Annotated in this window: 171 protein-coding genes, 1 rRNA gene, 1 pseudogene and 2 riboswitches; of the genes and pseudogenes, 74 read left to right on the plus strand and 99 right to left on the minus strand. The window is 73.4% G+C overall.

The features are described from left to right. A 5S ribosomal RNA gene (gene rrf, locus ABTW95_RS12525) occupies positions 1-88 on the plus strand; the annotation flags it as partial. A 538-nt stretch (positions 89-626) separates the two neighbouring features. Further along, a complete protein-coding gene (locus ABTW95_RS12530; protein ID WP_500226304.1) occupies positions 627-833 on the plus strand; it encodes a DUF397 domain-containing protein in 207 nt (68 codons plus the stop codon). A gap of 548 nt (positions 834-1,381) precedes the next feature. On the opposite strand, the gene ABTW95_RS12535 is transcribed toward ABTW95_RS12530, so the two are convergent. Next, a complete protein-coding gene (locus ABTW95_RS12535) occupies positions 1,382-1,666 on the minus strand; it encodes a hypothetical protein (RefSeq protein ID WP_500226305.1) in 285 nt (94 codons plus the stop codon). A gap of 158 nt (positions 1,667-1,824) precedes the next feature. Further along, positions 1,825-2,322 (minus strand): 2-thiouracil desulfurase family protein, encoded by a 498-nt coding sequence (locus tag ABTW95_RS12540; protein WP_500226306.1) that lies wholly within the window; start codon positions 2,320-2,322, stop codon positions 1,825-1,827. Positions 2,323-2,437: 115 nt separating this feature from the next. Between ABTW95_RS12540 and ABTW95_RS12545 the strand changes: the two genes are divergently transcribed. Continuing rightward, positions 2,438-3,664 carry a PP2C family protein-serine/threonine phosphatase gene (locus ABTW95_RS12545; protein WP_500226307.1) on the plus strand — a complete coding sequence of 409 codons (1,227 nt, stop codon included), beginning with the start codon at positions 2,438-2,440 and terminating at the stop codon, positions 3,662-3,664. 36 nt (positions 3,665-3,700) lie between these two features. Here the strand turns inward: ABTW95_RS12545 and ABTW95_RS12550 are convergent, their stop codons facing one another. The 4 genes from ABTW95_RS12550 to ABTW95_RS12565 form a co-directional block, all read right to left on the minus strand. Beyond that, positions 3,701-4,519 carry an SDR family NAD(P)-dependent oxidoreductase gene (locus ABTW95_RS12550; RefSeq protein ID WP_500226308.1) on the minus strand — a complete coding sequence of 273 codons (819 nt, stop codon included), beginning with the start codon at positions 4,517-4,519 and terminating at the stop codon, positions 3,701-3,703. A gap of 128 nt (positions 4,520-4,647) precedes the next feature. Next, positions 4,648-6,243: a flavin-containing monooxygenase gene (locus ABTW95_RS12555; RefSeq protein WP_500226309.1), complete on the minus strand. Its 1,596-nt coding sequence runs from the start codon at positions 6,241-6,243 to the stop codon at positions 4,648-4,650. A gap of 2 nt (positions 6,244-6,245) precedes the next feature. Then, positions 6,246-7,247 carry an AurF N-oxygenase family protein gene (locus ABTW95_RS12560; protein WP_396450905.1) on the minus strand — a complete coding sequence of 334 codons (1,002 nt, stop codon included), beginning with the start codon at positions 7,245-7,247 and terminating at the stop codon, positions 6,246-6,248. Between the two features lie 91 nt (positions 7,248-7,338). Then, positions 7,339-8,037, minus strand: a complete 699-nt coding sequence (locus ABTW95_RS12565) for a TetR/AcrR family transcriptional regulator (protein ID WP_500226310.1) — start codon at positions 8,035-8,037, stop codon at positions 7,339-7,341. 203 nt (positions 8,038-8,240) lie between these two features. Here ABTW95_RS12565 and ABTW95_RS12570 point away from each other — a divergent pair, with 203 nt between their 5' ends. From ABTW95_RS12570 to ABTW95_RS12580, 3 genes are all read left to right on the plus strand, one after another. Beyond that, the gene (locus ABTW95_RS12570; protein WP_500226311.1) at positions 8,241-9,056 is read left to right on the plus strand and encodes an ABC transporter ATP-binding protein; all 816 of its coding nucleotides are present in this window, start codon (positions 8,241-8,243) and stop codon (positions 9,054-9,056) included. Continuing rightward, a complete protein-coding gene (locus ABTW95_RS12575; protein WP_500226312.1) occupies positions 9,053-11,563 on the plus strand; it encodes an ABC transporter permease in 2,511 nt (836 codons plus the stop codon). Before ABTW95_RS12570 ends, ABTW95_RS12575 begins: the two co-directional genes overlap by 4 nt. Positions 11,564-11,679: 116 nt before the next feature. Beyond that, positions 11,680-12,891 (plus strand): pyridoxal phosphate-dependent aminotransferase, encoded by a 1,212-nt coding sequence (locus ABTW95_RS12580; protein ID WP_396450897.1) that lies wholly within the window; start codon positions 11,680-11,682, stop codon positions 12,889-12,891. A 31-nt stretch (positions 12,892-12,922) separates the two neighbouring features. On the opposite strand, the gene ABTW95_RS12585 is transcribed toward ABTW95_RS12580, so the two are convergent. After that, on the minus strand, positions 12,923-14,974 hold the full coding sequence (locus tag ABTW95_RS12585; protein WP_396450895.1) for an ATP-dependent DNA helicase: 2,052 nt from the start codon (positions 14,972-14,974) through the stop codon (positions 12,923-12,925). A gap of 212 nt (positions 14,975-15,186) precedes the next feature. On the opposite strand from ABTW95_RS12585, the gene ABTW95_RS12590 reads away from it, so the two are divergent. Beyond that, positions 15,187-16,164, plus strand: coding sequence for a DUF4192 domain-containing protein (locus ABTW95_RS12590; protein WP_396450893.1), 978 nt, complete (start codon positions 15,187-15,189; stop codon positions 16,162-16,164). A gap of 11 nt (positions 16,165-16,175) precedes the next feature. On the opposite strand, the gene ABTW95_RS12595 is transcribed toward ABTW95_RS12590, so the two are convergent. Next, on the minus strand, positions 16,176-16,547 hold the full coding sequence (locus ABTW95_RS12595; RefSeq protein ID WP_396450891.1) for a hypothetical protein: 372 nt from the start codon (positions 16,545-16,547) through the stop codon (positions 16,176-16,178). Between the two features lie 150 nt (positions 16,548-16,697). On the opposite strand from ABTW95_RS12595, the gene ABTW95_RS12600 reads away from it, so the two are divergent. The 6 genes from ABTW95_RS12600 (at position 16,698) to ABTW95_RS12625 (ending at position 23,884) form a co-directional block, all read left to right on the plus strand. Then, positions 16,698-17,546: a polysaccharide deacetylase family protein gene (locus tag ABTW95_RS12600; RefSeq protein WP_396450889.1), complete on the plus strand. Its 849-nt coding sequence runs from the start codon at positions 16,698-16,700 to the stop codon at positions 17,544-17,546. 35 nt (positions 17,547-17,581) lie between these two features. Further along, positions 17,582-18,094 (plus strand): DUF1707 and DUF4870 domain-containing protein, encoded by a 513-nt coding sequence (locus ABTW95_RS12605; RefSeq protein ID WP_396450887.1) that lies wholly within the window; start codon positions 17,582-17,584, stop codon positions 18,092-18,094. Positions 18,095-18,333: 239 nt separating this feature from the next. Beyond that, entirely contained in the window at positions 18,334-19,701 is a 1,368-nt protein-coding gene (locus tag ABTW95_RS12610; protein ID WP_396450885.1) for an FAD-binding oxidoreductase, read from the plus strand. Positions 19,702-19,777: 76 nt separating this feature from the next. Further along, entirely contained in the window at positions 19,778-21,043 is a 1,266-nt protein-coding gene (locus ABTW95_RS12615; RefSeq protein ID WP_396450883.1) for a class I SAM-dependent methyltransferase, read from the plus strand. Between the two features lie 200 nt (positions 21,044-21,243). Then, the gene (locus tag ABTW95_RS12620; RefSeq protein ID WP_500226313.1) at positions 21,244-22,251 is read left to right on the plus strand and encodes an ATP-dependent DNA ligase; all 1,008 of its coding nucleotides are present in this window, start codon (positions 21,244-21,246) and stop codon (positions 22,249-22,251) included. A 79-nt stretch (positions 22,252-22,330) separates the two neighbouring features. Continuing rightward, positions 22,331-23,884 carry a GMC family oxidoreductase gene (locus ABTW95_RS12625; protein ID WP_500226314.1) on the plus strand — a complete coding sequence of 518 codons (1,554 nt, stop codon included), beginning with the start codon at positions 22,331-22,333 and terminating at the stop codon, positions 23,882-23,884. Between the two features lie 254 nt (positions 23,885-24,138). Here the strand turns inward: ABTW95_RS12625 and ABTW95_RS12630 are convergent, their stop codons facing one another. Next, a complete protein-coding gene (locus ABTW95_RS12630; RefSeq protein ID WP_500226315.1) occupies positions 24,139-25,017 on the minus strand; it encodes an alpha/beta fold hydrolase in 879 nt (292 codons plus the stop codon). A gap of 164 nt (positions 25,018-25,181) precedes the next feature. Between ABTW95_RS12630 and ABTW95_RS12635 the strand changes: the two genes are divergently transcribed. Continuing rightward, a complete protein-coding gene (locus ABTW95_RS12635; protein ID WP_396454289.1) occupies positions 25,182-26,573 on the plus strand; it encodes an aspartate aminotransferase family protein in 1,392 nt (463 codons plus the stop codon). A 133-nt stretch (positions 26,574-26,706) separates the two neighbouring features. After that, the gene (locus tag ABTW95_RS12640) at positions 26,707-27,969 is read left to right on the plus strand and encodes a cytochrome P450 (RefSeq protein ID WP_500226316.1); all 1,263 of its coding nucleotides are present in this window, start codon (positions 26,707-26,709) and stop codon (positions 27,967-27,969) included. A gap of 12 nt (positions 27,970-27,981) precedes the next feature. Here the strand turns inward: ABTW95_RS12640 and ABTW95_RS12645 are convergent, their stop codons facing one another. Further along, on the minus strand, positions 27,982-28,716 hold the full coding sequence (locus tag ABTW95_RS12645) for an SDR family oxidoreductase (protein ID WP_396449935.1): 735 nt from the start codon (positions 28,714-28,716) through the stop codon (positions 27,982-27,984). 112 nt (positions 28,717-28,828) lie between these two features. On the opposite strand from ABTW95_RS12645, the gene ABTW95_RS12650 reads away from it, so the two are divergent. Then, positions 28,829-29,671: a helix-turn-helix transcriptional regulator gene (locus tag ABTW95_RS12650; protein ID WP_500226317.1), complete on the plus strand. Its 843-nt coding sequence runs from the start codon at positions 28,829-28,831 to the stop codon at positions 29,669-29,671. A gap of 19 nt (positions 29,672-29,690) precedes the next feature. Here ABTW95_RS12650 and ABTW95_RS12655 read toward each other — a convergent pair whose 3' ends face one another. After that, positions 29,691-31,235: a long-chain-fatty-acid--CoA ligase gene (locus tag ABTW95_RS12655; RefSeq protein WP_500226318.1), complete on the minus strand. Its 1,545-nt coding sequence runs from the start codon at positions 31,233-31,235 to the stop codon at positions 29,691-29,693. A 361-nt stretch (positions 31,236-31,596) separates the two neighbouring features. On the opposite strand from ABTW95_RS12655, the gene leuS reads away from it, so the two are divergent. Beyond that, positions 31,597-34,059 carry a leucine--tRNA ligase gene (leuS, locus tag ABTW95_RS12660; protein ID WP_500226319.1) on the plus strand — a complete coding sequence of 821 codons (2,463 nt, stop codon included), beginning with the start codon at positions 31,597-31,599 and terminating at the stop codon, positions 34,057-34,059. 139 nt (positions 34,060-34,198) lie between these two features. Here leuS and lexA read toward each other — a convergent pair whose 3' ends face one another. Further along, complete coding sequence (gene lexA, locus ABTW95_RS12665) at positions 34,199-34,897, minus strand: transcriptional repressor LexA (protein ID WP_396449931.1); 699 nt, start codon at positions 34,895-34,897, stop codon at positions 34,199-34,201. A gap of 175 nt (positions 34,898-35,072) precedes the next feature. Between lexA and ABTW95_RS12670 the strand changes: the two genes are divergently transcribed. The 3 genes from ABTW95_RS12670 (at position 35,073) to ABTW95_RS12680 (ending at position 39,072) form a co-directional block, all read left to right on the plus strand. Continuing rightward, complete coding sequence (locus ABTW95_RS12670) at positions 35,073-35,408, plus strand: LysM peptidoglycan-binding domain-containing protein (protein WP_500226320.1); 336 nt, start codon at positions 35,073-35,075, stop codon at positions 35,406-35,408. Between the two features lie 261 nt (positions 35,409-35,669). Next, positions 35,670-36,143, plus strand: coding sequence for a transcriptional regulator NrdR (gene nrdR, locus ABTW95_RS12675; protein WP_396449929.1), 474 nt, complete (start codon positions 35,670-35,672; stop codon positions 36,141-36,143). Positions 36,144-36,258: 115 nt separating this feature from the next. Beyond that, positions 36,259-39,072 carry a vitamin B12-dependent ribonucleotide reductase gene (locus ABTW95_RS12680; RefSeq protein WP_500226321.1) on the plus strand — a complete coding sequence of 938 codons (2,814 nt, stop codon included), beginning with the start codon at positions 36,259-36,261 and terminating at the stop codon, positions 39,070-39,072. Positions 39,073-39,154: 82 nt separating this feature from the next. Here ABTW95_RS12680 and ABTW95_RS12685 read toward each other — a convergent pair whose 3' ends face one another. Then, the gene (locus tag ABTW95_RS12685) at positions 39,155-39,838 is read right to left on the minus strand and encodes a DoxX family protein (protein ID WP_500226322.1); all 684 of its coding nucleotides are present in this window, start codon (positions 39,836-39,838) and stop codon (positions 39,155-39,157) included. A 130-nt stretch (positions 39,839-39,968) separates the two neighbouring features. Here ABTW95_RS12685 and ABTW95_RS12690 point away from each other — a divergent pair, with 130 nt between their 5' ends. Then, positions 39,969-40,181: an OsmC family protein gene (locus tag ABTW95_RS12690; protein WP_500226323.1), complete on the plus strand. Its 213-nt coding sequence runs from the start codon at positions 39,969-39,971 to the stop codon at positions 40,179-40,181. A gap of 1 nt (position 40,182) precedes the next feature. On the opposite strand, the gene ABTW95_RS12695 is transcribed toward ABTW95_RS12690, so the two are convergent. Beyond that, entirely contained in the window at positions 40,183-41,148 is a 966-nt protein-coding gene (locus ABTW95_RS12695; RefSeq protein ID WP_396449925.1) for a pirin family protein, read from the minus strand. Positions 41,149-41,251: 103 nt separating this feature from the next. Here ABTW95_RS12695 and lplAB point away from each other — a divergent pair, with 103 nt between their 5' ends. Continuing rightward, positions 41,252-42,301: a lipoate-protein ligase LplAB gene (gene lplAB, locus ABTW95_RS12700; protein WP_396449924.1), complete on the plus strand. Its 1,050-nt coding sequence runs from the start codon at positions 41,252-41,254 to the stop codon at positions 42,299-42,301. Positions 42,302-42,417: 116 nt separating this feature from the next. Further along, positions 42,418-43,872, plus strand: a complete 1,455-nt coding sequence (locus ABTW95_RS12705; protein WP_500226324.1) for a TerD family protein — start codon at positions 42,418-42,420, stop codon at positions 43,870-43,872. 7 nt (positions 43,873-43,879) lie between these two features. On the opposite strand, the gene ABTW95_RS12710 is transcribed toward ABTW95_RS12705, so the two are convergent. The 7 genes from ABTW95_RS12710 to ABTW95_RS12740 all read right to left on the minus strand — a co-directional run bounded on the left by ABTW95_RS12710 (position 43,880) and on the right by ABTW95_RS12740 (position 49,904). After that, positions 43,880-44,512: an HhH-GDP family DNA glycosylase gene (locus ABTW95_RS12710; protein ID WP_396449922.1), complete on the minus strand. Its 633-nt coding sequence runs from the start codon at positions 44,510-44,512 to the stop codon at positions 43,880-43,882. Between the two features lie 72 nt (positions 44,513-44,584). Continuing rightward, the gene (gene rnhB / locus ABTW95_RS12715; RefSeq protein ID WP_500226325.1) at positions 44,585-45,349 is read right to left on the minus strand and encodes a ribonuclease HII; all 765 of its coding nucleotides are present in this window, start codon (positions 45,347-45,349) and stop codon (positions 44,585-44,587) included. An 88-nt stretch (positions 45,350-45,437) separates the two neighbouring features. Next, positions 45,438-46,346 carry a haloalkane dehalogenase gene (locus tag ABTW95_RS12720; protein WP_500226326.1) on the minus strand — a complete coding sequence of 303 codons (909 nt, stop codon included), beginning with the start codon at positions 46,344-46,346 and terminating at the stop codon, positions 45,438-45,440. 33 nt (positions 46,347-46,379) lie between these two features. Further along, positions 46,380-46,985, minus strand: coding sequence for a response regulator transcription factor (locus ABTW95_RS12725; RefSeq protein ID WP_500226327.1), 606 nt, complete (start codon positions 46,983-46,985; stop codon positions 46,380-46,382). 5 nt (positions 46,986-46,990) lie between these two features. Next, a complete protein-coding gene (locus ABTW95_RS12730; protein WP_500226328.1) occupies positions 46,991-48,157 on the minus strand; it encodes a sensor histidine kinase in 1,167 nt (388 codons plus the stop codon). A gap of 98 nt (positions 48,158-48,255) precedes the next feature. Continuing rightward, the gene (locus ABTW95_RS12735) at positions 48,256-48,984 is read right to left on the minus strand and encodes an ABC transporter permease (RefSeq protein ID WP_500226329.1); all 729 of its coding nucleotides are present in this window, start codon (positions 48,982-48,984) and stop codon (positions 48,256-48,258) included. Then, positions 48,981-49,904, minus strand: coding sequence for an ABC transporter ATP-binding protein (locus ABTW95_RS12740; protein ID WP_396449916.1), 924 nt, complete (start codon positions 49,902-49,904; stop codon positions 48,981-48,983). Before ABTW95_RS12740 ends, ABTW95_RS12735 begins: the two co-directional genes overlap by 4 nt. 184 nt (positions 49,905-50,088) lie before the next feature. On the opposite strand from ABTW95_RS12740, the gene ABTW95_RS12745 reads away from it, so the two are divergent. Then, positions 50,089-51,432 (plus strand): DUF5954 family protein, encoded by a 1,344-nt coding sequence (locus ABTW95_RS12745; protein ID WP_500226330.1) that lies wholly within the window; start codon positions 50,089-50,091, stop codon positions 51,430-51,432. A gap of 72 nt (positions 51,433-51,504) precedes the next feature. Here the strand turns inward: ABTW95_RS12745 and thiI are convergent, their stop codons facing one another. The 8 genes from thiI to ABTW95_RS12785 all read right to left on the minus strand — a co-directional run bounded on the left by thiI (position 51,505) and on the right by ABTW95_RS12785 (position 59,003). Then, positions 51,505-52,737 carry a tRNA uracil 4-sulfurtransferase ThiI gene (gene thiI, locus ABTW95_RS12750; RefSeq protein ID WP_396447181.1) on the minus strand — a complete coding sequence of 411 codons (1,233 nt, stop codon included), beginning with the start codon at positions 52,735-52,737 and terminating at the stop codon, positions 51,505-51,507. 104 nt (positions 52,738-52,841) lie between these two features. Beyond that, positions 52,842-53,888: a 6-phosphofructokinase gene (locus tag ABTW95_RS12755; protein WP_396447182.1), complete on the minus strand. Its 1,047-nt coding sequence runs from the start codon at positions 53,886-53,888 to the stop codon at positions 52,842-52,844. Positions 53,889-54,029: 141 nt separating this feature from the next. Continuing rightward, complete coding sequence (locus ABTW95_RS12760; RefSeq protein WP_500226331.1) at positions 54,030-54,518, minus strand: SCO6045 C-terminal-like domain-containing protein; 489 nt, start codon at positions 54,516-54,518, stop codon at positions 54,030-54,032. Next, on the minus strand, positions 54,515-55,342 hold the full coding sequence (locus ABTW95_RS12765) for an MbnB/TglH/ChrH family RiPP precursor modification enzyme (protein WP_500226332.1): 828 nt from the start codon (positions 55,340-55,342) through the stop codon (positions 54,515-54,517). The genes ABTW95_RS12760 and ABTW95_RS12765 overlap by 4 nt, the downstream gene beginning before the upstream one ends. Beyond that, a complete protein-coding gene (locus ABTW95_RS12770; protein ID WP_500226333.1) occupies positions 55,329-56,321 on the minus strand; it encodes a TIGR04222 domain-containing membrane protein in 993 nt (330 codons plus the stop codon). Before ABTW95_RS12770 ends, ABTW95_RS12765 begins: the two co-directional genes overlap by 14 nt. Positions 56,322-56,423: 102 nt before the next feature. After that, entirely contained in the window at positions 56,424-57,062 is a 639-nt protein-coding gene (locus ABTW95_RS12775) for a response regulator (protein ID WP_396447247.1), read from the minus strand. A gap of 11 nt (positions 57,063-57,073) precedes the next feature. Further along, positions 57,074-58,258, minus strand: a complete 1,185-nt coding sequence (macS, locus tag ABTW95_RS12780; RefSeq protein ID WP_500226334.1) for a MacS family sensor histidine kinase — start codon at positions 58,256-58,258, stop codon at positions 57,074-57,076. Between the two features lie 10 nt (positions 58,259-58,268). Next, complete coding sequence (locus tag ABTW95_RS12785; protein ID WP_396447185.1) at positions 58,269-59,003, minus strand: lysophospholipid acyltransferase family protein; 735 nt, start codon at positions 59,001-59,003, stop codon at positions 58,269-58,271. Between the two features lie 366 nt (positions 59,004-59,369). On the opposite strand from ABTW95_RS12785, the gene ABTW95_RS12790 reads away from it, so the two are divergent. Beyond that, on the plus strand, positions 59,370-60,257 hold the full coding sequence (locus tag ABTW95_RS12790) for a hypothetical protein (protein ID WP_500226335.1): 888 nt from the start codon (positions 59,370-59,372) through the stop codon (positions 60,255-60,257). On the opposite strand, the gene ABTW95_RS12795 is transcribed toward ABTW95_RS12790, so the two are convergent. The 5 genes from ABTW95_RS12795 to ABTW95_RS12815 form a co-directional block, all read right to left on the minus strand. Beyond that, entirely contained in the window at positions 60,254-60,955 is a 702-nt protein-coding gene (locus ABTW95_RS12795; RefSeq protein ID WP_396447187.1) for an endonuclease/exonuclease/phosphatase family protein, read from the minus strand. The genes ABTW95_RS12790 and ABTW95_RS12795 overlap by 4 nt on opposite strands. Positions 60,956-60,957: 2 nt before the next feature. Further along, complete coding sequence (locus tag ABTW95_RS12800) at positions 60,958-61,926, minus strand: ROK family glucokinase (RefSeq protein ID WP_396447188.1); 969 nt, start codon at positions 61,924-61,926, stop codon at positions 60,958-60,960. 162 nt (positions 61,927-62,088) lie between these two features. Further along, positions 62,089-62,523, minus strand: a complete 435-nt coding sequence (locus tag ABTW95_RS12805) for an SRPBCC family protein (protein ID WP_396447190.1) — start codon at positions 62,521-62,523, stop codon at positions 62,089-62,091. A 64-nt stretch (positions 62,524-62,587) separates the two neighbouring features. Beyond that, complete coding sequence (locus ABTW95_RS12810) at positions 62,588-63,355, minus strand: metallophosphoesterase family protein (protein ID WP_396447191.1); 768 nt, start codon at positions 63,353-63,355, stop codon at positions 62,588-62,590. 66 nt (positions 63,356-63,421) lie between these two features. Next, a complete protein-coding gene (locus tag ABTW95_RS12815; protein ID WP_396447192.1) occupies positions 63,422-64,117 on the minus strand; it encodes a copper homeostasis protein CutC in 696 nt (231 codons plus the stop codon). Between the two features lie 237 nt (positions 64,118-64,354). Here ABTW95_RS12815 and ABTW95_RS12820 point away from each other — a divergent pair, with 237 nt between their 5' ends. Further along, positions 64,355-66,145: an AMP-dependent synthetase/ligase gene (locus tag ABTW95_RS12820; RefSeq protein ID WP_500226336.1), complete on the plus strand. Its 1,791-nt coding sequence runs from the start codon at positions 64,355-64,357 to the stop codon at positions 66,143-66,145. A 62-nt stretch (positions 66,146-66,207) separates the two neighbouring features. On the opposite strand, the gene ABTW95_RS12825 is transcribed toward ABTW95_RS12820, so the two are convergent. The 12 genes from ABTW95_RS12825 to ctaE form a co-directional block, all read right to left on the minus strand. Further along, positions 66,208-66,867, minus strand: a complete 660-nt coding sequence (locus ABTW95_RS12825) for an SDR family oxidoreductase (RefSeq protein WP_500226337.1) — start codon at positions 66,865-66,867, stop codon at positions 66,208-66,210. 87 nt (positions 66,868-66,954) lie between these two features. Then, complete coding sequence (locus ABTW95_RS12830) at positions 66,955-68,517, minus strand: DUF1996 domain-containing protein (RefSeq protein WP_500226338.1); 1,563 nt, start codon at positions 68,515-68,517, stop codon at positions 66,955-66,957. Between the two features lie 36 nt (positions 68,518-68,553). Continuing rightward, positions 68,554-69,186: a DUF4142 domain-containing protein gene (locus tag ABTW95_RS12835; protein WP_396447197.1), complete on the minus strand. Its 633-nt coding sequence runs from the start codon at positions 69,184-69,186 to the stop codon at positions 68,554-68,556. Positions 69,187-69,312: 126 nt separating this feature from the next. Further along, complete coding sequence (locus ABTW95_RS12840) at positions 69,313-70,824, minus strand: ferredoxin (RefSeq protein ID WP_500226339.1); 1,512 nt, start codon at positions 70,822-70,824, stop codon at positions 69,313-69,315. Continuing rightward, positions 70,821-71,666 (minus strand): hypothetical protein, encoded by an 846-nt coding sequence (locus tag ABTW95_RS12845; RefSeq protein WP_500226340.1) that lies wholly within the window; start codon positions 71,664-71,666, stop codon positions 70,821-70,823. The genes ABTW95_RS12840 and ABTW95_RS12845 overlap by 4 nt, the downstream gene beginning before the upstream one ends. Before the next feature lie 47 nt (positions 71,667-71,713). Next, positions 71,714-73,825: a hypothetical protein gene (locus tag ABTW95_RS12850; RefSeq protein ID WP_500226341.1), complete on the minus strand. Its 2,112-nt coding sequence runs from the start codon at positions 73,823-73,825 to the stop codon at positions 71,714-71,716. A gap of 852 nt (positions 73,826-74,677) precedes the next feature. Beyond that, entirely contained in the window at positions 74,678-75,454 is a 777-nt protein-coding gene (locus ABTW95_RS12855) for a hypothetical protein (RefSeq protein WP_396447201.1), read from the minus strand. Between the two features lie 17 nt (positions 75,455-75,471). After that, a complete protein-coding gene (locus ABTW95_RS12860; RefSeq protein ID WP_396447202.1) occupies positions 75,472-76,599 on the minus strand; it encodes a glycosyltransferase family 4 protein in 1,128 nt (375 codons plus the stop codon). Positions 76,600-76,680: 81 nt separating this feature from the next. Beyond that, a complete protein-coding gene (gene qcrB, locus ABTW95_RS12865; protein ID WP_396447203.1) occupies positions 76,681-78,315 on the minus strand; it encodes a cytochrome bc1 complex cytochrome b subunit in 1,635 nt (544 codons plus the stop codon). Continuing rightward, positions 78,312-79,427, minus strand: a complete 1,116-nt coding sequence (gene qcrA, locus ABTW95_RS12870; RefSeq protein ID WP_396447205.1) for a cytochrome bc1 complex Rieske iron-sulfur subunit — start codon at positions 79,425-79,427, stop codon at positions 78,312-78,314. The genes qcrB and qcrA overlap by 4 nt, the downstream gene beginning before the upstream one ends. Continuing rightward, positions 79,424-80,335 carry a cytochrome bc1 complex diheme cytochrome c subunit gene (qcrC, locus tag ABTW95_RS12875; protein WP_396447206.1) on the minus strand — a complete coding sequence of 304 codons (912 nt, stop codon included), beginning with the start codon at positions 80,333-80,335 and terminating at the stop codon, positions 79,424-79,426. Before qcrC ends, qcrA begins: the two co-directional genes overlap by 4 nt. A gap of 37 nt (positions 80,336-80,372) precedes the next feature. Beyond that, positions 80,373-81,059, minus strand: coding sequence for an aa3-type cytochrome oxidase subunit III (ctaE, locus tag ABTW95_RS12880; protein WP_500226342.1), 687 nt, complete (start codon positions 81,057-81,059; stop codon positions 80,373-80,375). A 63-nt stretch (positions 81,060-81,122) separates the two neighbouring features. Here ctaE and ABTW95_RS12885 point away from each other — a divergent pair, with 63 nt between their 5' ends. Continuing rightward, entirely contained in the window at positions 81,123-81,545 is a 423-nt protein-coding gene (locus tag ABTW95_RS12885; protein ID WP_396447208.1) for a type 2 periplasmic-binding domain-containing protein, read from the plus strand. Positions 81,546-81,653: 108 nt separating this feature from the next. Next, positions 81,654-82,703, plus strand: a complete 1,050-nt coding sequence (gene trpD, locus ABTW95_RS12890) for an anthranilate phosphoribosyltransferase (RefSeq protein ID WP_396447209.1) — start codon at positions 81,654-81,656, stop codon at positions 82,701-82,703. Between the two features lie 50 nt (positions 82,704-82,753). Here trpD and ABTW95_RS12895 read toward each other — a convergent pair whose 3' ends face one another. Genes ABTW95_RS12895 through ABTW95_RS12910 form a run of 4 tightly spaced genes read right to left on the minus strand, consistent with a single transcriptional unit; the run spans position 82,754 to position 86,766 of the window. Next, positions 82,754-83,563, minus strand: coding sequence for an ABC transporter permease (locus ABTW95_RS12895; RefSeq protein ID WP_500226343.1), 810 nt, complete (start codon positions 83,561-83,563; stop codon positions 82,754-82,756). Continuing rightward, positions 83,563-84,477: an ABC transporter permease gene (locus ABTW95_RS12900; RefSeq protein WP_500226344.1), complete on the minus strand. Its 915-nt coding sequence runs from the start codon at positions 84,475-84,477 to the stop codon at positions 83,563-83,565. Before ABTW95_RS12900 ends, ABTW95_RS12895 begins: the two co-directional genes overlap by 1 nt. Beyond that, a complete protein-coding gene (locus tag ABTW95_RS12905) occupies positions 84,474-85,685 on the minus strand; it encodes an ABC transporter substrate-binding protein (protein ID WP_500226345.1) in 1,212 nt (403 codons plus the stop codon). The genes ABTW95_RS12900 and ABTW95_RS12905 overlap by 4 nt, the downstream gene beginning before the upstream one ends. 34 nt (positions 85,686-85,719) lie before the next feature. Next, positions 85,720-86,766 (minus strand): ABC transporter ATP-binding protein, encoded by a 1,047-nt coding sequence (locus tag ABTW95_RS12910; RefSeq protein ID WP_500226346.1) that lies wholly within the window; start codon positions 86,764-86,766, stop codon positions 85,720-85,722. A 79-nt stretch (positions 86,767-86,845) separates the two neighbouring features. Between ABTW95_RS12910 and ABTW95_RS12915 the strand changes: the two genes are divergently transcribed. Next, positions 86,846-87,562, plus strand: coding sequence for a FadR/GntR family transcriptional regulator (locus tag ABTW95_RS12915; protein ID WP_396447215.1), 717 nt, complete (start codon positions 86,846-86,848; stop codon positions 87,560-87,562). A gap of 10 nt (positions 87,563-87,572) precedes the next feature. After that, a complete protein-coding gene (locus ABTW95_RS12920; protein WP_396447216.1) occupies positions 87,573-88,268 on the plus strand; it encodes a PDC sensor domain-containing protein in 696 nt (231 codons plus the stop codon). Positions 88,269-88,311: 43 nt separating this feature from the next. Here the strand turns inward: ABTW95_RS12920 and ABTW95_RS12925 are convergent, their stop codons facing one another. Genes ABTW95_RS12925 through ABTW95_RS12935 form a run of 3 tightly spaced genes read right to left on the minus strand, consistent with a single transcriptional unit; the run spans position 88,312 to position 91,209 of the window. Further along, a complete protein-coding gene (locus ABTW95_RS12925) occupies positions 88,312-88,599 on the minus strand; it encodes an Lrp/AsnC family transcriptional regulator (protein ID WP_396447217.1) in 288 nt (95 codons plus the stop codon). Positions 88,600-88,649: 50 nt separating this feature from the next. Further along, entirely contained in the window at positions 88,650-89,399 is a 750-nt protein-coding gene (locus ABTW95_RS12930) for a rhomboid family intramembrane serine protease (protein WP_500226347.1), read from the minus strand. 4 nt (positions 89,400-89,403) lie between these two features. Continuing rightward, positions 89,404-91,209 carry a DEDD exonuclease domain-containing protein gene (locus ABTW95_RS12935; RefSeq protein ID WP_500226348.1) on the minus strand — a complete coding sequence of 602 codons (1,806 nt, stop codon included), beginning with the start codon at positions 91,207-91,209 and terminating at the stop codon, positions 89,404-89,406. A gap of 339 nt (positions 91,210-91,548) precedes the next feature. Between ABTW95_RS12935 and ABTW95_RS12940 the strand changes: the two genes are divergently transcribed. From ABTW95_RS12940 to ABTW95_RS12960, 5 genes are all read left to right on the plus strand, one after another. Then, on the plus strand, positions 91,549-92,811 hold the full coding sequence (locus ABTW95_RS12940) for an NYN domain-containing protein (RefSeq protein ID WP_396447220.1): 1,263 nt from the start codon (positions 91,549-91,551) through the stop codon (positions 92,809-92,811). A 267-nt stretch (positions 92,812-93,078) separates the two neighbouring features. Then, on the plus strand, positions 93,079-94,044 hold the full coding sequence (locus ABTW95_RS12945; protein WP_396447221.1) for a C40 family peptidase: 966 nt from the start codon (positions 93,079-93,081) through the stop codon (positions 94,042-94,044). 496 nt (positions 94,045-94,540) lie between these two features. Continuing rightward, a riboswitch (cyclic di-AMP (ydaO/yuaA leader) is annotated at positions 94,541-94,740 on the plus strand. Positions 94,741-94,892: 152 nt separating this feature from the next. Continuing rightward, positions 94,893-95,036, plus strand: a riboswitch (cyclic di-AMP (ydaO/yuaA leader). An 11-nt stretch (positions 95,037-95,047) separates the two neighbouring features. Next, positions 95,048-95,896 (plus strand): CHAP domain-containing protein, encoded by an 849-nt coding sequence (locus tag ABTW95_RS12950; RefSeq protein ID WP_500226349.1) that lies wholly within the window; start codon positions 95,048-95,050, stop codon positions 95,894-95,896. Positions 95,897-95,935: 39 nt separating this feature from the next. After that, on the plus strand, positions 95,936-97,216 hold the full coding sequence (locus tag ABTW95_RS12955) for a hypothetical protein (RefSeq protein WP_500226350.1): 1,281 nt from the start codon (positions 95,936-95,938) through the stop codon (positions 97,214-97,216). After that, positions 97,213-98,670 carry a M48 family metallopeptidase gene (locus tag ABTW95_RS12960; protein WP_500226351.1) on the plus strand — a complete coding sequence of 486 codons (1,458 nt, stop codon included), beginning with the start codon at positions 97,213-97,215 and terminating at the stop codon, positions 98,668-98,670. The genes ABTW95_RS12955 and ABTW95_RS12960 overlap by 4 nt, the downstream gene beginning before the upstream one ends. Positions 98,671-98,698: 28 nt before the next feature. Here ABTW95_RS12960 and ABTW95_RS12965 read toward each other — a convergent pair whose 3' ends face one another. The 4 genes from ABTW95_RS12965 to ctaC all read right to left on the minus strand — a co-directional run bounded on the left by ABTW95_RS12965 (position 98,699) and on the right by ctaC (position 103,003). Then, entirely contained in the window at positions 98,699-99,979 is a 1,281-nt protein-coding gene (locus ABTW95_RS12965) for a L,D-transpeptidase (protein ID WP_500226352.1), read from the minus strand. A gap of 133 nt (positions 99,980-100,112) precedes the next feature. After that, on the minus strand, positions 100,113-100,523 hold the full coding sequence (locus ABTW95_RS12970) for a cytochrome c oxidase subunit 4 (RefSeq protein WP_396447226.1): 411 nt from the start codon (positions 100,521-100,523) through the stop codon (positions 100,113-100,115). A gap of 3 nt (positions 100,524-100,526) precedes the next feature. Then, positions 100,527-102,194, minus strand: a complete 1,668-nt coding sequence (gene ctaD, locus ABTW95_RS12975; protein WP_396447227.1) for an aa3-type cytochrome oxidase subunit I — start codon at positions 102,192-102,194, stop codon at positions 100,527-100,529. Then, the gene (ctaC, locus tag ABTW95_RS12980; RefSeq protein WP_500226353.1) at positions 102,191-103,003 is read right to left on the minus strand and encodes an aa3-type cytochrome oxidase subunit II; all 813 of its coding nucleotides are present in this window, start codon (positions 103,001-103,003) and stop codon (positions 102,191-102,193) included. The genes ctaD and ctaC overlap by 4 nt, the downstream gene beginning before the upstream one ends. 126 nt (positions 103,004-103,129) lie before the next feature. Between ctaC and ABTW95_RS12985 the strand changes: the two genes are divergently transcribed. Together ABTW95_RS12985 and ABTW95_RS12990 are read left to right on the plus strand one after the other, a co-directional pair. Next, positions 103,130-104,317, plus strand: coding sequence for a cysteine desulfurase family protein (locus tag ABTW95_RS12985; protein WP_396447229.1), 1,188 nt, complete (start codon positions 103,130-103,132; stop codon positions 104,315-104,317). Positions 104,318-104,348: 31 nt separating this feature from the next. Continuing rightward, complete coding sequence (locus ABTW95_RS12990) at positions 104,349-104,663, plus strand: sulfurtransferase TusA family protein (RefSeq protein WP_396447230.1); 315 nt, start codon at positions 104,349-104,351, stop codon at positions 104,661-104,663. Positions 104,664-104,710: 47 nt separating this feature from the next. On the opposite strand, the gene ABTW95_RS12995 is transcribed toward ABTW95_RS12990, so the two are convergent. After that, complete coding sequence (locus ABTW95_RS12995; RefSeq protein WP_396447231.1) at positions 104,711-105,697, minus strand: carbohydrate kinase family protein; 987 nt, start codon at positions 105,695-105,697, stop codon at positions 104,711-104,713. Between the two features lie 181 nt (positions 105,698-105,878). Next, positions 105,879-106,241 carry a HesB/IscA family protein gene (locus ABTW95_RS13000; protein ID WP_396447232.1) on the minus strand — a complete coding sequence of 121 codons (363 nt, stop codon included), beginning with the start codon at positions 106,239-106,241 and terminating at the stop codon, positions 105,879-105,881. Positions 106,242-106,475: 234 nt separating this feature from the next. On the opposite strand from ABTW95_RS13000, the gene nadA reads away from it, so the two are divergent. Then, entirely contained in the window at positions 106,476-107,630 is a 1,155-nt protein-coding gene (gene nadA, locus ABTW95_RS13005) for a quinolinate synthase NadA (RefSeq protein ID WP_500226354.1), read from the plus strand. 25 nt (positions 107,631-107,655) lie between these two features. Here the strand turns inward: nadA and pspAB (ABTW95_RS13010) are convergent, their stop codons facing one another. From pspAB (ABTW95_RS13010) to ABTW95_RS13035, 6 genes are all read right to left on the minus strand, one after another. Continuing rightward, positions 107,656-108,255, minus strand: coding sequence for a PspA-associated protein PspAB (pspAB, locus tag ABTW95_RS13010; RefSeq protein WP_500226355.1), 600 nt, complete (start codon positions 108,253-108,255; stop codon positions 107,656-107,658). A gap of 2 nt (positions 108,256-108,257) precedes the next feature. Then, on the minus strand, positions 108,258-109,175 hold the full coding sequence (locus tag ABTW95_RS13015; protein WP_396453825.1) for a M48 family metalloprotease: 918 nt from the start codon (positions 109,173-109,175) through the stop codon (positions 108,258-108,260). A 99-nt stretch (positions 109,176-109,274) separates the two neighbouring features. Further along, positions 109,275-109,844: a PspA-associated protein PspAB gene (gene pspAB, locus ABTW95_RS13020; RefSeq protein WP_396447237.1), complete on the minus strand. Its 570-nt coding sequence runs from the start codon at positions 109,842-109,844 to the stop codon at positions 109,275-109,277. Between the two features lie 4 nt (positions 109,845-109,848). Continuing rightward, a complete protein-coding gene (htpX, locus tag ABTW95_RS13025; RefSeq protein WP_396447238.1) occupies positions 109,849-110,766 on the minus strand; it encodes a zinc metalloprotease HtpX in 918 nt (305 codons plus the stop codon). Between the two features lie 149 nt (positions 110,767-110,915). Beyond that, on the minus strand, positions 110,916-111,194 hold the full coding sequence (gene pspAA / locus ABTW95_RS13030) for a PspA-associated protein PspAA (protein WP_396447239.1): 279 nt from the start codon (positions 111,192-111,194) through the stop codon (positions 110,916-110,918). After that, a complete protein-coding gene (locus ABTW95_RS13035) occupies positions 111,191-112,000 on the minus strand; it encodes a PspA/IM30 family protein (RefSeq protein WP_396447240.1) in 810 nt (269 codons plus the stop codon). The genes pspAA and ABTW95_RS13035 overlap by 4 nt, the downstream gene beginning before the upstream one ends. A gap of 132 nt (positions 112,001-112,132) precedes the next feature. On the opposite strand from ABTW95_RS13035, the gene ABTW95_RS13040 reads away from it, so the two are divergent. Together ABTW95_RS13040 and ABTW95_RS13045 are read left to right on the plus strand one after the other, a co-directional pair. Beyond that, entirely contained in the window at positions 112,133-112,708 is a 576-nt protein-coding gene (locus ABTW95_RS13040; protein WP_396447241.1) for a DUF3043 domain-containing protein, read from the plus strand. A 116-nt stretch (positions 112,709-112,824) separates the two neighbouring features. Then, positions 112,825-113,826 (plus strand): aldo/keto reductase family protein, encoded by a 1,002-nt coding sequence (locus tag ABTW95_RS13045; protein ID WP_500226356.1) that lies wholly within the window; start codon positions 112,825-112,827, stop codon positions 113,824-113,826. A gap of 73 nt (positions 113,827-113,899) precedes the next feature. On the opposite strand, the gene ABTW95_RS13050 is transcribed toward ABTW95_RS13045, so the two are convergent. Both ABTW95_RS13050 and ABTW95_RS13055 read right to left on the minus strand, forming a co-directional pair. Next, positions 113,900-114,097, minus strand: a complete 198-nt coding sequence (locus tag ABTW95_RS13050) for a hypothetical protein (RefSeq protein ID WP_396447243.1) — start codon at positions 114,095-114,097, stop codon at positions 113,900-113,902. 48 nt (positions 114,098-114,145) lie between these two features. Further along, on the minus strand, positions 114,146-114,847 hold the full coding sequence (locus ABTW95_RS13055; protein WP_396447244.1) for a DsbA family protein: 702 nt from the start codon (positions 114,845-114,847) through the stop codon (positions 114,146-114,148). A 242-nt stretch (positions 114,848-115,089) separates the two neighbouring features. Here ABTW95_RS13055 and ABTW95_RS13060 point away from each other — a divergent pair, with 242 nt between their 5' ends. The 8 genes from ABTW95_RS13060 (at position 115,090) to lipB (ending at position 124,026) form a co-directional block, all read left to right on the plus strand. Continuing rightward, complete coding sequence (locus ABTW95_RS13060) at positions 115,090-116,034, plus strand: bifunctional adenosylcobinamide kinase/adenosylcobinamide-phosphate guanylyltransferase (protein ID WP_500226357.1); 945 nt, start codon at positions 115,090-115,092, stop codon at positions 116,032-116,034. Continuing rightward, entirely contained in the window at positions 116,031-116,792 is a 762-nt protein-coding gene (locus tag ABTW95_RS13065; protein WP_500226358.1) for an adenosylcobinamide-GDP ribazoletransferase, read from the plus strand. Before ABTW95_RS13060 ends, ABTW95_RS13065 begins: the two co-directional genes overlap by 4 nt. A 32-nt stretch (positions 116,793-116,824) precedes the next feature. After that, positions 116,825-118,357, plus strand: coding sequence for a leucyl aminopeptidase (locus tag ABTW95_RS13070; protein WP_396453178.1), 1,533 nt, complete (start codon positions 116,825-116,827; stop codon positions 118,355-118,357). Between the two features lie 145 nt (positions 118,358-118,502). Next, the gene (lpdA, locus tag ABTW95_RS13075; RefSeq protein ID WP_396453176.1) at positions 118,503-119,897 is read left to right on the plus strand and encodes a dihydrolipoyl dehydrogenase; all 1,395 of its coding nucleotides are present in this window, start codon (positions 118,503-118,505) and stop codon (positions 119,895-119,897) included. Between the two features lie 35 nt (positions 119,898-119,932). Then, positions 119,933-121,432, plus strand: a complete 1,500-nt coding sequence (gene sucB, locus ABTW95_RS13080; protein WP_500226359.1) for a 2-oxoglutarate dehydrogenase, E2 component, dihydrolipoamide succinyltransferase — start codon at positions 119,933-119,935, stop codon at positions 121,430-121,432. 143 nt (positions 121,433-121,575) lie between these two features. After that, positions 121,576-122,463: a TIGR01777 family oxidoreductase gene (locus ABTW95_RS13085; RefSeq protein ID WP_500226360.1), complete on the plus strand. Its 888-nt coding sequence runs from the start codon at positions 121,576-121,578 to the stop codon at positions 122,461-122,463. Positions 122,464-122,548: 85 nt separating this feature from the next. Continuing rightward, the gene (locus ABTW95_RS13090; RefSeq protein WP_396449856.1) at positions 122,549-123,286 is read left to right on the plus strand and encodes a Type 1 glutamine amidotransferase-like domain-containing protein; all 738 of its coding nucleotides are present in this window, start codon (positions 122,549-122,551) and stop codon (positions 123,284-123,286) included. 41 nt (positions 123,287-123,327) lie between these two features. Continuing rightward, the gene (gene lipB, locus ABTW95_RS13095; RefSeq protein ID WP_396449857.1) at positions 123,328-124,026 is read left to right on the plus strand and encodes a lipoyl(octanoyl) transferase LipB; all 699 of its coding nucleotides are present in this window, start codon (positions 123,328-123,330) and stop codon (positions 124,024-124,026) included. A 16-nt stretch (positions 124,027-124,042) separates the two neighbouring features. On the opposite strand, the gene ABTW95_RS13100 is transcribed toward lipB, so the two are convergent. Then, positions 124,043-124,543 (minus strand): DUF1877 family protein, encoded by a 501-nt coding sequence (locus tag ABTW95_RS13100; RefSeq protein WP_396449858.1) that lies wholly within the window; start codon positions 124,541-124,543, stop codon positions 124,043-124,045. A gap of 220 nt (positions 124,544-124,763) precedes the next feature. On the opposite strand from ABTW95_RS13100, the gene lipA reads away from it, so the two are divergent. Together lipA and ABTW95_RS13110 are read left to right on the plus strand one after the other, a co-directional pair. Beyond that, positions 124,764-125,690 carry a lipoyl synthase gene (gene lipA, locus ABTW95_RS13105; protein WP_396449859.1) on the plus strand — a complete coding sequence of 309 codons (927 nt, stop codon included), beginning with the start codon at positions 124,764-124,766 and terminating at the stop codon, positions 125,688-125,690. Between the two features lie 45 nt (positions 125,691-125,735). Further along, positions 125,736-126,431 carry a DUF4191 domain-containing protein gene (locus ABTW95_RS13110; protein WP_500226361.1) on the plus strand — a complete coding sequence of 232 codons (696 nt, stop codon included), beginning with the start codon at positions 125,736-125,738 and terminating at the stop codon, positions 126,429-126,431. 64 nt (positions 126,432-126,495) lie between these two features. On the opposite strand, the gene ABTW95_RS13115 is transcribed toward ABTW95_RS13110, so the two are convergent. Then, positions 126,496-126,990 carry an RDD family protein gene (locus tag ABTW95_RS13115; protein ID WP_396449861.1) on the minus strand — a complete coding sequence of 165 codons (495 nt, stop codon included), beginning with the start codon at positions 126,988-126,990 and terminating at the stop codon, positions 126,496-126,498. Positions 126,991-127,144: 154 nt separating this feature from the next. Here ABTW95_RS13115 and glnA point away from each other — a divergent pair, with 154 nt between their 5' ends. Next, positions 127,145-128,569, plus strand: a complete 1,425-nt coding sequence (glnA, locus tag ABTW95_RS13120; protein WP_396449862.1) for a type I glutamate--ammonia ligase — start codon at positions 127,145-127,147, stop codon at positions 128,567-128,569. Positions 128,570-128,654: 85 nt separating this feature from the next. Here the strand turns inward: glnA and ABTW95_RS13125 are convergent, their stop codons facing one another. Further along, complete coding sequence (locus ABTW95_RS13125; RefSeq protein WP_396449863.1) at positions 128,655-129,485, minus strand: helix-turn-helix transcriptional regulator; 831 nt, start codon at positions 129,483-129,485, stop codon at positions 128,655-128,657. Between the two features lie 146 nt (positions 129,486-129,631). Between ABTW95_RS13125 and ABTW95_RS13130 the strand changes: the two genes are divergently transcribed. Beyond that, positions 129,632-130,411, plus strand: a complete 780-nt coding sequence (locus tag ABTW95_RS13130; RefSeq protein ID WP_396449864.1) for an SDR family NAD(P)-dependent oxidoreductase — start codon at positions 129,632-129,634, stop codon at positions 130,409-130,411. A gap of 7 nt (positions 130,412-130,418) precedes the next feature. Here ABTW95_RS13130 and ABTW95_RS13135 read toward each other — a convergent pair whose 3' ends face one another. Genes ABTW95_RS13135 through ABTW95_RS13150 form a run of 4 tightly spaced genes read right to left on the minus strand, consistent with a single transcriptional unit; the run spans position 130,419 to position 134,862 of the window. After that, a complete protein-coding gene (locus tag ABTW95_RS13135) occupies positions 130,419-132,083 on the minus strand; it encodes a class I adenylate-forming enzyme family protein (RefSeq protein WP_396454470.1) in 1,665 nt (554 codons plus the stop codon). Positions 132,084-132,102: 19 nt separating this feature from the next. Further along, positions 132,103-132,912, minus strand: a complete 810-nt coding sequence (locus ABTW95_RS13140; protein ID WP_396449866.1) for an enoyl-CoA hydratase/isomerase family protein — start codon at positions 132,910-132,912, stop codon at positions 132,103-132,105. Positions 132,913-132,928: 16 nt separating this feature from the next. Further along, positions 132,929-133,675 carry an SDR family NAD(P)-dependent oxidoreductase gene (locus ABTW95_RS13145; RefSeq protein ID WP_396454471.1) on the minus strand — a complete coding sequence of 249 codons (747 nt, stop codon included), beginning with the start codon at positions 133,673-133,675 and terminating at the stop codon, positions 132,929-132,931. A gap of 41 nt (positions 133,676-133,716) precedes the next feature. Further along, a complete protein-coding gene (locus ABTW95_RS13150; RefSeq protein WP_500226362.1) occupies positions 133,717-134,862 on the minus strand; it encodes an acyl-CoA dehydrogenase family protein in 1,146 nt (381 codons plus the stop codon). 103 nt (positions 134,863-134,965) lie between these two features. On the opposite strand from ABTW95_RS13150, the gene ABTW95_RS13155 reads away from it, so the two are divergent. Both ABTW95_RS13155 and ABTW95_RS13160 read left to right on the plus strand, forming a co-directional pair. Then, complete coding sequence (locus ABTW95_RS13155) at positions 134,966-135,622, plus strand: TetR/AcrR family transcriptional regulator (RefSeq protein ID WP_396454472.1); 657 nt, start codon at positions 134,966-134,968, stop codon at positions 135,620-135,622. 225 nt (positions 135,623-135,847) lie between these two features. Continuing rightward, positions 135,848-137,986 (plus strand): DEAD/DEAH box helicase, encoded by a 2,139-nt coding sequence (locus ABTW95_RS13160; RefSeq protein ID WP_500226363.1) that lies wholly within the window; start codon positions 135,848-135,850, stop codon positions 137,984-137,986. A gap of 32 nt (positions 137,987-138,018) precedes the next feature. Here the strand turns inward: ABTW95_RS13160 and ABTW95_RS13165 are convergent, their stop codons facing one another. Continuing rightward, the gene (locus ABTW95_RS13165) at positions 138,019-138,846 is read right to left on the minus strand and encodes an alpha/beta fold hydrolase (RefSeq protein ID WP_396449871.1); all 828 of its coding nucleotides are present in this window, start codon (positions 138,844-138,846) and stop codon (positions 138,019-138,021) included. Positions 138,847-139,009: 163 nt separating this feature from the next. Between ABTW95_RS13165 and ABTW95_RS13170 the strand changes: the two genes are divergently transcribed. Beyond that, positions 139,010-139,402, plus strand: a complete 393-nt coding sequence (locus ABTW95_RS13170; RefSeq protein WP_396449872.1) for an OsmC family protein — start codon at positions 139,010-139,012, stop codon at positions 139,400-139,402. A 17-nt stretch (positions 139,403-139,419) separates the two neighbouring features. Here the strand turns inward: ABTW95_RS13170 and ABTW95_RS13175 are convergent, their stop codons facing one another. After that, positions 139,420-140,997: an alpha/beta hydrolase gene (locus ABTW95_RS13175; RefSeq protein ID WP_500226364.1), complete on the minus strand. Its 1,578-nt coding sequence runs from the start codon at positions 140,995-140,997 to the stop codon at positions 139,420-139,422. A 241-nt stretch (positions 140,998-141,238) separates the two neighbouring features. On the opposite strand from ABTW95_RS13175, the gene ABTW95_RS13180 reads away from it, so the two are divergent. Next, entirely contained in the window at positions 141,239-142,117 is an 879-nt protein-coding gene (locus tag ABTW95_RS13180) for a phosphatase PAP2 family protein (protein WP_396454474.1), read from the plus strand. A 66-nt stretch (positions 142,118-142,183) separates the two neighbouring features. Here the strand turns inward: ABTW95_RS13180 and ABTW95_RS13185 are convergent, their stop codons facing one another. Both ABTW95_RS13185 and glnA2 read right to left on the minus strand, forming a co-directional pair. Further along, positions 142,184-145,285, minus strand: coding sequence for a bifunctional [glutamine synthetase] adenylyltransferase/[glutamine synthetase]-adenylyl-L-tyrosine phosphorylase (locus tag ABTW95_RS13185; RefSeq protein ID WP_396449875.1), 3,102 nt, complete (start codon positions 145,283-145,285; stop codon positions 142,184-142,186). 31 nt (positions 145,286-145,316) lie between these two features. Next, positions 145,317-146,678, minus strand: coding sequence for a gamma-glutamylpolyamine synthetase GlnA2 (glnA2, locus tag ABTW95_RS13190; RefSeq protein ID WP_396449876.1), 1,362 nt, complete (start codon positions 146,676-146,678; stop codon positions 145,317-145,319). Positions 146,679-147,030: 352 nt separating this feature from the next. Between glnA2 and ABTW95_RS13195 the strand changes: the two genes are divergently transcribed. Beyond that, positions 147,031-148,026, plus strand: coding sequence for a terpene synthase family protein (locus tag ABTW95_RS13195; protein WP_396449877.1), 996 nt, complete (start codon positions 147,031-147,033; stop codon positions 148,024-148,026). On the opposite strand, the gene ABTW95_RS13200 is transcribed toward ABTW95_RS13195, so the two are convergent. Then, positions 148,023-148,991, minus strand: a complete 969-nt coding sequence (locus ABTW95_RS13200; RefSeq protein WP_396449878.1) for an ArsR/SmtB family transcription factor — start codon at positions 148,989-148,991, stop codon at positions 148,023-148,025. The genes ABTW95_RS13195 and ABTW95_RS13200 overlap by 4 nt on opposite strands. 55 nt (positions 148,992-149,046) lie before the next feature. On the opposite strand from ABTW95_RS13200, the gene ABTW95_RS13205 reads away from it, so the two are divergent. Continuing rightward, a complete protein-coding gene (locus tag ABTW95_RS13205; protein WP_396454475.1) occupies positions 149,047-150,306 on the plus strand; it encodes an MDR family MFS transporter in 1,260 nt (419 codons plus the stop codon). 32 nt (positions 150,307-150,338) lie between these two features. Then, positions 150,339-152,123: an NAD+ synthase gene (locus ABTW95_RS13210; protein WP_500226365.1), complete on the plus strand. Its 1,785-nt coding sequence runs from the start codon at positions 150,339-150,341 to the stop codon at positions 152,121-152,123. Between the two features lie 405 nt (positions 152,124-152,528). Here ABTW95_RS13210 and ABTW95_RS13215 read toward each other — a convergent pair whose 3' ends face one another. From ABTW95_RS13215 to ABTW95_RS13225, 3 genes are all read right to left on the minus strand, one after another. Beyond that, positions 152,529-154,640, minus strand: coding sequence for a SpoIIE family protein phosphatase (locus ABTW95_RS13215; RefSeq protein ID WP_396450759.1), 2,112 nt, complete (start codon positions 154,638-154,640; stop codon positions 152,529-152,531). A gap of 137 nt (positions 154,641-154,777) precedes the next feature. Continuing rightward, a complete protein-coding gene (locus tag ABTW95_RS13220; RefSeq protein ID WP_396450757.1) occupies positions 154,778-155,368 on the minus strand; it encodes a TetR/AcrR family transcriptional regulator in 591 nt (196 codons plus the stop codon). A gap of 15 nt (positions 155,369-155,383) precedes the next feature. After that, positions 155,384-156,943: an MFS transporter gene (locus ABTW95_RS13225; RefSeq protein WP_396450755.1), complete on the minus strand. Its 1,560-nt coding sequence runs from the start codon at positions 156,941-156,943 to the stop codon at positions 155,384-155,386. Between the two features lie 147 nt (positions 156,944-157,090). Here ABTW95_RS13225 and panB point away from each other — a divergent pair, with 147 nt between their 5' ends. Beyond that, the gene (gene panB, locus ABTW95_RS13230) at positions 157,091-157,942 is read left to right on the plus strand and encodes a 3-methyl-2-oxobutanoate hydroxymethyltransferase (protein ID WP_500226366.1); all 852 of its coding nucleotides are present in this window, start codon (positions 157,091-157,093) and stop codon (positions 157,940-157,942) included. A 60-nt stretch (positions 157,943-158,002) separates the two neighbouring features. Here the strand turns inward: panB and ABTW95_RS13235 are convergent, their stop codons facing one another. Together ABTW95_RS13235 and npdG are read right to left on the minus strand one after the other, a co-directional pair. Then, positions 158,003-159,139, minus strand: coding sequence for a potassium channel family protein (locus tag ABTW95_RS13235; protein ID WP_500226367.1), 1,137 nt, complete (start codon positions 159,137-159,139; stop codon positions 158,003-158,005). A gap of 91 nt (positions 159,140-159,230) precedes the next feature. After that, positions 159,231-159,938 carry an NADPH-dependent F420 reductase gene (gene npdG / locus ABTW95_RS13240; RefSeq protein ID WP_500226368.1) on the minus strand — a complete coding sequence of 236 codons (708 nt, stop codon included), beginning with the start codon at positions 159,936-159,938 and terminating at the stop codon, positions 159,231-159,233. Between the two features lie 122 nt (positions 159,939-160,060). On the opposite strand from npdG, the gene ABTW95_RS13245 reads away from it, so the two are divergent. Continuing rightward, positions 160,061-160,627 (plus strand): hypothetical protein, encoded by a 567-nt coding sequence (locus tag ABTW95_RS13245; protein WP_396450763.1) that lies wholly within the window; start codon positions 160,061-160,063, stop codon positions 160,625-160,627. A gap of 17 nt (positions 160,628-160,644) precedes the next feature. Here the strand turns inward: ABTW95_RS13245 and ABTW95_RS13250 are convergent, their stop codons facing one another. Beyond that, positions 160,645-160,821 (minus strand): hypothetical protein, encoded by a 177-nt coding sequence (locus tag ABTW95_RS13250; RefSeq protein ID WP_396450747.1) that lies wholly within the window; start codon positions 160,819-160,821, stop codon positions 160,645-160,647. Between the two features lie 68 nt (positions 160,822-160,889). Between ABTW95_RS13250 and map the strand changes: the two genes are divergently transcribed. From map to ABTW95_RS13265, 3 genes are read left to right on the plus strand one after another with little or no spacing between them, the layout of a single operon-like run. After that, positions 160,890-161,741 (plus strand): type I methionyl aminopeptidase, encoded by an 852-nt coding sequence (gene map / locus ABTW95_RS13255; RefSeq protein ID WP_396450745.1) that lies wholly within the window; start codon positions 160,890-160,892, stop codon positions 161,739-161,741. Between the two features lie 58 nt (positions 161,742-161,799). Further along, a complete protein-coding gene (locus tag ABTW95_RS13260; protein ID WP_396450744.1) occupies positions 161,800-162,489 on the plus strand; it encodes a ComEA family DNA-binding protein in 690 nt (229 codons plus the stop codon). Between the two features lie 19 nt (positions 162,490-162,508). Then, positions 162,509-163,522 carry a DNA polymerase ligase N-terminal domain-containing protein gene (locus ABTW95_RS13265; RefSeq protein ID WP_396450742.1) on the plus strand — a complete coding sequence of 338 codons (1,014 nt, stop codon included), beginning with the start codon at positions 162,509-162,511 and terminating at the stop codon, positions 163,520-163,522. Here the strand turns inward: ABTW95_RS13265 and ABTW95_RS13270 are convergent. Next, a complete protein-coding gene (locus tag ABTW95_RS13270; protein ID WP_396454772.1) occupies positions 163,519-164,142 on the minus strand; it encodes an NAD(P)-dependent oxidoreductase in 624 nt (207 codons plus the stop codon). The two genes, ABTW95_RS13265 and ABTW95_RS13270, sit on opposite strands and share 4 nt — an antisense overlap. Positions 164,143-164,237: 95 nt before the next feature. Here ABTW95_RS13270 and ABTW95_RS13275 point away from each other — a divergent pair, with 95 nt between their 5' ends. After that, on the plus strand, positions 164,238-164,585 hold the full coding sequence (locus ABTW95_RS13275) for a winged helix-turn-helix transcriptional regulator (RefSeq protein ID WP_396450738.1): 348 nt from the start codon (positions 164,238-164,240) through the stop codon (positions 164,583-164,585). A 144-nt stretch (positions 164,586-164,729) separates the two neighbouring features. Further along, positions 164,730-165,446, plus strand: coding sequence for a metal-dependent hydrolase (locus ABTW95_RS13280; protein WP_396450736.1), 717 nt, complete (start codon positions 164,730-164,732; stop codon positions 165,444-165,446). Here the strand turns inward: ABTW95_RS13280 and ABTW95_RS13285 are convergent, their stop codons facing one another. Further along, on the minus strand, positions 165,447-166,055 hold the full coding sequence (locus tag ABTW95_RS13285) for a HAMP domain-containing protein (protein ID WP_500226369.1): 609 nt from the start codon (positions 166,053-166,055) through the stop codon (positions 165,447-165,449). Positions 166,056-166,068: 13 nt separating this feature from the next. Further along, positions 166,069-166,260, minus strand: a pseudogene (locus tag ABTW95_RS13290) (response regulator); the annotation flags it as partial. Between ABTW95_RS13290 and ABTW95_RS13295 the strand changes: the two are divergent. Further along, positions 166,211-166,897, plus strand: coding sequence for a hypothetical protein (locus ABTW95_RS13295; protein WP_396450765.1), 687 nt, complete (start codon positions 166,211-166,213; stop codon positions 166,895-166,897). The pseudogene ABTW95_RS13290 and the gene ABTW95_RS13295 overlap by 50 nt on opposite strands. Positions 166,898-166,904: 7 nt before the next feature. Here the strand turns inward: ABTW95_RS13295 and ABTW95_RS13300 are convergent, their stop codons facing one another. The 7 genes from ABTW95_RS13300 to ABTW95_RS13330 all read right to left on the minus strand — a co-directional run bounded on the left by ABTW95_RS13300 (position 166,905) and on the right by ABTW95_RS13330 (position 175,255). Next, positions 166,905-168,002, minus strand: coding sequence for a baeRF3 domain-containing protein (locus ABTW95_RS13300; RefSeq protein WP_396450731.1), 1,098 nt, complete (start codon positions 168,000-168,002; stop codon positions 166,905-166,907). A 78-nt stretch (positions 168,003-168,080) separates the two neighbouring features. Continuing rightward, complete coding sequence (locus tag ABTW95_RS13305; RefSeq protein WP_396450729.1) at positions 168,081-168,731, minus strand: response regulator; 651 nt, start codon at positions 168,729-168,731, stop codon at positions 168,081-168,083. After that, complete coding sequence (locus ABTW95_RS13310) at positions 168,728-169,957, minus strand: sensor histidine kinase (protein WP_396450727.1); 1,230 nt, start codon at positions 169,955-169,957, stop codon at positions 168,728-168,730. Before ABTW95_RS13310 ends, ABTW95_RS13305 begins: the two co-directional genes overlap by 4 nt. Positions 169,958-170,015: 58 nt before the next feature. After that, on the minus strand, positions 170,016-172,061 hold the full coding sequence (locus tag ABTW95_RS13315) for a bifunctional copper resistance protein CopD/cytochrome c oxidase assembly protein (RefSeq protein WP_396450725.1): 2,046 nt from the start codon (positions 172,059-172,061) through the stop codon (positions 170,016-170,018). Further along, positions 172,054-172,683, minus strand: coding sequence for a copper resistance CopC family protein (locus tag ABTW95_RS13320; RefSeq protein ID WP_396450723.1), 630 nt, complete (start codon positions 172,681-172,683; stop codon positions 172,054-172,056). Before ABTW95_RS13320 ends, ABTW95_RS13315 begins: the two co-directional genes overlap by 8 nt. A gap of 104 nt (positions 172,684-172,787) precedes the next feature. Next, positions 172,788-173,891: a DUF5685 family protein gene (locus tag ABTW95_RS13325; RefSeq protein ID WP_396454773.1), complete on the minus strand. Its 1,104-nt coding sequence runs from the start codon at positions 173,889-173,891 to the stop codon at positions 172,788-172,790. 65 nt (positions 173,892-173,956) lie between these two features. After that, positions 173,957-175,255 (minus strand): helix-turn-helix domain-containing protein, encoded by a 1,299-nt coding sequence (locus ABTW95_RS13330; RefSeq protein ID WP_500226370.1) that lies wholly within the window; start codon positions 175,253-175,255, stop codon positions 173,957-173,959. Between the two features lie 190 nt (positions 175,256-175,445). Here ABTW95_RS13330 and ABTW95_RS13335 point away from each other — a divergent pair, with 190 nt between their 5' ends. The 6 genes from ABTW95_RS13335 to ABTW95_RS13360 all read left to right on the plus strand — a co-directional run bounded on the left by ABTW95_RS13335 (position 175,446) and on the right by ABTW95_RS13360 (position 181,451). Next, the gene (locus ABTW95_RS13335) at positions 175,446-176,891 is read left to right on the plus strand and encodes an NCS2 family permease (RefSeq protein ID WP_396450720.1); all 1,446 of its coding nucleotides are present in this window, start codon (positions 175,446-175,448) and stop codon (positions 176,889-176,891) included. Between the two features lie 125 nt (positions 176,892-177,016). Further along, positions 177,017-178,180 carry a glycerate kinase gene (locus ABTW95_RS13340; protein WP_396454775.1) on the plus strand — a complete coding sequence of 388 codons (1,164 nt, stop codon included), beginning with the start codon at positions 177,017-177,019 and terminating at the stop codon, positions 178,178-178,180. A gap of 116 nt (positions 178,181-178,296) precedes the next feature. Then, positions 178,297-179,106: an SAM-dependent methyltransferase gene (locus tag ABTW95_RS13345; protein WP_396446953.1), complete on the plus strand. Its 810-nt coding sequence runs from the start codon at positions 178,297-178,299 to the stop codon at positions 179,104-179,106. Between the two features lie 157 nt (positions 179,107-179,263). After that, positions 179,264-180,379 (plus strand): alanine dehydrogenase, encoded by a 1,116-nt coding sequence (gene ald / locus ABTW95_RS13350; protein WP_396446954.1) that lies wholly within the window; start codon positions 179,264-179,266, stop codon positions 180,377-180,379. 69 nt (positions 180,380-180,448) lie between these two features. Next, positions 180,449-181,081: a histidine phosphatase family protein gene (locus tag ABTW95_RS13355; protein WP_396446955.1), complete on the plus strand. Its 633-nt coding sequence runs from the start codon at positions 180,449-180,451 to the stop codon at positions 181,079-181,081. Between the two features lie 70 nt (positions 181,082-181,151). Continuing rightward, positions 181,152-181,451 (plus strand): metal-sensitive transcriptional regulator, encoded by a 300-nt coding sequence (locus ABTW95_RS13360; RefSeq protein WP_386866822.1) that lies wholly within the window; start codon positions 181,152-181,154, stop codon positions 181,449-181,451. A 57-nt stretch (positions 181,452-181,508) separates the two neighbouring features. On the opposite strand, the gene ABTW95_RS13365 is transcribed toward ABTW95_RS13360, so the two are convergent. Further along, on the minus strand, positions 181,509-182,045 hold the full coding sequence (locus tag ABTW95_RS13365; RefSeq protein WP_396446956.1) for a MarR family winged helix-turn-helix transcriptional regulator: 537 nt from the start codon (positions 182,043-182,045) through the stop codon (positions 181,509-181,511). A gap of 115 nt (positions 182,046-182,160) precedes the next feature. On the opposite strand from ABTW95_RS13365, the gene ABTW95_RS13370 reads away from it, so the two are divergent. Next, entirely contained in the window at positions 182,161-183,699 is a 1,539-nt protein-coding gene (locus tag ABTW95_RS13370; RefSeq protein WP_396446958.1) for an MDR family MFS transporter, read from the plus strand. Positions 183,700-183,726: 27 nt separating this feature from the next. Here the strand turns inward: ABTW95_RS13370 and ABTW95_RS13375 are convergent, their stop codons facing one another. The 3 genes from ABTW95_RS13375 to ggt form a co-directional block, all read right to left on the minus strand. Next, on the minus strand, positions 183,727-184,593 hold the full coding sequence (locus ABTW95_RS13375; protein WP_396446959.1) for an oxygenase MpaB family protein: 867 nt from the start codon (positions 184,591-184,593) through the stop codon (positions 183,727-183,729). Positions 184,594-184,688: 95 nt separating this feature from the next. After that, positions 184,689-185,051 carry a divalent-cation tolerance protein CutA gene (gene cutA, locus ABTW95_RS13380; protein WP_396446960.1) on the minus strand — a complete coding sequence of 121 codons (363 nt, stop codon included), beginning with the start codon at positions 185,049-185,051 and terminating at the stop codon, positions 184,689-184,691. 64 nt (positions 185,052-185,115) lie between these two features. Further along, positions 185,116-186,852 carry a gamma-glutamyltransferase gene (ggt, locus tag ABTW95_RS13385; RefSeq protein ID WP_500226371.1) on the minus strand — a complete coding sequence of 579 codons (1,737 nt, stop codon included), beginning with the start codon at positions 186,850-186,852 and terminating at the stop codon, positions 185,116-185,118. Between the last annotated feature and the right edge of the window lie 57 nt (positions 186,853-186,909).

A 186,909-nucleotide genomic window follows, 5' to 3' on the forward strand; every position in this document is an offset into this window, starting at 1 on the left:
CGGTCCCATTCCGAACCCGGAAGTTAAGCCCTTCAGCGCCGATGGTACTGCATGGGAGACTGTGTGGGAGAGTAGGACGCCGCCGGACTCATATTACGGGGAAGGGCCTCGCCGATCGGCGGGGCCCTTTCTCATTTCTCATGCGCGAACATGCGGCCCGCATTTGCCGAGCCGGCGGTGAAGGCTCGCGGTCGGGAGCCCAATTTCCGTATGCGTTCGGTGAGGGGGCGCGTTTCTCGTAGCAGGCTTCGGAACGCTCGTCCAGTCCCCAGGCGGCGACGACCCGCATCCTGGCGGCGTGCCACATCCCCACGGCAGAGTCAGCGTTACAAGCCCATGCATCTCGTCCGTCCTTCTGCGGCCCCCGGCTCCGCGCGCGCCGGCGTCGCTTGCGCGGTCGTGATCACGTGGAGAACGCAAGAACGGTGCGACTCCGGCTGCACATACCACTCTCTGGGGCCGACCGCATATGTCGCTGCCGGTGACATTTGGGTGGCGGCATGTGCGAGTGAGGCGATGCACGGGGGCAACGGCGGTCGCAGTTTGGAGCGTCCGGAATCCGACCTCGGCAATGAGGGGCATGATGGGGGTAAGGGGAGGGGGCGGACCCCACAGGGAGGACCTGGATGAACCGTCAGGTTTGCGTCAGTGCCGTGTGGCGCAAGAGTTCCCGAAGCAATGGATCCAGCAACTGCGTCGAGGTCGCCGGTCTGCGGTCCGGCATCGGAATCAGGGACAGCAAGGCATCGGCAGAGCTCGTGCTCATCCTCGGATTGGATCATTGGAGGACGTTCATCACTGCCGTGAAGGCGGGAGAGCACGATTTGAGCTGACCGGGAGCCCTGTCACCGCACTCGCCCGCCGGCGCCGGCGGGCGAGTCGGCGGGTGCGGGGTCCGTTCAGCAGCCCTTGAAGCGCTTGTCAGTGGACCAGCCGGTGTCGGCCCAGTCCTGTGCGCCCGGAAGGTGAAGCCGGGGAACAGCTTCGCCAGTTCGGTGTGCAGCCAATGGGTGAAGCGGGCAGCGGCGTCCTGCGGGCAGATGTGGACGCCGGCGGAGCTGCGGTCGACCATGCCGTCCCTGACGCGCTCGTAGGTGCCGCCCCACACACCGCGATCGCGTCGAGGAACGAGGAATTCGGCCTCGCCGAAGGCGAGCCTTGCGCGACCGTGCGGGCGACGGCGGGGGCGCGTTGGAGGTCAGCCATGTACGGCTTGTGGAAGTCGTCTGGATTGACCGGCGGGGCCGTGACGGAAAGCAGTGTCGCGCCCTCGGTCTCAGTATCCGGCCGACTCGGCGAGCAGGTGCCAGTTGGCCAGGTTCAGTTGCTTCTACGGACCGTCCGCGACCGTCGTCCGCACCATCTCCGGCGGCCGCACCGCTCAGACGGCGACCGTGACGCCGGCGAGCATGGCCGCCGGCGCGGGCGGCAGCCGCCGGATCCGGCGGCCCCAGAAGGCCGCGACCGACACGGCGCCGGTCGCCTCGACCTCCCGCAGCAGCAGATCGGTGATGAGGTGCCGGACGGCGCGAAGAGCAGGCCGATCCCGAGGAAGCCGCCGGGTGTGGAGCAGCAGGACGCCGGGGATCGCGACGCCCCGCAACCCGTCCTGCGCGAGCAGATGCGGCCCGCCCCCGGTGGCCTCGGTCGGTTGGACAGGCGTCATGCGGCCGGAGCGTGGTGCTCCCTGTCCGGCCGCCGTCCCTGCCGAGTCGCAGTCTTGCTGCAGCGGCGCTGGCGAAAGCCGGTGTTCCCTACGAGGTTCCCGAACCGGGGGTGTGCGTGCGGCTTCGCTGCTGCGCAGGGTCTTCTCTCGCGCGCGTTTCAGGTTCGCTGTTCCAGCGTGGCCAGGTGGGCCTGGACGGCGCCCAGGTCGTCCTCGCTGAAGACCGTGATGCCGGAGCGCTGGAGGAGAGCGGTCGTCACGCCGGTGCCCGGTGACGAGGTCCCGGTGAAGGTGCCGTCGTAGACGCGGTGGCTGCCGCAGGACGGGCTGCCCTCCTTGAGCAGGGCCGTGCGCGCACCGGACCGCCGGGCCGCGTCCAGCGCGAGCCGGGCACCCTGGAGGAACTCGCCGGTGACGTCCCGGCCGGTACCGGTCAGGACGCGGGCCGTGCCGTCCAGGACGTCGCCGCCGTCGCCGCCGACGATCTCGGCGGGCTGGCGCGGAACGGTCAATCCACCCGATATTTCGGGGCAGAATGGGACGAGGCGCCCTTCCCTGCGCCAGCGTTCGAAGAGGTCGCCTCCCACTGGCTTGGCTGCGCCGTCGTAGCGGACGGGCCGCCCTGCCAGGCAGGAGCTGACCAGGATGCGTTCCACGGCGTCCAGCCTATGCCGGTCTCCCCGCCAGGGCGCCCATGTGAGCTGCGTCACTGTTTGGATCGGTCCGTCCGCCCGGGGTAAACCTGTAGACCAACTAGATATCCACACGTAGGTGGCAATTTTGGAGAACTCGGCGGACGCCGGCACCGGAGCGTCCCGCATGCTCGAGAACATCCGGGCGATCACCGACGAGGCTTTCGCCCACATGCGCATGGACGAGTTCCTTGACACGCTGCTCGAGCGCGTCCGCGAGATCCTCGGCGTGGACACCGCCGTCGTGCTGCTCCTCGACCGGCAGCGGCGCATCCTCGTGGCGGCGGCCGCGAAGGGCATCGAGGAGGAGGTCAGACAGGCGGCCCACGTCCCCCTGGGGTACGGGTTCGCCGGCCGCGTCGCGACGGAGCTGCGGCCCGTCTACGTCCCGGACGTGTCCGTCGCCGGCCTCTACAATCCCCTGCTGATGGAGCGGGGGCTCCGGTCCCTGCTCGGCGTGCCGCTCATCAGCGGCGGCAGGATGCTCGGCGTCCTGCACGTCGGGACGCTCGCCCCTCGCCGGTTCACCACGGACGACACCGAGTTCCTCCAGCTCGCCGCCTCGCGCGCCGCCCTGGCCGTGCAGTCGCTGCAGATCCGGGACGAACGCTCCGGGGCGATGGAACTGCAGCACAGCCTCGTGCCGGCCGCGCCTCCCGACTTCCCGGGCGCCGAGATGTCCGCCCGATACCGCCCCGGCAAGGCCGACGTCGGCGGCGACTGGTATGACATGTTCCCGCTGCCTTCCGGCGAGATCGGCATCGTCATGGGGGACGTCGCCGGGCACGGCATCGGCGCCGCCGTGGTCATGGGCCGGATGCGCAGCACGCTGCGGGCCTACGCGCTCGACAGCGACGATCCCGCCGAGGTCCTGCGCAAGCTCGACCGGAAGATGCAGCACTTCGAACCGGACGCAACCGCGACCGTGGTGTACGGGGTGTGCGATCCGGGGTTCGAGCGCGTCCGGCTGTCGTCGGCGGGCCACCTCCCGCCGGTGATCGCCGTGCCCGGCGAGCCCGCGCGTACCGTCGACGCCAAGCCGGACGTCCTCATCGGCATCGGCGCCGGCGTGCCCCGCCGGACGATGACCGTCGAGCTCCCGCCCGGCGGCCTGCTGTGCTTCTACACCGACGGCCTGGTGGAGCGGCGGGGAGCCTCGCTGAACACCGGCATCGACCGGCTGTGCGCCGCGGTGTCCGCGGGCCCGCCCGAGCAGGTCGGCGCCGCGGTGATGGCGGCGCTGATCGGCCGCGAGCAGGCCGAGGACGACGTCGCGCTGCTCATCCTCCGGCGCGCCCCCGCCTGACCGCCGCCCGTCCGGCCGCCGCCCGCCCGAGCGGGGTCACTTGCCGGAGCGGATCCGGTCCACCGCGATCTGGGCGACGCGGACGGCCGCGCCCGGGTTGAGGCGGACGCCGCGCCACGCGAGCCGGCCGTGCGCGGGCGCGACGATGAGCGCCTGGTTCTTCGCGACGCCGCGCATGATGTCGCGCGCCAGCTTCTCGGCCGTGTAGAGGCGCGGGGACGCCTTGGCGATGTCGCCGGTCGCGTCGCCGCTCAGCGCCGTCTCGGGCAGGTCCGGATTGACGTTGTGCAGCAGCGGCGTGTCGACGAAGGACGGGCAGACGACGCTGACCTTGACGCCGCGCCCGGCGGCCTCCGCGCGCAGGCCGAGTGACAGGCCGACGACGGCGTGCTTGGTGGCGGTGTAGGGGATGCCGATCGGCATCGGGACGAGCCCGGCCAGCGACGCGGTGTTCACGATGTGGCCGCCGCGCTGCTCCAGCATGATCGGGTAGGCGGCGTGGACGCCGTGCACCACGCCCTTGAGGTTGATGTCGATGGCGCGGTTCCAGTGGTCGAGGGTGAGCTCCTCGGCCAGCCCGCCGATCGCGATGCCGGCGTTGTTGAACACCAGGTCGAGCCGCCCGTGGTCGGCCTTCACGCCCTGGTAGAGGTCGGCGACGGCACCGGCGTCGGTGACGTCGAGGGCGGCGGAGGACGCCTTGCCCTTGCCGAGGGTGTTCAGCCTGTCCGCGACCTTCGCGGCGCCCTCGGCGTTGATGTCGGCGACGACGACGGTGTCGCCGCGCGCCACCAGGGACGTGGCGATCGCACGGCCGATGCCGGATGCGCCTCCGGTCACGATCGCGATGCTCATTGCGCGCTCCGCTCGGTTGAAACCGCGGGCCCGGGTCGGTGGGGAGTCGGACCCCGGCCCGCGGTGGCTAATTAGATTGAATGTTCAATTGTGCGCGATTCTAGGGCGGGCGTCCTGCCCGCCGATAGTCACGCGCCGACGAAACCGCGCCGGGAGTTCCGCGGCTCGGTGTCAAGCGGCCCGGCGCCAAGCGGCTCGGCGTCCGGCGATCCGGTGTCCCGCGGCTCGATCTGGAAGTCGCCGGGGTTCAGCCTGCGGGTGCGCAGCCAGAAGTTCAGCGTGGACGCGGGCCACGCCGCCCGGTTCACGCCGGCCCGGTCGAGGTACCAGCTGTCGCAGCCGCCGGCGACCCAGACGGCGCCCTCGGACCTGCGCTGCACCCACCGGTTGAACCGGTCCTGGACGGACGGCTTCACCGAGATCCGCGCGCCGCCCGCCGCGTCCAGCATCGCCAGGCACTGCAGGACGTACCGGACCTGCGCCTCGATGATGAAGATCATCGAGTTGTGGCCGAGCCCGGAGTTCGGGCCGAGCAGCAGGAACATGTTGGGGAAGCCCGCCACCGTGACGCCGAGGTGGGCCTCGATGCCGTCCTTCCAGGCGTCCTGGATCTTCAGGCCGTGCCGGCCGACGATGTGCGCGCCGTCGAAGGCGTCCGTGACGTGGAAGCCGGTGCCGAAGATGATCGCATCGGCCTCGTGCTCGCGCCCGTCCCGCGTGACGACCGAGTGCTCGCGGACCTCGGCGATGCCCTCCGTCGTCAGCTCGACGTTGGGCCGCATCAGCGCCGGGTAGTAGTCGCTCGACACCAGCGTCCGCTTGCAGCCCATCGTGTAGTCGGGCGTCAGCTTGCGGCGCAGGTCCTCGTCCGGCACCTGCCGGGCGAGATGCCACCGCGCGAGCGAACTGGCCGCCTTGAGCAGCCGCGGGTTCTTGAACCCGAGGACGAAGCTCTCCTGCACGAGGTAGATGCCGTTGCGGTAGCCGCGCTGCACGAGCGGGACCCGGCGGAACAGCGCCCGCTCCAGCCCGGTGATCCGCCGGTCGGGTTTCGGCAGGATCCACGGCGGCGTCCGCTGGAACACCGTCAGATGCCTGACGCGCTTCGCGATCTGCGGGACGAACTGGATCGCGGACGCGCCCGTCCCGATCACCGCCACCCGCTTGCCGGTCAGGTCGTAGGAGTGGTCCCACTCGGCGGAGTGGAACGTCTTCCCCCGGAACGAGGCGAGCCCCGGCAGGTCGGGGATGCTCGGGTGGTGCAGCGGCCCCATCCCGGCGACCAGCGCCCGCCCCCGCACGACCTCGTCGCCGTTGACGGTCACCCGCCAGGTGTCGGTCGCGTCGTCGTACTCCGCCCCGGTCGCCTCGGCGTTGAACCGGATGTGCTGCGCCAGCTCGTACTTGCCGACGACGTCCTTGATGTACTGCAGGATCTCGCCCTGCTCCGGGAACATCCGCGACCAGTCGGCCTTGGGCTCGAACGAGTAGGAGTACAGCAGCGACATGATGTCGCAGGCGCAGCCCGGGTAGGTGTTCTCCCGCCACGTCCCGCCGACCTCGTCCGCCTTCTCCAGGATGACGAAGTCGTGCACGCCGGCCTTCTTCAGCCCGATCGCCATGGCGAGGCCGGAGAAGCCCGTCCCGATGATGACGGCCTTGTAGGCGCCGCCCGGCCCCGCCGCGGGCGTCACCACGGCGGGGCCCGCCTGGATCCCGGCCATGCTCACGCGGCCTCGGGAGACTCGAGCGGCCGGCGCGTGCCGGGCTCGTCCCAGATGCCGAACGCCTTCCAGACCCGCTTGTTGACCGGGGTGATCACGCCCAGCTCGGCCATCAGGTCGCGGATCTTGCCGACGGAGTTGGAGATCTCCGCCTGCGACGCCGGGTTCTTGTACGCGGCGCGGACGACGTCCTTCGGGATGTTGAAGTGCCGCACCATCGGCCCGGGCGGGGACAGCATGATCCGCGCCATCACGCCGAGCACGACCGGCGTCGCGACGCCGAGGATGCGGCGGCGCAGCGGGTTCATGTTGGGCACCCGGTGCTTGAGGTAGTGCCGGGCGAACGAGATGTGCCGGGCCTCCTCCGCGATGTGGATCTTCATGATCGTCTCTTCGAGGGGGTGCTTGATGTGCCCGCCCTTGAGGGACTTGCGCTGGACGTAGTCGATCGGGTCCTCGCCGCCGAGCACGAACACGAAGAACATCTCGGTGCTGACCAGCGGGATCCACGGCGCGGCCTGCGCGATGAAGCTGAGCGACCGCGGCATGCCGCGGATCGGCATCCCCGTCCGGTTCACGAACTCCTGGAACATCATCCCGTGGTGACATTCCTCGGTCGTCTCGTGGTAGACGTACCGGAACTCGGGCCGCCCGTTCGGCAGCCGGTAGGCGTAGTTGAGCAGCCCGCGCTTCAGCAGGTTCTCGAACTGCAGGCCGATCTTCATCGCGGTCGCGACCCGCCACAGCCCGATCTGCGCCTGGATCTCCGGCGGCTGCGACCGGTACCACGCGGTCTCGCCGAGCCGGTCGAACGGCGGGAGCACCCAGCGCGGATCGTTCTTGTCGACGGTGAACTCGGGGTCGTCCCACGGGATGTCGGCGTAGGCCTCCCAGTGCTTCTCCACCGACGCCTTGTTCAGGCGGTCGATGACGCCGAGGTACGACTTCTTGTCCTTGACCTGCACGCGGAGCTCGCCGGCGAGGTCGGTGGGGGCTTTCGGCATGTGAGGCGCTCCCTCGGGGTGCTGCGGCCGGCTCGCCGGGAGGACGGGCCGGCGGGGTGTTACCGGAGGTGGGGTCGGGGTCGGGGCGGGGTCAGTGCTCGGACGACGCTCCGGCGGGCGTGTCGGGCATCGGCCCGCCGGTCGGCGTGCCCGGCTGCGGGACGATCAGCTGCGCGACGTCCTTCACCTGGCGCAGCACGGCGGCCTGGTGGCCCTCCGCGTCGCCGTCCAGGCCGTTCTGTATGGACAGCCCGACGAACATCGCGAACAGGGCGCGCAGCATCGTCGGGACGAAATCGGGGGCCAGCTCGTTCTCCGGGAACAGCCGCTCGAACGTCTCCAGGATGACCTGGAGGATCCGCTCGTTCAGGTCGATGCACAGCGGCCGCAGCTCGTCGTCGGTGCGGGCCGCCACGGCCAGCTCCATCAGCGCCTTCGCCGGGGGGCCGCGGAACACCTCCCACAGCAGGTCGAGGGCGCCGGAGACGTTGCGCCGCTCGGGCGGCAGCACCGCGAACGCCGTCTCGTACGCCAGGCGCTGCGCCTCCAGCAGGTGCTCCAGCGCGGCGGCGACCAGCACCATCTTCGTCGGGTAGTGGTGCTGCTGCGCCCCGCGCGACACGCCGGCGCGGCGGGCCACCTCCGTGGTGGACGTCCCGGACCAGCCGAGGTCGACGAGGCACTCCATGGTCGCCTCCAGGAGCCTCGCCTGCGTCCGCGAGCGGCGTTCCTGCTGCGTGCGGCGCCCGGAGGAGCCGTGGCGGCGGCGTCGGCGGCTGCTTACTGCCATGACTGGGACGGTACGAGCCGACAAACAAGCAAGCAAGCCTGCATGTATGTTGTCCCGGTCACAATTGGACATCGAGTCTTGTTGATCTCGGCGAGTACCGCGGCGGACGTAGCCGGGACGCGGCGGCTGCGTCCGGGGGAGCAGTGCGGGTGCCTCTCCTCGCCCGACGACGGAGGCCGTGGCGCCCGGCCACGATCCGGGGCATGGGAAACGCAGCAGAAGCAAGACGATCGATCAACGAGACCGGAACGAGCGAAGCGGGCCGCGGGGCCGCCTCCCGGCAGGGAGCCGCCGGCGGGGCGCGGACCGTCCGCCTCGGCAAGGTGTACGGGTCCGGTGACATGGCGGTGCGCGCGCTCGACGACGTCACCGTGGAGTTCCCGGCCGGCCGCTTCACCGCGATCATGGGCCCGTCCGGCGCCGGCAAGTCCACGCTCATGCACTGCGTGGCCGGGCTGGAGGACGCCACGTCCGGCAAGGTCTACGTCGGCGACCAGGAGCTCGGGGCGCTGTCGGACCGGCGGCTCACCAGGCTCCGGCGCGAGCGCATCGGCTTCGTGTTCCAGGCGTTCAACCTGATCCCGACCCTGACCGCGCGGGACAACATCGTGCTGCCGCTGACGCTGGCGGGCTCGAAGCCGGACGGGGAGTGGTTCGACACGATCGTCCGCGTCCTCAAGCTGGGGGACCGGCTGTCGCACCGGCCGTCCGAGATGTCGGGCGGGCAGCAGCAGCGGGTCGCGCTGGCGCGCGCCCTGGTCACCCGCCCGCAGATCGTGTTCGCGGACGAGCCGACCGGCAACCTCGACTCCCGCACCGGCGCCGAGGTCCTCGCGCTGCTCCGCGACGCGGTCGACGACCTCGGCCAGACCGTCGCGATGGTCACCCACGACCCGGTCGCCGCCGGGCACGCCGACGCGGTCGTGTTCCTCGCCGACGGCCGGATCGTCGACGTCATGGACGCGCCCACGCCCGCCCGGGTGCTGGACCGCATGCGCGGACTGGGGGACCACCGATGATCGGGCTCGTGTTCAAGGAACTGTGGGGACGCAAACGCCGGATGGCCGGCTCCCTGGTGGCGGTCTTCCTGGGCGTGACGTTCCTGACCGGGACGCTCGTCCTCGGCGACACGCTCGCGGCGAGCATCGACGGCTACTTCTCCAAGGCGTACGGCAACACCGACGTGACCGTCCGGAACGCGACCAAGGTGAGCGACGCGCCGTGGGGCGCGCGCGGGCAGATCGACGCGTCCGTCCTGGACGACGTCCGCAGGGTCGACGGCGTCGCCAACGCCGAACCGGGCATCCAAGGGTCGGGGCAGCTGCTCGCCAAGGACGGCACCACGATCCAGTCGCGCGGGCCGCGCCTCGCCGGCAACTGGGTGACCGACCCCGAGCTCAACCCCTACCACCTCGTGTCGGGGCGGGCGCCGCGCGCGCCGGACGAGGTCGTCATCAACAAGATGTTCGCCGACGAGGGCGACCTCAAGGTCGGCGACCGGACGGCGGTGCTCACGCCGCAGAAGGTCCCGGTGACCGTCGTCGGGATCAGCAAGTTCGGCGACGAGGACGCCTTCGGCGAGACGTCGTTCACGGCGTTCTCCCTGGAGGGGGCCCGCGAGCACGTCGCGAAGGGGACCGACCGCATCAGCAGCGTCGCGGTCCGCGCGGACGACGGGGTCGGCCAGGCCGAACTGGCGTCCCGCATCGAGCCGGTGCTGCCCGCCGGGGTCGAGGCCGTCACCAACAAGGCGCAGGTCGAGGAGAGCATGAGCCTCGTCGAGAGCGGCTTCCTGCGGGTGTTCCGGATCGTCCTCGCCGCGTTCGGCGGGGTGGCGCTCCTCGTCGCCGCGTTCTCGATCCACAACACCTTCGCCATCACGATGGCGCAGCGGACCCGCGAGTCGGCGCTGCTGCGCGCCCTCGGCGCCGGACGCCGCCAGGTCGTCGCGATCGTCGGCTTCGAGGCCCTCGTGGTCGGCGGCGCCGCCACCGCCGCCGGGCTCGCCGGCGGGCTCGGCTTCGCGGCCCTGCTCCGGCAGCTGTTCACGCAGTTCCGGATCGGGATCGCGATGGAGGGCCTCACCGTCGCGGCCTCCTCGGTCCTCATCGCGGTGCCGGTCGGGCTGGTGGTCACCCTCGTCGCGGCGCTCGGCCCCGCGCTGAAGGCGTCGCGGGTGCCGCCGCTGGCCGCGCTGCGCGAGGTCGCGGCCGAGGCGGCGCGCCCGTCGGAGACCCGGATCATCGTCGGCGGCGTGTTCGCGGCGGTCGCCGTGGGGACGACGGTGTTCGGCGCGGTCACCGAGCAGATGGCGATGGCGGCCGCCGGCGCGCTGGTCACCGTCGTCGCGATGGTCGCGCTCGGCCCGGTCGCCGCCCGCCCGGTCGCGGCGCTGCTCGGCGGGCCCGCGGCGCGGCTGCGCGGCGTGCCCGGGACGCTCGCCCGCGACAACGCGGCCCGCAGCCCGGCCCGCACCGCAGGCGCCGCGACCGCGCTGATGATCGGCGTCGGCGTGGTCACGCTGATGACGGTGTTCATCGGGTCGCTGCGCGCGTCCCTGGAGGACGGCGTCGCCGGGTCGTTCAAGGGCCCGATCGTGGTGAACGCCGGCAACAACGAGACGGGCGGGTTCAGCACGGACCTCGCCCGGGAGGCGGCGAAACTGCCGCAGGTGAGCGACGTCGCGGGCATCGGGACGGGAAGCATGCGCGTGGACGGCTCCCCGTCCACCGTCAGCGTCGCCGACCCGTCCGGCCTGCGCCGCGTCCTCGACCTGGACGTCAGGGACGGCGGCCTCACCGGAGCCGGCACGTTCGCCGTGTCCGCGAAGGCCGCGGACGACCACGGCTGGCGCGTGGGCACCCCGGTCGGCGTCACGTTCGCCGACGGCGCCTCGCAGAAGCTCACCGTGGGGGCCGTGTACGAGAACACCGACATCACCGGCGACTACCTCGTCCCGCGCACCGTATGGGACGCGCACACCAGGCAGCCCCTGGACACCCGCGCCTTCGTGGAACTCGCCCCGGGCGCGTCGGTCGCGTCCGCCCGGCAGGCGCTGACCGCGCTCGCCAAGCCGTACGGGGCGCCCGAGGTGCAGTCGCGGGACGAGTTCGTCGCCGCGCAGACCGAGGAGATGTCCGGCTTCATCACGGTCGTGTACGGGATGCTGATCCTCGCCATCGTGGTCGCGCTGCTCGGCATCGCCAACACGCTGTCCCTCGCCGTCCACGAGCGGACCCGCGAACTCGGGCTCCTGCGCGCCGTCGGCGCGACCCGCCCGCAGATCAGGTCGATGGTGCGGTGGGAGTCGGTCATCGTCGCGCTGTTCGGCACCGGCGGCGGGCTCGGGCTCGGCGTGTTCCTCGGCTGGGGCCTCGGGACCGCCCTCGGCAACCCGTTCGCGCCGTCCGCGGCCACCATCGCGGTCATCGCGGCGGTCGGCGCGGTCGCCGGGGCGCTCGCCGCGATCCGCCCGGCGCGGCGCGCCTCCCGGCTGGCGATCCTGTCCGCGATCTCCGCGCCGTGACGCCCCCGCGCCCGTTCTCCCGGCCCCGCGGCCGGGAGAACGGGGCGTCCGGCCCCGGCCACCAGCGCGGCGGGGCGGCCGCGTGTCCCGGGGCGGCCCGCGGTTATGGTGAGTCCATGCAGGTCAACCAGTCGGGCAAACTGACCAACGTCTGTTACGACATCCGGGGTCCGGTGCTGAAGCGCGCCAAGCAGCTGGAGGCCGAGGGGAACAGGATCCTCAAGCTGCACATCGGCAACCCCGCACCCTTCGGGTTCGAGGCCCCGCCCGAGCTCCTCCAGGACATGATCCGCAACCTGCCGGAGGCGCACGGCTACAGCGACTCCAAGGGCATCCTCCCCGCGCGCCGCGCGATCGTGCAGCGCTTCGAGGACAGCGGCGTCGCCGGCATCGACGTCGAGGACGTCTACCTCGGCAACGGCGTGTCCGAGCTCATCGTCATGACCCTGCAGGCGCTGCTCAACGACGGCGACGAGGTCCTCATCCCCGCGCCCGACTACCCGCTGTGGACGGCGGCGGTCTCCCTCTGCGGCGGGACGCCCGTCCACTACCTGTGCGACGAGGACGACGGCTGGCAGCCGAGCCTGGACGACATCGAGGCCAAGATCGGCGACCGGACCCGCGCCATCGTCATCATCAACCCGAACAACCCGACCGGCGCCGTCTACTCGCGCGACGTGCTCACCCGCATCGTCGAGGTCGCCCGCCGCCGGAACCTGCTCATCTTCGCCGACGAGATCTACGACCGGATCCTCTACGACGACGCCGAGCACGTGCCGATCGCGTCCCTGGCCCCCGACCTGCTGTGCCTGACCTTCGGCGGGCTGTCGAAGAACTACCGGGTCGCCGGGTTCCGGTCGGGCTGGGTCGTGCTGTCCGGGCCGAAGGAGCACGCCGAGTCCTACATCGAGGGCCTCGACATCCTCGCCAACATGCGGCTGTGCCCGAACGTCCCCGGCCAGCACGCCATCCAGGCCGCGCTCTTCGGCTACCAGAGCATCGACGACCTCGTCCTGCCGACCGGCCGGCTCGGCGAGCAGCGCGACCGCGCGTGGAAGCTGCTGAACGACCTGCCGGGCGTCAGCTGCGTCAAACCGCAGGGCGCGCTCTACGTCTTCCCGCGCCTCGACCCGGAGATGTACCCGATCGAGGACGACATGCGCTTCGCCCTCGACCTGCTCGAACAGCAGAAGCTCCTCGTCGTCCAGGGCACCGGGTTCAACTGGCCGGCCACCGACCACCTCCGGATCGTCACCCTCCAGTACGCCGACGACCTGGAGGACGCCGTCGGCCGCATCGGCGAGTTCCTGCGGACCTACCGCCGCTGACGGGCCCCGCGCCGGCGCGGGCCGCCGCGGTTCAGGACGAGCCGGACGCCGCGGCGTCGAGGCGGCGCAGGGCGCCGCGCACCACGTCCGGGTCGGTCGTGGCCCAGAACGGCGGCAGCGAGTTCTTGAGGAAGCCGCCGTAGCGGGCCGTCGCGAGCCGCGGGTCGAGGACGGCGACGACGCCGCGGTCGTCCATCGAGCGCAGCAGGCGCCCCGCGCCCTGGGCGAGCAGCAGCGCCGCGTGCGTGGCGGCGACCGCCATGAAGCCGTTGCCGCCACGCGCCGCGACCGCCCGGGACCGTGCCGACGACACCGGGTCGTCCGGGCGCGGGAACGGGATGCGGTCCATGATGACGAGCTGCAGCGACGGGCCGGGCACGTCCACGCCCTGCCACAGCGACAGCGTGCCGAACAGGCAGGTCCGGTCGTCCTCGGCGAACTGCCGGACCAGCAGGGACGTGGAGTCCTCGCCCTGGCACAGCAGCGGATGGGACAGGTGGTCCTTCAGCTCGTCGGCGGCCTGCCGGGCGGCCCGCATCGAGGAGAACAGGCCCAGGGTGCGCCCGCCCGCCGCCTCGATCAGCTCGGTGATCTCGGTGAGGTAGGCGTCGGCGAGGCCGTCCCGCCCGGGCTGCGGCAGGTGCCGCGCGACGTACAGGATGCCCGCCTTGGGGTGGTCGAACGGCGAGCCGACGTCCAGCCCGGACCACACGACCTCCGTCTCCTCGCCCTTCTCCGTCGCGGTCCGCGCGAGCCCCTCGGCGGCGGTCTTGGCGTCCCCCGGCCCCTGCTCGTCCAGCGGGGGCAGGCCCCACTGCCGCGCGAGCGGCTCGAACGACCCGCCCAGCGTCAGCGTCGCCGACGTCAGGATCGCGGTGCGCCGCTCGAACAGCGTCGTGCGCAGCAGGCCGCCGACACCGATCGGTGCCACGTGCAGCGCCGGCGGGCGCCTCGGGCGGCCGTCCTGCGCGAACGGCTTCTCCAGCCACACCACGTCGAAGCGCTGCGCCATCTCGGGCTGGAACGCCTCCAGCACCCGGACGGCGGTGTCGTGCAGCTCCTCCAGCGACGACCGCGCGGCCTTGCGCGCGGACATGTCGCCGGGGTCGGTGTCCTTCTTGTCCGGCCCGAGCGCCGTCATGCAGGCGTGCGCGGCGTCGCGGACGACGGCGAGGGTGTTGCCCAGCGCGGACGGGAGGACGTCCATGCGTCCTTGCGGCAGCTCCTCAAGAAGGACGCCGAGCCCCTCGGCGGCCTCCTTCAACCGGTCGGCGACGGCCTCCTCGATCAGCCGGCCGCAGCGCCGCGCGGCGGTCTCGACCCCCGCCGCGCTCAGATCGCCGGTGGCGACCGACGTCACCCGGTCGACCAGCTCATGGGCCTCGTCTACGACGACGACATCGTGCTCGGGGAGAACCTGGAACTCCTCCAAGGCGTCGATGGCCAGCAGCGCATGGTTGGTGACCACGATGTGCGCCTCACCGGCCTCCGCCCTGGCGAGCTCGGCGAAGCACTCCGTGCCCTGCGGGCACCGCTGCGCGCCCAGGCACTCCTTGGCGGTGACGGCCACCTGCCGCCACGCCTGCTCGCTCACGCCGGGCACCAGCTCGTCCCGATCCCCGGTACGGGTCTCCTCCGCCCACTCGTTGAGCCGCTTGACCTGCCGCCCGAGCGAGGACAGCTGCTGCGGGTCGAAGAGGCTCGGGCCGTCCTCCTCCTCGGGCACCCCGGTCTGCACCCGGTGCAGGCACAGGTAGTTACGGCGGCCCTTCAGGATCGCGAACTTCAGCTCCGTCCCGAGCATGGGGCCGAGCGCCTCGGCCAGCCGGGGCAGGTCGCGGTCGACGAGCTGGCGCTGCAACGCGATCGTCGCGGTGGACACCACCACCGTCGTCTGCTTCTCCACCGCGTGCCGGATCGCGGGCACCAGGTACGCGAGGGACTTGCCCGTCCCCGTCCCCGCCTGCGCGGCGAGGTGCTCCCCGGACTCGATGGCCTTCTCCACCGCCCGCGCCATCTCCACCTGACCGGGGCGCTCGGCGCCCCCGATGGACGCGACGGCCGCGGCGAGCAAGGTCGCCATGTCCGGAATCTGGGTATCGCTGCCGGTGAGCAGATCAGGGGCGGGCACGTCGCCCAACGCTACCGTCCCCGCCCGACACCCGCGGCCCGGTCCGCCGGCCGCCCGCGCCCGGCTCCGGACGAAACGCCCCGGACCCGCGGCCCCGGACCCCGGTTGTCCACAGGTCCCGGATCTCCTGCCGGGCGCCGGTGCCGGCTGCGAGCGTCGACGCCATGGCACCTCTCGTGATCCGCACCGCCCAGGACGCCATCGCCGCCGTCCCCTACCTGCTCGGCTTCCACCCCGCGCGCAGCCTCGTCGTGATCGGCTTCGCGGGGCGGCAGCGCGGCATGTGCGCCGTCCGGCTCGACTTACCGGCCGCCGGCGCCGCCGACCGGGTCGCCGCCCTCCTCGCCGGCAACGGGTTCGCCCGGTCCCTCCTCCTCGGGTACGGCCCCGCCGCCGAGGTCGAGGAGTCCGCCGGGCCCGTCCGCGCGGCCCTCGCCGCCGCCGGCGTGCCCGCCGCCGAGGCGATCCGCGTCGCCGACGGCCGCTGGTGGTCGCTCACCTGCGACGGCGACTGCTGCCCGGCCGAAGGCGTCCCGTACGACATCTCCACGAGCGTCCTCGCCGCGCAGGCGACCTACGCCGGGCACGCCGTCCTCGCCGACCGGGCCGAACTCGTCCGCTCCGTCCAGCCCCTCGAAGGTCCCGCGCGCACCGCCATGCGCGAGGCCACCGCACGAGCCGAGAGACGCCGCCGCACCCGGCGCGGCGCCACCGGGGAAGACCTGGCCTTCACCCTCTCCCTGCTCGCCGACGCCCGCACCGGCATCGCCCCCACCGACGACGAGGTCGCCCGCCTGGGCCTCCTGCTGACCGACCTGCGCCTCCGCGACGAAGCCTGGATACGCATCGACGAGGATGCCCCGGCGGCCGACATGGCCTTCTGGCGCGACATCGTCCGCCGCGTCGAACCCGCCTACGCCCCGGCCCCCGCGTCCCTGCTCGCTTTCGCCGCCTACTCCGCGGGCGACGGCGGCCTGGCGAACGTGGCGCTCGAACGCGCCCTGGACGCCGACCCCGCCTACTCCATGGCCGTCATCCTCCGCGAGGTGATCAACGCCGGCATCCCGCCCTCACAGCTCCGCCTCCGCATGACCTCCGAAGACCTGGCCGCCGCCTATGACCGGTCCCGCAAGGCCGGCTGAGGCGGGGCGGGTCAGGGGGCGACGGCTTCGCCCGGGGTGCCGGGGTCGAGCCGGCGGCCGGGGTTGCGGGCGTTCCAGTCGCGCATGCGCGGCGGGTAGCCGACGGCCTGCACGTCGTAGACGGGGAGCCCGAGGTCGCGGGCCACCTTGCCGATGACCTTCGGGGAGCCCACGCGGCGGCGGGTCCATTCGCCGTCGTGGGCGACGGCGACGGCGGTGGTGTCGGTGGCGAACGTCTCCGGCTCGACGAAGAACTCGACGCCGCGGCGGGACTGGGCGAAGGCGATCAGCGCCTCGATGTCGGTGTCGGTCGCCTCGCGGTCGAGCTTGGTCACCGTGGATCCGCGGTGCCTGCGGATCCCGAACCGGTCCCGGAACCTCATCGCCTACCCCGTCGTCTTGTGCGGATGCGGGTGTACGACGATAACGACATCCCGGGTCCGCGGGTTCCCGACACAGCGGCGGAATCCCGGGCGTGCGGGGGGCCGAGCCCTAGACTGGTCGGCCTTGGGGGAACGGCAGCGGGGGTGTCGATGGGCGGGCTCGACCTCGTCCGGCGGGTGGCGGTCGCGGTGCTCGCGGCCGCGGTCTGCGGGGGATTGAGCACGCTGGCGCCGGCCTCCGGCAAGGTCGGCTTCGCCGCCGCGCCGCGGCCGGCGGCGAAACCCGAACCGAAACCCGAGCACGCGCCTCCGCCGAAGCCGCCCGCGCCGAAGCCGCCGCCGGACTGCTCGCGGGTGAAGTGCGTGGCGCTGACGTTCGACGACGGGCCGGCGGAGAGCACGGCGGAGCTGCTGGACGTCCTCGCCGCCAGGAACGTCCGGGCGACGTTCTTCCTCGTGGGGGAGAACGTCGTGAAGCATCCGGAGCTCGTGCGGCGCGAGCACGAGGCCGGGCACGAGCTCGGCGACCACAGCTACACGCACGCCGACCTCGGCAACGCGTCCGAGAAGAAGGTCCTCGACCAGCTGACGCGGACGCAGGACGCCATCCGGCGGGCGTCCGGCGTCACGCCGGTGCTGCTGCGGCCGCCGTACGGGTCGGTGTCGAAGCGGCTGACGAGGATCACGCGGGAGATGGGCCTCGCGCAGGTGCTGTGGACGGTCGACCCGCTCGACTGGGAGCACCGCGACACCCGGTACGTGGAGAAGCGGGTGCTGAAGGCCGTCAAGCCCGGCTACGTCGTGCTCATGCACGACATCCACCCCACGTCGGTGAAGGCCGTCCCGAAGATCATCGACCGGCTGGCGGCCGAGGGGTACGCGTTCGTGACGGTGTCTGAGCTGTACGGCGGGAAGCTCGTCCCCGGGAAGGAGTACGGGCAGACCGGGCGGCCGATGGTCCACCGGGACGAGTCAGGGGCGGCTCAGGGTCTTCCCTGATGCCCGGCGGGCGTGCCCGGGGTCAGCATGGACGTATGAACACGAGCGGGGATCTCAGGGTTTCGGACGCCGAGCGCGAACCGGTCATCCAGCGGCTGCAGGACGCGTACGCCGAGGGGCGGCTCGACGAGGACGAGTTCGACATGCGCGTGCAACTGGCCATCACCGCCAAGACGCGCAACGACCTGGGCGGCGTCATCCGCGACCTGGAGCCGGTGCGCCGGGAGCGGTTCGCCCCCGCCCCCGTCGCCTCCGAGACCGGCGAGGACCGGATGCTCGCCGCCGCGGCGCACGCGGTCGCGGTGCCGACGCTGTTCGTCGGGCCGCTCGTGCTGATGCTGGTGAGCGGCAAGCGGTCCGAGTACGTCCGGCGGCACGCGGCCGAGGCGGTGAACTTCCAGGTGACGCTGCTCCTGCTCACGATCGTCACGTTCGGGATCGGCGGCGTCGTGTACGCGGTCGCGTGGATCCTGTCGGCGATCGCGGCGGTGTTCGCGCTGACCGGCCAGACGTTCCGCTACCCGTGGATCCTGCGCCTGGTGAGGTGAGGCCGCCCGCTCCGCGCGGCGCGGGCGCGAGTGAAGCGCCCCGGCGGGTTTGTCGGCGTACGCCTCCGGGGAAAGGTTGACGTGGCCGCCTTGTAGCGGATCTGTCGCCTCCAGGAGACGAAACGACGCCGATGTGTACGCTCGTGGGTTTATTCCCCTCCCTACCTGTGACTCCTGCAACGTCCGAATTACGTGGACCGTGCATAGGATGATCGATTAACTGTGTCCGGGAGGGGCAGATGACGGAGCTTGCGGTCAAGGGCGATCACCAGCGCGCGGTCGAGGCGCTGAGGCGGTCCTACGAGGCGATCCCGGCGGGCACGCCGGTCCGGCTGGCGAAGCGGACCTCGAACCTGTTCCGGTGGCGCGACCCGTCGCAGGCGCCCGGCCTGGACGTGTCCGGGTTCGACAAGGTGCTGAGCGTCGACCCCGCCGAGCGCACCGCGCAGGTCCAGGGCATGACGACCTACGAGGACCTCGTCGACGCGACGCTGCCGCACGGGCTGATGCCGACGGTCGTCCCGCAGCTGAAGACGATCACCCTGGGCGGGGCGGTGACGGGGCTCGGCATCGAGTCGACGTCGTTCCGGGACGGGCTGCCGCACGAGGGCGTCCTGGAGATGGAGGTCCTCACCGGGAACGGCGAGATCGTCACGGCGACGCGCGACAACGAGCACGCCGACCTGTTCTACGGCTTCCCGAACTCCTACGGGACGCTCGGCTACACGCTGCGGCTGAAGATCGAGCTGCGCCCGGTCAGCCCGTACGTCCGGCTCCGGCACCTGCGGTTCGCCGACGCGGTCGAGCTGGCGAAGGCGATGGGCGAGATCACCGAGTCGGGGACGTTCGAGGGCGAGTCCGTCGACTTCATGGACGGGACGGTCTTCAGCGCCGGCGAGCAGTACATCACCCTCGGCTTCTTCGCCGACTCGGCCCCCTACACGTCCGACTACACGGGCCAGCAGATCTACTACCGGTCGATCCGGCAGCGGGCGGTCGACTTCCTGACCGTCCGCGACTACATCTGGCGCTGGGACACCGACTGGTTCTGGTGCTCGGGCGCGTTCGGCGTGCAGAACCCGGCCGTCCGGCGGCTGTGGCCCGACAGGTACAAGCGCTCGGACGTGTACCGCAAGCTCGTCGCCTACGACCGCCGCTTCCACATCGTCGCGCGCGCGGAGCGCTGGCGGGGGCTGCGCCCCCGCGAGGACGTCATCCAGGACATCGAGGTGCCGGTCGAGCGACTGCCCGAGTTCCTGGAGTTCTTCCACGACAAGATCGGGATGAGCCCGATCTGGCTGTGCCCGCTCCGCGCGAAGGAGCGGTGGCCGCTGTACCCGCTGGACGTCGGCCGCACGTACGTGAACGCGGGCTTCTGGGGAACGGTCCGGATCCCGCCCGGCCAGATCCCCGAGTACCACAACCGGCTCATCGAGCGCAAGGTCGCGGCGCTCGACGGGCACAAGTCGCTCTACTCCACGGCCTTCTACGGCCGGGACGAGTTCTGGCGCTACTACGACGGCGAGACCTACCGGCGGCTCAAGGGCCGGTACGACCCCGGCGAGCGGCTGCTCGACCTCTACGACAAGTGCGTGCGCGGGCGCTGACCATGCGGCCGCGGTATCGGGGGAGCCCAACGGGCCGGCCAGCGCCGGCCCGGGCGGAGAGACAGGAGGGAACAAGATGACGCTGGCCAGGGTCTTCGAGCGGCTCGCCGGGGCTGAGGCGCCAGTGGAGTTCACGGCGTACGACGGATCGCGGGCGGGGGTGCCCGGCGCCGACATCCGGTTCGAGGTCCGTTCGCCGTACGCGGTGTCGTACCTGCTGCACTCGCCGGGTGCGCTGGGCCTCGCCCGCGCCTACGTCACGGGCATGATCGACGTCGACGGCGACATGATCGAGGCGCTGACGACGATGCAGCAGGTGCTGAGCGATGTGACGCCGCGCGACAAGGCGCGCATCGTCGCCGCGGTGCTCGGCGACCCGCTGCTGCGCGGTGCGATCTCCCGCCGGCTGGACCCGCCGCCGCAGGAGGCGCCGTTCAGCCGCATCCCGTCGTGGCTGCGGCACACCAAGCGCCGGGACGCGCGGGCGATCTCCCACCACTACGACGTGTCCAACACCTTCTACGAGTGGGTCCTCGGCCCCTCCATGGCGTACACGTGCGCGTGCTACCCGCGCGAGGACGCGACGCTGGAGGAGGCCCAGTACAACAAGCACGACTTGGTCGCGAAGAAGATCGCGCTGAAGCCGGGGATGCGCCTGCTGGACGTGGGCTGCGGCTGGGGCGGCATGGTGATGCACGCCGCGAAGGAGTACGGGGTCAAGGCGCTCGGCGTCACGCTGTCCAAGCAGCAGGCCGAGTGGGCGCAGAAGGCGATCGCCGATCGCGGCCTGTCCGACCTCGCCGAGGTCCGGCACATGGACTACCGGGACGTGACCGAGACCGGCTTCGACGCGATCAGCTCCATCGGGCTCACCGAGCACATCGGCAAGGCCAACCTCCCGTCCTACTTCTCGTTCCTGTACGGGAAGCTGCGCAAGGGCGGGCGGATGCTGAACCACACCATCACGCGCCCGGACAACACGGTCCCGTCCCGCAAGGAGAACGGGTTCATCAACCGGTACGTGTTCCCGGACGGCGAGCTGGAGGGTCCCGGCTACGTCCAGTCGGCGATGAACGACGCGGGCTTCGAGATCCGGCACCAGGAGAACCTGCGCGAGCACTACGCCCGCACGCTCACCGCCTGGTGCAGGAACCTCGACGAGCACTGGGACGAGGCCGTCGCCGAGGTCGGCGAGGGCACCGCCCGCGTGTGGCGCGTCTACATGGCGGGCTGCGTGCTCGGCTTCAACCAGAACTGGATCCAGCTGCACCAGACGCTCGGCGTGAAGCTGCACGACGACGGCACCAGCAACATGCCGCTGCGCCCCGACTGGGGTTCGTGACGGCGGAGCCGCTCCCGCAGCGAGGACGAGCCGGCCGGGGACCCCGGCCGGCTCGTCGCCGTCCGGCGCCCCGACGGCGTCCCGGTCCCGCGCTTCCCGAACTGGCCCGCCGCCGGTCAACTTTCGTCCTGGCCCGATATCGCCGCAGGTCAGCCTGGGTAGGTCATGATCACGACCAGCGAGCTCGGGGACGGGAGGCCATGCACATCCGGTCCCCGGTCAAGCCGATGCAGGCGGCCGCGGTCGAGCGCGTCCCGCCGCCGCGGGCGTGCCCCGGCGGCTGCCGCTACGAGCCGAAGTTCGACGGGTTCCGCGCGGTCGCGATGGTGGACGAGGCCGGCGCCGTGCGCCTGTGGTCGCGCCGCGGGGCCGCCTTCAACGAGGCGTTCCCCGAGATCGCGGCGGCCGTCCGCGAGCGGGTCCCGCCCGGCACGGTCGTCGACGGCGAGATCGTCCGCTGGGGGCCGGACGGGCGCCTGGACTTCGGCGCGCTGCAGCGCAGGCACGTCGCGGGGCGGCGCCGCAACGACCTCGCCCGCACCGAACCCTGCCACTACGTCGTCTTCGACGTCCTCGAAGCGGACGGCGCCGACCTGCGCCCGAAGCCGCTGCGCGAACGCCGCGCCGTGCTGGAGGCGCTGCTCGGCGGCGACGACCCCGGCGCGCGCGTCGTCGTCACGCCGCAGACGTCCGACCTCGAGGAGGCGCTGCTCTGGTTCGACGCGCTCGCCGCCCAGGGCATCGAGGGCCTGGTCGTGAAGGACGCCGGCGGCCCCTACCTGGAGGGCCGGCGCCGCTGGTGGAAGGTCAAGCGGCGCGTCACCGCCGAGGCGGTCGTCGGCGGGGTGACCGGCACGCTCCGGGCGCCCGAGTCGCTGATCCTCGGCCGCTACGACGCGGAGGGCCGGCTCCGCGTCGTCGCGCGGACGACCCCGCTGGCGCCGTCCGCCCGGACCGGCCTGGCCGCCGTCCTCCGGCACGCCGGGCCGGACCACCCGTGGCCGCCGGAGCTGCCCGCCGGGTTCGCCGGCGGGGTGTACGGGGCGCACCCGCCGATCCGCTACGTGCGGACCGAGCCGGAGGTCGTCGTCGAGTTCAGCGGGGACGCCGCCGTGGAGGGCGGCCGCTGGCGGCACCCCGTCCGCTACGTCCGCATCCGGACGGACCTGCCGCCGGCGCGGGTGCCGCGGTTCGGCGAACCGCCCTGACCATGGACGCGCCGCCCCGCCGGTGGTAGGCAGGCACTGATGGGCCGGGTGTCGCGGCCCGGAGAGCGCGGAGGTCCTCATGGACTACGACTACGTCATCGTCGGCGCCGGATCCGCGGGCTGCGCCCTGGCCGCGCGGCTGTCGGAGGACCCGTCCGTCACCGTCGCCCTCCTGGAGGCGGGCGGCCCGGACGACAAGAGCGAGATCCACGTCCCGGCGGCGTTCGCCAAGCTCTTCAAGACCGAGTACGACTGGGACTTCACCACCGCCAAGCAGACCGAGCTGGACGACCGCGAGCTGTACTGGCCGCGCGGCCGGATGCTCGGCGGCTCGTCCTCGATGAACGCGATGATGTGGGTGCGCGGCCACGCCGCCGACTACGACGGCTGGGACGTGCCCGGCTGGTCGTACGCCGACGTCGAGCCGTACTTCAAGCGGGCCGAGGGCCGCGTCGGCAGCAACGAGGGCGGCGTCTACGGGACGTCCGGCCCCGTCACGATCTCCGAGCAGCGCAGCCCGAACGAGGCGACCCGCGCGTTCCTCGCCGCCTGCGAGGCCGCCGGCCTGACCCGGCTGCCCGAGCTGAACGGGCCGTCGAACGAGGGGTACGCGCAGACCCCGGTCAGCCAGCGGCGCGGCCGGCGGTGCAGCACCGCCGACGCGTACCTGCGCCCCGCGCGCAAGCGCGCCAACCTCACGGTCGTCACGGGCGCGCAGGTGTCACGGGTGCTGATCGAGGACGGGCGCGCCACCGGCGTCGAGTACGGCGGCGAGCGCGTCGCCGCCCGCCGCGAGGTGATCCTGTCGGCGGGCGCGATCGGGTCCCCGCACCTGCTGATGCTCTCCGGCGTCGGCGACCCCGACCACCTGCGCGAGGTCGGCGTCGAGACCGTCCTGGAGCGGCCCGAGGTCGGCCGGCACCTGCAGGACCACCTGTCGTCCGGCGTCGTGCGGCACTGCCCGAAGAAGGTCACGCTCACCGGCGCCGAGTCGCTGCCGAACATCGCCCGCTACCTGCTCGCCCGGCGCGGCCCGTTCACCTCGAACGTCGGCGAGGCGGTCGCCTTCATCCGCAGCGACCCCGCGCAGCCCGCGCCCGACCTCGAACTGATCTTCGCGCCCGCCCCGTACGTCGCGCACGGCCTCACCCCGCCGACCGAGCACGGCGTGACGCTCGGCGTCGTGCTGCTGCGGCCCGAGTCGGCCGGGCGCATCACGCTCACGTCCGCCGACCCGTCGGCGCCGCCGTTGATCGACCCGGGCTACCTGACCGGCGAGAGCGACCTGCGCCGCCTCGTCCACGGGCTCCGGTACGCCGACGAGCTGCTCTGCGGCGAGGCCCTCAAGCCGTACGTCGGCGAGCCGATGGACCCGTACGTCGGCCCGGACGACGACGAGGCCCTCGCCCGGTACGTCCGGGCCCACTCGGAGACGCTGTACCACCCCACCGGCACCTGCCGCATGGGCACCGACGACGACGCCGTCGTCGACCCGGACCTCCGCGTCCGCGGCGTCGACGCCCTCCGCGTCGCGGACGTCTCCGTCCTCCCGGAGATCACCCGCGGCCACACCAACGCGCCCGCCATCATGATCGGCGAGCGCGCCGCCGACCTGATCAAGCAGGGGACCTGACCGGAGCCGCCTCAGGACAGCCAGTCGAGGACGCGGGTCGGGACTCTCCTTCCGAGGAGTTTCGGAACGGCGTTCCGTCGGTCTGTTCGTGTTCGGCCGCTCGGGTGCCGTCCGGGCCGTCAGCGGCGCCGCAGGGACGGGTCGAGGAGCGCCGGCGGGGTGGCGTACTTCTCGTGCGCGGCGAGGTCGGTGCCGGGGGCCACGATCGCGTCGACCGCGTCGAGGACGTCGGCGGGCAGGACGGTGTCGGCCGGTCAGCGCAGCCAGGTGAGGATGCGGGCGTTCACGTCCTGCGGGGCGTCGAGCTGGAGGAAGTGCCCGGCGCCCGGGACCCGCTCGGCGCGCGAGCCGGGCGGGAGGGCCGCCCGGACGGCGTCGAGGTCGACGACGTCCGCGCCCAGGCAGCCGTCCTGCGCGCCGTGCAGGTAGAGGACGGGCAACTCGCCGGCGGTGGAGGCCGCCGCCTGCTCGGCCGCGTACCGCTCGATGTGCCGGGACGGGTCGAGCATGGCGCGGTAGTACCCGATCGCCGCCTCGACGTTGGCGGGCGCGGCGAGGCAGTCCATGGCGTGGTCGACGTCGGCGGTGCGGTCGCGGCCGTCCGCCGGCGACCAGTCGCGCCACAAGCCCTCGACGAAGGCGCGGTCCAGCGCGGCCTCGGCCAGCGGCGTCTGGAAGACGAAGATGTAGAACGACCGCTTGAGCTGCTCGTAGTCGAAGAACGCGGTCCCCATCACCGACACGGGCGGGACTGACATGGCGACGACCCTCCGCCACCGCTCCGGTGCGGCGTTCGCGGCGCCGTAGGCGGTGAAGGCGCCCCAGTCGTGGCCGATGAGGACGGCGTCGGGGCCGCCGCCGAGCGCCTCGTGCAGGGCGACGGCGTCGGCGGCGAGGGCGCCGGTCTGGAAGGCGCCGTCCTGCGGGACGGACGTGGGCGCGTAGCCGCGCATGAACGGGGCGACGGCGCGGTATCCGGCGGCGGCGAGCTCCGGCATGAGGTGCCGCCAGGTGTGCGCCGAGTCGGGGAAGCCGTGCAGGAGGAGCGCGAGGGGGCCGTCCGCGGGGCCCGCGGAGAGGTATCCGAAGTCGAGCCCGTTCGCCGTGACGGATCCGGGGGTGATGTCGCTCATGTCCAGCCTCCTCGGGTTGCGGCGCACGCTACCCGGCGGCCGGCCGGGCGCGGCAGCCAGGGTCGGTTAACCTTCGGATATCGGTGTATGACTAGCTATTTACAGCGGATTCCGTGCTCACTTAGCATCGAGACGACTGGATCGATCGCACTGAGGGAAGCGTGATGACGGAGCCGGACGTGACCAGCCAGCAGCACGACGCGATGCAGAGGGCGGCGCGCGACCATCTGTGGATGCACTTCGCGCGCCACTCGGGGTCCCAGGGCGGCGCCGAGATTCCCATGATCGTCCGGGGGGACGGTCCCTACGTGTACGACTCCGCCGGCCGCCGCTACCTGGACGGGCTGTCCGGGCTGTTCACCGTCCAGGCCGGGCACGGCCGCGAGGAGCTGGCGCAGGCCGCCGCCAAGCAGGCCGCCGAGCTGGCCTACTTCCCGATCTGGTCGTACGCGCACCCGAAGGCGGTGGAGCTGGCCGAGCGGCTCGCCGCGCTCGCGCCCCGCGGCCTGGACCGCGTCTTCTTCACCACCGGCGGCGGGGACGCCGTCGAGAGCGCGTGGAAGCTCGCCAAGCAGTACTTCAAGATGACCGGCCGGCCCACCAAGCACAAGGTGATCAGCCGCGCGGTCGCCTACCACGGCACCCCGCACGGCGCCCTGTCGCTGACCGGGCTCCCCGAGCTGAAGGCCCCGTACGAGCCGCTCGTGCCGAGCGCGTTCCGGGTGCCGAACACCAACATCTACCGGGCCGCCGAGCACGGCGACGACCCCGAGGCGTTCGGCCGGTGGGCCGCCGACCGGATCGAGGAGGCCATCGAGTTCGAGGGCGCCGACACCGTCGCGGCCGTGTTCCTGGAGCCGGTGCAGAACGCCGGCGGCTGCTTCCCGCCGCCGCCCGGGTACTTCGAGCGCGTCCGGGAGATCTGCGACCGGCACGACGTCCTGCTGGTGTCGGACGAGGTGATCTGCGCGTTCGGCCGCCTCGGCACGATGTTCGGCGCGCAGCGCTTCGGCTACACGCCCGACATCATCACCTTCGCCAAGGGCGTGACGTCCGGGTACGCGCCGCTCGGCGGCATGCTCGTCGCCGACCGCCTCTTCGAGCCGTTCCGGCACGGCACGGAGATGTTCGCGCACGGCTACACCTTCGGCGGCCACCCGGTGGCGGCGGCCGTGGCGCTGGCCAACCTCGACCTGTTCGAGCGCGAGGACCTGAACGGCCACGTCATGCGCAACCGGGACGCGTTCCGCGGCACGCTGGAGCGCCTCCTCGACCTGCCGATCGTCGGGGACGTCCGCGGCGACGGCTACTTCTACGGCATCGAGCTGGTGAAGGACAAGGACACCCGGGAGACGTTCGACGACGACGAGTGCGAGCGCCTGCTGCGCGGGTTCCTCGACAAGGCGCTCTACGAGGCCGGCCTGTACTGCCGCGCCGACGACCGCGGCGACCCCGTCGTCCAGCTGGCGCCCCCGCTGGTGTGCGACCAGGGGCACTTCGACGAGATCGAGCAGATCCTCCGCTCCGTCCTGACGGAGGCGTGGGCGCGGATGTGACCGGTACGCCGGGTCCGGGGCGCGCGCCCCGGGCCCGGCGCGGCTAATGTGAGGCGGGTCACCGCCTCGATAAGTGTGCACATACAGCTTTACTCTGAGAGGCTACATGTAAACCGAATCAGGTTCGGAAACGATGGGTGGTGGGCGCGTGCTCAAGGTCGAGGACATCAACCTGACGGACTGGGACTTCTGGCGGCGGCCGCACGAGTACCGGCACGAGGCGTTCAAGGCCCTCCGGTCCCACTCGCGGCTGGTCCACTTCGAGGAGCCCGACATCGTCATCGCGCCGCAGGGGCCCGGCTACTACGCGCTGACCCGGCACGCCGACATCGTCGAGGCGTCCCGCCGCGCCGAGGACTTCTGCTCGGGCAAGGGCGCCATCAGCATCCCGGACATGCCCGGCGACATGCACGAGTACTTCGGCTCCATGATCAGCATGGACGACCCCCGGCACGCCAAGATCCGGCGGATCGTGTCCCGGGCGTTCTCCCCGCGCATGATCCAGCGGTTCGAGGACCGGGTCGAGGCCGTCGCCGCCGAGATCGTGGCGAACGTGGCCGCCGGCGGCGGCACCGGCGACTTCGTCTCCGACGTCGCCGCGCGGCTCCCGCTGCGGATCATCTGCGACATGATGGGCATCGGCGAGGAGCACTACACGACCGTCCTGGACGCCACCAACGTCATCCTCGCCGGCAACGACGCGGAGTTCCTCCCGTCCGACAACGCCGAGGAGATGGCGATGGCGCTGCTCGGCGCCGGCGAGACGCTCAAGGGCATCGTCGAGGACCTCGGCCGCAAGCGCCGCGAGGACCCCACCGACGACCTGACGTCCGCACTGGTGAACGCCAACGTCGACGGCGAGTCGCTCAGCGACCAGGAGCTCGGCTCGTTCTTCATCCTGCTGGTCGTCGCCGGCAACGAGACCACCCGCAACGCCATCGCGCACGGCCTCGACCTGTTCACCCGCCACCCCGACCAGCGGGCGCTGCTCACCGCCGACTTCGAGAACCGCATCGCGGGCGCGATCGAGGAGATCGTCCGGTACGTGTCGCCGGTCATCTGGATGCGCCGCACCGCCACCCGCGACACCATGCTCAACGAGCACGAGATCAAGGAGGGCGACAAGCTCGTCCTCTACTACTGGTCCGGCAACCGCGACGAGTCGGTGTTCAAGGACCCGGAGAAGTTCGACATCCTGCGCGACCCGAACCCGCACGTCGGGTTCGGCGGGCCCGGGCCGCACTTCTGCCTCGGCGCGCACCTGGCCCGGCGCGAGATCACCGTGATGTTCCGCGAGCTGCTGCGGCGGACGCCGGACATCCGCGCATCGGCCGAGCCGGACCGGCTGGAGTCCAACTTCATCAACGGGATCAAGCGCCTGCCCTACACGATCTGACCCAGGCCGTCCTCACCAGGGCACGGGGCCGTCCTCGGAGATGAACGCGCCCGTCGGGCCGTCGTCGCCGAGGACGGCCGCTCCGGCGATCACCGCCGCGCCCTGCGCCGGCGTCCGCGTCCCGGTGTGCCCGTTGAGGTCGGTGGCGCAGAACCCGGGCGCGACCGAGTTCACCTTGACCGGAGTGCCGGCCAGCTCCCCCGCGTAGGCGACGGTCAGCGCGTTCAGCGCCGTCTTGGACGTGTTGTAGGGCAGCAGGTTCGGCCGCGGCGGAGTCGACGGATCGGTCGTCAGCGAGCCGAGGTTGCTGGAGACGTTGACGATCCGCCCCGCGGGGGAGCGGCGCAGCAGCGGCAGCATGGCGTTGGTGACGGCGACGACCCCGACCACGTTCGTCTCCAGCGCCATCCGGACGAGATCGGGCGACACGCTGCTCGGCGGGGGCGACGACGCCGGGTCCGACGCGTCCGTCGGCGTGATCCCCGCGTTGTTGACGAGGACGTCGAGGCGGCCGTGCTCGGCCTCGATCCGCTTCGCGGCGGCCTCGACGGACGCCGCGTCGGTCACGTCCAGGTGGACGAACCGGGCGTCGAGCCCCTCCTCCGCCAGCGTCGCGGCGGCCTTCTCGCCGAGATCCGCCGAACGCGCCCCGACCAGGACGGTCATGCCCTCCCGGCCGAGGATCCGTGCCGTCTCGAAACCGAGCCCCTTGTTGGCTCCGGTGATGAGCGCGATTTGTGCAGTCATGCCTCCAGCCTGCGCGGCGGCCGCCCCGCGGAGGAGAGACCGGCCGAGGCTGGGATCGGCCGTACCACCCTGAGCCTGGCGGCGGCCGCGGGCGTCGGACATGCTGGAAGGCATGGACAGGCAGGAGATGGCGTCGTTCCTGCGCTCCCGCCGCGCCCGCATCCGGCCCACCGACGTCGGGCTCCCGGGCGGGACGCGCCGGCGCACCCCCGGCCTGCGCCGGGAGGAGGTCGCCCAGCTGGCCGGCATGTCGGTCGACTACTACATCCGGCTGGAGCAGGGGCGCGGGCCCCACCCGTCACGGCAGATCCTCAGCGCGCTGGCGCGGGCGCTGAGGCTGAGCGACGACGAGCGCGGGCACCTCTACAACCTGGCCGGCGAGCCTCCGGAACCGCCGAGCGGCCCCTCCCAGGACGTCCCGCCCGGCATCCTGCACCTGCTCGAACGGCTGGACGACACGCCCGCCTACGTGCTGAACGCCCGCCAGGACATCCTCGCCTGGAACCCGCTCGCCGCCGCGCTCATGACCGACTTCGCGGCGCTGGCGCCCCGCGACCGCAACGTCGTCCGCTGGCTGTTCACCGGCACGGCCATCGAGCGGTACGGCGCCGACGAGTACGTCACCCGGCTCGCCCGCGAGCTGGTCGCCGACCTGCGGGCCTCGTCCGGCCGCTACCCCGGCGACCCCGGCATCGCCGAGCTGGTCGCCGAGGTGTCCGCGCGCAGCGCGCTGTTCGCGCGGCTCTGGGCCGAGGGCGAGGTCGGGATCAGGCGCGGCGGCCGCAAGCGGATGGTCCACCCGGTCGTCGGCGAGCTGGACATGCACTGCGACGTCCTGTACGTGCCGGAACGCGACCAGCGGGTCGTGCTGTACACGGCCGCGCCCGGCACGCCGTCCTACGAGGCGCTGAAGCTGCTGCGCGTCGTCGGGATCCAGGACCTCAGCGTCCGCTGAGGCCCCGGGCCGCGGGCGCTCAGCGCAGCTCGCGCTTGAGGATCTTGCCGGTGGCGGTCATCGGCAGCTCGTCGCGGAACTCGACGATCCGCGGGTACTTGTAGTTCGCGAACTGCTCCTTGCCCCACGCGATCAGCTCGTCCTCGGTCACGGTGGCGCCCGGCGTCCGGATCACGTACGCCTTGATCTCCTCGCCGTGCGAGGGGTGCTCCACGCCCACGACCGCGGCCAGCGACACCTCCGGGTGCGTCATCAGGACCTCTTCGAGCTCCCGCGGGTACACGTTGTACCCGCCGCGGATGATCATGTCCTTGGAGCGGTCGATGATGTAGTAGTAGCCGTCCTCGTCGCGGCGGGCCACGTCGCCGGTGCGGAACCAGCCGTCCCTGATCGCGGCCTCGGTCGCCTCGGGCCGCTTGTAGTAGCCCTTCATGACGTTGTGCCCGCGGATGGCGATCTCGCCGGGCCCCTCGCCCTCGATCTCCTTCCACTCGTCGTCGATCAGCTTCATCTCCACGCCCCAGACGGGCAGGCCGATCGAGCCGGGCTTGGTCGGGCGGTCCGGGCGGTTGAACGACGCCACCGGCGAGGTCTCCGAGAGGCCGTAGCCCTCCAGCACGTCCACGTCGAACTTGTTCTTGATCCCCTTGAGGACCTCCATCGGCAGCGCCGACCCGCCCGACACCGCGACCCGCAGGTTCTCCTTGATCGCCGCGACGTCCTCGGCGGACGTGTCGTCGGTCAGCAGCCCCCAGTACATCGTCGGGACCCCCGCGAAGATGTTCACCTTCTCCTTCACCATCAGCTCGACCGCCTGCTTGGCGTCGAACCGCGGCTGCATGACGAGCGTCCCGCGCCGGTAGAAGCCGACGTTCATCACGCACGTCTGCCCGAAGATGTGGAACAGCGGCAGCGTCACCAGCGACGTGTCGTGCAGCGTCCGGTGGAAGAGCGTGTCGTCCACCATCGTGTTCGACAGCAGGTTGCTGTGCGTGAGCTCCGCGCCCTTCGGCTGGCCCGTCGTCCCGCTCGTGTAGATGATGACGGCGGTGTCGTCCGGGCTGGTCTCCGCGCTGTCGAAGGTGCCCGGCTGCCCGGCGAGCGCGGCCCAGAACAGCTCCGCGCCCTCGACCGGGGACTCGGTCGCCGCGGGGTTCGCGGGCAGCAGGAAGAAGTGCTCGCAGCCCTCGGTCTGCGCGAAGCCGGCGTGGCCCATCTCGCCGAGCGGCAGCTCCGGCGTCCCCTCGAAGCAGAAGAACGCCTTCGCGTCCGAGTCGCCCAGGTGGTAGGCGATCTCCCGCGGCTTGAGCAGGACGTTCAGCGGGACGACCACCGCGCCCGCCTTGAGCACCCCGAAGTACACCATCGGGAAGTAGGGGAGGTTCGGGCTGGACAGCGCCACCTTGTCGCCCGGTCCGATGCCGCGCGACCGGAGCAGGTTCGCGACCTGGTTCGCGACCGAGTCGATGAACGCGTAGGAGAGACGGAGGTCGCCGAACACCACGGCGTCCCGCTCGGGCGTCTCCCTGGCGGCGTCCTCCAGCAGCACGGACAGGTTGAGCATGGCACTCCTCGCGCGAAAGGTGACCGGCCGGTTAGTTACCGCCGAGTCTACGAACGGTTCCGCACATCCTGCCGTCCGGGGGCGTGCGAAAGCCACCCTTTCCTGCGCTTTGACGTGCTGTTTCGGATCACCCGCAGGCCCCGGGCGCGGCATGCCGGGGCGCCGGGGCGCCAAGTACCCGCGCGAGGGCTTGCGGCTGCGGTATTCTTGAGGTATGTCGGCAAGGCTGCTCCTCGAACGACCACGTTGACGCACTGACGTCAGCGTGGTGGCCCCTCCTTTGCGAGGGGTCCTTTCATGTCGGCGGACGGCCCACGACCGAAGCACTGATCCGAGAGAGCACGAAGCGGAGTCTGTAAGCGTGAGCAGCGACGAGCAGTACGACCCACGGGCAGTTCAGGACAAGTGGCAGGCCCGCTGGGCGGAGCTCGACCCGTTCGCGGCCGATGAGAAGGACACCGGCACCGAGCGGCGCTACGCGCTGGACATGTTCCCCTACCCCAGCGGCGACCTGCACATGGGGCACGCGGAGGCGTTCGCCATCGGCGACGTGCCCGCGCGCTACTGGTTCCAGCGCGGCTACAACGTCCTGCACCCCATCGGCTGGGACTCCTTCGGCCTGCCCGCGGAGAACGCCGCCATCAAGCACGACTCGCACCCCGCCGAGTGGACGTACGCCAACATCGAGACGCAGGCGGCGTCCTTCCAGCGGTACGCGCCGTCGTTCGACTGGTCGCGGCGCCTGCACACCTCCGACCCCGAGTACTACAAGTGGACGCAGTGGCTGTTCCTGCGCTTCTACGAGCGGGGCCTGGCCTACCGCAAGGGCGGCCACGTCAACTGGTGCCCCAAGGACCAGACCGTCCTGGCCAACGAGCAGGTCGTCGGCGGGCACTGCGAGCGCTGCGGCGCGCTGGTCGAGAAGCGCGTGCTGACCCAGTGGTACTTCAAGATCACCGAGTACGCCGACCGGCTGCTGGACGACATGCGGCAGCTGGAGGGCAAGTGGCCCGAGCGCGTCCTGCTGATGCAGCGCAACTGGATCGGCCGCTCCACCGGAGCCGACGTCGACTTCGTCATCGAGGGCCGCGACGAGCCCGTCACCGTCTACACCACCCGGCCCGACACCCTGTTCGGCGCGACGTTCATGGTCGTCGCCGCCGACGCGCCGCTGGCCGAGGAGATCTGCCACCCCGACCACCGCGCCGCGTTCGAGGCGTACCGCGAGGAGGTCTCCCGCGAGAGCGAGATCGAGCGGCTGTCCACCGAGCGCGAGAAGACCGGCGTGTTCCTGGGCCGGTACGCGGTCAACCCGGTCAACGGGGAGCGGCTGCCCGTCTGGGCGTCCGACTACGTGCTGGCCGAGTACGGGCACGGCGCGATCATGGCGGTGCCGGCGCACGACCAGCGCGACCTGGACTTCGCGCTGAAGTTCGGGCTGCCCGTCCGCGTCGTCGTCGAGACCGGGCTGCCCGACCCCGCCGAGACCGGCGTCGCCACCCCCGGCGACGGCGCGATCGTCAACTCCGGGCCGATCGACGGGCTGGGCAAGGCCGACGGCATCGCCCGCATCACCGAGATCCTGGAGGAGCGCGGCACCGGCCGCGCCTCGGTCAACTTCCGGCTGCGCGATTGGCTGGTCTCGCGGCAGCGCTTCTGGGGCTGCCCGATCCCGATCGTGCACTGCGAGGCGTGCGGCGAGGTCCCCGTCCCGGACGAGCAGCTGCCGGTGCGGCTGCCCGAGGGCCTGCGCGGCGCCGACCTGGCGCCCAAGGGCACCTCGCCGCTGGCCGCCGCGACCGACTGGGTGAACACCGAGTGCCCCAAGTGCGGCGGCGCCGCCAAGCGCGACACCGACACCATGGACACGTTCGTCGACTCGTCCTGGTACTACTTCCGCTACTGCTCGCCCGACTACGAGGAGGGCCCGTTCGACGTCGAGCGGGTCCGCCGCTGGATGCCCGTCGACCAGTACACCGGCGGCGTCGAGCACGCCATCCTGCACCTGCTGTACAGCCGGTTCTTCACCAAGGTCCTGTACGACATGGGCATGGTCGACTTCACCGAGCCCTTCACCCGGCTGCTGAACCAGGGCCAGGTGATCAACCAGGGCAAGGCGATGTCGAAGTCGCTGGGCAACGGCGTCGACCTGGGCGAGCAGATCGCCGAGTTCGGGGTGGACGTCGTCCGGCTGGCGATCCTGTTCTCCGGCCCGCCCGAGGACGACATCGACTGGGCCGACGTGTCCCCGCACGGCATGGCGAAGTTCCTGTCCCGCGTCCACCGCATCGCCACCGAGGTGGCCTCGCCCCCGGGCGTCACCGGCGGCGACACCGGCCTGCGCCGCGTCATCGCCCGCACCATCGACGAGGTCACCAACCTGGTCGAGACGGGGCGCTTCAACGTCGCCATCGCGCGGATCATGGAGCTGGTCACCGCGACCCGCAAGGCCATCGACTCCGGCCCCGGCGCCGCCGACCCGGCCGTCCGCGAGGCCGCGGAGACGATCGCGATCCTGCTGTCGCTGTTCGCGCCCTACACCGCCGAGGAGGCGTGGGAGCTGCTGGGCGGCACCGCCCCGGTCGTCCGCGCCGGCTGGCCCTCCGCCGACCCGGCCCTGCTGGTGGAGGAGTCGGTCACCTGCGTGGTCCAGGTGGCGGGGAAGGTCCGCGACCGGCTGGAGGTCCCGCCGGGCATCGGCGACGAGGAGCTGGAGCGGCGGGCGCTGGCGTCCGCGAAGGTCCAGGACGCCCTGGGCGGCGCGGAGATCGCCAAGATCATCGTCCGCGCCCCCAAGATCGTCAACATCGTGCCGAAACGCTGACCGCCCCGCGCCCCGGCCCCCGGGGCGCAGGCCGGTCACCGGCCGCGGCCGCCGAGCGCCGGCGACGAGGCCGGTGGCTTCGCGGCGTCAGGGCATGCCGAGGGCCGCCGGAGTCGTCGCCGGCGGCCTGCACGGGGTGTCACATCTTGCGGAGAACGGCGACGACGCGGCCCAGGATGGACGCCTCGTCGCCGGGGATCGGCTCGTAGGCCGGGTTCTGCGGCATCAGCCAGATGTGGCCGTCGCGCCGCTTGAAGGTCTTCACCGTGGCCTCGCCGTCGATCATCGCGGCCACGATGTCGCCCTGCTCGGCCACCGGCTGCTGCCGGACGACCACCCAGTCGCCGTCCGCGATCGCGGCCTCGATCATCGAGTCACCGGTGACCTTCAGCAGGAAGTGGGTGCCCTCGCCGACGAGCTGCTTCGGCAGCGTGAACACGTCCTCGACGGCCTCCTCGGCGAGGATCGGGCCACCGGCGGCGATCCGGCCGACGAGGGGCACGTACGCGGGCGCGGGCCGCGCCGCGGACGGCTGGCCCCCCGCCGCCTCGAAGGCCCCCTCGTCGGTGCGCACCGGCGTCGCGCCGGGCACCCGCACCTCGACCGCGCGCGGCCGGTTGGGGTCGCGCCGCAGGAAGCCCTTGCGCTGGAGCGACCGGAGCTGGTGCGACACGCTGGAGGTGCTGGTCAGCCCCACGGCCTCGCCGATCTCGCGCATCGAGGGCGGGTACCCGCGGCGCTGCACGGAGTCGCGGATCACCTCCAGCACCATGCGCTGCCGCTGCGTCAGGCCCGTCTCGTCCATCGGCCCGTCGGGCAGCTCCCGGACCTTGCTCATCGCTCGTCGCCTCCCGGGCGCCTCGATCGGTCACTCCTCGTCATGAACGCTATCGCGTCCCGGCCTAATGATCAAACAATTGTTCGAAGATGTACTCGCTTTTTCCGGCCGTCTCCTGGTAGAACATCGTACAGGCGTTCGATCGAAAATTCATTCGACGTCGAGGAGGGGAGAGATGTCCGGTTCACCGCACAGTGACCGTCCCCCGATCCGCCTGACCCGCCGCGGACGCGCCGTCCTCGTCGGCTTCGCCGCCGCCGTCACGCTCGCCGGCCTGTGGCTCACCGCCGGCCCCGGCGCCTTCGCGGGCTCCCGCGACGGCGGCCGCGGGCCGTCCGGCCCGGCCAGGACCGTGGTGGTGGAGCCCGGCGACACGCTCTGGGGCATCGCCTCGTCCGCCGACCCCGGCGCCGACCCGCGCCTGACCGTCCAGCGCATCCTCGACCTCAACGGCCTGAACGGCGACCCGACCGTCCGCCCCGGCCAGGAGATCCGCCTCCCCGCCGGCTGACCGGCGCGGCGGGGTGTCCGACCAGGCGTTCCGTGACCGCCGCGCACGCCGGGTGACGACACGCCCGGGACGAAATCCGTGACGCGGGAGATGACCTGCGCGGACGTGCCGGATGTGACGCGCGAGGCTCCGGAGCGGGTTGCGAACGCCTGCGCCGAGCCGTACCGTTGACCACAACATCTAGTAGTCACACCGATGTAGTTCCCTATATATGGCGGTTCCATCGGTGCAACTCATTAACGTCAGGGGAGGGGATCGAGCGTGCACTGCCCGTTCTGCCGCAACCCTGACACCAAAGTGATCGACAGCCGTTCCACCGACGACGGCGGCGCCATTCGGCGGCGCCGCTCGTGCGCGGAATGCGGCCGGCGATTCACGACGCAGGAGAATGTCCTCGTGATGGTGGCCAAGCGCAGCGGGGTCACCGAGCCGTTCTCCCGGGAGAAGATCATCGCCGGGGTGCGCAGGGCCTGCCAGGGCCGTCCGGTCGACGAGGATGCGCTCGCGAAGCTGGGGCAGCGGGTCGAAGAGGCGATCAGGTCGTCCGGATCCGCGGAAATCCCCTCGCACGAGGTCGGCCTCGCGATTCTGGGGCCGCTCCGTGAACTCGATGAGGTCGCCTATCTGCGATTCGCCTCGGTCTACCGGAGCTTCGAGTCGCTGGACGACTTCGCCAAGGAGATCGAAGCACTGCGGAAGGCCGGTTCCTCGGGGGAGCCCGGCCCGTCCCGGTAAGGGACGGTTCCGGCACTACCAGCACATTGAAGGCGCCTCCGCGCGGGCATGTCCTGCGCGGCGGCGGAGTTGTTCCTGAACAGGGCCCGGCGGGAGCCCGAGAAGGGGGAAGGTCATGACGGAGACGGTGAGCGGCTCGTCGGCACGGCGCGGCAAGGGGGGCCGCAAAGGGCTGAAGATCGAGCGCATTTTCACCACGCCCGGCGTGCACCCGTACGACGAGCTGCGCTGGGAGCGTCGTGACGTCGTCATGACCAACTGGCGGGACGGCTCGGTCAACTTCGAGCAGCGCGGCGTCGAGTTCCCCGACTTCTGGTCGCTGAACGCCGTCAACATCGTCACGTCCAAGTACTTCCGCGGCGCGGTCGGCACCCCGCAGCGGGAATGGAGCCTGAAGCAGCTCGTCGACCGCGTCGTCCGCGTGTACGTGGAGACGGGCCTGCGGGAGGGCTATTTCGCCTCCGAGCAGGACGCCGAGATCTTCGACCACGAGCTGAAGTACGCCCTCGTCCACCAGCTCTTCAGCTTCAACTCCCCGGTCTGGTTCAACGTCGGCACCAAGTCCCCGCAGCAGGTGAGCGCGTGCTTCATCCTGTCGGTGGACGACACGATGGAGTCGATCCTCGACTGGTACAAGGAAGAGGGCGTCATCTTCAAGGGCGGCTCAGGCGCCGGCCTGAACCTCTCCCGCATCCGGTCCAGCAAGGAGCTGCTCTCCTCGGGCGGCACCGCCAGCGGGCCCGTCTCGTTCATGCGGGGCGCCGACGCGTCCGCCGGGACGATCAAGTCGGGCGGGGCGACCCGGCGCGCCGCGAAGATGGTCGTGCTGGACGTCGACCACCCCGACATCGAGGAGTTCATCGAGACCAAGGCGCGCGAGGAGGACAAGATCCGCGCGCTGCGGGACGCCGGGTTCGACATGGACCTCGGCGGCCGGGACATCAGCAGCGTCCAGTACCAGAACGCCAACAACTCCGTCCGCGTGTCGGACGAGTTCATGCAGGCCGTGGAGTCCGACGGCGAGTTCGGGCTGCGCGCCCGCATGACGGGCGAGGTCATCGAGACCGTCAAGGCCAAGGACCTGTTCCGGCTCATGGCCAAGGCCGCGTGGGAGTGCGCCGACCCCGGCATCCAGTACGACGACACGATCAACGACTGGCACACCAACCCCGAAACCGGGCGTATCACCGCAAGCAACCCGTGCAGTGAGTACATGAGCCTGGACAATTCGTCCTGCAACCTCGCGAGCATCAACCTGCTGAAGTTCCTCACCGACGCGGGCACGTTCGACGTCGCGAAGTTCGTGAAGCTCACCGAGCTGATCATCACGGCGATGGACATCTCGATCACGTTCGCCGACTTCCCGACCGAGAAGATCGCCGAGACGACCCGCGACTACCGGCAGCTCGGCATCGGCTACGCCAACCTGGGCGCGCTGCTGATGGCGACGGGGCACGCCTACGACTCCGAGGGCGGGCGGTCCCTCGCCGCGGCGATCACGTCGCTGATGACGGGCGTCGCCTACAAGCGCTCCGCCGAGATCGCCGGCGTGGTGGGGCCGTACGCGGGCTACGCGCGCAACGCCGAGGCGCACAAGCGGGTCATGCGCAAGCACGCAGCCGCCAACGACGGCATCCGCACGCTGGACGAGATGGACAAGGCGATCCACGCCGCCGCCGCCAAGCAGTGGGCGGACTGCCTCAAGGCCGGCGAGAAGCACGGCTACCGCAACGCCCAGGCCAGCCTGCTCGCTCCGACCGGCACCATCGGGCTGATGATGGACTGCGACACCACCGGCATCGAGCCCGACCTCGCGCTGATGAAGTTCAAGAAGCTCGTCGGCGGCGGGTCCATGCAGATCGTCAACCACACGGTGCCGCGCGCCCTGGAGAAGCTCGGCTACCAGCAGGAGCAGATCGAGGCGATCGTCGAGTACATCGCCGAGCACGGCCACGTGGTGGACGCGCCGGGGCTGCGTCCCGAGCACTACGAGGTGTTCGACTGCGCGATGGGCGAGCGGGCGATCAGCCCGATGGGGCACGTCCGGATGATGGCGGCCGTCCAGCCGTTCCTGTCCGGCGCGATCTCCAAGACGGTCAACATGCCGGAGTCGGCCACCGTCGAGGACATCGAGAAGGTGTACTTCGAGGGCTGGCGGCTCGGCCTGAAGGCCCTGGCGATCTACCGCGACAACTGCAAGGTCGGCCAGCCCCTGTCGGCCGCCGGCAAGAAGGCGAAGGAGGCGCCGGCGGAGGCGGCGGCCCCCCGCCCGGTCCGCAGGCGGCTGCCGAAGCAGCGTCCCGCGACCGTCACCCGGTTCTCCGTCGCCGGCGCCGAGGGCTACATGACCGCCTCGTCCTACCCGGACGACGGCGTCGGCGAGGTGTTCCTCAAGCTCGGCAAGCAGGGCTCCACGCTCGCCGGCGTGATGGACGCCTTCTCCATGGCGATCTCCATCAGCCTGCAGTACGGCGTCCCGCTGGAGACGTGGGTGGAGAAGTTCACCAACATGCGGTTCGAGCCCGCCGGCATGACCGACGACCCCGACATCCGCATGGCGACCTCGGTGATGGACTACATCTTCCGCCGCCTGGCGCTGGACCACCTCCCCTACGAGGAGCGCGCGGGCCTCGGCATCTTCACCGCCGAGGAGCGCGCGATGCAGGCCAACGGCGAGGATCCGGCCGCCCTGCACGCCGAGGACGAGGTCGACCGCGAGTCGCTCGCCCAGTCCGCCGAGATCAGCAAGCCGGCCGCCCCGGCCCCGGCCGCCCCCGCGCACGAGGCCCACTCGTCCGTGGAGGCGATCGAGAGCCGCCAGGGCCGCACGGCCGACGCGCCGCTCTGCCTCACCTGCGGCACGAAGATGCGCCCGGCCGGCAGCTGCTACGTCTGCGAAGGCTGCGGCTCCACCAGCGGCTGCAGCTGACGCCTGCCTCCTCCGCCCGGTAAGTACCTCGCGTACTTACCGGGCGTTGGCGTTCTTGGGAGCACCCAGGGTGGCGGCGTCTTCAGGAGGGCTCGGGCTTGTCGTCGGTGGGGGACTTGATCGGCTGGGTGGTCGAGGAGCGGCGGCGTTGGGAGGTCTTGCGGCGGCTCGCCACCAGGAGGTCGTCCTCGGAGCCGTCGGGGGACGGCTTGTCCGGGGCCGGTTCCGGGGCGGTGACGGCCTTCGGGCTGCGGCGGGGCTTCTTCGGCGGCTTCAGTTCGGCCTGGCGGAGGGATTCCACGAAGCTCGCTGCGTCGTCCTCGTCGTCGGCGTCCGGGCCGGTCCGGCGCTTGCCGGTGATCCACTGGTCGACGGTGAGGCGGCCGCCGCCACCCGCGGCGAACAGGAGGCTGGCCATGCCGAGGGCCACGACGAGCTCGTAGCCGTTCTGCACCGTCGCGCCGTCCACCACGAACAGGCCCTGGTCGGCGTGGACGAAGACGAACGCGCCGGCCATGTCGATGAACAGCAGGGCGCCCGTGACGGGCAGCCCGAGGCCGGCGATGAGCGCCGCGCCGCCGAGGAGCTCGACGAACGCCGAGTAGACGGCGGCGGCGGTGGGCAGCGGCACGCCGAGGTCGTCGAACGTACGGCCGGTCGCGGTGATGCCCGCCTCGATCTTCTGCCAGCCGTGCGCCATGAAGACGATGCCCACGCCGAGCCGCGCGAGGACTGCCACGACGTCGTAGAGCGGCCGAGAGCGCATGCGGTCGACTCCTTCAGCACGGGGATGGGGCCCGGTTAGACGGAGAGTATGACGGCCTGTCCGGAGATATCGCGAACGTCGCAGGTGACGGCTATGGTCGGCGGGTGAGGACGCGGTCGAGAAGATCGTGGTGACCGGCTACGAGGACGAGCCGCGGGGTGTCATGGTGGAGGGCTCGGACGGCGGCGGGCGGTTCGAGGAGGTCGTCCTGCGGCCGCACGTGACGCTGGCCGACTCCGGGCAGGCCGGGAGGGCCGCCGAGCTGCACGAGAAGGCGCATGAGCTCTGCTTCATCGCGAACTCGGTCAACTTCCCCGTCCGCCACGAGGCGAGCTGGGGGTAGGTCAGCGCGTCCGGCCGCGGGGCTTCAGGCGCGCCGCCGGCATGGGCGGTGCGGGGAGGCGGTCGCCGCGGTAGCCCTCCACCGCGCCGAAGCGGTCGCCCGTCATCCAGTCCTCGCGGGCCTGGGCGATCTCCTCTCCGGCTCGGGCGATGAAGTTCCACCACATGACGAGCTTCTCCTCGAACGGCTCGCCGCCCAGCAGGACGAAGCCGCCGGGCCCGTCGGCCCGCAGCGGCAGCTCGCGGCGTCCGGAGCCGAGGTAGAGCATCGAGCCGGGTTCGACCCGCTCGCCGTCGATCTCGATGGCGCCGGACATGGTGAGCGCCGCGTACTCGAAGTCCGGCTCGACCGGCAGGCGCACGTCGGCGCCGTCTTCCAGGGCGATGTCCGCGCCCATGATCGGGGTGAACGCGGTGCCGGGGGAGGCGGCGCCGTCGAGTTCGCCCAGCAGGAGAGTGGCGGTGAAGCCGGGGGCGGTGACCACGGGCAGGTCGGGGTGGAACTCCCAGGCGGGGTCGGTGTGCCGGTGGGCGTCCGGGAGCGCGACCCAGAGCTGGGCGCCGTGCAGGACGGGGGAGTGGTCGCGCGGCGACTCCTCCGAGTGGGCGATGGCGCGGCCGGCGGTCATCAGCCCGAGCTGCTTCGGGCGGATGGTCTGCAGGCTGCCGAGGCTGTCGCGGTGCAGGACCTCCCCGCCGTGCAGCCAGCTGACGGTCTGCAGCCCGATGTGCGGATGCGGCGGCACCTGCATGCCGGGCTGGTCGGTGATGTCGTCCGGCCCGTAGTGGTCGACGAAGCACCACGCGCCCACCATCCGCCGCCCCAGGCTGGGCAGCAGCCGGCGGACGACGGTGCTCTCGCCCAGCGGGACCCGGCGCGGCGGCAGCAGTTCGTGGACGGGCCCACCCGCCACGTCGTCGCGTCCGCCGCACTGCACCGGCTTCGGCCGGACATCGAGATTGCTCACCGCAACCGCCCTTCCCACAACGCCGTCCCTTAACGATGCCCTACCGCCTCCCCGGTTGAACCCGCGGAATGGGGTGTGCGGGCGCCGGGTTCACCTCTATGTGATGCACGGTGAGTACAAGGTCCCCGGTGGCAAGCTCGTGGTCGCGGACGTCGACGTCGTCGACGGTGTCCTGCGCAACCCTCGGATCAGCGGCGACTTCTTCCTCGAACCGGACGCGGCCCTGGACGCGATCAACGGCGTCCTCGACGGGCTGCCCGCGGCGCTGGACGCCAGGGCGATCGGCGTCCGCGTCCAGGCGGGGCTGCCGCGCGGCACGGTGATGCTCGGCATCACCGCCGAGGCCGTCGGCATCGCGGTGCGGCGGGCCGTCGCCAAGGCGTCGGACTGGCGCGACCACGACTGGCGGCTGGTCCACGAGCCGCCGCAGGAACCGGCCCTGCACATGGCGCTCGACCAGGTGCTCGCCGAGGAGGTCGGCGCGGGCCGCCGCCCGCCGACGCTGCGGGTGTGGGAGTGGGCGTCGCCCGCGGTGGTCATCGGCAGCTTCCAGTCGCTGCGCAACGAGGTGGACGCCGCGGCGGCGGAGCGGCACGGCGTCGAGGTGGTGCGGCGCATCAGCGGCGGCGGAGCGATGTTCATCGAGCCCGGCAACACGATCACGTACTCGCTGTACGCGCCGGAGACGCTGGTCGCCGGGATGTCGTTCGCGGAGAGCTACGCGTTCCTGGACGACTGGGTGCTCGGCGCGCTCGGCGGGCTCGGGATCAAGGCGTGGTACCAGCCGCTGAACGACATCACGTCCGACAACGGCAAGATCGCCGGTGCGGCGCAGAAGCGGCTCGCGTCGGGCGCGGTGCTGCACCACGTGACGATGGCCTACGACATCGACGCGGAGAAGATGCTGCAGGTCCTGCGCATCGGCCGGGAGAAGATCTCCGACAAGGGGATCGCCAGCGCGGTGAAGCGGGTGGACCCGCTGCGGCGGCAGACCGGCCTGCCCCGCGAGGAGATCATCGACCGCATGATCGGGCACTTCCGGTCCCGGTACGGCCTCACCGGCGACCGGGTGGGCGAGGACGAACTGCGCCTGGCCCGCAAGTACGTCACCGACAAGTTCGCCACTCCGGAGTGGACGGCCCGCATCCCCTGACGCGCGCGGCCGGGGCGGAACCCTGGCGCGCCGCCGTGCGTCCTCCTCATGGCAGGTCGCGGGCGTGCGGCGGCACGCCGTAGGTTGGTGACGTCGGCCGATGATGAGGAGCGTTCATGTCGATGCAGAAGGGCGCCAACACCGCGGTGCCGGTTCCCTCGGTGCGGGTCGAGCTGGGCTGGCAGGCCGGTCCGGGCGTGCCGGACGCGGACGCGTCGGCGCTCCTGGTGACCGAGGCCGGGCGGGTCCGGTCCGACGACGACTTCGTCTTCTACAACCAGCCGGCGCACGCCTCCGGCGCGGTGCGGCACGAGGGCAAGCAGCAGGGGCCGACGGTCCTGGACGTCCTGTCGGTGGACCTGAGCCGGGTCGAACCCGCCATCGACAAGATCGTCATCGCGGCGTCCGCGGACGGCGGGACGTTCGGCCAGTTCCAGGGCCTGTACGTGCGGGTCGTGGACGCGGCGGGCGGCACGGAGGTCGCCCGGTTCGACAGCCCCGGCGCGACCACGGAGACGGCGTTCGTGCTCGGTGAGCTGTACCGGCGGCAGGGCGCGTGGAAGTTCCGCGCGGTCGGCCAGGGGTACGACTCGGGCCTCGCGGGCCTGGCCACCGACTACGGCATCTCGGTCGACGACCCGGGCCAGGCGGCACCGCCGCCGCCCCCGCAGCCGGTGCGGCCGCCCGCCCCTCCGGCGCCCCCGCAGCCGCAGTACGCGCCGCCGCCTCCGCCGCCCGGCGGCCAGTACGCGCCGCCCCCTCCGCCGCCCGGCCAGTACGCGCCGCCGCCTCCGCCGCCAGGCGGCCAGTACGTTCCGCCTCCGCCGCCGCCTCCACCGGGCCAGTACGCGCCGCCGCCTCCCCCAGGTGGTCAGTACGCGCCGCCGCCTCCCGGCCAGTACGCGCCCCCGCCCGGCCCGGCGCAGCCGCAGCAGCAGGGCGGCAAGATCTCCCTGACGAAGAACGCCCCGTCGGTGTCGCTCACCAAGCACGGCGCGACGGGCGGCCACATGCGCGTCAACCTCAACTGGACCGCCCGCGAGGGCGCCGCCAAGGGGCGGCTCGGCAAGCGCCGCCGCGGCGTCGACCTCGACCTCGACCTGTGCTGCCTCTGGGAACTGCAGGACGGCCGCAAGGGCATCATCCACGCGATCGGCGACATGGGCGCCCTCGACCGTGCGCCGTTCATCAAGCTCGACAAGGACGACCGCACCGGCGCCATCGAGTCGGGCGAGAACCTCCACATCAACCTCGACCACACCGGGGACTTCAAGCGCATCCTGGTGTTCGCCGAGATCTACGACGGCGCCGACGACTTCCGCGGCCTGGACGCGATCGCCACGCTGTTCCCGGTGGGCGCGCCGCCCATCGACATGCGGATGGACGACTGCGTGGACGGCTCCCGCGACGCGGTCCTGGCGCTCATCGAGAACGTGAACGGCGAGCTGGTCGTCCGCCGGGAGGGGCGGTTCATCCTGCCGCCTCCCGGCCGGCCGCGCTGGGGCAAGATGGCCGTCGACCAGGCGTACGGCTGGAACCTGGAGTGGGTCGCCTCGCGCGGCAAGGACTGAGCGGCGCTCACGCGGCCTTCAGCTGCTCCGCCAGCTTCTTGTCGTGGGCGACCCGCACGAGGGCCGCGGTGAACCGCGCCAGGTCCTTGCCGGGGACCTTCTCGGCGAGCTCGCCGGCGTCGGTGGGCAGGCCGAGCCGTTCGGCGCCCTTCTTGACCTGGTCGTCGATGTGGGGGCGCAGCCACGGCCAGATGGCCTGCGCTTCGCGGAAGAAGATGTCCACGCCGGTGGGGCCGATGCCGGGGAACTCCTGCAGCAGCTCGGCGGCCTTCTTCGGGTCGCGTCCCGACTCGATGGCGAGGCGCCGCAGGTCGCCCTTGTACTTGTCCTGGACGATCTCGGCGGTCTCGCCCAGGCGGGACGCGGTCGACTCGTCGTAGCGGACGTAGTGGCCGCGCCCGAGCGCGTCCACCCGGTCCTGCCACGACAGCCGGCTCATGCCGCGCGCGGTTCCGCCGCCGGCCGCGAACAGTTCGCGGGCGGCGGACACCGCGATGTCCGCCGAGATGCGCGCGCTCAGCAGGTTGGCCAGGACGAGCAGCTTGAACAAGGCGGCAGGCTGGTCCTTCAGCGTTATGCCGGCCTCCTCGGCGAACGTCTGGCCGGACTCGCGCAGCAGCTTCTTCACGACGGCATCCATGGCATGTACCTCCCGTGGATGGCGCCTACCCGGCCAGGCCGCGATGACTCCCCGGGAGGGTCTCGCAGGGACTCACAGGAGGCTGAGCTGCCCTTCGCCGGCGAGCGGGTCGCGGTGCTTCTTCAGGTGCCGCCAGCGCGGGAGGTCGTCCAGGTACGACCAGGACATCCGGTGGTGCGGCGTGGGCCCGTGCTCCTCCAGCGCCTTCTGGTGGACGGGCGAGGGGTATCCGGCGCTGTCGGCGAACCCGTAGCCGGGGAACTCGCCGTCCAGTTCCGCCATCAGCCGGTCGCGGTGGACTTTCGCCAAGACGGACGCGGCGGCGACCGTGACCGACCTCTGGTCGGCCTTGATCTCGCACCGGACGCGCCAGGGCCGGCCCAGGAAGTCGTGCTTGCCGTCCAGGATGACCACGTCGGGCCGGGCGGGCAGCGATTCCAGCGCGCGGACGGCGGCACGCCGCAGCGCCTCGGTCATGCCGACCTCGTCGATCTCCTCGGGCGACGACGCGCCGATCGCATGCCCGGCGAGCCATCTGGGCAGCAGGCCGGCGAACGCCTCGCGGTGCGCCCCGGTGAGCAGCTTGGAGTCGGTCAGCGCGACGGTCTTCTCGCCGCGCCCCGGCAGGACGGGCGGCGGGCTCAGGTCGGTGACGGCGGCGCACACCACGACGGGTCCGGCCCAGGCGCCGCGGCCGACCTCGTCCACCCCGGCGATCGTGACCGGGCGCGCGGCCCGCAGCTCGTCCTCGATCTCGTAGCCCGCGGCGCGCGGGATCCCCGCGGAGGCGGGGCCGGGGTCGAGCCCGGGGAGGGCGTCGCCGGTCGTGTCGGTCAAGGAGGCTCCTCTAGGACGCGTGGACTCACGAGCGCAGCGGCCGGCGAACGCGGGAACCTGCGAACGCGGAACCCTGCGAACGCGGGGCTCACGACCGCATGAACGCCGCGATCGCGTGGCCGAGCCGCTCCCCGTCGTCCTCCTGCAGGAAGTGGCCCGCGCCGTCGATCGTAGGGTGCTCGATGCCCTGCGCGCCCGGAACCAGCTGCTTGAACAGCGGGGCCATCGCCCCGGTGATGGGGTCCTTGTCGCTGAAGGCGACCAGGAACGGCTTGTCCCACGCGCGCAGGACGTCCCAGGCGTCGCGGTTCGGCTGCGCCTCCGGGTCGTCGGGTTCGGCGGGGACGAGCGCGGGCATCGCCCGCGGCCCCGCCTTGAACGACTCGTCCGGGAACGGCGCGTCGTAGGCGGCGCGCACCTCGTCGGTCAGGGCGGTGCGGCATCCGGCGGCGATGTTGCGGGCGATGTCGAACTCGGCGGCCGTGCGGACGGACTGCCGGAACCTCAGCCACGTCTCCGGCATCGGGAAGTCGCCCGTGGGCAGGCCGGTGTTGGCCACGACGACGCGGGAGAACCGGTCCTGGTGGGCGGTGACCAGGCGCAGGCCGATGAGGCCGCCCCAGTCCTGCCCGACGAGGGTGACGTCCCGCAGGTCGAGGGCGTCGAACACCAGCGAGCGCGTCCATTCGATGTGGCGGGCGTAGGTGTGGTCGGTCATCTCGGCGGGCTTGTCGGAGCGCCCGAAACCGACCAGGTCGGGCGCGACGACGCGGAGCCCCGCGCCGGCCAGGACCCGCATGACGCGGTGGTAGAGGAACGACCAGCTCGGCTCGCCGTGCAGGCACAGCACGACGGGGCCGTCGGAGGGGCCCGCCTCGACGTAGGCCATCCGCAGCGCGCCGTCGCCGTCCAGGGCGGGCACGTCGGCGTAGCGCGGTTCGTAGGGGAAGTCCGGGAGGTGGTCGAAGCGCTCGTCGGGCGTACGCAGGATCCGCATCCGCCCATCATGGCAGCGGCCGGCGGACGCGCGTCAGAGCCAGCCGTTGTGCCGCGCGGTGCCCACCGCCTCGATGCGGTTGCGCGCGCCCGTCTTGCCGATCGCGGCGGACAGGTAGTTCCGGACGGTGCTCTCCGACAGGTGCAGCCGCGCGGCGATGTCGGCGACGGTGGACCCGTCGGCCGCGGCCGACAGCACGTCGCGCTCCCGCTCGGTCAGCGGGTTCGGGCCGACCGACAGCGCCGCCGCGGCCAGCGCCGGGTCGACGACCTGCTCCCCGGCCAGGACGCGCCGCAGGGCCGTGACCAGGTCCTCGATAGGGCCGTCCTTGACCAGGAACCCGCTCGCCCCCGCCTCCATCGCGCGGCGCAGGTAGCCGGGCCGCCCGAACGTGGTCACGATCAGCACCTTGCACGCGGGCAGCTCGCGGCGCAGGTCGGCGGCGACGTCCAGGCCGCTGCGGCCGGGCATCTCGATGTCGAGCACGGCGACGTCCGGGCGGGTGCGCAGCGCCTCGGCCAGCACCTGCGCGCCGTCGCCGACCTCGGCGACGACCTCGACGTCCTCCTCCAGGCCGAGCAGCAGGGCGAGCGCGCCGCGCATCATGCCCTGGTCCTCGGCGAGCAGCACTCTGATCACGTCGCTCATTGTCCACCCGCGCCCCGCGCCGCGCCGGCGGGGACGGTGACGGTCAGCAGGAACCCTCCTCCGGGCGCGGGGCCGGCCCGGACCGTGCCGTCGGCCGTCGCCACCCGCTCGGACAGCCCGCGCAGCCCGTGGCCGCCGCGGGCGCCCGGCCCGTGCTGCCCGGACGCGCCGGCCCCGTCGTCCCGCACCTCCAGGACGGCCCGGTCACCGTCCGCGCGGACGGTGATGTCGCAGTGCGCGGCCCCGCTGTGCCGGATCACGTTGGTGACCCCTTCGCGGACCGCCCAGCCGAGCAGCGCGTCCGTCCCGGCCGGCAGCGGCGGTCCGGTGCGGCGGATGGCGGCCTCCACGCCGGCGTCCGCCAGCGCCGTGCGGGCGGCGTCCAGCTCGCCGGCCAGGCCGCGGCCCCGGTACCCGCTGACCGCCTGCCGGACCTCGTCCAGGGCCTCCCGCCCCACGGTCTCGATGTCGGCGGCCTGCCGGGCGGCCACCGCCGGGTCGCGCTCGGCGATGAGCCGGACGGCCTGCGCCTTCACCACCATCAGCGACAGCGTGTGGCCGAGCAGGTCGTGCAGGTCGCGGGAGAAGCGCAGCCGCTCGCGCGCCACGGCCGCCTCGGCGAGCTCCTCCCGCGCGTCCCGGAGCAGGCCGATGACGGTGAACAGCCGCAGGATCACCGCGGTCACCACGCCGGCCGTCGCGGTGCCGTACCAGATCGCGGCGAGGGCGCCGCCGTCCTCGCCGCCCGCCCAGCCGACCAGGGCGCTCAGCGAGGAGACGCCGCCGACGCCGGCGAGCATCGCGAGCTCCGGTCCGCCGCGCCGCGGCAGGTGCCCGACGAGGACGCCGGTGGAGAGCCCCAGCAGCGGGAACAGCGTGTACCACCGGCCCTGGAAGCCCAGGGACGCGGCGGCCGCGGCCGCCGCCTGGGCGGTCAGCAGCACGATCGGCACCCGTATGGGGAAGCGCCCGTCGAACGAGGTGCGGATGACGGCGACGTGCAGGAACGCGAACACCAGCAGCGCCGCGACGGCGAGCCACACGGGACGGGCGCGGCCCTGCGCCACGTCCCACAGCGGCCAGACCAGGATGATGAGCCAGAACACGAAGACGTGGCCGCGGGGTCCTTCGCGGTCCAGCGTGTCCAGATCCAGGTCGGGCACGCGCCTTCGCGGAGTGCCCTTCCATGGGATCACCTGTCGTTCTCCTCGTTCACGTTGCCACGGTATGCGGACGCCCCGCTCACGGGCTGCGGGCTCGTTCACAGGGTTCGGGTGGAGCGCCGGTAGCCGAAGGCGGCGAAGGCCACGAAGACGCCCGCCCACAACGCCAGCAGCATGACGCCGGCCGGCGTCGGGGCATGACCTTCGGTGACGCGCCAGGACAGCTCGCCGTAGCGGTTGATCGGCGTCGCCGCCCCGATGTCCTGCAGCCACCCGGGGAACCTGGTGATCGGCACCCACAGGCCGCCCAGCAGGGACAGGCCCATGTAGCAGGTCAGCGCGGCCATCTGCGCCTGCTGCGCGGTGAACAGGTACCCGAGGCCGATCCCGAGGACCGCCATGGGCGCGATGCCCGCCCACAGCAGCGCGACCACGGCCGCCCACTGGCCGGCGCCGAGCGACACCCCGTTCACCAGCGCGCCGGCCAGGCAGATCGACACGATCGGCGGGACGGCGACGACCATCGCGCACAGAGTCCGGCCGACGACGACCTCGGAGGGGCGCAGGGGCAGCAGCCGCAGCTGCCGTATCCAGCCGAGCGGCTTGTCCTCGGCGATGGACACGCCGTTGTTCAGCACGGCCCCGACCGCGCCGAAGCCCGCCATGCCCACCATCGCGTAGACCGCGCCCGCGTGCTCGGACTTCCCGGTCAGGTCGAGGTTGGTGAACACCAGGTACATCGTGAGCGGCGATATCAGGCTCATCACGAGGTAGCCGGGGTCGCGCAGCAGCCGCACCATCTCCAGGCGGACGTAGGACAGGATCATCGCAGGGCCTCCTTCTGTCCGGTGAGGGCGAGGAACGCCTCTTCCAGGCCGGCCCCCGTCACCTCGAGGTCGCGGACCATCCCGGCCTCGGCCAGCGCCAGGACCGTCGCGTCCGAGTCGGTGGTGTGCAGCAGCACGCGGCGTCCCCGCACCTCGCTGCCGACCACGCCGGGAAGGCCGTCCAGCGCCGCCGCCGGCCCGTCCAGGTCGAAGGCGACGGTGCGGCCGGGGACGCGCCGCTTGATCTCCTCGCTGGTGCCGTCGGCGATGACGCGGCCCCGGTCGATGACCACGATCCGGTCGGCGTAGTCGTCGGCCTCCTCCAGGTAGTGGGTGGAGAACAGGATCGTCCGCCCGTGCTCGGCGTAGGAGCGCACGCTCGCCCACAGCTCGCGCCTCGACTCGATGTCCAGGCCCGTCGTCGGCTCGTCCAGGACGAGGAGGTCGGGCGCGCCCGCCACCGCGATCGCGAACCGGACGCGCTGCGCCTGCCCGCCCGACAGCCGGTCGGCCCGCCGCCCCGCCAGGTCCGCGACGCGCGCGGTCTCCATCAGCTCGTCCAGCGGCGGGACGGCCCGGTCGCGGGCCTTCGCCGCGTAGGCGCGGCGGACGAAGCCGAGCAGCTCCCGGACGGTCACCCCGCCGATCAGCCGGCCCGTCTGCGGCATCGCGCCCACGCGGCCGCTGCGCACCGCCCGCTGCGGCGCCGTGCCCAGCAGCCGCACCTCGCCCGCGTCGGGCGGGATCAGCCCGAGCAGCATCGCGATGGCCGTGGACTTGCCCGCGCCGTTCGGGCCGAGGAGCGCCACGGACGTCCCCCGGTCGAGGCGCAGGTCGAGGCCGTCGACCGCCCGCACCGTCCCGTAATCCTTGGTCGCGCCGGTGAAGAGCACCGCCGGTTCCGCCGTTCTGACTTCCATGCCTCGGACGTTACGGATTCGGCCGGTGCCGGCAGCAGATGCGAACCTCCACTTCTGGACAGTACAAATGTCCTGGTCCCGGCGGCGGGGTGAGCCGCGCCCCGCCCCAGGCAGGGTGGGCGGGCGCCAACGAACCGGGCGCGGGGAGTCCCGTTCCGGGCGGTCCTGCGCTTTACTCGCCTTGATGGCTTTGTTCGACAGGTCCCGCTCCCGCCCGGCGAAGGACGCCGCGGCGCGGGATCTTTTCGAGCGCCTGCGGGTGCGCTACTTCCACATCGCGCCGGGGCTGCGGTTCCTGGGCGGGCTGCTGCTGGTGGCGCTGGTCCTGGCCGGCGCGGTCGTGCTCGACGGGCCGTTCCTCGGCGCGGCGGCGGGCGCGGTCGTCCTGCTGGTCGCCGTGCACCTGACCCTGCGCTCGCCCACGGGCATGGCGGTCGTCGCCGTCATCGCGTCCTGGGTCGCGCTGTCCCTGCCCCTGGGCGGGCTCTATCCCGGCGGCGACGACCTGTCGTACCTGAGCCCGGCGGTGCTGCTGGCCGCGCTCGCCGTGCCCGTGGCCGCGGCCGCGTTCCGCCTGCGCGGATACGCGCCGTGGAGCACGACACTGCTCGCGCTCGCCGCCGCCGGAGCCGCGACGGCGGCGACCGCCCACGTGGTGCCGCAGGCCAGTGCGGCGCCTGGCTGGGCCGCCGCCCTGGCCGTCCTCGCCTACCGGTGGGACCGGGCGCGCCGCACGGTGCCCGCCGAGGCGTACGAGACCGGCTGGGTCCAGGAACAGGCGAGCCCGAAAGGGGACGCGATGCCGCCGGGCCCCCGCAAGAACCCGACCGGCCCGCCCCATCCCGACCGGCCGGACAGGAAGCCGGCCAGGTCCGACCGGCGCGGCCCCGGCGACGAGCCCGCCGCCGCGGCGGGCCCCCCGCCCGCCCACCAGGGCGCCGCCCCGCGGGGCGGCGGGGGCGGGGGGGGGGCGGGGCGGCCGGCCCCCGCCGCGCGGCGGCCCGCCCCCCGGGCCCCGCCGGCCCCCCCCCCCCCCCCCCCCACGCCCGGGCCCCCGCGCCCGCCGGCGCCCGCCCCCGCCCGCCCCCACGACCTGCTGCCCGACGACGGTCCCGCGTCCGACTTCGCGACCGCGGAGCTGCTGTGCCAGGTGCTGGACGCGGCGGCGGCGTCGGGCAGCGAGCCGTCCGGAGCGTTCCTCACCCCGGTCGCGCTGGCGCCCGCGTTCACGGTGGCCGAGCGCAGCGAGCGGCGCTGGCGGCCGATCGGGCGGCTGCACGACGCGCCGCAGCAGGCCCGCGAGGCGCTGATCACCTACTTCCGGCACGTGGTGCCGGCGGTGGAGAGCCCGGCCGAGGCGGACATCGCCCGGTTCGCCGAGGCGGCGGACCTGCTGGAGGACGAGACCCGCCGCAACGGCATCGCGGTCGCCGGCCGCCGGTTCCGCATCGTGCGGATCGAGCGCATCACCCTGATGGGCCCGGACGGCCCCGAGCCGCCGCGCCCGACCGATTTCGACGCCCGCTGACCGGCCGTCCGGCGGCAGGGCGTCCGGCGGCAGGGCGTCCGGCGGCAGGGCGTCCGGGCCCGCCCTCGGGGGTCAGGACGCCGGGTCGGCGTAGGCGGGCCGGTGCTCCTGGACGGAGTCGGCCAGGTGGTCGGCCAGCTCGTCCACGTCGAGGCGCTTCTCGATCCTGCGCAGGTCGTCGATCTTGGCCTTGGTCTCGGCCCGGCGCGGCGCGAGCATGGTGCAGCAGTCCTCGTCGGGCAGCTCGGAGATCGACAGCGTGCGGATGCGGCGCGCCTGGTCCATGATCTCGCTCTTGTCCATGCCGACCAGGGGCCGCAGGATCGGCAGCTCCACGGCGTCGTCCAGCGCGGTGATGTTGGTGAGCGTCTGGCTGGACACCTGGCCGAGCGCGTCGCCGGTGATCAGTGCGGCGCCGCGCAGCCGGCGCGCGACGACCTCGCCGGTGCGCAGCATCAGCCGGCGCTGCGCGATCACGGCCAGCCGGTCGGCCCCGGAGGACTTGATCTGCTGCTGCGCCTTGCCGAACGGCACGACGAACAGCCGGGACCCGCCCTGGAACTTGTCCAGCTCGCGGACGAGCGCGTACGCCTTGTAGATCGACTCCGGGCCGGTGAACGGCATGCCGGAGAAGTGCAGGTAGTCGACGCGCAGGCCGCGGCGCATCATCCGGTACGCGGCGACCGGCGAGTCGATGCCGCCGGACATCAGCACGAGCGCGCGGCCGCTCATCCCGACGGGGAGGCCGCCCTGGCCGGGCAGGCCGCCGGAGTAGACGAACACCTCGTCGCGGTCGACCTCGATGGACAGGGTGTGCTCGGGGTCCTTGAGCTTGACGGGCTGCCCGTAGCGGCCGGCGACGAGCCCGCCGATGTGCCGGTCGAGCTCGGTGGAGGTCATCGGGAAGCGCTTGTCGCGGCGCCGGGACCGGACGGCGAACGTGCCGGTGCGGCCGTCCATGAGCTCCAGCGCGGCGCGCTCGACGCTGGCGAGGTCCTTGCCGACGCGCCAGGCGCGGTGCGCCCACACGATGCCCATGACGTCGGTCACCCGCTGCGCGACCCGCTCCATGGTCGCCGGGTCGGCGTCGTGCTTGCGGATGATGAACACGCCGTGGCGGCGGACGACGTCCACGCGGGCGATGGGCCGGACGGCCCGGCGCACGTTGTCGGCGAGGCGGCGCTCGAACTGCTCGCGGTTCTTGCCCTTGAGGACGACCTCGCCCAGTTTGAGCAGCACGCACGGCTCGCCGTCGACCGGCGACTGCTCCCGGACGTCCGCCGGCGCGGTGTCGAGCGTGGTCATGCGTGGTCCTCCTGGCGGGAACAGGTCGAGGGGTGAGCTTCTAGTGTGGCCCACTGTGGGCAACACCGCGACCCGGAAGACGTGTTCCCGCCGGGAGGCGGGGATCAGCCGAAGAAGACCTCGGCCTCGGCGTAGCGCTCCAGCGGGACGGTCTTCAGCTCCTTGGTCGCCTCGTCCAGCCCCACGCGGACGATGTCGGTGCCCCTGAGCGCGACCATCTTGCCGTAGTCGCCGTCCTTGACCGCGTCGATGGCCTGCAGGCCGAAGCGGGTGGCGAGGACCCGGTCGAACGCGGTGGGGGTGCCGCCGCGCTGGATGTGCCCGAGCACGGTGGCGCGGGCCTCCTTGCCGGTGCGCTTCTCGATCTCGTCGGCGAGGGCCTGGCCGATGCCGCCGAGCCGGACGTGCCCGAACGCGTCGCGCTCGCCGGTCTGCAGCTGCATCTGCCCGTCGACCGGGTGGGCGCCCTCGGACACCACGATGATCGGCGCGTACCGCGTCTTGAACCGGCTCTCCACGTACTGGCAGACCTTCTCGATGTCGAAGGGCCGCTCGGGGATGAGGATGACGTTGGCGCCGGCGGCCATGCCGACGTGCAGCGCGATCCAGCCCGCGTGCCGGCCCATGACCTCGCAGATCAGCGCGCGGTGGTGGCTCTCGGCGGTGGTGTGCAGCCGGTCGACGGCCTCCATGCCGATGTTCACCGCGGTGTCGAACCCGAAGGTGTAGTCGGTCGCGTTCAGGTCGTTGTCGATCGTCTTCGGGACGCCGATGACGTTGACCCCGTTGGCGTACAGCTCGCGGGCGACGCCGAGGGTGTCCTCGCCGCCGATCGCGATGAGGGCGTCCACGCCGAGCCCGGCGAGGTTGTCCTTGATCCGCTCGATGCCGCCCTCGACCTTGATCGGGTTGGTCCGGGACGAGCCGAGGATCGTCCCGCCGCGCGGCAGGATCCCGCGCACGGCCTGCACGTCGAGGGCCACGGTGTCGCCTTCGAGGGGCCCGCGCCAGCCGGCCCGGAAGCCCACGAACTCGTAGCCGAAGACCTGCACGCCCTTGCGGACGACCGCGCGGATCACCGCGTTCAGACCGGGGCAGTCCCCGCCGCCGGTCAGCACTCCGACACGCTTGCCGTCTCCTTCTCCAGCCACCGGGCTCCTCCCTCGAGTTCACATGCTCCGACTGTGGCACACGGCCGGGCGGCGCGCGGCCGGATTTCCCGGCCCGCCGCCATTGGTCTAGACCATAGCCGCTGGCGCGGGCGGCGGCATCTCGTTCCCCCGACCCGGGGGTCAGGTGGACGCGGACCGTCCGAAGACCCGGATGTACCCGCGGACCCGCACCGCCACTCCCCCGGGCGCCCGCCGCACGGCGAACCGCCGCGGGCGCGGCGGGGACACGCCGTCATACGACCACCGGACCTCGGCGAGCGCCAGTTCCCGCGCCGCGTCCCGGCCGAGATCGGCGCGGTGGGCGCGGGCGAAGTCCCAGCCGTCCCGGAACGACCCGCGGGTCGGCCGCCGCGCCGCCCAGCCGGTGAACGCCGCGCGCCAGGACGTCCCGTAGGACGCGGCGAGCGCGGGCCAGGCGCGGGCGACCTCGCCGGCCCGCTTGAGGAGGATGCCGTGCGCGGCGGCCCCGACCGCGCCGGCGTCGAAGCCGTCCGGGAGCGGCCCGCCGGCCGTCATCGCGCGGACGAGCGCCTCCTGCGCCGCCGCCAGGCCGGGGTCGAAGCCGGGGTCGAAACCGGGGTCGGAGCCGGGCGCGAAGGGGCCGCTCATGTGACCGCCGGGAAGCCGGACGCGGCGGCGAGGGCGTCCAGCTCGGCCCGCAGCTCCGCGGCCGGCGGGTAGCGTCCGTCGCGCTCCAGCAGCAGCGCGGGCGGGCGGCGGCGCGCGCACAGCTCGGCCACCAGGTCCAGGACCTCGGCCGGGACGGCGGCGGCGTGGGTGTCGTGGTACCGGCCGCCCTGCTCGGTCCCGCCGGCGACGTGGCAGTAGGCGACGCGGTCGAGCGGCAGCCGGTCGAGGAGGCCGAGCGGGTCCTCGCCGCGGTTGCGCGCGTTGGCGTACACGTTGGCGACGTCCAGCAGGAGCAGGGCGCCGGTGCGGTCGAGCAGCTCGGTCAGGAAGTCGGCCTCGGCGTACTCGGCGTCCGGCCAGTCGAACAGCGAGGCGATGGGCTCGACGGCCAGCGGGACGGGCAGCTCGGCCTGCGTGCGGCGGATGTTGGCGGTGAGCGCGTCCAGCGCGGCGCGGGTGCGCGGCACCGGCAGCAGGTGGCCGGCCTCGATCCCGCCCGCCCGGACGAACGCGACGTGCTCGCTCACCAGCGGCGCGCGCAGCGCCTCGGCGCACGCGGCCAGGTGCGCGACCCGCTCGGCGGCGACGGGCTCGGCGCCGCCGAGCGACAGCTTCACGCCGTGCGGGACGACCGCGGCGCCCCGGTCGCGCAGCTCCGCCAGCTCCGGCGCGGGGCGCGCCGGATGCACGGACTCGGCGATCACCTCGGCGAAGCGCAGCCCCGGCAGCGCGGCGACGAACCCGGCGATCTCCGGCCGCCAGCCGATGCCGACGCCCCGCTCCGGGAGGTCAGGCGCCGCCACCGCAGCCCCCGCCCCCGCCGCAGCTCCCGCCGCCGCAGCCGCTCCCCCCGCCGCACGACCCGCCGCCGCACGACCCGCCGCCGCACGACCCGCCACCGCCGCAGGAGGCGGACGAGCACACCGCGGCGGTGGACGAGCACGACGCCGTGCCGCCGCCGCCCGCGGCCGTCGAGACGCCGGTGAGCTGCAGGTAGCGGCCGAGTCCGGCGGTCTGGGCGAACAGCGGATCGAACTCCATCAGCGCCGCCGTACCGAACAGCGCGACGCCCATCAGGATCTCGCGCCCGCCGAGCCCGGCGTAGGACGCGCCCTCCGGGTCGAGGTGGGGATTGCGCTCCCTGGCCCGTTCGACGGCCCGCTCCCCCTCCTCGGTGCGCCCGCCGTCCGCCGACCCGAGCGCCAGCCCGGCGATCGACAGGACGGCCAGCCCGGCGATCGGGACCGCGCGGTACCAGCCCTCGTACACGTCGGCGACGACGAAGGCCAGGAAGCCGATCGCGATCCACCCGGTGAGGATCCCCTGCGCGATCCGCAGCCGCAGCCGCCCGCCCGGCGAGATCACCATGCCCTGCGCGGCCAGCCCGTCGCGGAGCCGGTCGCGCGCGGCCCGGACGGCCGGGTCCGCGGTGAGCGCGGCGAGCGATCCGCCCCGGCCCGCCGCGATCACCCCGTACACGGCCGCGTCCAGCGGCGTCCCGGCGGCGCGCGGGCCGTCCCCGGACGGCGGGGTCGCCACCAGCCGCCCGTCGGCGTGCACGTCCAGGGCGCCGTCGAGCCGGAGCGCCGTGACCGAGGCCGCGATCGCGTGCCTGCCGCCGCCGTGCAGGTAGGCGACCTCGTACGGGTGCAGATCGCGGGTCGGGGGGCCGCCGCGCAGCACGCCCGCCCGGACCCTCCGCAGCACCCCCACCAGCACCAGCCCGACCAGGAGGTGGGCCGCTAAGAACCCCAGCGCGGGGCCCCAGATCTCGTCAACCATGGCGCGCTCCCGTCCTGCCGCACGTTCCGCCATCAGACGCGGAGGCGCCGTCCGCGGTTCAGCCGGTTCCGGCGGCCCGGCCGGGCCGAGGCCGGCCGGGGGCTACTCCTCCTGGTCGAGGCCCTTCTCGATGGCGTAGCGGACGAGCTCGACGCGGTTGTGGAGCTGGAGCTTGCCGAGCGTGTTCTGCACGTGGTTCTGCACGGTGCGATGTGACAGGACGAGGCGCTGCGCGATCTGCTTGTACGTCAGGCCCTTGGCGACGAGCCGCAGCACCTCGGTCTCGCGGTCGGTGAGGCGGGGCGCGTCGTCGTCCTCGCGGGCGGGCGCGGCGGCCAGCCGGCGGAACTCGCCGAGGACGAGGCCGGCGAGGCCCGGGGTGAAGACGGCGTCGCCCTCCCCGGTGCGGCGGACGGCGTCCAGGAACTCCTCGCGGGCGGCGGACTTCAGCAGGTAGCCGGTGGCGCCCGCCTTCACCGCCTCCAGGACGTCCTGCTGCTCACCGCTCGCCGACAGCACCAGCACCCGGACGGGCGGGTCGGCGGCGGCCAGGCGGCGGGTCACCTCGACGCCGCTGAGATCGGGCAGCTGGAGGTCGACGACCGCGACCTCGGGGCGCGCGGCGGCGGCGACGCGGACGGCGGCGCGGCCCTCGCCGGCGGTCGCGACCACGTCGTGCCCGGCCTCGGCGAGGTCGCGGGCGACGGCCTCGCGCCACATCGGATGGTCGTCCACGACCATGACTCGCAGGCTCACGCCGACACCCTAGGACGGGAGCCCGGCCGGCGGGGCACGGTCATCTCGATCTCGGTGCCCTCGCCGGGCGCGGAGAAGATCACGACCTCGCCGCCGAGGTCGGCGACGCGGCCCCGGATGGACTGGGCGACGCCGAGCCGCCCGGCCGCCGCGGCCTCGTCCAGCCGCCCGGCGGGCATGCCGGGCCCGTCGTCGCGGACGCTGACGGTGACCTCGCCGCCGCCGTCCTCCAGCAGGACCCACGCGCGGGCGCCGTCGCCGCAGTGCCGCGCCACGTTGTCGAGGGCCGCCGCCACGGCCGCCGCGACCTCCCGCGCGGCGTGCGCGGGCAGCCGTACCTCGGTCGCCGGCGTGGAGACGGTGACGGACGTGGACGCGTGCGCGGTCAGCAGCGGCCGCAGGTCGGCCTCGCCGCCGTCCGGGGTCCGGGCGCCGGGGACCCGCGCGTCCGGAGCCCGCGGCGGGGCGGTGCCGATCAGGGCGCGCAGCGCGGCCTCCTGCTCGCCCGCCAGCCGGCCCAGCTCGGCCGCCTCGCCGCCGAGCTCGCCGCCGCGCCGCTGCACCATGGCGAGGACCTGCAGCACCGAGTCGTGGATGCGGCGGGCGAGCCGCTCGCGCTCCCGGTTGGCCGACTCCAGCTCCACGGCCCGCGCGAGCCGCGCCTCCGCCTCGCGCGCCAGCCGGACGACGTGCCCGACGACGAGCCCGGCGAGCAGCAGCAGCACGATGCCGTTGAACGTGGTGCCGCCGACGCCGCCGCTCGTCCCGGCGATCACGTGCACCAGCAGGTTCGCCGCGGCGAGGACGACCGCGGCGGCGAGGCCGAGCCGGCGCCCGCCCACCACCGCCCACGACAGCACCGCCGCGGCCACCCACGACACCGGCAGCGTGGGGCGCCCGGCGGCGATGTTCGCGGGCGTCTCCACCCACGCCGTCGCCAGCACGCAGCCCGCGGCGACCGCGAGGTCGGCGGCCAGCAGCGGGCGGCCGCGCCGGCGCGGGTCGCCGAACGCGCGGACGGCGTAGCCCGTCCAGGCGGCCATGGCGGCGAGGACGGCCCAGCCGGCGGCCGGGTGCGCGTAGCCGTCGGAGTTCATGGCGATCACGACCGCGGCGTACACCAGCGCGAGGCCGCGGTAGACCGCCACGGCCCGCCACAGCGCGGCCTCCAGGCCCATCATCCCCGGCCGCTCACCCGTGGCCGCTCAGGCCGCCGTCGTCGTCCGCCGGCCGCGCCCGCCCGCCGGCCGCCTCCGCCTTCACCTCGGCGGCGTACCGGTCGACGTACTCCTGCCCGGACAGCTCCCGGATCGCCGCCATGATCTCGTCGGTGATCTGCCGCAGCACCTCGTGGTCGTCCTCGCGGCCGTAGAACCGGGAGAAGTCCATCGGCTTCCCGAACCGCACGCCGGGCCGCACCCCGAGCCGCGGCAGCGGCCTGCCGGGGGGCATCAGCTCGAACGTGTTGATCATCGCCATCGGGATCACCGGGACGCGGGACTTCAGCGCCAGCCGCGCCACCCCCGTCTTGCCCCGGTACAGCCGGTTGTCGGGCGCCCGGGTGCCCTCCGGGTAGATGCCGAGCAGCTTGCCCTCGCCGAGGATCCGCAGCCCGGTCTGGAGCGCGGCCTCGGCCGCGTCCCCGCCGGTCCGGTCGACGGGCACGACGCCCACCCCGGTGAAGAAGCCCTTGCTTATCAGCCCCTTGATCCCTTTGCCGGTGAAGTACTCGCCCTTGCCGATGAAGTAGATCGGGCGCAGCAACGGCAGCGGGCCGAAGAAGTGGTCGGCGAACGACAGGTGGTTGCTCACCATCAGCGCCGGGCCGCGCAGCGGGACGTTGCGCATCCCCTCGTTCCGCGGCCACCACAGGAGGTAAAGGATCGGCGACAGGACGATCCTGAGCAGGATCCAGAACCACAGCATGCGGACACCTTCCTCGGACCGGCGCTCCGGGGCGAGCGCGGCCGGTCCCTGGCCGACGGGAGATGATGGGACATCTTCCCACTCCATGTCGCAGCGATCTACCGGCCGGTACCCCGGAACGGGACGCGGTCCGCGCGACGGCGGGGCCGCCCGGGAACGTAGGCTCTGAACGGTGAACCTCAATCGGGTGCGCCGGGGGGCTTGTCCCGCGCGTCGCAGCGAATACCGTGGGACACACGTTTCGGGGTGTCCGGGAGCGCCGCCGCGCGGCGGGGGCGCGAGCGGGCACCGCACTGTCGTCAGGGGAGCGGAGGCCGTCATGCCGGTGCTGCCGGCCACGCCGGAGACGTCGAAGGAGCCGGCCCCGTGAATCGCCGTGGCAATGGACTGTCGGCCGACACCTACGCCCCGCTGGTCGACCTCGCCCCGCATCTGGCGGACGCCATGCTGGCGGCGCTCGGCGAGGCCGGGGTCGCCGCCTACGCCACCTCGCCGTCCGGGTTGCCGGAGCCCGCCGACGCGTCCGCCGGGCCCGCACCCGGCGACGTCCTCGACCGGCTCTACGTGGACGTCGACATGAAGCCCACCGCCGAGGGCATCCTCCGCGTCCACCTGGCCCGGCTCCGCGACGCCTCGTCCCGCGGCTCCGACGACGCGCGCGGCGAGAAGGCCGGGCGCGCCGAGAAGCCCGACCGCGCGGACACCGACCTCGCCGACCCCGCCGGCGGCGACCCCTCGCCCGACGCCGCGCCGGACGCCGGCCGGGGTTCCGGGCGGGGCGCCGGGCAGGGCGCGGGCGGCGCGGCCGAACGCGACGAGGACGCCATCTGGGCCGAGATCGTCGCCGGCTTCGACGACGTGCCCGACGGCGACGACGTCCCCTGGCCGGACGAGGAGAACCTCCGCGAGCCCGCCGACCCGCCTGAGGAGGGCGACGACCGCACCGGCCGCCTCCCCCGCGCCCGCGTGATCAAGGCGACGGAGGTGCCGGAGTTCCCGCCCGACGCCGACGACGAGGGCCACTACGTCCCGCCGCCTCCCCCGCCGCTGCCGGCCGCCGACCCGCTCACCAAGGGCGCCTGGGTCGCGCTGATCGGCGGGCCCGTCTACCTGCTGATCACCGTCATCCTCGACTGGGAGGTCCCCGGCTGGGCCGCCTTCCTGGCCGTCGCCGCCTTCATCGGCGGCTTCGTCACCCTCGTCCTGCGCATGGGCGACGAGCCCCGCGACCCCGACGACGGAGCCGTGGTCTAGCCGACGTCCAGGTCGGCCATGACCGGGCGGTGGTCCGTCGCCGCCGGGTAGTCCGCGGCGAAGGCCGCGCCGGCGGGGACGCCGCAGCCCCTGACGGCCACCGCGGGGTCGGTGAAGACGGCGTCGATGCGGCGGTTCGGGTTCCGCGACGAGAAGGTGGGCTCCTCCCCCGCGGGGGCGGCCAGGCGGGCGTCCGTGAAGCGCCGGGCCAGGGCGTTCCAGGCGTCGCCGCCCGGCTCCTCGTTGAAATCGCCCGCGAGGACCACCGGGGCGCCGTAGCGGGCGCGGGCGCGGTCGAGGTGGGCGAGGATCTCGTCGGCGTGGCGTCGCCGCGGCCCCGGCTTCAGGTCCAGATGGGTGCTCGCGGCGATGAAGCGGGCGCCGCCGACCTCCAGGACGGCGATCGCCAGGGCCCGGCGGTGCAGCTGCGGATCCGGTGTGAGCAGGTGGAACTCGCGGGCCCTGCGCCGGACGCGGCGGGCGGTGAGGACGGCGAGCCCGCAGGCCCGCCGCCCCGCCGCGATCCGCATGCCGCACGCGTTCGCCAGCAGGCGCCGCCGCAGCCGCCAGGCCCCGAAGCGCGGGACCTCCTGCAGGCACAGCACGTCCGGGGCGGCGGCGCGGACGACGCGGGCCACCGCCGCCGGGTCGTCGCGCAGCGACCGGACGTTGTAGCTCAGCAGGCGGACCGCGGCCACGCCTACACGATCACGTCGTGCAGCGGGCGGACGCGGGCGAGGTCCGCGGCGCCGACGATGCCCGCCGCCGAGCCCAGCTCGGCGATGCGGATGTCGGGCAGCGGGCGGTGGCCGCGTCCGGTCAGCGCGTCCTCGAACGCCGCGCGGATCGGGTCGAGCAAAAGGTCGCCGGCGTCCGACAGGCCGCCGCCGATGATGAAGGCGCCCGGATCCAGGATGGCGCTGAGGTCGGCGAGCCCCTGGCCCGCCCAGTGCGCGATCGTGCGGAAGCACTCCAGCGCGGCCTTGTCGCCCTCGCGGGCCGCCTGCGACACCTCGGGGCCGCTGATGCCCTCCGGCCGCCCGCCGCCGAGTTCCAGCAGCCGCCCCGCCATCGCGGGCGCCACCCGGGCCAGATCGCGGGCCTCGTGCACCAGGGCGTTGCCGCTGGCGTACTGCTCCCAGCAGCCGCGGTTGCCGCAGCCGCAGCGCCGCCCGTCCGGGACGACCCGGAAGTGGCCCATCTCGGCGCCGATGCCGAACCGGCCCCGGTACAGCTCGCCGTTGATGATGATGCCGCCGCCGATGCCGGTGCCGAGCGCCACCAGGACGAGGAAGTTCTCCCCGCGCCCGGCGCCGAAGCGGGCCTCGCCCCACGCGGTCGCGTTGCCGTCGTTCTCCACGACGACCGGCAGCCCGACCAGGCTCTCGACCTTCTCCTTGATGGGCTCGTCGCGCCAGGCGAGGTTCGGCGCGAACAGCACCGTGGCGCGCGCCTCGTCCACGAAGCCGGCCGTGCCGAGGCCGACCGCCGAGACCTCGTCGTACTTGCCCTTGAGCAGCTCGACGACCTCGGCGATGGTCTCGGCGGTCTCCTTCGGGTTCGTCGAAGGAGTGGGCCGGCGGACCTTCTCAAGGATCGTCCCGCGGTCGTCGACGACCCCCGCGGCCACCTTGGTGCCGCCCACATCCACGCCGATGGTCAGGGCCATGTAACGCTTCCTCCTCCTCGCGCGCCCCGGCTGGAGCCATTCACCGCACTACCCGTTGCCGGCGGTTTGGCACGGTCCCGCGCGCCGCCGCCGCCTCCATCATCCCCCCGGCACCGGCCCGCGCGGTATAGCGCCTCGTCGGCGGGACGCGGCGGCGGCCGCTCAGCGCTCGACGCGCCGCTTGAGCCCCTTCAGCGCGGAGTCGATGATCCGCTTCTCGCCCTTGCGCTTCACCATGCCGATCATCGGGATGCGGACGTCCACGGCCAGCTCGTAGGTCACCTCGGTGGCGCCGCCCTCCTCGGCGAGGGCGTAGGTGCCGTGCAGGCCGGTGACGACCGTGCCGGGCTCCACCAGCTCCCACGTGACCCGGTCGTCGCCCTCCCAGGTGTAGGCGAGGCCGACGGTGTCGCTGAACGGGCCGCCGTCGAACGTCAGCCGGCCGCGCAGCGCGCGGCCGTCCTCGCCGGTCTCCTGCACGGTGAACTCGCGGATGCCGCTCGCCCACTCCGGGTAGGCCTCCAGGTCGGCGATCACCGCCATGATGTCGGCCTTCCCGGCCTTGACCGTGATGGAAGAACTCGTGCGGTCCGCCATCTGCGTCTCCCTCCGGCTCCTCTCGGGCCCGCGCCGGGGCCCGCTGTCGTTCCGACGGTATCCGTCACACCGTCAGGACGTGCGGAACGCCGCGGGCCCGGAAGTGCCCGACGTTCACGCACTCGGTGCGGCCGATCCGGATGCGGCTCGCGAGCGGCTGGTGGACGTGCCCGAACAGCACGTACTTCGGCTGCGTGCGGTGGATCGCGTCCAGGATCGCCTCGCTGCCCCGCTCGAACCGGCGCGCGACCGTGTCGTACAGCAGCTCGGGGACGGCGGGCGGGATGTGGGAGCACAGCACGTCCACCTCGCCGACGGCCTCGACCTTGGCCGCGAAGGTCTCCTCGTCCAGCTCGTAGGGGGTGCGGTACTCGGTGCGGAGGCCGCCGCCGACGAACCCGAACCGCAGCCCGCCGATCTCGGCGGTCTCCCCGTCCAGGACGTGGTGGCCGTCGCGCAGGTGCGGGCCCCACATGCGCGGGACGTCCACGTTGCCGTAGGTGAGGTACGCCGGGGACGGCATGGCCGCGAACAGCTCCGCGTACTGCCGGTCGACCGCCCGCTCGATGTGCGGCCACGCGTCGCCCTCCAGCGACGCCCACAGGCCCCGGGAGAACGCGCGGGCCTCGTCGAAGCGCTTCTCGGTGCGCAGCGCGATGAAGCGGTCGGCGTTCTCCTGGCCGAACAGGTCGGCGAAGATGCCCTGCCCGTGGTCCTGGTAGTCGATGAACAGGATCAGGTCGCCGAGGCAGATGAGGACGTCGGCGCCGTCCGCCGCGCTCACCAGGGCGTCCGCGCGGCCGTGGACATCGCTCACCACGTGGATCCTCATGAACCGACTCTAATAGGGCAGACCGCCGCGGAGAACGGGCAGGGCGCCCGGTGCCGGCGGGCCGGCTCAGCCGGTCGCGGCCGACACCAGCGAGCGCCACTCCCGGACGAGGTCCGCGTCGACGGGCGCGTCCCAGGCGCCGTCCGGTCGGACGGCGGTGCCCACGTGGAAGGCCGTGACGCCCGCAGCGGCGAGGACCGCGACGTGCTTGCGGCGCAGCCCGCCCCCGGCCATGATCATCCCGGCGGCGCCGGGGCCCTCGGCGGCCCGCCGGACCAGCACCCCGACGCCGGCCTCGACCCCGCGCGGCGACCCGGCCGTGAGGACGGTGTCGAGCCCGCCGCCGAGATGCCGGACGGTGCGCCACGCCTGGGCGGGGTCGGCGGCGTGGTCGAGCGCGCGGTGGAACGTCCAGGGCAGCGGCGCGGCGACGGCGGCGAGCTTGCCGGTGGCGGCCGCGTCGACCTGCCCGGCCGAGTCGAGGAAGCCGAGCACGAAGCCGTCCGCGCCGGCCTCCGCGAGGTCGGCGGCGGCCCGGCGGAGCCGGTCCAGCTCGGCGCCGGTCGTGCGGAACCCGGCGTTGGCGCGCAGCATCACCCGCATCGGCAGCGTCGTGGCCGCCCGCACGGCGGCGACGAGGTCGGGATCGGGGGTGAGCCCGTCGGCGGCCATGTCGGCGACGACCTCGATCCGGTCGGCGCCGCCGTCCTGCGCGGCCCGCGCGTCGTCCGCGGTCAGCGCGATCACTTCGAGCAGCGACATGGCGATCTCCCGAACGGCGTCCGTTGTGCGAGCGGGACAAGCGTAGGCGACCCGGCGCCCGCGGCCGCGCGGCGGCGGGCCGTCTTTGCCGTGCCGTTAACCCGGCGGCGTGCGCCCCGCCGCGGATCGGGCACGGCCATTGGGCGGGCGTCGTCCCTACTCATGGGTATCATTCGGGTGCGGGAAGGCGCCCGGCGATTTCCCGCCGACCTGGAAGACCGACAACGGGAGTGGGCCGTGCGCGAGTTCAGCGTCCCCGCGATGGTGGAGGTCCCCGACTCCGCCAATCTCACCGACGCGCCCTTCACCAGGGCCGCCGAGGAACCCGGCGCCATCGTGGCGCGCCGGAAGGAGGGCGACGCGTGGAGCGCGGTCACCGCGGCCGAGTTCGCGGCCGAGGCCGCGTCGGTCGCCAAGGGCCTCGCGGCCGCCGGGATCGAGCCCGGCGACCGGGTGTGCCTGCTGTCGCGGACCCGCTACGAGTGGACCGTCCTCGACTACGCGATCTGGACGGCCGGGGCCGTGTCCGTCCCCATCTACGAGACCTCGTCCGCCGAGCAGATCGAGTGGATCGTCGGCGACTCCGGCGCGAAGGCCGTGTTCGCCGAGACCGCCGAGCACGCGGCGCGGGTCGCGGAGGTCCGGGACCGGCTGCCGGCCCTCGCGCACGTGTGGGAGATCGACGGGGGCGGGATCGAGGAGGTCGTCGCGCTCGGCGCCGAGACCGGCGACGACGTCGTCGAGGAGCGCCGCCGGTCCCGCACCGCCGCCGACATCGCCACGCTCGTCTACACCTCCGGCACGACGGGGCGCCCCAAGGGCTGCGAGATCACCCACGGGAACCTCGTGTCGACCGCCCGCAACGCCGTGCAGGGCGCGATCTCCGAGGTCGTGGTCGAGGGCAGCTCCACGCTGCTGTTCCTGCCGCTCGCCCACGTGTTCGCGCGGATGATCGAGGTGGCGACGATCGAGGGCGGCATCGTCCTCGGGCACAGCGACATCCCGAACCTGCTGCCCGACCTCGCCTCCTTCCGGCCGACGTTCCTGCTGGCCGTCCCGCGCGTGTTCGAGAAGGTCTACAACGGCGCCGAGCAGAAGGCCGCGGCGGAGGGCAAGGGCAAGATCTTCAAGGCGGCGGCCGAGACCGCGATCGCCTACAGCCGCGCGCTGGACGCGGGCCGCCCCGGCCTCGGGCTCCGGGCGAGGCACAAGCTCTTCGACGTCCTGGTGTACGGCAAGCTGCGCGCCGCCGTGGGCGGCAGGGTGGAGTACGCGGTGTCGGGCGGCGCGGCGCTCGGCGAGCGCCTCGGCCACTTCTTCCGCGGCGTCGGCATCACGATCCTGGAGGGCTACGGGCTCACCGAGACGACCGCGCCCGCCACCGTCAACCGCCCCACCGCCCTCAAGATCGGGACGGTGGGCCGGCCCATCCCCGGCGTGGACCTGCGCATCGCCGACGACGGCGAGATCCTCGTCCGCGGCATCAACGTGCTGCGCGGCTACTGGAACAACGAGGCCGCCACGAAGGAGGCCCTGGAGGACGGCTGGTTCCACACCGGCGACCTCGGCTCCCTCGACGAGGACGGCTTCCTGCGGATCACCGGGCGGAAGAAGGAGATCCTGGTGACCGCGGCGGGCAAGAACGTCGCGCCCGCCCCGCTGGAGGACAGGCTCCGCGCCCACCCGCTGGTCAGCCAGTGCCTCGTCGTCGGCGACGGGCGCAAGTTCATCAGCGCGCTCGTCACGCTGGACGAGGAGGCCCTCGGCCCGTGGAAGTCGCAGCACGGCAAGCCCGAGGCGATGACGATGGACGAGCTGCGCACCGACCCCGACCTCGTCGCCGAGATCGATGCCGCGGTCGCCGAGGCCAACAAGTCGGTCAGCCGCGCGGAGGCGATCAAGAAGTACGTCATCCTCGGCGTCGACTTCACCGAGGAGGCCGGCCACATGACGCCGAGCCTGAAGGTGAAGCGCAACGTCGTGATGAAGGACTTCGCCGACGAGATCGAGTCCCTCTACACCGCGTAGCCCCTGCACCGCGTAGCCCCTGCACCGCGTAGCCCGCTCCGCGCCGCCCGGGCGCGGGGCGGTCAGCCGAGGGAGGCGACGGCGTCCCCGATCGGGGTGCCGCCGTTCAGCAGGTCGAGCGTGCGGCGGCGGACGCCGGGGGCGTCGAGCAGCGCCGCGATGACGGCCGCCACGTCGTCGCGGGTGACCGGGCCGTGCCCGATCGGCGGCTCCTCCAGCCGCACCAGCCCGGTGCCGGGGTCGTCGGTGAGCCGCCCCGGGCGCAGGATCAGCCAGTCGAGCGCGTCGCGGCCCTTCAGGTCGTCCTCGGCCTCGCCCTTGGCCCGGATGTAGGCCTCCCACACCTCTCCGCGCCCCGGCGCGGGCTTCTCCCCGGCGCCCATCGCGGAGATCTGCACGAAGCGGCGCACGCCGGCGCTCTCGGCCGCGTCCGCCATCAGCACCGACGCGGCCCGGTCGACGGTGTCCTTGCGGGCCGCGCCGCTGCCGGGGCCCGCCCCGGCGGCGAACACGACCGCGTCCGCGCCGGCCAGGCGGGCGGCGACGGTGTCCGTGTCCGCGGCCTCCAGGTCGCACACCACCGGTTCGGCGCCGGCCTCCCGGACGTCGGCCGCGTGGTCCGGGTTGCGGATGATGCCGCGCACGGTGTCCCCCCGCGCGGCCAGCAGCCGGGACAGCCGCAGCGCGATCTGCCCGTGCCCGCCCGCGATCGCAATGTCCATGCCGTGATCGTAGAACGGCCGGCCGCCCGGACGCGCGCGGACGCGGCCGGTGAGGGCGAACCCCACCGGCCGCGCGTCCGGCGTCGCTCAGCGGCGGCGCCCAGAGTTGATCGTCTGGACCGCGCGCTGCATCAGCTGGTCGCTCATCACGTTGATGAAGTCGCCGTGGTCCGTCACCGGGTCGTGGCCCGACTCGGGGAAGCTGTCCAGCGCGAAGGCCAGGGGCTTGGCCGGCAGCTCGTAGGAGATCGTCATCCGCAGCTGCGGGACGGCCTTGGTGCCCTGCGGGCAGGCGCCGGTCCGCTGGTCGGGGAAGACGATGTGGTCGCGGTGGTTGGCGCTGTCGGTGTTCTGCCCGTCCCAGCAGCTCGGGAAGTTCAGGACGCGCTCCACCTGGCTGCCCTGCGGGCACAGCGGGTACTTGTCGGTGAACGCGCGGTTCTCGAACCCGCTGCACGTCCACGACGCGTGCGCGTTCTTCAGGCCGTTCGTGACGGCCTTGGCGTCACCGGTGGCGATCCGGATGAACCGCGGCATCGCCGCCACCTTGGTGCGCGGGTTGCCGAGGAACTGCAGCTTCACGCTGGACGGGGTGACGATGCTGCCGACGTTGCCGTCCGCCTTGCTCTGCTCCGCCCGGTCGGAGTTGTCCTCGCCGTCGCGGAGCCGGATCACCGGCCAGAAGTACGCCGACTTGTCGCCGTTGGTGCAGGTCGTCCCGGCAGCGGCGAACGTCTCGTCGGTGGAGAAGGCGTTCGTGTCCAGGTTGCCCACGTAGTCGTGGATGTGGTGCGCGCCGTTCACGACGCCGGGCGCCGCGAGGACGTTGTCGGGGTTGCTGTGCGCCTGGCCCTCGTTCACGCCGCAGTTGGACGAGAACACGCCGGTGGACGCGTTGCGGGTGCGGCGCGGCTGGCGGACGCGCGGCGCCCTGCGGATGTCGACGAACTGGTCCGCGCGCAGCTCCGGGTTCGGCGGCTGCTGCTGGCCCTGGTCACCGTTGCCCTGGTCACCGTTGCCCTGGTCACCGTTGCCCTGGTCACCGTTGCCCTGGTCACCGTTGCCCTGGTCACCGTTCTGGCCGTCGCCCTGGTCGCCGTTCCCTTGGTCGCCGTTCTGGCCGTCGCCCATCTGACCGCCGTCGCCCATCTGACCGCCGTCGCCCATCTGACCGCCGTCGCCCATCTGACCGCCGTCGCCCATCTGACCGCCGTCGCCCATCTGGCCACCGTCGCCCATCTGGCCACCGTCGCCCATCTGGCCACCGTCGCCCATCTGACCGCCGTCGCCCATCTGGCCACCGTCGCCCATCTGGCCACCGTCGCCCATCTGGCCACCGTCGCCCATCTGACCGCCGCCGGCGCCGCCTCCCGCGCCTCCGGTCGGGTCGGCGGTGGGCTGGCCGTAGCCGCCGTTCTGCTGGCCGCCGTTCTGCTGCCCGCCGTTCTGCTGGCCGCCGCCCTGCAGGTTCGGGATGCCGGAGCCGTCATTGCCCCCGGCGGGTTGTTCGGGGTAGGCGGCCGGATTCGCCGCCTTGCTCGTCTGCGGGCCGTTCGGCTGGGCCACGGCGCCGGGGGTCTCCTGGCAGGCCGTCGCGACCAGGGCGAGCGCCGGGATCATCACGGCGATGGCCTTCTTCTTTCGTCCCATGGAAAAGGTCTCCCTTTGCGGGGTGGGATGTGTACGTCAGTGCAGGGCGCGCCGGGGAACCAGCCCGGTACTCTCCAGCAGCGAAATATGCGTGTTCACGAATTTCATTCCGCTTTCGATGAACTGCCGCATCACGGTGTTCTCGGTCTGCGCGCGAGCCTTCGCGAGGAGCTGGAAGACCTGCCCATGCGCGGCGCGCAGCCGCAGCACGAAGGTCTTGTCGTAATCGGCGCCGAACTTGCCCGACAGTTCTCTGAGCCAGCTCTTCTGCGCCCCGTTGGGCTCGACGGGGAGGAGTACGCCCAACTGCTCCGCGGTGGAGCGGGTGGCGGCGTCCAGTTGCATGTGCTGCGCCGAGATGATCCCGGCGACCTCCCGCACCCTGGGGGACGCGGCACGCTGCTGGGCCTGCTGGCCTGCGGGAGTCTCCCACAGGTTGGCTTGCCTGACCTTGACGAGCACCGTTCTGTCGAGGGCGCTCAGCCGTCCCCACTTGGTGTTCACGGTGCCGCCGAGCTGAGCCGCGCCGCTGGCGGGGACGCCGACCGGATTCATGACGACCACGTAGGCGGCCACCGCGGCGGCGACCACCGCCAGTATCAGCAGCGGACGCCCTCCGCGAAGGCGCGGGAGCCTGCGCATCTCTGCCATTCCGTACGCCTTCCCCATGATCACTCTCCTCCTCTCCGGATCGCTTCTGCGGACACGACGCGGGTCTCGCCATGAATACGCACCGCACTAGCGGGATGGTTCAACGATGTCCACTTTTCGTCGTCTTTTTTCTGCACCCGGATTTCATCGCCTGGACGGCGCTCCCGGCACGCCGTCGACGACGCGCAGCGCCAATGCCGGGCACATCGCGACCGCTTTCTGCACGTCCTTCTCCAGCCATGCGGGAATGTCCGTGCCGAGCACCACGGGGAAGCCGTACCGGTCGAGCTGGATCAGCTCGGGGACGAGGTAGGCGCACAGGCCGTGCCCGTCGCACCGGCTCCAGTCGATCGCCACCCTCCCCTCCGAGCCGTCCGGCACCGGCAGCGGCAGCACGCCGTAGGTCGACAGGCCGCAGCCGCCGCCCCAGCGGTGCGCGTCGATGTCGGCGGTGAACGCCTCCATCGCCGACAGCACGAACTTGGCGGTCCCGTCCGGGTGGGTGCAGGCGCCGCGCCCGCGGCCCACGCCGGCGGCGCGGCGGACGTCCTCCACCGTCCCGGCGCCCTCGGTGAGCGCGTTCAGCGACCGGACGACGTCGGGCAGCCCGAGCCGGCACGGCCCGCACTGCCCGGCGGACTGCGCCGCGAGGTAGGAGGCGATCCGGGTGACCTCGCCGAGCGGGCAGGTGCCCTGGGTGAGCGGCAGGATGATGCCGGCGCCGACCGTCCCGCCGACGCGCCGCATCCCGGCGCGCGACAGCACGGCCCGCGACACCCCGGCCGGGTCGAGCCACATGCCGTGGTACCCGCCGACGAGCACGCCCGGCGACGGCGGCACCTGGCAGTGGTCGAGGACGGTCTGCAGCGGCGTCCCGTAGGGCGCCTCCACGACCTGCGTGCCGCCGATCGTGAGCAGCGTGGTGCCCGGCTCGTCCTCCGTCCCGGCCGAGGCGTACAGGTCGGGGCCGAGCGACACCAGCACCGCGAGCTGCGCGAACGTCTCGGTGTTGGACAGCAGCGTCGGGAACCCGTCCACCCCGGAGTCGGACGCGCGGACCTTGACGCCCGGCGGGATCGGCACCTCCCCGTTGATGGCGCGGATCACCGCGCCGCTCTCCCCGGAGATGAACCGCTCGGTCAGCCGGACGACGCGGGCCGGCATCCGCCGCTCGCTGATCGCGGCGCGCACGGAGCGGGCGGCCTCGTCGTCCTCGACGGCCACCACGATCCGCTGCGTGCCGAGCGCGGACGCGGCGATCTGCGCGCCGTCCAGGACGAGGTGCGGGGCCCGGCAGAGCAGCACCTTGTCCTTGGCGCTGCCGGGCTCGCCCTCGGCGCCGTTCACCACCACGACGACGTTCTCGCTGGAGCCGCGCTCGTCCGCGCGCTCGCCGGGCAGCAGCGCCGTCTGGTCGGCGGTCGGGTGCTTGATCCGCGCCGCGACGGCCATCAGCTTGCGCGCGAACGGGAAGCCGGCGCCGCCCCGCCCCCGCATGTCGACCTGCTCGGCCATGCGGACGAGCTCGTCCAGCCCCGGCGCGCGGAGCTTGCCGTGCACGGCCAGGTGCCGGTCGATGTCCAGCCGGTCGAACCGGTCGAACCCGAGCGTCAGGCGGGGGCCGCCGATGCCCGAGACGGTGACCGTCGACGTCATCGCATGACCTCGGTGTCACGGCCCGGCCCGGTCACCGGTATGCCGCGCGTGTCGGAGACGGTCCGGCGCGGGTCGTCGGCGAAGTCCCGGTCGGGGAAGTCGCGGTCGTCGAGGTCGCGGGCCGCCGCGCGGGCGCGTCCCTCGGCGTGCTCGCGCGCGGCCATCTCGCGCCGGTACCGGGCGCGCCCGGCGCCGTCCGGCAGCGAGAACGAGTCGATCTCGTCCCCGGCGCGGGGCAGCTCGCGCGGCTTGATCACCACGATCATGCGGGTGACCAGGGCGAGCACGACGAGCACGACGCTCATCACGTAGCTGAGCACCACCCAGTTCGCCGCGGACCGGCCGGTGATGAGGCCGTGCACGATCGCCGTCGGCCAGGCGATGTAGGCGAGCACGTGCATCGACCGCCACACCCAGGTCTTGCCGCGGATCGCGAACTTCGCCCGCACCATCCCGGTGATCAGCACGAGGAACATCAGCTCGGCCGCGATGGTGCCGAGCCCGATGGCGCCGCCGTCCGGGATGATGATGTTGCTCGGCAGGGCGAGCCCGTTCATCACCTTCACCGAGATGTGCGCGACCAGCATCGCCGTGGCGACGACGGCCGCGGCGCGGTGCACGGCCTGCGCGAGCACCCGGTGCCGGATCTTCAGGATCAGGCGCTCGGTGGCGAGCAGCCCGAACATCACGGCCGTGGTGTAGGAGACGAGGGCGAAGACGCCCGCGTAGAAGTTGAGGAAGTACTGCACGTTCGCGACCGCGACCGCTCCCGGCGGGGTCGCCGCGCCGACGAGCACCAGCACCGCGCCGGCGAGTACGACGCGCAGTACCCAGGTGGGCACCGCGGGATCATCACTGCTGCGAGTTCGCACCGTTCGGACTCCTCTTCCTAGGTGGCGGCCGGCGCCGGAGCGGCGGCCGATCCTGTGCCGTCCTCCGGCTCGGGGCTGGGGGACGGTGATGACGGCGGCTCCTCGTCCGCCGCGGGGACCGGGCCGAGGTTGGCCATCAGGCCCCCGGGAAGCACTTGCAGGGCGCCGCGCTCGGCGAACCCGAGGAGCGGCTTGGCCCGCTCCCGGAACGTCCAGCCGCCGATCTCGGCGCCGTCCAGCGGGACCGCGCCCGCGCCGGCGCGCAGCGCGAACCCGACCTCGGGGCGCGGCGCGGCCGCGCCGCCGCAGGGCCGGGCGGTGCCGGTGCGGCCGAGCGCGGCGCCCTGCTCGACGACGCTGCCGTCGCGCAGCTTCGGCACCCCGCTCAGCCCGTAGTAGGTGGTGGCGAGGCCGCTCGCGTGCACGAGCATCACCAGCGCGTTGCCGGACGAGTTGCCGCAGAAGCGGTAGAGGCGGCCTTCTCCGGCGGCGACGACGCGGCCGTCGCCGCCGGAGAAGGCCAGCGAGGCGAGCGGGCGCGGGGACGTGGAGCCGTCCGAGGTCGTCATCGCCCAGACCTGGCCGATCTTCCACGGCAGCATGAGCCGGTCGCCGGCCCGGGTCCCGTTGACGAGGGCGGCGGCCTGCGCGGCGGAGACCGCCCCGTACTTGCTCAGCAGCCGCACCTCGGACGCCGACATGACGGCCGCGGGCACGTCGCCGAGCAGGGCGGCGAACGCCTTCCCGCCGGACAGCCCGACCTGCCACTCCTTGCCGGTCCAGTGGGCGGCGTAGAACGCGACCTCCGGGTTGGCGGTGCTGGACTCGGGGACGGGGATCGCGGTCGTGCCGAACACCCAGGTGCGGTCGGCGCTCGTCCGGGTCGCGCCCACGATCGGCGCCTGCGTCGGCGCGGCGCCGTAGGCCTGCCGGGCGGCGGCGCCGCGCTCGTCCAGGGTCAGCTTCCGCACCTGCGCGGCGAGCGCCCGCAGGCTGGGGCCGTTCGGCTCGGCGCCCGGGGCGCCGCCGGCGGGCTGCTGCGCCCCCGGCTGCCGCGGCTGCGCGGGCGTGTCCGTGCCGGGCTTCGGCGGCTGGATCGCGCGCTCGGAGCCGACGGGGCCGGACGCTCCGCCGAGGGGGCCGCCGTCCAGCAGCGCCCGCTCGGCGATGCCGAGCAGCGACAGGCCGACGGCGGTGGACAGCACGATCGCGCCGATGCTCATCTTGTCGGTGGGGCGGCGGCCGCGGCGCGGCTTGGCCTTCGGGCCGGGGCGCGGCGGGGCCAGGTTCCGGGACGCGGCGCGGGCCGGCCGCCGGTTCTCCGGCCGCCGCTCGGGCCGCGGCCGCTCCGGGCGGCGCGGCGGCGGCGTGAACTCGCGGGACCGGTCGCGCTCCCGGCCGAGCCCCTCGCCGCGCGCGTCGAACGACGCGGTCCGCGCGTCGGGCCGGGCCGTGCGGGCGTCGGTCCGGGCGCCGGTGAGGGATTCGAACGATGCGGTCCGCGCGTCGAACGGGGCGGTGCGGGCGTCGGTCCGGGCGCCGATGAGAGATTCGAAGGATGCGGTCCGCTCGTCGGTGCGCGCCGCCGGCGGCGTCGTCGGCAGGTCTTTCCGCGTGGCGCGGGAGTCCGACTGCGCGGCGCGCATGTCGGGGCGGCGCGGCTCCGGCCGCTCCGCGCGCACGTCGCGCTCCGGGCGCGCCTGACGCTCGGGGCGCGCCTCGCGCTCCGTGCGCGGGTCGCGCTCCGAGCGCGGGTCGAGGCGCGCGGCGGGCCGCCGGTTCCTGGCCTCGAAGGGGTCGTCCCGGCCGGAACCGCGGTTGCGCACGTCGAACGGGTCGCCGCGCTGCTTGCGCCGCTTGGCGGGCGGCTCCTGCCGCTCCCGCGGCGCGCGGGAACCGCTCTCGCGCCGCTTCACCTCGCGCCGGCTCGGCTCCCGCCGGGACGACTTGCGCCCGCGCTCGGACCAGTCCGGCTGCTCCGACCACCAGGACCCTTCGGGCCACTGGGGCTCCTCGGACCAGCGGCCCTGCCCGGTCGCCGGTCTCGATGAGGGGCGCGCGGGCGTCTCCGCCCACGATGAAACATGCGTGTTGCTCCGGGACGCATGCCCGTTATCGCGTCGCGCCATGCCCTCTCCTGTGGAGGAGGCGGAGGGCTCGGCGAACGCCGGTGGTTCCGTGCCGCCGGGCTCATCGCCCGGCGGCGGTTCCGCTGAGACATCACGGGACCGCGGTGTCGGAGCCCGCTCGCTCCCACCGCGTTCCCCGAACGGATTCTCGGCGAACCCGCCCGATCACTCCGGGAGCATACGCCCCAGGAGCCACTCTGGCGCAATCGCCGCCGAAAAATCCGTGAGCCCCTGTCCCGCAGGCGTTTGCGCTCTCCGGACGAGTACGCACGAACAGCGCACCGGGTTCAGTACCTCCGGCGGCCGCCGCGGAAATTCTCGCGCCGGCGGCGCGGCCACCGCGCGGCGCGCCCCTCCCGGCCGGACGGCGCGGTTCGCGGCCGAAGCTGGAAGGGGGCTTAGCGACGACTGATCCGCCCCTTAAGCGCGCTTTAACGGTGCTGCCGCCGGCCGCGGGCCGCCCTAGCTTCGGGAACGTCAGCGGCCGCGGACGCGAGCGAGGCAGGAGGTGGCCCCAATGAAACGATCACCGCGACACGGGATCGGCCCGAAGGCCGCCGCCCCGCCTCCCGCGCGCCCGCGGCCGGGCACCGACGCGGGACCGAGCCCCGCGGTGCCGGATGCCGGGGCCGCGCCCCGTGCTCCCGTTCACGCGGACCCGATCCCGCCCCGCGGACCGGCCCACCCGGCGCGCCCCACCTCCAGGTTCTCCCCACGAGGGCGCCGGGCCGGCCGCGGCGGATCACACCCACCCCACCTCGGCAGGGGCGGTCCGCGGGAATCGGTCTCCGGAGCACGGGGCGCGATCCCTAACGCTCGGCCCGGCGCTCGGCTCGGCGCTCAACTCGGCGCTCAACTCGTCCAGGGGAGGCGGACCGCCTCCAGGGACGGGTCGGTCAGCACCGCCTCGACGAGCGGCGCCGGACCCACGATCTTCGTGCCCCACAGGTCCCAGTCGCAGTAGACGACCCAGGACCGGTCCTCGGGCCACAGATTGGACGGGCAGCTGCTCAGGCCGGGATGGTCGTACAGGGCGGCCGCGTCGCCCAGCCGGCCGGCGAGGACGGTGTCGTCGTCCCAGTCGGCGGTGACCAGCGGGCAGTAGTACGCCAGGCAGCGGGTGCCCGCGCCGGACGGGCTGTACCGCAGCAGGATCCCCATCAGCCGGTACCAGCTCTCCCGGTCCAGGCAGCCCTCCGCGGGCGGCCGGACCGCGGCGGACCAGCTCCCCGCCGGATGGCCCTGGCGCAGGCAGCGGCTGCCCGGCAGCGCCCCCTCCGGGACGACCGGCTCACCGAAGCCCCGCGCCAGCTCCCGCCAGCGCAGCCGCCGCCACCCCGCGCCCGGGTCGCCGCTGCGGCCGAGGTCGACGCCGGTGACGATGGCGCCCTCCAGCAGGTCGCCCATGTCGGACGGCCCGGTCAGCCCCGCCGCCGCCACCGTCTGGTGGACATCGTCGTGGGTCGTGGTGACCAGGCCCTCCTCCCACACGTACATCGCGTGCAGGAGCCAGGCGGCGTCGGGGCGGCGCGGCGGCTCGAACCCCGAGTGGCCGTGGCCCGGATCCAGCTCGCGCAGCCACCGGGCGGCCTCCCCCGGAACGCGGGCCCATGCGTCCTCGATGTCCATAGCCGCATCCTGCCATCTCAGGGGGCCAGCAGGGCGCCCAGCCGGGCGGCCTGGACCTCCCACCGCCATTCGCGCTCCACCCAGGCGCGGCCCCGCTCCCCCATCGCGCGGGCGCGGGACGGATCCGACAGCAGGGCGGTGAGCGCGGCGGCGATCTCCGGGACGGACCGGCCCGGCACGACGAGGCCCGTCTCGCCGTCCAGGACGGCGTCCGGGGCGCCGCCGGAGTCGCCGGCGACCACCGGCAGGCCGGTCGCGGACGCCTCCAGGTAGACGATGCCGAGGCCCTCCACGTCCAGGCCGCGGCGGCGGGTCCGGCACGGCATCGCGAACACGTCGCCGGCGTCGTAGTGGGCGGGCAGCTCCTCCCAGGCCACGCCGCCGGTGAACACCACGGAGCCCCGCACGCCGAGGGACGCGGCGAGGCGCTCCAGGTCGCCCCGGTAGGGGCCGCCGCCGACGAGCAGGAGCGCGGCGTCCGGCTCGCTCCGCAGGACGCGCGGCCACGCGCGGATCAGCGCGTCCTGGCCCTTGCGCGGCACCAGCCGGGACACGCAGACCGCGACCGGGCGGTCCGCCAGGCCGTACCGGGCGCGGATCTCCTCGCCGCCGGTGTTCCGGTGGAAGACCTTCTCGTCGACGCCGGGCGCGAGCCGGGACATCCGCGCGGCGGCCCCCGGCGCCAGCGCCCGCGCCAGCCGGGCGCGGGTGTACTCGCCCAGGTAGGTCAGCACGTCCACGTCGTCCCCGATGCGGCGGAGCAGGCGCCGCGCCACCGGCAGCGCCGCCCAGCCGGCCTCGTGCCCGTGCGTGATCCCGACGAGCCGGGCGGCGCCGCGCCGGCGCAGCGCCGGGGCCAGCAGGCCGAGCGGCGCCGCCGCGCCGAACACCACCGAGTCGCAGCCCTCCGCGCGCAGCACGTCCGCGGCCCGGCGCAGCACCCCCGGCTCCGGCAGCATCAGCGAGCCCGGATGCCGCACGACCGGGAACGGCTGCCGCGCGTCGAACTCGGCGGCGCCCTTCCACGCCGGCGCGTACACCACCACCGAGCCGGCGGGGCGGCGGGCCGCGAGGCCGTGCACGAACGCCTGGATGCCGCCGGGGCGGGGCGGGAAGTCGTTGGTGACGAACAGGGTCTTGGTCATCGCCCGGTCAGGATACGGACCGCCGGGAACGCGGCGAGGCCCGCCGCCGCGGAACGCGGCGGCGGGCCCCTGCGCGTGCGATCAGTGGCTGATCTCCTCCGACTTGCGGCCGCCCTCGATCTGCTCCTGCTCGTGCTCGCCGTGCGCGTGCTCTTCGACGGGGATGTCGTCGTAGGTCCACGCGCGGTTGAGCCGCGAGCGCAGGTGGCCGAGCGGGCCCTTGGCGCCGGGCGCCGGGATGCCGCGGGCGTCCCGGTCCGGCGGCTGCAGCCGCGCGTTCTCCTTGGACAGCAGGACGTGCCGCTCCTCGTCGCGGGCCGGCTCGTGCCGCTCGGAGAACTTGCCGTCCGGCGACATCATGACCACGCCGCTCTCCACGCCGTGCGCCACCACGTCGGCGTCCTTGCGCTGGAGGCCCAGGCAGATCCGCTTGGTGGCGATGAACGCGATGATCGGACCGAGGAAGAACGTGACCCGGAAGAACCACGTCGTGGCGAACAGCGACAGGTGGAACTTGTCCGCCAGGACGTCGTTCGCGCCGGCGAGCCACAGCAGCCCGTAGAAGGTGACGGCGGCGACGCCGGTCGCGGTGCGGACCGGGGCGTTGCGCGGCCGGGTGTTGACGTGGTGGTGCCGCTTGTCGCCGGTCACCCACGCCTCGACCCACGGCCAGACCGCCGCGCCGCCGAACACGATGCCGAGCGGCAGCGCCGCCGGGATGAGCACGCTCAGGGTGAGCGTGTGCCCGAGGAAGTCGTACTCCCAGCCCGGCATGATGCGCAGCGAGCCCTCCAGGACGCCCATGTACCAGTCGGGCTGGGAGCCCGAGGAGATGGCGCCCGGATCGTACGGGCCGAACAGCCAGATCGGGTTGATCTGCGCGAACGCCCCGAGCAGCGCCAGGACGCCGAAGGTGAACAGGAAGTAGGCGCCCGTCTTGGCCATGAACACCGGGTAGAACGGGTAGCCGTACACCTGCTTCTCGGTCTGGTGCTTGACCGGCATCGCGGTGTGCTTCTGCACCCACATGATCATCATGTGCGCGGTGACCAGCCCGAGCAGCAGCGCCGGGATGAGCAGGATGTGGATCATGTACAGCCGGGGCACGATGTCCTGGCCGGGGAACTCGCCGCCGAACAGGAACATGTACGCGTACGTGCCGACGATCGGGATGCCCTCGGCCACGCCCTGGGTGATGCGCAGGCCGGTGCCGGACAGCAGGTCGTCCGGCAGCGAGTAGCCGGCGAGGCCCTCCAGCATGCCGAGCGTGAACATGCCGATGCCGATCAGCCAGTTCAGCTCGCGCGGCTTGCGGTAGGCGCCGGTGAAGAACACCCGCAGCATGTGCGCCAGGATCGACGCCATGAACAGCAGCGCCGCCCAGTGGTGGACCTGCCGCATCAGCAGGCCGCCGCGGATGTCGAAGCTGATGTGCAGCGTCGACGCGTACGCCTCGGACATCCTCACGCCGTTCAGCGGCGCGTACGAGCCGTCGTACACCACCTCGCCCATGCTGGGCTTGAACCAGAACGTCAGGAACACTCCGGTCAGCAGCAGGATGACGAAGGAGTACAGGGCGATCTCGCCCAGCATGAAGGACCAGTGGTCCGGAAAGACCTTCTTCATGTTGCGCTTGAAGAAGGTGGTGGAGCCGAGGCGGTCGTCGAGGAACGTCAGCGGGGCCTCGACCGCCTTCGGTGCTGTCGCCTCGCTCATCCGCGCTCCCAGAAGCTCGGGCCGACGGGTTCTTGGTAGTCGCTCGTCGCGATGATGTAGCCGTCCTCGACCGACAGCGGCAGCTGCGGAAGCGGCCGCGCCGCCGGGCCGAAGATGACCTTCGCCGCGTCGGTGGCGTCGAAGGTGGACTGGTGGCACGGGCACAGGATGTGGTGCGTGGTCTGCTCGTACAGGGCCGCCGGGCAGCCGACGTGCGTGCAGACCTTGGAGTACGCGACGATCCCGTTGACGTGCCAGTTCTCGCGTCCCTTGGCGGGCTTGAACTCGTCCGCGGGGACGTTGATGAGGATCGTGACGGCCTTCGCGACCTGCGTGAGGGCCTGGTCCTCGGGGACGTGCTCCTCCAGCCCCTCCGGCAGGACGGTGATCATCGAGCCGGGGGTGGCGAAGTCGCTGACCCGCAGCGGCTTGTTGGTGCCGTCCACCACCAGGCGGACGCCCTTCTTGCCCTCGGCCTGCGCCCGCTTGACCGCCTCGCCCCAGAAGGTGTGCCGGAGCTTCTTCTCCGGCAGCGGGCCGAGGTCGCGCAGCAGCACCAGCGGCGCGAGGCCGAGCGGCGCGGCGGCCAGCAGCAGCGTGCGGCGCAGCAGCGGGCGCTTGGTGACGCCGCTGTCCTCCGCGCCCTCCAGGAAGTCCCGGGTGAAGGCCGCCCGGGTCTCCTCGTCGGCCGCCAGCTCGTGCCGCTCCTGGACGATCGGCTTGCTGGTCATCAGCCGGCGCACCCAGATCGTGACGCCGATCGCCATCGACAGGAACGCGACGGCCATCGTCCCGCCGAGCCAGAAGTTGACCTCGCGGGCGTCCCAGATGCCGTGCATGCCGCCGTCGCGGCCGCTCCAGCCGATGAAGTAGGCGATGAACGTCACGCTCGACAGGAACGCGAGCAGGAAGAACGCCGCCACGATCCGCTCGGCGCGCTTGGCCGACCGCTCGTCCAGCTGCTCCCCGACGCCCGCGGGCGCCGAGATGTCGTCCTCGGCGAGGAGGGCCTTCTCCCTCGCCGGGGACGGCGTGCCGATCACGCGCTCGCGGCGGCCGCCGTCCTCGCGCGGGCCGGTCGAGCCCGCGGTCTCCTTGTTGTCGTCGCTCATGACTTCTTCAGCTTCTTCGGCTTCTTCGCGGTGATCCACATGGCCGCCATCACCATCAGGCCGACGCCGACCAGCCAGGCGACCAGGCCCTCGCTCACCGGGCCGATGCGGCCGAGGCCGTTACCGCCCGGGTTGGGCTCCTCGCGCGTCTGCACGAGGTAGGAGATGATCGCCCGCTTGTCCTCCGGCGTGAGCGTGGTGTCGTTGAACACCGGCATCGCCTGCGGGCCGGTCAGCATGGCCTCGTACATCTGCGTGGGCGTGACGTCGCTCTTGGAGAGCGGAGGCGCGTACTTGCCGCCGGTCAGCGCACCGCCCTGGCCGGTGAAGTTGTGGCACTGCGCGCAGTTGGTGCGGAACAGCTTGCCGCCGAGCGCGACGTCGCCCTTGGCCGGGTCGACGGCCGCGGCGGACGGAACCTCGGGGCCGCCGCCGAGGGAGGCGATGTAGGCGCGCAGGTCGGCCAGGTTCTTCTCGGCCTGGGCCTTCTGCTTCTCGGCGGCCTCCCGCTTCTCCTTCTCCTCGTAGTCCGTCTTGATCTGCGTGTTGAAGGCGGGGATCGGCTTCTTGCGCGGCACCTGCGCGTCCGGGTTCATCGCGGGCATGCGGCCCGTGCTGACCTGGAAGTCGACGGAGGCGGCGCCCACCCCGATGAGGCTGGGCGCGATCCAGTTGCCCTTGGCGTCCTTCGTGCCCTCGGCGTTCAGCCCGTGGCAGCTCGCGCAGTTCTGGTTGAAGAGCGCCTGCCCGTGCTTCAAGTCCTCCGCGGCCTGCGCGGTGCTCTGCGCCTCGGCGCGGTCGGTCTGCGGCGAGAAGCCGGCGTAGATCACGCCGATCGCCGCCAGGGCCGCCAGCACGACGGCGTAGCCCGCCCACGGGCGCCGTCGCCATGCGGTGATCCTTTTCACGGAAATCCCCGTTCGGGTCATGTCGTCGGGATGGGGGTCAGAGGTCGAGCAGGTAAACGACCGAGAACAGGCCGATCCACACCACGTCGACGAAGTGCCAGTAGTAGGACACGACGATCGCGCTCGTCGCCTGCTCGTGCGTCCACCGCTTGGCGGCGTAGGTGCGCCCGAGCAGGAACAGGAACGCGACGAGGCCGCCGATCACGTGCAGCCCGTGGAAACCGGTCGCCAGGTAGAACACCGAGCCGTAGGCCGAGGACGCGAAGGTCAGCCCGTCGTGGGTGACGAGGTTGAAGTACTCGTAGCCCTGGCCGGCGACGAAGTAGGCGCCCATCAGGAAGGAGAGGACGTACCACTCGCGCAGCCCCCAGCTCGCCGGGTTCCACACGCTGCCGTCGCGCCCGACCTTGCCCGCCTCCGCCTTGAACACGCCCATCTGGCACGTCACCGAGGACAGCACCAGGATGGTCGTGTTGACCGCCGACAGCGGCAGGTCCAGCGGGGCGCCCGGCCACGCGTCTTCACCGGACTGGCCGATCGTCACGGAGCGGATCGTGAAGAACATCGCGAACAGCGCCGCGAAGAACATCAGCTCGGACGACAGCCAAACGATCGTCCCCACGCTGACCAGATTGGGACGGTTCGCCCGTGCGTGAGGTGTTGTCTCTATCGCGGATGCTGTCACGGGCAGCATTATTGCGCCCCCATCCCGTGAGTGGCGCATGACCCCCCTCCTACCGTTCCCCGAGCGTGTTGCGGGGGTCGGCGACCCGGTACCCTCACGTGCATGAGCACCGCCCCGGAGAGCCCGATGAAGGTCCTCGTCTACAGCGACGACGCGAACGTCCGCGCCCAGATCCGCATGGCCGTCGGGCGCCGTCCCGCCGCCGACCTGCCGAAGGTCGAGTTCGTGGAGGTCGCGACCCAGCCCGCCGCCGTGGCGCGGCTGGACCAGGGCGACATCGACGCCGCGATCGTCGACGGCGAGGCCCAGCCCGCCGGCGGGCTGGGCGTGTGCCGGCAGGCCAAGGACGAGGTGTACGACTGCCCGCCGTTCCTCGCGCTCATCGGCCGCCGCGACGACGGCTGGCTCGCCACCTGGTCGCGCGCCGACGCCGTCGCGAGCCTGCCGATCGACCCGATGGCGCTGGCCGACGCGCTCGCCGGCCTGCTGCGGCAGCGCCGCGAGAGCCGCCTCCCGGCCCTGTAGCACCTCCCGGGCCCGTAGCATCTCCCGGCCCGGGAAGCACCGGCCCGGCCCTTGGAAGCAGCCCTGTAGAAGCAGCCCTGTAGAAGCGGCAGAGACCCGGTAGGGGACATGGACGCGCGCACCAGCTGGCCCGCACTGCTCAACGCCCTGCTCTCGGGCGACTCGCTGTCCAGCGAGGAGACCGCCTGGGCCATGAACAGCATCATGGCCGGGGAGGCCACGGACGTGCAGATCGCGGGCTTCGCGGTCGCGCTGCGCGCCAAGGGCGAGACGGTCGAGGAGGTCACCGGCCTCGCCGAGGGGATGATGGACAACGCCACCCGCATCGAGGTGCCGGGGCCCATCGCCGACCTCGTCGGGACGGGCGGCGACCGCGCCCACACCGTCAACGTCTCCACGATGGCCGCGGTGGTCGCCGCCGCGTCCGGCGTCCGGGTCGTCAAGCACGGCAACCGGGCCGCGTCGTCCTCGTGCGGCGCCGCCGACCTGCTGGAGCACCTCGGCGTCGCCATCGACCTGCCGCCGGAGGCCACCGCGCGGATCGCCGGGGAGCTCGGCATCACGTTCTGCTTCGCGCCGCTCTACCACCCGGCGCTGCGGCACGCGTCCCGGACGCGCAGCGAGCTCGGCACGCCGACGGTGTTCAACTTCCTCGGCCCGCTGACCAACCCGGCGCGTCCCGCCGCCCAGGCGGTCGGCGTGTTCCACCCGCGGATGGCGGGCGTCATCGCGGGCGTGTTCGCCGGGCGGGGCTGCTCCTCGCTGGTGTTCCGCGGCGACGACGGGCTGGACGAGCTGACCACCACCGGCACCTCCACGGTGTGGGTGGTCCGCGAGGGGACGGCGACGGAGACGACGTTCGACCCGTCCGACCTCGGCATCCCGCCCGCGCGGCCGGAGGACCTGCGCGGCGCCGACGCGGCGTTCAACGGCCGGGTGGCGCGCGAGACGTTCGCGGGCGCGAAGGGGCCGGTCCGCGACATGGTGCTGCTGAACGCGGCCGCGCTCATCACCGCCTACGAGGGCGCGCCGCCCGCCGCCGAGCTGACCGCCGCGCTGGGCGACGCCTACGGCCGCGCCGCGCGGGCCGTCGACTCGGGCGCGGCGAGCGACCTGCTCGACCGCTGGATCGAGACCTCCCAGGCGCTGCGCGGCTGACCTCGCGGCCGCGCCCCTCGGCCGGCCTCGGCCGCCCCGCGGCGGCGCCCTCAGGCCACGCTCCGGGCGCCGCTGGAGATGCGCTGGGCGATGTAGATCGGGACGACCGACAGCACGATCAGCGCCGCGGCGAGGACGTTCACCACCGGCGCCTGGTTGGGGCGGAACAGGTTGTTGAAGATCCAGATCGGCAGCGTGGTGGCGCCCGGGCCGGCGGTGAACGTGGTGACGATGATCTCGTCGAAGGACAGCGCGAACGACAGCAGGCCGCCCGCGAGGAACGCCGAGCGCAGCGCGGGCAGCGTCACGAGGCGGAACGTCTGGAAGGTGTCGGCGCCGAGGTCGGCGGACGCCTCCTCCAGGCTCGTGCCGGTGCGGCGGAGCCGGGCCAGCACGTTGTTGTAGATGGTGACGACGCAGAACGTCGCGTGCCCGACGATGACGGTGAACAGGCCGAGCCCGATCCCGAGCGGCTTCAGCACCACCTGGAAGGCGTTGCTGAGCGCGATGCCGGTGACGATGCCGGGCAGCGCGATCGGCAGGATGACGACGAGCGACACCGTCTCGCGTCCGAAGAACCTGTACCGCGACACGGCGAACGCGGCCATCGTGCCGAGGACGAGCGCGATGGCCGTCGCGCCGAGTCCCGCCTTGACGCTGGTGAGGACGGCCTGCCGGGCGCCCTCGTTGGCCAGCGCCTGCGACCACCAGCGGCCGGTGAAGCCGGGCGGCGGCCAGCCGAACGTCTTGTCGGCGTTCACCGAGTTGACCAGCACGACGAGCAGCGGCACGTAGATGACCGCGAGGCCGAGGACCATGAGGACGCGCAGCGCGATCCGCGCGGCGGGCGGGAAGGTCATCACAGCTCCCTGAGCGCGCCGGTGCGGCGGGCGGCGGCGAGGTACCCGAGCATCACCACGACCGGGATCGTGGCGACGGCCGCGGCGAACGGCAGATTGTTGGCGGCGCCGATGTTGTCGTAGACGACGTTGCCGAGCAGCTGCTGCGAGCCGCCGACGATCTTCACGGTGATGTAGTCGCCGAGCGACAGCGAGAACGTGAAGATCGACCCGGCCACCAGGGACGGGAACACCAGCGGCAGCAGCACCGTGCGGAACGTGCGCAGCGGCCGGGCGCCGAGGTCGCCGGCCGCGTCCAGCAGCGAGTCCGGGAGCCGCTCCAGCCCGGTGTAGACGGGCAGGATCATGTACGGCAGCCACAGGTAGGACAGGACGAGCACGGTCGCGGTGAGGCCGTAGCCGGGGCTGCCGAGCCCGAGCGGCTTCAGCGCCTCGTCGAGCAGCCCGCCCTGCTGCAGCATCACCCGCCACGCGTACGCCTTGACGAGGTAGGCGGCCCACAGCGGCGCCAGGATCGCGATCATCAGGTAGGGCCGGTGCCGCGGCCTGGCGACCTTGGCCATGTACAGCGCCATGGGGAAGCCGATGGCGGTGTCGATCAGGGTGACGGCGACCGCGACGCCGAGGCTGCGCAGCGCGACCGTGCGGTAGACGGGCTCGTCCAGCAGCGTGCGGAAGTTGGCGAGGGTGAACCGCCGGACGACCTCGCCGGTGAAGACGTCGGTCGACCAGAACGCGGTGAGGAAGATGGCGGCGAGTGCGCCGAGGTAGACGACGACCAGCCAGGCGAGCGGCGCCGAGAGCAGCAGCGACAGCCGCAGCCGGGGGCGGCGGTGCAGCAGGGCCGCCGCCCGGCGCCGGACCCCCGGCGCCGGGCGGGCGCCCTCACCGCCGGTGAGGGCGGGGGCGGTCATCCCTTGATCGTGGTCCACGCCTGGGTCCACTTGGAGTAGTCGACGCACTTGACGTCGGTGCGCCCGTCGAGGCACTGCGCGATCGGCGTCGTCCAGAAGTGCACCTTGGAGAAGTAGTTCTCGTCGGTGGCGTGGAAGGTGTCGCAGAAGTGCTCGTCCGCGGTCTCCTCACACGCCTTGGCGTTGGCCGGCGCCTCACCGAACCATTCGGCGACCTGCGCGTTCACCTTGGGCGACACGATCCAGTCGAGCCACTTGTAGGCGCAGTTCGGGTGCTTCGCCTTCGCCGCGACCATCCAGGTGTCCGACCAGCCGGTCGAGCCCTCCTTGGGCAGGGTCACCTTCACCGGCGCCTTCTCCGCCTCGGCGAGGTTCGCGATGACCTGCCACGTCGTCCCGAGGACGGAGTCGCCGCTCTTGAACGCCTGGACCTCCTTGGTGTAGTCGGACCAGTACTCGCCGATCAGCCCGCGCTGCGCCTTCAGCAGCTGGACGGCCGCGTCGAACTGCTTCTGGTCGAGCGCGTACGGGTCCTTGATGCCGAGCTCGGGCTTGGCCGACATGAGGTAGAGGGCTGCGTCGGCGATGTAGATCGGGGAGTCGTAGGCGGTGATCGCGCCCTTGTAGGGCGAGTTCGCGTCGAACACCGCGCCCCACGAGTCGGGGGCGGGCTTCACCTTGTCGCTGCGCCACATGAGCAGGTTGGCGCCGCGGCCGTGCGGGATGCCGTAGGAGACGCCGTTCACCGAGTTCCAGGGCTTCATCTTCAGCCCGGCGAAGACGTCGGCGTAGTTCGGGACGAGCCCGGTGTTGACCGGCGCGACCGTCCCGGAGGCGATGAGCCGCAGCGACGCGTCGCCGGAGGCGGAGACCGCGTCGTACTCGCCCGTCTTCATCAGCGTGACCATCTCGTCGGACGTCCCGGCGACCTTGGTGTTGACCTTGCAGCCGGTCTGCTTCTCGAACGGGGTGACCCAGTCGACCTTCGGGTCGTTGGAGCCGTCCTCGGCGTAGCCCGCCCACGCGACCAGGTCGACCTCGCCCTCGCCCGCGCCGAGCGACTGCTGCATCGGGATCTTCGGGACGGTGAAGCCGCCCTGCCCGGCGCCGGACGCCCGGCCGCCCGAGCCGCCGTCGCCGCAGGCCGCTGCCGTCAGCCCGATCGCCAGCGTCGCCGCGGCGGCGAGCGCCATGCGCGTGGACCACATGGGGAACTCCTTGTTTTCGGGGGTTGGGGGTGAATCAGGAGGCGGGCGCCGGCGCCGGGTCGGTGCCCGTGCCGGCGTCCGAGACGTGGAACTCGTGCGATTCGTGCCAGCTGATCCGGACGCGCGCGCCGCGGCGGCCCAGCACGTCCATGGAGGTGGTCCGCAGGTTCTGCTGCAGCGCGACGACCCGGTCCCCCGACTCCAGGTCGATGACGAAGCGGGTCACCGCGCCCGCGTAGACGACTTCGGCGACCGTGCCGGACGCGCGCCGCTCCCCCGCGCCGGGCGCGTCCCCGTCCGGCTCGCCGCCCTGCGCGGCGACGTGGATCTTCTCCGGCCGGACGCAGACGCCGCCGATCCGGTTGGACGTCCCCACGAACCCCGCGACGAACTCGGTCGCGGGCCGCTCGTACACCTCGGCGGGCGTGCCGACCTGCTCGATCCGGCCCCCGTTGAGGACGGCGACCCGGTCGCTCAGGGTCAGCGCCTCCTCCTGGTCGTGCGTGACGAACACGAAGGTGATGCCGGCCCGCCGCTGGAGGCTCTTCAGCTCGACCTGCATCTCCTCGCGCAGCTTCAGGTCGAGCGCGCCGAGCGGCTCGTCGAGCAGCAGCACCTTCGGCTCGTTGACCAGGGCGCGGGCGAGCGCCACCCGCTGCCGCTGGCCGCCGGACAGCTCGGCGGGGCGGCGCGCCTCCAGCCCGTCCAGCCGGACGCCGCGCAGCGCCTCCAGCGCCCGCTCGCGGCGCTCGGCGCGCGGCACCCGCCGCACCTTGAGCCCGTACTCGACGTTGCGGAGCACGTCCATGTGCGGGAAGAGCGCGTAGTCCTGGAAGACGGTGTTGACGTCGCGGTCGAACGGCGGGAGGCCGGTCACGTCCCTGCCGCCGAGCTCGACGGTCCCGGACGTGGGGCGCTCGAAGCCCGCGATGAGCCGCAGCACCGTCGTCTTCCCGGATCCGGACGGGCCGAGCATCGAGAAGAACTCGCCGTCCCCGATGTCGAGGTCGACGCCCGCCACCGCCTCGACCGAGCCGAAAGTCTTGCGCAGATCGCGGAGCCTCACCGCTGTCACCGGCATGACCGAAAACATATGGATTCATAGGTTTCAGTTCAAGTGATGTTCCGGTATCACTGTGTGCGACACCGGGAGGGGGGCCATGAACAGCGCGCACCTGGTCGTGTTCGCTCCCGTCGACAACACCGCGCGGGTGCACGCGGTCGTGCGGCGGCTCACCGACGCGATCGCGCTCGGCCTCCTCGGCGACGGCGAGCAGCTGCCGAGCGAGACCGACCTCGCCGCGCATCTCGGGGTCTCGACCGTCACACTACGCGAAGCGCTGATGGCCTTGCGTCAGCAAGGGCTCATCGAGACCCGGCGCGGGCGCGGCGGCGGGAGCTTTGTCCGGGCGCCGGCCAGGCCGTTCGACCTCGACGAGCGGCTCGGTTCGCTCAGCGCGGAAGAGCTCCGCGATCTCGGCGACCACTACGCCGCCATCGCCGGCGCCGCCGCCCGCCTGGCCGCGCTGCGCTCGCTGCCCGGCGACGTCCGGCGGCTGCGCCGCTCGCTCGCGGAGATGGCGGCCACCGAGGCCGGCGCGGGGATGTGCCGGCTGGACGGTCGGCTGCACCTGGAGGTCGCCGCCGCGTCCCAGTCGGGCCGGCTCACCCGCGAGGAGATCCGGCTGCAGGCCGAGATCGGGCCGCTGGTGTGGGCCGTGCACGACCTGCCGGACCGGCGCGGCCGGGTCGACGCCGAGCACGCCGGGATCGTCGACGCCATCGAGGCCGCGGACGATGCCCGCGCCCGCGATGTAGCTGAAAGTCACGTCTTGAATGCGGTAGAACGTCTCATTGAACGACGGCTCGCACTCTGAGAGGGGTCCCATGCCCGCCGAGCCACCGGCCGTCGGCGCGGCGGCGGCCCACGTCCGCGCCACCCTGGACGGCGTGTTCGCGGCCGTCGACCGGGTCCGCGACGCGACCGCCCGGTGCCTGGCGGACGCCGGACGCGCCGGCCGCGCCCCCGTCCGCGCCGACCTGGCCGCGCTGCGCCCGCTGCTGCTCGCCCGGCTCGGCCCGCTGATCTGCGGCCTCGGGTTCATCGCCGCGCCGCAGCTGCTCGCCGACGCCGCCTGGTACATGGAGTGGTGGCAGACCGGCCCCGGCGGCCGCCCGTCCCAGCTGCTGCGCGACCTGGACCCCGAGCGCAGCGCCCTCTACGACTACACGCGCTGGGAGTGGTTCACCGGGCCGGAGAGCGGCGCGGAGCGGACCGTCTGCGGCCCCTACGTCGACTACCTGTGCAGCGACGAGTACGTCCTGACGCTGTCGGTGCCCGTGCACGTCGCCGGGGCCTTCGCGGGCGTCGCCGCGGCGGACGTCTTCGCCCGGACGTTCGAGAACGAGATCGTCCCCGCGCTGCGCGAGATCCCGGCGCCCGCGTTCGTCGTCAACGCCCCCGGCCGGGTCATGGCGTCCAACACCGCGAGCTGGCCGCCGGGGGCCGCCTACCGCGCGAACCCCGCCCACTCGGCGCACCGGTGCGGCGACCTGTCCCTGTCCCTCGTCACCGCGGGCTGAGAGCCCCCCCGTCACCGAGCCCCCCGTCACCGCGGGCGGGGCCTCAGTCGGCGTCGGGGAGGCCCAGCGCGAACGCCTGCTCCAGGTCGTGCTGGGAGTAGGTGCGGAAGGCGATGTGGGTCTCGGTGCCGACGACGCCGTCGACCTTGTTGAGCCGGCCCGGGATGACGTCGTTCAGCTCCTCGTGCCGGCGCACCCGGACCATCGCCATGAGGTCGTGGCCGCCGGTGATGGAGTAGACCTCGCTGACGCCGTCCAGCGCGGCGATCGTCTCGGCCACCTCGTGGATGCGCGCGACGTCGGCCTTGACGAACACGATCGCAGTGACCACTTCACCCTCCCGTACAGTCGGCTGCCACCGACCCTATCGGCGGGCCCGGATCAGCCGCGGCTCAGGGCGGCCAGCCGCCCGGCCGGGCCGGCGCGGCGGGCGAGGAGGGCGAACGCCACCCCCGCCACGAAGCCGTAGATGTGCGCGGTGTAGGCGACGTTGCTCTTCTCGTCGCCGAGCGACAGCCACTGCAGGACGAACCAGTACCCCAGCACCACCCACACCGGCAGCCGGACCACGATGACCGGCGGCACCCAGCTGACGATGCGGCCGCGCGGGTTGAGGATCACGTAGGCGCCCATCACCCCGGCGATGGCCCCGGACGCGCCGATCAGCGGGACGGTCGAGTCGGGCGACGTCCACGCGAACCCGTAGACGGCGACGAGCCCGAACGCCAGGTAGGCGAGGAGGTAGCGCCACCGGCCGAGCCGGTCCTCGACGCCCATGCCGACGACGAACAGCGCGACCAGGTTGCCCAGCAGGTGCAGCGCGCCCGAGTGCAGGAACATCGAGGTGAACGCCGACGTCCAGGGCGCCTTGTGGAACCCGGCCGGCCCGCACTCGTGCACGATCTCGGTCGGCAGCGGCTGCTGGTCGCCGGTGGTCAGCTCCTTGGGCACCGCGCCGTACTCGTAGGTGAAGTGCGCCGCCTTGCACTGGCGGACCGCGTCCTCGCCGTACCAGGCGGCGAAGTTCGACATGGGGGTGAGCAGGAAGACCACCACGTTGGCCGCGACCAGCAGGTACGTCACCCACGGGACGCGGCGCGCCGGCTGGCTGTCGTAGAGGGGCAGTGCCACAGGGTCACCTTAGTGGGCGCCCGGCCCTCGTCCGGGACGGCTCGGGCGGCTCGTACACCCGGTCGTAGGCGCGGTCGATCCACTCGCGCAGCCCCTCGGCGCCGTGCGCCGGGCACGTCCACGCGCCGTCGACCTCGACGAGCCGGACGCCGGGCAGGTCGAGCCAGCGCAGCACGCACTCCATCTCCTCGGCGGTGGCGCCCGCGGACGGGGGCTCGCCGAGCGCGACGCCGCCGGGCGCCTCGCCGGACGGAGGGAACACCGTCTCGGCGGTGGCGATGAGCGCGTCCACGTACGGGCGGGGCTGGGCGTGCGGCGGGACGGTCCCGGCGGCGGCGAGCCGCCCGTACCGCACGACCGACAGCTCCCAGCCGCCGTCGAACGCGGGCCGCGCCGCGACCAGCTGCGGGAGCCGGGCCAGCGCGGCGAGCCGCTGCCCGCGCGCCGCGGCGCGGACGAACGCGGCGAGCCGGTCGCGCTGGGCGGCGGCCTCCTCGTAGCGCAGCTCCGCCGCGAGCCGGTCGATGCGCACCCGCGCGGCGGCCACCACGGGCCGCACGTCGCCCTCCATGACCGAGCGCGCGGTCTCGGCGTGCACGGCGTAGGCGTCGGCGGACTCGCGGCCGTCGCAGGGCGCGCCGCAGCGCCCGATCTCGGCGAGCGCGCACGCGCGGGCCTTGCCGCGCTCGATGAGCCGGAGCGTCAGCCGCTGGGTGCACTGGCGCAGCGGGACGGCCTCGTGCAGCGCCGCGCGCGCCTCCTCGGCCTGCCGCCGGGACGGGATCGGCCCGAGGTAGCGGGCGCCGTCGGCGCGGCATTCCCGGACGATCGACAGCCGCGGGAACGGCTCCACGGTCAGCTTCAGCCAGATGGCCCGCTCGGGGAACTTCGAGCGGCGGTTGTAGCGCGGCTTGTGCTCGGCGATCAGCCGCAGCTCGCGGACCTCGGCCTCCAGGCCGGTGGCGCACACGATCGTGCGGACGTTCTCGGCGAGCCCCACCATCTCGCGGACCCGCCAGCGCGTCTCCGAGCCGGTGAAGTAGCTGCGCACGCGCGAGCGCAGGTCGCCGCTCTTGCCGACGTAGAGGACCTCGCCGGCGTGGTCCTCGAAGAGGTAGACGCCGGGGGTGCTCGGCACGTCGTCGGCGAGGTGGCGCTTGCGGCGCTGCTCGGGGGTGGGCGCCTTGGCGAAGCTCCGCATCTCCTCCAGCGAGGTGACGCCGAACGAGCCGAGCCGCTCGATGAGGCCGTGCAGGACCTCCACTGTGGCGCGGGCGTCGGCGAGGGCGCGGTGCGTCGGCTCGTTGGACGTGCGGAAGAAGCGGGCCAGGGTGCCGAGCTTGCAGTTGGGCACCTCGTCCCGGGACAGGACGCGGCGCGCCAGGTCGACGGTGTCGACCACGGGGAACGCGGGCCAGGCGTAGCCGTTCGCGGCGCAGGCGCTCTTGAGGAAGCCGATGTCGAACGGGGCGTTGTGCGCGACGAGCACGCAGCCGCGCGCGAACTCCAGGAAGGCGGGCAGCACCGACTCGATGCGCGGCGCGGCCGTCACCATCGCGGTGGTGATGCCGGTGAGCGCCGTGATGAACGGCGGTACCGGCCCGCCGGGGTCGACCAGCGTGGCCAGCTCGCCGAGCTCCTCTCCCCCGCGCACCTTCACCGCGCCGATCTCGGTGATGGCCGAGTCGGCGGCCGAGCCGCCCGTCGTCTCCAGGTCGACCACCACGAAGGTGACCTCGGAGAGCGGAGTGCCGAGGTCGTCCAGCGTCCCCTGTATCCCGGGCCCCTGGACACCGTGCGCAGCCGTCATGTGCGCGACCGTAGAGGACGCCACCGACAGAAGCCCGGGCCGCTAGGGTTGGGGGGCGCCCGCGCGTCCCGGCGCGCCGGGGGGCCGCGGGGCCGGTCCGGGGGAGCCCGGCGCGATCCGCCCGGCGCACGTCCGCCCTGGTCGCTCGCCGATTAGGACGAGGGGCGGCAGGGAAGACACAGCCCACCGGCGGCGTAGCCCGGAAGGAGCGGGATCATCGACAGCGGCCCCGAAGCGACCCCCGGCTGCGCGGAGTCCGGCGGGCAGGCCCCCCGTCCCGCGGGGGCGGCCCCTGAGCCCCCTCGGGAGGAGCGGCTGAACCGGCCCCTCCCCGAGCCGGTGCGGCAGTCCGTGGTGGAGGCGGCCGCCGAGCTGATCGGGGCGCTGGCCCCCGACGAGGTCCCCGCGCCGCTGCGCCGGTTCGCGCGCTTCGAGCGGCGCAAGCGCGCCAAGCTCGCCGGGCAGCACATCGCGGCGGTGCTGGAGAAGGACCCCGGCTTCCGGGCGCGGGTCGCCGAGCCGCTGCGCGAGGCGCAGGCCGACCTGGTGGAGGCCGTCGAGGGCGGCAGCGTGCCGCCCGCCGCCGACCCGGTGCGCGTCGCGGTGCTGGCCTACCTGCTGCGGCCCCCGGGCTGGACGGGGCTCGTCGAGTCCGCGCGCGCCGAGCTGGAACGCTCCGCGACCGCGTCGGAGGAGGAGGCCGCCGAGCGGCGCGTCGCCGCGCTGCGGGAGGAGCTGGCCACCGCGCGCGCGGCGCGCTCCGCCGAGCTGGACAAGGTGCGCGCCGAGCTGCGCGAGACCAAGGCCGAGGTGGCCGAGCTGCGCCGCAAGCTGCACGAGGCCCGCACCCGGTTCCGGGCGGCGGAGGAGCGCGCGGACGCGCTCGCGGCCGAGAGCGAGCGGGAGCTGGCCGCCGCGCGCGAGTCGACCGCCGCGTCCGAGAAGGAGCTGCGGAGGCTGCGGGCCCGCGCCGCGCGGGCGGAGGCCGCCGCGGAGGCCGCCAAGCGGGCCGCGCGCGAGGGCCGCAACGTCGACGACGTGCGGCTGCGGATGCTGCTCGACACGCTCGTGGACGCGGCGCAGGGCGTCCGCCGCGAGCTGGCGCTGCCGTCCACGATCGGGCGCCCCGCCGACCTGGTCGGCGGGCAGGCGCACCGGGCGCTGCCCGGCCGGGCGCTGTCCGACGGCGACCCGCAGCTGCTCGACCGGCTGCTGACCCTGCCGCAGGTGCACCTGGTGGTGGACGGCTACAACGTCACGAAGACCGGGTACGGCGAGCTGCCGCTGGCGGACCAGCGCAACCGGCTGGTGTCCGGGCTCGGCGGGCTCGCGGCGCAGACCCGCGCGGAGGTGACGTGCGTGTTCGACGGCGCCGAGCTGGACGCGCCGGTGGCGATCGCGGCGCCGCGCGGCGTGCGGGTGAAGTTCAGCGCCCCGGGGCAGACGGCGGACGAGCTGATCGCCGAGCTGGTGCGGGCCGAGCCGCCGGGCCGCCCCGTGGTCGTGGTGTCCTCGGACCGCGAGGTCGCCGACGCGGCCCGCCGCGCCGACGCCCGGCCCTGCCCGTCCACGCTCCTGCTGCGCCGGCTGGGCCGGTCCTAGGCCGCACCGGCATAAGGAAGCCATAAGGCTGCGATAAGGGACGGGTCGCACTCCGTGATCATTTCGTCACGAAAACGAGACAATGATCGTCGATGTCAATTAAAGAGTGACGAACCGGTTGTGACGGGTGTTGCCCGTCGCTAATGTCGTCCGCTGACGTCGTGGACGAGAGGGGCGAAACCGACCGTGGCCAAAGATCTCATCGGGGCACCAGCGAAGGGGCGTGACCGGAGAGGCGGCTCGGCGAGAAGAGGCGCTTCGCGCCGCATGGCGGCCGTCGCCTGCCTCACCCTGACGGCCTCCCTCGCGTCTCCCCCGATGGCGGCGCACGCCGACCCCAAGCCGACCAGGGCGCAGGTCCAGAAGAAGCTCACCAAGCTCGCCGAGCAGACGGACCAGTTGGTCGAGCAGTACAACCAGCTCCGGGAGAAGCTCAAGGTCGCCAAGAAGAAGTTCGACAACGCGGCGGACGCGGCCAAGCGGGAGCAGGCGGCCTTCGAGGAGCAGCGCTCCAAGATCGCCCAGATGGCGGCCGCCGCCTACAAGAACGGCGACTCCGCGGACGTGACGGGCTTCGTCGGCAGCAAGGACCCGCAGGCGATCCTCGACCAGGCGGCCGTGTTCTCCCACCTGTCGCACGAGCGCAGCTCCCAGCTCACCCAGTTCCTCGCGACCGCCCAGCGGCTCCGCCGCGAGGAGTCGCAGGCCAAGACCGCCCTCGACGAGGTCAAGGCCAAGACCAAGGAGCTGCAGGCGAAGAAGAACAAGCTCGACAAGGAGGTCGCCAAGCAGAAGAAGCTGCTGCGCAGCCTCGGCGGCGGCACCTCCTCCGGCGGGTCCTCGGGCGGCACCGGCGGCACCTACAACGGCCCGGCCAGCGGCCCGGCCCGCAAGGCGCTCGACTTCGCCTACGCGCAGCTCGGCAAGCCGTACCAGTACGGCGCCGAGGGCCCGAACTCCTACGACTGCTCCGGCCTCACGATGAAGGCGTGGGCGGCCGCGGGGGTCAACATCACCCGCACGACCAACTCGCAGTACGCCGCGACCAAGCGGGTGGCGAAGAGCGACCTGCAGCCCGGCGACCTGGTCTTCTTCAGCGGCCTCGGCCACGTCGGCATGTACGTGGGCGGCGGCAAGATGATCCACGCCCCGCGCACCGGCAAGACCGTCGAGGTGGTCAGCATCACCTCGGGCTACTACCTGAGCAACTACTACGGCGCCGGGCGCCCCTGACGCCCCGCCCCGCACGCCCCCCGCGGGTGTGACGGAGCTCTCCCCGACGACGGACCAGGTCTGACCTGGTCCGTTGTTGATTTTGGGGGGTTTGCCTTCTGTTGGGGCTTTGGTACCTTGTCACCACCCCGGCGCCCTCCAGACGCCGTGGCCCCGCGGCGCCCACCAGGCGCCTCGGTCCCACGCGGCGCATCCAGCCGCCGCGTACCGGCGGCGCGAGCCACGCGCCGTCCTCCCTCCCCGGGCGACACGATCCACGTGCCGTCCAGCGGCACCGGACGGTGCCGCGGCGGTCCGCCCCCGGACCGCGGCCGGCCCGGCCACCGTGCGCACGCTCACGGCGTGCATGGCGCTGAGAGCGCAGCCACGGCGGTCCTCGCGGGTCAGGCCCCCAGGACGCCCCGGCAACGGCCGGCGTCCGCGCACAACATCAGGAGCCGCTCGTTCGCACGCGGGAGACAGGTCCCGCGCCGGGCCCCATCTCGCCCCCAGGAACGCAGCGGCAGCGCCGAGTCCGCGTCAACGCGGAACCGGGGACCCACACCGCCGGAGTCCGGGAGACCTCCCGGACGGGCATTCCGGCACCCGGGGTGAATCGGTGCGTCTCTCCCGGCCCCGTTCCGGTAGAGCCCGCCGTAGGGCCACTTCCACGCCCGAACCCGTCAGCTAACCCGGTAGGCGTCTGGAAGAACGAAGGAGTGAGTTCCGCAGCGTTGCCTGGGCGTGGCCGCCCGACGCGCGGCCACGCCCGAGCACACTGCACTCCGCGGACGCCCCCGTCCCGCGGAGCCCCCATCCGAACCGGCGTGCCCTCCGGCACGCCACCGCCGAGTCCGCGGTCCGCCGCGCGCACACGCGCGCCCGGACGCGGAGCCGGGGACCCATCGTGTCCTTTTTCGGGGTGAATCGGCATGCCCGCCATGGGCGGCCGTAGGGCGGCTTCCACGCCCGAACCCGTCAGCTAACCCGGTAGGCGGCATGGAAGTCGAGGAGATGTCCCCCCGTGCCAGGCGCACATCGCAAGAAGACCGCGGGCAAGCACCGCAAGCCCTCCACCCTGTCCGTCACCTGGCGGACGACCGGCGGCGTGCTCGTCGGCGCCGCCGTCCTCGGCACCGCCGCGGCCACCGCGCAGGCGTCCGTCCTGCCGTTCGCCTCCGCGCCGGCGACCGCCGCGGCGGCCGGCGTCACCACGGCGAAGAAGGCCGCCGGCGGCTCGTCCAAGGGCGCGTCCAAGGACAGATCGGCCCGGACGGCGGAGAAGGCCCCCGGGAAGCCCGGGAAGAGCCCGGACGGCCAGCGCCCGCGGGGCGGGCCGGCGAAGAAGCCGAAGGCGGCCGCCCCCGGGAAGTCCGGGGACGCGCGGCCCACCGCCGAGGAGGCCATCGAGATCGCCAAGTCGCAGGTGGGCGTCACCGAGGACGGCGGCGGCGAGACCAAGTTCCAGAAGTGGTACATGGGCACCGCCCGCGCCAAGGAGACCGTCGCCCGCGACGGCGGCTCCATCAGCGGCTACAGCGACGCGCAGTGGTGCGACATGTTCGTCTCCTGGGTCGGCGAGCAGCTCGGCTTCACCGACCAGATCGGCATCGACGCCTGGACGGTCGCCCACGCCCGCTGGTTCCGGCAGCACGGCCGCTGGGGCACCGAGCCGCGGCCCGGCGCGATCGTCTTCTACGCGTGGAGCGGCGGCAAGGCCGTCAAGGACATCCGGCACGTCGGCATCGTGGTCAAGAAGATCGACGGCGACACCATCGAGGCCGTCGAGGGCAACACCGGCAACGCCGTCAAGATCAAGAAGCGCTCGGCCGACGACGTCGTCGGCTACGGATACCCCGACTACCGGTCATGACGGCGCTCCGGGCGGCGCGGGCTGCATAGGATCGCGGCCATGGAGGACGGTCCGGAGCGCGGGGGCTCCCTGTCGCGGCGCAGGGTCCTCGCCCTCGGCACGGGCGGCGCCGCCGCGCTGCTGGCGGGCGGCGCCGGCCTCCTCGGCGCCCGGCCGGGCGGCGGCGCGCCGCCGCGGGACCGCGCCTCCCGCGGCGATCCGTCCGGCGCGGCCGGGGCGTTCGCGCCCGAGGCCGCCGCCCCCCTCTTCGCCAACCGCGCGCGAGCCGTGCGGGACGGCGACCGCGCCGCCTTCCTCGCCACGGTCGGCAGTGCGCCCCGGGCGTTCCAGGACGTCCAGTCCCGCATGTTCGACAACCTCCGCAGGCTTCCCCTGGAGGGCTGGCAGGAGCGCGTCGTCGCCACCCAGGCGGCGGACGGGAGGGGCGCCGTCGTCCGCACGGAGATGCGCTACAGGCTGCGCGGCTACGACAGGGGCTACGCGGCCCGCACCCGCTACCTCGCCCTGGCGCCGCGCTCGGGCTCCTGGACGGTCGTCGGGGACGGAGCGTCCCACGGGCTCACCGACGACGCCTGCATCTGGGACGGCGGCCCCCTGAGCGTGGTGAAGGGCCGCGCCGGCCTCGTCATAGGCGACGCGGGCGGCCTCGAAGGCATCGCCGAGCGCCTGGACGCCGCCGTGCCCGTCGTCACGAGCGTCGTCGGCCGCGGGTGGGCGCAGCGGGTCGTCGCCCTCGTCCCCGCGGACACGGCCCTCGCGTCGGCGCTCGCGGGCCCCGGCCAGAGCCTCGACGAGATCGCCGCGCTCGCGACCGTCGTGCCGGCGGCGGGCGCCGGCCGGGGCGAGGACCGCGTCATCGTCTCCCCCGGCACCTTCGGCCGCCTCAACGGCCTCGGCCGCGACGTCGTCCTCACCCACGAGCTGACCCACGTCGCCATGGGCGGCGCCCGCGACCGGCGGACCCCGCTGTGGCTCATCGAGGGCTTCGCCGACTACGTCGGGTACCGGCGCGTCAAGATCAGCGTGCGGTCGGCGGCGGGCGAGCTGCGCCGCGAGGTCGCCGCGGGGCGGGTCCCGGCCGCGCTGCCCGCGGCGGCCGCGTTCGCGGGCGGCTCCCCGCGCCTGTCCCAGGCGTACCAGGAGTCCTGGCTCGCCTGCCGGATGGTCGCCGACCGGTACGGTGAGGCGGCGCTCGTCCGGCTCTACCGGACGGCCGGGCGCGTCTCGGAGGCCGCCGCGCTGCGCGACGTGCTCGGTCTCACCCGGGACCGCTTCACCGCCCTCTGGCGCGACTACGTGAAGAAGGAGCTGCTCAGATGAGCGAGCGAAGCGATCCGGAGGACGCCGGGGGCCGTCCCCCCATGAAGGACCTGGCGGACGAACGGGCGGACGAGCGGGCGGGCGAGGCGCGGGGCGAGAGCGCGGAGGGCGGAGCGTCCGGTGCCGCGCGGGCGCGGCGGCCCCGCGTCGCCGCGGCCGTCGCCGCCGCCGTGCTGTTCGCCGCCGTCGCGGCCGTCCTCGCGCTGACCACCCCGTGGAACCCGCTGCCGGGGCATGTGCCCGGCGGCCGCGTGCGGGCCGATCCCGCGCTCGACTTCACGCCGGCCGAGATCGCCCGCTCCAGGGCGTTCGACTCGGCCGTCAACCCGCCCGCGTACGCGGGGCTCCTGGCCGGCGTCGCGGTGATCCTCGTCCTCGGTTTCACGCCGCTCGGCGCCCGCTTCATCGGCCTGGTCACCGCCCGCACCCGGCGCCGCCCCCTCAAGGTCATGGTCGCGGCGGCGGCGCTGACGGCGCTGCTGCGCGTCGCCGGGCTGCCGTTCGACGTGTGGCGCGAGTCGGTGCTGCGCCGGTACGGGCTGTCCACGCAGAGCTGGCCCGCGTGGCTCGTCGACCAGCTGAAGTCGCTCGGCGTCACGTGGGTCATCTGCACGATCGCGCTGCTGCTCCTGTACGCCCTCGTCCGCCGGTTCCCCCGCTACTGGTGGACGGGCGCCGCCGCCGGGGGATTCCTCCTCGTGGTGCTGGTGTCGTTCATCTACCCGGTGGTCGTCGAGCCGGTGTTCAACGACTTCCACTCGCTGCGGCAGGGGCGGCTGCGCACCGAGCTCCTCGCGATGGCGGAGCGGGACGGAGTGCCCGTGAAGGACGTCCTGGTCGCGGACGCCTCCCGCCGGACGACGTCGCTGAACGCCTACGTGTCCGGGTTCGGCTCCACGCGCCGCATCGTCCTCTACGACACGCTGCTGAGGTCCCCGCGCCCGCGGATCGAGTCGATCGTGGGGCACGAGCTGGGCCACGCCAAACGCGACGACGTCCTGTGGGGCACGCTCGTGGGCGCGCTGGGCATCGCGGGGGCCCTGTGCCTCCTCTACCTCCTGATGACCTCTCCGCGGCTCCTGCGGCGCGCGGGGGTCGATCCCGGCGGCGCGCCGGACGAGCCGGACGGCCGGCGCGGCGCGGCGGACCCGCGCACCATCGCGCTGCTGCTCGCGCTCGTCACCGCCGGGACGCAGCTCGCCGCGCCCGTGCAGAACCTGGTCAGCCGGCGCATCGAGGCCCGCGCGGACGCGCACGCGCTGAATCTCACCCGCGACCCGTCGACGTTCGTGTCCATGCAGCACGAGCTGTCGGTGCGCAACATCTCCGACCTGAGCCCCGACGCCCTGGAGTACGTCCTCTGGATGACGCACCCGTCCGGGCCCGACCGGATCGCGATGGCCCGCGACTGGGCGCGCATGAACGGGGTCGGGGTCCCGCCGCCGCTCCGCTGAACGGGCACGGCGGCGGGACGCGCGGCGGTCAGTTCCCCTCGGCGCCCTGCTTCGCCGGCGCCTCGGGGTTCCGGCCCTGCTGCGAGGACAGCGTCGCCGCGTCCGCGTGCGGCGCGGTCGTCACCGGCCGCTTCAGCGCGCTGCCCTTCACCCAGTCGTTCCAGCCGAGCTGCCAGTAGCCCCAGCCGTTGTCGGGCTCCAGCTCCCGCTTGCTGCCGGTCACCTTCACCACGTCGCCGCGTTGGCTGAGCTTGTAGAACCACTTGGCGTTGGACGGGCTGATGTTGATGCACCCGTGGCTGACGTTCTCGTGCCCCTGGGAGCCGACGGACCACGGCGCGCTGTGCACGTACTCGCCGCTGTTGGAGATCCGCACGGCCTTGTACACGGTCAGGCTGTAGCCGCCGGGGCTTCCGGGACTGATGCCCATCCACTCCGACGTCATGGTGGTGGGGTCCTCCTTCGCCATCGTCAGGTGGACCCCGTTGGTGGTCGTGTACATGCGCGCGCCGCCCTTGCCCATGCTGGTCGGGATGGTGCGGGCCTTCTTGCCGTTGACCATCACGACCATCTTGTGGGTGTCCTCGCCCGCCGTGGACACGTGCGAGTCGCCGATCTTGAAGTCGACGGAGTAGTTGCGGCCCCCGTACACGTTCCCGCCGGTGCGCACGCCGCTGAGGTGCGCCGTGAACCTCACGTTCGTGTGGGCGGGCCAGTACTGCCTGGTGCGGAACACGACCTGCTGGTCGCCGAACCAGTGCCAGGCGCCCTCCACGGTCCTGTCCGCGGTGACCTCCAGCGCCCGCTCGACCGCCGCCCGGTCCTTCACCGGGCGCTCGAAGTTCATGACGATCGGTATGCCGACGCCCACCGTCTCCTTGTCGTAGGGCGCCTCGATCGTCACGTCGTTGGTCTTCTCGACCTCGGCGGTGGTGAAGCGGCTGGAGACCGTCCTGGTCTTGCCGTCCTCACCGAGCGCCGTCGCGGCGACGGTGTACGTCCTGCCCGGCTCCAGCGACCAGCGCGACCGCCACTGCGTCCGGTCGGCGCTGAGGTCGCCCTCGACCACGCCGTCCTTCGTCGACACCGTGACGTTCTCGATCGTCCCGCGCTGCGCACGGACGTCGATCCGGCTGTCCGGCTTGAGCTTCCCGCCGCCGCTCGCGGGCGACACCGCGAGCCGCACGGTCTCCACGGCGTCCGGTTCGCGCCCCGAGCACGCCGCGGCCCCCGCCACGACGGTCGCGCCTACGAGCACGGCGGCGGCGCGCCGCCCCCCGCATCCCGGTCCCGAGCCCCCCACCCGCATGTGGTCCCCCCGGTCGTCCTCCTGGGCGATCGGTCCGCCTGCCCAGCCCGGTCGCTGGAACGGCGCCCAGTATGTGAAAGGGCCGGTACCCGCTAAATGCGGACACCGGCCCTTGATGGGGTTCTTTTACCGACTAGTGGGCGAAATGACCCCGGTAGTACTCGAAGACCAGACCGAGCGTGGTCAGGATCGCGCAGCAGACGCCGAAGATGACGAGCCACCAGCCGAACACGATGCCGAGCGCGACGGCCGCGGCCGACAGCGCCACGAACAGCGGCCACCAGCTGTGCGGGCTGAAGAAGCCCACCTCGCCGGCGGCGTCCGCGATCTCGCCCTCGGGGTCGTCCTCGTACAGCGGGCCCGCGTTCGCGCGCTCGAGGCGGCGCACCGTGAAGTGGATGTAGAACCCGATGAGCCCGGCGAGGCCGACGGCCAGCCCGAGCACCGAGGTGCCCGTCCAGTCGTTCGACCAGAGCCAGTACACGACGTCGGTGGCGAGGAAGAAGACCGCCGTGCCGTAGAACATGAACGCTTGGACGCGCATCGGCTACTCCCCCTTCGTCCCGGCGAGCTCGCCCTTCGCACCCACGTAGGGGTGGTGCAGGTCGAACGCCGGCCGCTCGGAACGGATCTTCGGGATCGAGTTGAAGTTGTGCCGGGGCGGCGGGCACGACGTCGCCCACTCCAGCGAGTTGCCGTAGCCCCACGGGTCGTCCACGTCGACCTTCTTGCCCTTCTTCCACGTGATGTAGACGTTGTAGAAGAACGGCAGCATTGAGGCGCCGAGCAGGAACGAGAAGATGGTCGAGACCTCGTTCAGCCCGTGGAACTCGGCCGCGTAGTCGGCGTACCGGCGCGGCATGCCCGAGGCGCCCAGCCAGTGCTGGACGAGGAACGTGCCGTGGAAGCCGATGAACAGCATCCAGAAGTGCACGTGGCCGAGCCGGTCGTTCAGCATCTTGCCGGTGAACTTGGGCCACCAGAAGTAGAAGCCCGAGAACATCGCGAACACGACGGTGCCGAAGACGACGTAGTGGAAGTGCGCCACCACGAAGTAGGTGTCCGACAGCTGGAAGTCCATCGGCGGGGACGCCAGGATGACGCCGGTCAGCCCGCCGAAGAGGAACGTCACGAGGAAGCCGAGCGAGAACACCATCGGCGCCTCGAACGTGAGCTGTCCTCGCCATATCGTTCCCACCCAGTTGAAGAACTTGATGCCGGTCGGCACCGCGATGAGGAACGACATGAAGGAGAAGAACGGCAGCAGCACCTGGCCGGTGACGAACATGTGGTGGGCCCACACGGTGATGGACAGGCCCGCGATGCTGATGGTCGCGAAGACCAGGCCGATGTAGCCGAAGACCGGTTTGCGGCTGAACACCGGGAGGACTTCCGTCACGATGCCGAAGAAGGGCAAGGCGATGATGTAGACCTCCGGATGCCCGAAGAACCAGAACAGGTGCTGCCACAGCAGCGCACCGCCGTGCGAGGCGTCGAAGATGTGCGCGCCGAGCTTGCGGTCGGCCTCAAGGGCCAGCAGCGCCGCCGCCAGCGGCGGGAAGGCCAGCAGCACCAGGATGGAGGTCAGCAGGACGTTCCAGGTGAAGATCGGCATCCGGAACATCGTCATGCCGGGCGCCCGCATGCACAGGATCGTGGTGATGAAGTTGACACCGCCCATGATGGTGCCGAAGCCCGACATGGCCAGGCCCATCACCCAGAGGTCGCCGCCCACGCCCGGCGAGCGGACCGCGTCCGACAGCGGGGCATAGGCGAACCAGCCGAAGCTGGCCGCGCCGCCGGGGGTCAGGAAGCCCGACAGCGCGATCAGGCTGCCGAACAGGAACAGCCAGTACGCCAGCATGTTCATCCGCGGGAACGCCACGTCCGGCGAGCCGATCTGCAGCGGCATGATGACGTTGGCGAAGCCGGCGAACAGCGGCGTCGCGAACATCAGCAGCATGATCGTGCCGTGCATCGTGAACAGCTGGTTGAACTGCTCGTTGCTGACGACCTGCAGCCCCGGATCGAACAGCTCCGTGCGGATGATCAGGGCCAGCACGCCGCCGAACAGGAACATGAAGAACGAGGTGATCAGGTAGAGGTAGCCGATCACCTTGTGGTCGGTGGACGACAGCCAGGAGGCGATGAGGCGCCCCTTGCTCGTCCGCGGCGCGGTGATCGGCGCGCTCGGGGCGTGACTCGTGGCGGTCACTTGCCACCTCCCGCGGCCAGTCGCTGCTTCGAATCAGCGATGAACTTGTCGTACTGCTCCGGCGTCACGACCTTCAGCTGGAACAGCATCCGGCTGTGGTCGACGCCGCAGAGCTCGGCGCAGCGGCCCTCGTAGGTGCCGAGCTTGGTCGCCGTGAACTCGAACTCGTTGGTGTACCCCGGCATGACGTCCTTCTTGTAGATCAGCGCGGGTACCCAGAACGAGTGGATGACGTCGTCGGAGTGCAGCCGCACCCGGACGGTCTTGCCGGCGGGGATCGTCAGGACGGGCTTGCCGTAGGCGGGCCCGTTGGGGGCCACCGGCACCCCGGTGACGGAGGCGACGGTCTCGTCGCCCTGCTTGTAGTCGAACCGCCAGCTCCACTGGAACCCGGTCACGTCGACGACCACCTGCGGGTTGTCGGTGGTCTTCTCGACGAAGTTCTCGTCGCGGGCGGTGAAGTAGAACAGGACCGCGATGATGACGAACGGGACCGCCGTGTAGAGGATCTCGATCGGCATGTTGTAGCGGACCTGCGGCGGCAGGTCGTCGGAGCGCTTCCGGTGGAACAGGATCGCCCAGATGATCAGGCCCCAGACGACGGCCCCGACCGCGAACGCCGCGATCCAGGAGCCCTGCCACAGGTGCAGCATGCGCTCGCCTTGGACGCTGATCGGCTCGGGCAGGCCCAGCCGGGTACCACTGCAGCCGGTCGCGGACAGCGCAAGCAGCCCTAGCGCACCGGCGCTTCTCAATGCGCGGCGACTGCGCACAGGCGTACGCCGCTCCCCAGAGCGGGTCGGACTCACGGAATGCCTTCCCCACGGATGAAGCCCGGTCGGCCGGGCGGTGAGATCACTGTTTACACGTGTGGTGGACACCCTAGCGCGAGGGTCGCGCACACCCCCGATCGGGTGCCCGGTTAGTGTTTCAGCGTGGCAGATCCGAGCACGGCGGGCGGCCCCTCCGGCGCCTCCCGCGCAGACGCCGCCTACTTCGACGCGGCGTCCACCGAGCCGCCGCACCCCGCGGCGCGCGCGGCGCTGCTCGAGGCGCTGGACGCGGCGTGGGCCGATCCCGCCCGGCTGTACGGCAGGGCGCGCGCCACCCGGCTGGTGCTGGACCGGGCCCGCGCGCGCGTCGCCGGCGTCCTCGGCGCGCGCCCCGACGAGGTGTCGTTCACCTCGTCGGGCACCCAGGCGGTGCACCTGGCGGTCCTCGGGGGGCTCCAGGCGCGCCGGCGGGTCGGCCGGCACCTGGTGGTGAGCGCCGTGGAGCACTCCAGCGTGCTGCACGCCGCCGAGCGGCACGAGCGCGACGGCGGCGAGGTCACCGTCGTCGGCGTCGACCGCGCGGGCCGCGTCGACCCGGCGGAGTTCGCCGCGGCGCTGCGCGCGGACACCGCGCTCGCGTGCCTGCAGTCGGCCAACCACGAGGTCGGCACCGTCCAGCCCGTCGCCGAGGCGGCGGAGGCGTGCCGCGCCGCCCGGGTCCCGCTGTTCGTGGACGCCGCCCAGTCGCTCGGGCGGGCGGACGTCCCCGGCGGCTGGTCGTTCCTCGCGGGCAGCGCGCACAAGTGGGGCGGCCCGGCCGGCGTCGGGGTGCTCGCCGTCCGCAAGGGCGTCCGGTGGCGCTCGCCGCTGCCGGACGACGAGCGGGAGGGGCGCCGCGTCCCCGGATTCGAGAACGTTCCGGCCATCGCGGCGGCGGCGGCCGCGCTGGAGGCGTACCGTGCCGACATGGCGGCGGACGCGCCGCGCGTCTCGGCGCTGGTGGACCGCATCCGCGCGGAGGTGCCGCGGCGGGTCCCCGACGTGGAGGTGGTGGGCGACCCGGTCCGGCGGCTGCCGCACCTGGTGACGTTCTCGTGCCTGTACGTCGAGGGCGAGGCGCTGCTGACCGAACTGGACCGGCTGGGTTTCGCGGTTTCGTCCGGCAGCTCGTGCACGGCGGATACGCTTCGTCCCAGTCACGTGCTGGAGGCGATGGGAGTGGTTACCCATGGGAACGTGCGGGTATCGCTGCCGCGTGGCGTCGACGCGGCGCACGTCGACCGGTTCCTCACCGTGCTCCCCGGCGCCGTCGCCCGCCTGCGCGAGACGATGAGGACGGCCGGACGATGAACACCTTCGAGACGGGGAGGCGGTCGCGCCCATGAGGTTCCGAGGCCGCGCCAGGAACGGGACGCCGCCGCCCGACGGCGCGCCGCCGCCCGGCCAGGCGCCCCCCGCCGGCCCGCCGCCCGTGCTCGTCATCGACGCGCTCGGCCGCAAGTGCCCGATCCCGATCATCATGCTCGCCGAGCGGATCCGCGAGGTGCCGGTCGGCCAGGTGGTCGCCGTCCTCGCCGACGACGCCGCCGCGCGCACCGACGTGCCCGCCTGGTGCCGCATGAAGTCCCAGGACTTCGTCGGCGAGGAGACGCTCCAGCAGGGCGGCTGGGGCTTCCACATACGCCGGACGTACTGACCGCGTGCGGAGGGCCGCGCCGCGCGCGGCCCTCCGCACGCGTCGGGTCACGGGTGCGGGCAGCTGACGTGCGGGGCGATCTCGTCGGCCGCGTCCTGGCCGTAGGCCGCGGCGAACCGGTCGAGGAAGTCGCCGCGGGCGAGCGCGTACTCCTGCGGCCCCGCGGCCTCCAGCGCGTACGCGGCGATGGCGCAGCCGACCTGCGCGGCGCGCTCCAGCGGCAGGCTCCACGCGGTCGCGGACAGGAATCCGGCGCGGAACGCGTCGCCGACGCCGGTCGGGTCGGCGATGTTCTCGACGGGGACGCAGGGGACGTGCACGCCCTCCTCCCCCGCGCGGTCGATGACGACGCCCTTGGCGCCGAGGGTGGTCACGCGGACGCCGACGCGGGACAGGATCTCCTCGCCGCTCCAGCCGGTCTTCTCCTCGGCGAGCGCCTTCTCGTAGTCGTTGCTGAACAGGTACGCGGCGCCGTCGATGAGGCGGCGGACGTCGGCGCCGTCCATGCGCGCGAGCTGCTGGGACGGGTCGGCGGCGAACGGGATGCCGCGGGTGCGGCACTCGTCGGTGTGCCGGAGCATGGCGTCGGGGTCGTTGGGGCTGACGACGACGAGGTCGAGGCCGCCGACGCGGTCGGCGACGGGCTTCAGCTCGATGGACCGGGCCTCGCTCATCGCGCCGGCGTAGAAGGTGGCGATCTGGTTCTGGTCCTGGTCGGTGGTGCACAGGAACCGGGCGGTGTGGTGGATCTCCGACACGTGCACGGACTCGGTGTCGACCGCGTGCCGCTCGAGCCAGGACCGGTAGTCGGCGAAGTCGTCGCCGACCGAGCCGACGAGGATCGACTCCTTGCCGAGGCTGCCCATGCCGAAGCAGATGTTCGCGGCGATGCCGCCGCGGCGGATCTCCAGCTCGTCCACCAGGAAGGACAGCGACACCCGGTCCAGCTGGTCGGGCAGGAGCTGGTCGGTGAACCTTCCGGGGAAGGTCATCAGATGGTCGGTCGCAATGGAACCGGTCACGGCGATGCGCACGGCGTCGCTCTCCTCGTCGTGGTCGTCCGGCTGTTCACCGGCTGTTTCGAACCCGGCAAGACTAGTACTTCCCCATCGCACCACGGACCACCGCCGGAGCGCAGCGGGAAGACGCGAAAAGGGCGGCCCGGGCACCGGCCCGGACCGCCCTCCGCGGACGTCCCGCTCGCGTCGCGGACGCTCAGTTGAAGGAGTCGCCGCAGGCGCAGGAACCCGACGCGTTCGGGTTGTCGATCGTGAAGCCCTGCTTCTCGATCGAGTCGACGAAGTCGATGGTGGCGCCGGTGAGGTAGGGCGCGCTCATCCGGTCGACGCGCACGTTCAGGCCGCCGAAGTCCTGCACGAGGTCCCCGTCCATCTCCCGCTCGTCGAAGAAGAGCTGGTAGATCAGGCCGGAGCAGCCGCCCGGCTGCACGGCGACACGCAGCGCAAGGTCGTCGCGGCCCTCCTGCTCGAGCAGGCCCTTGGCCTTCTCGGCGGCGGCGTCGGTGAGGATGACGCCCTGCTGCGTGGTCTCCTGCGTGGTCTCGCCTGAAACCGTCATGTGTTCAGCTCCCGGGTCTCGCTGCGCCGCGGTGCGGCGGCCTGTCGCTTGTCCGAGGACGTCGTACGCCTCTTCCCGTAGGACAACGTACCTCCCCGGCAGCCCATTCCGCTTATCGGCCGGGTCTAACACCGGAACGCGGTGCGTTCTACGTCACAGTACCGCCGGCCCGAGGATGTGCCATCATTAGTCGTCAAAGCGACGATAAGCCTCCGTCGCGAAGGGAGACTCCCGATGACCACCCCGGTAAGCGACCTTCCGCTGCTGCTGCTCGGCCGCGGCGCCGACCCGGACAGCGAGCGCGGCGTCGACTGCCCGGGCGAGCTGCCGCCGGCCTCCGACCCCGCGCTGGTGGAACGCGCCCGCGCCGCCAAGGCGTCCCTCGGCGACCGGGTGTTCGTCCTCGGCCACCACTACCAGCGGGACGAGGTGATCCAGTTCGCCGACGTCACCGGCGACTCGTTCAAGCTGGCGCAGAAGGCGGCGGCCCGGCCCGAGGCGCCGTTCGTGGTGTTCTGCGGCGTGCACTTCATGGCCGAGTCGGCCGACATCCTGACCGCCGCGCACCAGCGGGTGATCCTGCCCGACCTCGCCGCCGGCTGCTCGATGGCGGACATGGCGACGTTCGACCAGGTCGAGGACTGCTGGGACGTGCTGGAGGACGCCGGCGTCGCCGACGACGTCGTCCCCGTCACGTACATGAACTCCTCCGCCGACATCAAGGCGTTCGTCGGGCGGCACGGCGGCACGGTGTGCACCTCGTCCAACGCCAAGCGCGCCCTGGAGTGGGCCTACGCCAAGGGCAAGAAGGTCCTGTTCCTGCCCGACCAGCACCTCGGCCGCAACACCGCCGTGCTGGACATGGGCTTCTCGCTGGACGACTGCGTGGTCTACAGCCCGCACCGGCGCGAGGGCGGGCTGACCGCGCAGCAGCTGCGGGACGCCAAGATGATCCTCTGGCGCGGGCACTGCTCGGTGCACGGCCGGTTCACCAGGGAGTCGGTGGACGAGGTCCGCGAGCGCGTCCCCGGCGTGAACGTCCTGGTGCACCCCGAGTGCCGGCAAGAGGTCGTCACGGCCGCCGACCAGATCGGCTCGACCGAGTACATCATCCGGACGATCGAGGCCGCCGAGCCCGGCTCGTCCTGGGCGGTCGGCACGGAGCTGAACCTCGTCCGGCGGCTGGCGAACGCCCACCCGGACAAGAACGTCATGTTCCTCGACAAGACGGTCTGCTACTGCTCCACGATGAACCGCATCGACCTGCCGCACCTGGTGCTGTCGCTGGAGTCGCTCGCCGCCGGGGACGTCCAGAACGTCATCGAGGTGGACGAGGAGACCGCGCACTACGCCCGCGCCGCCCTCGACCAGATGCTCGCCCTGCCCTAGCCGTTCTCGCGGGACGCCCCCGGCCTCACAGCCCGGGGGCGTCCCGCACCGGGAACCAGCGGGCCGTGTCGGGCTCCATGGGCAGGTGCTCCGCGAGCGCGTCCCGGGCGCGGGTCTCGACCAGGTTGTTGCGGCGGCGCGAGTCCTGCGGGCCGTCCGGCGGGCGCGGCGCGAACGGGTAGAACGCTCCCCGGACGGGCGCGTGCACGAGCAGGAGCCGCTGCAGCCCCTCGCCCCTGCGGAAGCAGGCGACCGAGCACAGCAGGTACCGCCCGTACCCGGCGGCGGCCAGGGTCGCCTCGACGAGGTGCAGGTCCGCGACCAGCCCGCCGAAGTCGCCCGGCGGGCGGGTGACGCGCGTCCAGCCCCACCCGTGCGGGTCGTCGGCCGTCTCCGTCCGGCGGGTCCCGCCGGCGGGCAGCAGCCGGGCGACCTCCCGCCGCGCGCGCCCGAACGCGCCGAAGGCCCCGCCCTCCACGAGCCGGTGGCAGACGCCGCCCTCACCGGTCGGGACGAACCCGGTCGCCGCCTCCAGCGCCGGCGCGGCGGCGGGCAGGGCGAGCAGCAGCCCGGCGCCGGGCGGGGCGGGCGCGGGCCGGCCGAGCAGGGCGTCGACGATGCCCACCGTCAGCCCCCGCCCGCGAGCCGCCAGGACAGGGCGGCCAGCCGCTCGCGGCGCCGCCGCAGCGGCGGATGGGTGGACAGCAGGCCGGACGCGCCGGAGCCGCGGGCGGCGACCACGGAGCGGTGGCCCGCCGGGCGCAGCGCCCGCAGGTCCTCCCGGGACGACCTGCGCAGCTCCTCGGTGATCTTTTCGAGGGCGGACGCGAGGTCGGCGGGCCGCCCGGTCAGCAGCGCCCCGGTGGAGTCCGCGCACAGCTCCCGGTGCCGCGAGAAGGCGAGGAGCACCAGCGTGCCGGCGGCGTACAGCACCGCCGCCGCCGCGGCGAGGGGCAGCAGGACGACCCCGGCGAGCATGCCCGCGGACCTCTTCGCCGCGCCTCTGCCGCGGGCGGTGAACAGGTCCGCCCACCAGCCGAGGAAGAGGTCGGCGACGGCGCTCGGGAACTCGGCGACCGAGCCGGCGAGCACGTCCCGGTTGGCGACGTGCGCGGTCTCGTGCGCGAGGACGGCGGCGAGCTCGGCCGGGCCGAGCAGGGCGCGCAGCCCCTCGGTGACGCACACCTCGGCCGAGCCGGGGCCGGAGCCGGCGGCGAACGCGTTGGGCGCGTGCACGGCGCAGACGGCGAGCCGCGGCCTGGGCAGGCCGGACGACATGCACAGCCGGTCCAGGACGGCGTGCAGTTCCGGCTCCTCGGCGGCGGTCACCCGGCGGGCGCCCATCGCGCGCAGGACCAGCCCGTCCGCCGCGCGCGCCGAGAAGACCGCGACGGTCACGGCGGCCGCCACCGCCGCCGCGCCCCAGACCGGGCCGGCCAGGAACGCGGGCAGCGCGGCGGCCGCGTAGACGAGCGCGACCAGGACCATCGCGGCGAGCATCCGCCACGTCAGGCTCCGCTCGCCGGTGTCGCGGGAGGGCGTCATGCCCCGACGTTAGACCGCGATGGACCGCCGCACAGCGTCCGATGACGCAGAAACGGATCAGAGGCGGCGGATCACCGGGAACGGGTCACCGGGAACGAGTCACAGGCCGGGGGCGCCCCAGACGGGGAACCAGCGGCCGAGGTCCTGCTCGAAGGGGAGGTCGGCGCCGATCGCGCCGCGCACCTGGAGCTCGAGCGCGTTGTCGCGCTTGTCCCCGGGCAGCGGCGCGAACGGGTAGAAGGTGCCGCGCTTGTACAGGTAGACGAGGGCGAGGCGCTGCCCCTCCGGGCCGCGGAACCCCGCCAGCGAGCACAGCAGGTGCGGGCCGAACCCGCCGGACTCCAGGGTCGAGTTCACCGCGTGCAGGTCGGTGACCAGGGCGGGCAGCTCCTCGGGAGGGTGCGTGGCGAGCAGCCACGTGTAGCCGTAGGAGTCGTTGCTGATCTCTACCTTGGGGCCCTGGTCGGCGTCCAGCAGCTCCTGGACGTCGGCCTGCAGCCGGGCGAACGCGCCGCCCTCCGCCGCGCGGAAGCAGACCGAGCCGCGCCCCGTCGGGCGGAACCCCGTCGCCGCCTCCAGCGTGATCGCCGCCGACGACAGCCCGAAGATCTGGTCGAGGTCGGGCTTGACCGGCTTGGAGCGGCCGAGCAGCGTGTCGAGGAAACCCACGGGATCAGACTCCCCTGCTGAGCTGGTCGGAGATCTTCGAGAGCTGCGCGAGGCGCTTGTCCAGCGGCGGGTGGGTGGAGAACAGCGTGGAGACGCTGAAGCCCTTGCCGAACGCCGGGGTGAAGAAGAACGCGTTGAACGCCTGCGCCGACCGCAGGTCGTTGGTCGGGATCCGCGCGATCTCGCCGCTGACCTTCGTCAGCGCGCTGGCCAGGGCCGACGGGCGGCCGGTCAGCAGCGCGGCGGCGCGGTCGGCGGACAGCTCGCGGTACCGCGACAGGGCGCGGGTGAGCAGGAAGCTGACCGCGTAGGCGAGCGCGCTGGCCGCGACCACGGCGAGCAGGATCAGGCCGGTGTTCTGGTCGTTGCTGCGGCGGCCGAACCCGCCCCACAGGCCCCACTGGAGCCCGAAGCGGGTGATGAGCCCGGCGCAGATGCCGAGGAACGAGGCGATCGTCATGACCGCGACGTCCCGGTGCGCGACGTGCGCCATCTCGTGCGCGAGGACGCCCTCCAGCTCCACCGGGTCGAGCCGGCGCAGCAGCCCGGTGGTGACGCAGACGACGGCCTTCTTCTGGTTGCGGCCGGTGGCGAACGCGTTCGGCACGTCGGTGTCGGCGATCGCGACCTTCGGCTTCGGGGCGTCCGACATCGCACAGATGCGGTCGATGACGCCGTGCAGCTCCGGCGCCTCCTCGGGCGAGACGACGCGGCCGTGCATGGCGAACAGCGTCATCCGGTCGGAGAAGAAGTACTGCGCGAACAGGAAGGCCACCGCGACGCCGAGCGCGACGAACGCCCACTCGGGCACGAAGACGAAGAATGCTCCGACGAAGACGACGTACACCAGCCCCAGCAGGAACATCGTCACGAGCATCCGCGATGTCAGCCCCCGGTCGGAGGCGTAGCGCGTCCTGGCCATGCGGCCACCCCCAGTTCCTTGCTCTTATTCATTTGTATCAACGCACGAGACCCGGGTTTTGTGCCTGAGTGTCCATAACGGACCGGCACTCCCCCGGGGCCCCGCGGCGTCGTTCTGGGGAACACCCCCAGATCCCCCGTTCGCGGGGGTCAATCCGGAATGAGCCCCTCGTCCCCGAGCATGGAGCGCACCTCGTCGATGTGCGCGTCGGCCGGGGGGAGGATCAGCTCGGACGGCTCCAGGCTGTCGGCCGGGAGCGGCTTGCCCACCTTCCGGACGTTCTCCAGCAGGGCGTGCAGCGCGGCGCGGAACGCCGTCTCGTCGCCCGACTCGATCGCCGACTCCAGTTCGGCGTCGAGGGCGTTGAGGGAGGACAGGTCCTCTTCGGCCACGTCCAGCTGGCCCTCGCCCATCAGGCGGACGATCACTGGGCACCCCCGGGGTTGTTCGGCCACGGGGCCTGCTGCGGGGTGTCCTGCTGCTGCTGCTGCGGCTGCGCGGTCGGCGTGCCCTGGTTCAGCTCCTTGGGCGCGGGGCCCTGGCCGAGTTCGGCCTTGAGGCGCTCCAGCTCCAGGTCGACGCCGGGCCCGGAGCCCATCCGGTCGAGCTCGGCCTGGATGTCGTCCTTGGGGCCGGAGAAGTCCTCCAGGGCGCCGGAGGCCAGCAGCTCGTCGATCGCGCCGGCGCGCGCCTTCATCGTGTCGGTCTTCTCCTCGGCGCGCTGGATCGCGAGGCCGACGTCGCCCATCTCCTCGGAGATGCCGGAGAACGCCTCGTTGATCTTCGTCTGCGCCTCGGCGGCCGTGTAGGTCGCCTTGATGGTCTCCTTGCGCGTGCGGAAGGAGTCGACCTTGGCCTGCAGCCGCTGGGAGGCGAGCGTGAGCTTCTCCTCCTCGCCCTGGAGCTGCTGGTACTGGCCGCGCAGGTCGTTCAGCTGGCTCTCCAGCCCGGCGCGGCGGGTCAGCGCCTCGCGGGCGAGGTCCTCCCGGCCCACCTGCAGCGCCTTCTTGCCCTGGTCGGTCAGCTTGCTCTGCTGCTGCTCGAGCTGGTTGATCTGCAGTTCGAGACGCTTGCGCGAGGTGGCGACGTCGGCGACCCCGCGACGAACCTTCTGCAGCATCTCCAGCTGGCGCTGGTAGGAGTAATCGAGGGTCTCCCGAGGATCTTCCATCCGGTCCAATGCCTTGTTCGCCTTGGACTTGAAGATCATCGACATTCGCTTCATCACGCTCATCGCGCGGCGCCGGTCCCTTCGTGCTGTCGCCTCAGTCGTGAACTGGGCTCAATGACCACTGCTGGGGTTCTTATCACCCTACGCGTTAACGCGCGAGGCAGCCATGATGTTCGCAGCCGGTAGGCTGATCCCGTGTTCAAGCGTCGTACCCCTGAGGCCCCGGCGAATCCTCCTCAGGTAGTAAAGCCGGGCGGCAAGGGCCGTCCCACGCCCAAGCGGAGGGACGCCGAGAAGCGCCGCCGCCAGCCCATCACCGCCCCGTCCACCGGCAAGGAGGCCCACAAGCGGCGCCGGGCGCAACTGGCGGAGGAGCGCGCCAAGGCCCGGGAGGGGATGGCCAAGGGCGACGAGAAGCACCTGCTCAAGCGGGACAAGGGCCCGGTGCGCCGGCTCGCCCGCAACTACGTCGACTCGCGCCGCACCGTGGGCTCGTACCTCATGTACGCCATGTTCGTGATCGTGCTGCTGAGCATGCTGCCGATCCCCGCGGCCCGGCTGCTCGTGCTGTTCGCGCCGCCGGTCCTGCTCCTCGTGGTGTTCGGCGAGGGGCTGCTGCTCAGCCGCGGCATCAAGAAGCTGGCCGCCGAGCGCTACCCCGGCGAGGACGCCAAGGGCGTCGGGATGTACGCCGCGATGCGCGCCATGCAGATCCGCCGGCTGCGGATCCCGAACCCGCAGGTGCGCATCGGCGAGACCGACAAGATCTGAGCGGCGGGGTCTGAGCGGCGGGGTCCGGGAGGCAGGGTCCGGGCGCGGGGGCCGGCGGCCTCCACCGGACGTTCCGGCGGCGTTTCGCCGATCATCTCCGGGCTAGGGTCGAGGGCATGGAGTTCCGAAACCTGGGCCGGAGCGGTCTGAAGATCAGCGAGATCGCGTACGGCAACTGGCTCACCCACGGCTCCCAGGTCGAGGAGGACGCGGCGCGCGCGTGCGTGCGGGCGGCCCTCGACGAGGGGATCACCACCTTCGACACCGCGGACGCCTACGCGGGCACGCGCGCCGAGGAGGTCCTCGGGCGCGCGCTCAAGGGGCAGCGCCGCGAGGGGCTGGAGATCTTCACCAAGGTCTACTGGCCCACCGGGCCCGGCATGAACGACCGGGGCCTGTCCCGCAAGCACGTCTTCGAGTCGATCCACGGCTCCCTGCGCCGTCTCGGCACCGACTACGTGGACCTGTACCAGGCCCACCGGTTCGACTACGAGACGCCGCTGGAGGAGACCCTGCGCGCCTTCGACGACCTCGTCCGGCAGGGCAAGGTCCTGTACGTCGGCGTCTCGGAGTGGCGGGCGGAGGAGATCGAGCGCGCCCTCAAGATCGCCGATGAGATGGGCTTCGACCGGATCGTGTCCAACCAGCCGCAGTACTCGATGCTGTGGCGGGTCATCGAGGCGGAGGTCGTCCCGCTGTGCGAGCGCGAGGGCATCGGGCAGATCGTCTGGTCGCCGATCGCGCAGGGCGTGCTGACCGGCAAGTACAAGCCGGGGCGGCCGCTGCCGGAGGGGTCGCGCGCCACCGACGACAAGGGCGGCGCGGACATGATCAAGCGCTACCTGAACGACGACCTGCTGACCCGCGTGCAGAACCTGAAGCCGATCGCCGACGAGCTCGGGCTGTCGATGGCGCAGCTCGCCATCGCCTGGACGCTGCAGAACCCGAACGTGTCGGCGGCGATCGTGGGCGCGTCCCGCCCCGAGCAGGTGGTCGACAACGTGAAGGCCGCCGGGGTGAAGCTGGAGGCCGACGTGCTGAAGCGCGTCGACGACGTCCTCGGCGACGTCGTCATCCGCGACCCCGCCAAGACCGTCAGCCCGCGCAAGCGCCCCTGACGCGCGCCGCGGCCCGGCGCTGAACGGGGGCCGCGGAGCTCCGGCCCCGCGGCCCCCGTTCAGCGATCCCGGCTCACTCCGGGTCCAGCAGGCTCATCTCGTAGACGAGCGTCTCGCCGTCCAGCAGGACGACCTTGTCGACCTCGTCGGCGCGCAGTCCCCGCCAGTTCTCCCCCAGCCAGCTCTCTGCGTCCGCCTGGGTGGAGAAGGTCTCCTCCGACATGCCGACCGCGCGTCCGTCGGCCTTCTCCAAACGCCAGCTCCACGCCATCGCGTCGTCCTCCCTCGTCGCGGTGAGACTAGCGGCTCGCGGGCCGGTTCAGGACGCGGCCTCGATGGCGCGGCGGAGCGCCTCGGGGCTCTCGGTGTCGGACGAGGCCAGCGTCCGCCCGTTGACCCGCACGGTGGGCGTGCCCCGCAGGCCGGACGATATGTAGCCCTTGCTGACCTCCTGCACGCTCGCCGCGTGGCTCTGGTTCTTCACGCAGGACGTGAAGTCGTCGCCGGTCAGCCCGAGCGGCTCCGCCGCGGAGAGCAGCTCGCCGGTGGTGTAGCCGGTGGTGCTCTCGCTCTTGGGCTGGTGCTCGTAGAGGGCGTCCTGGTAGGAGAGCCAGTGCGCGCCGTCGCCGACGCAGCGCAGCGCGGCCGCCGCCCGCAGCGAGTTGTCGTGCGCCGGCTGGACGCTCTCGCCGAAGATCACCATCGGGCGGAACACGACCTTGGCGCGTCCCGCGACCACCAGCTGCTTCAGCATGGGGTCGTGCCTGCGGTCGAACTCGCCGCAGGGCGGGCAGGCGAAGTCCTCGTAGATCTCGACGACGGGCGAGGCGACCCCCGGCCGGGACATGACGAGGCTCCCGTCCTCCTGCGGCGCGGCCTCCGCGCCTCCGGCGATCTTGCCGACCCGCAGCCCGGTGCCGCCGCCCCCGCCCCCGTCGTCGCCGCTCTGCAGGGCGAGCACGACCACCGCGGCGATGACCAGCACGAGGACGAGCCCGCCGCCGACCAGCGCGAGCGCCATGCCTCCGCCACCGCCCTTGCGCGGGGGCGGCGGCGGGCCGGGCGGGGGGCCGAAACCGCCGGGCACGGCCGGCGCGGGTCCGCCCGGCGGGAGGGGAGGAGGGCCGTAGGGCGGCGGGCCGCCCGGGCCCTGCGGTCCCGGCTGGTGGGGCCATGGCGCGTTCGGGGGGTTGCCCACCGGTCTCCTCCTGCGGGGCATCGCGATCGTTCCAGGGCGAGCGTAACCGTAGAGTTCCGACCGTTATGGACATCGAACTCCGCGGCATCGCCGCGGCGCGGGGCTGGCCCGCGCCGGGGTGCCGGTGCGCGTCCTGCGGCCGGCTGCGCGCCGCCGGCGTCCGGCACGAGCCGTTCGCGGCCCGCGTGGACGGTGTGCCGCTGGACGAACTGCCGCGGACGGACGTGCCCGGCGGGTATGAGGTGCGCGGCCCGGACGGCGGCCTCGTCCTGGTGGCCGCGGGGCCGGGGGCGCGGCCGGAGCCGGTTCCCGGGGCGGAGTACGCGGCCGTCCTGCTCGACCTCGCGGGCTCCCCGGAGCACCTCGGGTATCTGCGCCGCACCGGGGCCGTCGCGTCCACGACGCGGGTGTTCGCCGTGCACGTGGACCACCGGCTGCCGTCCGAGGCCGAACTGGAGCGCCGCATGGCCTTCTGGACCCGGCCTCGGCCCGGCCCGTTCCGCACCCTGCTGCTGGGCGGGAGCCGGTCGGGGAAGTCGGCCGAGGCCGAACTGCGCCTGGCCGCGTGCCCGGACGTCCTCTACGTCGCGACCGGCCCGGCGGGCGACGGCGACCCGGAGTGGGCGCGGCGCGTCGCCGCGCACCGGCTCCGCCGCCCGGCTTGGTGGCGCACGGTCGAGACGACCGGTCTGGCGGACGTGCTGGCGTCCGAGACCGGCGCGGTCCTGGTGGACGGCCTCGGCACGTGGCTCGCGGCCGCGATGGACGAGACCGGCGCCTGGGACGACCCGTCCCTGGTGCGCCCCCGCATCGACGGCCTCGTCGCCGCGTGGCGGGACACGGCGGCGCGGGTCGTCGCGGTCAGCGACGAGGTCGGCCTCTCCCTGGTGCCGCCGACCGCGTCGGGGCGGGCGTTCCGCGACATGCTCGGCCTGGTCAACCAGCGGCTCGCGGCCGAGTCGGAGGAGGCCGCGCTGGTCGTGGCCGGACGCGTCGCGGAGCTCCGGTGATCGAGGGGCTGCGGCTGGCGGTCACGCTGCTGACGGTCGTCCCGGCCGGCCGGGCGCGGGCCGACCGGGACACCGCGCGCGCCGCGATGCTGCTCGCCCCGGCCGCCGGCCTGATCACCGGCGGCGCCGCCGCGCTGGTGCTGCTCGCCGGCGGCCTGCTCGGCCTGTCCGCCCCGCTGGCGGCCGCGCTCGCGGTGGCCGCGACCGCCGCGGCGACGCGCGCCCTGCACCTGGACGGCCTGGCCGACCTCGCGGACGGCCTCGGCAGCGGCCGCCCGGCGGGCGAGGCCCTCGGCGTCATGAAGCGGTCCGACATCGGCCCGTTCGGCGTCGTCACGCTGCTGCTGACGCTGCTGATCCAGGTCGCCGCCCTCGCCTCGGCGCCGCATCCGGCCGCCGCGGCGCTCATCGCGGCCGCGGCCGGGCGGCTCGCGCTGCCCTGGGCGTGCCGGACCGGCGTCCCGTCCGCGCGTCCGGGCGGGCTGGGCGCCCTGGTCGCGGGCACCGTCCGCACCCGCGCCGCCCTGGCGGCCACGGCGGCCGTCCTGGCCGCCGCCGCGGGCGCCGGAGCGGCCGCCGGCGGGCCGGGCGGAGCCGCGCACGCCGCGGCCGCGGTGCTCGCCGGCCTCGCCGCGGCGCTGGTGCTGCTCCGGCACGCCGTCCGCCGCCTGGGCGGCGTCACCGGCGACGTCCTCGGCGCGCTGGTGGAGACCGCCGGCACGGCCGCGCTCGTCGTCCTCGCCGCCCCGGCCGGCTGAGCCGCCGGTCCGCCGGGTCGCCGGCGCCGGCAATGCTTGATCCAAAAGGACGAAACCGGTCACCGGGAGGACTAACATCGTGCTACGTGACGAGCATCAGCCTTGACAGCGCACCCCTGGCCAGCCTCGACGCCGACGCGATCGTGATCGGCGTCTCCCCGGACGGGGAGGGCGCCGCACCGGCCGCCGGCGCGGCGGACCTCGACCGCGCGATGGACGGCCGCCTCGCGGACGCGCTGACCGCGCTCGGCGCCACCGGCAAGGCCGGGGAGATCACCCGGCTGCCGTCGCTCGGCGCCGTCCCCGCCAAGGTGATCGTCGCCGCCGGGCTGGGCGCCGACCCGACCGCCGAAGACCTGCGCCGCGCCGCGGGCGCCGCCCTCCGGTCCCTCGCCGGCACCGCGCGGGCCGCCGTCGCGCTGCCCGCCGAGACCGCCGAGAGCGTGGAGGCCGTCGCGCTGGGCGCGCTGCTCGGCGCCTACTCGTTCGACGCCTACCGCAACGGCGAGGGCCGCAAGGCCCCCGTCGAGGAGATCCGGCTGCTGGCGCCCGCGGCCGAGGAGGCCGCCGTCGAGCGCGCCCGGACGCTCGCCGCGTCGGTGAAGCTCGTCCGCGACCTGGTCAACACCCCGCCGTCGCACCTGACGCCCGAAGACCTCGCCGCCGAGGCCGGGCGGGTCGCCGCCGAGGCCGGCCTCGGCATCGAGGTGCTGGACGAGAAGGCGCTCGTGGAGGGCGGCTACGGCGGCATCGCGGGCGTCGGGCAGGGCTCGGTGAACCCGCCGCGGCTGGTCCGGCTCGCCTACTCCCACGCCGAGGCGTCCCGGACGCTCGCGCTCGTCGGCAAGGGCATCACGTTCGACTCCGGCGGCCTGTCCCTCAAGCCGACCGACGCGATGGACTGGATGAAGTCCGACATGGGCGGCGCCGCCGCCGTGCTCGGCGCGCTCGCCGCGATCGCCGAGCTCGGCCCGAAGGTCAACGTCGTCGGCTACCTGGCGATCGCCGAGAACATGCCGAGCGGCACCGCGCAGCGCCCGTCCGACGTGCTGCGCATCTACGGCGGCAAGACGGTGGAGGTCCTCAACACCGACGCCGAGGGGCGGCTCGTCATGGCCGACGCCCTCGTCCGCGCCGGCGAGGACTCCCCCGACCTGATCGTCGACGTCGCCACGCTCACCGGCGCGCAGCTCGTCGCGCTCGGCACCCGCACCGCCGGCGTCATGGCCAACGACGACGACGTCCGCGCGAAGGTCGTCGCGGCGGCCGAGCGCGCCGGCGAACCGTCGTGGGGCATGCCGCTGCCCGCGGAGCTGCGCAAGGGCCTCGACTCGTCGGTCGCCGACATCGCCAACATCAGCGGCGAGCGGTGGGGCGGCATGCTGGTCGCCGGGACGTTCCTGAAGGAGTTCGTGCCGGAGGGCGTCAAGTGGGCGCACCTGGACATCGCGGGCCCGTCGTTCAACAAGGGCGAGCCGTACGGGTACACGCCGAAGGGCGGCACGGGCGCCGCGACGCGCACGCTGGTGCAGATCGCCGAGGACGTCGCCGCGGGAATTCTGTAGCGAACCCCGCCGCTGTCACCCGGCGGAGAACACAATAGGTTTCTCATGGCGGCGGGGGCCCGGGTGACGGTGCGCCCCGCCCCGCCCTGAGGGCCAGGGCGCCGCGGTCCACGCCGGCGCCACGACAGGGGAAAGGGAGCGTCCAGTGGCCAACAGCGGCCCCTTCGACATCGTCGTCCTGGGAGCCGGCAGCGGCGGTTACGCGTGCGCGCTGCGCGCCGCCGAGCTCGGCAGGTCGGTCGCGCTCATCGAGCGGGACGAGACACTCGGCGGCACGTGCCTCAACCGCGGGTGCATCCCCACCAAGGCGCTGCTGCACGCGGCCGAGGTGGCGGACCAGTCCCGCGAGGCGGCGAAGTTCGGCGTCCGGACCACGTTCGAGGGCATCGACGTCGCCGGCGTGAACGCCTACAAGGACAAGGTCGTGTCCACGACCGTCAAGGGCCTCACCGGGCTGATCAAGTCCCGGGGCATCGAGATCGTGCACGGCACCGGCCGGCTGACGGGCCCGACCTCGGTCGAGGTCACCGCGCCGGACGGGCAGACCACCGTCATCGAGGGCGGGCACATCGTCCTCGGCACCGGATCGCAGCCGAAGACGCTGCCCGGCCTGGAGATCGACGGCGAGCGCGTCATCTCCAGCGACCACGCGCTGCGGCTGGAGCACGTCCCGGCCTCCGTCGTCATCCTCGGCGGCGGCGTCATCGGCGTCGAGTTCGCCAGCGTGTGGCGCTCGTTCGGCGCCGAGGTGACGATCGTGGAGGCCCTGCCGCACCTGCTGCCGCTGGAGGAGGAGTCCAGCTCCAAGCGGCTGGAGCGCGCGTTCCGCAAGCGCGGCATCAAGTTCGAGGTCGGCACCCGGTTCGAGGGCGCCAAGACGACGCAGGGCGGCATCTCCGTCACCCTGGAGGGCGGCAAGACCGTCGACGCCGAGCTGCTGCTCGTCGCGGTGGGCCGCGGCCCGGTCTCCGACGGCATCGGGCTGGCCGAGGCCGGCGTCGAGACCGAGCGCGGGTTCGTCAAGGTGGACGAGTACTGCCGGACGAACGTCCCCACGATCTCGGCGGTCGGCGACCTCATCCAGACGCCGCAGCTCGCGCACGTCGGATTCGCCGAGGGCATCCTCGTCGCCGAGCGGCTGAGCGGGCTCGCCCCGGCGCCGATCGACTACGACGGCGTGCCCCGCATCACCTACTCCGACCCCGAGGTGGCCTCGGTCGGCATCACGTCCGCGGTGGCCCGCGAGCGCGGGCACCAGATCAAGGAGTTCACCTACGACCTGGCCGGCAACCCCAAGAGCAAGATCCTGGGGACGCAGGGCGAGGTGAAGGTGATCGCCTCCGTGGACGGTCCCGTCCTCGGCCTGCACATGGTCGGCGCGCGCGTCGGCGAGCTCATCGCGGAGGGCCAGCTCATCTACAACTGGGAGGCCCTGCCGGGCGAGGTCGCCCAGCTGATCCACCCCCACCCGACCCAGTCCGAGGCGGTCGGCGAGGCCCACCTCGCCCTCGCCGGCAAACCACTGCACGTGCACGGCTGAACGCCGCACCAGTCATACGAAGGAGTCGCTGAGACATGCCGGTCTCCGTCACCATGCCCCAGCTCGGCGAGAGCGTCACCGAGGGCACCGTCACCCGCTGGCTCAAGAAGGAGGGCGAGCGCGTCGAGACCGACGAGCCGCTCCTCGAGGTGTCCACCGACAAGGTCGACACCGAGATCCCCTCGCCCGCCTCGGGCATCCTGACCAGCATCACCGTCGCCGAGGACGAGACCGTCGAGGTCGGCGCCGAGCTGGCGGTCATCGGCGACGAGGGGGACGCGCCGTCCGGCGGCGGCGCCCCCGCCGCCGCGGAGCAGGCCCCGCCCGCCCAGGAGGCGCCGGCCCCGCCGGCCCCCCCGCAGGCGCCGCCGCAGCCGGAGGCCCCGCAGCAGCAGGCGCCGCCGCCCGCCGCGTGGCCGCCGCCCGCGCAGCAGCAGCCCCCGGCCCCGCCCGCCCCGCTGGCTCCTCCGGCCGCGCCGCAGCAGGCGCCGGGGCAGCCCGCCCCGCAGGCGCCCGAGCCCGCCCCCGCGGGCCGGGCGCAGCCCGAGGCGCCGTCCGGCGAGGGCCCGTACGTCACGCCGCTGGTGCGCAAGCTCGCCGCCGAGCACAACGTCGACCTCGGCACGGTGAAGGGCACCGGCGTGGGCGGCCGCATCCGCAAGCAGGACGTCCTGGAGGCCGCCCGCGCGGCGCAGCAGGCCGCCCAGCAGCAGGCCGCCGCGCCCGCCCCGGCCCCCGCCGCGCCGCAGGCCCCCGTCGGCCGGCACGCCGCCCCGGCGCCCGCCGGCGCCCCCGCCGAGCAGCTCGCGCTGCGCGGCCGCACCGAGAAGATGTCCCGGATGCGGCAGACGATCGCGCGCCGCATGGTGGAGTCGCTGCAGGTGTCCGCGCAGCTCACCACCGTCGTCGAAGTGGACATCACCAAGATCGCGCGGCTGCGCGAGCAGGCGAAGGCCGACTTCGAGGCCCGCGAGGGCGTCAAGCTGTCGTTCCTGCCGTTCTTCGCGCAGGCGGCGGTCGAGGCGCTCAAGGCGCACCCGAAGCTGAACGCGGTCATCAACAGCGAGACCAACGAGGTCACCTACCACGACGTCGAGAACCTCGGCATCGCGGTGGACGTCCCCGAGCGCGGCCTGATGGTCCCGGTCGTGCACAACGCGGGCCAGCTGAACCTCGGCGGCCTCGCGCAGCGGATCGCCGACCTCGCCGAGCGGACCCGCGGCGGCAACGTCAGCCCGGACGAGCTGGCCGGCGGCACGTTCACGCTGACCAACACCGGCAGCCGCGGCGCGCTGTTCGACACCCCGATCCTCAACCAGCCGCAGGTCGGCATGCTCGGCACCGGCTCGGTGGTGAAGCGCCCGGCCGTCATCGACGACCCGGAGCTGGGCGAGGTCATCGCGGTCCGGTCGATGGTCTACCTGGCGCTGACCTACGACCACCGGCTGATCGACGGCGCGGACGCCGCCCGCTTCCTCGCCACGGTGAAGCACCGCCTGGAGGAGGGCAACTTCGAGGCCGACCTCGGGCTCTAGCACTCCTTCCGCGGTACTCCTCCCGCCCGGCGGTACCCCCGCCGCGCCGCCACGGCGCGGCGGGGGTACCGCGCGTCCGGGGAAACGCGGAACCCGGCTGAGAATCTCAGCAACCGGTGGCGCCGTCCGCCTAGGGTGGGGACATGAGGGTCACCGTCACGGGCTCGTCGGGCCTCATCGGCTCGGCGCTGGTGAAGTCATTGCGGGAGGACGGCCACGACGTCGTCCGGCTGGTGCGCAGGGAGCCGGAGCGGGACGACGAGGCGCGCTGGTCCCCCGCCGACGGATGCGTCGACAAGGACTCCCTGGAGGGCGCGGACGCCGTCGTGCACCTGGCGGGCGCCGCGGTCGGCGACCGGCCGTGGACGAAGGCGTACCGGCAGAAGATCCGGGACAGCCGGGTGGTCGGCACCCGGACGCTCGCCGAGGCGATCGCGGCGGCGAACCCGCGGCCCCGCGTCCTCGTGTGCGGGTCGGCGATCGGCTACTACGGCGACACCGGCGGCCGCGAGGTGGACGAGAAGTCCCCCATGGGGCGGGGGTTCCTCGCGGCGCTCGTCCGCGACTGGGAGGCCGCGGCCGCCCCGGCGCGGGACGCGGGCGTCCGGCTCGTCCTGCCGCGCACCGGGGTGGTGCTGACCCCCGACGGGGGTCTGCTCGGGCGGACGCTGCCGCTGTTCCGGCTCGGGCTGGGCGCGCGGCTCGGCGACGGACGGCAGTGGACGAGCTGGATCTCCATCGCCGACCAGATCGCGGCGCTGCGGTTCCTCATCGACCACGAGATCGACGGGCCGGTCAACCTCACCGCGCCGAACCCGGTGACGAACGAGGAGTACACGCGGGCGCTCGGCCGCGTCCTGCACCGGCCGGCGCGGCTGGCGGTGCCGCGGTTCGCGCTGCGCGCGGCGCTGCGCGGGTTCGCCGACGAGGGGCCGCTGATCAGCCAGCGGGTGCTGCCGCGCCGGCTGGGCGAGGCCGGCTTCCGGTTCGCCCACGAGCACGTGGACGAGGCTCTCGCCGCCGTCCTGTGAGCCCCAAGATTCGTCAAAGTCCCGGCCGGCCCCATTCGGTAGCCATACGGTGACATTGGGACAGCTCGGCTCAAGAGGAGGGCGAATGAGCACCGACGGACAGCCGCACATCCTCGCGATCGGCGGGGGCACGTTCGTGCCGGACGGCCGGGGCGGCATCGCCCCGAGCCCGCTGCTGCGCTACGCGTTCGACCTGACCGGGCAGGACCGGCCCCGGGTCTGCTTCCTGGCGACGGCCGTCGGCGACGCCGCGGAGTACGTGTCGCGCTTCTACGCCGCGTTCTCCTCGATGGACGCCGAGGTCAGCCATCTGGCGCTCTTCCCCATGCCGAACGTCCAGGACGTCCGGGCCCACCTCCTCACCCAGGACCTCGTGTACGTGTCGGGCGGCAGCGTCGCGAACCTCCTCGCCCTGTGGCGGCTGCACGGGCTCGACGCGATCATGCGGGAGGCGTGGCAGGAGGGCGTCGTGCTGTCCGGGCAGAGCGCGGGCGCGCTGTGCTGGCACGCCGGCGGCAACACCGACTCGTTCGGGCCGGAGCTCACCCCGATGACCGACGGCCTCGGCCTGCTGCCGTACTCGTGCGGCGTGCACTACGACAGCGAGCCGCAGCGGCGGCCGCTGCTGCAGCAGCTCGTCGGCGCGGGGACGCTGCCGGGCGGGTACGCGGCCGACGAGTCCGTGGCGCTGCACTACGTGGGGACCGAGTTCGTCCAGGCCGTCTCCTACCGGCAGGAGGCGGGCGCCTACCGCATCGAGCCGGACGGGCCGGGGAAGGCGAAGGAGACCCGGCTGGAGCCGCGCCTGCTCGCCGCGCTCTGACCGCGTCGGCTACCCGCCGGTAGGCGGCATAAGCTGGCCGGGTGAGCGATGTGGATGTGGACGTACGCGAGCTGGTGGTGGTGCACGCGGGGTTCGGCGCGGCGGCCGTCCCCTACGAGGCCGGCTGGGACCTGCAGAAGCGCACCCACGCGCTGCGGGTGGACGACGCCATTCCCGACACCGTCCTGCTGATGGAGCATCAGCCGGTCTACACGGCGGGCAAGCGGACCGAGGCGCTCGACCGCCCGTTCGGCGACCCGGGCGCCCCCGTGATCGACGTCGACCGCGGCGGCAAGATCACCTGGCACGGCCCGGGGCAGCTCACCGGCTACCCGATCGTCCGGCTGCCCGATCCCGTCGACGTCGTCGGCTACGTGCGGCTGCTGGAGCAGATGATGATGGACGTCTGCGCCGACCTGGGCCTGGAGACCGTCACGGTGGAGGGCCGCAGCGGGCTGTGGGTGCCCGGCGCCCCCGACCGCAAGATCGGCTCCATCGGGATCCGGGTGGCGCGGGGCGTGGCGATGCACGGCTTCATGCTCAACTGCGACAACGACATGGGCTGGTTCGACAAGATCGTGGCCTGCGGGATCCGGGACGTGGGGTCCACGAACCTCAGCCGGGAACTCGGCCGCGACGTCACCGTCGCCGAAGTCGTCCCGCTGGTCGAGCGGCACCTCGCCGCGGCGCTGGGCGCGGAGGAGACGTTCCACCGCACCACCGCGCAGCTCGGCGTGTAGAAGAGCGCGCGGGGCGCTAGGCCATGACCTTGTAGACGGCCTGGCCCTCGGCGGCGGCCGCCTTGAAGAACTCCGCCAGGCCCTCGTAGGCGGGCTTGAGGACCTTGTCGCGGGCGGCGCCGTCCAGCCGCTGCGCGTCCTGCACGCCGGCCTTGCCCATCGCCGCCGGGTCGTACCGCCCGGCCACCTTGCCGAACGGCGTCGCGGCCAGGTGGTCCGCGGTGGGCTTCACCCGGTCCGGCGCGAGGTAGATGACGTCCATGCCCAGCTCGTCGGCGCCGTCCTCGGTGAGGAGCCGACCGCCGCACACGACGTCCGCCTCCGGCTGCCGCCCGTCCCACGGGTCGCCGGTGACGAGGTAGTGCATCGCCTGCCACGCCCAGCCGAGCTCGAACAGTCCCGACGCGCCGCGGCGGCGCCAGTCGGCGGCACCGAAGATGTGGCGGGCGATGCGGCCGGGATCCGGCTCCCCCTCCAGCACCGGCGGCACCCTGAGGTACGACATTGCCAGACCCACTGCGGTCCTCCTGCTAACGCTGTTGCGTGACGACAGGGAGTCACCCTAGAGAGATCCACTGTGGAGCATGGCCGAAACACGCGAATACGCCAGTCGAACGGGGTACTGTCATACGTTCGAGATCGCTCCGATACGGCATTGAGGCCCTGCCCGCCGGGTGGCCGCGGGAGCGGCCGGGCCCCGTGTGCCGCACCGGAGATCGCGACGTAGTCTGGGACGCGTGACGACGGTGACACCTGAGGGGCGCAAGCTCCTGCGCGTCGAGGCGCGCAACAGCCAGACCCCGATCGAGCGCAAGCCCGACTGGATCAAGACCCGGCTGAAGATGGGCCCGCAGTACCGCGAGCTCAGCGGCCTGGTGAAATCCGAGGGTTTGCACACGGTGTGCCAGGAGGCCGGCTGCCCCAACATCTACGAATGCTGGGAGGACCGGGAGGCCACGTTCCTGATCGGCGGCGACCAGTGCACCCGGCGCTGCGACTTCTGCCAGATCGCCACCGGCCGGCCGGAGCCGCTCGACCGGGACGAGCCGCGCCGCGTCGCCGAGTCCGTCGCGAAGATGGGCCTGAAGTACGCGACCGTCACCGGCGTCACCCGCGACGACCTGGAGGACGGCGGCGCCTGGCTGTACGCGGAGACCGTGCGGCAGATCCACGCGGCCATCCCCGGCTGCGGCGTCGAGCTGCTCATCCCCGACTTCAACAACGACCCGGAGCAGCTCGCCGAGGTGTTCTCCTCCCGGCCCGAGGTGCTCGCGCACAACATCGAGACGGTTCCGCGGATCTTCAAGCGGATCCGGCCCGGGTTCCGCTACGAGCGGTCCCTGGAGGTCCTGGCCAACGCGCGCGAGGCCGGCCTGGTCACCAAGTCCAACCTGATCCTCGGCATGGGCGAGACCCGCGAGGAGATCTCGCAGGCGCTGCGCGACCTGCGCGACGCCGACTGCGAGCTCGTCACGATCACCCAGTACCTGCGGCCGAGCCCCCTCCACCACCCGGTCGAGCGGTGGGTGAAGCCGGAGGAGTTCGTGGAGCTGGCGGCGGAGGCGGAGGAGCTCGGCTTCGCGGGCGTCATGTCCGGGCCGCTCGTCCGGTCCAGCTACCGCGCCGGGCGCCTCTACAAGCAGGCGATCGAGGCGCGCGCCTAGCCGGGGATGTCGGGTCGGGCGGCTGACCCGACTATCCTTGGATTCATGTCGAAAAAGCCCACGGACGGTGCCCAGGAGCGTCCGGGCCGTCTCAAGCAGATCCGCATGGTCGCCCAGGTGCTCCGGCAGGCCGACCCGAAGGCGCTGCCGATCGTGTTCGCCTCGGCGCTCGGCACCCTGGTGGTCGTCATCGTCATCGGGCTGTTCGCCGGGCAGCTGTGGTTCTTCGTCCCCCTCGCGGTCCTGGCGGCGCTCGCGGTCGGCATGATCGTCTTCGGTCAGCTGGCGCAGCGCGCGCAGTACAAGGTGATCGCCGGGCAGCCGGGCGCGGCCGCCGCGATCCTGAAGAACATGCGCGGCAACTGGACGGTCACCGAGGCCGTGAGCGGCAACCGCAACCTCGACATGGTGCACCGCGCGGTGGGGCGCCCCGGCGTGGTGCTGGTGTCGGAGGGCCCCCGCAACCGCGTCGGCCAGCTGCTCGGCGCCGAGAAGAAGCGCATCTCCCGCGCCGCCCAGCAGGTGCCGATCTACGACGTGCAGGTCGGCGACGACGAGGGCCAGATCCCGGTCGACAAGCTGCAGCGCCACCTGATGAAGCTGCCCCGCAACCTCACCAAGGGGCAGGTCGCGGAGCTGAACGACCGGCTCCAGGCGCTGCCCCGCTCGATGCAGATGCCGAAGGGCCCGATCCCGCGGGGCGCGAAGATGCCCAAGGGCCCGAAGCCGAAGATGCGCTGAGAACGCCGTGGGAAGAGCGCCCCCGCGGGGGCGCTTTCTCGTGTCCGGCCGGCCGCCGGCCCGGCTAGATGTTGACGACGACCGTGCCGGCGGCGCGGTCGTGCAGGCCCCGGTAGTCGCGGTCCCAGAACAGCGCGGGCAGGACGAGGAGGAGCAGCAGCGTCCTGGCCAGGCCCAGGAGGAGGCCGGCGGGCCGCCCGTCCGGCCGGACGACGTGGATGCCGCAGAGCCGCTTGCCGATCGTCACGCCGAGGAGCGCGGTCAGCACCCACGCCTGGAGCCCGAAGATGAGCAGCGTCGCCAGGCTGCGCTCGGCCGCCTCCCAGCCGAGCCCGCGCGCCAGCAGGCTCGCGACCAGCATCGACAGCGCCCAGTCGACGAACAGCGCGACGAGCCGCCGGCCGTAGGAGGCGACGGCGCCGCTGCCGCTCTCCGGCAGCCCGAGCCGCTCGCCGGGCCGGCCGAGATCGGCGCCCGCGGCCCCCGCGCCGCTCAGCCACGTCTGCGTCCACCGGGGCGCGCCCTGCCGGGGCGCGCCCTGCCCCTTGCCACCGCTCATGGCCTCTACGCTATCCCGCCCGCCGCGCCGTCCCGCCGCGGCTCCGCCCCACCATGGAGTGACGCGTAACACAGCGGAAACATATGGGACACGGCCGGGAAACGGCGCGGCCGTAGCTTTTCCGGGTAGCCGAGATGCGCCTTGAGGAGGCCGGATGTTCAGCAGCGCCGAAGAGGTCCTGAGCTATATCAGGAACGAGGACGTGCGGTTCGTCGACTGCCGGTTCGTGGACCTGCCCGGCAAGATGCAGCACTTCACGTTCCCGGTGGAGAGCTTCGGCGAGAGCGTCTTCACCGAGGGGCTGATGTTCGACGGCTCGTCCGTCCGCGGCTTCCAGGAGATCCACGAGTCGGACATGCTCCTGCTCCCGGACCCGACGACCGCCGTCGTCGACCCGTTCCGGCAGCACAAGACCCTGAACATGAACTTCTTCGTCCACGACCCCCTCACCGGGGAGCCGTACAGCCGCGACCCGCGCAACGTGGCGAAGAAGGCGCAGGACTACCTGCGCGGCACCGGCGTCGCCGACACCTGCTACTTCGGTCCCGAGGCCGAGTTCTACATCTTCGACGACGTCCGCTTCGAGACGCGGCAGAACGCCGGCTACTACTACCTCGACTCGGTCGAGGGCGCCTGGAACACCGGCCGCGAGGAGCCCGGCGGCAACCTCGGCGCCAAGCCCCCCTACAAGGGCGGCTACTTCCCCGTCCCGCCGATGGACCACTACACCGACCTCCGCTCGGAGATGGTGTCGCAGCTGCTGAACGTCGGCATCCACGTCGAGATGCAGCACCACGAGGTCGGCACCGCCGGCCAGGCCGAGATCGACTTCCGCTTCGACACCCTGCTGAAGACGGCCGACCAGCTGCTGCTCTACAAGTACATCGTCAAGAACGTGGCGCGGGCCGCCGGCAAGACCGTCACGTTCATGCCGAAGCCGATCTTCGGCGACAACGGCTCGGGCATGCACTGCCACCAGTCCCTCTGGAAGGACGGCGCGCCGCTGTTCTACGACGAGGTGGGCTACGCGGGCCTGTCCGACAACGCCCGCTACTACATCGGCGGCCTGCTGAAGCACGCCCCGTCCCTGCTGGCGTTCACGAACCCGACGGTGAACAGCTACCACCGGCTCGTCCCGGGCTTCGAGGCGCCGGTCAACCTGGTGTACTCGCAGCGCAACCGCTCGGCGTGCATCCGCGTCCCGATCACGGGCTCGAACCCGAAGGCCAAGCGCATCGAGTTCCGCGTGCCGGACCCGTCCTGCAACCCGTACCTGGCGTTCTCCGCCATGCTGATGGCGGGCCTGGACGGCATCCGCAACAAGATCGAGCCCGCCGAGCCGGTCGACAAGGACCTCTACGAGCTGCCGCCCGAGGAGGCCCGCGCGATCCCGCAGGTCCCCGGCTCCCTGCCGGAGGTCCTCGCGGCCCTGGAGGCCGACCACGACTACCTCCTCGAAGGCGGCGTCTTCACCCCGGACCTCATCGAGACCTGGATCACGATGAAGAACGAGTTCGAGATCGACCCGATCCGCCTCCGCCCGCACCCCCACGAGTTCGAGCTGTACTACGACATCTGATTTGGGGGCACGAGCGAGCCGGCCGGCGGGAACGCCGGCCGGCTCGCTCGTTTCGTCCCGGCGGGGCGCCGCCTGAGGCCGCGGGCTATCCGGTGAGCGCCCGCGTCCCGGTGACGGCGAGGAAGGCGAGGCGCTCGGCGTCCCGGCTGCCCGGCTCGGCCGTGTAGACCATGATGCGCAGGTCGCCGCCGGTGGCGGCGAGCACGTCGCAGTCCAGCGTGACGGCGCCGACCTCGGGGTGGTCGATGGTCTTGCGGGCGGACTCGTGCCGGCCGACGGCGCCGGACTCCCACAGCCGCCCGAACTCGGCGCTGCCCGCGCGCAGCTCGGAGACGAGCCGGCGCAGCCGCCGGTCGGCGGGGTAGCGGCCCGCCGTCGCGCGCAGGTCGGCGACCTGCGCGGCGCGCAGCGCGGCCAGGGACTCGGGGGTGTGGCGGACGCGGGTGCCCGCGCCGAGGAAGTTGCGCCGCACGGCGTTCCGCTCGCCGCCGTGCCGCTCCCCCATCAGCGCCGTGTACAGGGGGTTGGCGAGCAGCTCGGTCCAGATGGCGTCGAAGACCGCGACGGGGGTCGCGGTGAGCCGGTCCAGCATCCGCTGGACGCCGGGCGTGATGTACGCCGGTACCGTCTCCGGGCCGGGCGGGACGCGGCCGGCGAGCCGGAAGAGGTGGGCGCGCCCGTCCCGGCCGAGCCGCAGCGCCCGGGCGAGGGCCTCGACGACCTGCGTGGAGGGGTTGGCGGCCCGGCCCTGCTCCAGGCGGGTGATGTAGTCGACGGAGATCCCGGCGAGCTGGGCCAGCTCTTCGCGGCGCAGCCCCGCGGCGCGCCGCCTGCCGCCCTCCGGAAGGCCCACCGCGCCGGGCGGGACCTGGTCGCGCCAGCGCCGCAGGGCCGCGCCGAGTTCTGTCGTCGCCATGCCGACAGTGTCGCGCAGCGGCCGGGCGCGTGCCTGGTACCGGCGTTCCCATGAAAGCGGGTCCGCTTCCTGCACCGGCGTTTCCGCTCCAGTGTCGGGGCGTGACGGGGCCGCCGCGCGGCCCACCGGCTGGAAGGACAACGATCATGAGAGACCTCGCACTCGTCACCGGCGCCACGTCCGGGATCGGCAGGGCGTTCGCCGCGCGCCTCGCCGCCGGCGGCCACGACCTGGTGATCGTCGGACGGCGGCGGGAGCGCCTGGAGGAGTTCGCCGCCGCCTGCACCGGCGTCGAGGTCCGCCCCGTCGTGGCCGATCTGTCCACCGGCCGGGGCATCGACGCGGTCGCGCGGATCTGCGCGTCCGAGCCGCTGACCATGCTGGTGAACAACGCGGGCGTGGCCCACTACATGCCGCTCGCCGACCTGCCCGAGGACAAGGCCCGGGAGCTGGTCAACGTCAAGGTGCTCGCGCCCAGCCTGCTCACCCGCGCCGCCGTCGCGGGCATGCTGGACCGCGGCCGCGGCGCCGTCGTCAACGTGGCCGGCATGATCGCCTTCAGCGGTCCCGCGCCCGGCTCGGTGATGCCGCGCCGCGCGCTCTACGCCGGCGCGCTCGCCCACCTGGTGGCCATGTCCCAGACGCTCGGCGCCGAACTCGGCGGGACGGGCGTGCGGGTCGAGGTCGTCTGCCCCGGCGTGGTGGCCACCGAGTTCCACGAGCGCCAGGGCATCGACCTGAGCGCCCTGCCCCGCATGAGCGCCGACGACGTCGTCACCGCCGCCCTGCGGGGCCTGGACCTCGGCGAGGTCGTCTGCGCCCCCGGCGTGGAGGACGCCGCCCTCCTCGACACCGTCTTCGAGGCCGAGCTGGCGGCCTTCGCCGGGCAGAGCCCCGAGCTCGCGTCCCGCTACCGCGCCGGCTGACCCGCCGCTAGGGCGACACGGCGCCCGGGAGCGGGTCGAACAGGCCGTTCGCCATGTCCTCGACGGCCTGCTCGCGCGCCCGGTAGTGGATCTTCTTGCCGGTGGCGGTGAGCGGGAGCGCGTCCACGAACCGGTACGCGCGGGGGCGCTTGTACGGGGCGAGCATCGGGTGCTCGCGGCAGTGCCGGTCGCAGTCGGCGGCGGTCAGCGCGGCCCCCTCCGGCGTGTCCGCGGGGACGACGTAGGCGACGACCCGCTGCCCCCACTTCTCGTCCGGGACGCCCACCACGAGGCTGTCGGCGATGCCGGGGTGCCCGTTGAGGGCCTCCTCGACCTGGACGGGGTGCACGTTCTCCCCGCCAGAGATGATCATGTCGTCCTTGCGGCCGACGATCGTGACGTACTCATCGGCGTCCCAGGTGGCGAGGTCGCCGATGTAGAGCCAGCCGCGGTGGAAGCGGCGGGCCTGGTGGTCCGGGGCGTTGGCGTACGCCTGCCCGCACTTGGGCGACCGGACGATCACCTCGCCGACCTCGGCGCCGTCGCGGGCGACGTGGTCGTCGGGTTCGGCGAGCCGGTCCTCGTAGACCCGGACCACCGCGACGTCGTCGTCGGTGCAGGCGCGGCCCGCGCTGCCCGCGTGCTCGGGCAGGTCGGCGGGGCGCAGGAAGGTGTTCCAGAACGCCTCGGTGGTGCCGTACCCGTTGAAGATCCGCGGGGTCAGGGTCTTCTGGTAATGCAGGCACGCCTCGCGTTCCAGCGGCGCGCCCATGGTGACGATGCCGCGCAGGGTGGACAGGTCGCGGGGACGCTCGGTCTGCGCCCGCGCCAGCATCGCCAGGTTGGTCGGGGCGCCGATCAGGTAGGTCAGCCCGAGCGCCTCGACGAGGTCGAGGCAGCGGTCCGGGTCGAACACGCGCATCGGCACCACCTGCGCCCCGGCGTAGAAGACCGGGTTCGGGCCGCCGGAGTACAGGCCGCCGCGGTGGAACCACGGCGTCATGTTCAGCGTGCGGTCCTCGGGGGTGAGCGGGAAGTGCATGATCACGTCGTGCGCGGTGAACACCTCGGCGACGCTGTTCACCGGGACGCCCTTCGGCATGCCGGTGGTGCCGGACGTGTAGAGCCGGGTGGTCTCCGCCCAGGTCGACTCGGTGCCGGGGAGGGTTCGCGGTTCCGCGGCGTAGAGGTCGGCGAAGGGCACCGCGCCCGGCAGCGGCGTCCCGTCCCCGACGGCCGCGACCAGTGCGGGGCGGTGCTCGGCCCGCTCCAGCGCGGCGCTCACCTGGTCGGTGAACGCGGTGTCGTACACGAACACCCCGGGCCTGCTGTCGTCCAGCACGTAGGCGGTCTCCCCGGGGGCGAGCCGGAAGTTCACCGGGGAGCCGATCGCGCCGCACACCTGGGCGGCGAGGTAGAGCTGCGCGAACTCCGGGCCGTTGCAGAGCTGGTAGACGACGGTGTCGCCGCGCCCGGCGCCGGCGTCCGCCAGGCCGGTGGCCAGCCGGTCCACCAGGGCGCCGAGTTCGGCGTAGGTGAGGCCGGTACCGGTCGCGGGGTCGTGCAGGGCGGTGCGGCGCGCGTAGCGGTGGGTGTTGCGGCGGAAACCCGCGAGATAGGTGAACTCGTGCTCGAAGTAGCGGCGGTACGCGGTCGGATCGTAGCCCGTCATCGCTGCCCTCCTCGGGGCGTCAGGTGGTCATGGGCGGGGCTGACGGGAAGCGGGGAGCGCGCTTCTCACGGAGCGCTGCGGCGCCCTCGACGACGTCGGGGCCGAGGAAGCCGAGCATCTCGTAGGCGGCGGACTGCTCGAAGATCGGACCGGCCATGCGCAGCCAGCCGTTGAGGGAGCGCTTGGTCCAGCGGATCGCGGTCTGCGAGCCGGTCGCGAGGGCGTCGGCGACGCGCAGCGCCTCCGGCAGCACCTCCTCGCGGGGGACGGCCTTGCTGACCAGGCCGATCCGCTCGGCCTCGGCGCCGTCGATCATCTCCCCGGTCATCAGGTAGTAGCGGGCCTTGGCCATGCCGACCAGCAGCGGCCAGATGATCGCCGCGTGGTCGCCGGCGGCGACGCCGAGCTTCACGTGCCCGTCGCCGATCTTGGCCTCCCGGGCGCAGATGGAGATGTCGGCCATCAGCCCCACCACCGTCCCGGCGCCGACGGCGACCCCGTTGATCGCCGACACCACCGGCTTCTCGCAGTCGGCGATGTTGTAGACGAGGTCGCGCATCTCCCCCAGCATGTGCGCCACGCGGTCGTGGTCGCCGGTCATGCGCTCGACCATGCCGAGGTCGCCGCCCGCCGAGAACGCCTTGCCCGCGCCGGTCACCACCGCGACCCTGGTCTCCGGGTCGGCGGACACGTCCGTCCACACGCGCGCCAGCTCGGTGTGCATCCCCTCGTCGGCGGCGTTGTACTTCTCGGGCCGGTCCATGGTGATCAGCAGGACGCCGTTCGGCCGCCGCTCGAACCGCAGCTGCTCGTACTCCTCGTACTTCATCGGTCTTCCCTCTCGGTCAGCTCATGGTGAGGCCGCCGCTGACGCTGACGGTCTGCCCGGTCACGAAGCCGGCCTCGTCCGACGCCAGGAACGCCACCACCGCGGCGATGTCGGCGGGCTCGGCCAGCCGGCGGAACGGTATCGCCCGGATGAGCGCCTCGCGCAGCCCGGGGTCGTCCCCGCCCATCGAGGCGAACAGCGCGGTGTCGGTGGGGCCGGGGCACACGCAGTTGACCCGCACCCGGTGCCGGGCGTGCTCGCGGGCGAGCGTCTTGGTGAACGCGATCACCCCGCCCTTGGCGGCGGAGTAGACCGCCTCCCCGGACGAGCCGACCCGCCCCGCGTCGGACCCGATGTTCACCACCGCGCCGGACTTCTGCGCCGCCATGACCGGCAGCACCGCGTGGCAGGCGTGCAGGACGCCGTAGAGGTTGACCGCCATGATCCGGTCCCAGTCGGCCGGGTCGGAGTCGACGAACCGGCCCGCCACGTCCCAGCCCGCGTTGTTGACGAGCACGTCGATGCGGCCGAGCCGCGCCCTGGCGTCCTCGACCATCGCGGCCACCGACTCCCGGGACGTGACGTCCGCGCGGAGCCCGAGCGCGTCCCCGCCGAGCCCGGCGGCGGTCTGCTTCGCGGCGGCCTCGTCGACGTCGGTGGCCGCGACCGCGGCGCCCTCGGCGGCGAGCTTCTCCGCGATCGCCCGCCCGATGCCCCGGCCCGCGCCGGTCACGATCGCGGTCTTGCCCTGCAGTCTTCCCATCGCTGGTCCTCACAGTCGGGGAGTGCGCCGCACTCCGGATGTCACGGGGCGTAGGCGCGGCCGAGCAGGTGGCGCGAGATCACGAGCTTGGACGCCTGCGCGGTGCCGTCGCCGATCTCCAGCCCGATCACGTCCCGCAGCCGCTGCCCGATCGGGTTGTCCGCCGAGTACGCGGTGTGCCCGAACGTCAGCAGGCACTGGTGGATGACCTCGGCGGCGAGCTTCGGCGCCCAGAACTTCGCCATGGCGGCCTCGGCGGCGTGGCCGAGGCCGCTGTCCTTGCGCCACAGCGCCTCGTAGCAGACGTGCCGCGCCCCGCGCAGGTGGGCGGCGTGCTCGGCGAGCGGGAAGGAGACGCCCTGGAACCGCCCGATCGGCTGCCCGAACGCCTCCCGCTCGCGCGCCCACGCCACCGCCTCGTCCAGCGACGCCGCGGCGGCGCCGAGGCAGGCGAGCCCGATGATGGCGCGGGAGTAGTCGAACCCCTGCATGACCGCCACGAAGCCGTCCCCCGGCCGTCCGACCATCCGCCCGGCCTCGACCGGGAGCCCGTCGAAGTGCAGCGACGCCCGCCCGATCGACCGCCCGCCCAGGTCGTCGAACCGCACCCTGGAGACGTACCGGTCGTCGAGCTCGGCGTAGAAGGCGCTGACGCCGCGCGGCCCCGGCCCTCCGGTGCGCGCCAGGACGACCGCCGTGTGCGCGTCGGCGCCCAGGGTGATCGAGGTCTTCTCCCCCTCCAGCCGCCACCCGTCCCCGTCCGGCCGGGCGCTCATCCGCAGGTTCGCCGCGTCCGTCCCGTGCTCCGGCTCCGTCACGCACAGGGCGGGCAGCACCCGCCCCTCGGCGATCGGCGGCAGCCACTCCGCGCACTGGGCCTCGGTCGCGTTCCGCACCAGGATGTCGCCGATCAGCGCGGTCAGGACGATCACGTAGGTGGCGTTGACGTCGGCGCGCCCGACCTCCTCGGCGGCCATGCCGGCGACGACCGCCCCGGCGTCCTGCCCGCCGTACCGCTCCGGGACGCGCAGCCCGGTCAGCCCCATCGCCGCCATCTCGGCGACCAGCCCGTCCCGCAGCCGCCCGGCCCGGTCGCCGGCCTGGTAGTGCGGCGCCAGCGCGCGGGCGGCGAACCGCCGCACCTCCTGCCGGTACGCCTCTTCACCGGCGGTGAACGCGAAGTCCATGAGCCCTCCGCCGACCAAGGTGGCAAACTTTGACCCCAGGGTCAATAGTTGGCCCATGGGTCAAACTGATACCCTCGGGTCGATTCACCGGAGAGGGGCGGCGTTGACCAGCGGCAGGCAGGCGCTCGCGGACACCCCGGCCTCGGGCCGGGTGCAGCGGCGGCGCGGCCGCCGCACCAGGGAGATCCTCACGACCGCGGCCGAGCTGTTCGGCGAGCGCGGCTACGACGCGGTCAGCCTGGAGGACGTCGCCGAGCGGCTCGACGTCACCAAGGGCTCCCTCTACTACTACTTCCGCAGCAAAGAGGAACTCGGCACCGCCGCGATCGAGTACCTCGGCAACGACTGGACCGACCGCCTGGAGCGGCTCCCCGCCGCCCGGACCGGGAGCCCGGCCGAACGCCTGCGCGCCCTGCTGCACGAGCACATCAGCATCGCCGTCCGCGAGTACCCGGCCGGGCTGCGGCTCTTCCTCGTCCCGCGCGACTGGCCCGCCGCCACGGCCGCCCGCATCAAGGCCCTGCGCCGCCGCCACAACGAGATCTTCCGCGCGGTCATCGAGGAGGGCGTGGCCTCCGGCGAGTTCACGGTGACCGGCGTCGGCACCACGCTCCAGTGCATGCACGCCGCGATGAGCCAGGCCCCCACCTGGTGCACCCACCTCCCCGAGCCCGCCCGCGCCGCCGCCATAGCCGAACTGACCGAGACCCTGATGATGCTCGTCGGCCGCCCGCCGAACCCCGGTACGACGACGTTGTGATCGCGTCACCGCCCCGGACGCGGGCGGCGTCCCGCGCCCGCACGTCCCACGCGTGCAGCCTCGGCGGTTCGTGGATCCAGTGTCGGTCGCGTTCCAGGCTGGGCGCGGGAGGCGGCGGATTCCCGGCGGACGGAGGGGCAGGGCGCCGGCCCTCTGTGCGCGGACGGGCGGGGACCGTCCTAGGCCGCTGGCATCATGTGCCGGTACACGTTGGTTGGGAGCGCGATGGCGGACGAGGCGAAGAGCGTCCTGCGGGGCGGTTACGCGCTGCTCGGCGCCGCCCGCGACCTGGTCGCCGACCACCGGCGGGCGCTCGCGGACGTGCACGCCGCGCTGAAGCCGCTGCGGGCCGAGGCGGCGAAGGAGCAGCTGCGGGAGATCCCGCTCGCGCGGCTGAAGGACGTCACGGACGGCCGGCTGCGGCTCGGCCCGCTGGAGGAGGAAGGCTACGCCAGCGTCGCCGACGTCCTTGAGGCGACGCCGTACCGGCTGCAGCTGCTGCCGGGGATCGGGCCGCAGACCGCGCGGCAGCTGCACGCGGCGGCGGGCAGCCTGGCGGAGGCGGCGGAGCGGTCGGCCACGGTCCGGATCGACGTCGAGCGGCGGGACGAGGCGATGACGCCCGTCGTCGTCGCGCTGCACCGGCTGGTGAACGCCGGGCCCGACCTGCCGAAGGCGCGCGCCGCCGCCGACGCGGTCGACGAGCGGCTCGCGCCGCTGGTGCGCGACGCGCGGCCGGCCGGGTCGTGGTGGCGGCGGCTCATCGCCGGTCCGGCGCGGCGGGAGCGGGCGCGGCGGGCCGTCGGCGAGCTGGCGGAGGCCCTGCGCGACGAGGCGCGGCGCGACACCCGGCTGCTGATCTCGCAGGCGTCGGTCGACCTGCTGCGCCCCGCCGCGTCCCCCGACGAGGCGTGGATCGACTTCGAGCTGCGCGCCTCCGACTACCAGACCCTGCTGGCCGAGCTGGCGGCGCTGGACCCCGAGCGCGGCGCCGCCGAGGGCTTCCTGCCCGGCGACCTGGCGGCGCGGGTCAAGGCGCAGCCGCTGGACGACGCGTTCCGGCGGGTGTCGCTGCGCGGCTACCAGTCGTTCGGGGCGCGGTTCGCGCTCGTCCAGCGGCGGGTGATCCTCGGCGACGAGATGGGGCTGGGCAAGACGATCCAGGCGATCGCCGCGATCGCGCACCTGCGGGCCGAGGGGGCGACGCACTTCCTGGTGGCGTGCCCGGCGAGCGTGCTGATCAACTGGGTGCGGGAGATCGAGACGCGCAGCGCGCTGGCCGCGCATCCGCTGCACGGCCCGGGGCGCGGCGCGGCGCTGAAGAAGTGGGCGGGGGACGGCGGCATCGCCGTCACGACGCTGTCCACGCTGCACGCGCTCGACGTCCCCGCGGACGTCGCGGTCGGGATGTTCGTGGTGGACGAGGCCCACTACGCCAAGAACCACGAGACCCGGCGCGCGCAGGCCGTCGCGCGGTGGTGCCGGCGGACGGAGCGCGTCCTGTTCCTGACCGGCACGCCGATGGAGAACCGGGTCGAGGAGTTCCGCAGCCTCGTCGCGCACCTGCGGCCCGAGGTGGCAGAGCAGGTGCGGCCGAGCGACGCGGCGCTGGGCCCGCGGGCGTTCCGGTCCGCGGTCGCGCCGGTCTACCTGCGCCGCAACCAGCGGGACGTGCTGGTCGAGCTCCCCGAGGTCGTGCACGTGGACGAGCTGGAGGAGTTCAGCCGCGCCGACGCGGCCGCCTACCGGCGGGCGGTCGCCGCCGGAAACTTCATGGCGATGCGCAGGGCCGCGTACGCCGTCCCGAAGAAGTCGGCGAAGCTCGCCCGGCTGAAGGAGCTGGTGGACGAGGCCGCCGAGAACGACCTGAAGGTCGTGGTGTTCTCCTACTTCCGCGACGTGCTCGCCACCGTGCGGGACGCGATCGGCCCCGAGGCGCGGGGGCCGATCGCGGGCGACACCCCGGTGGAGCGGCGGCAGGAGATCGTGGACGCGTTCACCGCCGAACCCGGGCACGCCGTCCTGCTCGCCCAGATCCAGGCGGGCGGGGTCGGCCTCAACCTGCAGGCGGCCTCCGTGGTGATCCTCTGCGAGCCGCAGGTGAAACCGACCATGGAGACGCAGGCGGTCGCCCGCGCCCACCGGATGGGGCAGGTGCGCACCGTGCAGGTGCACCGGCTGCTGACGCCGGGCAGCGTGGACGAGCGGATGCTGGAGATCCTCCACGTCAAGACCCTGCTGTTCGACGAGTACGCGCGGCGCAGCGACCTCGCCGAGCAGACCCCGGACGCGGTGGACGTCTCCGAGCAGGCCCTCGCGCGGCAGATCGTCGCCGAGGAGCAGGAGCGGCTCGGGACCCGCTGAGTCCGGGCGGACCCCGAACCGCCGGCGGCGTGTCAGCTCCGCAGGAACTCCAGAAGGTCCCCGATGAAGCGCTCCTTGTGGCCGGGCACCATCGCGAGGCCGTGCGACGCGCCCTCGTAGACCTTCAGGGTCGCGTCCGGGATGATCTCCGCGGACCTGCGGGCGGTCGCGTCGATCGGGACGATCTGGTCGTCGTCGCCGTGGACGATGAGCGTCGGGACGTCGAACCGGCGCAGGTCCTCGGTGAAGTCGGTCTCCGCGAACGCGGTGACGCAGTCGACGCCCGCCTTGACGCTCTCCTGCATCGCCATGAACCAGAACGCGTCCCGGTTGCCCTGCGTGGCGGCGGTTCCGGGACGGTTGGCGCTGAAGAACGCCTCGGACATGTCCTTCCAGAACTGCGACCGCTCGTTCAGGATGCCCTTCTTGATGTCCTCGAACACCTGGGCGGGCACCCCCGCGGGGTTGGCGTCGCTCTGCATCATCAGCGGCGGGATCCCCGCGAGCAGCACCGCCTTGGACACGCGGCTCGTGCCGTGGCGCCCGATGTAGCGGGCGAGTTCCCCGCCGCCCATCGAGTGCGCGACCAGGACCACGTCCCACACCCCGAGGGCGTCGATCAGGTCGCCGAGGTCGTCGGCGAAGGTGTCGAAGTCGTAGCCCCGCCAGGGCTGGGACGAGCGGCCGTGCCCGCGGCGGTCGTGCGCGATGGCGCGGTACCCGGCGTCGGCGACGGCCTTCATCTGGTCGTCCCACGCGTCCGCGTTCAGCGGCCACCCGTGGCTGAAGATGACCGGCTGCCCCTGCCCCCAGTCCTTGTAGTAGATCTCTGTGCCGTCGCGTGTCTTGATGTGCCCCATCGGTCCCCCGAATCGATGACGTCTCTCCTCCGGCGGCCGGGTGCGCGGCCGCCTCACGCGCCGGGTACCCGGTGACCGCCCGTGAAACCCTGATCAGCGGGGGAAGAACGGGCCCCGCCCCCGCGTTCACGTGGGCGGACACCAGACGATCAAGGGAGATGCCATGGCCGAGGTCAGGGTGGAGCGCACCGGCGACGGGTTCCAGGCCGTCAACGGGCGGGGCGCGAAGGTCGCCATCGGCGACGGCGACACCGAGGGCGTCTTCACCCCGGTCGAGCTGCTGCTGGCGGCGCTCGGCGGCTGCGAGCTGGTCACGGTCGAGCCGCTGACGGCGCAGCGCGGGCACCGGATGGCGCGGCTCGCCGCGACCGTCCAGGCGGACAAGATCGCGACGAGCACGCTGGGCACGATCACGGTCACCTACGACGTCGAGCTCCCCGAGGGCGACGAGAAGGCCGAGGACGTCCTGAAGTCCGTGGCCGCGCGCGTCCACGAGAGGTACTGCACGGTCGGCAGCGCCCTCCGCGAGCCGATGAAGGTCGAGCAGGTCGTGTAGCGGGAGGCCGGGACCTCCTAGCCGCAGGCGGCGCCCGCGGCCGGCAGCCGGCCCTGGAGGAGGTAGGCGTCGACGGCCTCGCGGACGCAGGGGTCGCCGGTGGCGTAGGCTCCGTGCCCCTCCCCGCGCAGGGTGAGGAGCACGGCCCGACCGCCGAGTTCCCGCGTCAGCGCGGGCGCCCAGGCGTAGGGGGTGGCCGGGTCGCCGGTGTTGCCGACGACGAGGATCGGCGCGGCGGACGGCGCCGACACCTCGCGGGCCGCGTCGTCCCCCGGCACCGGCCAGCCGGTGCACTGGAGCAGGCCCCACGCCATCGACGCCCCGAAGACCGGCGAGGCGGCGCGGAACGCGGGCAGGAGGCGGCGGACGTCGGCGGGGGTGAAGCGGTCGGCGGTGTCGGCGCAGGTGATGGCGGTGTTGGCGGCGGACAGGTTGCTGTAGGTCCCGTCGTCGGCCCGGCCGTTCTGGACGTCGGCCAGCATCAGCAGCAGCGACCCGTCGCGGCGCTTGACCGCGTCGACGAGGCCCTGGGCGAGGTACGGCCAGGCGTTCCGGGAGTACAGCCCGGCGGCGACGCCGGTCGTGCCGAGGCTCTGGGTCAGCTTCCGGCCGGACGACGTGGCGAGCGGCTTCCGGTCGAGCCCGGCGAGGATCCGGCCGATGGACGCGACGACCTGCGGGCCGTCCGCGCCGAGCGGGCACGCCTTGCGGCCGAGGCGGGCGCAGGCGGCGGCGAACCCGCCGAGGGCGCGCTGGAACGCCGCGGCCTGCTGCAGGGCGAGGTCGGCGCCGCCGATCCGGGGGTCGACGGCGCCGTCGAGGACGACCCGGCCGACGCCGCCGGGGAACCGGTGCGCGTAGACGCCGCCGAGCCGGGTGCCGTAGGAGACGCCGAAGTAGCGCAGCCTGTCGTCGCCGAGCGCGATGCGGATCATCTCCATGTCGCGGGCGGCGTTCACGGTGCCGACGTGGGGCAGCAGTGCCCCGGAGCGCGCCGCGCACTGCCGCACGTAGCCGGCGCGGGCGCCGATGTAGGCGGTCTCCTCGGCGGCGGTGTCGGGGCTGTCGTCCATGGCGGCGAGCCGGTCCAGGCGCCGGTCGCCCGCGCACCGCACGGGGGTGCTGCGCCCGACGCCGCGCGGGTCGAAGCCGATCAGGTCGTAGCGGGTGCGGAGGGAGGCGTACTCGCCGGCGGCCCGCGCGAGGGTGTCGACGCCCTCGCCGCCGGGGCCGCCGAAGTTGAACAGCAGCGAGCCGATGCGGTGCCGCCGGTCGGCCGCCGGCACCTTGAGGAGAGCCAGGTCGACCTTCGCGCCGGACGGCCGGGCGTAGTCGAGCGGCACCCGGAGCGTCGCGCACCGGACGCCGGCCGGCGCCGGCGCGCCGCCGGGCGGCGGGGACGGCAGGCCGGTGCAGCGCCTCCAGCGCGGCGGCGGGACGGGGGGCAGGGCCGGCGGGGCGCCGGCCGCCGCGCGCCGTACACCTACGGTCGTACGCTGCCGTCCAGTCACTCCCGAGAGGGATGCCAGTCCGGAAACGGCCACCGCGACCGCGGACACCAGCGCGATGCCGGGTATGGCCCACAATCTGGCCATTCGTCCCTCCGTTCGAGTCACGGGGGGCGATCACGGCCTACCCAGGGCCTCCTATGCTGACTCCTGATCAACTCCATAGGCTCCGCGCGAGGGGGGAGGACGGGGGGATCCGCCCGGTGTCCCCGAGCCCCCTCCCCCGAAAGTCCGGATGCCGCATCAGGGTCGTACTACTCAAGGCTGAGATGAAGACCATTCATTGCGGTGATCTCATTCAGGGGGCCCCGAGGCAAAGATAGGTAGCATGGCTCAAACCGCCCCCCCAGAGGCCCGCAGAGGCCAGGCCGCCGCGAGAATGCGGCACCGGGTGCTCACCGCGCCGCCGGTCTGGCGTGAGCTTCTGCTGGTGGTCCTCTTCTACACCGGATATACGCTGACCCGCATCGTCCTGGTTCAGGACGGCACCGGTCCGGCGTTCGCCCACGCGGAAGAGATCCTGCGCTTCGAGCGCGCCCTGGGGCTGGACTTCGAGCTGCACCTCAACCACACGCTGCTGGCCGTGCCGTGGCTCGCGCGGACGGCCAACATCTTCTACGCGACGATGCACTTCATCGTGACCCTCGGCATCGTCGTCTGGCTGTACCGCTACCGGCCGCAGCACTACCGGTGGCTCCGCACGTCCATCATGATCGCCACCGGGCTGGCGCTGATCGGCTTCTGGCTGTACCCGCTCGCCCCGCCGCGGTTCCTGCACAGCGAGGGCTTCGTCGACCCGGTGACCGCGCTGCACTCGCTCGGCCTGTACGCCAGCGACGCGTCCGGGAGCCTGACCAACCAGTACGCGGCGATGCCGTCGATGCACGCCGGCTGGTCGCTGTGGTGCGGGATCATCATGGTCCGGCTGGCGACGCAGCTGTGGGCGAAGATCCTCGGCGCGCTGTACCCGGCGACGACCGTGTTCGTGATCCTGTCCACCGCCAACCACTACGTCCTGGACGCCGTGGCGGGGATGGCGCTGATCGGCGGCGCGCTGTGGGTGTCGTGGCTGCTGTACATGCGCTGTCCGGCGCCGCTCCTCGTCGCGCGGGCGCACGCCGGGCACCGGCTCGCGCAGCTGACCGGGCGCGGCGCGAGCCGCTCCGGAGCCGGGTCCGCCGCGGCATGCCGGGCCGGACGGTCCTGACCGGCGTACGCGTCCCGCAGTACGCCTACCACTTCTGCAGTACCGCTCCCGCTTCCGCGGTACCGCTCACTCCGCGCCGTAGAAGACCCGGTCGACGACGGCGCGCGCCCGGCGGGTGTGGCGCCGGTAGTCCTCCAGCATCTCGCCCGTCCCCGGATAGCCGAGGACGCGGGTGACCGCGCTGCGCTCCCGGTGGTGGTCGGTCGGCAGCAGGTCGGACGGGCGGCCCCGCACCAGCATGATCGAATTCCGGATGCGGGTGGCCAGGCGCCAGGCGGCCGAGAGGACCTCGGCGTCGGCGGCGTCCAGGAGGCGGGCCTCGACGGCGGCGTCCAGCGCGTCCAGCGTGCGGGTGGTGCGCAGCCCCGGGACGTCGTGGGCGTGCTTGAGCTGGAGGAGCTGCGCGACCCACTCCACGTCCGCGAGGCCGCCCGGTCCGAGCTTGGTGTGCAGCCGCCGCTCGACCCCGCGCGGCAGCCGCTCGGACTCCATCCGCGCCTTCAGCCGCCGGATCTGCCGGACGGCGTCCTCGCCGATGCCGGACTCCGGCCAGCGGACCGGGTCGATCAGCGCGCGGAACCGGTCGCGCAGCCCCTCGTCGCCGATCAGCGGGTCGGCGCGCAGCAGCGCCTGCGCCTCCCACGGCTCCGACCAGCGGGCGTAGTAGGCGGCGTAGGACGCGAGGGTGCGCACCAGCGGCCCCTGCCGGCCCTCCGGGCGCAGGTTCGGGTCGATGTCCAGCGGCGGGTCCGGGGCGGGCAGCGCCAGGAGGCGGCGCAGCTCCTCGGCGACGGCGTGCGCGGCGCGCCCGGCGGCCCTCTCGTCCGCGCCGGGCAGCGGGTCGTGCACGAACATCACGTCGGCGTCGCTGCCGTAGCCGAGCTCGTGCCCCCCGAACCGGCCCATCGCGACGACCGCCAACCGGGTCGGCAGCGGCTCCCGCGACTCCATCTCGATCTTGTTGACGGCGGCCGTCAGCGCGGCCTCGACCGTGACGGCGGCGATGCCGGTGAGCGCGTCCCCGACCGTCCGGACGTCGGCCAGCCCGAGCAGGTCGGCGACCGCGACGCGGAACAGCTCGCGGCGGCGCAGCCCGCGCGCCACCGCCACCGCCTCCTCCGCGGACCGGCTCCCCCCGGCGCCGTCCTCGCCGGACGGCCCCCCGGAGACGCCCCCGTGGCGGCGGACGGCCGCGAGGAACTCGGCGCGCAGCGCCTCGTCCGGGCGCGGCGCCAGGTCGCCCTCGCCGCCGAGCAGCGCGACCGCGTCCGGGGCGCGCAGCAGCAGGTCGGTGGCGTAGCGGCTGGAGCCGAGCACCCACGCCATCCGCTCGGCGACGGTCACGTCGTCGCGCAGCAGCCGCAGGTACCAGGGCGTGGTGCCGAGCGCGTCGCTGACCTGCCGGAAGCCGAGCAGGCCCGCGTCCGGGTCGGGCGCGTCGGCGAACCAGCCGAGCATCACCGGCAGCAGCGTCCGCTGGATCGCGGCGCGCCGCGACACGCCGGAGGTCAGCGCCTCGATGTGCCGGAGCGCACCCGCCGGGTCGGCGTAGCCGAGCGCCTCCAGCCGGGCCCGCGCGGCCTCCGGGGTGAGCCGCGCCTCCTCCCCCGGCAGCCGCGCCACGGCCCGCAGCAGCGGCCGGTAGAACAGCTTCTCGTGGATGCGGCGGACCTCCCGCGCGTGCCGCCGCCACAGCGCCGTGAACTCCCCCACCGGGTCGGTGCGCAGGCCGAGCGCGCGGCCGAGGCGGCGCAGGCCGTCCGGGTCGTCCGGGACGAGGTGGGTGCGGCGCAGCCGGTGCAGCTGGACCAGGTGCTCCACCCGCCGCAGGAACCGGTACGCCGAGGCCAGCGCCGCCGCGTCGTCGCGCCCGACGTAGCCGCCCCGGGACAGGTCGGCGAGCGCGTCGAGCGTGGCCCGCGCGCGCAGCGTCTCGTCGGCGCGGCCGTGCACGAGCTGGAGCAGCTGCACCGCGAACTCGACGTCCCGCAGCCCGCCCGGCCCCAGCTTGAGCTGCCGCTCGGAGTCGGCGGTGCGCCGGTCCAGGTCGGTCTCGACGCGGCGCCGCATGGCCTGGACGTCCTCGACGAAGCTCTCCCCCTCGGCGGCCTTCCACACGATCGGGGTGATCATGTCGAGGTAGCGGGCGCCGAGGCCGGCGTCCCCGGCGATGGGCCGGGCCTTCAGCAGCGCCTGGAACTCCCACGTCTTGGCCCACCGCTCGTAGTAGGCGCGGTGGCTGGCGAGGGTCCGCACCAGCGGCCCGGCCTTGCCCTCGGGACGCAGCGCCGCGTCGACCTCCCAGAGCGCGCCCTCCTCGGTGCTGGCCGAGCACGCCCGCATCATCGCCGACGCCAGCCGGGTCGCGGTGCGCAGCGCGGCGTCCTCGCCCGCGCCCTCCCCGCCGGCCCGCGGCTCCGCCACGAAGATCACGTCGACGTCGCTGACGTAGTTCAGCTCCCGGGCGCCGGCCTTGCCCATGCCGATCACGGCGAGCCGGCACGTCCGGTGCTCGGGGACGGCGGCGCGGGCGATCGCGAGGCCCGCCTCCAGCGCGGCGGCGGCGAGGTCGGCCAGCTCCGCGGCGACCTCCGCGACGTCCGCGGCGCCGATCAGGTCGCGGCCGGCCAGCGCCAGCAGCCGCCTGCGGTAGGCGACGCGGAGCGCGACGAGGGAGTCGCCGGCGGCCACGGGCTCGTCCGCGGACGGGTCGGCGCCCACCGCGGCGAGCAGCTCCGCGCGGGGGTCCCCGGCCGGCCCCGTGCCGTCGCGCAGGACCCGCCAGTGGCCGGGATGCCGCGCGAGGTGGTCGCCCAGCGCGGCGCTCACCCCGAGGACGGCGGTCAGCCGCTCGCGCGTCCCCGGCTCGGCGGTGAGCGCCGCGCGCAGCTCGGCGCCCTCGCCCTTCTCGTCGGCGGACGCGAGGAGGCGCAGCAGCCCGTCCAGGGCGAGGTCGGGGTCGGCGGTGCCGCCGAGCGCGTCGAGCAGGCCGTCCGGGGGACGCGACCCGGTGCCGCGCTCGGCGTCCCGCAGCAGCCACTCGGCGCGCGCCGCGTCGGTGAAGCCGAGCCGCGCAAGGCGCCCGGCGAGGGAGGAGCGGCGTTCGGGAGTCCGGGACTCGGTCACAGCGTCAACGGTAGACCGGGAGGGCGTCGAGCGCTCGTCCATGGAACGGCGGCGGGTGGGGCCGGACGACCGGTCAAAGCACTGCCAGCAGGCGCTTGCGCTCGAACTCGGTCACCTGGCGGCGGTAGTCCTCCCACTCCTGCCGCTTGTTGCGCAGGAAGAAGTCGAACACGTGCTCGCCGAGGACGTCCGCCATCAGCTCGCTGCGCTCCATGGCGTGGATGGCCTCGTCAAGGTTCTGCGGCAGCGGCTCTATGCCGAGGGCGCGCCGCTCGGCGACGGTCAGCGCCCAGACGTCGTCCTCGGCGCCCTGCGGCAGCTCGTAGCCCTCCTCGATGCCCTTCAGCCCGGCGCCGAGGATCGCCGCGAACGCCAGGTAGGGGTTCGCGGCGGTGTCCAGCGACCGGAACTCGATGCGGGTGGAGTGGCCCTTGTGCGGCTTGTACATCGGGACGCGGACCAGCGCCGACCGGTTGTTGTGCCCCCAGCAGATGTAGGACGGGGCCTCTCCCCCGGCGCCGGCGGCCGAGCCGACGTTGCCCCACAGCCGCTTGTAGGAGTTGACCCACTGGTTGCACACCGCGGTGATCTCCGCGGAGTGCCGCAGCAGGCCGGCGATGAACGCCCGGCCGACCTTGGACAGCTTGTACTCGGCGCCCGGCTCGTAGAAGGCGTTGCGGTCGCCCTCGAACAGCGACATGTGGGTGTGCATCCCGGAGCCGGGGTGCTCGGTGAACGGCTTCGGCATGAAGGACGCGTGCACGCCCTGCTCCAGCGCGACCTCCTTCATCACCAGCCGGAAGGTCATGATGTTGTCGGCGGTGGTGAGCGCGTCCGCGTACCGGAGGTCGATCTCCTGCTGGCCGGGGGCGCCCTCGTGGTGGCTGTACTCCACCGAGATGCCCATCGCCTCCAGCATCATGATCGCGTTGCGCCGGAAGTCGTGCGCGGCGCTGTGCGGGGTGTGGTCGAAGTAGCCGCCCGCGTCGGCGGGCTCGGGTTCGCTGCCGTCCTCCGGCTTGTCGTTGAGCAGGAAGAACTCGATCTCGGGATGGGTGTAGAAGGTGAACCCGAGGTCGGCGGCGCGGCCGAGCGCGCGCTTCAGGACGTAGCGCGGGTCGGCGAAGCTCGGCGTGCCGTCCGGCATGAGGATGTCGCAGAACATCCGCCCCACGCCGGGCGACTCCGAGCGCCAGGGCAGCACCTGGAAGGTGGACGGGTCCGGCTTGGCGATCATGTCGGCCTCGTACACGCGGGCGAAGCCCTCGATCGCCGACCCGTCGAACCCGATGCCCTCGCCGAAGGCGCCCTCCAGTTCGGCGGGGGCGACGGCCACCGACTTCAGGAACCCGAGCACGTCGGTGAACCACAGCCGGATGAAGCGGATGTCGCGCTCCTCCAGCGTGCGGAGCACGAACTCCTGCTGACGGTCCAAAGCCCTCTCCCTAGGTACTGCCCTGCCACCGGTGCCGCCGGCGGGACGGGCGGGACGCATGCCGGCCGCGAGAGACGGTCCGGCTACCTTGCAGTATGCCCCGTCGCTGTTACCGCGACGTTACGTCCGGCCTTCCCGCTGCACGGAACATATCCGACTAGCCGCCCTCCTCGATCCGCGCACCGGCCGGATCGGGGCGCCCGCGCCGGGAACGCCCCGGTCCGCTCGTGCGCGGGGTCGGCGATCACCCGCCGCGCGATCCGTTTCCCGGAACTTGACGCGGCGATCATGGTCGCTCGACGAAGTGATCATTAGCGTGGTCAGTGCCGTGGACATCTCTCTTCTTCTCTCGATGAGCGACCGGGTGCCCGCGCTGGCGACCCCGTCGGCCATGCACCCGGAGTCGTGGCGGCTGTGCGCGCAGGTGGAGACCTGGGCCCGCGGCCGGGGCCTGGTGCTCGGGGACCCGGACACCTCGCCGCTCGGCCGCGCCCGCTGCGAGCGGCTCGCCGCCCGCGTGCTGCCGTCCGCCGACCTCGCCGGGGTGGACCTGCTCGCGCGCTGGCTGGTCTGGACGCTCGCGCTGGACGACACGATGGACCACCCGCCGCTCGCCGACAGCGGCAGCGCCGTGCACGCGCTGTACGACGACCTGCTGCGCGCGATGCGGCGGGGCCACGCCCGGCCGGGGGCGCGCCCGCTGGAGGCGGCGCTGGTGGAGCTGTGGCACGCCACGGCCAAGGACATGAGCCGCGACTGGCGGCGCAGGTTCATGCTGCAGCTGGAGTCGCACCGGGACGGATGCGCCGAGGAGGCGGTCAACCGCCGGATCCGGCACGTACCGACGGAGAAGCAGTACGCGCCGCTGCGCCGCCGGGCGTGCGGCCCGTTCATGTACGACCTGGTGGAGCCCGTCCTCGGCGTCGAGCTGCCGGCGCGGCTGCTGCGCACGCCCCGCTGGAAGACCCTCGCCGACGGCGTCGCCGACGTCGTGGCCTGGTCCAACGACCTCGCCTCCCACGACCTGGAGTCGGCCCGCGGCGACGTCCACGACCTGCCCTCCGTGCTGGCCCGGGCGCACGGGCTGGACGCCGCGCAGGCCGCCGCCGCGGTCGCCGAGAAGATCGTCGACCGGCTGGAGGAGGCGTGGGCGGCGGCGCGGCGGCTGCCGGAGATGCTGGACCGGCTGGAGCTGACCGTCGCGCAGCGCGCCGCCGCCGCGCAGGTCGTCAAGGTGCTGCTGGACACGCCGCGCGCCCACATCGACTGGCTCGCCGAGTCCGGCCGCTACGAGCACGGCGCGGAGCCCGCCGCGCTGCGGCTCGACGCGCTCGCCTCGCTGCGCTAGCCGCCGGCGAGGGCGTCGCCGGCCGGGGTGCGGACGTACAGGACGCGGCGTCCCATGCGGTGCCCGGTGACGAGCCCGCACGCGCGCAGCACGCCGAGATGCTGGCTGACCGCGCCGGCCGTGACGCCGAGCCGCCGGGCCAGGTCGGTCGTGGAGGCGGGCCGGGCCAGCGCGGTGAGGAGCTCGGCGCGGCGGCGGCCGACGAGCGCGGCGAGCGCGTCCGCCCTCGGCTCGTCCGGGCGGCCGCTCTGCCACAGCGTCGCGACGCCGCGCGGCGGGTAGCTGAGCAGCGGCTGGTAGGGCGGCACCATCACCGACACGTCCGGCCACACGAACGCGCTCGGGACGAGCAGCATCCCGCGCCCGGCGAGCTCGCCGCGGAAGCTCCAGCGCCGCTCGACCGTCAGCGTCCCGGCATGCCAGGCGACGGTCTCGTGCAGGTCGCCGAACACCCCGGCGGTGCCGTGCGCGGTCAGGGCGCGGGTGCGGCGCAGCACGTCCCCCTCCAGCAGGTCGGTGATGCGCGGCCACCACGGCTCGACGGCGGCCGCCCAGTACCGCTCGAGCAGGCCGGCGAGCGTGCGGAGGGTGCGCTCGGGGTCGGCCGCCATCTCCGCCCGGCGCCGGCCGGGGCGCCGCGCCCCGTCCACGCGCAGCAGCTCGTGCACGACCACCTCCGGCGGGGTGGCGAGGACCGCCTCCAGCTCGGCGGCCAGGTCGGGCAGCGGGGTCTCCGGCGGCGGGGTCAGGAAGTCGGGCGCGTACCCGGTCGGCGGGACGACCTCCAGCAGCGGCTCCAGATCGAGGCCGCGCAGCCGGGGCCGGACCGCGCGCACCCACGGCAGGTGCAGCGCGTGCCCGGACGGGTCGCCGAGCACCCGCAGGCTCAGCACCATCTCCCACAGCGGCGAGAACGCGAACCGGACGCGGGCGACGTCCTCCGGCGCGAACACGAACTCGATCATTTAGTCCAGGCTAAATGATTACCGCGGCCGCGGCGGACCGCTCACCATCGTGCGGGTGACCACTCTGGGAGACACATCCGTCGCGCCCGCCCCGGGCCGGATCGCGGCGTTCCTGCGCCCGCGCGTCGGCGGCTTCCCCCGGCCGTTCTGGGTGCTGTGGGCGGGGACCCTGATCAACCGGCTCGGCACCATGGTCGAGCCGTTCCTCGGCCTCTACCTCACGACGGTGCGGGGGCTGTCGCTGGCGCAGGCGGGCGTCGTGATGGCGGTGCTCGGCGCGGGCTCCCTCGGCGGGCAGATCGCCGGCGGCGCGCTCGCCGACCGGCTCGGCCGCCGCGCGACGCTGACGCTCGCGACCGTCGGCACCGGCGCGGCGATGCTCGCGCTCGGCTACGTCCAGGGGATCGCCGCGATCGTCGCGGCGGCGCTGGTGCTCGGCGTCCTGCTCGACATGTACCGGCCCGCCGCGCAGGCGCTGGTGGCCGACCTCATCCCGCCCGCCGAGCGCCCGCGCGCGTTCGGGCTGCTGTTCTGGGCGATCAACCTCGGCTGGGCGGTCGCCATGGTGCTCGGCGGGACGCTCGCGCGGCAGGGCTTCCTGTGGCTGTTCTGGATCGACGCGTTCACCTGCGCAGGGTTCGGGATCCTGGTGTGGCGGGCGATCCCGGAGACGCGGTCGCGGGACGTCCGGTCCGAGCGGCGCGGCGGGTTCGGGCGCGCCCTCCGCGACCGGGTGATGGTCGGGTACGTGCTGGTCACGCTGGTGTACACGTTCGTCCTGATGCAGGGCCTGACGACGATGCCGCTGGCCATGAAGGAGGACGGGCTCGGCCCGCAGTCCTACGGCTTCGCCATCGCCGCGAACGGGGTGCTGATCATCATGGTCCAGCCGCTGGTGAACGCGTGGCTGGCGCGGCGCGACCACAGCCTCGTCATGGTCGCCGGCTTCATCCTGGTCGGCACGGGCTACGGCCTGACCTCGCTCGCCTCCACGGTGCTCGCCTACACCGCGACGATCCTGGTGTGGACGCTCGGGGAGATCACCGCGGCGTCCGTCCTGCAGGCGGTCGTCGCGGACCTGGCGCCCCCCGACCTGCGCGGCCGGTACGGCGGCCTGTACGGGATGGCGTGGTCGGGCGGCTTCCTGCTGGCGCCCCTCGGCGGCACCCAGCTGCTCGGCCGCGGCGGGGCACCCGCACTGTGGCTGACCTGCGCGGGCCTGGCGCTGGCCGCGGCGGCAGCGCTGCTCGCCCTGGCCCCCGCGATCAGGCGCCGGCACGCCGCCGCGCTCGGCGCGCACTTCTCGTCAAAGTGACGAAACCGCCTCCGGCGTTCTACTCTGGGAACGTGGCACAGCTCAGGATCGCGCTCGCGCAGGTGAACCCGACCGTCGGCGACCTCGACGGCAACGCCGACCTGATCGTGGAATGGAGCCGGCGCGCCGCCGACGCGGGCGCGCACCTGGTGGCCTTCCCCGAGATGATGCTGACCGGCTACCCGGTGGAGGACCTCGCGCTGCGCGCGTCCTTCGTCGAGGCGTGCCGCCGGGCGCTGGAGAGGCTCGCCCGCCGGCTCGCCGACGAGGGCCTCGGCGGCCTGCCCGTCGTCACCGGCTACCTGGACCGCCGCTCGGTGGGGCTCGTCCGCCCGGGGCAGCCCGCCGGGGCGCCGCTGGACGCCGCCGCGTGGCTGCACGGCGGCGAGGTGCTGGTCCGCTCGGCGAAGCACCACCTGCCGAACTACGGCGTCTTCGACGAGTACCGCGTCTTCGTGCGCGGCGACAGGCTGCCCGTGGTCCGCGTCCACGGGGTCGACGTCGCCACGGTCATCTGCGAGGACCTCTGGCAGGACGGCGGCCCGGTCAGCGTCACCTCCACCTCGGGCGCGGGCCTGCTGCTGTCGATCAACGCCTCCCCGTACGAGCGCAACAAGGACGACGTCCGCCTCGACCTGTGCGCCGAACGCGCCCGCGAGGCGGGCTGCGCCCTCGCCTACGTCAACATGGTCGGCGGCCAGGACGAGCTGGTCTTCGACGGCGACTCCGTCATCGTCGGCCCCGACGGCACCCCCCTCGCCCGCGCGCCCCAGTTCGTCGAGCACCTCCTCGTCGCCGACCTCGCGCTGCCCGCCGCCGACGCGTCCGCCGAGCCCGGCCGCACCCCGGTCGACGCCCCGGACGGCACCACGATCACCATCGACCGGCACGTCCTCACCCCCGACCCGCTGCCGGCCTACCCGGTGCTGCCGCAGACCGCCGCGGAACCCATGGACGACCTCGCCGAGATCTACGCGGCGCTCGTCCTCGGCACCCGCGACTACGTCCGCAAGAACGGGTTCCGCTCGGTGGTCCTCGGCCTTTCCGGCGGCATCGACTCGGCGCTCGTCGCCACCATCGCCTCCGACGCGATCGGCCCGGAGAACGTGCACGCCGTCCTCCTGCCGAGCCGCTACTCCTCGGAGGGCTCCGTCGTGGACGCCGAGGACCTCGTCAAGCGCCAGGGGATCAACTCCCGCATCGTGCCCATCGCCGACATGGTGGAGGCATTCGAGAAGCACCTTGACCTGCACGGCCTCGCCGCGGAGAACCTCCAGGCCCGCATCCGCGCCAACGTCTGGATGGGCCTCTCCAACGAGCACGGCCACCTCGTCCTGACCGGCGGCAACAAGAGCGAGCTCGCCACCGGCTACTCCACCCTCTACGGCGACTCCGCCGGCGGCTTCGCCCCCATCAAGGACGTCTTCAAGCTGACCGTCTGGGACCTCGCCCGCTGGCGCAACACCCAGGCCGGCGTCGACCTGCCGTTCCTGCACCCGTTCGGCCACGAGCCCATCCCCGAGGCGATCATCGTCAAGGAGCCGTCCGCCGAGCTGCGCCCCGGCCAGCGCGACCGCGACACCCTCCCGGAGTACAACGTCCTCGACCCGGTGCTGGCCGACTACGTGGAACGCGACATGGGCCGCGAGGCCCTCATCAAGGCCGGCCACGATCCCGCCCTGGTCGACCGCGCCATCCGCCTGGTCGACCTGGCCGAGTACAAGCGCCGCCAGTACCCGCCGGGCCCCAAGATCACCCCGAAGAACTTCGGCCGCGACCGCCGCCTCCCCATAACCAACGCCTGGCGCGAACGCTGACCCCACCCACCTCAGACGAGGACGCTTCACACCCTCTCGAACCAGACCCGAACCATGGCGCAGATCAAAGCGCCCACCACGGGCATGCCCACGTCACCACGGGGTTCCAGGGGGCGCCCCCTCGGCCAACACAGCCCCTCTTGGACGAGCACGATTCACACCCTCTTGGACCAGACCCGAGCCAAAGCACCGACCGAAGCGACAGGCACGGGCAGGCACGCGGAGGGCGCTCAGCGCCCGGAGCGGGCATGCCCGGCGACGCAGGCGACCGCAGCGACCCCGCACACGCCCGTCACAGGCACGACAGACCGCAACAAAGTCGCGAGGATCGCCTGCGTCGCTAACGGGGGTTCCAGGGGGTCGCCCCCCTGGGCCAACACCTCCCCCTGGGCAATCACACCCCCCTTAGACCCTGTGGTGGTTCTGCCCGGGCCACGTCTCCTCTGGCCAGGCGGGGACCTGTTCGGAGGCGTCGGGGTCGATGCCGGGGACGATCTGCTCGCACCAGACGACCTTGCCGGCGGCGGTGCGGCGGGTGCCCCAGCGGTGGGCGAGCTGGCTGACGACGAGGAGGCCGCGGCCGTTCTCGTCGTCGTCTTCGGCGCGGCGCAGGCGGGGCAGGGCGGCGGACCGGTCCAGGACCTCGCAGACGAGGGTGCGTTCGAGGAGGAGGCGCAGTTCGATGGGGCCGGGCGCGTAGCGGAGCGCGTTGGTGATGAGTTCGGAGGCGAGGAGTTCGGTGGTGTAGTCGAGTTCCTCCAGGCCCCATTCCTCCAGGCGGGAGCGGACGAGGCCGCGGGCGCGGCGGACGGCGGCCGGGTCGGCGGGCAGGGTCCAGGAGGCGTAGCGGTCTTCGGGGAGGCGGCGCAGGCGGGCGATGAGGACGGCGATGTCGTCGCGGTGCTGGTCGGCGTAGACGCCGGCGAGGGTCGCCTTGGCGAGGTCCTCCATGGGGCGGTCGACGGAGTCGGGGCCGAAGATCTTCTGGAGGCGGGCGAGGCCGTCGTCGATGTCGCGGCCGCGGTTCTCGACGAGGCCGTCGGTGTAGATGACGAAGAGGCTGCCGTCCTCGACGGTGAACTCGCGGCTCTCGATGGCGGCGCCGCCCGCGACGCCGAGCGGCGGGGCGGGCGGGACCTGCAGGTACTCGTTGTCGCCGGTGGGGCTCGCGAGCAGCGGCGGCAGGTGCCCGGCGGAGGCGATCTCGATCGTGCCGGTGGTGGCGTCGTACACGGCGTAGACGCAGGTGGCGAAGTGCGGTTCCTGCTCGCCGAGCTCGATCATCAGCTCGTGCATGACGTGCAGGGCGTCGGCGGGCGGCAGCTCGAGGTTCGCGAGGGTGTGCAGCGCGGTGCGGAGCCGGCCCATGGTGACGGCGGCGCGGACGCCGTGCCCGGCGACGTCGCCGACGATCAGGGCGACCCGGGCGCCGGGCAGCGCGATCGACTCGTACCAGTCGCCGCCGACCTCGACGAGCTTGCTGCCGGGCAGGTAGCGGTGCCGGACCTCGACCGAGGACGGCGCGGACAGCCGCAGCGGCAGCAGGCTGCGCTGCAGCGCGAGCGCGGTGGAGCGCTCGCGGCTGAACTTGCGGGCGTTGTCGATGACGATCGCGGCGCGGGCCGCGAACTCCATGCCGATCTCGACGTCGTAGGCGTCGAACTTGCGGAACCCGGGGACGCGGGTGCAGGCGATGAAGCCGAGCAGCGTGTCGCGGGCGATCATCGGCAGCAGCACCATCGACACGTCCGACAGCAGCTCGCCGGCGGGGCCGCGGCGCCACAGCCGGCCGATCTCGCTGGCCTCGTCGAGGGTGATGTGCGGCAGGTGGACGGGCCGGGCCGTCTCCATCACCTGCCGGTAGGGGGTGCCCTCGGGGAACACGAGCACCTCGCCGACGGGGAACGTGGACGTCCACGCGGGGTTGCCGTCGTCGGAGGTGACCGCGATGCGGCGCAGGACGGCGGAGCCGGACTCGCTGTGCACCTCGTCGGAGGCGACGAGGCTCTCCAGCACCAGCACGGAGGCGGCGTTGCAGTAGTGCGGGACGACGACGTCGACGAGGCCGCGGGCGGACTGGTCGAGGTCGAGGGACGCGCCGAACCGGGTGAGCTGGTCGTCCATCAGCGCGCGGCGCATGAGGGCCGGGTCCTGGTAGCGCTCGCTGGGCGGCAGCTCGACCCGGACGAACAGCAGCGCGGCGGGCGCGGCGCCGTCGTCGCCGCCGACCATCGGCTGGACGGTGACCAGCGCGTTGCCGGACCCGCCGTCGCCGCGCAGCACGGTGGTCACGCCGTTGCGCTCCTGGTCGCCGACCTCCAGGAGGGCTTCGAGCTCGGCCTTGGCCTCGTCGCCCACCAGGTCGGTGGCCGGCTTGCCGATCAGCTCTTCGGGCGCCCGGCCGAGGACGGCGCGGGCGTTCGGCCCGCACTGGACGATCCGCCTGGCCCCGTCGATGCCCAGGACAAGGGTCCGGGACGCCGAATCGGTGGCGGGCGCATCGCCTCGCGGCGCCATGACGGATCTCACCTGACGCGCTCCAGACAGCCGGTCGTCTTAGCACTACCCAGCGACAGTATGGGGCATGACGCAGCCGCGGGGGGAGAAGATCACGCTTACCGTGCCGAAATCGCGTCGGTTCCGTCGTTCGCGCGTCATCGCGCGCCCGCTCCGATGCCTCGGATGAGGGTGTCGACGACCGCTTCGGCATATCCGTCCGGGAAGGTCTCGTGCGGCCGTTTCGGCACGAGGGAGCCGAGCAGCATCGACATGGCCACCTCCACGTCGAGGTCGGCGCGCAGCTCCCCGCTCCGCACGCCGCGCCGCAGCACGCGGCGGACGACCTCGCGGCGCGGCTCGATGACGTCGCGCTTGTAGCGGGCGTACAGCTCGGGGTGCTTCTCCGCGCCGCCGACGACGTTCCAGAAGCACCGCGAGTACCGGCGCTTGCGCTCGTCGGTCAGCGCCCGCGCCAGCTCGGCGAGGTCGTCGCGGACGGACCCGCCGGACGGCTCGGGCAGCGGCGCCTTCGCCGTGCCGAGCGCGTCCAGGATCAGCGCGTCCTTGCTGGGCCAGCGCCGGTAGATGGTCGTCTTGCCGACGCCGGCGCGGGCGGCGACCGCCTCGATGGACAGGCCCGCCACGCCGGACTCCTCGGCGAGGAGGTCGAGGGTCGCCTCGATGATGGCCTTCTCGGCGCGTTCGCTGCGGGGCCGCCCGCCGGGCCGCCGGTCTGTCTCGGTCATGGTTCCTTCACGCTCTCACACCGCGGCCTTCTCCGGCTCCGGTGCGGCGGCGTCCGCGGCGGCGGCGGGCGCGCGCCCCGGCATCCACTTCAGGACGACCAGCGCGCCGAGCAGGGCGACGACGGCGGCGGCGACCGACGCGGTGTGCATGGCGTGCACGAACGCGGCGTCGGCGTGGCCGGCCAGCTGCCGTCCCGCGGCGCCGAACTGGGCCGCCACGGCGTGCGCGCCCTCGATGGAGTCGCCCGCGGCGTCCCGCGCGCCGGGGGGCAGCGCGGCGAGGTCGCCGTCCAGGTCGCGGCGGTAGACGGACGCGACGACGGAGCCGAGCACGGCGACGCCCAGCGCGACGGCGACCTGACGGGCGGTGTTGTTGATGGCCGAGCCCGCGCCGGCCTTCTCGCGCGGCAGCGCCGACATGACCGACTCGGTGGCGGGCGGCATGACGTTCGCCATCCCGGTGCCCTGCACGAAGAAGATCGCGCCGAGGATCCACATGGGGGTGTCGGTGCCGACGAACTGGTAGCTCGCGAGCGCGGCGGCGACCAGCAGCAGGCCCGCGGTGCAGACGGCCTTGGCGCCGAAGCGGCGCACCATCTCGGCGCTGCGCGGCGCGAACGCGAGCTGGGCGATCGCGAACGGGAGCACCATCGCGCCGGACTGCAGCGGGGTCAGCCCGCGCACCGACTGCATGTAGAAGTTGGCGAAGAAGAACACGCCGCTCGCGGCGAAGAAGCACAGCGCGATCGACGCGACGGCGGCCGACATCCGCGCGTCCCGGAACAGCCGGACGTCGAAGGCCGGGGACGGGGAGCGGGCCTCGTGCGCGACGAACAGGGCGATGACGGCGGCGCCGGCGAGGATCGGGCCGAGCACGGGGAGGGTCAGCCAGTCGCCCTTCTCGCCGCCCTGGATGATCCCGTACGACAGGACGACGAGGCCGATGACCGACAGGACGACGCCGAGGGGGTCGAGCCGTCCGGGCTCGGGGTTGCGCGACTCGGGCACGAGGAACGCCATCAGCGCGATGCCGACCGCGACGACCGGGACGTTGACGAGGAAGACCGAGCCCCACCAGAAGTGGGCGAGCAGCAGGCCGCCGGTGAGCGGGCCGATCGCGACGGCGAGGCCGACCGCGCCGGCCCAGATGCCGATGGCGCGGGCGCGCTCGCGCGGCTCGAAGACGTTGGTGATGATCGACAGCGTCTGCGGCATGACCGCGGCGCCGCCGAGGCCCATCAGGGCGCGCGCGTAGATGAGCTGCTCGGGCGACTGCGCGTACGCCGACAGCAGCGAGGCCAGCGCGAACACCGCCATACCGCCGATCAGCACGCGCTTGCGCCCGATCCGGTCGCCGATCACGCCGAAGGTGAACAGCAGGCCGGCGAAGACGAGCGTGTAGGAGTTGATCGACCATTCGAGCTGGCTCTGCGTCGCGCCGAGACCCTTCTCCGGGTCGGCGATGGTCTTGAGCGCGACGTTGAGGATGGTGTTGTCGAGCACCACCACCAGCAGGCTCATGGTCAGCACGCCGAGGATGTACCACCGGCGGCGCTGGATCGTCTGGGAGTCCATGCCGATACGCAACCGTATCGTTTCGGAATCTGTTCCCGGCCCGTCCGGATCAGGGAATCCGCGGGGGTACCCGAATCGTTTTCGAAGTGGCACGATCTGTTCTGTCTGGGTACGCCACCGTGGCGCCTCAAGACCGGAGGTTCTCGCATGTCTTCTTCTGTCGCACCCCCAGCCCAGCCGACCGCGCTGTACGGCGGCAAGGGCGGCCGGAGGGTGACCGTACGCGACATCGCCGCCGCCAAGGAGCGGCACGAGAAGTGGCCGATGCTCACCGCGTACGACGCGCTCACCGCGCGCATCTTCGACGAGGCCGGCATCCCCGTGCTGCTCGTCGGCGACTCCGCCGCGATGGTGGTCTACGGCTACGACTCCACGATCCCCGTCACCGTGGACGACCTGATCCCGCTGACCGCGGCCGTCGTCCGCGGCTCCAAGCGCGCCATGGTCGTCGCCGACCTGCCGTTCGGCTCGTACCAGACGGGCGTCAAGGAGGCGCTGACGGCCGCCACCCGGTTCCTCAAGGAGACCGGCGCGCACGCGGTCAAGCTGGAGGGCGGCCGGCGGGTCATCCCGCAGGTCGAGGCGATGGTCGCCGCCGGCATCCCGGTCATGGCGCACCTCGGGCTCACCCCGCAGTCGGTGAACGTCTTCGGCGGGTACCGGGTGCAGGGCCGCGGCCAGGACGGCGACGAGCTGATGGCGGACGCCAAGGCGCTGGAGGCCGCGGGCGCGTTCTCCCTCGTCCTCGAATGCGTCCCCGAGGACCTCGCCGCCCGGGTCACCTCGTCGCTGTCGATCCCGACGATCGGCATCGGCGGCGGCAACCGGACCGACGCGCAGGTCCTCGTCTGGCAGGACATGGCGGGCCTCACCCCGCACACCGCGAAGTTCGTCAAGAAGTTCGCCGACATGAACACGCTGCTCGGCGACGCCGCGCGCACCTTCGCCGAGGAGGTCGTCAGCGGCGCCTACCCGGGGCCCGAGCACTCCTACCGCTGAACCGCCGCACCGGACCCGGCCGCGCCCGCCCGCTCGCGGGGGCGGCCGGGTCCGCGCACGTCACCGCTCGGACGCGGCCGAGGCGCCCTTCCCGCCGCCGCCCTCCCCGCCGCCGGCCTCACTGCCGCCGCCCTCACCGCCGCCGTCCTCCGGCTCGCCGCGCAGCCGCGGCGACGACCGCACCACGATCAGCCGGTCGCCGGGTTCGATGATCGTGCACTCCGGGTGGTCGAAGGGCAGCGTCCGGCCGTCCCGCACGACCGCGAGCGCCGGCTGGCGCACCGCGCCGAGCGGCCCGCCGACCTCGTCCGGGCGCGCCTCCCGCGCCACCAGGTCGAGGCCGCTGCCCTGGTCGAGGAGGTCCTCGATGACCTGGCTGACGCTCGGCTGGCTGCTGGACATGCCGAGCAGCCGCCCCGCCGCCTCCGACGAGGTCACCACGCGGTCGGCGCCCGACTGGCGCAGCAGCGGGACGTTCTCCGACTCGCGCACCGACGCCTGGATGCCGGCGCGCGGGTTCAGCTGCCGCGCCGTCAGCGTGATCAGCACCGCGGTGTCGTCGCGCGCGCTCGCCACGACGATCTCGCGGGCCCGCTGCACCGCGGCCTGCCGCAGCACCGAGCTGCGCGTCGCGTCCCCGACGATGCTCACGAACCCCGCCTCCGCGGCCTCGGCCACCACGCGGGGGTCGGGGTCCACGACGACGATGGAACCGCGGTCGACGCCGGTGTTCAGCAGGGTCTTGATGGCGCTGCGGCCCTTCGTGCCGTAGCCGGCCACCACGATGTGGTCGCGCACGCGTGCCCTCCAGCGTGACTTGCGCCAGTCCTCGCGGGTGCGTTCCGCCAGGACCTCCAGGGTCGTGCCCACGAGGACGATGAGGAACAGCACCCGCACGGGGGTGATGAAGACGATGTTGACGAACCGCGCCGCGTCCCCGACCGGGGTGATGTCGCCGTACCCGGTGGTGGAGACCGTCACGGTCGCGTAGTAGAAGGCGTCCAGCAGCGACAGCCGCCCGCCGCCGCCGGTGTCGCGGTAGCCGTCGCGGTCGGCGTACACGACCGCCACCACGGCGAACAGGAGCAGCAGCGCGATACCGACGCGCTTGGCGACCGCGCGCAGCGGCCCCGTGGTGGACGAGGGCAGCAGCACGAACGGGCGCCGCGCCGCCTCCGGATCGTTCGAGCTCGGCACCGCACCGAGCTTAACCGTCCCCGGCCCGGCGGGCGGCGCGGGCGGCTGATTCGGCGCCGGCGGTCGGACGCCGCAGGTCGGACGCCGCCGGTCAGACGTCGGTGATACGCAGCCCGGCGTGGGCCTTGTAGCGGCGGTTGATGGAGATGAGGTTCGCGGTGAACGCCTCGATCTGGCGGGCGTTGTGCAGCCGGCCGCCGTAGACGCCGCGCATGCCGGGGATGCGGCCCGCGAGCGCCTGGACGAGGTCGGTGGCCTCGCGGTCGTCGCCGAGGACCAGGACGTCCAGTTCCATCTCGTCCACGCCGGGGTCGAGCAGCAGCTTGGCGGAGACGTGGTGGAACGCGGCCACGACGCGGCTCTGCGGCAGCACGGCGGCGGCCTGCTCGGCGGCGCTGCCCTCCTCGACCGGCAGCGCGAACGCGCCCTTGCCCTTCTCGAAGCCGAGCGGGTTCACGCAGTCCACGACGATCTTGCCGGTCAGCTCGGCGCGCAGCGACTCCAGCGTGGCCTTGTGGCCGTCCCACGGAACCGCGACGATCACCACGTCCGACTCCCCGGCCGCCACCGCGTTCTCGGCGCCGGAGACGGGAAGGTCCGCGCCCTGCCCGCCGGACAGCTCGTCGGCGGCGGCCTGGGCGCGCTCGGCGCGGCGCGACCCGATCGTCACCCGGTGCCCGGCCAGCGCGAACCGCCGTGCGAGCCCCTTGCCCTGGTCGCCGGTGCCGCCGAGGATGCCGATCGACAGGCCGCTCGGGTCGGGGAGGTCGTACGGGGTCTTCTGCTGCTGCTCAGTCATGCCGCCGAGTCTGCCAAACCCGCCTCCGGCGGCCGCGCGCCGGGCTCCCTCATCACCGGAAACAGACTGATCGGGACGCGCGGTGCGGCACCATTGTGGCCGTGGACGCCGAGCAGATCACCATGTTGCGCGAGGTCCTGTCGGCGACGGGCTGGCTGGAGCGGACCCAGGAGTTCGGCCGCGCGCTGCGGGTCACCTCCCGGACCCCGGGCGGGCTGCTGCTGGTCGGCACGCCCGGCGGCGACCCGTGGCACCTGGCGGCGCACCTGGACGACGAGAGCCGGCTCGGCGGCGTCCCCGGCCTCGCGCCGACGCTGGTGCGCTGGACGCCGCCCGCGGACGCGCCCGCCCACCTGCGCGTGGGGCTGGAGCGGCTGGAGGCGGCGCGGCGCGGCGAGACGCTGTTCGTCGTCGCCGAGGAGGACGCGCCCGTCCCGCTCCTGGAGCGGGTGGACGACGCGCGCCGCACGGGGGCGACCGTCCTCGCGCTGGAGGGCGGCGACAAGGAGCTGCGCGGCCTCGCCCACGAGGCGCTGACCGTCCCGCCGGACGAGGCGCTCATCTCGTTCGACGGCGCCCAGCACCTCGTCAGCGCGGCGGCCGGGCAGGAGCCCGCGCGATCGCCGCGCGGGCTCCGGCACCGCCTCGCCAGGCTCCTCGACGCGGTGTCCGGCCCCGTCGTCGACTGAGGGGCGTCCCCGGGGGGTCAGTCCTCGTTCTCGCGGCGCCACGCCTCGTTGCGCTCGCGGGCCAGCGCGAGCGCGTTCGCGGCCTCGCTCTCGGACGCGTACGGGCCCATCCGGTCCTTGCCGGGGCAGCCGGGCCCGTGCTCGGGCTTCATGTGCTTCAGGCAGAACCACCAGTCGCCGTCGTCACCGGCCATCGGCACTCCTCTCGATCGCGCTCGCGGGGGATTCGTTGCCCCGATCGCGCTTACTACACTGCATCACTATGACGACCCAGCTGCTCCGGCCCGGACGCGTTTCCCCGATGCGCAAGGTCCCGTCGAGCATCCCGCGCCCGGAGTACGTGGGGAAGAAGCGGCCGAAGACCGGCGAGCCCGACGTCAAGACCCCCGAGATCATCGAGAAGATGCGGGTGGCGGGGAAGATCGCCGCGCAGGCGCTCCAGGAGGTGGGCCGGCACGTCCGGCCGGGCATCACCACCGACGAGCTCGACCGCATCGGGCACGAGTTCATGCTCGACCACGGCGCCTACCCGTCCACGCTCGGGTACCGCGGGTTCCCCAAGTCGCTGTGCACCTCGATCAACGAGGTGATCTGCCACGGCATCCCGGACGACACGGTCCTGCGCGACGGCGACATCATCAACATCGACATCACCGCGTACATCGACGGCGTGCACGGCGACACCGACGCGACGTTCCTGTGCGGCGACGTCGACGAGGAGTCGCGGCTGCTGGTGGAGCGCACCCGCGAGGCGGCCATGCGCGGCATCCGCGCGGTCAAGCCGGGGCGCGCGCTGAACGTGATCGGCCGGGTCATCGAGTCCTACGCCAAGCGGTTCGGGTACGGGGTCGTCCGCGACTTCACCGGGCACGGCATCGGCACGACGTTCCACTCCGGGCTGGTCGTCCCGCACTACGACGACCCGCACGCGACGACGATCATCGAGCCGGGCATGACGTTCACGGTCGAGCCGATGCTGACGCTCGGCACCCACGAGTACGACATGTGGCCGGACGGCTGGACGGTCGTCACCAAGGACCGCAAGCGCACCGCGCAGTTCGAGCACACGCTGCTGGTGACCGAGGACGGCCACGAAATCCTCACCCTGCCGTGACATCCCTGTTGATCTAGGGTCTGATTCGTCCCCCCTCCGGCCGGGAGAGTCTCTGGAGATGAACGCCCCAGCGCCGTACGAGCCGCGCGTTCCGTCCGACAGCATGCCGCCGGGGCGCGCCGCGCTGAGCGTGACGTGGGCGGCGCTGCCGTTCCTGACCCTCGGCTACGCCACGCCGTTCACGTTCGCGGCGGCGGCGCTGTGGCGGCGCAGCCTGCATCTGATGGTGTCCACGGCCGCGTACCTCGGGGTCTTCGCGGCGGCGATGTTCCTCCTCCCCGACATCGGCAAGGACGAGGGCACCGAGCGCACGGTCGGGGTGCTGCTGTTCGTCCTCGCCGTGGTGGGGTGCGGGCACGCGTTCCTGATCCGGCGCCGGGTGTTCGACCCGCACGGGCTGTCGTCGGTCGACAACGAGGCCGTGGTCGAGCGGGTCAAGCGGCGCCGGCTGCTGCGGGAGAAGGCGCGGGAGCTGGCCGCGGCCGATCCCGGCCTCGCCAAGGAGCTGCGGATCGGACGTCCCGACCTGCCCCGCCAGTACAACGACGGCGGGCTCGTCGACGTCAACCACGCCCCGGCGGAGGCGCTGACGCTGCTGCCCGGCATCACCCCGGAGCTGGCGGAGAAGATCGAGCGGGTGCGCGCGGAGACGGGCGGCTTCATGTCCGCCGAGGAGCTGTCCGCCGTCGCCGGGCTGCCGCCGTCCCTCACGAGCGACGTCGCCGACTACGCCGTCTTCATCCGCTGATCTCGGGTATGCCCCCCGCGTGGCCCCCAAGAAGCGCAAGGGCGGCGGCGACCGGCTGGCCGAGTACCGGGAGAGGCGCGACCCGGGCAGGACGCCGGAGCCCGTCCCCGACGAGAAGGCCCTCCCGCAGGGGAACGACGACACGTTCGTCGTTCAGGAGCACCACGCGACCAGCCTGCACTGGGACCTGCGGCTCGAACGCGACGGGGTGCTCGTGTCGTGGGCCGTCCCGAAGGGGCTGCCGTGGAGCCCGGAGACGAACCACCTCGCCGTCCGCACCGAGGACCATCCGCTGGAGTACGCCGCGTTCGAGGGGGAGATCCCGCGCGGCGAGTACGGCGCCGGGCGGATGACCGTCTGGGACCGCGGGACGTACGAGACCGAGAAGTGGTCCGAGCGCGAGGTGAAGATCGTCGTCCACGGCTCGCGGGTCTCCGGCCGGTACGTGCTGTTCCGGACGCGCGGCAGGAACTGGATGATCCACCGGATGGACCCGCCGGCCGACCCGGACGCCGAGCCGCTGCCGGAGTCGGTGCTCCCGATGGCGGCGGTGGAGAGGGCCAGGCTGCCCCGCGACCAGGACGCCTGGGGCTTCGAGTTCGCCTGGGGCGGCCGGCGGATGCCCGCCTACGTCGAGGGCGGCCGGACCCGGTTCACCGACGCCCGGGGCCGCGCCGTGGACGGCCCCGCCGGGCTCGGCTCCCGGCTCGGTGCCGCGCTGGGCGCCCGGCGCACCGTGCTCGACGGTGAGCTGGCCGTCCTGGACGGCCGCGAGACCTACATGATCTACGATGTGCTGCACCTGGACGGGCATCCGCTGCTGGACGTCCCGTACCGGGAGCGGCGGGAGCGGCTCGACGACCTCGGGCTGTCGGGGCCGTCGTGGCAGACGGCGCCCTGGTTCCCCGGCGACGGCGACGCCGTGCGGGACGCGGCCCGCGCCCAGGGGCTGCCGGGCGTCCTCGCCAAGCGCCTGGACTCCCCGTACGAGCCGGGCGAGGAGTCCGGCGCCTGGCGCTTCGTCCCGTCCTAGTACGCCACGGTGATCCTGCGCTGGACGGCGTTGCCCTTCTCCAGCTCGTCCACCAGGGCGACGGCGTAGTCCTCGGCGCTGATGGTGCTGTTGCCCTCGCCGTCGGTGAGCAACTGGTCGCCGCCGAGCCGGAAGACGCCGGTGCGCTCCCCCGGCTGGATGACCGCGGCGGGCGAGATGAAGGTCCAGTCCAGGTCGCCGGCCTCGGCCCGGATGACGCCGAGCTGCTCGGCCGCCGCGAGCGCCTCGTTCTTGTAGATCTCCGGGAACTCGGGGGTGTCCACCAGCCGGACGCCGGGCGCGACCTCCAGGCTCCCCGCACCGCCCACGACGATCAGGCGCCGGACGCCGGCCTCGCGCAGCCCGTCGAGGACCCCGCGCGTGATGGCGAGCAGCGGCCCGGTCGTCTCCGACCCGTCGCGGGGCGGCGGGACCGACAGCACGGCGGCGTCGTGCCCGGCGGCCAGCGCGGCGACCGCCGCGGCGTCGCTCGCCTCGGCCCGGGCCGTCCCCTCGGCGCCGCTGCGGGTGACGCCGGTGACCTCGTGGCCGCGGCGGCGCGCCTCGGCCGCGATCCGGCTCCCGATCATCCCCGTCGCACCGATCAGCAGGATCTTCATATGACCTCCTCAGACCTCATCGGACATCGTCGGACATGGACAGTATCCACGAGATACTGGTTACTTCAACGTGCGCTTGATACCCTCTGGAAACTATGAAGGGCGACGCCTTCGATCCGAACTGCCCGACCCGGCTGATCCTCGACCGCATCGGCGACAAGTGGTCGGTGCTCGTCGTGCTGAGCCTGACCGACGGGCCCCGCCGGTTCACCCAGCTGCGCGACATGATCGGCGGGGTCACCCCCAAGGTCCTCACGCAGACGCTCCGCACGATGGAGCGCGACGGGCTCCTCGTCCGGACGGTCTACGCCGAGGTGCCGCCCCGCGTCGAGTACGCCCTCACCCCGCTCGGCCTGTCGCTGCGCAAGCCGATCAAGGCCGTCGCCGACTGGGCGGAGGCGAACGTCGGGGCCGTCATCACCGCGCGCGAGGCGCACGGCTGACACCCCGGAACCGGGCCGCCGTTCCCCGCATCAAAAGGACGTAGCACCCGCTTCGGCGCGTCGCCGCAGAAACCGATCAGGCACGGGTTAGAGTCCCGCCCTGAATACGGGCGGCGGACGCTCTGAAAGGCGGGGGAACGGCACATGATGGGCAAGACGCACGCCCTGAGCGGCGCGCTGGCGTGGCTGGCCGCCGTCCCGGTGCTGGGTTACGAGCCGCTGCTCGGCGACCACGCGGTGGCCCTGTCGGTCGAGCAGGTCGCCGCGGGCGCCGTGGTGTGCGCGGGCGCGGCGATCCTGCCGGACGTCGACCACCACAACGGCCGCATCGCCAACACGTTCGGCCCGATCACCCACCACATGTGCAAGTGGATCGGGAAGCTCTCCGGCGGGCACCGGCAGGCGACCCACTCGATCCTGTTCGCGGTCGCCATCGGCTGGGCGATGGACTTCCTCGCCACCCACTACGTCTACGCCTGGTGGGCCTGCCTCTTCATGATCGTCGGCCTCGGGCTGCGCGGCATCGGCCTCGACTTCGAGGGCCGCGAGCCCCAGTCGGCGCTCGCGGACTGCGCGCTCGCCCTCGTCGCCGTCTGGCTCATGCACAAGATCGATATGAGCTTCGTCGGGTTCGCGGTCACGCTCGGCTGCCTGGCGCACGTCGCCGGCGACTGCCTGACCCCGCGCGGCTGCCCGGTGTTCTGGCCGCTGCCCTGGCGGGTCGACGTCCCGGTCATCCCGAAGACGGACGGCAAGGTGGAGCGCTGGGTGGTGATGCCCGTCCTCACCCTCGGCATCGCGGTCCTCGCCGTACGCTCCGCCCTCGGCGACGCCACCGCCCAGTGGCTGACCCGGAACTGATCATTCGAGCAGGTCGGAGAACCGGTCGCAGCGCATCGTGTGCGCCTCCCCCTCCCCGGACCAGGACGAGACCTGGACGGTGGACACGCCGGGCATGGCCTCCGCGGTGCAGACCAGCTGCGCCAGCTCCGTGCGGGACCACCCGCGTCCCAGTACGACCCGGCCGCCGGCGAACCGGAGACCCGGTACCGCCAGGGCGATGGTTCTCAGCCGCCCGAGCCGCCGCGTCTCCGCCGCGATGAGCCGCGCGGCGCCGCCGTCCGGCCGGTCGGCCTCCTCCTCGGCCAGCACACCGGTCATCGCGATCATCGAGGTGAGCGGGGTGCGCAGCTCATGCGAGACATCGGCGACGAACCGGCGCGAGGCGGCCTCCATCGCGCGCAGCTCGGTGACCGTCCGCTCCAGGACCGCCGCGGTGCGGTTGAACGTGCGGGCGAGGTCGGCCGGCTCGTCCCGGCCGCGCACCCGGACCCGGGTGCCGAGCTCGCCCGCGCCGAGGGCGCCGGCGGCCGCGGCGAGGCGGCGCACCGGCCGCAGCACACCGCGGGTGGTCAGCAGGGCGAGCAGCAGCGCCGCCGCCAGCGCGAGCGCGTCGGCGACCAGCAGCACCCGGGTGGACGGTGCGGTCGGTGCGGGTCTGGTCGGCGCGGCGCAGCACGGCGCGGATGCGGGCGTCCAGCACGCGGGGCTCGACGGGCTTCACGGCGTAGTCGTCGGCGCCCGCCTCCAGGCCGAGGACGATGTCGAGGTCGTCGCCGCGCGCGGTGAGCAGGATCACCGGCAGCGAGTCCTCGCGGCGGATGCGGCGGCACACCGGCGCCGCGGTCCTCCTCCGCGCGGGCGCGCGGACGGCGCTCGGGGCGGCGGCGTCGTCCGTCCTCCTCCTGGCGGGGACCGGGCTCTGGGTGACCGCCTATGCGGGCGACCGGCTGCGCACCCACCTGTTCATCCGGTTCGACTTCCCCGAGATCATGTTCCTGACCTGGGACCGCACCGCACTGCACCTGCCGGAGGCCGCGCTCGCCGCGGCCGCTCTGCTCGGCGTGCTGCTGATCTTCTCCCGGGCGGGCCGGGCGCCGCTCGCCGCCGTCGCCCTGGCCGCGGTCAACCTGGCCGCGATGGTGTTCGCGATGGGGCCGTCCAACGGGCGCGTCCGGCCGGCGCCCCCGCTGCCCGGCCCGGCGGCCGGCGGGGTCGTCGCGGACGCTTCGCTCGGCTGGGTGGCCCGGACCAAGCTGATGTACCCCGTGTGGTGGACGCAGATCGGCCGGATCGACATCCGCGACGGCCGCCCGCCCGCACCGGGCGTGTGCACGGTCGTGGTGCCGGTACCGGACGGGACGTCTCCGGAGTCGTCGTGGCCCGCCCACCCGGCGGGCTGGCGGGTGCACGCGCGTCCCGGCTGGGCGGCCTGGCACGACCCGGGCTGCGGAACGGGCGGTAGCGGGTGACCCCCGGTCAGTAGCGCGTGACCAGGGCGATGCGGGCGTGGTCGACCAGGAAGCCGTCGGAGACGAAGGTGACCTCGCCGCCGTACTCCAGCGCCGTCTCGATGACGTCGTCGACGGCGTCGTCGACGACGTCCGCGCCCTTGAGGACGCCGGGCATGCCGTCCACCGGGACGAGCCCGCCGCGCGACTTCACCGCGGGCGCGTAGTAGCCGCGCTCCACGACCAGGTGCTCGCCGCGGCCCGCCTCGACCAGGGGCGCGACCTCGCACAGGCCGCCCGCGTACCGCTGGAGGCTGCGCGCGGCCTCCAGCTCGGCCAGCACGCCGACCTCGCGGAGGTCCTCGTAGGCGGCGAGCGCCGGGCGGGCCGCCTCGGCGAGCCGGCCGGCGGGGGCGCCCTCGAAGCTGCCGTCGACGCGGCCCGCCACGGTGATGTGCGGCCCGGCCACCTCGTCGAAGAACGCCTGGTGCCGGGTGACGCCGGCGACGAGCAGCGGTCTGCGGTCGCGGGCGAGGACGCGCTCGACGGCGGCCGCGGCGTCCCGCATGGCCTGCCGCTGCCGCTCGCCGTCGCCGCCCTGCGCGGCGCGCCGCGCCTGCCGCCCGGCGCCGGCCTCGTCGACCGGCTCCGGCGCCATCGGGAACCCGCCGCCGACGTACTGGGTCAGCTCGTCGCCGTGCCCGTCCCACAGCCGGGTCCGCTGGTCCGACAGCGACAGCAGCCAGTACCGGGGGGTGCGGGTGTAGGCGGCGACGAGGTCGCGGGTCGCGAACCCGGTGTCCACGACGACCCGCTCGTCCACGGGCTGGCCGATGGTGAACGCGTGGTGCTCGCCGTCCGGCGCGGCGAACAGCACCAGCCCGTCGGAGGCGTGCCGCAGGTCGATCTCCTGCGCGGCGCGCTCCAGGCCGCGGACGACCTGGTCGGCGGCGCCGGGCGCGACCCGCGTGTCGTCGTGCAGCCGGCGCCGCACCTCGGCCAGCAGGTTGCGCAGCCGGATCGGGTCCTGCCGGTTGTCCGGGACGGACCGGTGCGTCGGCATCAGCACCGACACCGCCGGGTAGCCGCGCGGTTTGCGCAGCTCGGACAGGGTAACGGCGTCCATGATCCCCCGATCGGTCAGCCTTGTTCCTTCTTGTCTCTTTTGTAGCTACTGGCAGGTAAACCAGGTGTAAGCGCGCCCTCAGCCGGGGGTGATGAAGGACGTCTCGTAGGCGAGGATCACGGCCTGGGTGCGGTCGCGCGCCTGCAGCTTGGCGAGGATGTTGCCGACGTGCGTCTTCACCGTCTGCGGGCTGACGAACAGGTCCTGCGCGATCTCGGCGTTCGAGCGGCCCTTGGCCATCAGCCGCAGCACGTCGCCCTCCCGCTCGGTGAGCTGCCCGTGCCAGCGCGCCCCGGCGCCGCCGGACGGGCCGTGCCGCGCGGCCAGCTCCCGGATCGCCGCCGGGAACAGCAGGCTGTCGCCGTGCGCGACCATCCGGATCGCCTGCAGGATCTCCTCCGGCCGCGCCCGCTTGAGCAGGAAGCCGTGCGCGCCCGCCTTGAGCGCGTCGTAGACGTACTCGTCGTTCTCGAAGGTCGTGACGACGATGATCCGCGGCGGGTCCGCCATGGTCCCGAGGATGCGGCGGGTCGCCTGGATCCCGTCGAGCCGCGGCATCCGCACGTCCATGAGGACCACGTCGGGGCGCAGCCGCCCCACCGCGCCGGGCACCTCGGCCCCGTCGGACGCCTCGCCGACCACGGCCAGGTCGTCCTCGGCGTCGATGATGGCGGCGAGCCCCGCCCGGATCAGCCGCTCGTCGTCGACCAGCAGAACCTTGACCGTCATGTCCCGGACCTCAGCGGCAGCGAGACGCGGAACCGCCAGGCGTCGCCGTCGGCCCCGGCGGTCATGTCGCCGCGCAGCACGGTGACGCGCTCGCGCACCCCGGCGAGGCCGCGGCCGCCGCCGTGCCCGGCGCCGTCGCCGCGGTGCGCGCCGAGCGGGTTGCTCATCTCCATCTCCAGTCTCTCCCCCGCGATGCCGAGCCGCAGCCGCACCGGGACCCTCCCGGCGTGCCGCAGCGCGTTCGTCAGCCCCTCCTGGACGATCCGGTACGCCTCCCGCGACACCGCCGCCGGCACCTGCTCCACTTCGAGCCCCACCTCCGCGTCGAGTTCCACGCCCGCGATGCGGGTCTGCTCCAGCAGGCGCCCGAGGTCCCGCAGCGTGGCCTGCGGGGCGGGGCGCGACGCGTCCTCCCGCAGCAGCCCCAGCACGTGGTCGAGGTCCTCCAGCGCGGCGCGGGCCGACTCCTCGATCGCGCCGAGCGCCTCGCGCGCGAACCCCGGGTCGCTGTCGAGGACCCGCCCGGCCGCCCCCGCCTGCAGCGTCACCACGCTGAGCGCGTGCCCCACCGAGTCGTGCAGCTCCCGCGCCAGCCGGTTGCGCTCGGCCAGCTTGACCGCCCTGGCCTCCGCGGCGGCGAGCCGCTCGGCGGCGGACGGGCCGAGGAACCGCGGCGCCAGCCGGGACAGCAGCGCGCCCGCGCCGACGATCACCGCGAGCAGCGCGGCCAGCGACGCGGCCCCGATCAGGGGCGCCGGCCACTGGTGCCAGGTGCCGTGCCACCCCCAGACCTCCAGGAACCGCTCGTCCCACGTCACCAGCGGCGCGAGGAGCATCACGAACGCGAGCGGCGGGACCGCGAGGCTGAGCCCGCTGACCACGACGCCCGCGCCGAGGTGCAGGGTGAACCACGCGGCGGCCCGGGTGCGGCTCTCCCACGAGTGCGCCGCGCCGGGGACGAGCGACTCGGCGGGGCCCTTGAGCAGCTCCGCGGCGAGCGAGCCCTCCAGCAGCCGGACCGTCGGGACGAGCCCGGTGACGAACACCGCCGCCCCCGGCAGCACGACCAGCATGAGCACGAGCAGCACGGCGCCGCCGACCGGCAGCAGCGGCGTGACGCCCATCGCCAGGAACCAGTACGGCATCAGCAGCGCGCCGCCCACCACGAGGTGGGCCCAGCGCTGCCAGGTCTTCCGCTCGATCAGCGGCCGGAGCACGCGAACCACACCACGATCCTGGCAGACGCCGCCCCGGAGGCCCTCCCCCGCGAGAGGGAGTGCGGTCCTAGGCCTTGCCCTTCTCCTCGGCCGCGGCCTTGTCCATCTCGGCGAGCTTCGCCAGGCGGGCGTTGTAGGCGGCCAGCTCGTCGTCCTCGGAGCGCCCGCCGGGCCGGGCGGCGCGGTCGGCCCTGCGGTCCATGCGGCGGGCCTGGCGCTGGTCGTCGGCGTACCACTGGAACGCCATCACGATGAGGACGATGAACGTCGGGATCTCCCCGAACGCCCACGCGATCGCGCCGCCGGTGTGCTGGTCGTGCAGCGTCGTCGTGCCCCACGGCGGGTCGACGGCCCCGTACCACCCGCGCGCGAGCGCCTGGCTCATGCTCATCAGGGCGATGCCGAAGAAGGCGTGGAACGGCATCGTGATGAACAGCAGGAGGAGCCGCCCCGGGTAGGGCAGCTTCTTCGGCGCCGGGTCGACGCCGAGCAGCACCCAGAAGAACAGCGACCCGGCCGCGAGGAAGTGCACCATCATCGCGATGTGGCCGAGGTGGTTGCGCATCGCCGCCTCGAACAGCGGCGTGAAGTACAGCGCGAACGTGCTCACCACGAAGATGGCCGTCGCGATCCCGGGATGCGCGACGAACTTCAGGTAGCGGCTGTGCAGCAGCGCGGTCAGCCACTCGCGCGGGCCGCGGTCGCCGCGCACCCGGGCGGGCTTCAGCGCGCGCAGCGCCAGCGTCACCGGCGCGCCGACGACGAGGAAGATCGGCGTCAGCATGTTCAGCACCATGTGCTGCGCCATGTGCACGCTGAACAGGATCGGCGCGTACTTGGCGACGCCGGTCTGCGTGACGGCGAGCATGGTGGCGAGGCCGATGAACCAGGCGGCGGTGCGGCCCATCGGCCAGGCGTCGCCGCGCCGCCGCAGCCGGACCACGGCGCCGATGTAGAGGCCGCCGAGGACGGCGGCGAGGGCGGCGAAGAACAGGTCGAACTGCCAGAGCGTGAGCAGCCGCACCGGGGTGATCTCGGGCGGCATGTCGTAGCCGAGCAGCGACTTGACCGCGGACTCCGGCTGGGTCGGCGGGGGCGGCGCGGTGCGGGCGAGCGCCACGGCGAGGCCCATGGTGGCCGCCATCACGGCCGCCTCGACGGACGCGAACCGCGCGAACGCCCCGGGCCGGCGGGCGTCGACGGCGGGCAGCGTCCGGGTCCGGTGCCACCAGCCGAACCAGCCGAGCACCCCGAACGCGACGATCTTGCCGAGGGCGAGCCGCCCGTAGTCCGTGGTCACCAGCTCGGCGGGGTCGGGCAGCCGGACGATCACGTTGACCAGCCCGCTGGCGCCGACGGTGATGTAGCACCACAGGGCCATGCGGCTGAACCGGTCGGCCATGATCGGCAGCCGGTCGCGGCGGAGCAGCGCGTGCGCGCCGACGACGGCGAGCCCGCCGACCCACGGCGCGACCGCGGCGACGTGCAGGGCGACCCCGGTCACCGCGGTGGAGTGGTTGGCGGCCGAGGCGGAGTGCCCGGTGAGCGGCGCGGGCAGCAGCGCGATCCCGGCCATGGCCAGCAGCCCGAACGCGGCGGCGGGCGTGGTGGTGGTGCGCGCCAGCAGCGCCACCACCACGGCCAGCAGCACCACGATCATGAGGGCGGTGCCCTGCGGCAGGGAGCCGACGTAGCTGCTCAGCTCGCTGCCGGTGAGGACCTGCCCGGCCGGCTGGCCGAGGACGTCCGCGACGGTGAAGACCAGGGTGGCCGCCGCGGCGGCGGCCCACCCGGCGGCGATCCAGGACGCGGCGTTCAGGTAGCCGATCGCGTCCTTCGACAGCCGGGCCGCGCCGCGCCCGCCCTCGACCGGCAGGAACGCGGCGGCGGCCAGCAGGGCGCCGACGGTCAGCGCGGACAGCAGGTCCATGGCCGTCCGGGACGCGGGCAGCCCCCACCGGGTGAGGGCGCCGGCGTCGCCGAGGCCGGGGATGACCTTCTCGGTGACCGCGCCGCCGAGGACCAGCCCGGCCACCAGCACCGCGGCGGCCGAGGCCGCCGAGCCCGCCGCGACCGCGGCGGCCCGCCAGACGCCCGGGCTGCCCTTACTCACTTCCGGTTGCCGCCTGGTGCTTGCGCTTGGCGCGGAACACGATGCCGACGCCGATGCCGACGCCGACGAGGAGCCCGGCGACGATCAGCGCCCACAGGACCGCACCGGAGCCGGTGTCCTCCTCGGCGGCGGCCTGCTCCTGGTCGACCTTGAGCGGCTGCTCGTTCGCGGTGGCGGCGTCGCCGGTCTGCTGCTCGGCGCCGACCCCGCCGGCGGACGGCGCGGGCTCGGCGGCCTCGCCCCCGGTGGCGGTGAACGTCAGGTCGTCGCTCTCGATCGGGTGCCCGTCCTCGCCGACGACCCGGTAGGCCACCGTGTAGGACCCCGCGGGCAGCGGCCCGGTCAGCTTCTGCGTCACCGTCGTGCCGGAGCGCTCCGCCTCGCCCGCCTGGTACGTCTTGTCCTGGGCGTCCTTGACGACGACCTTCGCCAGGCTGATCTTGTCGCTGAAGACGAGCTTGACCTCGGTGACCGACTCCGCCGACTCGCCCTTGCCGGGCGTGCTGTCGAGGAGGCGGGCGTGCGCCAGCGCGGGGGTCGCGGTCACGGCGCCGAGGACGAGGGCGAGGGCGGCGACGACGCCGAGACGGCGCGCCGGCCGGAGGGGCTTGCGGATGTTCATGGATGGCCGGGTTCTCTAGTGAGTTGAAGGGCTGCATCTACCCTACTGAGCCCGCCACCATGGCACGCTCCGGGTCGCGAAGTGCCGCGATCCGGGAAAAACGATCAGCTGCAGTCGCAGCAGCAGCCGTCGCAGCAGTCGCAATCGCAGTCGCAGCACTCGCAGCAGTCGCAGCAGCCGTCGCAGCCCCCGTCGCAGTTGCGCGTGCACCAGCAGCGGTCCCCGCACGAGCCGCCGTGATGCTCGCTCCACTCCGGCTGGAAGACCCCGCAGGTGGCGCAGACGAGCGTCCCGGTGAAGCACGGGACCGGCCAGCCGGGGCGCGGCGGCCGGGGCCCGCCCTCCTGCGCGTCCTCGGGGGCGGCGAAGACCCGGTCGACGGAGCGGCCCACCTCGCGGTCCAGCAGCGCCCGGACGAGCCGCGGCCGCTCCAGCTCCAGGTCGGCGAGGGCGAGGCGGAGGCCGTGCAGGGCGTCGTCCGCGTGCCGGCGGGCCTCGGCGAGGCCGGTGCCGGTGGCGAGCAGCGGGTTGTAGGCGCCGGACGCCCGGTCGTCCGCGAGGTCCTCGACGGCGTCGATCAGGTGCGCGAGGCGGCCGAAGAATCGGCCCGCCTCGGCGAGCGCCTCGGCGTTGCCCTCCTTGCCCGCGAGCACGGCCGTGTGCGCGAACACGGCGGCGACGGCCGTCTCCGCCGGCTCGGTGAGGTCGAGCAGTCCGAGGCCGGGCGCGGACTCCAGGACGGGCTGGCGCGCGACGGCGTCGCGCAGGACCGACGGGTCGAAGCCGACCGCGGCGCCCGTCCGCTCCCCCGCCGCGTCCCACCGGCCGGCCATCCGCGCGGCCGCGGCGGCGACCGGCCGCCGCCGGTACGGGCCGTCGCCGTCCGCGACGTGGTCGCGGGTCTTGCCCGCCGCGAGCAGCAGCGACGCCGCGGCGGCCAGCCGCGCGCCCTGCGCCCGCGCCGCGACGACCTCCGCGGTCCGCATGCCGCGCAGCGCGCACGGACCGGCCTTGCGGCGCGGCGACAGCTCCGGCGCCTGCGCCTCGACCAGGACGGAGACCAGCAGCCCGTCGTAGTTGGTGACGAGCCGCGCGGCCTGGCCGTGCTCGGCCCGCAGCGTCAGGCACAGCCCGCAGAGATGCGCCATCCAGTCCTTGAACAACGACCCGCACAGGACATGCCTGCAAGGACGGACCACACCGAACACCCGTAACTCCCCAACCTCAGGAAACCCGCAGCATTATGGACGCCGCGGACCCGGGACCGGTTCGGTCACACCCCCACGCAGGTGAGCGCGCGCCGGTAGGCGGCCATGCGGTGCTCCTCGGCGGTGCCTGCCCCGGCCAGCACCTCGGCGAGGTCGAACCACGCCTGCGCCGCCTCCCGGGAGGACTCCATCTGCTCCAGGCAGGTCGCGGCCCGGGTCAGCACCTCGACGGCCCGGTCCCGGCGGCCGAGCCGCACCGACGCCTCGCCGAGCACGGTCAGCGCCCCGGCGGTGGCCCGGCGCGGGGCGTCCCCGAGCAGGTCGAGCGCCTCCTCGGCGAGCGCCACCGCCTCGGCGGGACGGCCGAGCGCGGTCTCCGCGCGGGCCAGCTCGGTCAGGCACCAGGCGACGTCGATCTCCCCGGACGAGCTGGCGCTGATCTCGCCGCGCACCCGGGTCAGCAGCTCGCGGGCGCGGGCGGCCTGGTCGGGCCGGGCGCGCAGCAGCAGCCCGGCGTAGATGACGCGGAGCCGGTTCAGGTCGCGCGGGTCCTCGCCGTCGCCGGCCAGCATCAGCGCCCGCTCGGCCAGCGTGACGCCGTCCTCGTACTCGCCGCGGATCTCCGCGACGTAGGCGGCCTCCCAGTAGGCGACCATCCGCGCCCGGGGGCTGCCGATGCGCTCGGCCCGCTCGACGAGCTGGGCGGCGAGGTGGCGGGCCCGGACGAGGTCGCCGCGCTCGATGAACGCGGCGAGCAGCGCCGCGCCGAGGTGCACGGCGGCGTCGGTGGAGTCGGCGCCGGTCGCGATGAGGTGGCGCAGCGCGCTCTCGGCCGCCTCGACTCCGGCGCTGACGTCGCCGCGCTCGCGCAGGCAGCGGCTCAGCGCGACGTGCACCTTCGCCCAGTGGTCGAGGTCGGCCTCGGCGGAGGCCTCCTCGGTCAGCGCGGTCAGCTCGGCGATCGCCTCCTCCAGCTCGCCGGCGGCCTCCAGCGCGAGGGCGTGGCCCCAGCGCGCCTGGTGGAGCATCTCGGGCAGCGCGACCGCGTCGGCGTTCGCGAGCACCTCGGCGAACCGGGCCCGCGCCTCGGCCGCCGCGCCGTTGCTCAGCGCGATCTCGGCGTAGTCGAGGGTGACGCGCAGCTCGTCCACCACGTCCTCGCTGACCCCGCTGACCAGGTAGGTCGCCGAGCAGTTCAGCTTCCCGGCCAGCAGCTCGACCACGCTCGAGGCCGGCACCCGCTTGTCGCTCTCGATCAGCGAGATGTAGCTGTCGGACAGCTCGGGGAAGGCCAGCTGCGCCTGGCTCACGCCCTGCCGGATCCGCAGGGCGCGAATCCGCTGCCCCAGTGTCTCCCGGTCCATTGTTGCCACCGCCTACAGGATGCTCGCCCGCGGCGCCCGCGCGCAGGGCGAGGAAGAAGTGAACCAGGGAAGGCTATAGCGGACGCCTCGCCCCCGTCACGCTCCGGAGTCTTCTCAGCGGCTAATCTGTCCACGCCATTTCCGGACCGACGCGGCCGGAACCCACGCTGCGGAAAGCGGAGCGCCCGCCATGTCCAAGACCAGTACCGTGAAGACCGACGATTCACCGCCGGCCGGCGGGCGCGGGCCGCTGGAGCGGCTGTTCGATCTCCGCGGGCGCGGTACCACCGTCCCGCGCGAGCTGCGCGGCGGCGTGACCACGTTCTTCGCGATGGCCTACATCATCCTGCTGAACCCGATCATCCTCGGCGGGGCGAAGGACGTCACCGGCGCGGCGCTGTCGATCCCGCAGCTGACCACGATGACCGCGCTGTCCGCCGCGGTCACCACGGTGATCATGGGCCTGGTGGGCAACGCGCCGCTGGCGCTCGCCGCGGGCCTCGGCATCAACGCGGTCGTGGCGTTCCAGGCGGCGCCGGTGATGACCTGGCCGCAGGCGATGGGCCTGGTGGTGATCGAGGGCCTGGTCATCGTGGTGCTGGCGCTCACCGGCATCCGCGAGCGGATCATGAACTCGATCCCGCTGGCGCTCAAGCACGCGATCGCGGTCGGCATCGGCGCGTTCATCGCGCTGGTCGGCCTGTTCGACTCGGGGTTCGTCACCTCCAGCGCCACCAGCCCGCCGCTGTCCCTCGGCAGCGGCGGCCGCCTGCAGACCTGGCCGACGCTGGTGTTCGCGCTCACCCTGCTGCTGATGATCGTCCTCTACGTGCGGCGGGTGCCCGGCGCCATCCTGATCAGCATCATCGCCGGGACGATCGGCGCCGTGGCGATCCAGGAGAACGCGTCCATCAAGGAGGGCGGCTGGGGCGTCGTCACCCCGGACATGCCCGACAAGCTGTTCGCCGCACCCGACTTCGGGCTGTTCGGGGAGATCGACCTGTTCGGCGGGTTCGGCCGGGCCGGGGTGATCACCGCGCTGGTCGTGCTGTTCACCCTGGTGCTGTCGGGCTTCTTCGACGCGATGGGCACGATCCTCGGGGTCAGCGACGAGGCCGGGCTGCTGGACGAGAGGGGCCAGGTGCCGCGGCTCGGCCGGATCCTGTCGGTGGACGGCCTGTCCGCCGCGTTCGGCGGCCTCACCAGCTCGTCCGCCAACACGGTGTTCGTGGAGTCGGCGGCCGGCGTCGGCGAGGGCGCCCGGACCGGCCTCGCCAACATCGCCACCGGCGCGCTGTTCGCGGTGACGCTGTTCCTCACCCCGCTCGCCGCGACCGTCCCGGCGCAGGCCGCGGCGCCCGCGCTGGTCGTCGTCGGCGCGCTGATGATGACGCAGGTCGCGAAGGTGGACTGGTCCGACCTGGAGCTGACGATCCCGGCGTTCCTCACCATCGTGCTGATGCCGTTCACCTTCTCGATCACCATCGGGATCGGCGGCGGGATGGTCGCCTACGCGCTGATCAAGCTCGCCAAGGGCAAGGTCCGCGAGGTGTCGGTCTGGCTGTGGCCGGTGGTGGTGCTGTTCCTGATCTTCTTCGCGATCCACCCGATCGAGGAGTGGCTGGGCGTGCGCTAGCCACCCCGGGAGAACACGGCTCTGCGGCCATTTGAGACTCTGGGACGCGTTTGCGGGTGTCAAATAGTGCCGTCTTGGCGTAAGCAGAAGGTAGGGCCTTACCTCCCGGCGTGAAAGGCGTGGCTGTGGTGTCCGCGGACTCTCCCTCCCGTCCGTCTCCGCCGGGTCACGTCCTGCTGGCGCCTGACAGGTTCCCGGGGGCGCTGACCGCGGCGCAGGCGGCGCGGCATCTGGCGGCCGGGCTGCGCCGCGCCCGCCCGGACGTCCCGCTGGTGGAGCTGCCCGTGGCCGACGGCGGCGAGGGCACCGTGGAGGCGGCGGTGGCGGCCGGGTGGCGGGGCGTGGACGTCGAGGTGTGCGGGCCGACGGGGCGGCCGGTCACCGCGCGGCTGGCGCTGAACGGCCGCAGCGCGGTGGTGGAGCTGGCCGAGGCGTCCGGCGTGCGCCGGCTGCCGGGCGGCAAGCCGCGCCCGCTCACCGCGTCCAGCCTCGGGACGGGCCAGCTGATCGCGCACGCGCTGCGGCTCGGCGCGCGGCGGATCGTGCTCGGCCTCGGCGGCGGCGCCTGCGCCGACGGCGGCGCGGGCCTCGTGCAGGGGCTCGGGGGGCGGCTGCTGGACGCGCTCGGCAAGGACCTGCCGCCCGGCGGGGCGGCGCTGCGCTCGCTGCACGCCCTCGACCTGCGCGGCCTGCCCGATATGTCGGGCATCGAGGTGGTGGTGGCGGGCGACTCCGCGGGACCCCTGCTCGGCCGCGCCGGCGCCGCGGCCGTGGACGGCCCGCGCCGCGGCGCGAGCCGCGACGAGGTCCGGGTGCTGGACGCCGGGCTGCGCCGCTGGGCCGACCTGGCGGAGGCGGCCGCGCGCCGGGCGGCCCGCGACCTGCCGGGCGCCGGCGCGGCCGGCGGGGTCGGGTTCGCCGCGCTCACCTTCCTCGGCGCGACGATCGAGCCCGGCCCGGCGCTGCTGCTGGACCTGCTGGGATTCGCCGAGAAGGCGCGCGGCGCCCGGCTCGTCGTCACCGGCGAGGGCACCCTCGACGCCCGGTCGCTGCGCGGCACCGCGCCGATCGGGGCGGCCCGCGCCGCCGCCCGCGCGGGCGCGCCGGTCGTCGCGGTGGCCGGCCGCCGCGCGCTCACCGGCGAGCAGCTCCGCAAGGCGCGCATCCAGGCCGCGTACGCGCTGGCCGACATCGAGCCGGACGAGGAGCGCCGCGTCCGGCGGACCGGGCCGCTGCTGGAGCAGCTGACGGTCGCCATCGCGGACGAGTGGCTGCCCGCGCGCCCCTAGCGTGCATCGTTCCACCGGACATTCCCCACTTCCGGGACGGCCGCATCGTCAACCGTCTACGATTCGACCCGGCGGCGGACTTCGAGAACTCAACAGCGGCACGAGGCGGACACGGCATGGCCGAACAGCAGTACGACTGGGCGTCCCTCGGGATCGACACCACGAAGCCGAGCATCGCTCGGACCTACGACGTGGTGCTGCGGGGCAAGGACAACTTCGAGGTCGACCGGGCCTTCGTGGCCGAGATCGTGAAGATCATCCCGGAGATCTACGACGTCGCCGCCTACAACCGGGAGATCCTCGGCCGCGGCGTGCGGTACCTGGCCGGCGAGGCGGGCCTCGACCAGTTCCTCGACCTCGGCTCCGGGCTGCCGACCGTGCAGAACACCCACGAGGTCGCGCAGGCCACCCGGCCCGGCGCGAAGGTGGTGTACGTCGACAACGACCCGATCGTCCTCGCGCACGGGCGGGCGCTGCTGGCCGAGAACGGGGACACCACGGTCATCACCGCCGACATCCGCGACCCGGCCGGGATCATCGCGCACGAGGACGTCCGGCGGCTGATCGACTTCGGCCGGCCGGTCGGCGTCATGCTGGTCGGCATCCTGCACCACCTGCACGACGACGAGGACCCGCAGGGCATCGTCGAGACGCTGATGGACGCGGTGCCCTCCGGCAGCCACCTGTTCGTCACGGCGTTCTGCGCGTCCAGCCAGGAGGCCGTCGACGCCGAGGTGCAGTACCAGGGGCTGCTCGGCACCGGCCGGTTCCGGACGCCGGAGGAGATCGGCCGGTACTTCGACGGCCTGGAGCTCCTCGACCCCGGCCTCGTCCCGCTGCCGCTGTGGCGGCCGGACGGGGACGTCCCAGACGAGCTGACCGTCGGGCAGCGCCTCATGTACGGGGGCATCGCCCGCAAGCCGTGAGCCGCCGCCGGGCGCGCCGGGGCCCGCCACCGGGCGCGCTTTACACAGTGTCGCCGAAGTACTCGATGCGTTGACACACTGCCGATGGTCCGGGGCGGGCTCCCCACCGCACGCTGTAGGCGTAGGTCCTGGTCAGCGTTGACGGAGGAGCCCCCCGGTGAAGATCGGTGTGCCGCGAGAGATCAAGAACCACGAGTACCGGGTGGCCATCACGCCGGCGGGCGTGCACGAGCTGACCCGGCACGGCCACGAGGTGTTCGTCGAGCGGGGCGCCGGCCTGGGGTCGGCGATCCCGGACGACGACTACACCGCCGCCGGCGCCAAGATCCTGGACGGCCCGGACGAGGTGTGGGCGGAGGGCGACCTGATCCTCAAGGTCAAGGAGCCGATCGCGCCGGAGTACCCGCGCATGCGCGCCGGCCAGGTCCTGTTCACCTACCTGCACCTCGCCGCGTCCCGCGAGTGCACCGACGCGCTGCTGGCGGCCGGCGTCACCGCGATCGCCTACGAGACCGTCCAGCTGCCCGACCGCTCGCTGCCGCTGCTCGCCCCCATGTCGGAGGTCGCCGGGCGGCTCGCCCCGCAGGTCGGCGCGTACAACCTGATGGCGTCCAACGGCGGGCGCGGCGTGCTGCCGGGCGGGGTGCCGGGCGTGGCCCCGGCCAAGGTCGTCGTGATCGGCGGCGGGGTGTCCGGCCTCAACGCCGCGCAGGTCGCCGTCGGGATGGGCGCGGACGTGACCGTCCTGGACGTGGACGTCGACCGCCTCCGCCACATCGACGCGATCTACCAGGGCCGCCTCCGGACGCTCGTGTCCAGCGCCTACACCGTCGAGCAGGAGGCCCGCGCCGCCGACCTGGTCATCGGCGCGGTGCTGATCCCCGGCGCCCGCGCGCCCAAGCTGATCTCCAACGACCTGGTCGCCGGGATGAAGGAGGGCTCCGTCCTGGTGGACATCGCGATCGACCAGGGCGGCTGCTTCGAGGACTCCCGCCCCACCACGCACGCCGACCCGACCTACCGGGTGCACGGCTCGATCTTCTACTGCGTGGCGAACATGCCCGGCTCCGTCCCGAACACCTCCACCTACGCCCTCACCGGCGTCACGCTCCCCTACGCCGTGCAGCTCGCCGACAAGGGCTGGCACCGCGCCCTGCGGGAGAACGGCGCGCTGGCCCGCGGCCTCAACACGCAGGCCGGCGCGCTCGTCTACGACCACGTCGCCGAGGCGCACGGCCTCCCCTACACGCCGCTCAGCTCGATCCTGGACTGACGGCGCTCACCCCCGCCCTCCCCCGTCCCGGGGTTCCGGGGCGGCGCCCCGCCGGGTAGACACTCCACCATGGGCGAACTGATCTTGGTGCGGCACGGGGAGACGGAGTGGAGCCGGGCGCGCCGGCACACCGGGCTGACGGACCTGCCGCTGACCGCGCACGGCGAGGACCAGGCGCGGGCGCTGCGCGGGGCGCTGAAGGAGCGGCGCGTCGCGCGGACGCTGGTCAGCCCCGCGCGGCGGGCGCGGCGGACCGCCGAACTGGCCGGGCTCACCGCGGACGCGATCGACCCCGACCTGTGGGAGTGGGACTACGGCGGCTACGAGGGGAGGACCACGGCGGAGATCCGCGAGGAGCGGCCCGGATGGTTCCTGTGGGACGACGGGGTGGTCCCGGGGGACGCCGGGCATCCGGGCGAGACCGTCGAGCAGGTCGGCGCGCGGGCGGCCGCGGTGCTCGCGCGCGTGGACCCGCTCCCCGCGGACGGCGACGTCGTGCTCGTCGCCCACGGCCATTTCCTGCGGGTGCTCACCGCGCGCCGGCTCGGCCTGGAGCCCGCGCAGGGACGGCTGTTCGCGCTCGCCACCGGGACGCTGTCGGCGCTCGGCGCCGAGCACGGTCGGCCGGTCGTCAGCGCCTGGAACGTCCCGCCGTGCCGACCCGGCCGGCGGCCCGGTCCGGAGGCCCCGGTCAGCGCATAAGGTACCTGTAGGGGGATGTCCCCCAGGGGTACCCGGACGTGCGCCCCCGGAAGGATTGCGGAGGACGGTAATGGCGACCAGCGAGACCCCCACCCGCGGGTACACCGCCACGAAGGACCAGCTGCAGACCAGGCTGGCCCGGATCGAGGGCCAGGTGCGCGGCATCGACCGGATGGTCGCGGACGACCGCTACTGCATCGACATCCTCACCCAGATCAGCGCCGTCCAGGCGGCCCTGGACAAGGTGGCCCTCGGCCTGCTGGACGGGCACGTCCGGCACTGCGTGGCGGAGGGCGCCGAGGAGGGCAAGGGCGACGAGATGTCCACCGAGCTGATGGCGGCCGTCGGCCGGCTCATGCGCCGCGGCTGACCCCGGCCCGCCCGGCTCGCCCGGCTCGCTCCCCCCGGCCCGCTCCCCCTCGGCCGGTCACAGGTGCGGGTGGTCTCCAGGGCAACCCGGTCCCCCGTCTCCCCCGGCGTGCAGCCCGCTGCGCTCCATGTTCCCGGCCAGCGTGCGCCACCCGTGCAGGAAGTGCCTTCGCTCGGTGGGCGTGAGCGACTCCAGCGTGGTGCGCAGCGGGCGCAGCCGGCGCCACGCGAACCGCTCGATCGCCGCGCGGTGCGCCTCCGCCAGGCTGACGATCATGCGGCGGCGGTCCCGGTCGTCCGGGCGCCGCTCGACGAAGCCGCCGCGCTGCAGCTCGCCGACCAGCTGGCTGACCGTGGCCGGGCTGAGCGCCATGTGCCGGGCGAGCACGCCCACCGGCGCCGGGCCGTGCAGGACGAGCTGCACCAGCACCGGGACGTGCCGGGGCCCGAGCCCGGCCGCCTTCACCCGGCGGATGACCTCCTCGGCGTCGGCGTGACCGCCCTTCATGCCGCGCATCGTCCGCACCATGAGCTGGACCATCGTCTCCATGTCGGCGTCGATGGACGCGTCGGTGACGATGCGATCCTCGGACATACCTTGAAGTTCAACACATTTCGTGATGCACTGCAAAACATTGAACTTCAAGATGTTTCACGTCTTGGGCCACGGGGACTCGGGGCTACCGGAACTTCTGGCAAGGGGGACGACCATGGCCGAAAGTCCGTCCACCAAGGTGGCGCCGCCGGGCGGATCCGGCGGCGGCGAACGGCTCGACCGGCAGACGATCGTGCTCGGCCTCGTGATCGTGGCCGGGACGGTGATGGCGATCCTGGACACCACGATCGTCAACGTCGCCCTGGAGACGCTCGGGCGCGACTTCCGCACCGACCTGTCCACCATCCAGTGGGTCATCACCGGCTACCTGCTGGCCATGGGCAGCGTCATCCCGCTCACCGGCTGGGCCGTCGACAGGTTCGGCGGGCGGGCGGTGTGGCTGACCTCCATCACGCTGTTCGTGGCCGGCTCCGTGCTGTCGGGCTCGGCGTGGAACATCGGCTCGCTGATCGTCTTCCGGGTGCTGCAGGGGCTCGGCGGCGGCATGCTGATGCCGACCGGCATGGCGATCCTGACGATGGCGGCCGGCCCGCGCCGGCTCGGCCGGATCATGAGCATCGTCGGCGTGCCGATGCTGCTCGGCCCCGTCCTCGGCCCGGTGCTCGGCGGGTGGCTGGTCGAGGACGTCCACTGGCGCTGGATCTTCTTCGTCAACGTGCCGGTCGGCATGCTGGCCTTCGCGCTGGCCTGGTGGAAGGTGCCGCGCGGCCGGATGGAGGGCGGCGCGTCGGCGCTCGACCTGCGCGGGCTGCTCCTCCTGCCGCCCGGCTTCGCGCTGCTGATCTACGGGCTGTCCACCGCGAGCAGCGAGGGCGGCTTCGGGAACGCCACCACGATCGGCTGGCTGGCCGCGGGCGCCGCCCTGGTCGCGCTGTTCGCGCTGCACAGCCTGCGCCGCCGCGAACGCGCGCTGATCGACGTGCGGCTGTTCACCGACCGGACGTTCACGACCGCGTCCGCCGCGGTGTTCCTCGTCGGCATCGCGCTGATGGGCTCGATGCTGCTGATCCCGCTCTTCTACCAGACCGTGCACGGCGAGGGCGCGTTCGCCGCCGGCCTGCTGCTGGCCCCGCAGGGCCTCGGCGCGGCGCTCGCGATGCCGCTGGCCGGCGTGATCACCGACCGGTTCGGCGCCGGCCGCATCGTGCCGGTGGGCATCGTGCTGCTGGTGCTCGGCACCGTCCCGTTCGCGATGGTGGACGCGGGCACGTCCTACTGGCTGCTCGGCGGGGCGCTGCTCGTGCGCGGCATCGGGCTCGGCTGCACGATGATGCCGACCATGTCGGCCGCGCTCACGACGCTGCGCCGCGAGGCGGTGTCGCGGGCCAGCAGCTCGCTGAACATCATCATGCAGCTCGGCGGGTCGGTCGGCACCGCGCTGCTCGCCGTCATCCTGTCCCGCGAGATCAGCGACCGGCTCCCGCAGGCGGCCGCCGGGGGCGGCGCGGGCGCCGTCGGCTCCATCCCGGACCGGGTCCGCGAGCAGATCGCGCCGAAGCTGGCGGACGCGTTCGGCAGCACGTTCTGGGTGGCGCTGGCCCTCACCGCGGTGCTGATCGTCCCGGCGCTGCTGCTGCCGCGCCACGGCGCGCGGCACGACGAGGACGCGGACGCTCCCCCGCCGATGGCGTGAGCGCCGGCGGCCCGGGCGGGGCGCCGGTCAGGACGCGATCGACCAGGTGGCCAGGCCCGCCTCGTGCTCGCGCATGAGGCGCCTGGCCCGCCGGGCGTCCGGCGAGTACCGGTACCGCTCCGGGACGACCCGCGTGGTGCGGTACAGGCCCTTCAGCGTCAGCGTCGCCGCGAGGTCGGACGTGGGCAGGCCCGGCAGCCCGTACATGCGGCGGGCCCAGCGCGGCAGCGTCGCGACGGTCAGCGTCCCGACGGCCGGCGCGGCGAGCTTCAGCGGCAGCAGGTGGCGCGGGACGGCCGGGCTGAACATGCGGCGCAGCCCCTCGCGCGCCTCCCGGCACGCCCAGATCCGCCGCCGCATGTCCTCGTAGTAGTCCTTCATCTCGGCGACCGTCGCGGGCACGTCCGCCGGGTCGAGCCCGACGACCGCGGCGGCGCGGCGCTGCTCGTCGACGAAGGTGTCGGCGTCCTCGTCGGTCAGCGGGACGCCGGCGCGGCGCGCCACGTCCAGGTAGGAGTCGACCTCGCCCATGTGGACCCAGAGCAGGTTCTCCGGGTCGTCGATCGGGAACGTCTCGCCGGTGCGCATGTCGAGGCCGGTGAGCTTGGCGTGCAGCCGGCGGACGCGGCGGCCCACCCGCTCGACCTCCTCCTCGGTGCCGTAGGTGCGGACGCGGACGAACTCCACCGTCCGGGTCAGCCGCGCCCACGCGGCGGCGGGGTCCATGAGCTCGGAGTTCTGCGCGGTCCCCCACATCGAGCGGGGATGGAGGGCCTGCAGCAGCAGCGCCCGGATCCCGCCGATCATCAGCACGGGCTCGCCCATGACCCGCCAGGTCACCGAGCCGGGCCCGAACAGCCCGTGGTCCGCCCCCACCTCGCTCAGCTCGCCCACATCGACCGCCTTCCTCCGCCGCGACCGGCAGTACACGTCCCGGCCAGGGTAAACAAGAACTTACCCTGCCATGACGCAGGTCACACGGACGGGGGTCAGTCCTCCGCCGGATCCTCCACCGCGTCGTCGCGCTCGCCGGGCTCGGTCTGCTCGGTGATCCAGGCGAGGTAGTCCATGCTGCCCGCCACCACCGGGGTCGCGATGATCTCCGGGGTGTCGTAGGAGTGCCCCTCGGTGATCAGGGAGGCCAGCTCGTCGAAGCGGTCGGCGGAGGTCTTGAACAGCACCATCCACTCCTCCGCCGACTCGATCTCGCCCTCCCACCAGTAGGTGCTGGCGATCGGCCCGACCAGCTGCGCGCAGGCCGCGAGCCGCTCGGCGACCGCCGACCGCGCCAGCTCGGCGGCCTCCGCCCGCGAGTCGGTCGCGGTCGTCACCTGCACGTACGAGTGCGCCATGGCCCGACTCCTTCCCGTTCACCGTCCGCGCACGCCATCATGGCCCGTCCCGGCACCGCCGCGGTCACCGGGCCGGGTGGACGACCAGCGCGCTGCCGCCGCCCCGCCGGACGGGCTCCGCGACCGCCTGCACGAGCCCCGGCCGCAGGAACTCCAGCGCCGTCGCGGCGCCGATCACGCCCGCCGGCGGGCCGGGGAAGACCTCCAGCCGGTGCCCCCGCGCGGCGAGGTCGCGGCCGTACCGGTCGAGGAACGGCTGCTCGGCGTACACGAGCGGGGTGTTGCGCTGCGTCGCGCGGGGCGCGTTCAGCGCCGCGGGCAGGTCCATGCCGAGGTCGATGCGGTTCATCAGGATCTGCAGCACGGTCGTGATGATCGTCGAGCCGCCGGGGGTGCCGAGCGCCAGCTTCGGCCGCCCGTCCTCCAGCACGAGAGTCGGGGACATGCTGCTGCGCGGCCGCTTGTGCGGGCCGGGCAGGTTCGGGTCGGGCGCCTGGCCGGGGGCGGGCGGCTGGAAGGAGAAGTCGGTCAGCTCGTTGTTGAGCAGGAAGCCGCGGCCGGGGACGGTGATGCCGCTGCCGCCGAACTGCTCGATCGACACCGTGTAGGACGCGACGTTCCCCCACTTGTCGGCGACGACGAGGTGGGTGGTCTGCGGGCCCTCGAACGCCAGCGCGCGGGTCTGCGTGCCGGGCGGCACGCACGGCTCGTAGCGCCCGTCGGGCGAGCCGGGCGCGACCGGCGCCGGCGCGGCCCGGTCCGGCTTGATCAGGCACGCGCGCTCGCGGGCGAACCCGGCGGACAGCAGTTCGTCCAGCGGCACGCGGACCTTGTCGGCGTCGCCGAGGTAGCGCCCGCGGTCGGCGTAGGCGAGCTTGGACGCCTCCAGGTAGTAGTGCAGGGCGGTGACCGGGTCGCGGGCGTCGAGGCGGAAGTTGCCGAGGATGTCGAGCGCCTCGCCGATCGTGGCGCCGCCGGACGACGACGGCGGCATCCCGTACACGTCCATACCCCGGTAGGGGACGTGCGTGGGCTTGCGGACCACTGCCCGGTAGGCGGCGAGGTCGGCGCGCTCCATCAGGCCGGGACGCACGTCGCGGGCGGCGCCGGGGTCGACGGGCGGCTCGGCGACCGTCCGGGCGATCTCCCTGCCGAGCCCGCCCTCGTAGAACCAGCCGATGCCGCGCCTCGCGAGCTGCCGGTAGGTGTCGGCGAGGTCGGGGTTGCGGAACACCGAGCCGACCTCGGGGACCTTCCCGCCCGGCAGGAACAGCTCGCGGGTGGGGACGATGTCGCGGAAGCGGGCCTCGTTCACCGCCGTCTGGTCGTGGAACTCCTGGTCGACGACGAACCCCCGGTCGGCGATCTTGATCGCCGGGCGCAGCAGGCGGCCGAGGTCGCGGGTGCCGAAGCGGCGCAGGGCGAGGTCCCACTGCGCGAGGGTGCCGGGCACGCCGACGCTGAGCCCGCTGGTGACGGCCTGGTCGAACGGCAGCGGCCGCCCGGTGGCGGGGTCGATGAACGCGTCCTGCCTCATCCGCTTCGGCGCGAACTCGCGGCCGTCGATGGCGTAGACGCGGCGCTTCCGCGCGTCGTAGTAGGTGATGTAGCCCCCGCCTCCGATCGCGGACACGTACGGCTCGGTGACGCCGAGCGTCGCGCCGGCGGCGACGGCCGCGTCCATCGCGTTGCCGCCGTGCTTGAGGACGTCCAGGGCCGTGCGGCTGGCGTCCAGGTCGACCGTGGACACGGCGCCGCCGAAGCCGGTGGCGACCGGCTGCTTGACCGGGGGCCGCCCCACGCCTGCTCGTCGGTGACGCTCACGACGCGGTCGTGGCCGCGGAAGTGCGCCCGGACC

This window comes from Spirillospora sp. NPDC127506 (assembly GCF_040302145.1).
In the GTDB taxonomy this organism is placed as follows: domain Bacteria; phylum Actinomycetota; class Actinomycetes; order Streptosporangiales; family Streptosporangiaceae; genus Spirillospora.

Excerpts from the sequence above, each read along its gene's own strand:
- ABTW95_RS12530 (WP_500226304.1), top strand. The coding sequence starts at position 627 with ATGAACCGTCAGGTTTGCGTCAGTGCCGTGTGGCGCAAGAGTTCCCGA.
- ABTW95_RS12535 (WP_500226305.1), bottom strand. The coding sequence starts at position 1,666 with ATGACGCCTGTCCAACCGACCGAGGCCACCGGGGGCGGGCCGCATCTG.
- ABTW95_RS12550 (WP_500226308.1), bottom strand. The coding sequence starts at position 4,519 with ATGAGCATCGCGATCGTGACCGGAGGCGCATCCGGCATCGGCCGTGCG.
- ABTW95_RS12555 (WP_500226309.1), bottom strand. The coding sequence starts at position 6,243 with ATGGCCGGGATCCAGGCGGGCCCCGCCGTGGTGACGCCCGCGGCGGGG.
- ABTW95_RS12560 (WP_396450905.1), bottom strand. The coding sequence starts at position 7,247 with ATGCCGAAAGCCCCCACCGACCTCGCCGGCGAGCTCCGCGTGCAGGTC.
- ABTW95_RS12565 (WP_500226310.1), bottom strand. The coding sequence starts at position 8,037 with ATGGCAGTAAGCAGCCGCCGACGCCGCCGCCACGGCTCCTCCGGGCGC.
- ABTW95_RS12570 (WP_500226311.1), top strand. The coding sequence starts at position 8,241 with ATGGGAAACGCAGCAGAAGCAAGACGATCGATCAACGAGACCGGAACG.
- ABTW95_RS12575 (WP_500226312.1), top strand. The coding sequence starts at position 9,053 with ATGATCGGGCTCGTGTTCAAGGAACTGTGGGGACGCAAACGCCGGATG.
- ABTW95_RS12580 (WP_396450897.1), top strand. The coding sequence starts at position 11,680 with ATGCAGGTCAACCAGTCGGGCAAACTGACCAACGTCTGTTACGACATC.
- ABTW95_RS12585 (WP_396450895.1), bottom strand. The coding sequence starts at position 14,974 with ATGGCGACCTTGCTCGCCGCGGCCGTCGCGTCCATCGGGGGCGCCGAG.
- ABTW95_RS12590 (WP_396450893.1), top strand. The coding sequence starts at position 15,187 with ATGGCACCTCTCGTGATCCGCACCGCCCAGGACGCCATCGCCGCCGTC.
- ABTW95_RS12595 (WP_396450891.1), bottom strand. The coding sequence starts at position 16,547 with ATGAGGTTCCGGGACCGGTTCGGGATCCGCAGGCACCGCGGATCCACG.
- ABTW95_RS12600 (WP_396450889.1), top strand. The coding sequence starts at position 16,698 with ATGGGCGGGCTCGACCTCGTCCGGCGGGTGGCGGTCGCGGTGCTCGCG.
- ABTW95_RS12605 (WP_396450887.1), top strand. The coding sequence starts at position 17,582 with ATGAACACGAGCGGGGATCTCAGGGTTTCGGACGCCGAGCGCGAACCG.
- ABTW95_RS12610 (WP_396450885.1), top strand. The coding sequence starts at position 18,334 with ATGACGGAGCTTGCGGTCAAGGGCGATCACCAGCGCGCGGTCGAGGCG.
- ABTW95_RS12615 (WP_396450883.1), top strand. The coding sequence starts at position 19,778 with ATGACGCTGGCCAGGGTCTTCGAGCGGCTCGCCGGGGCTGAGGCGCCA.
- ABTW95_RS12620 (WP_500226313.1), top strand. The coding sequence starts at position 21,244 with ATGCACATCCGGTCCCCGGTCAAGCCGATGCAGGCGGCCGCGGTCGAG.
- ABTW95_RS12625 (WP_500226314.1), top strand. The coding sequence starts at position 22,331 with ATGGACTACGACTACGTCATCGTCGGCGCCGGATCCGCGGGCTGCGCC.
- ABTW95_RS12630 (WP_500226315.1), bottom strand. The coding sequence starts at position 25,017 with ATGAGCGACATCACCCCCGGATCCGTCACGGCGAACGGGCTCGACTTC.
- ABTW95_RS12635 (WP_396454289.1), top strand. The coding sequence starts at position 25,182 with ATGACGGAGCCGGACGTGACCAGCCAGCAGCACGACGCGATGCAGAGG.
- ABTW95_RS12640 (WP_500226316.1), top strand. The coding sequence starts at position 26,707 with ATGGGTGGTGGGCGCGTGCTCAAGGTCGAGGACATCAACCTGACGGAC.
- ABTW95_RS12645 (WP_396449935.1), bottom strand. The coding sequence starts at position 28,716 with ATGACTGCACAAATCGCGCTCATCACCGGAGCCAACAAGGGGCTCGGT.
- ABTW95_RS12650 (WP_500226317.1), top strand. The coding sequence starts at position 28,829 with ATGGACAGGCAGGAGATGGCGTCGTTCCTGCGCTCCCGCCGCGCCCGC.
- ABTW95_RS12655 (WP_500226318.1), bottom strand. The coding sequence starts at position 31,235 with ATGCTCAACCTGTCCGTGCTGCTGGAGGACGCCGCCAGGGAGACGCCC.
- lexA (WP_396449931.1), bottom strand. The coding sequence starts at position 34,897 with ATGAGCAAGGTCCGGGAGCTGCCCGACGGGCCGATGGACGAGACGGGC.
- ABTW95_RS12670 (WP_500226320.1), top strand. The coding sequence starts at position 35,073 with ATGTCCGGTTCACCGCACAGTGACCGTCCCCCGATCCGCCTGACCCGC.
- ABTW95_RS12680 (WP_500226321.1), top strand. The coding sequence starts at position 36,259 with ATGACGGAGACGGTGAGCGGCTCGTCGGCACGGCGCGGCAAGGGGGGC.
- ABTW95_RS12685 (WP_500226322.1), bottom strand. The coding sequence starts at position 39,838 with ATGCGCTCTCGGCCGCTCTACGACGTCGTGGCAGTCCTCGCGCGGCTC.
- lplAB (WP_396449924.1), top strand. The coding sequence starts at position 41,252 with ATGCACGGTGAGTACAAGGTCCCCGGTGGCAAGCTCGTGGTCGCGGAC.
- ABTW95_RS12705 (WP_500226324.1), top strand. The coding sequence starts at position 42,418 with ATGTCGATGCAGAAGGGCGCCAACACCGCGGTGCCGGTTCCCTCGGTG.
- ABTW95_RS12710 (WP_396449922.1), bottom strand. The coding sequence starts at position 44,512 with ATGGATGCCGTCGTGAAGAAGCTGCTGCGCGAGTCCGGCCAGACGTTC.
- ABTW95_RS12720 (WP_500226326.1), bottom strand. The coding sequence starts at position 46,346 with ATGCGGATCCTGCGTACGCCCGACGAGCGCTTCGACCACCTCCCGGAC.
- ABTW95_RS12735 (WP_500226329.1), bottom strand. The coding sequence starts at position 48,984 with ATGATCCTGTCCTACGTCCGCCTGGAGATGGTGCGGCTGCTGCGCGAC.
- ABTW95_RS12740 (WP_396449916.1), bottom strand. The coding sequence starts at position 49,904 with ATGGAAGTCAGAACGGCGGAACCGGCGGTGCTCTTCACCGGCGCGACC.
- ABTW95_RS12745 (WP_500226330.1), top strand. The coding sequence starts at position 50,089 with ATGGCTTTGTTCGACAGGTCCCGCTCCCGCCCGGCGAAGGACGCCGCG.
- thiI (WP_396447181.1), bottom strand. The coding sequence starts at position 52,737 with ATGACCACGCTCGACACCGCGCCGGCGGACGTCCGGGAGCAGTCGCCG.
- ABTW95_RS12760 (WP_500226331.1), bottom strand. The coding sequence starts at position 54,518 with ATGAGCGGCCCCTTCGCGCCCGGCTCCGACCCCGGTTTCGACCCCGGC.
- ABTW95_RS12770 (WP_500226333.1), bottom strand. The coding sequence starts at position 56,321 with ATGGTTGACGAGATCTGGGGCCCCGCGCTGGGGTTCTTAGCGGCCCAC.
- ABTW95_RS12775 (WP_396447247.1), bottom strand. The coding sequence starts at position 57,062 with ATGGTCGTGGACGACCATCCGATGTGGCGCGAGGCCGTCGCCCGCGAC.
- macS (WP_500226334.1), bottom strand. The coding sequence starts at position 58,258 with ATGATGGGCCTGGAGGCCGCGCTGTGGCGGGCCGTGGCGGTCTACCGC.
- ABTW95_RS12785 (WP_396447185.1), bottom strand. The coding sequence starts at position 59,003 with ATGCTGTGGTTCTGGATCCTGCTCAGGATCGTCCTGTCGCCGATCCTT.
- ABTW95_RS12800 (WP_396447188.1), bottom strand. The coding sequence starts at position 61,926 with ATGGCCCTGACCATCGGCGTGGATGTGGGCGGCACCAAGGTGGCCGCG.
- ABTW95_RS12805 (WP_396447190.1), bottom strand. The coding sequence starts at position 62,523 with ATGGCGGACCGCACGAGTTCTTCCATCACGGTCAAGGCCGGGAAGGCC.
- ABTW95_RS12810 (WP_396447191.1), bottom strand. The coding sequence starts at position 63,355 with ATGAGGATCCACGTGGTGAGCGATGTCCACGGCCGCGCGGACGCCCTG.
- ABTW95_RS12815 (WP_396447192.1), bottom strand. The coding sequence starts at position 64,117 with ATGTCGCTGCTCGAAGTGATCGCGCTGACCGCGGACGACGCGCGGGCC.
- ABTW95_RS12825 (WP_500226337.1), bottom strand. The coding sequence starts at position 66,867 with ATGGACATTGCGATCGCGGGCGGGCACGGGCAGATCGCGCTGCGGCTG.
- ABTW95_RS12830 (WP_500226338.1), bottom strand. The coding sequence starts at position 68,517 with ATGGGACGAAAGAAGAAGGCCATCGCCGTGATGATCCCGGCGCTCGCC.
- ABTW95_RS12835 (WP_396447197.1), bottom strand. The coding sequence starts at position 69,186 with ATGGGGAAGGCGTACGGAATGGCAGAGATGCGCAGGCTCCCGCGCCTT.
- ABTW95_RS12840 (WP_500226339.1), bottom strand. The coding sequence starts at position 70,824 with ATGACGTCGACGGTCACCGTCTCGGGCATCGGCGGCCCCCGCCTGACG.
- ABTW95_RS12850 (WP_500226341.1), bottom strand. The coding sequence starts at position 73,825 with ATGGCGCGACGCGATAACGGGCATGCGTCCCGGAGCAACACGCATGTT.
- ABTW95_RS12855 (WP_396447201.1), bottom strand. The coding sequence starts at position 75,454 with ATGGACATCGAGGACGCATGGGCCCGCGTTCCGGGGGAGGCCGCCCGG.
- ABTW95_RS12860 (WP_396447202.1), bottom strand. The coding sequence starts at position 76,599 with ATGACCAAGACCCTGTTCGTCACCAACGACTTCCCGCCCCGCCCCGGC.
- qcrB (WP_396447203.1), bottom strand. The coding sequence starts at position 78,315 with ATGAGCGAGGCGACAGCACCGAAGGCGGTCGAGGCCCCGCTGACGTTC.
- qcrA (WP_396447205.1), bottom strand. The coding sequence starts at position 79,427 with ATGAGCGACGACAACAAGGAGACCGCGGGCTCGACCGGCCCGCGCGAG.
- ctaE (WP_500226342.1), bottom strand. The coding sequence starts at position 81,059 with ATGCGCCACTCACGGGATGGGGGCGCAATAATGCTGCCCGTGACAGCA.
- ABTW95_RS12885 (WP_396447208.1), top strand. The coding sequence starts at position 81,123 with ATGAGCACCGCCCCGGAGAGCCCGATGAAGGTCCTCGTCTACAGCGAC.
- trpD (WP_396447209.1), top strand. The coding sequence starts at position 81,654 with ATGGACGCGCGCACCAGCTGGCCCGCACTGCTCAACGCCCTGCTCTCG.
- ABTW95_RS12895 (WP_500226343.1), bottom strand. The coding sequence starts at position 83,563 with ATGACCTTCCCGCCCGCCGCGCGGATCGCGCTGCGCGTCCTCATGGTC.
- ABTW95_RS12900 (WP_500226344.1), bottom strand. The coding sequence starts at position 84,477 with ATGACCGCCCCCGCCCTCACCGGCGGTGAGGGCGCCCGCCCGGCGCCG.
- ABTW95_RS12905 (WP_500226345.1), bottom strand. The coding sequence starts at position 85,685 with ATGTGGTCCACGCGCATGGCGCTCGCCGCCGCGGCGACGCTGGCGATC.
- ABTW95_RS12910 (WP_500226346.1), bottom strand. The coding sequence starts at position 86,766 with ATGCCGGTGACAGCGGTGAGGCTCCGCGATCTGCGCAAGACTTTCGGC.
- ABTW95_RS12915 (WP_396447215.1), top strand. The coding sequence starts at position 86,846 with ATGAACAGCGCGCACCTGGTCGTGTTCGCTCCCGTCGACAACACCGCG.
- ABTW95_RS12920 (WP_396447216.1), top strand. The coding sequence starts at position 87,573 with ATGCCCGCCGAGCCACCGGCCGTCGGCGCGGCGGCGGCCCACGTCCGC.
- ABTW95_RS12935 (WP_500226348.1), bottom strand. The coding sequence starts at position 91,209 with ATGACGGCTGCGCACGGTGTCCAGGGGCCCGGGATACAGGGGACGCTG.
- ABTW95_RS12945 (WP_396447221.1), top strand. The coding sequence starts at position 93,079 with ATGGCGGCCGTCGCCTGCCTCACCCTGACGGCCTCCCTCGCGTCTCCC.
- ABTW95_RS12955 (WP_500226350.1), top strand. The coding sequence starts at position 95,936 with ATGGAGGACGGTCCGGAGCGCGGGGGCTCCCTGTCGCGGCGCAGGGTC.
- ABTW95_RS12960 (WP_500226351.1), top strand. The coding sequence starts at position 97,213 with ATGAGCGAGCGAAGCGATCCGGAGGACGCCGGGGGCCGTCCCCCCATG.
- ABTW95_RS12965 (WP_500226352.1), bottom strand. The coding sequence starts at position 99,979 with ATGCGGGTGGGGGGCTCGGGACCGGGATGCGGGGGGCGGCGCGCCGCC.
- ABTW95_RS12970 (WP_396447226.1), bottom strand. The coding sequence starts at position 100,523 with ATGCGCGTCCAAGCGTTCATGTTCTACGGCACGGCGGTCTTCTTCCTC.
- ABTW95_RS12990 (WP_396447230.1), top strand. The coding sequence starts at position 104,349 with ATGAGGTTCCGAGGCCGCGCCAGGAACGGGACGCCGCCGCCCGACGGC.
- ABTW95_RS13000 (WP_396447232.1), bottom strand. The coding sequence starts at position 106,241 with ATGACGGTTTCAGGCGAGACCACGCAGGAGACCACGCAGCAGGGCGTC.
- nadA (WP_500226354.1), top strand. The coding sequence starts at position 106,476 with ATGACCACCCCGGTAAGCGACCTTCCGCTGCTGCTGCTCGGCCGCGGC.
- ABTW95_RS13015 (WP_396453825.1), bottom strand. The coding sequence starts at position 109,175 with ATGACGCCCTCCCGCGACACCGGCGAGCGGAGCCTGACGTGGCGGATG.
- htpX (WP_396447238.1), bottom strand. The coding sequence starts at position 110,766 with ATGGCCAGGACGCGCTACGCCTCCGACCGGGGGCTGACATCGCGGATG.
- ABTW95_RS13035 (WP_396447240.1), bottom strand. The coding sequence starts at position 112,000 with ATGAGCGTGATGAAGCGAATGTCGATGATCTTCAAGTCCAAGGCGAAC.
- ABTW95_RS13045 (WP_500226356.1), top strand. The coding sequence starts at position 112,825 with ATGGAGTTCCGAAACCTGGGCCGGAGCGGTCTGAAGATCAGCGAGATC.
- ABTW95_RS13050 (WP_396447243.1), bottom strand. The coding sequence starts at position 114,097 with ATGGCGTGGAGCTGGCGTTTGGAGAAGGCCGACGGACGCGCGGTCGGC.
- ABTW95_RS13055 (WP_396447244.1), bottom strand. The coding sequence starts at position 114,847 with ATGGCGCTCGCGCTGGTCGGCGGCGGGCTCGTCCTCGTGCTGGTCATC.
- ABTW95_RS13060 (WP_500226357.1), top strand. The coding sequence starts at position 115,090 with ATGGACATCGAACTCCGCGGCATCGCCGCGGCGCGGGGCTGGCCCGCG.
- ABTW95_RS13070 (WP_396453178.1), top strand. The coding sequence starts at position 116,825 with ATGCTTGATCCAAAAGGACGAAACCGGTCACCGGGAGGACTAACATCG.
- sucB (WP_500226359.1), top strand. The coding sequence starts at position 119,933 with ATGCCGGTCTCCGTCACCATGCCCCAGCTCGGCGAGAGCGTCACCGAG.
- ABTW95_RS13085 (WP_500226360.1), top strand. The coding sequence starts at position 121,576 with ATGAGGGTCACCGTCACGGGCTCGTCGGGCCTCATCGGCTCGGCGCTG.
- ABTW95_RS13090 (WP_396449856.1), top strand. The coding sequence starts at position 122,549 with ATGAGCACCGACGGACAGCCGCACATCCTCGCGATCGGCGGGGGCACG.
- ABTW95_RS13110 (WP_500226361.1), top strand. The coding sequence starts at position 125,736 with ATGTCGAAAAAGCCCACGGACGGTGCCCAGGAGCGTCCGGGCCGTCTC.
- ABTW95_RS13115 (WP_396449861.1), bottom strand. The coding sequence starts at position 126,990 with ATGAGCGGTGGCAAGGGGCAGGGCGCGCCCCGGCAGGGCGCGCCCCGG.
- glnA (WP_396449862.1), top strand. The coding sequence starts at position 127,145 with ATGTTCAGCAGCGCCGAAGAGGTCCTGAGCTATATCAGGAACGAGGAC.
- ABTW95_RS13125 (WP_396449863.1), bottom strand. The coding sequence starts at position 129,485 with ATGGCGACGACAGAACTCGGCGCGGCCCTGCGGCGCTGGCGCGACCAG.
- ABTW95_RS13130 (WP_396449864.1), top strand. The coding sequence starts at position 129,632 with ATGAGAGACCTCGCACTCGTCACCGGCGCCACGTCCGGGATCGGCAGG.
- ABTW95_RS13135 (WP_396454470.1), bottom strand. The coding sequence starts at position 132,083 with ATGACGGGCTACGATCCGACCGCGTACCGCCGCTACTTCGAGCACGAG.
- ABTW95_RS13140 (WP_396449866.1), bottom strand. The coding sequence starts at position 132,912 with ATGAAGTACGAGGAGTACGAGCAGCTGCGGTTCGAGCGGCGGCCGAAC.
- ABTW95_RS13145 (WP_396454471.1), bottom strand. The coding sequence starts at position 133,675 with ATGGGAAGACTGCAGGGCAAGACCGCGATCGTGACCGGCGCGGGCCGG.
- ABTW95_RS13150 (WP_500226362.1), bottom strand. The coding sequence starts at position 134,862 with ATGGACTTCGCGTTCACCGCCGGTGAAGAGGCGTACCGGCAGGAGGTG.
- ABTW95_RS13160 (WP_500226363.1), top strand. The coding sequence starts at position 135,848 with ATGGCGGACGAGGCGAAGAGCGTCCTGCGGGGCGGTTACGCGCTGCTC.
- ABTW95_RS13165 (WP_396449871.1), bottom strand. The coding sequence starts at position 138,846 with ATGGGGCACATCAAGACACGCGACGGCACAGAGATCTACTACAAGGAC.
- ABTW95_RS13170 (WP_396449872.1), top strand. The coding sequence starts at position 139,010 with ATGGCCGAGGTCAGGGTGGAGCGCACCGGCGACGGGTTCCAGGCCGTC.
- ABTW95_RS13175 (WP_500226364.1), bottom strand. The coding sequence starts at position 140,997 with ATGGCCAGATTGTGGGCCATACCCGGCATCGCGCTGGTGTCCGCGGTC.
- ABTW95_RS13180 (WP_396454474.1), top strand. The coding sequence starts at position 141,239 with ATGGCTCAAACCGCCCCCCCAGAGGCCCGCAGAGGCCAGGCCGCCGCG.
- ABTW95_RS13185 (WP_396449875.1), bottom strand. The coding sequence starts at position 145,285 with ATGGACGAGCGCTCGACGCCCTCCCGGTCTACCGTTGACGCTGTGACC.
- ABTW95_RS13195 (WP_396449877.1), top strand. The coding sequence starts at position 147,031 with ATGAGCGACCGGGTGCCCGCGCTGGCGACCCCGTCGGCCATGCACCCG.
- ABTW95_RS13200 (WP_396449878.1), bottom strand. The coding sequence starts at position 148,991 with ATGATCGAGTTCGTGTTCGCGCCGGAGGACGTCGCCCGCGTCCGGTTC.
- ABTW95_RS13215 (WP_396450759.1), bottom strand. The coding sequence starts at position 154,640 with ATGGCGCCGCGAGGCGATGCGCCCGCCACCGATTCGGCGTCCCGGACC.
- ABTW95_RS13220 (WP_396450757.1), bottom strand. The coding sequence starts at position 155,368 with ATGACCGAGACAGACCGGCGGCCCGGCGGGCGGCCCCGCAGCGAACGC.
- ABTW95_RS13225 (WP_396450755.1), bottom strand. The coding sequence starts at position 156,943 with ATGGACTCCCAGACGATCCAGCGCCGCCGGTGGTACATCCTCGGCGTG.
- panB (WP_500226366.1), top strand. The coding sequence starts at position 157,091 with ATGTCTTCTTCTGTCGCACCCCCAGCCCAGCCGACCGCGCTGTACGGC.
- npdG (WP_500226368.1), bottom strand. The coding sequence starts at position 159,938 with ATGACTGAGCAGCAGCAGAAGACCCCGTACGACCTCCCCGACCCGAGC.
- ABTW95_RS13245 (WP_396450763.1), top strand. The coding sequence starts at position 160,061 with ATGTTGCGCGAGGTCCTGTCGGCGACGGGCTGGCTGGAGCGGACCCAG.
- ABTW95_RS13250 (WP_396450747.1), bottom strand. The coding sequence starts at position 160,821 with ATGGCCGGTGACGACGGCGACTGGTGGTTCTGCCTGAAGCACATGAAG.
- map (WP_396450745.1), top strand. The coding sequence starts at position 160,890 with ATGACGACCCAGCTGCTCCGGCCCGGACGCGTTTCCCCGATGCGCAAG.
- ABTW95_RS13260 (WP_396450744.1), top strand. The coding sequence starts at position 161,800 with ATGAACGCCCCAGCGCCGTACGAGCCGCGCGTTCCGTCCGACAGCATG.
- ABTW95_RS13270 (WP_396454772.1), bottom strand. The coding sequence starts at position 164,142 with ATGAAGATCCTGCTGATCGGTGCGACGGGGATGATCGGGAGCCGGATC.
- ABTW95_RS13275 (WP_396450738.1), top strand. The coding sequence starts at position 164,238 with ATGAAGGGCGACGCCTTCGATCCGAACTGCCCGACCCGGCTGATCCTC.
- ABTW95_RS13280 (WP_396450736.1), top strand. The coding sequence starts at position 164,730 with ATGATGGGCAAGACGCACGCCCTGAGCGGCGCGCTGGCGTGGCTGGCC.
- ABTW95_RS13300 (WP_396450731.1), bottom strand. The coding sequence starts at position 168,002 with ATGGACGCCGTTACCCTGTCCGAGCTGCGCAAACCGCGCGGCTACCCG.
- ABTW95_RS13305 (WP_396450729.1), bottom strand. The coding sequence starts at position 168,731 with ATGACGGTCAAGGTTCTGCTGGTCGACGACGAGCGGCTGATCCGGGCG.
- ABTW95_RS13320 (WP_396450723.1), bottom strand. The coding sequence starts at position 172,683 with ATGAACATCCGCAAGCCCCTCCGGCCGGCGCGCCGTCTCGGCGTCGTC.
- ABTW95_RS13330 (WP_500226370.1), bottom strand. The coding sequence starts at position 175,255 with ATGGACCGGGAGACACTGGGGCAGCGGATTCGCGCCCTGCGGATCCGG.
- ABTW95_RS13335 (WP_396450720.1), top strand. The coding sequence starts at position 175,446 with ATGTCCAAGACCAGTACCGTGAAGACCGACGATTCACCGCCGGCCGGC.
- ABTW95_RS13345 (WP_396446953.1), top strand. The coding sequence starts at position 178,297 with ATGGCCGAACAGCAGTACGACTGGGCGTCCCTCGGGATCGACACCACG.
- ABTW95_RS13355 (WP_396446955.1), top strand. The coding sequence starts at position 180,449 with ATGGGCGAACTGATCTTGGTGCGGCACGGGGAGACGGAGTGGAGCCGG.
- ABTW95_RS13360 (WP_386866822.1), top strand. The coding sequence starts at position 181,152 with ATGGCGACCAGCGAGACCCCCACCCGCGGGTACACCGCCACGAAGGAC.
- ABTW95_RS13365 (WP_396446956.1), bottom strand. The coding sequence starts at position 182,045 with ATGTCCGAGGATCGCATCGTCACCGACGCGTCCATCGACGCCGACATG.
- ABTW95_RS13370 (WP_396446958.1), top strand. The coding sequence starts at position 182,161 with ATGGCCGAAAGTCCGTCCACCAAGGTGGCGCCGCCGGGCGGATCCGGC.
- cutA (WP_396446960.1), bottom strand. The coding sequence starts at position 185,051 with ATGGCGCACTCGTACGTGCAGGTGACGACCGCGACCGACTCGCGGGCG.